Source organism: Acinetobacter sp. CE-15, assembly GCF_051059255.1.
GTDB classification, from domain to species: Bacteria; Pseudomonadota; Gammaproteobacteria; order Pseudomonadales; family Moraxellaceae; genus Acinetobacter; species Acinetobacter guillouiae.
Map to the genome: position 1 here is coordinate 2,421,583 of NZ_CP192737.1, position 230,686 is coordinate 2,652,268.

Consider the following 230,686-nt stretch of genomic DNA (forward strand, 5'->3'; position numbering starts at 1 on the left):
ATGCATCGCATACAATGATGAATACGACCCGGACCTAGACGCCCTTGTGCAATTTCAAACCCTTGTCCAGCACCACCAATAAAATTACTTACAGGTACACGAACTTGATTAAAACTAATTTCGCCGTGTCCATGTGGCGCATCATAATCACCAAACACGGGTAACATACGTTCAATGGTCACACCTTGAGTATCCACAGGCACTAAAACCATGGAATGTTGATGATGACGATCTTTGCTTTCATCAGGTGTATGCGCCATAAAGATAATAATTTTCGCATTTGGATCTCCCAAACCTGAAGACCACCATTTACGACCATTCAATACAATTTCATCACCATCTACCACTGCAGTCGCCTGCATATTAGTTGCGTCCGATGAAGCAACTGCTGGTTCAGTCATACAGAATACTGAACGGATTTTTCCTTCTAATAACGGTTTAAGCCATTGTTGTTTTTGTTGATCTGAACCATAACGCCATAGCACTTCCATATTGCCACTATCTGGAGCATTACAATTAAATACTGTGGGTGCGATTAAACTACGGCCTGACAGTTCTGCAATATGGGCATATTCCTGTACAGATAAACCTGCACCCAATACTGGGTCTGGTAGAAACATGTTCCAAAGTCCAGCAGCTTTTGCTTTATTTTTCAGGACTTCAAGTTGTGCTGGCCATTGCCATTTTGTCCAATCACCGCCTTGATTGAGATGATGGACTTCATTCCAAAAATCAGCTTCTACAGGTTCAATTTCATTTTTAATAAAAGCTTTGGTACGTTCTACAAATTCTTGCGCACGTGCTGAAAGTTCAAACATGCTTATCTTCCTGTAAATATATGGATAAATATTTGAATAGTGACTCTTTACTTTACCTTAGCTGAAAACCTATTATGAACCAAATGATTTAATTCAATACCTCACTATGAATATGCTTCATAATAAAACCAATCTGGATATGTCGATTTTCAATCATATTGATATTAATTTATACCCACTTTTTATCACCATTTATGAGCAAAGAAATATTTCAAAAGCGGCAAAAATTTTATGCATTACTCAGTCTGCTGCGAGTCATGCTTTACAAAGACTTAGGCAGCATTTGCAAGATGATTTATTTGTTCGCGCTGGGAGTAAAATGCTACCTACCCCTTTTGCTGAACAGATTTATCCATCTGTACAAAATGCTTTATTTGCTTTTCAAAATATCTCCAAACAAAAACAACAGTTTGATCCCAGTTCAGTACAAACCTTACGCATTGCAATACATGATGAAATTGAACCGATTATTTTTCCCAAATTGATTCACCATTTCCAAAAATTGAATTTAACCATTCAGTTTCTAAGTACCAAGCTTGACCGCAAGAATGTAATTGCTGATTTAGCTGCTCAACAAGTCGATTTTGTCATTGATCTAGAACAAAATTATGGTGATAAAATTAATTATCAAAATTTGGTTCAAGATCATTTTGTGATTTGTTCTCAGCATACAAATATCACTTCTGAACTGTATTTTGCATCACCTCATATCGGTGTTTCTTCACGCCGTACTGGTTTGCTTTTAGAGGATATATATTTAAATCAAGCGCAATTCCGCCGTCAGATTTTTATGCGTTGTCAGCATTATTCAACTGCTCTGCAAGTTTTAGCACAGTATCCTGATGCGATGTTAACCATTCCAAAGCAGATACTGGCACATTTACAAGTTGATCAAAGTATTAATATTTTTGAGCATCCTATTGATCTACCTGTATTAAATATGGGAATTTATTGGCACGGTGCGCTAAATGAAAATTCTAGGCATATTTATTTAAGAGAAGAAATTTCTAAAATTTTTGCTTAGGCTATTTTATAAACGATTGGATTTAGCATGCGGTTAAGCCGCTTACGCACGATCATCCCAATTTTTAATGATTTTCTTCATTCTAGTTGGTGAAATTAAGCCACTTATCTATTCCATTCGACATTTCATACATTGAACTCAAATTATAAAAATAAGACATAAAATCCATGTTAACCATGATAATATACATTTTATGTCATGTTTTGGATGATGTTGCGATGAGAACTTCGGCGCATAATTTTATGCTTGATGGTGTGGAAGACATGTTGACTCAAATTGGGACGAATATCAAAAAAGCCCGACTTCGACGTAATATGACCATTCATGATTTGGCCAATCGCATTCATGTAGATAACCGAACGATCTCACGTATGGAAAAAGGTGATCCAAGTACCAGCCTAAAAAATGTGATTTCAGTTTTAGTGATTTTTGGCCTTGAACATACCCTAGGCTCACTCGCGAATCCTGAGTTGGATGAAGTTGGCTTAGCACTCGAAAATCGTAATAGTTCAGTACGTGCAAGATTAAAAAAACAGTCTGTGATTAGTGATGATTTCTGATAGGTAAATGAACATGGATGAAGTTAAAGGATGTTATGTTTTCATAGATACAGGCTCCCAGCCAACAATTGCTGCACACTATTCTTATGAAAAGCCGGTTTATCGCTTTCTTTATGGTCAATCATACTTACAACGTGCAGATGCCTTCCCTTTAGATCCACTTAATCTAAGCTTTCAGTCTTATAACAAACCATATGAAACTATTTCTAAAGATGGTTTTGGTGTACTTGCAGATGCAACACCAGACAATTGGGGTAAACGCTTAACCAATGCCTTACACCGTAGAACACCATTAAATCAATTGGAATGGTTACTCGCTTCACAAGGAAATTCAGTCGGCTGTATTGTTGGAAGCTTGTCTAAATCGCATATAAAAAACAATTCAAATATCATTCAATATGAAGAATTAGAAACCTTTATACAAATTACTGAACTCATCGAAAAAAAACGAGATCCGTTTGAGATGAAACTTGAGCAACTCGAATTAAATAAGCTGTTATATAACGGGGCTTCAATGGGCGGAGCCAGACCCAAAACTCTTGTGATGTATAAAAATAAAGAATGGATTGCTAAATTTAATAAAAGTGATGATTTGTTTGATACCTGTAAAGTTGAATATGCTTCGCTGAATATGGCACGAGACATGGGGCTCAATACATGTAATGCTGAACTAACAGAATGTGCCGGTCGCCCTATTCTCTTAGTTGAACGCTTTGATCGAAACTGCCCTGAACGTAAAAAACACTATATAAGTGCCAATAGTTTGCTCAATATTCAGAAAATTCGTATAGGAGATCCTAAAATGTCCTATATGAGTATTGCCAAAGTCTGTAGTCAGATTTGTTTTGATGCTATCAGTAATCAAAAAGAACTCTATAAGCGTATGGTGCTGAATGTCATGATTAGCAATACTGACGATCATTTAAAAAATCATGGTTTTTTGATGTATGACATGAAAAAACAACATTATGCTTTAAGCCCGCTTTTTGATGTTTTACCTCATGGTATGCCAAGCTCATTTCCAAATGAACATGCTCTGGTTTTAGGCAATGATGGACGTTTTGGAAGCTATGACAACCTTATCAGTCGTAGCAATGCCTTTGGACTAAACCTAGATCAAGCCAGAGAATGTATTAAGGATGTCCGTGATGTTCTCGAAAATAGAGAAAAATACCTGTTAGATGCAGGTCTTAAACCCACAGAAATTCGTCAATTAGAACCCTATTTCTATCTAGATATCCTCAAAAACTAAAGTTCAACAATGCCAGCCATTTATACTATGGATAATGAAAACATTGATCATAATGAATCGGTATTTAACCATTCATCTTGGCAAGAAAATGATCTAAACATGACATAAAATCCAGTTTAAATTAGATAAAGTACTTTTTATGTCATTATAAAAGAGAAAATCCAATTGCATTTATTTAATTTTGCTTAGGCTATTTTGTTGTTTTACAATGATCCTTAATCCTACTTTTTTACGATAATAAGCTAAAAAATCAGAAAAAACTCTTGCTGCGGTATACATGATCAAGATCGTAAATCAAAAATAATTGTTGTTATAACATGGGACCGAATACGATCTGTTTTATTCATCTATTTTCCAGGCGTGATGAATACTGTTAAACAATCTTTGATTTAATGCTTGCTGATGTATTTGCCATTGAGCAATTTCAATTTGGGTCGGCTCTTGTTGCCCATCGGATTCACTTAAAAACCTTTTCAATCGACTTTGATAATGAAAAGCTGAGACATCCCCAGTAATATCGGCTCCGATTAGACGCGCTGAACAAGTTTGAATTAGATCCTGCAAATGTTTTTCTAAAAAATGCCCTTGATCCCAATTGGTCATCACCACATCTTTAGACAACACATCCTTATCTATAGATAAATATATGGGTAGATCAATTTTTTGTATTTCATTAAAAAAATCTGACATTAATTGGTCTGGCTCATCATAACCATGCCATGCATGTTGTGCGCCAATCCATTGGGTCCAATTCGCCTTTTGTTGAATACTCCAATAATACAATTTGCCCTTATATAAAGGAGACCAATGGTTTTCCCATGCATGTTTTAAGCTAATATCACTTGAGCTGATGCCGATCACATCGATCCGGGCAACCTGTGGCAATTGACTGGCCCAATACACCCATGAACCGCAGTGTATTCCAAACGGATAACGCATATTGTCAGGGTGATTGTCACAAACAATTAAATGAACAGGTTCATTGTTTGTTATCCGTTTTAAAAGCAGCTGGGTTATATGATGATAATCACCACTTCCCATAAATACACAACCCAATTGATCTGATGGAGGTAATTGCTCGGCTAGATAATCTTCAAGTTGCTGAAATTTTTTCCAATGACATCCAAAACGGATTTGTTCTTGCCAACTGGCAAGATCGATGTTTTGCGCAGCATTCGAAATCTCGACTGAACCATCAAAATTGAGAACGACATGTTGCCTAATGCTATTCATGATTTTGACTCCTGCATACTTTCATGCCAATGTGCATCTGCTTCAAACAAATGGCGTAATCGTCTGAGTACAAATCTTAATATAGGTTGTTTAATCCATACTAAATGCCGTGTAAAAGTAAACTTAGCACCCAACTGAGCCTTTACTTCTGGATCTGTCCAGCCAGCAATATAAAATTTTAAATGATGTTGTTTGGCATAATCCAGATTGATGAACCAACTGATAAAATAAAGATTATATTCAATGGCTAAGGGATAATTTAAACCAATATATTTATCAACAAGATTCCCTTGGTACTCAAAACAAATGTTATATCCCACTAAAATTTGCGCTTTCCAATACAAAAAGACTTTGCCACCATTTTCAGCATCTTGCAAAATTTCATCAAAAAACTCAGCAGTGAGTAAGTCAAAGTGAACCTCACTTTGATTGTAAACATTTAAAAATAACTGATATAACTGCGCTCGAAATGCGTGCTGTGCAAATTGTTGTGCACCTGTATCGAGTATCTCAACCCGTAAATCGTCTAAGCTTTTCAACTTGCGTTTCAAATTTTTACGGCGGCTTTTTGAAAATTTTGCTAAATAATTTTCTCGATTTTCAAAATCAATTGGCACATAAGCCAAAGCTTGCCCTTCTATCGCCAGAAAACCGGCACGCTCTGCAGCTTCAATGAATTGCTGACTATAGAGATTCTCTCGCGCAGTTAATAAGGGCGAATTTATCGGTAAATCTTTAATAATCGTTAAACTTTGCTGGCCTATACGTTGCTTGAGTTGTTGCAGCAAATCACTGACCGGTAAACTACTAATAAGCGGGCTATATTCAGTTACGGTCGTTCCAATAAAACATGTTTTTAAATGCAAAAACCGACCCCAATATGAATAACCTAATGTAGATTCAATGCGTTTTTTTACAGGAAGATCTAAAGTCGTGAGTAGATTAAAATCTGTTGTAAAAAAAGTTAAAAAATCGCTTGAATCATTTACATCAAACATTTTAGGTGGATGCTGAATAAAAGCATCCACCAGTGAATGTGGTTCCAATTGATTGAGATCGGTTTGCATTGTCATAAATTCAACCTACTGAATCACAGCTCTTTTTTAGCACGTAGTAATAACTGCTCTAATAAAACCATTGCTTGATCAATTTCAGCACGTGAGATTTCCAAGTTTGGTGCAAATGTAATCACATTTTTGTAATAGCCGCCCACATCCAAGACTAGACCACATTTTTCACCTTGATACTCCAAAGTACCTGAAAGACCAATATCTACCATTTTGTCCAATAACGCTTTATTTGGAGTAAAGCCATCCACTTGACATATTTCTGCACGTAAAGCTAAGCCTAACCCATCAACATCACCAATTTCAGGATGGCGTTTCTGTAGATCTTTTAAGCCTTCAAGGAAATATGCACCACTTTCCATAATTTGTTTTTCATAATCTTTCTCGGCCAGCATTTTCATGACTTCAAGCCCTACCGCGGTACCCAATGGATTTGATGCAAAAGTCGAGTGCGTTGATCCAACAGGGAAAACTTCAGGATTAATAATTTCTTCTTTTGCCCAAACGCCTGCAAGCGGATTTAAACCATTGGTCAGAGCCTTACCAAATACCAATACATCAGGGGTAATACCGAAATGTTCAAATGACCACAATTTACCAGTACGATAAAAGCCCATTTGGATTTCATCAACAACCAATAAAATCCCATGCTCATCTAAAACTTTTTTTAACTCTGGATAAAAATTCATAGGTGGAATGACATAACCACCTGTTCCTTGAATCGTTTCAATATAGAAAGCGGCAAATTCACTTTCGCGAACTTTAGGATCCCAAACACCATGATATTCATTTTCAAATAAGCGTTTAAACTCAGCCACAAGTTTTACTGCATACTCTTCAGCTGTCATCCCTTTAGGACGTCTAAAAGGATATGGGAAAGGGATAAATTGAGCACGTTCACCAAAATGACCATAACGACGGCGATAGCGATAGCTTGAGGTAATTGAAGAAGCCCCTAAAGTTCGACCATGATAGCCGCCTTCAAAAGCAAACATACGGCTTTTACCATGACAGAAATTTCGCACCAATTTCAATGAATCTTCGATCGCTTGTGATCCACCAACATTATAGTGAATACGTCCCTTTTCGCCGGTCTTTTTCAACATATCTTCGGCAATGACTTTGCTCAATTCAATTTTAGTTGGGTGTAAATATTGGCTGGCAATTTGAGGTAAGGTATGAATTTGATTAATTAATGCTTGGTCTAGGCGTGGGTTTTTATAGCCAAAATTAACTGCTGAATACCACATTTGAAGATCAAGAAATGGTGTGCCTTGGTCATTGTAAACATAGCTACCTCGACAATCTGTAAAAATATTAGGCGGATTGACATAATGCACGGTATCGCCATACGAACAATATTTGGCTTCATCCGCCAAGAGTTGTGCTTCATCTAATGGTTCACGTTTTGTCATGGCCTGACCTTCTGAAAAAAGATGGTTTTCTTTGATATTCATGTTGTTACCTTTTTCGAGCTTTTAATTGATTCAGTTTTGTTTTGAAACAAAATCTGAGTGGAGAAATGAGTTACATTCAAAATTTATATTTGATGCCGATGGATGGATAAATATCTGTACGTCGGTCAATCATTGGACTATTTGTTTGTTCCTTTGAAAGAAAATCGACGTTTAAAGTGCCAAAAGCACTCCAATCTTTTGAAATCTGGTAATCAGCTGCCATCCCTAAAAAAGGATGAAAGCTTGAGCTGGGTTGATAAGAACTGATACCTGTGCGTTGGGCTTCTAATAAACTTAGGCCATAGTAATATTGGTTATATTTAGCATTGTTCCATTGCACGCCGATTTCAGGATAAAAAGACCATTTACCACGACTGATTTCAGCCAGATAAGATACTGTGGCAATCGTGCCCTTACTTCGAGAAAGTACGTCTGTTCCAATCTGGGCCTTAAAACCCCCAAATGGCGTTATTCGCATATAACTACCACCCGCCATGACTGACCATTTACGGCGTTGTAGTCCAGTCAGCTCCCCACTCGGGTCATAACTGCTGCCATCGTATGCAGCATTTAACCGCAGTTCATTGTGATCATCATTTAAAAGATAAACACCGGCTTCATCGCCTTCTAAATAAACGCGACCGTTATCATAGAAAGCTGTAGGTAATAAGCTCTGATAGGTACGTTTTCCTTTATATGGCTGAAAATCGACAGTGTAATTTGCACCAATACTTAAAGCTGCAGGCTGATCATCATTTGCATATACATAGGATGAACTAAGTAGTATTCCGATAATCGGCGCAAGTTTTATGGGTTTTAAATGATTGTTCATATTTCGGTCCATTCAACGCATTTTTATAATGACTTCAAATCTGAAATCAGCATATTTGCGATGTGGGCTAAATATGAATTTGCTTTCTTATGCGAATCTTAAAAAAAAGTAAAATTCCATTAACATTGTTTTGTTTTGTGACCCGGAACTTAATTCAGTCAAAAATATGAATTTTAAATTCCTTTAATTTGAGGTGATAAAAAAATAAGTTATTAATTTTTATTAAATTAAATAATTTTAATAAATTACACTTTTTTACAATACAGCAACGTCATCTTTTTGCCACTAATTTCCCATAAGATTTAATTAAGAATCGAAAATTAATTTATGTGACAAGTTTATTAAAATAACAGTGGTAAAACTTATTATGTTCCTGATAAGCCCGCAACAGAATACGACCTCACAAAACCTTTGGCATATATTATGTGATTTTGATGGGACTATTAGTTTAAATGATACAACTGATCATTTATTGGAAACTTTTGCCCTAGATGGATGGCAAGCCATTGAGCAGCAATGGGAACAAGGATTGATTGGCTCAAAGCAATGTATGCAACAACAAATCGCTTTATTGCATATGAATCAACAAGCGTTTTATCAATGTTTAGATCAAATAGAAATTGATGCTGGTTTTTTAGATCTGGTGCAATTGAGCGCCTTACATAACATACCACTGACCATTGTTAGCGATGGTTTAGATCTGGTGATTCAATATATTTTATCTAAGTATAATCTTGGGCATCTTCCAGTTATCGCGAATCATTTGGTTCAAGTAAATGAATACCAATGGCGATTAGAATTTCCAAATACCAATTTAGCCTGTAAAAGTGCAAGTGGCACCTGTAAATGCAAAATTGCTGAGATGAATCATCAGGCAAATATTATTTTAATTGGCGATGGTCGTTCAGATTTTTGTCTTGCCGAAAGTGCAAATTATGTCTTTGCAAAAAAATCCCTGATTGAACATTGCCGCGAAAAACAAATTTTATATACGCCTTTTAAAAATATTACAGAAATTCATCAACCTTTAGAAAAGTTACTGATGAGTGATTTTGAACTTGATCCAACGATTATGGTGCTTGCATGATTAAAGATAACTCATTCTTCATCAATGGAAGTCGTACTGGTGTACTACTGATCCATGGTTTAACAGGCACACCTAATGAAATGCGTAGTGTGGCAAAACCCTGTCAGCAAATGGGCTATAGTGTCTTAGCCGTACAGCTCGCAGGACATTGCGGAACAATGCAAGACTTGGTCCAAACCAAATGGGAAGATTGGTATACAAGTATTTGCCAAGCTGCTGAAGAATTAAAAAAGCATACTGATGAAATATTTGTCATTGGATTATCTATGGGCTCGTTATTGGCACTTAAATATGCTTCAGAACATCCAGTTTCTGGAGTGATTTGTTATAGCCCAACTTTTAAATTTGATGGTTGGAGTATTCCACGATGGTCAAAAATACTCGCCCCTATCGTTTTACCCATCGTTTCGCATTTAAATATTTTTAAAAATAGTGCCTTTGATGAAACTGAGCCTTACGGCATTAAAAACCAACAATTGCGTATGCGTATTCTAGAAGCCATGAAAAGTGATGATAGTAGTAAAGCTGGATTGCCAGGTAATCCTTGGCATTCACTTTATCAAATGCAACGCTTATCCAAAAATGTTGGTAAAAATTTATATAAAATTACCGCTCCGACGCTTTGTTTACATGCATTTCATGATGATATTGCGGATAAAAAAAATAGTCAGTTGATCTATGACAAAGTATCGGGCCAAAAACAATTAATTTGGCTTTACGAAAGCTACCATATGATCACGATTGATAACGATCGTAAACAAGTCATTGAAGCATCATTAAATTTCATCAAGCAACATCAACAATTGGCTGTTATTTCCAACCCTGTAGAAAAGTCAGCTGAAATAAGCACTGTTGAAGCGAATTTAAAACATGGTGAACCTGCGTGAATTTAGCTATTGCTGCTGTCTGGTTTCTAACTATTGTCATTGATACTGTCGGTCAACTGGCTTTTAAGGCAGCAGCGTCAGAAAATACTCAACATGATGGCATTGCACATTGGAAAGCAATGGCAATACGTCCCTGGATTTGGATTGGTATCACCAGTTATATCATTGAGTTTTTCACTTGGCTTATTTTCCTTTCCTTAGTCCCATTGTCTGATGGTGTGATGTTAGGCAGTATCAATATCGTTGTCATCCTTATCGCTGGGCGTTTATTTTTCAATGAAAAGCTCACACGTAATCGACTGATCGGTGTCATCTTAATTAGTTTAGGCGTCACTGTTGTGGGATTAGGCACATGAAGTTATTTTATATCATCGGTTTTATCATATTAATGTCTTTTGACACCTTGGCCCAAATCAGTTTTAAATTTGCGTCCATCCATGCAATGCCACTGACTTATGATATGGCTTGGTTAATCCGTATCTTGAGTCATTATTGGATTTATGGGGCAATTATTGGCTATATCGGGGCCTTTTTTACATGGATGACTTTACTCAAACATGCACCTGTTGGACCTGCCTTTGCCGCATCACATTTGGAGTTGATTAGCGTCACGCTTCTGTCTATATGGTTATTTAATGAACCACTCACCTTTTCAAAAGTACTAGGCGCAACACTGATTTTAATTGGTGTACTTTTCTTAGCAAAAGATGAGTCAAAACAACATCTTTCAACCAATGAAGTACTGAAGTAAAACCACACCCTATTTGAACCAATACATAGGAATATGACTTACGACATCTAAATATGAAAAAAGAAATCCCACCGACCAATGGCCTCACGATTAATTTTAGAGATCTGTTTCCTTCTGCTCGTCAAACAGATCTATCCACATATCTAAGCCATTTACTCAATATTCCTCAACCGAGTTTAACTTGCTCAGGTACAGTTGCTCTAATTCTTGCCTTGCAAACGCTAGAAAAAAGACAGCCACAACGTAAACAAGTCATTATTCCAGCATGGACATGTCCGTTGGTGGCACTGGCGATTGAGAAAATAGGATTAACGCCCGTTCTATGTGACATAGAAACCAATAGCTTAAATTTTGAGATTCAACAACTACAACAATTAACCAATGCAAATACCTTGGCAATTGTGGTGACTCATTTTGCTGGTCTAGTTTATGATTTTAGCTTAGTCCAAGAAATTGCCCGACATTATCAGACCTTTATCATTGAAGATGCTGCTCAATCTATGGGTGCTAAAACCCATTATCAAAGCGTAGGGCTAATTGGAGATATTGCATTTTTTAGTCTGGCTTTTGGCAAAGGACTAACCAGTGCTGAAGGAGGTGTATTGTTTAGTCGGGATCTAGAAATCAACCAGCAACTTTATGAGAGTTCCTTAACATTACCTCTGCTCAAGCAATGGGAGCTGAAACGTTGTTTGGAGTTGATGGCGTATAGTTTGCTTTATCGTCCTGCAACTTTAACATGGCTCTATGGCAAACCTTTGCGTAAGGCGCTAGAAAACCATGATGAAATCACAGCTGTAGGTGATAACTTTGATCTCGACAGTATCCCTATTCATCAACTTGGAAAATGGCGCAGTCAAGTCGCAGCACATGCCAGTACACGCCTTCCACTACATTGGCAACAAGCAAGACAGCGAGCTAAAAAGCGTATCTTACAATTAAGATTATTGCCAAACTTACATATATTTGATGAACAGATAAATACTCAGGCAACTTTTCCCTTTTTGATTTGTTTTGTAGAAAACGAAAGATTATGTCAAAAAATATTAGATGAACTTTGGTGTTCAGGTTTAGGCATAACCAAACTTTTTGTACGTTCAATTTCCCACTATCCAGCGTTATCACATATACATGCCGATACACCAAACGCAACACGCTTCGCAGCACAAAGTTTTACCATTAGTAATTCAGCTTGGTTAGAGGAGGATGATTTTCAAATTATTTTTAAAGTACTAGAAAGAATTCTAACCACATAGAGTTAAGTTCAATCCTAGTAACATCTATTTAAAAAAACAATTTACCTTTGTCACGTCATATAACCCATTCAATAAAAACCAAACCGTTTTCACCCTTGGTCTGATTTAATTAAAGATGATCATTTTTTGATTGATGAAAAAAATTATTAATTTTTTAGAAGCCGCTTAGATACAGATTATTTTTATTGTCCATACGCTAACACAAAAAAATAAAACAAAAAATGAGAAACACAGTTCCTCATTTTTAATTTAGTAAAACCTTAGTAGGCCAACTGAATCAACATTCTAAAAAAACCAGCAATAATCGCCAATGTTAGAAATCCACCTAGCCATAACACGACAAACCATTGCGTTTGAGATAGTTTCATATTTGCTTACCTCATTTAAACCTTTAATTTTTTACCCTGCTGCATGTTTAATCTTGCTTAGGCTATTTTTTACTCAAGCCAAAAACTAAACATGCGACTTTTAAGTTTAGTGATAACCTTCATCACCAATTCGAACTTTGTCTCGAAACACCCAATACGAAAGCCCGGTATAGATCAAAATAATTGGAATTAAAATCAATGCACCAATTAAAGCAAACAATTGACTACTCTGTGGCGCGGCAGCTTCCCATATGGTCACTGATGGCGGAATCACATAAGGCCACAAACTGATGATAAACCCAGTATAAGCAAGGAAAACCAAAGCCAAGGTATAAAGGAATGGGCTTAGTTCATAACGCTTTTTACATGCGCGAAGCACAAGAAAAGTAAACAGCACCACCAATATGGGTACAGGACTAAAATACATCAATTGTGGTTGGCTAAACCAGCGTGCTGCAATTTCAGGATGAGCCATCGGGGTATAAATACTGACTGCGCCAAAGATGACAAACAAAGCAACGATTAATTTAGGCATCAACTGATACATACGATCTTGTAAATCAAGTTCAGTTTTAAAAATTAACCATCCACAACCCAGTGCTGCGTAAAGTACAACAACACCAATACCTGTAAACACAGTAAACGGCGATAACCAGTCTAAACCACCACCTGCATACATATGGTTTTCAACTTTAATCCCTTGGATATATGCACCAAGAATCATCCCTTGGAAAAAGCTGGCAAGAATTGATCCACCAATAAATGCTTTATCCCATAAATGCTTGGTTCGATTGGCTTTAAAACGAAACTCAAAAGCCACACCACGAAAAATTAAAGCAATCACCATAAGGATAACGGGCATATATAATGCAGACAATACAGTAGCATAGACCATAGGAAACGCCGCATATAAGGCTGCACCGCCCAGTACCATCCAGGTTTCATTACCATCCCAAACAGGTGCAACAGTGTTCATCATCACATCACGTTCGTGTTGATCTTTAACAAAGGGAAATAAAATCCCAATCCCTAAATCAAAACCATCTAATACTACATAGATGAATACACCAATGGCGATAATGACAATCCAAATCAGAGATAAATCAATCATTATTTACGCTCCTGTTCATTGGAATCAACGCTATCTTCAACACTCGTCAATGGACGTTTAGAGGCCAAAATAACCGCTTCTTCACTATGCGCTACACTTTCTGGTGTGGCGTAGATAAATTGTGGACCTTTGTGCATCAATTTCAACATATAGTAAATGCCGATGCCAAATACGATGCAATACACCACAACGAAAATAATTAAAGTGAGGCCGACTTGTTCCGCAGAAACTGGAGATAAAGCATCTTTGGTTCGCATCACTCCATATACCACCCACGGTTGACGACCAACTTCTGTGGTAAACCAGCCTGCAAGCAAGGCAATAAATCCTGAAGGTCCCATAGCAAAAGCAAAACGGTGTAACCATTTGTTCTCATAAAGCTTGCCGCCTTTGCGTAGAAACAATGCCATCACGGCGAGTAGAATCATCAACATGCCCATTCCAACCATGATTCTAAAGCTCCAGAACACCACGGTAGAATTAGGACGATCTTCAGGTGCAAACTCTTTTAAGCCTTTTACCTCACCATCCAGCGTATGGGTCATGATTAAGCTGCCAAGATTTGGAATACCGATAGCATATTTAGTTTCTTCTGCTTGCATATCTGGAATACCAAACAGATATAGCGGCATGCCCTCACCTTTGTTGGTTTCCCAATGCCCTTCAATCGCTGCAAGTTTAGCAGGCTGATGTTTTAAGGTATTTAGACCGTGATTATCACCGATGAGAACCTGTAATGGTGCAAGGACCAGAATCATCCATAATGCCATAGAGAACGATTTTTTGATTAATGCGTCACGACGTCCTTTTAATAAATGCCAAGCAGCAGTTGCAGCCACCAGTAAGGCTGAAACAAGGAATGCTGCTGCAGCCATATGGGCTAAACGGTAAGGAAATGAGGGGTTAAACACAATTGCAAACCAATCTTGCGGCACGATAATCCCATTTTCGATACTAAAGCCTTGTGGTGTTTGCATCCAACTGTTTGAAGATAAAATCCAAAACATTGAAATACAGGTACCAATCGCCACCATAGCCGTTGCAAAGAAATGCGCTCGAGGACCTACGCGCCCCCAACCAAAGAGCATAATGCCAAGGAAACCAGCTTCTAAGAAAAATGCACTCAGCACTTCATAAGCCAGTAATGGACCAGTTACCGAGCCTGCAACACGTGAAAATTCACTCCAGTTTGTTCCAAACTGATAACTCATCACCACACCAGAAACCACGCCCATCCCGAAAGCGACAGCAAAAATTTTCACCCAGAATTTAAATAAATCTTGGTAAACAGGATTTTGAGTTTTTAGCCAGCGCCATTCAAGCACAGCTAAAAAGCTTGCAAGCCCGATAGAAATTGAAGGAAAAATAATATGGAAAGAAACAGTAAAAGCAAACTGAATACGCGCCAATTCTAAAGCAGTTAATCCTAGATCCATGACATCACCTTATTCATTGGTAAAGTTGGTAAAGATTGAGTTTTGAATACGTTGATAAACATTTTTTGTTGTACAAACTCAGCATACGCCTGAACATTCAGTACAATCTGTTGTTTTCTTTTTGCTGTATTTTTAAACAATGCTAAAAATAGCATGCAAAGGCTGCTTTCCTGCAAATCGAGGAAATTTTGAAAAATCATGATCATTCTCTACACAATAAATTCGAAATACGATCGCATGGCTTTAAAGCCTTTATTTAAAAATGCTAAACCTATGGATCGGTGAATGTGTTATGCAAAGACTACAGGTGGGGCTCGCCCTTGAGGAATCAGAAACAGGCGCTGTAATTGAAAATAGACATGCTGAAAGTTTTCAACATAAGCCATTAAACGTACTTGAATACGCACTAGGATTTCTTTTACGCCAATTTCTGGTGGCATCACTAAATTGCCATATACCACACAATACTGGCACTGGTGGTTAATGTCATGATGATCATGACTTGAACTGCTTGCTTGTTGGGCTTGATCTAAATGCAAATAGTGATGAATAAAACTAGATTCTTGCTCATGATGAAGATGTGCATGTGTTGGTCGCAATAAAGCTTGAGTGATGTCTTCACAGACCGGAGCAATTTGATACTGCTCAGGTAATAACGGCTGTAAAAAAACCGCAAGCTGTAAAAATACTGTCGCAAATGCCAGCAACAGACCACTGCTTCTTAACACAATTGATTGCTCATATTGAGAGAGATAGAAAAAAGTATAAGTATGCTTTTAACTGTAGATCTTTAACTTGAAATAAAGAATCAACTGCATAAAAACCAAGCATATCACTCAACTTTTCTAGTTTTACTATAGTACATTTAAATTTTAAATCAAAGCCTCTTTAGCACTTTTTTGGAAATCGTTTTCTTTTTTAATGATTTGTTTGTTATATAGCAATGATCAATAAAACTTAAAAAAGCATCCATCGTCGCCTCAGCTTTTAGTGAGTAAATAGCACCAGCTCAACTTTCAAGCTAAATTCAATTGAAAAGCTGATACTCGACGACTGAATCTACAACGATATTCTAAGGGTGTTAAGCCGGTTTTCTTTCTAAACAGTTTGCGAAAAGAAATTGAGTCTAGATAACCGACACTTTGTATAATTAGATCAATAGATTGATTAGCATTTTCAATACCAAAGAGCTTCTTGGCTGAGCAAGCCAAGAAGCTAGAGAAAATAAAACAATTATTTAAACACTTTAAAACGCACAGCATCATCGATATAGGCTTTTTCAGCAGCCTCCGCTTCAATTGAACCAAATACCAACTGTGCACGAAGTTTCCAAGTTTTGGGTATATCCCATTCCGCATGGACTTGTTCATCGACAATTGGATTGTAGTGCTGTAAGGATGCACCAATACCCTCGCTATTTAAGGTTGTCCACGTTGAAAATTGTGCGATTGCTGTAGAGTGTTCAGCCCAAATCGGAAAGTTTTCTGCATAAGCTGGAAATTTTTCCTGTAAGTTTTGGATCACATCTAAATCTTCAAAGAAAAGAACGGTACCAAAGCCTGCGATAAAACTGTCTATTTTAGTCTCTGTTTTTAATGCACTTGCTTCATCTTTGGCATAAGCTTTGAGTTGAACTTTTACAAAGTTCCAGAACTTCTCATGTTCAGCATTAAACAAGATCACTGCACGAGATGATTGCGAGTTAAAAGAAGATGGGCTTTGCTTGATCGCTTGCTGAATCAAATCAGTAAGATGCTCAGGAGATTGATTAACATGACGTCCAATCGCATAAATTGTACGGCGTTTATGAATTAAATCTAAAAAATTATTCGACATTGCTGAATATCCTTGGATATATCCCCGGGGAAATCCGATACTTTAAAAAAGATTATCAAGATATTTTAAAAAATCATAACAAGTATGAATTGATTAAAATCAAAAGTATTACAACATAAAAAAACTTGCTAGAAATATCTACTTTTGTCATATGTTTCTAAGCAAAAGTGAATTAGCAGAAATATAAGGGTCTGTTGACATTTCATAACTGGCTTGCGTTGTAGGTTAAAATTGAGCATGAGATGTATACATCGTAAAGCATGAAGGATAATAGCGAATCTATTTTCGACTTTCATAACGAAGACTGAGATAATTTTAGCCACAATCAGAAGTTTTATCCTACAAACGCGTAATAAAGAAGATTGAATAAGAAGTACCAGCATTTAAAATTAAATCATAAAGACTTGCTAAATGAATGACCTCATTTAAATCATTGTCATCATGCTTAAACAACTGCCGAATAAAATCTAAGCATTAAAAATGTTTCCACTCAAAATTTAGATATCGCAATTGGTTAAAAAATGAAAGTTTTAAATATATTAAGTATCATCAGTTCAATATTTATTCTATTTTTTATGTTTTATACGCTTGGGCCTACAATTTAAAAAACTTAAACAGATGAATAAAAAATAAAAGGCAGTTTAAAACTGCCTTTTATACTTGAATTTGATTATTTCAATCTATTGCTTATGTTTGACTAGAAATTAGCATTCAGCACTTTGGCAGGTACAGTATTTTTCCAAATATCTCGCAAAGTAGGTAAATAGAATTTTTCACCTAACTCAACCAATTCAGCGTCAATCAATGCATGTGTTTCATGCATAAATAAGTAGTCCAGTTCAACCGTAGACAATTGTTGCTGCTTTTTTGCAAATTCTTTACGTTTGGCTTGAGCTTGTTTAAGCAGTTGGTCTGCGAAATTTTTATTCTTATATTGGCTAATCGCTTGTAAACGTAACTCAATCACGCCCCAACCTGTAAGGAGTTTCTTAAAAATCTCAAAATCTTCAGTTGTGGATTCCCAAGTCATTTTATCCAAGTCTTCATCATCAGGAAGTACTGGGAGTAAAATTTCCATTACACTTGGAAAAATCTTTTTGAAATTTAAAATAAATTTAACAGGGTGCTCACCAGGGTAATCTTTAAACTGCACATTTTCCTGAACATCTGTTAAATAAATTGATAACATTAAAAAATCCTTAATTAAAATACTGTTTACTATAACGTTATTGGTCATCATGCAGCCTAAATACAAAATAAAAATAACATGAAAACAGCGAAAGAAATGCATTCTAACAATTATGACAGTTTATTCAATGCCAATTGCAGTATTCACCTGTTGTCGATCAAAGATATTGGTGGGCGAATAAAGCTGATTCTTGTAAAGAATTAAACTTGATCAAACTCAGTGACCAAAAACTCGATTAAAGCTTTTACCGATGGTAATAGGCCTCTTCTAGAAGTATAGGCCAAATGAATAAGCTCTGGCATCGGTTCCCACTCAGGAATCACTTTAACCAGTCTGCCCGCTTTTAAGTCTTCAGCAATAATTAATTCAGGTAGTTTTGCAATTCCCAAGCCATCTAATGTCGCTAAATGCAATGCACTTAAATCTGTAGTGGTAAGCCTCGGCTCATCCTTAACCACATATAGTTCATTATTAGAATTATAAAGATCCCAATGATATTCAAAGGACAAAGACTCCATCATTAAAATAGGCAATCTTGTTAATTCTTCTGGTGTTTTAATCAAGAAATGTTGATTCAACAAATCAGGGCTTGCGACAATAAATTGTTTTGAAATAGATAGGCTACGTACAATCAAATCACTATCTTTTAAAGGCAAGGGTCTGATTCGAATTGCAACGTCATAACGTTCATTAAACAAGTCTACCTTTCTATTTGTTGCTTCCACATGCAATTTAACTTTCGGATAACGTGCTAAAAACTTATTCAACATTTTACTGACATTAATATGCAATAAATTTGTAGGACAAGAAATTTTTACAATTCCAGTCGGCTCTGCGCTTAACAGTGCGATTGCCTCATCAGCTGATTCAGCTTCCACAAGCATTGCTTTACAGTGTTGTAAATATATGTTCCCGACATCTGTAATCGAAATTCTTTTGGTGGTTCGATTCAGTAGTTTTACTCCTAAACGGTTTTCCAATTCCGCAACTCTTCGACTTAACAATGATTTGGTCACACCCAACGCATTACTTGCAGCTGAAAAGCCGCCATATTCAATCACTTTGGTAAAATAATACAGGTCATTTAAGTCTTTCATCATATCCTCCTTAAATATCGCAACTGTTCTCTATATAAGACAATATGTCATATAAATAGCATAATTCAATATTTGTCCTACTGTTAGTATTAAAAACAGCAAATGATTGCTTAACTAAGGATATATAAAATGTCTACTCCAGCTAATTTTAATGGCCAAGCCCCAGTGATTGATGTAAATGATTCCGTTATGCTGTTAATTGATCATCAAAGTGGTTTATTTCAAACCGTTGCTGATATGCCAATGACAGAACTACGCCAACGTGCAGCAGCCTTAGCTAAAATAGCATCATTATCAAACATGCCTGTCATTACCACGGCCTCAGTTCCTCAAGGCCCCAATGGCCCACTTATTCCTGAAATACACGCAAATGCACCCCATGCAAAATATGTCGCACGTAAAGGCGAAATTAATGCATGGCATAATCAAGAGTTCGTTGAAGCGGTTAAAGCAACAGGTAAAAAGACCCTGATTATTGCGGGTACGATTACCAGCGTGTGTATGGCTTTTCCAGCGATTAGTGCAATTGCTGATGGCTATAAAGTTTTTGTTGTGGTTGATGCATCAGGTACATATAGCAAAATGGCACAAGAAATTACCTTAGCACGTGTAGTTCAAGCAGGTGCGGTACCGATGGATACAGCGGCGGTTGCTTCAGAAATTCAACAAACTTGGAACCGTGAAGATGCTGCTGAATGGGCTCAAGTGTACACTCAAATCTTCCCTGCTTATCAATTACTGATTGAAAGTTATTCAAAAGCACAAGAAGTTGTGACAAACAAAGAAGTACTTGATTCAGTACGTAAATAATTTTAAATAAATGATGATTTTAGACACCTTTCGAGGTGTCTATAAATCTTTGTTATGACGCAGTAATTACTACACTCATTTTGTTGCTACTTCAAATTTAGAGAATAAATCATGTCTTTAGATTAAAAAATTAATGTACATGATCCGTCTCCTTTTCCGCTGCCTCAAGTGCGGCAGATTCATTGGCAACGTCATTGACCCATCCATAGCCATTTTTCATCAAAATGGCATAGGTTTTACCATCTGCTGTAATCGTACCCATGGTAAAATTGTCTTTAATGGTTTGAGTAATATGAAACTTCTCATTATTTTGATCTCCTCCTTCTAGAGAGCCTGACCAACTGACAATATCTTCATCTGGATCTACCGCTATACGTTCTATAACGGCCTGTCTGTTTAAACCATAGCCTGGCACATTAAATACGATTTGATCGCCGACATTCTTCGCCTCTAAGGTATATAGATCATTCCTCAGAAATATTCGCCCATCTTTTTTTTGTGCATCTGTCAAAGGAACAGGATTATGCATAGACACGGTATCAACAGTACTCAAATTGAACATCTGTTGATTGAAAATTCCTGCACGTAATTTGTCTTCATCCAGCGTTACAAGTTTACGGCGAGCATGGCTGTCTTTTATACGTTGCAATACTTGTGTTTCGGTTAGTTTTGTATTTAGCTTCGGTGAATTCACTTGATCGATTTGTTCATTTTGTTTAGGCGCAATCGCTTTAGCTGTATCAGCTGTCTCCTGTTGACCTGAGATGAACCAAGCCAACAAAGAAACCACCAAAACAGTTAAAACAACGGAAATAATGAGATATATCCGTTTATTCATTATGGATTAACCGCCACTAAAAATTTTGAAATGGCTTCAACATTCTCATTAATTTTTCTTAAGCCATCAAATTTGTCAGTTTCACCTAAACGCACGCCATATTCAGGGCTATAGATATCTGGACTTGAATATAAGCCAATTTGATTTCCCCCCATAATAGTACTGCCTAAAGGATGACCAAATCCCCAGTTATAACCTGTGGTTCGATCAAAGCTATGTCCGAGTCCCATGTTATGCCCTAATTCATGCCGCATTGCGGTGATACCACAACCATAATTATGTGATCCGATCATGTTGTACTTGCTCGGTGTGCTATTTATATAAGCTAAACCGCAACCCGAATGATCTGTAATGGTATATACCGCATCAGCACCTGTTCTGGTTCTTTCCGCTTGTACGGTGGCATCTGAACGTCCTAAATTAATCGCATCACTGAGTGTCGTTCCAGGGATTCGATAATCCAAGTATCCAACTTCTTTGTAGTAGGCTTTTGCTTGCGAGTTTTCAAGCGCTTCATTGGTTAATCTAAGTGCTTCACGGGCTTGAATTTTTGCAGCAGTTGCACCGAGTTTGTCATTGACTACGGGACTATTCACAAGTAGCAAATCTATCTGATAGCTATCGGTATTCCAAACACCATTGTTAAATACCAAACGGATTTTATCGCCTTTTTTTAAGCTTGCACTAATGTTGCTACCTGAAACTGTAAACGCTGTATCCGCAGAATTAGATAAGATAACCTTGTCACCAGACTGAGCCGCTGGCAAGTTTACAACAGGTGCCCATTGCGCATTATCAGCGGTTATTTCAACAACAGGGGTTTTAAATGTAAAGCCTTGTGCAGCGGTGTTTGCAGTGAATACGGTTTTAGGAGACGAAGCCAACACCCAATACGATTTATCTGCAATATAAATGAATTCGTAACGATTGCCTTTGTTGAGTTTTAGGGTTGCGGTGGTATTGGTATTTTCATTTTCAATCACTGATTGCCAGCTTGCAGTTGAGCTAACAATGATACGATCTCGGTCGTTTGCTGTTTGCGGTAATTTTAATGAAGACACCCACGCCCCATCAGCAAAACGAATTTCTGTTTTAGCTGCAGTTAAATTTTGCAAAGCCGTATTTAATGCCGCAGTATTACCATTGATCACATTGATAATACGTGTCGGAACAGACAGTGGAACCCATTTACTCAGTTCTTGATTATATTGAAAGATATATGCATCATTTTTATTGACAACCAATGTACTTGGAAATAAAGCATTTTGTGAATTAATTTTTGAGGATTTAAGCGCATTAGACTTAACCACAAGGATCTGGCCATTCTGACCTGTTTGCGGTAAATGAATTGTCTCAGTCCAAGCAGCATCACTTAAAACATATTGGGCCTGTGATTGTTGAAATACTGGAATGGTATTGCCATTTTTTTCAGGCGTAAAATTGGCAGTTTCAGGCGCATAAAACTCCCATTTTCCATTACTAAATTTAAAACGATAACTGTTTCCAGACTTTAGTGTGAGAACGCCTTTTTTTTCAATATTTACATTACTTAAATCAATATCACTGTCATAACCCGCAGTTGATTGAATTGTAATTAAGGCACCTTCTTTTGCTACATTCGGTAAGGAAATATTCTTTACCCAATTGCCATTGGATACACTAAATATCAGATCATCATAGCCTGTTGGGATGATTCCACTCTGGTTGTTCTGGTTTGGTGATAGTGTGGTTGCGGCTATGGCAAAAGTGACCATGCCACTTGTAATGAAGACTGTAATAACTTTTCTTTTATTCATGTTATACCTGAGTCAATATTATAAAGTTGAGCTGACACTATAAATTAATTTTTATTGAAAAATAAAATTAAAAATTGTTAATAAAATCGATAAAACCAACAGCAACCCTAGGTTTCATTAAATTATAAATATCTGATATATAAATAAAAGAAAATGTTACAACCCAAAAACAATGCAGAGCTTATAAAATAAAACTTAGTAAAATCATCAATCTAAACCAATCAATAATTCGTGAATTATCCTTCTTTTTTTATTGAATAATCGCTGAGTTTAAATCTCAGTATTGCAATATAGAAATTTGATATTTCTATAGATGATTCAACCCATTAAAATTATTTTTATATCATCTAATCCACATTGATTTTCACATCTTTATTTTCTGGATTTTTAAATTAAGAAATAACAATATCAATAACTTAAAAAAATAATATTAAATTTCTAAAGCAATATTTTCTACTCAGAAGAGTAAAAATCACAAAAAAAGTGTCCTCAAAGGATATGGTCGCTAATTATTCTAAATGGTAAAAACTTTTAATCGCTTAACAGTTTCATGTTGGATAACCACAATGATCACGGAAAGTCATCAAATTAAAGCAAGAAAAGTATATTTCGATTTTTCTGAGTCTTCTGTATGTTGGATGCCAGATGATCCACTCTGTTCACATATCGCCAATGGTATCAATATGCTTTTGCCTGCGGGCGAGTTTTGGTTTTGTCGAGTATTTAATAAAACCCTTCCACATATTAGCGATGAAAAATTAAAACAAGAAGTTATTGGCTTTGTCCGTCAAGAAGCTGCACATGCACGTGCACATGAAAAAGTACAAGACTTTTTAAGAGAAAATGGCTATGACATACAAGAACCATTAAATCGTGCCCATCTTGTTTTCAACATTCTATTAGGTGACAAACCATTAGGAATCCCTTTTTTAAAAGGGAAAAAATTTGACGAATATTGGTTAATCTTTCGTGTAGGTGTTATTGCAGCGATCGAGCACTTTACAGGTACAATTGGGCAATGGACACTTGATAGCAAATCTTGGGATAAAGCTGATCCAGCCATGGCTGATTTATTCCGCTGGCATCTCGCGGAAGAAGTTGAACATCGTTGTGTCGCTTATGATTTGTTTGAGCATTTATTACAACAAAAGCTAGGTTTTTATGTTTCCAGACAAATCATTATGATGGGAATTTTTCCGCTTTTTATTTACTTCCTCGTTGATTTTGCTCGCAGTCTTGGCCAACAAGATACTGAACATCAGCACATCCAAAAATTAATGCGCCGTGGATTCTTTGCTTTTATTCGAGAGTTTGAAAAAACTGCAACTAAAACAGATCACCTACCGACCATTAAATACCTATGGAAAGCCACTCTACGTTGGACCTCTCCAAAGTTTAATCCGCTTCATGAAGGTGATACAGAACAGGCTTTAGCCTATATGTCACGTTCACCTGCTGTTCAATATTTTGAGAAAACGGCGCTCAATTAAAAGAGCATGCCACAATATAAATTGCGCGTATAAAAAGCCTTCTTTATAGAAGGCTCATGTAATCACTTTATGAGTGGCATATTTTCTTTTGTACTATTCGGTGGGATGATGATTTGAACTCTGCGTTGGCCATTTCCAACGGCCTTAATTTCTCCATTAGTAAATTCATATGTCATCATATTGCTCTTAAAACTTTTTCTAGAATCACTTAAAATTTCAACATCAGCTTCTAAGGTAACCAAAAGTCTACAACTCTAAAGGTTTACTAAAGTCAGGATCAAGTTGAGCAATAACGGCAACAGGAATTAAAGACATGAATATTATAGATAATTTTTTTCATATCGAAAGATTATTAACAATAATAAGTATTATTGTTAAAATCATACCATAACGGTAATTTTTTCAATGCCATTCATCGCATTGACACATTATTACTCCTCCCCATTTCAAACAACACTCCCCCTAAAAACATTGTTTTAACCTTAACACTGTATCAACATATTCATTTGTCAAACTCACATCCTAAATCTAGGGAATATCGAGCCTTATCTCTTAACATATAACTATTATGAATCTATTAATATTGGCTTATTTGTTTTAATGACATTAACTCTGCTGATGATTAAAAGAATAAACGTCTTCACAATCAGGTTAAACAACTAATGGCAGAAAGGTTATACTCGCTATGACACTGACAGGATACAACAATCTTGATCTCGTCCCATTACAAACGACTTTAGATTTCATCAAACGAAAGCATCCTTTACTCGAACAATGGTGGCAACATGAATTCGGATTCCCGCTCGAATATCTCACACAAGGCGAACTCGGACATTTCAAAAAACCCAACAGCCTTGACGAAATCAGAAATCGACTCATTGAGGCTGGATTTCAAAGCTGCCATGAAACTCGCGAGAAACATGGTTAATGCGAGTCCTATAACTCCTCCAAATTCAAAATAAAAAAGCACCTTAAGGTGCTTTTTTAAACGACTGATGCTTTCTCAATAAATCATCAAAAGTATAGTCGCTTACAACTCATTATTTCGCGTTTGGACGTACCATTTTTTCAGGTTGTACCACTTCATCAAACTGTTCAGCCGTGACAAAACCAAGTTCTATCGCAACTTCTTTTAAAGTCTTATCTTCTTTATAAGCCGTTTTAGCAACTTTAGCAGCATTTTCATAACCAATCACAGGATTCAGTGCTGTTACCAACATCAATGAATTATGTAAGAAGTAATCAATTTTTTCACGATTTGGCTCAATACCTACAGCACAGTGTTCGTCGAAGCTGTTACATGCATCGCCAAGCAATTGAATCGACTGAACAAGATTATATGCAATCACAGGCATATAAACATTCAGTTCAAAATTCCCCGCTGCACCTGCAAAGTTAATCGTGGTGTCATTCCCCATCACTTGCGCAACCACCATGGTCATTGCTTCACATTGGGTTGGGTTGACTTTACCAGGCATGATGCTTGAACCAGGTTCATTCTCAGGAATACGCAACTCGCCCAAACCACAACGTGGTCCACTTGCTAACCAACGTATATCATTGGCAATTTTATTTAAACTCGCAGCTAAGGTTTTCAATGAACCAGAAGCAAATACAGCAGCATCACGACCAGCAAGTGCTTCAAACTTATTGGGATTACTGATAAATGGTAACCCCGTCAGTTTGGCTAATTCTTCCGCTGCTTTGTCTGCATATTCAGGATGCGCATTTAAACCTGTACCAACAGCGGTTCCACCAAGTGGTAACTCATAGAGCCACACTAAAGCCTGTTGTAAACGTTTTAGTCCATGATCCAGCTGTGAAACATAGCCACTGAATTCCTGTCCTAATGTAAGTGGTGTTGCATCCTGTAAATGAGTACGACCAATCTTAACAATATCGTCAAACGCTTCAGATTTGCGATGTAAAGTGTCTCGTAAGCGTTTTACTGCTGGAATAAGCAACTCATTGATTTGTACCGCAGCAGCCACATGAATCGCTGTTGGAAATGAATCATTGGTAGATTGTGCACGATTGACATGATCATTCGGATGCACTGGCTTTTGCGAACCTAATGGATTACCTAATTTTTGATTGGCGATATTGGCAATGACTTCATTACAGTTCATATTACTTTGCGTACCTGAACCTGTTTGCCAAACCACCAAAGGAAATTGTGAATCCCATTTGCCTGAAATTACTTCATCGGCAGCATCGACAATGTACTGTGACAGATCATGCGGAATTTGGTTTAAGCTGGCATTGGTTATTGCCGCTGCCTTTTTGACCAGCCCCATCGCTCGAATCATCGGGCGCGGCATATGTTCTGTACCAATTTTAAAGTTTTCTACGCTTCGCTGAGTTTGTGCGCCCCACATTGCTTCGCTTGGGACTTCAACATCGCCCATTGTGTCATGTTCAATACGTGTTTGCATTTTCAACCTCTTCTTTATCCATATCTTATTTTCAAGTTAAAGCTTGTTTTGACAACATCTGCGTAAAAACACCAGCTTCAGCGAAGCAATTATGCTAAACAAATCAACCAAACATGTAAATGATAATTATTTACAAAAATCATCTATTCTGGATTTTTATCGGTTGTTTAAGGTATTTTGATAAAAACGCCATTCATCTTCAATCATTTGTTTAAGCGAGCGCTGTGCTTTCCATTTTAAAACCTCAAAAGCTTTTTGGCTGGTAGATGCAACCTGATCCAGTTCATCTAATTTATACACCGCATCAATTTGATGGATTTGACTCGCTGTAACCTCTTCGATCAAGTTGATCAGGTTTTGTATCGAACTGACAGGACCTGCAATATCAAAACTTTGATAAACATTGCCCTGCTCATGTAGCCAAAGAATAGTTGATTTAATTGCTTCACATACATCAAGTACATGCACAAAGCTACGCTCAGTCGTTTTATCCGCAGTCTCTGAATTACGTTGTACTTCAATTAGATCACGTTGTTGAGCTGCAACTTGTAAAGCCAAAGGGACAACATTTTTAGGTAGTGGTGCAACAAACTCACCCAAGACGCCATGCTCAAATGCACCGACGACATTTGAAACTCTTAAAATGGCAATTTTCCATTCTTCATCAGTTTTGAATGTGTCTTTAATGATTTCTTCAATCATTTGCTGAGATTTTATATAAGGATTGGGATAACTATAATTAAATGCGGTTTGTTCATTCAGTTCTAAACTCGATTGCGCATAAACCATAAGGCTAGAAAGATGTACCAAATTTCTGACACCAGTACGCTGCATCGCGCGTAATAAACTCATAATACAACTGAGATTGTCATTATAATATTCAAGTGGTTTTAGGTTTGACTCTTCAATAGACTTAAAACCCGCACAATGCACAACGGTATCTATTGAATATTGTTCAAATACTTTATTTAAAGCGGGAGTATTACGAATATCAATTTTGACAAAGGGAATATACATTCCTGTAATAAATTCTAAGCGCTCTAAGCATTGCAGATTGGCATTGGCTAGATTATCCACAATGACGACCGCTTGCCCTTGAGCTAGCAAACTTAAAACCACATGCGAGCCTATAAAGCCTAAACCACCAGTCACTAAAATCATTGTATACTACCTATCATTATCAAGTTTGAATGTTGCAAACTGTCCATTCTCCAAGTGAATCGCCATCAAATGAGTACTTTATTACTAATCACCGCAGCACCAACTTCAATCCATGCATGGCATGCATTGGGTTTAGCTCAAGCACTGCAAGCTGAAGATCAAGAATTTCGTGTTTTCTTTTATCAAGATGGTGTACAAGTTGCGAACAACTTGCAATGGGTTCCTGACGATCAACGTAATTTATCTGTAGAATGGCAAAAACTCTCAATTCGACTTCCTGTCTGTGTGAGTGCTGCATTAGCGCGGGGGATAACAGATCAAGAGAATGCCAAACGTCACCAAATTCCAGCCGATAATCTTGCAAAAGGCTTTGAACTTGTGGGTTTAGGCGAACTTGCAGATGCTGTTCAATCTACAGATCGTATCATTCAATTCTAAGTTGATCATCCCATTAGCGTGTTGCATTTAAAAGGTAATTTGTGTGAATACTGTGCTCGTTGTGATAACCCAAGCAAATTTAAATACATTGCAGGTACATGAAAGTTTGTCAGCAACCATGGTTCTTGCAACTTTTGGCAGTAAAGTCAAAGTGTTACTTAAAGACGCTGGATTAAGCCTACTTAAATCAGAAATTGCTTTTAGCCAATTAAATCACGTATTTAAGCTTGCTTCAAATCTGGTCGATAGCTTTGAATTCTATGATTTAACACCAGTTTTAGTAGAAAATATGAATAAATCCTCGACTTTTGTTACTCAATCACAACAAGAGTTGGAATTTGTAGAACTGAATGCTGAATTTATTCAGTCTTTTGAACATGTGTTGTATTGGTAAGCTGTGGATGGAAAGTTTAAATGTCAGATAAAACGCTTTATTTAATTCAATCTTCTTTTATACATACAGACCATATATTGAATCAGTTGGATCAACTCTACGGTTCTCATGATCACATTGTTTTAATGGGTGATGCGGTACTGTTTGCAGCAGATCAGCGCTTAACAAACAAACAGAATCTTTATCTTCTTGAAAATGATGCTGAGATTTTATCTGAATCCATTCCTGAAAATTTTAAATCAATTTCTTACCCACAATTTGCACAGCTAGTTTTAGACTTTAGCCGTTGTATCAGTTTAAAATAGTCAGTTAGGTTGTAAATTTATTTCGATTTTTCAAAAATCAATCTTTGATGTTTTGTTGATCAAAAGTTACATTGTTTCTGTTGTTTTGTTTAGGCGGTTTTATGAGCTTTGAGTTAGACCAAGATGGTCATTTAGTAGATTACACCATTTGGAATGAACAGGTTGCCCAAGAGTTGGCACAAAGTTTAGATCTACAACTGACCCCATGGCATTTTGAGGTGTTGCATGCAGTACGTCAATTTTATACCCAGTTTGGCCACTCTCCTGCAACTCGTCCACTGATTAAATTTTTAATGAAAACGATCAACCCAGCAATTGATAATGCTGTTTTACAAGACAAGTTTAATACAGGACTGGTTGCCCGCCATTTAAGCCGTTTGGCGGGTATCCCTAAACCTGCAAATTGTTTGTGATCAGTTCGTAAATATTAATTCGTTTAACTTAATATGAGATCAAACCCATCAATATAGCGAGTAAATATCTAAACTGGCTATAGCATAAATTATTTCACTTTCTTCCTGAGAAAATCCCATTGGTATTTGAAAAAATATTTTAGTGTTTGATTTGGATTGACTGCAGTTTTATTTTTTAAATTTACGCCATCCGAATGATCATAATCTAAAAAATTAGCTGTAGTACCCTGTATAAATTGAAAGCTCGATCCTTTGGCTGTAATTTTCTGTGATTCAAACAAATGATCCAATCCAAAACGATGCCCTAATTCATGTACCACGACTTGATTAAATATATTTTGAGGACAGTTAAATAAGGTAACGCTGTCACCACCAGCACCAACTGCATTCTTTATTTCTACAGTTGTTACGAAAACATAATTTTTAGTCGCTAAGTTTTTATCTTGATATTTTTTATAAAACTTAGTTAAGTCACTTAAAAAATAACCCGTGTCATTTATATTTAATTTATTCAAAGATATATTAACATCATCGTCTTTGCTACGATATTTGTTTAAATCAAATGTTGGAGCATTTTTTATTTCTACATTTATTAAAGCTTGGTTAAATGAGTTATGCTTTAAAAAAATTTCATAATCATGTGAACGGCTTGGTTTTTTTCCATCAGTTATAACGTCTACAAAAATAACCGATATAGTAGGAATCACGGCATTATGATAAAGCATTAGCTTCCCAACTTTCTCTTGGGTCTCTCCTTTTATTGCTGTTACAATGATTTCTTCATGTTTTTGCAAAGCACCTGTGCACTTAATATTCACTATTTCTGAAGCTAGATAATAAATCTCTTCTTCTCTTTTAGTATCTTCGCCTAAATCTCGCGTCATTTTTTTGGCGTAAATAAAATCTTCGACACTGAGCTCTGCTGGTTCAATAATAATATTCGGATTTGAAACTTCAAACTTAATCTTTGTTCCATCATTTTTTAATGAAAAATTATTTTCTGAATCTAATAGCCTCAACTCTAAATTAAGCCTAACCCCTTGATTGACAGGATTAGAACTATTGCTATCCTCTTGTGAGCTTGGGTAGATTGCTAACCATGCAGGGATATATTCTGTGCCAAATGGGCTAATTTTGGTAATTTGGTCTTGAGTATATGTCGCTTTTAATGATTGTATCGAACCACTGACTAAAGCAACTTTGTTTCCAAATTTTGTTGCTGCATTCGGTCTATAGTTGGTTAATTTTTTAAAGTATTCAGGTCTGTACCAATCAAAACCATAACTTCCATCATATATGTTATCTTCACATCTTCGAAAATGAATCGTAAACTTCTGTAGGTACGTATCACAAGTACTTCCGACTGTTGGGCTTGAACCAATTCCCATTCGATTACTCCATATTAAATATTTTATAAATTATTAAAATTTTGCATCAGTTAAATAAGTATATAAAAGTGAATGACTTGATCAAAATTATCTGTTTAAAAAATCGCTCTATTCTTTATCAAGCAATAAACCTTATTTTCTAAACTAGGATTACAGTTACTGTTTTTCATACTTTTACTTATTAATTTAAATTATATATTTTTTAAATTGAACAATCACATATTTTATATCTTTTTAACAAAAATCAAAAATAATATCAGTAATTAAAATTTCAAATTACTTGCTACGCTTCATCTAAACATTTTCACAAACACTAAAGATCATGAGTGCACATGTCTTTATATTTTTATGATATTTACCAACAACTTAATCTAAAATTAATTCATGATAAATATTGAAAATCATCTAGGGAATAGCAATCAAGCTAATTTTTTCTGCGCTAAGTATTGGAAAAACGCAGAGCTAACGATTGGCTTCACCTGTCTTGCATTCACCGCCTGCTGACATTCTGAGCATACCAATATCGGAGTAAACTCATGACCACAAACGGTATGTTGATACACCATAGGTGCACCCAGCCCCTCATCCATCCACTTATCCGCCCATGCCACCATGGTTAATAAAATAGGATATAGATCTAAGCCCTTTTCAGTTAAGCGATATTCATAACGCTCTTGTCGATCGACATAAGCCACTTTAACCAGTATTTCATGCTCGACCAAACGTTTTAGCCGTTCAGACAGTACATGTCTTGTCACACCTAAATTTTCTTGAAAATCATCAAAACGACGTAAACCCATAAAAGCATTACGTAAAATAAGCATGGTCCATCGATCACCCAATACAGATAATGTACGCGCAATTGAACACGGTTGATTGCCTATTTCTTCCCATTTCATACGAAGTTCCAAATTACATTTGTAAATTTAAAATACCATTAATGAATACTATGAAATAAACAGAAAAAGAAAGATAGTATTTCAGGGATTTTTTTTACATTCATTAAAATTGAGCGACAGGTGCTTATGCTTTAACAAGGATGACTCACAACTAAAAGTAGCGTTAGTCAACATTTAAAAATGCTGGGATATTTTTAATGCACAAAACAATAAAAGCCCAATTCTGGGCTTTTATCTTAAAATTAAATTTTACTTATTCAACAACTTATCCACGACACCAAACTTTTTGAAAATGCTTGCTCGGCGTTTTGGATAAATACTGGCCTTATTTAAATCACCCTTGTAATGATCAAATACCCGCTTATCCATAATTTTAAACCACCACGACGGGATCATCGCTGGCAACAGCATACTTGCATAACCGCTTGGCAATTCAGGTGCTTCATCAAAGTGACGTAACGCTTGGAATGGGCGTGTCGGAAAGGCATGATGATCTGAATGACGTTGTAACTGATATAAGAATAAATTCGTTACGATGTTGTTATTGTTCCAACTATGCTCAGGCATTGTGCGTTCATATTTGCCATTTTCATCTTTTTGGCGCAATAAACCATAATGCTCAATATAATTGATGATCTCAAACAACGTAATACTATAAGCTGACTGAGTTGCTAAATAAGGCAAAATACCTTTACCAAATAACCCGACCATAGATGAATGGAATGCTGCGGTCATTGTCCAGCCTTGCAATAACTCATTATCTTTAGACCAGAATCCAAGGCCCTTCCGTTTAAGACGGTTGGTTTCAATTTCAATCGCTGATTTAAATGAACCAATGACGGTACGTGGTAAAAACTCATAGAGCGTTTCACCCATTTGCGATGAAGCTGGATCTTCAGGCGTCGCAGCGCGTTTATGGTGTCCATAAGGATGTTCGATACGGAAATGGTTATAGCCTGATGGAACCAATGCCAAATGCGATAAAATATGGTCCATACGGTCATGCTTATGGCTTAACTCATGTGCTGTGTTAATGGCAATACCATTAATTGCACCCATTGAGACACCAAGCAAAATCTTATCTAAAAGAGATGTTTGTTTACGTCCGACCAAATAACAAGCATATACATTGGCAACATATTGAATCGGAATAAAGGATTTGACCAAACGTGAATAATACGGATCTTGCTCAAGTAATTTTACATCTTCACTGGTCGGATTGTTTTTATCCTTACCGATCAATGAATCTATGGCTGGAATAATCACATGCAGTACCAGTGGCCCACCCAATGCAAAAACTTTTTTCAGTGGCTTAGGTGCAACATGATATCCCGCTAAGATTCCTAAGCCAATCACTGGAAGTGATGGACTAATCATCCAAAGATAACGCTTTTTATCAAGTGCCAAACCTGACTTTGGTTTTAATTGTTGAAATTGCTGCTCTGTCAGTTGAACTGGTGCATTCATGGCTATATCTTCCCTATCTTTCTACTTAGTTATATATTTATGTAAAATTCAACTTAAAGACAGTTGTAAGCGTCCATAAAACCTATGAAAAAGTCTTTGGCATCTTCAACATAGAGTTTGTCCTTTGCGCACATGTTTTAATAGCATGAAACATTTTTATTATTTGAGAACAGGAAATTTGAACTGAATCTATGGATGCTTTAAGTAAAATTTTTGATGATATTCATCTCAACCATTCAGAATATATTTACCTTCAAGCTCAAGGTGATTGGTCATTTCAGAGTCCAAAACAAGATGCCGTGATCGCGCATATTGTTCTGTATGGAAATGCTTATTTAGAATTTTCACCCAAAATGACTGTTGCACTACAAACCGGCGATATGTTTTTAATTCCAGCAGGATTAGCACACACGGTAAAAAATCATTTAGACACGCAGTTAGTTGAAAGCCTCAATATAGAATCACTATTTGATGGATTAAGACAAGACGCAATTGAATTTGGTCAAGGAAGCTCAGAAAAGACCCTTATCCTTTCTGTACGATGCCATATGAATGCAATCATGGCTCGTCCATTGATCAATGCACTCCCACCATATTTGCATATACAAAATGCCTTAAGTGATGAGGCACCTGAATGGCTTAAAATTGGATTATATTTTGTTTCTGCTGAAACCCGTAGAACCATGGCGGGTAAAAATAAAATTATGGATCACGTCGTCAGTATTTTGATGATCGAGTGCGTACGTGACTATATTGAGCAAATGCAAGATCACAATAACTGGTTAAATGCCCTTGTACATCCTGAACTTTCAAATGCACTTGCAGCCATTCACAGCCGTCCAGAACAGAGCTGGACCGTAGAAAGCTTAGCTGAAACCTGTTGTATGTCGCGTTCTAAATTTGCCAGCTTATTTAATCAAATTATTGGGGAAACACCTTTAGCCTACTTGCAACAACATCGCTTACGTCTTGCCAGCCAGCTAATCAAACAGGGGCAACTGCCTATTCAGCAGATTGCACACCAAGTGGGATATTCATCTGAAACTGCATTTAGCCAGGCATTTAAGAAACAATTTGAACTTAGCCCAAGCCAATATCGCAATCAGATCTAAAAAAGATTACAGTCATCCGCTAATCACATCTTAGTGATATAGCTTCTGTACTAATTCTATATTCCATTTCACATAAAAAAAGCGCCGAGGCGCTTTTTTAAATCTGGGAAGATCAATTATTTAATTTTTGCTTGAGCTTTTAAATAACGCGAATAATCATCTAATAATTGTTCACCACGGAACTTCTGATACATTTGCGTAAGTTGCTGAACTTCAGCAGGATCCATCTGAGCAGTATCTACTTTTTTCACATTCGCTACAGCCACAACAACTAACTCATTTGGCAGCTTCGCAGTGCTGACAGACCACATGCCTGCTTTAGGTACTGGCTGGCTAAAGGCAACACGCTCAATCTCACGCTTAAGGCCTTTTGAACGAGTGAATGTTCCTGCATGGACAAAGTTAGACTGATATTTCGCAGTAACCTCTTGCGCTGGCAATTTTTTGAAATCCGCAATCATGGCATTTAATTTTGCATGCGCAGCATCAAACGCTTTTTGTTCAATCAATTGTGCTTTTACACGTGCAGTTGCTTGCGCTAAAGGCTGTACACCGGCTGGATGATACTTACGAACTTTAACCCAGACAACATCACCATTGGCAGTTTGGATATTACTTGACGCCGTCGTATTTCCGCTTTTCACATCGTCATTAAACAGTTTAGATTTAACAGCAGGATCAGCAAGAACTGGATTGGTTGTCGTTAAATTCACATTATTTGCAGATTGAACTTGAACTGTCTTCACTGCTTGTGAAACCACATCCAATGCATCACTGTTAACCACTTGCTCATTTAAACTATTTACAGTGTCAGAGAAATAGTTAGCAGATTTATTCTTTAAAACTTCAGCAGTCAATTCAGCTTTTTTCGACTCAAATGATGGCACTGAATCTACTGGTGTATTCACTTCAATCAAATGATAACCGAATTGAGTTTTAACAGGCTTAGACACTTGACCATTGCTGGTTGAGTTGACAGCTTTATCAAAATCATCACCAAAAGCACCTGGCGCATAGGCAGCAAGTGCACCACCTTTCGCTTTAGAATCAGGGTCTTCTGAATATTGCGCAGCAGCTTGAGCAAATGACGTACCTGCCTGAATTTTTGCATACACTTCATTTGCAAGTGTAGCAGCTTGCTCAGGCGTACGAGAATCAGTCGTGATCAAAATATGTTTAACATCACGCTTCAAACTTTGCTTATATTTTTCTACAAACTGAGTATAAGCTTGTTGTAATTCAGCATCAGTCACTGCCGCATTTGGCTGTGTCAATGTCGCTGGGCTGAGCACCACATAGTCCACATCCACTGAAGCAACTTGTTTAAACTTATTTTGATGCTTGTTGTAATAATCCGTAATTTCCTGATTGGTCACTTTAACATTGGCTTTATAGTCATCAAGTTTAACGCTTGATAAGAATAATTCACGTTGTTCAGATTGCAAGTTGGCAATTTGCTGGATATCCAATTTACTGATCAGTGCATTATCCGAAATTGTAGAGCTCAAAATGCTTAAGGCAAAATCTTGGCGAATATTTTGGATAAATGCTTGGCTAGTTAAACCCTGTGAACGTAAATAATTTGCATATAGTGTATTTGAAAATTTACCATTTTCCTGAAAAGCAGGAATTTGTGCAATTTTCTGTTCAATTTGAGCATCGCTCAAAGTCACACCTAACTTATCAGCTTGTTGTCTTAAAAGACTTTGGCTAATGAGGTAATCAAGTGCTTTATTTGCAATAAATTCTTTGTTCAATAAAGACTCATCCCCATGTATAGCAGGATTTGCCAACAATTGATCTGTATAGCCTTTTGTAACCGTTTCTAACTCTTTTTTAGAAATATCTTGACCATTAACAGTTTTAGCTACGTCTGCTTTTTGCCCACCGCTGAAATAGCCTTCAATACCAACCACAGCAAATGGCGCTAAAAATAACACAAGGAGAACTTTACCAAACCAGCCCCTTATGAGAGTGCGAAACGATTCCATGAGTATTCCAATATTATATTTCGTAAGGATTCTAACTGAAATTGTGAAATGAATGAACGAGCAATCACTGATAATTTAATATATTTCATAAAAAACGCGCCACAAAGGCGCGCTTTTAACAAGCTCAGATTAAGCTACTGAGTCTTTTAAGCCTTTACCAGCTTTAAAGCTAGGTACTTTGCTTGCTTTAATCTGAAGCTCTTCACCAGTTTTAGGGTTACGACCAGTACGAGCAGCACGGTCTTTAACACTGAATGTGCCAAAGCCGACTAAAGTCACTGTGTCGCCTTTTTTAAGCGCTTCACCAATTGAAGCAATAGTCGCATCTAATGCTTTACCAGCATCGGACTTTGACAATCCCCCTTTTTCTGCAATCGCATCGATTAATTCTGATTTATTCATGAAGATTACGTCCTCTTATATCGTTTGTTTAAGTTCCAAGGCTGTAGATCAAAGGCCATGACGACTTTATAGCAATGCTTTGGGGGGAAACGCAAGACTCCAAACACGCTTTTCACAAAAATTACGACTAAAATTTACGATTTTTTTGGATTAATGGTAATTATTTCATTTTTTTTAGCAATTGGTCGCGTAAGTTTTGGTTCTCTTCAGCCAATGCATCGACCTTATTGTGGAGTTGCAGGATCAAGTTTTCCAAATGCTGAAGATCTTTAGCAGTCACTAAACCAATTCTGTTTAATGAATGATTTACACGCTGATCTAAAAGTTTTTCAACCTTGTCTTTGGTTTCTGCAACTGACTCTTTGGTTTTTTCAGTGACTTTATTGACTGTCTGATCTGTGACTTCAACTGTCTTGGATTCAAGCTCCTCACCCACCTTGACTAAAGAATCAAAGAGTTTATTGCCTTCTTCTTCGGCTCTGGAGAATGCTCCCAACCCTGCCAACCAGATTTGTTTTGTATATTTTCTGAAATCTAATGCTGACTTTTTATGATTTCTAGGCTTTATTTGAGATTCATCAAATTCATTTTGATCTTCATAAAGATCTGTTTGTTCTTTGTTGCTCTTTTTCATATCTTGCTCCATTTACCCCAAACTCCAGCGTGTAATGACCTATATGACCAAATTATGTAGAAAATATTGCTATATTATCAAATAAAACTATTGAACCTTTTGCTAAACTGTTCTACAAAGCAAAGTAATTGTTTTAATGTTAAGGAACACTTGGCAATTCGACAATGGTTATTAAGATAATTTTTATATCATTGTTGAAATATTGTGTTTCCAGTCATGGATGAGATTGTTTCAAATTTATTTAGAGATCGGACTCTCTGTTTTGCTATAGGAATTTTTTATGAATGAATCGCAACAAAAGCAAGGTCATTCTCGTTTGTTGCTAAACATTGTCATGATTATATTGGAAACCATTTATTCTTTCGTATTAAAACATGATCGTGTTGTTCGCTTACAGGCAAAAAAATTCGTCGGACAGCAGATTACAATTAAAATGAATAGTTATATTCCTTATTTTGACTTTTATGTTCAATTTACAGATCGTGGTATTCTTTTTGATTTACAGCCTCCAGAAAAAGCCATTGACCTTTCTGTGAGTAGCACACTCATCGATTTCATCCAAATTTTTGTCTTTGCTAATCGTCGTAGCATGAAAAAAATGCGTCTGGAAGGCGATAACCTGCTCAAGGAACAGTTCCGTGATCTAGTTGTACACTTAACTGCCCCTAAATTGCTTTCAGACTGGAAGCAATGGTTAACCAATCCAGATGATGACAGCCAGACAAAAGCATCAAAAAAACGCATTGCCCCTTTGCTTGAAAAGATTGATCAGCAACGCTCTAAGATCAACACACTCCAAGTTGAAGTGAAACAATATCAAAATCGTGTTAAACGCTTGCAGCTCAACCAACAACGTTTATATACGGCTTTAGGCGTATTGGGCTTCCTATTTATGGCATTAGTCGTGTATAATCTTTGGCAAATATTTTGATAAAACTTGAACAAAAATTGAAATTTTCCAGTAATTTTTGTTCAAATAATAAATTCTGACTAAATTAGTCAGAATTAAACTTAAAAATACTTGACTATTTTAGTCAGGATTCATAAAATTCATACATCTAGTCTAAAACATGTGTATCGAATCATGCGCCTAACTACTCGCGGTCGCTATGCAGTGACTGCACTACTTGACTTAGCATTGCAGCCACCTGAACAAACGATTACGCTTGCAGAAATTGCAACCCGCCAAACGATATCTGTCGCTTATCTTGAACAATTGTTCGCTAAACTTAAACGTCATGGCTTAGTTTCAAGTGTTCGTGGAGCAAATGGCGGTTATCACTTAGCGCGCCATGCTGAAGAAATTACTGTCTTAGAAATTATTGAAGCTGTAAATGAAACCGTTGATGCGACTCGTTGTGACCACAAAGGCAACTGCCAAAATGGTGCAATGTGTTTAACTCACGATTTATGGCAAGAACTCTCTCTCCATATTGCCGATTATTTAGCTAAAATCACCCTTGCGGATTTAGTAGCTCGTGACAACGTACAAACCGTTGCAGTTCGCCAAAATTCAGCACCTCTTGATTCAGCCCTTTTATCGGTTACAGGTATTTGACATGAAACGTCCGATTTATCTTGACTATGCAGCAACTACGCCTGTTGATCCTCAAGTAGCAGAACGCATGATGGAGTGTTTAACCTTTGATGGTACATTCGGTAATGCTGCTTCTCGCTCACATGCTTATGGATGGCAAGCTGAAGAAAAAGTTGAATATGCACGTGAACAAGTCGCAAATTTAGTAAAAGCTGATCCACGCGAAATTGTCTGGACTTCTGGTGCTACTGAATCTGATAACCTTGCCCTTAAAGGTGTTGCTCAGTTTTACGGTTCTAAACGTAAACACATCATCACAAGTAAAATTGAACATAAAGCAATTTTAGATACTTGTCGTGAATTAGAAGAAGAAGGTTTTGAGATTACCTATCTTGAACCTGAACCTAAAACTGGTTTAATTACCCCAGAAATGGTTCAAGCTGAACTTCGTCCAGATACGCTACTTGTTTCATTGATGATGGTGAACAATGAAATTGGTACTGTGACAGATGTTGCTGCAATTGGTGAGTTAACACGTGCCAATAAAACCTATTTCCATGTAGATGCTGCACAAGCTGCAGGTAAAGTTGAAATCGATCTTTCTACCATGAAAGTTGATTTGATGAGCTTCTCAGGTCATAAGGTTTATGGACCTAAAGGCATTGGTGCTTTATTTGTACGCCGTAGCCCACGTGTTCGTATCAAAGCACAAATTCATGGCGGTGGTCATGAACGTGGTATGCGCTCAGGTACACTTGCAACCCATCAAATCGTCGGTATGGGTGAAGCATTTGAACTTGCTGGCAAATCTTTACAAGCTGAACAAACACGTTTACGTGTACTCCGTGACAAACTCTGGAACGGTTTACAAGATTTAGAACAAGTCTTCTTAAATGGCCACCCTGTATACAATGTTGCAAACTACTTAAATGTTAGCTTCAACTTTGTTGAAGGTGAATCATTGATGATGGCGTTAAAAGATGCTGCTGTATCTTCTGGTTCAGCATGTACATCTGCAACACTTGAACCTTCTTACGTACTTCGTGCCCTCGGTCTTTCTGACGAGTTAGCACATAGTTCAATTCGTTTTAGCTTTGGTCACTATACGACTGAAGAAGACATTGATCATGTAATTAAGATTACTAAAGCTGCTGTTGAGAAATTGCGTGAGCTTTCTCCGCTTTGGGATATGTACAAAGAAGGGATCGACTTAAATTCAGTTGAATGGGCTGAACACTAAGTTCCTTGAAATCAAAACGCGGCATTTTATTGAAAATCAGTAAAATGCCACCAAATTAGATTGTAGAAATACATATTATCAACGCTGACCCCGAGGTTTGGAGAAGCAACATGGCTTATAGCGAAAAAGTAATAGATCATTACGAAAATCCTCGTAATGTTGGTGTTTTGGATAAAAATGCAGAAAATGTTGGTACAGGTATGGTGGGTGCACCTGCATGTGGCGATGTAATGCGTTTACAAATCCAAGTGAATGACAGTGGTGTAATTGAAGAAGCTCGCTTTAAGACTTATGGCTGTGGCTCTGCAATTGCGTCTAGTTCACTCGTAACCGAATGGTTAAAAGGTAAAACGCTTGACGAAGCACAGGCGATTAAGAATATCGACATCGCAACTGAACTTGCACTTCCTCCTGTAAAAGTACACTGTTCTGTACTTGCAGAAGATGCAATTAAAGCTGCTGTTGAAGATTACCGTAGCAAGAAAACTAAAGCCTAATATCTGTTCGTCAAATTTAGCAGATGATTTTTTAACGGAGTTTTCATGATCAATCTAACTGAAAATGCTGCAACTCATATCAGCAATTACTTAAAGAATCGCGGTAAGGGTGAAGGTATTCGTCTTGGTGTGAAAACTTCAGGCTGTTCTGGCTTAGCTTATGTACTTGAGTTTGTTGATGATATCGACACTCATGATCAAATGTTCGAGCAGTTTGGTGTAAAAGTTTTTGTAGATCCAAAAAGTTTGGTTTATCTCGACGGTATGGAAATGGACTATGTTAAAAATGGTCTCAATGAAGGCTTCGAGTTCAATAACCCAAATAAAAAAGGTGAATGTGGCTGTGGTGAATCTTTCACTGTATAATCTGCCCTGCTTTTTCTCATGTTAAAACAGTGTCTTGCACTGTTTTAATCACATTTAATTACACCGTTTTCCTGTAAAACATCGTGGATGAGTATCTCCCATGAGTCATTTTGAGTTGTTCGATCTCCCGGAAGCACTCGATATTGATTTAGCGACATTAAAAGCTAATTTCCTAAAACTACAACAGCAATATCATCCTGATAAAGCTGAAGATAAAGACAAAGCTTTGATTAAATCAAGTGAAATTAATCAGGCATATAAAGCTTTATCCAATGTAGACAGTCGTGCTGCTTATCTACTTTCACTCAAAAAGCAAGATCATCACTTAGATCAATCAATTAGTGATTTTGAGTTCTTACAATCTGCTTTAGAAATTCGTGAGCAGCTTGATGAAGCAACCAATACCGAACAATTGCATTCTTTAAAAAAAGAAGTCCAACAATGGATTGATGGCTTAGTTCGCGAATTCAAAATTGATTTTGAGGATGAAGATTGGGCTGAAGCACGTGACACGGTGCGTAAGTTACGATTCTTTCAAAAAGTCATGAATGATATTGATAAAGCCGAAGATCAGCTTTTAGATGATGAAGATTTTAGTTTAGATGATGATTTCTAAATTTTAACTTTCATTATATGTTTTACCCGAATTTGTTTTTAGTTTTTATTTTAAGGATGTGACAAATGGCACTCTTGCAAATTGCTGAACCAGGACAATCAAGTGCGCCACACGAACACCGTATTGCGATTGGTATCGACTTAGGGACAACCCATTCTCTTGTTGCTACGGTATTATCAGGCAAAGCCAAAGTACTGAACGATGAGCAAGGTCGCGTGTTACTTCCTTCTATTGTACATTATTCTAAAAATTCAACCGAATATGGCGATGCAGCAAAACCGTTTATTACTGCTGACCCTAAAAATACCATAGTTTCTGTTAAGCGCTTTATGGGTCGTTCTAAAGCAGATGTTAAATTTCAACACCCTTACACGCTTGCGGGTGCTGACAATGAAATGCCAGCATTTGAAACAGCGCAAGGTCGTAAAACACCCGTAGAAATCTCCGCAGAAATTTTAAAACAACTGAAAGATCGCGCTGAACAAAGCTTAAGCAATCCGGTGAATGGCGCTGTGATTACGGTTCCAGCCTACTTTGATGAAGCGCAACGCCAAGCCACACGCGATGCAGCTGAACTCGCGGGTTTAAATATATTACGCCTGCTCAACGAACCTACCGCTGCGGCTGTTGCATATGGCTTGGACCAAGAAAGCAATCTAACAACAGACCGCAACTATGTCATTTATGATTTAGGTGGTGGTACATTTGATGTGTCTATTTTGCGTTTTTCTCAAGGTGTGTTTGAAGTTTTAGCCACAGGCGGTCATACCGCACTGGGTGGCGATGACCTAGATCGCCTTATTGTGAAATGGGAAAAAAAACAACTCAATATTGAAACTTTAGATGATGCAGAATATGCACATTTTATCGTTTCTGCGCGCAAAGCCAAAGAAGCACTCAGTGATGCAACCTCTGTTGATATTAAAGTTCTAACACATCATCTCACGCTAGATCGCACAACATTTGAAGAAATCATTCAAGTGGCATTAGATAAGACGATCAATGTGTGTAAACGTGTCATGCGTGATGCAAAACTTGAACTCGATGATATTCAAAATGTAGTTCTTGTTGGTGGTTCAACCCGCTCTTATGCTGTACAGAAAGTGGTGCGTGAAGTATTTAAGCAAGAACCGCTTTGTACCATCAATCCTGATGAAGTTGTGGCGATTGGTGCTGCGATCACTGCAAATCAACTCATTGGAAATTCTAAAGATGGTTCATTACTGTTAGATGTTACCCCGCTGTCACTTGGTCTAGAAACCATGGGTGGTTTGGTTGAACGTTTAATTTCACGTAATACAGCCATTCCTGTTGCACGCCGTCAAGAGTTCACCACCTATCAAGACGGTCAAACGGCCATGCTGATCCATGTCTTGCAAGGCGAACGCGACTTAGTTGAGCATTGCCGCAGCTTAGGCCGTTTTGTATTACATGGTATCCCACCAATGACCGCGGGTCAGGCACGTATTGAAGTCACTTTTCAGGTCGATGCAGATGGCCTGCTTACTGTTTCAGCCAAAGAAACCACATCAGGGGTCAATGCGCAAATCGACATTAAACCTTCTTATGGATTGTCTGAAACCGATACTGAACGTTTGCTTTTAGAAGGTTATAAATTCGCTGAAGAAGATAAAAATCTTCGCCATCTCAATGAAACTAAAGTTGAAGCACAGCGTGAACTTGAAGCCTTAACACAGGCATTAAAGGTTGACTCCAATCTGCTCAGTACTGAACAACTGACTGCACTCACCCAAGCCGCTGAAGCCTTAAAAGCTCAGCTTGAAACAAACGATATCAAATCGATTGAGCATGCTGTTGAACAGTTAAAAACTTATAGCGATGCCTTTGCTGCAGACCGTATGAATCAACACATTGATCATGCACTGAAAGGCACCAAACTTGATGATTGGTCTAACTCAAACTAATTTAAGGTAACGACTATGCCACGTATTAAAGTACTACCTCATGCAACAATTTGTCCAAATGGTGCTGAGTTTGAAGTTGAACCAAACGCCAATCTGTGCCAAAGCTTGCTCGATAATGGTATTAAAATCGAACATGCCTGTGACATGTCTAAAGCATGTACCACTTGCCATGTGATTGTACGCAAAGGCTTTGATGAGCTCGAAGAGATGGATGATGTTGAAGCAGACTTACTTGATCGTGCTTGGGGCTTAGAACCCGATTCGCGTCTATCTTGCCAAGTTAAAATCACAGACGAAGATATGGAAGTTGAAATTCCAAAGTATACGATTAACCATGCTTCTGAAAACCACTAAGTTGCTTTTCATATAGGCAAAAAACCACTCTTTATGAGTGGTTTTTTAATGGCTTAGGCATTTAATTTAACGACTTTACAAATAATTTGAGTTGACTTCATCTTCAATATTAAGCTTTGCAACGCCTTGAGAGTTGATAAGTTTTTGCTGAACCTTAATCCGTTCTACCATTTTTTCCAATACTTCAACCAGCTCTGGATATTCAAAGTTTTGCACTTCTTCTAAATTCAGCACCAAATGGAAGCCTTTATACTCATAATCAAACCATTGTTGATTTTCATTCTTGGTCGCTGAATATTTTTCCATCACTTGCCAAGTGCGTACCTTACCTTGAATCCCTTTCAGCTCAATCGGAGTTTTTGGTGCACAGAGATAATCGTTTTTAATCAGCTTATAGGTTTCATCTGAAACCAAAATTTCATCAATATCCGCAGCATATTGCAAACGTGCTGCTAAATTGGCATCACGCCCCACAATGGTATATGCCATACGATGCACAGCACCATAGTTCCCAACGTGGCAATAACCTGTACTGACCCCCATACGAATATGTAAAGGTGCATAGCCCATTTTCACCCAACGTTCACGGAGAAATTTCATCTGCTGGCGCATTGCAATGGACATATCAATACAGTTTTTCGCATCCTGCTCCACACCTTGTGAGTCAGGATCACCAAAGAAAATCAGGATTGCATCACCCATAAACTTATCAATGGTTGCACCATATTGTTTGGCAATTTCAGTCATATGACTTAAATAGTCATTTAATACAAAGGCCAAATCATCTGGAATCAAAGTTTCTGATAATTCTGTAAATCCTTGAATATCAGAAAAGAAAACCGTCATTTTTTTACGTTTATATTCAATCTTGGCTTCTGTATCACCACGCATGATCGCTTGCCAAAGCTGTAATGGCGCATAACGACTGAGTTGATTTGACAACTCAATATAGCGATTCATTTCATTGAAATAGGTGTTTTTCTTGGTTTCTACACTTTTGATACGGCGATTTTGATAATAATTTCCGATGTTTACAAACAAAATGATGCTAATAAAAGACAGGACTGATAGCTCTGGGCTGGTTTGCTGAAAATAATCATAAAAACCAAAGATAAAAATAATATTGGTATAAAACACAACAAAGGCAACTAAAATTGCCAGAGAGCCCATCATAAATGAAATTTTGTTGTTAATCGCTGTATAGATCAGTGCAAATAACAATACAAAAGTTACCACGAGGCTTAAATGTACAGCAGCCAATGCGGTAGAAACTACGATGACATCAATTAAGAAATAGATGTTTTTCCGAATTTTAGAGCCATATGAATATTCTAGCCAGCGCGATAGCTTAGGGCTAACAATAAAAATAAAGCCTATAAAAAAAGGAACATAAAATTGATAATTTGCAATTGGGGAGGTGAAATAATAAACCATGACCACCAAAGCAATAATCAAATACCCCATAAATCGCTGGAATATCTCAAATTGCTTTGGCTCTTTATCTAACATACGTTCAAATGGCAAAATATTTTACCTCGAATGTCATTTTATTAAACACTTCCCTTGTGCTGTTTACACTTAATCCATACGCCAATCGAATGGCATCTCACCTTGACCACGTAACGCCAACATCAGTGTTTGACGCATATGTGCTAATACTTCATTGCTATAAGGAACTGCTTGCAGGCCAAATACAGGTTTAGGCCAAGCTACATCATTCTGATAACGAACTACATGATGAAAATGTAATTGCGGAACCATATTTCCAAGTGCAGCAACATTCATTTTATCTGCACGAAAAACACGAGAAAGCTGACTAGACAACCAGCTTGATTCACGTAAAAACTGCTCTTGGTCAGCTTGACTTAGTTCATATAACTCAGTGATACCAGGAACACGTGGAATAAGAATCAGCCACGGGAATTGCATATCATTCATTAAACGACATGTTGAAAGCGGAAAATCGCCTACAAAAAAAGTATCTTGAGCAAGTTGTGGATGCAAACTAAACATATCTTTATAAATGACGCAAAATTAAAAGGATGGCTAATACTAACACATCGGTTTTCGTGTGAATATTGGTTATCTTGTGTTTTGGTACAAATAAACACAGTTTGTTTTGAACCTGATCACAATTACACTTTAAAGAATCACAGAATTTTTTCAAGTGATTTACCTGAAAAAATTCATAAGCACTTTTAATCTCAGATTGAGCATTTTTTAAGCTCAAAATCCTGATAAATTAACGCTTTAATTCTGTCAGTAAATTGTTTAACAAATCCTGAATAAACTGAATTCGCTTGTCATTTTCTTCAAGCATCACCATCACTTTTAAACGTTGTCCACCTTCCATACGGAACCAAGTTGGATGCTTCTGCATGAGTTGAATAATACTGATCGCTTGCACAGGTGTATCAGGTGAAAATTCGATCACCCCACCATTAGCCCCAATATCAATTTTGGTAATTTCTAAGGCTTCGGCCTTAACCCGAATTTGATGAACACTAAACAGTTGTTTTACTGGTAATGGCGGCACACCAAAGCGATCAATCAGCTCCATACGGATATTGTCAAGTTTATCCTGAGTATCGGTATTACTAATACGTTTATAGAACATAAGACGCTGATGTACATCACCCAAATATTCATCTGGGATCAAAGCAGGCATATGCAGGGTAATTTCAGAAGTAAGTGAAAGTGGTGTATCAAAATTAGGCGTCTTGCCCTGTTGAATTGCTTTGGTCGCTTTGGCTAACATTTCCATATATAGGCTATAACCAATTGCATTCATTGAACCGCTTTGTTGTTCACCCAGTAATTCACCAGCCCCACGGATCTCTAAGTCTTCCGTAGCCAGCATAAAACCAGCGCCAAGATTTGAAGCTCTTTGAATGGCATCTAAACGTTTTTCGGCATCACCTTTAAGGCCTTTAATCGATGGCACCATCAAATATGCATAGGCTTGATGATGGGAACGTCCAACACGACCACGTAATTGATGTAATTGTGCTAGGCCGAGTTTGTCTGCACGTTCAATAATAATCGTATTGGCATTAGGAACATCAATCCCCGTTTCAATAATTGTTGAACAGACCAGCACGTTAAATTCTTTGTGATAGAACTGTTGCATGATTTGCTCAAGTTCACGTTCACGCATTTGACCATGCGCAACCGCGACACGCGCTTCAGGTACAAGTTGACGAATATTTTCCGCAGCGCGTTCTATGGTATCTACTTCATTGTGCAAGATATAAACCTGACCACCACGTAACAATTCTCGCAGAATTGCCTCTTTCATGGTTTCATTGGTTTGTTCATTGACAAAAGTTTTGACAGCTAAACGACGTGCAGGCGGTGTAGCAATAATTGAAAGATCACGCATTCCACCAAAAGCCATATTCAATGTACGAGGAATTGGTGTTGCAGTTAAGGTTAACATATCAACATCTGCACGCATGGCTTTGATACGCTCTTTATCACGTACCCCAAAACGATGTTCTTCATCAACAATCATTAAACCTAAGTTTTTAAACTGCACATTTTCCTGAAGAATTTTATGTGTGCCGATGACAATATCAACTTTACCATCGATTAAATCATCAATGGTTTTGGTATGACTTTTATTGGTTCCAAAACGCGAAAGTACCTCTATTCGGATTGGCCAATCGGCAAAGCGATCTTTAAATGATTCAAAATGTTGTTGCGCCAATAAGGTGGTAGGGACTAAAACAGCCACTTGCCTATTATTTTGAACAGCAACAAATGCCGCGCGCATCGCCACTTCCGTTTTACCAAAGCCAACATCACCACAAACCAATCGATCCATTGGTTTGGCTTGTTGCATATCATATAAGGTCGCTTCGATGGCATTGGCCTGATCCAGTGTTTCCTCATAAGCAAAACCACTGGAAAATTGCATATATGCACTTTGATCCAGCTCAAAGCTAATCCCAGGTTTAGACTGACGGCGTGCTTGAATATGTAATAATTCAGCTGCCACATCATGAATCTGTTCAAGTGCTTTACGTTTTGCTTTATTCCATGCATCTGTACCCAATTTATGTAATGGCGCTAAATCAGGATCACCACCACTAAAACGGCTAATCAGGTGTAAATTGGTCACAGGAACATACACTTTTGCATCATCTGCATAGTTTAATTGCAGAAACTCATAGTCTTGTTCATCAATATTTAAGGTAACTAAACCTGCATAACGCCCAACACCATGATCAATATGCACCACTGGCGCACCAATATTGAGTTCCGTTAGACTTCGGATCAGAAACTCTTCTGAAACCTCTTGTTGACGTTTTCTACGGCGCTGTACCACTCTATGTTCATACAGTTGGTTTTCAGAAATAACTGATAGATCATTGCTAATGACCAATCCGCGATCCAAAGGCGCATTGGTAATCGCCACAGAGAAATTAGATTGTTGAAATACAGCAAAATTTTCAACAACTGGAATTTCACCTAAACTTGCACGTAAAGCATCTTTTAAAGTTTCACGGCGTCCAGCACTTTCAGCCACCAGTAATACAGGATGATTGGCCTCATCCACATACTGCTTCACTGCTTTAAATGGTTGGTCTTGTTTAGGGTCTACAGGCAATCTTGGTGGTAATTCAACCGACAAATTGATACAGCCTGCTTTTAATTCAATGGCTTCTGTTGAGGCAATAATTCTTGAAAATTGATTTAAATACTCAAACAGTTGATTCGGTTGTATAAAAATTTCTTCAGGTGGTAATAGCGGTTGATCAGCATTATGGCGTCGGTCTTCGTAACGACGCATCACATCTGTCCAAAAACTCAACAATCCTTCGTCAATGTGCTTATCTGTAATGACAATCGCATTGCTTGGTAAGTACGATACCAAACAACTTTGTGTTTGCATGGCTTGCTGTGAAAAGAATAACGGGAAGTAGAAATCTAATCCTGGAGAAGCAATGCCTTCTAACACATCTTGATAAATTGGGTTTTTCTTGGGATTTGCAGTTGGAAAACTTTCTGCATAACGATCACGAAATGTTGAACGCGCTTCTTTTAACGGAAATTCTTTTGCAGGAAGTACAGTAAAACGCTCTAACTTTGTTGTTGTTCTTTGGGTTTCAGGGTCAAAGAATTTTAAACTGTCTATTTCATCATCAAATAAATCAATACGAATAGGTGCATTTTGCCCAGAAGCATAAATGTCCATGATGCTACCACGTACCGCAAACTCACCATGGTCATAAACGGTATCAACCAGATGATAACCCGCCTGAACCAGTTTTAATTTTTGTTGTTCTAATGCAAATTTCTGACCAACGCGGATATCAAAATGCTCACCCAACACCCATGATGTAGGGGCAACACGTTGTGCCAAGGTGGTTGCAGAGACCAATAAAATACCTTTTTGTGGCATATTGGAAAGTATCGACAGTCTTTCAGAGACAATATCTTGGTGCGGAGATAAACGATCATATGGCAATATCTCCCAGTCTGGAAATATTGTTGGTTTTACCCCATAAAATTCTAATTCACTTTCCAACTGTCCCAAGTGCTGATTATTTTTTGCAACCAATACAAAGAGCTGATCCGATTTCTCTGCGATCTCCTTAAACAATAAGGCTGCAGATGAACCGAGCATTGTGCCAATCCAACGTTTTTCGCCTGCTTTCAGTTGTTTTAAATTGAGGTCAGAGATTTCTTGTTTAAACATAATCGCATAGGGTCTAAAAGACATGAGCAATAGTTTAACATGATGACTTTATTCAGTTGAGTGATTTTGTTTATTCTATTTATCTGTGCAGTGACTCAACAGCAGCATTTTCTTCATCAGGATAGAATTCACATCAACCTCAAGACAATCTCACAGGATCATAGACCTGTGGAAGCTCTTGCAAATGAATTGAGAATAGTCATTTGTATAACAGAGAAAAATCTAAGCAACATCACACATTATTCTTTAGTGAAATATTCTGATTCCACTAAATGTTATCCATGCCTTAAGTTGATTTATTTTTCTCGTTTAAACGCTTTATAATAATCATTGAGTTTTCGAATAATTTCTTTAAATTGTTTTAAATTTTCTTCTGTATTGCCAAGTCGTTGCACATAGTTGTTTGTCGCGATTTCTAAATCAATCTTTTCATTGATCAAAATTGTTTTATAGAACAAAGCCTTTAAATCATCAAAATTATTGAGTTTTCGGTTAGAAAAGTATTCCAGCCGTTCAGATAACTCACGATTTAAAACAATACCATCTACAATAAAACCATGCTCAGCATCAATTTGAATATTATTTTCTTGTAGAAAAACTTGTTCAGGACCGTTTTTATTACCCTTAAATAATGCTGCAATTTTATCAAACATCATTAAAACTCAATCAAATCAGAGACTCATCATAACAAAGATGACAAAAGTTCGCAGTAAAAGGCCGTTTTAAAACGACCATTTACCTGAAGAACATAAACCATCAGCGTTATTCGTCACCCAAATCATCTAAGAAGTCGACAGTAGGCACAAAGAATAAGGTTCCAGTCACTGCTGTACTAAAATCTAATAAACGATCTAAATTACCCTCTTCATCACCTTGAAACATATGCTCTAACATTTGTCGAGTCACACTAAATTTGCGTGCATAACCAATAAAGAAGGTGCCATATTCATTTTTAGATGGATTTGAGAACGGCATATTTGCACGCATGATTTTAATTTCATTACCATCGGCATCATGCGCCTTACTCACTACATTGTGTGCTGTTTTAGGCTTTACATCATCACTCAGTTCAACATCATTAAACTTTTTACGTCCGATGACTTTTTCTTGTTCTTCATCACTGAGCGCACGCCACTTGTCCATATCATGCATATATTTTTGAATAAATGCATAACTGCCACCTTTAAAGTCTGAGTCTTCATCACCCACCAGTGCATATTCAGCTGCAATTTCAGGCTCTGGGTTTTCTGTCCCATCAACAAAGCCAATAATCGCTCTACCGTCAAAATATCGAAAACCATTCACTTCATCCACTGGATAACTTACGGCTTTTAATTGCGTATTGATCATATCTGCCATTTCAAAACACAACGCTTGACGATCAGCACGAATATGGAAAAACAAATCGCCTTCTGTTGAAACAGCCGTATATTTTGGCCCTTTAATTTCTTTAAACTGTTCTAATTCTTGTGGTTTAGCCTGATCAGGAAATAAACGCTCCCACGCATTTGCCCCAAATCCCATAACCGCACTAAATTGTGCATCTGGATAACGGTTGGTTAAACTACGTGTTAATGCTGAAAAATTTGCTGCAAAATCGATTACTGTATCTATTACTTCAGCCCCAAGCCTTAATCCTAAAACAATAAATAAGGCATTTTCTCCTGGACGATTCATAACAGGTTGAATTCGAGTTGAAGTCATAATTTATCTCAAAATATTCTATTGGTTACAATCTAACATAGGCTGTTTTAAAGCTTAAGTTTTTATCGTTAACAATCCACTAATTCACAATATTTATATGGATACAAATGTTGCGAAAAATGATTAAAGCAATCAGTTTTGACTTATTTGTTCAGACACCTCTATTGTGATTTTTTTTAAAATTACTTTTAGTAATAAGCATAAATTTTAAAACAACTGTTTTTTTCATCAAACATAATATTCAAATGCTGCAACAAAGTACGAAATTGATCTGTTTGATCTAAAATCAAATCACTGATCAATCGTCCTCTCGGTTTGCTCAGCATAGGCTTTACAATTAAATATTCAATTGCAATAAATACAGGCATAGCATCGTGATAGAAAGGATGCCAATCACCCAAATACCACGGAATTTTCTTCACAAATTGATCTTCAGCTTGTAGATCTTTATTTTCAGTCACCAATTTGACAATAAATGCAGGTGGAAAATCCAAGTCTGTCATTGCATGCAGAAGTTTGAGCCATTTTGAATCACTCATACAAGATACCAACTGCCGTTGATGCGCGACCTGCTGAATTTTCAAAATATACTTTATATAGCCTTGGTCAGCCTTTAAAGTATTTATATGATTTCGATATTCAAGATAATTTTCTTGTAAACCCACATTTATCCTTCAATTAAAAGCACCTATGTTAGGTGCTTTTAACACATAGAGTTAACCATATTGTTTCTGTAAATAAGATACGATTGCTGCTGACTCAAAGAGTTTTTCACCTGTATTTGGATCTTCTAAATAAGGCACTTGAATGTCTTGCTTTGCGCGGGCCATAACTGGAATAATTTTTTCACGTTTGCCACCCACCAAAGGAATATATTTACCGGGTTTTAAACGTAAAACTGCTGGCCCTAGATCTTGCCAACACTCTTTCGCCACATTATGAAAGATAAATGGAATTTCTAATTCAGTTAACACAGCACGCACAACACGTGTATAAGGACTTGCTTCAAACCCCCATAATTCCAATAATTGCGCTGGACTTGCACGATCAACAATTCTTTTATTAACCCAAACCCCGCGTGCACCATTAATAATGGTTCCCACCATAGCGACCGTTGGGTATTTAGGATAATGAGAATATTTCTTTGGTGTTTTGCCTGTTTTACCATAATGCTTAAATAAGTAATCAACAATCTTTTGCGATTCGTACATTGCTGTTCCCGTATTTTCATCAATGAAATACGGAAAACGTAATTTCCCCCCTTTTTCTTTTACAACCTGACGATATTTAATCCCACCTTTAGGGCATGGATAGACTTCATAATCCAAATTGAGCAAGGTCATTACTTCTCGTACACGGCGGCAAAATGGTGAACCTTCAAACTCATATAACTTTAAAGCCTTTTCTGGCTGGTTTGGAAACGGAGTTCCTGTTACACCACGGCCTCCCTCAGTCAGTGATGAAGCCAAAGCTTGTACAACTTTAATTTGATGATGCACCATTTTATACCCCCTAGATGATTGTTTTCGCTTAAATAAAGCTTTTTATAAATCCACTAATTTTTCTTTTGAAACCACAATGCCATTGTTATCTGCATAGATATATTCACCAGAATTGAAAGTGACACTACCAAAATACACAGGAATATCGACCTCACCTATGCCTTTACGATTGCTTTTTTGTGGAATTGAAGCCAATGCATGGACACCTAGATCAAGTTCAACTAGTGCATCTACATCACGTACACAGCCGTAAATCACTACACCATTCCAGTGATGCTTAACCGCTGACTCTGCAATCATGTCACCCATCAAGGCACAACGCATGGATGCTCCACCATCGACAACCAAAACCTTGCCTGTTCCATCTGTAGCAAGTAACTCTTTCACTCGTGAGTTATCTTCAAAACACTTGACTGTCACGATTTGACCACCAAAGGTTTTACGCGCCCCATAACTTCTAAAAAACTTACCATCTAGAGATGGAATCAAGGTTTGGATGTCTTGGTCTGGATGATCATCTAATAAATCACAAGTTACAAAAGGTACTGTAGTCACGTTATCACTCCATTATTTGCTATTTTGTATACGCAAATTATCATAAATTTCAATTTTTTGAGTTTGTGTTTGAGCAGCCTCGACCATAGTATGAGCCACTTGTTGTGCTGTCACTGGCTTATATTTAAAAGAATTGGGTACCAAATGCGAAAATTTACCATACAGCTTTTGCGTTACGTCTTCTAAGAATCGCTTTTCATTTCGTTCACCAAGGAGTAACGATGGGCGAATAATAGAAAAACGATATAAGTTCAACTTTTGTATATAGTCCTCAAGCTCACCTTTCACTTGATTATAAAAAATTGGCGAGCTGGCTTTTGCCCCCATCGCACTGACTAAAAGTAAATGAGTTTCAGTCATTTCAAATAAATCTGCAAAATGCGCATTGATCTCAAAATCAATATTATAGAAAGCTTCTTTAGAACCTGCCTTTTTAATGGTCGTTCCCAAACAACTGAATGCATGAGTGTAACCGCTGACATCTTGATCATTGAGTAGAAGGAAATCATCCAATACAAATTGTTCAACTTTTTTAAATTTTGAAAAGTCGGGATTTTCTCGTCGTACAATAACTGTAATTTTTTCACAATCAGTCAATAAATCGAGCTGTTCAATGAGACGCTGCCCCACTAAACCTGTTGCTCCAATCACAATCGCATTTTTTATCGAATTAGTCATTTTTTAAACAATCTCCTAGATTTATTACTAATCTAACGTTTTATTTCAAATTTTTCTTCAACAAAAATGTTGTCAAAGCATGTCAACACTTGACTTTACTGGCCTCTTTAATCACAATATGGCACTTGTTTACGGGCTGGTGATAATCCTCTGATGTGGTTTTCAGATGTGGTTTCAGCCCGCCCAGACCCATCTAATTCAAGGAGTGCACGAGTGGCAAACTCTGCTCAAGCAAAAAAACGTGCTCGTCAAAACGTTAAAGCACGTAAACACAACGCAAGCTTGCGTTCAATGGTACGTACTTATATCAAACGCACAATCGCTGCTATCGCTACTGGTGAATATGCTGCCGCAACTGAAGCTTATAAAGCTGCAGTTCCAGTTATTGACCGTATGGCGGATAAAGGTATCATCCATAAAAACAAAGCTGCTCGTCACAAGAGCCGCTTGAATGCACAAGTTAAAGCGTTAGCTAACTAATTTTTGCATGTGAAAAGAGCCCTTTAAAGGGCTTTTTTTGTAGCTAAAATTTGACTATAGCGCTTTAAAATCAGAAAACATCAAAACTTATCTACCACCGCATCAATATTTCTCAGTAGATAGATAAGTAAGAGTTCTAAACAATAAAAATAATTATTTTGCTAAATGTGAAATTAAGACTGTTGCAGTAGATAAAATACCTTCCTGACGGCCAGTAAAACCCAATTTCTCTGTGGTTGTTGCTTTAACACTAATTTGAGTCACATCAACATCTAACACATCTGCAATACTTTGACGCATTTCCAAATTGTGTTTGGCTAATTTTGGCCGTTCACATGCCACAGTAATATCAGCATTATTTAATTTATAACCACGGTCTAAAATTAATTGATAAACATGTTTTAAGAGCTTACGGCTATCCGCACCTTTAAATTGAGCATCTGTATCTGGGAAATGCTGTCCAATATCCCCTAAAGCCAATGCACCCAATAAAGCATCACATAATGCGTGTAATACGACATCACCATCAGAATGTGCTTTTAAACCATGGGTATGTGGAATTTGAACGCCTGCCAAAGTTACAAAATCACCTTCTTCAAAAGCATGTACATCCATTCCCTGCCCAATACGAATCGGTATGATCATTCTTAGCTCCTTTTGCAGTTTTTAAAATTTAAAAATCTTGTATTCGTACTTTCTCTTTCGCTATAGTACGTATGCAAACATTGTGAAAGTATAAGCGATCATGCTGTTGAATACAGAATTTAATCAAATTAAAACACTCTTGTCTGGTCTCATTTTGAGCTGTATCAGTACATCAGCTGTTTACGCCCTGCCTCTTGACTGTAAGCACCAAGATTCATCACTTTTAAAAAAGTTATGTGGTTCGCAGTATAGTGAACTACGCGCTCAATTAAATGAGAGCTATCTCACTGCATATCTGGTCACAGATGCACCAATACGCTTAATCAATGATACACATCGTTTGTGGCTCAACCGTTTAAGTCAATGTAAAAGCAACGATTGTTTTAAACAACAGTTCGATATTCGCCTAGAAGACTTAAATTTTTACACCTCAATGAATCAAAGTTTAACCCAACATTTCATCAAATATGAACATGGTAAAATTTCGAAGCAACCCGCCCATTTACAAATCCATCAACTGACTAAAGATCGGATTAAAGTTGAAGGCATCGCCTACCGAAATCCCAATAACCGTAAAGATAGTCAAATTGTCTCATTGTTGGCTTACACCACGCCTGAAAAAAAGAATCAAATTTTGGACAATGAACATGACTGTAAATATGTGCTTAATTTCCAAAAAGCAATTTTGTCTGTGACAACAACACAAAAAGGCTGTGAGCGCTTTACTGGAATTTACCGTTTATATGATTAAGATTTATAATTAAATTTGGCAAAACCATGAGTACAAAACTAGCGTTAAGTGAAGAAAGATTAAAAATATTATCTGAATGTATGCAGAATTATGACATGGGTGCTGATACAGATGAATGGCCTAACAATATCATTTCGCGCTTTACCAGCGTTTATAATGATGGGTCTATTTCAAAGCACAATATCCCATTGCAGCATGAAATTGATCCCGATGAATTAAAACTTTGTCAAAAACTAAGCGCTGAAATCGCCAATATCATGACAAATGTTGAAGTTGGTATGGGTTCAAACTCGGGTGATTATTTTCAAGATTTTTATATCATGCATTCACAAAACTCAGCTAGCCAAAAAATTACGCCTCAGCTGATTCAACAATACTTTGCCAATACTATTTTTCCTTTGGCAAACATTACGACTGAACCGCTTACAACCAATACACAGTGGTGGAAAGAAGTTGAACAAGATGGTGAAGAATCTCCAGCAGAATATTTTCAGCCTTGGCACAAGATGATGGATTGGTTTGCAGCACAACACGATTTTATCGACTGTGCATTTGTTCGAATTGGTGACTCAGCACTTTTAGAACAAATCAATTCGGATGATTACCCGAAAGGAACAATCATTACAGGTTGTGTCTTACCTCGACTTGCATTGGGCTTAACCCAGAATAGAAGCTTGGTTGGAATCTTTGGATATGTTGTACACAGTTAAGATCTAACACTCCCAGAGCTAAAATAGAAATAAAATAAGGTATAAACATGACTCAACTGTTAATTTTAGACCAAGTCTCACAACACCTTGATCAAACCTCTTTTGGCGGTCTTCCTGTTAAAACGATTGGCTTACAGGTTGAATGGCCTCACTGCACAAATTGTAATGGTGCAATGCAATACCTTGGCAAAGTAAAAACTGATCTCGGTTTAGAACTGATCTTTATGTGTAGCCAAGATCCAGGTATGTGTGATGACTGGGATGCAGATGGTGGTGGCAATAAAGTGATTGTCATTACAGATGTTCAATCTCTCGAAAAATTCCAACCGTTAGAACCTGAAAATACCTTACGTGAAGCGGAATATGGCGCCAAGATTTTCCAAGATTCGCAAGTAGAATATTCACAATCACGTGAACTTTGGCAAGGGCCCAAGAGAGAAATTTTAGGTCAGCTTTCTGGCCAAGCTGAGTGGCTGCAAAATGATGAAACACCAGAATGTGATTGCTGCCAAAAGCCTATGCGCTTTGTTGCTCAACTAGAGACTGGACCTGATCATAGAACTGAGATGAATTTTGGTGGAGGAGGTTCCGCCTACCTATTCGATTGCCCTCAGGGTAAAACTGCTAAATTTCTATGGCAATGCTAGCCTCAACCATGGATATATCTAATGGATAAAAAAGTCATTTCCAAACTATTACAACGTCAGTTTTATCCCATTTTAAAAGCACAAGGCTTTATAAAAAAAGGCGATGTATTTAGGCAGGTTGAGGGAGAAGTTATTCGAATCATCGATATACAACACTCCATTAAAAGACATTGTTTCCAAGTTAATCTCGGTATTCACCTTATCCCATTAGGTGAATATGTTATGCGATGTACAGGTAAAGCTTTAGATATTGAAAAAATGCGTGATTTCGATTGTGCATGGCGTAGTTCGATCCTACCTTATTTAATCAATGATCATGACAACGATTGGTCATATACCTCAAATGAACAAGATGCTAACGAAATGGTGCAATTTCTAGTATCTGAGTGGAATCGTCAAAGCCAAAATTTCTTTAATGAATTGGCACATTGGCCTGAAGATTTTCTCAAGAAAGCGCATCAGGCCTGTATAAATCCCTTACATCCCGCACACATGTGTACCCTATGCTATGTAGCTAGTGCTGCTGGTGATTTACAATTGGTCAAGAGGCTCGCTGAGATTGCAATTGAAGCGGTTCCAGAACGAGCCACCACATTAAAAGAACGATTAGCATCATTTATCCAAAATCCAAGTTTAGCGATTCCGCAAATTATCGATGAATGACGAAATGAAGCAGTCAAATGCGCTATTCACCAAATTGAAATATTTGTTATATTTTCTAACAACTTTCACGATCCGATTTAAAGTTTTACGCTTTATTTCCTGACTTAATTAACTTATAAATAACTATATATAAATAGTCTGATGACATATTTGTTGTAAATACCGAACACCAAACAATAGAGGATCAAAGGTGTTGCTATGGATTTGAACATGTATCTCACCAATAAATTTAAGAATTTTAATGAGTTTCTAGAAACGCATTGGCATGACTACCCCAATAAATACAAAGAAATCCAAACACTGCTGTTTTTTCAAGCCTATACCACTAAGCCACTTTCTGAGAAATTTGAAATCAATATTGATCAGGCCTTAAAGTATCCAACCTTAAGATATTACTTTCAACAGATTGAAAAATATATCCATATACCGCCCAAGCAACTGTTTCCTAACTCATTTCATCGCCCTTATGAGCATATTTTAAATGAGTTTAAATATTTAAGCTTTTACCAAGAAGCTTTTGAATTTCACAAAAATTTAGAAAAAATTAGAAATACTTTTAATAAAATTTCCATTCCAATTGCCAGTCATGCTATTTACACAGAAATTTTACAATATCTCAATTTGAGCTTTGAATACCTTGCTGATCCCAACTTAGCCAACGAGTTAAAGATTAAATTAATTTACCAATGGCAAGATATTCATAATTTAGAAACTGTCGCCGCATATAAATCATTAGAAAAAATTAAGACCACACTCAATCATTATCGGCAAAATTCCTATTCAGAATACTATTTTAATTTAATTCAACTGGGTGAAAATCAACGGATTGAATTTAAAGAACGTACCACAGACCTATTAACTAACCGCAAATCAGATAAATGGGTCAAAGCGTGCTTTGCATTTATGAATACCCGCAATGGCTATGTCTTTATAGGCGTTGCTGATGATTTAACCATTGTCGGGATTGAAAATGAACTTGCGGAACACTTTAATAATTCACTCGACTTAATGAAGCGGAGTTTGATTGATAAACTGGCACACGAAAGTAACAAAATTTCAAATATTTATACCACACTAGAAGAAATACAGATTCAAGGAAAAACCATATTGGTCTTTAAATGTAATAAATCGGACCGTCCGTTATATTACAAAGGCGAATTGTTCATGCGCACCAATGGACAAACAACACGTGTTCCACCTGAACTGATTGAAAGTTTTCGTGTAGAATTTTATTGTTAGCATTCAATAGTTAAAATCTCAGCCTAGAAGAATCAAAAATATGGATTATCCTCAGTTTAAATATCATCCCAACGCATACAAACTTGATCTGTTTGAAAAAGAAGATGGTATTTGTTCAATTTGCAATCAACAACGTGATTTAAAGTACGTATGTTCTTTCTATAGCATAGATGAACCCGATTATATCTGTCCGTGGTGTATTGCCAATGGTGCAGCAGCGCAAAAATACGATGGAGAATACAATGACTATTGTGGCATTGAAGGTATTTCTTCAAACCCAAATGTTCCATCCGAAAAAATCAACCCTGAGTTTTTAGATGAAATCTGCTTAAAAACGCCAAGTTATCATAGTTGGCAACAAGAAGTTTGGCTGGTGCATTGCAATGAACCATGTCAGTTTATCGCTTATGCGGATAGTGAAATGCTTAAACCAATTTGGGATGAGGTCAAAGCCGATATCGAAGAAAATGGTTATCCAGTAGAGCTTATCCAAGATCACCTCAGTATCGACGGTGATTTAACAGGCTATCTGTTTCAATGCATTCATTGCCAACAACATCGCTTACATATAGATTGTAGTTAAATACATAATCAAACCTTATAAGTTAAACCTTATAGCTTTGGCTAAGTAACTGGCTTAAATGCTGTTTAATGCCCTGCCATTCATCTTTGATTATGCTGTATATAACAGTATCGCGAACAGTTCCATCTTTTCGTAGCGCATCTTGACGTAGCACACCATCATAATGCGCACCAAGACGCTCAATGGCACTTTGACTTTTAATATTGCGAATATCCGTCCTTAATACAACCGAGTTGGCTTGTAGTTTTTCAAATGCGTACTCAAGTAATAACAACTTACAACTGGTATTGATATGACTGCGTTGTGCTGATTGTGCATACCATGTATAGCCAATCTCAACACGGCGTACCTCCCAAATAAAATCGCGAAAACTGGTGGTTCCTACAATACGACCATTCCGCTGATTTAAAACAACAAAAGGTACGCGTATTCCTAAAGATTTTTGTTCAAGTGCCTTGGTAATATAAGCCTTGATCTGAGAATAATGTGGAACCGATGTATAATCTAATTCCCACAAGCGGCCATCTTTACATACCTCAACTAAAGCATTTTCATGTTCTATTTGTAGTGGTAAAAGCTGCACTTGATGGGTTTGTAATGATGTATAAAGCGTTGAAAAGATATCTTGATTCATAGCAATTACACCAATGTAAAGAATGCTCCTCCATTGTCCGCTATGTTTTTGAAAGTTTTATGATCAAAATATGAAATCACCATGACGATCTTTCAAATGATTTCAAAGGCATTTGCATGCCCTTGAATCGAATATAATTCAACAAAATAGTTATTTTTTATAATGTGCCAACATGTCTTGTAAATGTGCTTTTACATTGTTCCACTCACCTTGCGAAATACTGTACAACACCGTATCTCGAATCGTACCATCTTTACGCATTTGATCACCCCGAATAATGCCATCTTTTTTAGCACCTAAACGTTCAATGGCTTTTTGGCTTTTAAAATTAAATTGGTCAGTCCTCAATGCTACGGTATTGGCTTGAAGTTGTTCAAAAGCGAACCCTAGTAGCAATAGCTTACAGCTTGTATTGACATGTGTCCGTTGTGCCGATTGTGCATACCATGTATAGCCGATTTCAAAACGTTTTACGTTTAATAAAATATCGTGATAACTGGTCGTTCCCAAGACTTTCCCTGAGCTTTGCTCTATGACAACAAAGGGATAACGGCTGCCTTGTGCTTTTTGGATTAGTGCTTTTTCAATATAATTTTTAACTTCTGTGTAATGTGGTGTAGAGGTAATTCGTAGCTTCCACAATTCACCATCACGACACGCTTCAGCGAGTCCTTGCTCGTGTTCAAAAGACAGTGGTACTAAGCGAATATTATTTAGTTGTAAATCTAAATGAATAAATAATTGTTCAAATGCATCCATTTCATATCCACCAAGTTAATCTATAACGTTACCGTTTGATGTCATTGTAAAGTGATCAGCATCAATCGTATTAACAACGAAGCTTTCTTACTGTTAAGTCATTATATTGCCAAGGCTAAACATACCACCCCAGCCAAACCTAAAACCAGTCCTAAAGCGGTAATCACTTTAAGCTTTTCTTTAAAAATTAACAGCCCTGCAATGACCCCAAATAACACCACAAGGATATTCATCCCTGCAAAAACAATGGCTGGAGAATCTTTTAATAAAATATGCGCCTTGACATATAAAGCAATATTGGCAAAATTTATGATCCCCAAGGCCAAACCAGCAATACAGTTCTGAAGCTTCCACTGAGTTTTTCGAATCAGTAAGTAACCGACAGATAATAGGAATGAACAGATAAACATCAAGGTTAATGTAACTGGAAACTGTAAGCCCAAGCTGGTTGTATATTTCAATAAAACATCAACCAAAGCATAACCTACCCAAACACTGAGTAAATAAAGGATCCCTTTCTGATTGAGGGATGAATTTGATGGGCTCGACTGGGAAAGTACAATACATAAAACTGCCACGATACCCAAACCAATACCAAGCATTTTTAATTGGTTAAATTGTTCTTGGAATAAAAAATATGCAGCCAATAATGATAAAACCACAGATAATCGCTGTGCAATTTCAGTTTTTAAAATTCCTGCACTATGTAATGATTTTGCTAGACATAAAAAAATACTGGGTAATACAACGCCTAAACCAAGAATCAACCACCATGGTGTATTTGAGATTGAAATATGGGCCAAATCAGGCTTAAACCAAATATAGCTCAATACACTGGCGATTGCGTAATTCCAAGCAATCATTTGCAATGCATCAAAACCTTTTTGTTTGGTCCATTTTAAAAGCATTGAAACCAGCACACTACAAAGTGCTGCTGAAAATATGAGTTCCATAATTTACTTCTTATCTCACCAATCATTGCAAAATTTATGCGGAACCGAGTCCCTATTATTCAAGAAAAAGCCCACTAGTATGAGTGGGCTTTTAGGTGATCAACAACCATCAAAGATTATTTATAACGATCAACCATTTTTTCTAAAGAAATTGGGCGAATCTTGTCTGCATTGCCCGCAGTACCAAATGCTGTATAGCGATCTACACAGATTTGTTTCATTGCTTCAACAGTTTCACCGAAGAATTTACGTGGGTCAAATTCACTTGGTTTTTCAGCCATCATACGGCGCATTGCACCTGTAGATGCTAAGCGTAAATCTGTATCGATGTTGATTTTACGTACACCATGCTTGATTGCTTCAACCAATTGCTCAACTGGAACACCATAAGTTTCTTTGATGTCACCACCATATTGGTTAATGATTGCTAACCATTCTTGTGGTACTGAGCTTGAACCATGCATAACAAGATGAGTATTTGGAAGTGCCGCATGAATTTCTTTAATACGGTCAATTGCCAAGATATCGCCTGTAGGTGGACGAGTAAACTTGTACGCACCATGAGAAGTACCGACTGCAATTGCTAAAGCATCAACATTGGTATCTGCAACGAATTGACGAGCTTCTTCAACAGAAGTGAGAAGTTGAGAATGATCAAGTACACCTTCTGCACCAACACCATCTTCTTCACCAGCCAAACCTGTTTCAAGGCTACCCAAACAGCCAATTTCGCCTTCTACAGAAACACCACATGCATGTGCCATTTCAACAGTACGACGTGTTACATCAACGTTATATTCATAAGACGTTGGTGTTTTACCATCTGCACCTAAAGAACCATCCATCATTACAGATGAAAATCCAAGCTGGATCGAACGTTGACAAACATCTGGGCTTGTACCGTGATCTTGATGCATTACCACTGGAATATGTGGCCATTCTTCAATTGCAGCTAAAATTAAATGACGTAAAAATGGAGCACCTGCATATTTTCGTGCACCAGCAGAAGCTTGCACAATTACAGGTGAATTTGTTGCGTCAGCGGCTAACATAATTGCGCGCATTTGTTCTAAGTTGTTCACATTAAACGCTGGAACGCCGTAACTATGTTCACCGGCATGATCCAAGAGTTGGCGCAATGAGATAAGAGCCATAATATCCTCCCAAGTAATGCCCCATATTCTACATGTTGCTTTATTTCAATTCAGCAACAATATTGACTATTTCATAAAAAATCCCCGCGTTTGCAGGGACTTTTAACAAATAACAACATTTAGAAAGATTATTGAGCTTTAGGTGCTTCTTCTTCAGTCGCTGGCGTAGCCGCATCTGCTGGAGCATTTGCTTTTTCAGCAGCTACATCTGTATTTTTTTCATCCAAAACAGGCTGATCAAGCGCATCAATCACAGCTTGTTGTTCTGCAGATGTGTTTGCTGATTCTGCTGAAGCAGCTTCAGAAGAAGATGTTTGTTCTGAGGCTGGTGCTTTTTCTTGTTTAGAACATGCAGTAAATGCCAAAGGAGCAATAAGAAGTGCTGCAAGTGTAAATTTAAATTTCATCACATTTCCCAGTGTTGGTGATTGGATTTGATCTATTTTATTGCAGTTATATTTCATTTTTATTACTTTACAATGAATCTCTCAGATAAAAAAGGCTGACACGAGGTCAGCCTTTCATATAAACGTCATAATTAAAATAATTTTTCAATTAAGCACGTTCAAGCAATACCGCTACAGCTGGAAGTGTTTTGCCTTCAACAAATTCAAGGAATGCACCACCACCAGTTGAAATATAACCAATTTTGTCTGCAACTTGGTATTTATCAATTGCTGCCAAAGTATCACCGCCACCAGCGATAGAGAATCCTTCAGATTCTGCAATCGCCAAAGAAAGTGTTTTTGTACCTTCGCCAAATTGATCCACTTCAAATACGCCAACTGGACCATTCCAAAGGATCGTTTTAGACGTTTTTAAGATTTCAGCAAAAGCTTTCGCAGTTTCAGGACCGACATCCAAAATCATGTCATTGTCTGCAACATCTTCAACTTTTTTTACAGTTGCTTTAGCATTTGCCAATGAACCTAAGAAATCTGCAAAATCGATTGCAGATGCATCTGCCACAACAACATCGGTTGGAAGTGGAACTGATACTTTTGCCGCAATCGCTTTCGCTGTGTCAATCAAATCATGTTCACACAATGATTTACCGACATTGAAGCCAGCTGCGGCTAAGAATGTATTGGCAATACCACCACCAACAATCAATTGATCACAAATATCAGAAAGTGAAGTTAAAACATCAAGTTTAGTAGAAACTTTAGAACCAGCAACAATTGCAACCATTGGTTTTTCAGGTGTTTGCAACGCACGACCTAAAGCATCTAATTCAGCTGCAAGCAAAGGGCCCGCTGCTGCAACTTTTGCTAAGCGTGCTACGCCTTCAGTTGATGCTTCTGCACGATGCGCTGTACCAAATGCATCCATCACAAATACATCACAAAGCGCTGCATATTTTGCTGAAAGTTCAGCATTATTTTTCTTTTCACCCACATTGAAACGACAGTTTTCAAGTAATACCACTTGCCCTGCTGCAACTTCAACACCATCTAAATAATCTGTAAATAATTTAACGTCTTGACCAAGTGCCTCAGTTAAATAAGCTGCTACAGGAGCTAATGATTGTTCCGCTTTTGGCTCACCTTCAACGGGACGACCAAGATGAGAATACACCATGACCGCAGCACCTTTCTCAAGTGCCAATTTAATTGTCGGTAATGCAGCACGTAAACGTGCATCACTTGTAATCACACCATTTTTAACAGGTACGTTTAAGTCTTCACGAATAAGTACACGCTTGCCTGCTAAATCGAGGTCAGTCATACGCTGAAAATTCATGTATAGCTCTCTTATAGATATTAAAAATCGCGTAGATTCTAAATGATTACACAAAAAAAGGTTAGATACTTTTGTAGAAAAGCTGTAGAAAAGTTGAGATTTGATTATTATAGGGCGAACTTTTAAATTCTATACGCTTATGTCTTTTCATCCCGATCCTAAAATCAATGGTTTAAATGTCTTAGGTGAACCTTTAGCAAGTTGTTGTTTTTCTCCAATCACAGGTTATTTTCGTAATGGTTTCTGCCACACAGCAACAACCGACCTCGGTCAGCACACTGTATGCGCTGAAATGACTTCAGAATTTTTAAATTTTTCACAAAAAGTGGGAAATGACCTAATTACACCGCTGCCAGAACACGGCTTTCCGGGACTACAACCTGGTGATTTTTGGTGTTTATGTGTGACGCGTTGGGTTGAGGCCTATCAAAACGACATGGCACCTCGCGTAAAACTGCAAGCCTGTCATCAAGCTGTTTTGGCGTATGTTCCCTTAGATCTCTTGATGGAATATGCAGTATAACTAGGCATGAATTATTCAAAGATGAATCACCCTGAAATTATTTTGGCTTCATCCAGCCAAACCCGTAAAGATTTAATGAATCGTTTGCGCTTAGACTATCATTGTATCTCTCCTGAAATCGATGAATCACCACAGGGTGAATCTCATGCCGATGATTTGGCTAAGCGCTTGGCTTTTGAAAAAGCCCAAGTCATTGCACAAGATCATCCAAATGCAATTGTGATTGGGTCAGATCAGGTGGCTTGGCGTGAACATGCACCACAAGATTTTATTGGTAAACCCCTATCTGTAGAAAAAGCCATTCAACAGCTACAAGCCAATTCAGGCAAAAATGTCTTTTTTAGTACTGCCTTAAGTGTGCAACATTTGGCTTCTGATTTTGAACAAACCTTAGTTGAGCATTATCATGTGAAATTTCGTGACTTAACTTTGGCTGAAATTGAGCGTTATATCGAAATTGATCAACCTCTGCATTGTGCGGGTAGCTTTAAGTGTGAAAGTCTTGGTATTAGTTTATTTGAGCAAATGATTGGGCAAGACCAAACCACTTTGATGGGTATGCCAATGATTCAGTTATGTGGAATTTTAAGGAAGTTGGGAGTTCAACTGCCTTAGTTTGCTATGGATTTGAAGGTGAAAGTATTTTTGATATTTACCTTCATGTTCAATCTAATGTTAATTTATAGCAATTATTTTATTCATTTTTTGCCCTTTACGTAGAATCTGTAGGGTAATAAAACCGCTTTTCAAGCTATTTGAGGACTCAACAAAACTATTCACATTCATAATATCGTCATTACCTATTTTAATAATTATATCATTTTCTTGAATTTGGCCATCAGCTGGAGTATTTTTCTTTATAAACATTGCTTTTACCCCAGTTTGCAATCCATTATTTGACTTGTCAATATCTGACAAATTGACTGGATATATTCCCATTCTAGAATTAAAAAAAATTAAATAATTAACGTTATATTTGGTGGTACTAGAAGTTCTAGTAAAAGCTCCCATATAGGTCCCATCCATATTATCTTGATTTAAACTATTGTTAAAAACATTATTACTTTTATTGGAACCAGCCATACGAGGAATTGCGTGAACAGTTTTACTTTGAAATATACTTGAACCCTGATTTTCACTACTAAATAAAATTAGCTCTGCTCTTATCTTTTTAGCATTATCGTTCATTCGCTCTACAACTTTTTTATAATCATAGTCACCTGTATTTTCTTTAAAAACTTCAGACTTAATAGATATATAGCCCTCTTCTAATAATTCTTTGAAACTTTTATCAAAATCATCTGATTTTATTATTCTAATTTTTTTGCTATAAGTATATTTATTCTGCATTTTAAAGGCATTACTTACGTTTTGTTCTGCGTAACTAATGCTAAATACATTTACAATCAAACATAAAACCAGGCATAATCCTTTAATTTTTAACATTTTTTAAATTTATATAAAGTAATTTAAGATTGATTCATTATAATCTAAATTTAAAAATTATGGTTTAGAAATCAACTTGCACCCTTTTACTTAACATAAGACAATAGCCACATTATAGATTCAAATTTGCTTAGGCTATTTTCATGTCCCTACCTTTAGATGTTCTTGGCGGAATTACTGCTGAACAATTCCTCTCAGAATACTGGCAAAAAAAACCTTTATTGGTTCGTAATGCTTTACCTGAAATTGCCAATATCCTTGTTCCAGATGACGTCATGGAGCTTGCTCTGGATGAAAACATCACAGCACGCCTGATTAAGCAAAAAGACAAAGATCCAAATCAATGGTCAGTAAAATCATCACCACTCATCAAAGGTGATTTTCAAAAAATGCCAAAACTTTGGACCTTATTGATTCAAGCTGTAGATCATTATTCATTTGATTTAGCAGAACTTTGGAAGAAATTTCCTTTTATTCCACAGTGGCGTCGTGATGACATTATGGTCTCTTATGCTGCTAAAGGTGGTTCTGTAGGTCAGCATTTTGACTTTTATGATGTATTTCTTGTACAAGGTTATGGACACCGCCGTTGGCAACTTGGACAAATGTGTGATGCTGAATCTGAATTTGTTGAAGGGCAGCCGTTAAAGCTACTTCCAGAAATGGAGATCAATTTTGATGAAGTTTTAGCGCCAGGCGATTTACTTTATGTCCCACCAGGATTGTCGCATTACGGTGTCGCAGAAGACGATTGCCTAACCTACTCTTTTGGTTTCCGTATGCCAAATATTGCCGACATGATGGATCGTGTCAGCGATAAATTTGTCGAAGACCAACAACTACGTAATCCGCTTATCGACATCTTACGGAATAAACAAAACCCGATTGGGCAAGTAACACAAGCTGAACTCGATTATTTAAAAGCTGAATTGTTGGCGAAATTAAATAATTCTAAAGTGTTAGAAGATGCCATTATGAGTCTAATGGCTGAAGCAAAGTACCCTGAAAATATTCCAGATGCTGAAGCGATTGGCACTGGAGATTTAGAAGAAGTTCTTGAACAAGGCTATTTACTACAAATTGAGCCAGCCTCTCGATTAATTTATCTTGAACAGGATCATGAATTATTATTCTGGGCAAATGGTGAATCGATCTGTATTTCTGAACAATTTGCACCCTATTTAAAGCAGATTGCAGATGGACAAAGTGTCAAACTCAATCATGAATTGTCTTATGATGAAATATTAGAGGACATTGCGGGATTATTAAATGAATCTATCTTGATGCTTGTTCCTACTGGCGAATAAAATTCGCAATCTAACTCTAACAATGTAACGCTTAAATAAAGCCTGAAAATTCAGGCTTTATTTCTATCAATTTACTTTCAGCATAACTTTAAGAAATAACTCGCTCATCCTTGCTTAAGCTGATATTTGAGAGAGCTTGAGGACTTAACCAAAGTAAAATTAAACACTTCATCCCACTAGAGATAAAGACTTTGCTGTGACTTTATTGTCCTTTTATCAGACTATTTTTTCTCATAGTTTTCGATAAACTCCGAAATCTATTGTCAATATTTTTTGTCGTTCAAGTTTTTCAAAAAAGTCTAAAGTACTACTAAAGGGATTAACGAAGTATTTTGTTAAGTGATTGAATTCAACTGTTGTCTTGAGAAAATTATAAAAGAAATATGGGTCAAGATTGCCAATACTTTCTTTGTTTCCAAGCGAAACTTCAAGAATTTGTCCTGTAATTAAATTCTCAAACATACAGTGTTCTCCATGCACAAAAAAAGACCAATCTTCCGATAGCGTTTTTTGTCCATTAAAAAAATCAGCATCTTGTATTTCGTAATAGTGTCCTGCGTTAATTTTTTCTTTTTCAGGTTGGTCTGTTTCTGTAATTAATTTATCAATAAGCACTTCAGCAATGGCTTTATAGTTGTCCATTGCTGTTAATAATTCCTGTTCTACATCAGAAGTAAGGTCGATCATATAATTACTGTCAAAATTTCAAAGCTAAATAATTAAAACTTATCAAATAAAGCCTGAAAATTCAGGCTTTATTTCTATCAATTTACTTTCAGCATAATTTTAAGAAATAATTCCCTCATCCTTACTCAAGCTGATATTTGAGTGAGCTTGAGAACTTAACTGATGCTTTAATGTCTCGTTTTCCTGCTTTAGATTTTTTATTTTAAAAAACTGGAAGAACAGCCCGATATACGCAATAACAACGATCACAGAAACATAAATGGCTAAAAAACTGATACTGGGGTTTAACAATTTTGTCAGAAACTCTTCAAACATTTTCGATTCCTTTTTGTTTTCATCGCATATTGAATAAATATTTCAGTTAAATTAACTCAAATTGTTTAGAAAATAAATCATTCAATTATTAATCTAGAACCATTCTCAAGTCTAACAAATCATTACTTGAGCTTTTTCATCAATTTGGGCAATTTAGCGCTATATAAAGAATGAGATATTTACTTCATGGCAAGTCCTGCTCAAGCAATTCGACATCAACTTCTCAATACTTTTTTCTCCCGTTATTCCGTTTGGTTCCTTTGTATATTTGTATCTTTATATTTGACTTGGATTATTTTCTTTAACGAAGGTCATTATATTTATTACTTTTTTTCAGATACTGTACTGAATTTAGCTTGGATTATTTCATCCATATTGGCCGCAATTGGCTTTGCCGATATCATCCAAACACAGCATTCTATTTTAAGAAATTACCCTTTAATGGGACATTTCCGATTTTTCTTTGAAGATATACGTCCTGAAATTCGTCAATATTTCATTGAATCTGATGATGATGCCTTACCTTTTTCACGTGCACAAAGAAGCTTAGTTTACCAACGTGCTAAAAATGAAAATGCAGATAAGCCTTTTGGTTCAATTATTGATGTCTATCAAGATGACTATCGTTTTTTAACCCATTCGATGACACCCAAAACACCTGCTGATTTTAATACATTTAGAATTAGTATTGGTAATGATCAGTGCTCACAACCTTATAGCGCTTCGATCATGAATATCTCAGCAATGAGTTTTGGTAGTTTGAGTGCAAATGCCATTCTTGCTTTAAATACTGGTGCAAAAAAAGGCAACTTTTATCATGACACAGGTGAAGGGAGCTTAAGTCCTTATCACCTTGAACCGGGTGGTGATATTGTTTGGGAAATTGCCAGTGGCTATTTTGGTTGCCGTACTTTAGATGGTAAGTTTGATCCTGAAAAATTTAAGCAACAAGCGGCTTTGCCTCAGATCAAAATGATCGAAATCAAACTATCACAAGGGGCAAAACCAGGGCACGGCGGTATTCTTCCTAAAGATAAAATCACCAAAGAAATTGCCGAAATACGCGGGGTTTCTATGGACGTGGATTGTATTTCTCCAGCAACCCATTCTGCTTTTAGCAACCCTATTGAAATGATGCATTTTATTCAACAATTACGTGAGCTATCCAACGGTAAACCGGTTGGTTTTAAATTGTGTATCGGGCAACCTTGGCAATTTATGAGCATTGTAAAAGCCATGCTGCTGACCAAAATCACTCCAGATTTTATTGTAGTTGATGGTTCAGAGGGCGGTACAGGTGCTGCCCCTATTGAACTGATTGATCATATGGGTACGCCTTTACGTGAAGGCCTGCTATTTGTAAACAATACCTTAATTGGCGCAGGTTTACGTTCGCAAATTAAGATTGGTGCAAGTGGTAAAATTATCAGTGCCTTTGATATTGCCAGTACGATGGCTATGGGTGCCGACTGGGTCAATTCTGCACGTGGCTTTATGTTTGCGGTGGGTTGTATCCAAGCACAAAGTTGTCATACCAACCAATGTCCTGTTGGCGTTGCAACCCAGAACAAAGAACGTCAAAAAGCGCTTGATGTGCCATCTAAAGCAGACCGTGTGTTTAGTTTCCAAAAAAACACCTTAAAAGCGCTTGCGGAAATGATTGCTGCAGCTGGCTTACAACATCCTGCTGAGATTAAAGCACATCATTTGGCACAACGAATCAATGACCGTGAAATCAAAAACTATGCTCAATTGCACTTTTGGATGAAAGACGGCGAATTGCTCAGTTGTGAAAATAAAGATGAAGAAAACTTCTATTTTAGAATGTGGAACTTAGCAACTGCTGAACATTTCTAATTATTTGCAAGCGAAATTTCATTAAGGAGATCATCATGATCTCCTTTTTTATATCTAGCATTTATATAGTTAAAAGAAGCCTAATCTTCTGTTTTTGATTCTTCCGCATTTTTTAAGTTTATATTGGCTTTTATTTTTACTCAAACACCATTTTAATCTAAAGAATATTTAAGCAAGATATCATAAAACACATCAAGAATATTTGCGGATGAAATTTCTAAAACACATAACCGCCACCACTATCCTTACAACGTCATTACATTGTTATGCAACTGTCGGTGGTGGACAAACAATAGAAGTATTGGGTTATGAAGCAAAACAACAAAAACTTTATCTGTTACGACACTATGAAGATGAGCGTGGGCGCTTGCCACAGTTATACTATTATCAGCTCAACAGTAAAACACCTGACAAGTTGATTGAAGTACAATCGTTATATATTAATCCCAAAACGCATCAAATTGACTATGATCAAGATGCTATCCAGTTTGAAAAAGACCTAAATAAAATTAAAAAGCGTTTAACACCGTTACTTATAGGAAATGCCAATACAGCAAAAATTCAAGTGGTGCAAAGTCAAACTCATTACGTCCCTGCTTGGCATGATCAATCCCAAAAGATTCCTCAATATAAAACCATATACAAAGTTACAACAGCTTCTTTAAAAAGCAAAAACCAACAAGCTATACAGTATGCTAAAACAATAAAAATCACTCAGAACTATGTCGTGCCAAATCAGAATAAGCTGCTGATTGTGGTTAAATATTTCGGCATTCCAGAAGAAACAGGCTATGATGTTGAAGATGCTGTTTTGCTCTTACCAATACAATAATGAGGATAAATCGTGTTAAAAATAATCACATCAACGTTCTTATTCAGTTTTAGCGCTCTCGCTTTTGCAAAAAGTTATAGCAATATTTCACTTGAAGTCCTCGGCTATGATTCAGATAAAAAAGCGGTTTTAATTCTTGAAAATTCAGCAAGCTATGACATTCCAAGAGTTTATCGCTATTCACTGAGTGAAAAACGCTATGATCTGCTCAAATACGATGAAAATTTTACAGGTATTACAGATCAACAAACCTTTCAGCAAAAACTTTCAAGCATAAAGACTCAGCTTAAACCGCTTAAAAAGATCGTGCTTCAAGACTTTAACGTTAATCTACTCGAACAAAGACCATCTGATACTCAAAGCTCTGACTCATTTAAAACAATTTATGGCTCGATATTTACAATATCCAGTCCGCAATATCAAAGTCTTCAACAGAATTTAACCAGTTACAGTCCAGAAATTAAACTTAAACAGGCTTTTGAACTGCCAAAAAACAAAGGGGTGCTGATTACTTTTGAATCACTCAGCTTACCTTTTGATGAAGGATATAGCCGTGAAGAAGCTGTTGTTTTATTTCCTAATGGTCAACTTCCCCAATAAATAAAGCCTCTTAGGAGGCTTTATTTTTACTGCTTTTATCAATCTTGATTAATGGACTATGCTGCTGAACGTTCAGTGATCGGTACAACTTTACGGAGCTCTGGACCAGTATAATCTGCGCTTGGACGAATAATACGATTGTCAGCACGTTGTTCCATTACATGCGCTGCCCAACCAGTAACACGAGACATCACAAAAATTGGTGTGAATAGTTTTGTTGCAATATCCATGAAATGATATGCAGATGCATGGAAGAAATCAGCATTACAGAACAATTTCTTCTCACGCCACATCACTTCTTCACAACGTACTGATACTGGGTAAAGCACTGTATCACCAACATCTTTTGCTAAACGCTCAGCCCAAATTTTGATGATGCCATTACGCGGGTCATTGTCTTTATAGATCGCATGACCAAAGCCCATGATCTTTTCTTTACGTTCAAGCTTACCCAGCATTTCACGTTCAGCTTGTTCTGGAGATGTCCAGTTTTCAATCATTTCCATCGCAGCTTCATTTGCACCACCATGCAAAGGTCCACGCAGTGAACCAATTGCGCCAGTAATACACGAGTGCATATCAGACAATGTTGAAGCACATACGCGTGCAGTAAATGTTGACGCGTTAAACTCATGCTCAGCATAAAGAATTAATGAAACATTCATTACTTGTTCATGTAATTCATTTGGCTTTTCGCCACGTAGTAAATGCAAGAATTGTGCACCGATTGAATCGTCATCGGTATTTTCTTCAATACGTACACCATCATGACTAAAACGGTACCAATAACAAATGATCGCTGGCAAAGTTGCAAGAATACGATCTGCCACATCTTGTTGTTGATCAAATGATTTTTCAGTTTCCAGATTACCTAACATTGAAACCCCTGTGCGCATCACGTCCATTGGATGTGAATCAGCAGGAATACGTTCCAACACTTCTTTTAAAGCTTGCGGTAACTGGCGAAGTGATTTTAATTTAGCTTTATATGTCGCCAACTGTTCTGCTGTAGGCAATTCACCAAAGAAAATAAGATAAGCGACTTCTTCAAATTGGCAATTTTCTGCAAGGTCTTGCACATCATAACCACGATAAGTTAAGCCTGCGCCACTCTTGCCTACTGTTGAAAGTGCTGTTTTACCTGCAACTTGACCGCGCAATCCAGCGCCTGTAAGTACTTTTCCTTCAGCCATTTTATTATTTCTCCTGCGTGAACAGTTTGTCTAGGGTGTTTTCGAAAGTGTGATAATCAAGGAATTCGTAAAGTTCTTTTCGTTGTTGCATGCTATCCAGTACATTAACTTGTGTACCATTTTCACGAATTGAACGAAAAACTTCGAGGGCTGCTTTTTGCATTGCACGTGTTGCAGACAATGGATATAGCACCATGCTGATGCCCTGTTCAGCTAACTCTTGGGTGGTGTAATAAGGTGTATCACCAAACTCTGTAATATTTGCAAGAACAGGGACACCTACTGCATCACAGACTGTTTTATACATGGTAATGTCGGTCATTGCTTCAGCAAAGATCGCATCTGCACCCGCCTCGACACATGCACAAGCACGATCAATCACGGCTTGCAAACCTTCTTTTTGCAATGCATCTGTACGTGCCATCACAACAAAGTTTGAATCTGTTTTTGCATCAACTGCTGCTTTAATACGATCAACCATTTCTTGTTGAGAAACAATTTCTTTATTTGGACGATGACCACAACGCTTTTGTGCAACTTGGTCCTCAATATGGACAGCTGCCGCACCAGCACTAATCATTTGTTTAATTGTCCGTGCAATATTAAATGCACCACCCCAACCTGTATCGATATCAACAAGTAATGGTGTATCTACACGTTCTGTAATACGACGAACATCTTCCAATACGTTGTCTAAGCTGGTCATCCCTAAATCAGGTAAACCATAAGAATAGTTTGCCACACCAGCACCTGAAAGATAGATGGCTTTATAACCCACCTGTTTCGCCATCATCGCTGCATAAGCGTTGACTGTACCAATGATTTGTAATGGTTTTTCCACTTCTAGAGCTTGTCTAAATCTTAAGCCTGCAGACGTCTGTTGTGTCATATTCCCTTCCACAGTGGTCACTTGTTTATTGAGTTTTGAGTATAGCCATAATTTATATTTCGCATATGACCATTTAGGTATATTACTCTAAAACTTTAGTCAAAGAAAAATGAATTTTGATTCATTTTTTCATTTTTATGCACTTTTTTTAATCATTTTTTCCAATAGCACGTTTGCTAAGAAATTTATTGACATCTTTGATATAATAGTGACAACCCATTTTTCCTCAGTAATTTATGAACGAAGATTTAGCACAAGTTGAAGCTACAGGATGTGATTTTCCACAAACTAAACGTGGGCATGAGCGTCGCTTGGCATTACTGATTAGTGCAAACGATCTTTTTTTAGAGCATGGTTATGATGCGGTATCTTTAGATGACATCGTGAATCATGCAGGCGGGTCAAAAGCCTCGATTTACAAATATTTTGGTAGTAAAGAAGGTCTATTTACAGCGATCTGTGACTATCGTCGTGATTTATTCTTTAAAGATATCTGCATTCCATTTAACCCCGCGTTGAATGAGCTCAGAGCATATTTGATCAATACCTTGATTAACTTTTATAAGCATATGATCATTCCTGAAAATATTGCTTTTATACGCTTGGTCCTTGAACGTTCACAAAAAGACCCTCAATTGGCCGTCTATATTCATGAAAAAGGACCTAAGCAAGTACAACACTCTATTGCATGCGCTTTGGAACGTTGTGTAGAAAATCAAATATTAACCTGTGCAAATCCTTTATTTTCAGCACAATTTTATTTTGGAATTCTTAGAAATTTGGAATGGCGAATTTTAATGGGGATTGAAATCAAAGAATCTGATCAAGAAATATTCAATTGCGTAAGTTATTGTGTAGATCGCTTCTTAGAGGGCCATCAAAAGGTCTAATTTTTTTGCGTTTTCATATTCATATAGTATATTAGCTGATTCTCCTTTTTATTTTCATCAACCACCAACAATGAATTGTTGGTCAATTTCCCTATTGGTTTTGACTAAACAATTATTGTGGAGTAACCATGGCTCTACGACATTTTCTTACTTTACGTGATTTATCCACTGCTGAACTTAACCGTATCATTGAACGTGCTCAAGAGTTAAAGCGAAAACAACACAACAACGAAGTATTTCAACCCTTTGTTGGAAAAGTCATGGGGATGATTTTTGAAAAGTCGAGTACCCGTACTCGTGTATCTTTCGAAGCTGGTATGAGCCAATTTGGAGGCAGTGCAATTTTCCTTTCATCACGCGACACTCAATTGGGTCGTGGTGAGCCAATTGAAGATTCTGCACGTGTGATCTCGAGCATGCTTGATATCGTGATGATTCGTACATTTGGTCATGATATTGTTGAACGTTTTGCTGAATATTCAACAGTCCCGGTTATCAATGCATTAACTGATGACCACCACCCTTGCCAGCTACTTGCGGATGTACAAACATTTGTTGAACATCGTGGTTCGATCAATGGCAAAACTGTGGCTTGGATTGGCGATGGCAATAATATGTGTAATTCATATATTGAAGCTGCGCATATGTGGGGCTTTAAGTTAAAAATCGCGTCACCGAAAGGTTATGAACCAAAACCTGAATTTCTTTCAGAATTTGCACATTGCGTAGAACTTTTTGAATCAGCAGAAGACGCAGCGGTCAATGCAGATCTGATCGTGACGGATGTTTGGGCAAGTATGGGCCAAGAAGAAGAACAAAAAATTCGTGAAAAAGCGTTTGCTGCGTATCAAGTGAATGAAAAATTAATGGATTTAGCACATCCAGATTGTCTATTTATGCATTGCCTACCTGCACATCGCGGTGAAGAAGTTTCTGAAAATATGCTGGATCACAAAAACGCTGTGGTTTGGGATGAAGCAGAAAATCGCCTACACGCACAAAAAGCCTTGGTTGAATTTTTAATCAATGAAAATTTAAACAAAGACTAATTTGTTTTGTTTTAAGATAAATAAGCACCAACTATGGTGCTTATTTTTTGTTTCAGTATAATAAAAACCATATTTTTAATATGTGTATAATTCAAATGAAATTTAAAATAATTCCTTTATTCGCAATGTCAATGTACATGCTCATTTCTCAAAGTAGTTATGCAACTGAATTAGATGATTATTTGATTCAAAAGAATTTGATTGGACAGGGTTATAAAATTATAGATCAACAAAATTTAGATGATGTTTTAACTGCGTTAAGTGAAGAAGACTCTCGCGTGCTGCCTGTACAAGTCGACCAAAACACAGTGATTGAGAAAATTCATATGTATCATGATCATGTTGATTTGCAAGGTTTAATTACATCTAAAGATTTTAATCAGTTTTCAAATAGTATGGGTAAAGAAAAAACTCAGCAACTTTTGATGGAAGGAATGCTTGAAAATTGTCATTTACTTTTTGAAAATGAATTCCAACGCCAAAATCCTTATTATGTAAAAATAAAACTGATGTCTGAACAGAAAGCATATGAGCTAAAACTCAAAAATGAGCAATGCAAATTTTAATTTGTAATAATATTGTCTTGGTGCATTGTATCAGTTCACATTTTGTCTAAGCAGATTCGGTTTTTTTTCAAGTTGATCTAACGATTAAAAAATTAATATTTTTTAATCGTTTAAGATTAAGACAATTTTCAAAATTTTAACTATCTGTAACAATTTTGTCATGTAGAATACTTACTATGCCCTTCAAGGTCGTTAAGACAGTTTCAAATGACGCAGATCATGCCCGCTTCAAAAAGTTTAACCACGCCTGAATTTCAACATAGCTCTAGCAGCTATATTAATCGTGAAATTTCCTTACTGGAATTTCATAAACGTGTGTTAGCCCAAGCAAAAGATGAAACTCATCCTTTGCTTGAACGATTGAATTTTCTCATTATTTTTTCACGTAATTTAGATGAGTTTTTTGAAATTCGTGTCGCTGGACTAATGAAACAACTGGACTTCAAAACCATTACCACAGCGCCAGATGGTATTCCAAACGAAGTCATTCTTGAGCAAATTTCACATAACGCACATCTTGCGATTCAAGAGCAATACGACACCTTAAACCATGTGTTATTGCCTGAGTTAGAAAACTATGGCGTCAAATTCATCCAATATAATGATATTTTAGAAAAACACGCGGAATGGATTAAAAATTACTTTTTTAAACAAGTACAACCTGTTGTAACACCAATTAGCTTAGATCCTGCTCACCCTTTCCCGCGTTTGGTCAATAAAAGCTTAAACTTTATTGTCACCTTAGAAGGAAAAGATGCTTTTGGTCGTCAGATTGAACTGGCCATTGTACCCGCACCTCGTTCCTTACCGCGTGTTGTACGCTTACCAAACGAGCTCACAGACGGTGCAGAACATTACATTTTATTGTCAGCCATTATCCAACAGCATATCAGTGATTTATTCCCCGGCATGACGGCAACGGGATGCTATCAATTCCGTGTTACCCGTAATGCTGACTTAACGTTGGCAGAAGATGTCGATGATTTGGCAGTCGCATTGAAAGATGAATTATCTTCACGTCGTTTTGGTCGTGCAGTTCGTTTAGAAATCGCAGATAATTGCCCAAATTCAATTAATAATTATTTACTAGAACAATTTGATTTAGATCCACAACATCTTTATCAAGTGAATGGTCCTGTCAATTTAACACGTCTGATCACTGATTTTGATATTCCAGAATTAAGGTTTAAGCCGTATCAAGCCGTTATTCCCAAAGCCTTAAGAAATTCAAATAAAATATTTGAAATACTAAGCAAGCAAGATTTGCTATTACATCATCCATTTGATTCTTTCCAGCCCGTTATCAATCTACTCAAAGAAGCGGCAAAAGACCCCAATGTTTTAGCAATTAAACAAACTTTATATCGTAGTGGTCCAGACTCAGAAATTGTACAAGTGCTGGCAGAAGCTGCTCGCAATGGGAAAGAAGTTACAGCGATTATCGAGTTACGTGCGCGTTTTGATGAAGAATCCAATATTATCGTCGCAAATCTTCTACAAGAAGCTGGCGCAGTTGTGGTGTATGGTATTGTCGGTTATAAAACCCATGCCAAAATGATTTTAATTGTGCGACGTGAAATCGACAAACTTAAACGTTATGTACACCTTGGCACAGGCAACTACCATGCTGGAAATGCACGGATGTATACCGACTATGGTTTACTGACTACAAATGATGAAATTTGTGAAGATGTACATAAGATCTTCCAAGAGCTGACAGGTATGGGTAAATTGTTAAAGTTAAAAAAACTCTTTCATGCCCCCTTCACCTTACACTCTCAGCTGTTACATTTGATTGAGCAAGAAACAGCACATGCAAAAGCGGGTAAAAAAGCCCGTATCATCATTAAAGTCAATGCATTGACTGAACCTAAGCTGATTACAGCTTTGTATAAAGCATCTCAAGCTGGGGTTAAAATAGAGCTGATTATTCGTTCGATTTGTTGTTTAAGACCACAAATTGAAGGACTTTCGGAAAATATTAAAGTTCGTTCTATTGTCGGGCGCTTCCTAGAACATACTCGTGTTTATTATTTTTATAATGATGCCAATGAGGACTTATACTGCGCAAGTGCTGACTGGATGGGTCGAAACTTATTTTCTCGGGTCGAAACTTGCTTTCCAATTGAAGATAAAAAGCTTAAAAAACAGATTATTGAATATGGGCTACTCAGTTATTTAAAGGACAATATTCGTGCTTGGGAACTCGATGCCAATGATCAATGGCATGCAGTTCAACCTAAAGATGATGAAAAACCTTATATTGCCCAACAGGTGTTGATGCAACAACGGATTATTCCCACTACAGCGTAATTCTTTCATATTGTTATTATCAATAATTCATAACAACCCTCCTTAAAAAGGAGGGTTTGAATGATTAATGCGGCATTGCAGCACCCTAATCAAGCTATCACGTTGATTGATCCTATGCGTTGATTTCAATATTCTTTAAAATTAGCTGACTATAAGCCAATACCCTCAATAACCCCTTGTTGCTTTAACTGTAACAATTCATCATCTGAACAAAATTCTTCTAAAATCGCTTTGGTATGTTCCCCTAAGCGTGGTGGTGCATTACGATATTCAACAGGTGTTCCTGTCATTTTAATCGGTGAACCAATCACATTAAAATCAGGATTATCTGTATGTGGAATATTGACCACCATTTTACGATATTGAATTTGGGGTTCATCTAAAGCATCTGCAACAGAATTAATCACGCCAACAGGTACTTTCATTGCATGAATTGCATCGACCCAATGCTTCGCGGTATTTGATAAAAAATATTCAGACAACAAAGCAACCAATTCTTGACGATATTTCACCCGATCTTGATTACGGAGATAGTTTGGTTGATCTAACAATTCAGGTTTTCCAATCGCAATACATAAATCTTTAAATTGTTTATCATTGCCACAGGCCAGAATAAATTCCTTATCTTGCGCTTTAAAAGTCTGATAAGGCACAATATTGGGATGATGATTGCCCATTCGTTGAGGTGCGATACCTGAACTTAAATAGTTCATACCTTGGTTGGCGAGTCCAGCAACCTGTACATCTAACAAAGACATATCAATATATTGTCCAACACCTGTTTGCTGACGAGAAATCAGTGCCGCCTGAATCGCAATTGTTGCATATAGCCCAGTCTGAATATCAACCACCGCCACACCAACTTTTTGTGAACTTGCCCCTAACTCTCCTTCTTTCTCGCCAGTAATACTCATCAAGCCAGACATACCTTGAATGATAAAGTCATAACCCGGTTCTTCTGCACGCGGCCCATCTTGACCAAAACCAGTGATAGAGCAATAAATCAATTTTGGATTAATATGTTTGAGGGTTTCATAATCCAATCCATATTTTTTCAATGAACCTGCTTTAAAGTTTTCAATCACAATATCTGCGGTTTTCACCATGTGTTGTAGTAATCGCTGCCCATCCTGTGTTGCCATATCAATTGCCACTGAGGATTTATTGCGATTCGCAGATTGATAGTATCCAGATTCTCGTGTCGCTTTACCCTGTTGATCAAGCATCCAAGGCGGGCCCCACATACGGGTATCATCACCAACTTTAGGGCGTTCAATCTTGATCACTTCGGCGCCTAAATCTGCGAGAACTTGCCCACACCACGGACCGGCAAGTACTCGACTCAGATCTAAAACTCGAATTCCTTGTAATGCACCCATATGTTTACCTCTATGTCAGGAGTAAGTGAATACTCCTCAATTTTACGATTTACTGAATCTGTTTAAACAAGCGTTGACTATTGTTGTTGTGGGTCATATTGACGATCTTTGATAAATAAGCCAGGCAGTACCCCTGCAACAAAGTAAGCTGCGCCCATCACGATAAATGCCGTCATAAATGTTCCGCCCGAAGCAAGGAAACCAATGGTTGCTGGGGCAATAGCTGCACCCACTCGCCCAATGTTATATGCACCACCAATTGCTGTACCTCGGACATCGGTAGAAAATGATTCCGCCATATAGGTCGCATTTACGCCATAAGGAATGCCATATAAGAAACCAAAAATGATCAATAAGTACAAAATATTATCTGGCGTATTAAAAATAATAATCACAGGTAAGAAGACAGCGCTGGCTATGGTACCGAACACAAATACTGCACGACGATTAAATTTATCTGCCAAATATCCCGCTAAGATCTTGCCTAGAATCATTGCTGTATATGAACCCACCATATAGCTGGTCATGTTTTTAAAGTTCATATGCACTTCTGTTTCTAGATAACTTGGCATCCAATTGTTGATTCCGTAGTAACCAAATTGTAAGAAGAAGGCCGTAGTCATCCACAATAAAAACATTTTACGGTGCTTAAAGTTGGCAAAAATTTGTTTATAAATACTGCCACTTCTTGCTTTCTCGGGAACTGTAGCTTCAACTGGTTTTTTGCCTTGAAGCTGATTGATTTTGTTGAGCTGCCAAGACTTTGGTTCAGGTACAAAGCGTTGCAAGAAAATATTGATAAATGCTGGAATAACCGTGATAAAAAACAAGACTCTCCAACCATGATCAGGAATAATCGCACCTGCTAATAATGTAGCAACAATATATCCAACGGTTTGCCCGGTTTGTAATGTACCCAATACCGTAGTCCGATACGTTGTAGGAACATATTCAGCCATAAGGGTATTGCATGCCATATAAAGGGCTCCAATCCCTAGCGCACCAATAAATCGTAATGCCATAAATTGTTCAAAACTTTGGGTAAAGCCTAACAAACATGTTGCAACTGAGAAAAACGATACAGAATTGGCAATGGTACGTACGCGACCAAACTTATCGCATGCCCATCCACCTAGAATCCCACCAATCCCCATACCTGCCAGAGAGGCACTGCCTAAGGCGCCAGCCTGAAAAGTAGATAATGCAAACTCACCTTTTAAACTGGTTAAGCTATAGGACAACAACATGATATCTACGCCATCGACGACCATAGCAAAATAGGCGAATAAAAGTGCCCATTTCCAAGTATTTGGGCCTATTTTTTCAAAGGTTCCAATATTGGATGGCATGGATAATTTTGTTGAAGTTGTAACTGATCGAACATCATTGTTCATTTTTCCTCTACCTCATTTTCCCAAATGAGTCATCGGTCACTTTTTATCTTTCTCTCTACTTATTTCTTTGTTATTTTTATTGCATCAATCTAGAGTTAAGTATGAGAGTTAAAAGAATAATCAGATATTTTTCACGATGAATCCTTTTATCATTGATTTATTTTTACCTTAGTTTTTATAAAATTTAAGGCAAAAAATCCTACAAGGGATGCTAGATTTAAGCATCCCTGTTTTAAAACAGTTGATTTTAGTTACTAAAGGCAGCAATACCAGTTTGTGCACGCCCGAGAATTAAGGCATGTACATCATGGGTACCTTCATAGGTGTTGACCACTTCCAGATTGACCAGATGGCGAGCGACACCGAATTCATCACTGATGCCATTGCCACCCATCATGTCTCGAGCAACACGCGCAATATCTAAAGCTTTACCACAATTGTTGCGTTTAATCAGTGAAGTGCCTTCAACAGAAGCAATGCCTTCATCTTTCATACGACCAAAACGTAATGCGATTTGCAGCCCTAAAGCAATTTCAGTTTGCATATCTGCAAGTTTCTTTTGCACCAATTGATTCGCAGCCAATGGGCGTCCAAATTGTTTACGATCCATCGTATATTGATGTGCAGTGTGCCAGCAAAACTCTGCCGCCCCCATCGCGCCCCATGCAATACCGTAACGTGCACTATTTAAACAAGTAAATGGTCCACGCAAACCACGAATTTCGGGAAATGCATTTTCTTCAGGAACAAAAACATTGTCCATCACAATTTCACCAGTAATCGATGCACGCAAACCGACTTTGCCATGAATCGCAGGCGCAGAAAGTCCTTCCCAACCTTTTTCCAGGATAAAGCCACGAATTTCACCGACATTGCCTTCAGCAGAAACTTCTTTGGCCCAGACCACAAAGACATCAGCGATTGGACTATTGGTAATCCACATTTTTGCACCAGTCAGACGATAACCACCTTCGACCTTTTTGGCACGGGTGATCATACTGCCTGGATCTGAACCATGATCAGGTTCTGTTAAACCGAAACATCCAATAAACTCGCCAGTAGCTAATTTAGGTAAGTACTTTTGTTTTTGCTCTTCAGAACCAAATTCATTGATAGGCACCATCACCAATGAGCTTTGTACACTTGCCATTGAACGATAACCCGAATCTACGCGTTCAATTTCACGGGCAATAAGGCCGTAACTGACATAGTTTAGACCTGCACCACCGTATTCTTCAGGGATTGTCGGCCCCAGCAAACCTAGCTCACCCATTTCACGAAAAATAGAAGCATCTGTTTTTTCATGGCGGAATTGTTCCAAAACTCTTGGCATCAGTTTGTCTTGTGAATAGGCATAAGCAGCATCACGAATCATGCGTTCTTCAGAAGTAAGTTGCTGTTCCAATAAAAATGGGTCTTGCCAGTTAAATTGAACACGTGCCGTTTTTGTAGAATTAACCATTTGATTCATAGCATCCTTTGCTGAACATATCTTGTTGTCTTAGTAGTGATGTTAGGTGTGAAAATTCATACTTTCAAACGATTAATTCTCACTCAGATATTCCATTTATGCATATCTTGTGTTTTTATAATATGGCTCGCTCAATGACTACGGTTTAATTATGCGAGTATTAAACGAGGCTTTTTAACAGATTTTTATCATCTTTACATCCTCTTATATATTTTCATTTGAGGTAAAACCAAGTGGTTTGATGGAAGATTCATTACATACATCTGCTTTGCTTTAAGTTCTTTTTGCTAGATATGAATAGATTAAATTTAGTCATAATTTAACTTTGATATTCAAGGAATGAATATGCGTAGAATGATTCCCTCATTACAATCATTGATATGTTTTGAAGCGGCTGCCAAGCATCTAAGCTATACCTTTGCAGCTCAAGAGCTGCATCTTACTCAAAGTGCCATCTCTCGCCAAGTACAACAACTCGAAGATTTTTTAGGACTCAATCTATTTAACAGAACACGGCATGGCGTTGAATTAACACAAGCGGGTGAACATTATTATAAAAACATCAAAGCTCATTTATTGGGTATTGAGCAAAGCACACTCGATTTAATGAGCCATAAAGGTTTAGGCGGTACGCTAAAATTAGGGGTTGTACCGACATTTGCAACACGCTGGCTGTTACCCCGACTGTATAAGTTCAATGAAATATACCCTGAAATTACCATTCATTTAGAGACCAGTACCAAACCCTTTTTATTCAGTGAGCATATTTTTGATGCAGCAATATATACAGGTACACCTGCGCAAATTGAAAATTGGCCAGGTGCAAAAGTCCACTATTTAATGAATGAAGATGTTGTTCCTGTGTGTTCTGCTGAGTTAATTTTTAAGCATTTTCCAGAGCTAAGAGGGCCTTCCGGAGATTTACGTCGAAGCTTAACGGCGGAAGAGATTGCCACGCTGCCCTTACTCCAACAAACCACACGCCCCTATATTTGGAAAGAGTGGTTTGAAGTTTCTGGTTATGAGCATCCTTTTGCATTAGAAGGACAACGGCATGAATTATTTTCGATGCTTGCGGTGGCAGCCATACATCATATGGGGGTTGCACTTATTCCACAAAAACTACTGGAAAAAGAACTGCGCTCAGGTGATTTAATTATCGCCTCAGAAATTAAGCTAAAAGGTTCACGTGCCTATTATTTTGTCTATGCAGAACAACAGCAAACACCCCTCATTGCTAAATTTGTTGAATGGTTATTGACAGAAGTTGAACAGTCACAAAGTACTTTTTTAAAATAATGTGATTTCAATTTAAATAATAGCTTATTCAAGATTTATAGAATGCAGTTTAGCTTCTATATTGTGATGAAAAAATTCAGCTTGTAGGAGATGAAAAGAACAGCGCCTATAACAGAAAATACAAGCCTACTCCGCTATTTTTAATACCTATACAGTATCTTTAATAAGAGTAGGCTAAAAAACAAATGAATGACTACCGATCTTAAAATTTAAGCGCTAAATCCAATATAACGATAAAAATCTTGATCCCCTACAACACCTAAGCTTGTTTTATAAATCAGATAATCAGGATAATTACTCTCAGATAATTCATTGAAAATATTCAATCCCTGATCATCATGAGCATGGATTTCATCGACGCTACGGGGCATGGTCGCTTCAAATTCATCTGAAATATATTCAAAGCCCAAATCCATCGCAATAAACAAGGTATGTATACACGGTTGTAGATATTGTTCTTCATTCCAATCAATGACCGCATGTTGGCAATGTGGGCATGTAACATTTTCTTGAGAATTTTCTAAAGTGATCAGTTGAAATGGCATACGCTTTGGAACAGAATAAAATTGTATTTTAAACGAGTTAGGGAAATTAAACACTCGTTTTAGATAAATCTAAAATTGCTTTTCATATTTTATAAATACACGAAACAAAGCTAAGGATATTATGTCAACGATTGAAAAAGCGATTGCTTTAGCAGCTCGTAAACACGCAGGCCAAAAAGATAAAGCGCAACAGCCTTATATTTTTCACCCTCTGAGGTTGATGTTCAAAGTTAAAACACCCAATCAACAGATTGTTGCTGTATTACACGACATCTTAGAAGATACTGACACCACTGTGGTCGATTTAATCTCACTTGGCTTTAGTCAAGAAATTGTCGATGCCGTTGTTGCCTTGACCAAAAAAGAAGGTGAATCTAGAATCGAAGCCGCCTACCGTGCAGTAAAAAATCCAATTGCACGTGTGGTAAAACTGGCAGATGTTGCTGATAACATGGATATCACCCGTATTCCACATCCGACCACTAAAGACCTTTTAAGATTAGAAGAATATAAGCAAGTTCAAAATATTCTCATGACAGGCAATGCCTAATCTTAGAAAATTTTCACAATTAACAAGTTGACTTGATGCAACAATTAAGTTTAATAGTGCGTCATTGTTGCAATTATGGAATGTATTTATGCTCACTGATTTGGATGACTTTTACTGCTTTGGTTTGGTTGTAGAGCATGGGGGATTTAGTGCGGCTGAACGTGCAACGGATATTCCTAAATCCAAGCTCAGTCGCCGTGTATATAATTTAGAAGAAAAATTAGGAGTTCGTTTAATTCAACGAAGTTCACGTCATTTCGCAGTTACAGACATTGGTATGAATATTTACCGTCATGCCCAAGTGATGATGAATGCAGCACAATCTGCGCATGATCTGGTCGATCATCTCAGTGAACAACCACGTGGTGTGATTAAAGTCAGTGTACCTGTGACCGTTGCACAAAGTGAATTGTCCAAAATCCTTCCTGACTTTTTAAAAACTTATCCTGAAATCAGAGTACAACTTTTAGTCAGTAATCGTCGAGTAGATATCATCAATGAAGGTTTTGATGTTGCCTTGCGTGTGCGCGCAAATCTGGACGATGACCCGAGCTTAGTGCTGAGAAAGTTTGGACATATTGAACAGCACCTTCTTGCAAGCCAAGCCTATTTAAATGAATTTGGTATGCTCAAAAAACCAGAAGATTTATCTGAACACCGAATTTTAAGTATGGTTGATGAGCACTTAGATCAACAAATGGTGTTACATGATAGTGAAAATCAACAGAAAAAAATTAAAGTTAACCCGATACTCATGGGGTCAGATTTAATGATGCTGGCAAAATTAGCCAGCCAAAATTGTGGTATTGCCTTACTTCCAGATACGATTGCTAATGATTTTGTCGCCACAGGCGAATTGGTTCGTGTCTTACCTGAATGGAAAGCACCGCACGGGATCTTTCACGCTGTTTACCCTTCTCGCCGAGGCTTACTCCCTGCGGTAAGAGTCTTTATTGACTATTTAGTTAAACACTTAAGTAAGTGTTGAGTTACTTATCTTCATCGTCACTTTGATTAAAGAATCCTAGGATTATTTCAATAGACAAGCCGATCTAAATAAATTGACAAAGATGGACTGCAATCTGGTGTCCATCTGGTGCTATTTTTGATACCATCGCTACTGCTTAATTCCAATGTTTTTCTGATTTATATGACTTCATCTTATCAACAACAGCTTGATGCCAAAATTGAACGAATCCAAACTCAATTCGCAGAATTTAATCCACCTTCGTTAGAAGTATTTGCTTCACCTGAACAAAACTTCCGTATGCGTGCAGAATTCCGAATTTGGCATACTGAAGATGATATGTTCTATGCCATGTTTGAACGAGATGAAAATCAACAAAAAACTGTTGCTCGTATCGATGAATTTCCGATCGCAGATCAAAGTATAAATCAGCTTATGCCAGTTTTATTGGCTGAACTAAAAGCCAATTCAGTCTTGTCAAAACGGCTTTTTGAAGTGCATTTTCTAACAACGCTCAAAGGTGAAATGCTGGTTTCATTGATTTATCGTGCGCCACTGAGTGAAGAATGGGAAGTTTTAGCAAAACAATTGGCTGAAAAGCTGAATGTTAAAATCATTGGTCGCAGTCGCGGACAAAAAGTTGTCTTAACCGATGAATTTGTTGTTGAAGAATTACAAGTCTTTGAGCGTAAATTTCAATATAAGCAAATTGAAAGTAGCTTTACTCAGCCCAATGCGCAAGTTTGCCAAAAAATGTTGCAATGGGCGTGTCAATCCGTTGCAGGTAAAAATAAAGACTTACTCGAATTGTACTGTGGTAATGGTAACTTTACCCTTCCCTTATCCTTGAGTTTTAACCGTGTTTTGGCAACTGAATTAGCGAAATCTTCAGTCTATGCGGCGCAGTGGAATATTCAACAAAATCAGATCGACAATATTCAAGTTGCACGCCTGTCAGCAGAAGAGTTTACTCAGGCCTATAACGGAGAACGTGAATTCCGTCGTTTACAAGAAGCAGAAATAGACATTCAGGGCTATGAGTTTGATACAGTTTTTGTTGATCCACCACGTGCAGGGATTGATGTCGATACGTTAATGCTATTGCAAGGTTTTCAACGTATTCTTTATATTTCATGCAATCCAGACACATTACATGATAATTTAAAAACCTTGCTTAAAACCCATAAAATTGTGAAATTTGCGATGTTTGATCAATTCCCCTACACCCATCATATAGAATCTGGGGTTCTTCTCGAAAAAATTTAAACAATTTATTACAAGATTAGACTGCCATGTAAATTAGCATGGCAGCTACTTCTTTAAATTATTTATTGATATATCATTAAGTTATAAATCATTTAAAACATGGCCTTTTAACAAACCGTTTAAAACATATCAAATCATCGAAAAAATCAGCCTATAACTCGACCATCTATTTCGCTCAGATCTTGTATTTTATTAAAAAACGGCTATATTTCGAACTATGTTAGGTTGTGTATGAAGGCTCTATGAGTTTTTGGCAAAAGCTGTTTACGGCTGAAGATACATTGCAAAATGAACATAAAAATCAAATTGCATGTGTTGAAAATGATTGCTCTTGTAAATCCAATGATCAACTTTTATCAGCGTTGATGAAAGCGACAGATCAGGATGTAATTACTGGGATTAAAAAGGTACTTATCTCTAGAGGTTTCAGTAAAAAAGAGTTAAACCAATTACAGCATCCACCTATTCAATAGTCATGGATGACCGCTAAGAAAGAAAAAGCATTCAGTTTACTGGATGCTTTTTTAATTCCAATAGAACAACTTTTGATGTTTTTCCTTGGCTTGTATACAATTATTTCAAAGAATAGATAAACGCAGAATCAACAATGAAAATTAAAATTGTTATTTTTTTATTATCACTCAACGCTTCAATTAGCTATGCAGATATCAACGATGCTGAGATTCAAACCATAGAAGATTTAACGGATCAAGTATTAGCAACCAAAAATCTTGCCAAACTTGAACCACAGATTAAGGCTCAAATCCAGAAAGCCCAACCCAATGTGCAAAAACTGTTAAAAGCCAAAGACATTGAATATAACGATTCTGTCTATTTACACAACTATGCGATTCTGACTTCTGGATACGCTGAATATTTGCTTGAACAACACTGCACCACGCTCTCTCAGCCTTTTCAAGAACTTACTGAGCAGGCGTATTTTGCGTTAAAAAAACGTGATCCTAACGATACAATCGCAATCAATAATTTAGGGTTATTCTACGCGCAAATGTCGGTGTATTATCGGAAAAACATAGACCCAACGCCACGTCTAAACTATTTGCTAAAGGCTGAACAACTATTTGAGACCTTAATGAAGTTGCAACCAGACAATGAGGAGTATGAGAAAAATTATTATGCTGTACTCAGTGACAAGCTGATGCTGTTACAGAAATATCATCGTGATGAGAATGAGCAAAAACGCCTCATCAATATACTTAAAAAGCCTTTATTTCACTATTTATCTGATCCCAATCAAGCGTTCGATGCAGGAAATTTTATTATTTTAGCGCAACAATATTTTAAATATCTCAATCGTGAAGACCCGAAACTTGCTGAAAAATGGTTACGTGATAATCAGGCTAAAATTGAAGCTGTGGTGAATAAGAATCGTAAACAAACTCAACGAGAAAAAGAATTCCTCGCTGAATTCTATGCGCTGCTTGGTCAAACGGATCGAGCATTGTCCTACTTAAAACAATTAGAATTTTCTGATGAGAACAATACAGAACCATCCTCATTTGAAAATGAGCCCAATCTTGCCAATTTAAGGCTAAATCCTGAATATCAGAAATGGTTTAAACAATATAAACAGGATTATGCTGCATACCGTAAAGCAATTCCCAAAGTATGTAAGATCAGCCAGCTTGAAACAACACAAGATACTTCAGGATAATGCTGTTGGAGAATTAACGAATCAAACCTTGCGGTTGCAGAATAATCACCAAAGCCCCAATGATTACAATACATCCACCAAACAAATCCCAGCGAGTTAGGCTGACTTGATCGACAAATTTCAGCCACATCAGTGCACTAAAGATATAGATACCGCCATATGCAGCATAAATACGCCCTGAAGCAGCCGGGTGCAAGGTTAATAGCCAGACAAATACCGCCAAACTTAAAACGGTAGGTATCCATAACCAATGGCTTTTATTTTGATTCAGAATCAAATAAGGAAAATAACAACCTAAAATTTCTGCAACAGCTGTGACAAGAAATAATAAAATCGTAGTTAAAATTTTAGTAAATGCAATGTCCATTGATACTCAAAGAATAATCATGAAGTTAGAGTATATGTGATTTTCACGCGAGCTAAGCAATAAAATTTTGAGCAGACTAAAACAACTAAGCTTTTATCTATAAATTGTAGTTGTTGTTTGCCTCATCCACAAAAGCATACATTTTTAAAATATGTTGATGAATGTGCCTTGTTTAAAATAGGATAAAATATCAGCATCTACATTTTTTGGTTTTTTATGAATGAAAATAAATCATTTCGTGTTTAATTTCTTCATTTTCCTCTGGCTTAGCCAAAATGTAGATGCAGCAACACTGAGTTTTCCACTGTGGCCCAATAGCGCGACACTGGCACCATCCAGTGAACAATATACGATAAATAAGCATGGTGCTATTGAGCATATCATCTCTCCTCAACTGCGCGTATATTCCCCCAAACAGAGCAATCACATCGCTATTTTAGTTATTAGTGGTGGGGGTTATGCCAGAGAGGAATTGGCCAAAGAAAGCACGCCAACTGCACAGTTTTTACAAGAACAGGGATTTACCGTATTTGAATTAATTTACCGCTTACCTAATCAGGATGGCAATAATCTGCTTGCGCCCTTTCAAGATGGCCAAAGAGCCCTGCGTATCATTCGTTATCATGCACATCAATTCAACATTGATCCAGACAAAATTGGTGTATTGGGTTTCTCCGCAGGTGGGCATTTAGCTGGAATCATTGCGACACAATGGCAACAACAATTTTCGAGTTTAAATGATCCGATTGATCAAATTTCCGCTCGGTCTAATTTTGTGGCGCTACTCTATCCAATCATTAGTATGCAAGCGCCGCTAGATCATACCCATGCTTATAAAAGCTTATTTGGATCAAAACATGATTTAGCCAAACAAATCTTGTTTTCAGTAGATTTACAAGTCAAACAGAATACACCTCCAACCTTTTTAGCCCACGCCATTGATGATCCGATTTCACCTGTTCAGAATAGCCTCAATATGCAAACCGCTTTGCAGCAACACAAGATCGCTTATGAATTACATCTTTTCAAAAATGGTGGACATGGTTGGGGCTTAGGCAAAGCCAATACTGAAACAACACAATGGCCAGCATTATTCCTAGCTTGGTTAAAGAAAATTGATATTTTATAAGCGTCTAATTCAAAAAATAACCCGCAATCAATGCGGGTTATTTTAAAGCTCATTCACAACTATGCTGGTTCAGCAGTCTGATCTTCAAAGACTTCTAATGTAAGCCCTACCGCCTTACCATTTTCTTTCTTCACAGAGACAGCAACGTTACCACCATGATCTGCAAGCTCACCAAATAGAATCATCTCAGCAAGTGGTTTCTTCAAATGTTCTTGAATCAAACGTTGCATTGGGCGAGCACCCATTAAACGGTCATAGCCATTCTCAGCCATCCAATCGCGAGCAGATTGATCAACTTCCAGTACCACTTTTTTATCATCTAACTGCGCTTGGAGTTCGGTTAAGAATTTATCAACAACAGACTCAATCACTGTGGTAGGCAATGCTTTAAACTGAATTACACCATCTAAACGGTTGCGGAACTCTGGTGCAAATGCACGTTTCATCGCTTCTTGATTGTCATTACTATTGTCTTGCTCAGTAAAACCGATACTGTTACGAGAAATACTTTCAGCACCGATATTGGTAGTCAATACAATAATCACATTACGGAAATCAGACTTACGTCCATTGTTATCGGTTAAAGCACCATGATCCATGACTTGTAATAACAAGTTAAAAACATCTGGATGTGCTTTTTCAATTTCATCTAATAACAAGACACAGTGCGGATTCTTATGAATCGCGTCAGTCAGTAAACCACCTTGATCATAACCAACATAACCTGGAGGCGCACCAATCAAACGAGAAACCGCATGACGTTCCATATATTCAGACATATCGAAACGAACAAGCTCTACACCCAACAATTTTGCCAATTGCTTGGTCACTTCTGTTTTACCAACACCTGTAGGACCAGCAAAAACAAAACTACCCACTGGTTTATCTGGCGCTTTCAAGCCTGCACGTGACAGTTTAATCGCAGAAGCCAAAGCTGTAATCGCTTCATCTTGACCAAATACCACACGTTTAAGATCACGCTCTAGATATTCAAGTACCGATTTATCATCTTTAGATACTGTTTTTGGCGGGATACGTGCAATCTTCGAAATAATATCTTCGATATTTTCAACTGTAATCAAGGTATCATCTTGTTCAGCTTTTAAACGACGCTGTGCACCAGCTTCATCAATCACATCAATCGCCTTATCTGGCAAGAAACGATCATTAATAAACTTAGCAGACAACTCAACCGCTGAAACTAGCGCAGTATCTTCATATTTAACATGATGGAAATCTTCAAACTTGCTTTTCAAACCACGCAAAATATCAATTGTCTCTGAAATAGAAGGCTCATTCACATCAATTTTTTGGAAACGACGTGATAGTGCATGATCTTTTTCAAATACTTGACGATATTCTTGGAAAGTGGTTGAACCAATACAACGTAAACTACCATTCGCCAACGCAGGTTTGATTAAATTCGATGCATCCATGGTACTGCCCATACTTGAGCCAGCACCAATGATCATATGAATTTCATCAATAAATAAAATTGCTTCTGGTTTCTTTTTCAAAGCATTGAGAAGCTGTTTCAAGCGTTTTTCAAAGTCACCACGGTATTTTGTACCTGCAACCAATGCACCAATGTCTAAACTAAACACTTCAGCAGTCGCAAGTGGTTTAGGTGCTTTACCATTCACAATCAACCATGCCAGACCTTCAGCAATGGATGTTTTACCCACACCAGGATCACCCACAAGCAATGGGTTGTTTTTACGTCGACGGCAAAGAATTTGAGCAGTTCGTTCAATTTCTTTTTCACGCCCGATTAAAGGATCAGTTTTGCCTTTTTGCGCTTCAATATTCAAATTCAAAGTATAAAGTTCAAGTGGTCCAGCATTTGCTGAAGCATTTGATTCACCTTCTAAATCATCAGATTCTTCTTCAACTTGAATTTCTTCTTTACGCGCACCGTGTGACAAATATTGGGTTAAAGTCAAACGATTGATTTGATGTCGTTTTAGCAAATAAACGGCAAAAGAATCTCGCTCAGAGTACATCGCAACCAGTACATCTGCACCCTCTACTGTGCGATCACCGCCACTTGACTGAACGTGGAAAATTGCACGTTGTAAGATACGGTCAAAACTTTCAGTTGGATGAGGGGCTTGGTCGTTGTTTTCTCCTAGTTTAGGGGTATGTTGTTCTACATACTCCTCTAACTCTTTGCGCAAACTGATAATTTCAGCACCGCATGCTTTTAAGGCATTTACCGCTGAATCGTTATCAAGTAAAGCCAATAATAAATGTTCAACCGTAAGAAACTCATGTCTCTTTTGACGAGCCATGCTAACAGCCAAACGGAGTGAAACTTCTAATTGACGACTGAGCATGAAACCCCCTTATTCTTTTGGCTCAATCTGACAAAGCAATGGATGACCTTGAGATCGAGCGTAGTTATTAACTTGGTTGGCTTTAGTCTCCGCAATGTCTCTTGGATAAACACCAGCTTCACCTTTTCCTTCATAATGTACTGTTAACATTACTTGAGTGGCTTGGTCAAGATTCAAAGCAAAGTATTGTTGTAAAATTTCAATAACAAAGTCCATCGGAGTGTAATCATCGTTCAATAAAACGACAGAATACATCGGTGGTCGCTTCACTTCAGGTGGTGCAGTTTGTACTGCAACATCTGCTTGATCATGGTCTGGATGGTTTGGATCTTCTGAATTACTTATACGAATACTCAAGTGCCAATCTATAAATCCTGAATCACGGAATGATGATTTCACTTCATTTAAACTCATTTGACGTTTATTAGTTCGCATATTTTTCAAAATACTTATGATTTATTGAGAATTAGCCGCAGCTTGAGGAACCTCTGCAGCAAACGCTGCTGCACTGTCTACAGCTTGCCCACGTGACCAACTAAAGCGTTTAACCACTGGCGTGGCACCATTTAGACGGATTTCGATAAATTGTGGATTAAAGCCCTTAGGCATGGTCCAACGACCAGTTAAGCGCTCATAATCAGTAAAGTTATAATTCGCATCTGCCATTGGCACTGTTAACACCTCAGTACCGCTAATCAAACGAATTTCAACAGAACCCGTCGCACGTCTTGGACTGACTTGAATAAGATCAAGCTGATATTCATAAGCGTTTTCTGGTAATGGCTTAACCGCCAAGTTTTGAATGGTTAAACTCAAACCGCCACGTTGTTTTAACACTTCACGATAAATCGCACTCATCACATCAACTTGTGATTTTTCAGCATTGGCTTTGTTCAATGACTCTAACAAATCGTTAGAGTTCGAAACAGCCACATCTCGTTCCTGTACAGCAGCATTTAAGCTTTTATTTAAATTAGCCAGCGTTGTTTTTTGTTGCTTCACAACTTCTACCAACTGTTCTGCATCTGCATCAAAACCGACTACCGTTAGCCCTTGGCGATGTCCAACCGTATAACCTAAAAGTACACTGCCAGCACATAATACAACCCCACCGATCACCAAAGGCATATTCCCTTTTAAAAAAGGCTTTTTCGGTGCTTGAGCTGGTTGTGACGCGGTATTTGTTTCTGTGTTCTGCATCATCATCTCTAAGTATTATTGATAGAATCAAAACACACATTTAACCGCAAAGTTATATGTGTGTGAAGCCATAAAGCGTTTTTTATGGTAATAATCCGATACCTTGTAAACCAGCATCTTCAGCAAAACCAAACATTAAGTTCATATTTTGTACAGCCTGTCCTGCCGCACCTTTGACTAAATTGTCTTGAACAGACAAAACAATTAACTTGTTCGGATGCGGTTTATACAGTGCAATTCTGAGTTGGTTTGCACCACGTACAGAACGTGTTTCTGGTGAACTATTTGCAGGCATTACGTCTACAAATATTTCATTTGCATAAAATTTTTCATAAAGACTTTGTAAATCTGCTGCTGCACCTTGCTCTGTCAAATCAACATAGATTGTACTAAACATACCACGAATCATCGGAACCAAATGCGGCACAAAAAGAATCTGATCAAATACATTTTTTTGACCCGAAATATTTTCTAATGCTTCTACAATTTCAGGATGATGACGATGTCCAGCAACGCCATAGGCTTTAAAATTATCTGCATTTTCAGAATAAATCATGCCTAGACTAGCTTTACGCCCTGCACCTGATACACCAGATTTCGCGTCAATGATAATACTTTCTGGTTTAACCAATGTTTCAGCTTGCTTAAAAAGTGGCGCTAATCCCAACTGAACAGTTGTTGGGTAACAACCCGGGTTACCGACAACATTGGCATTTTTAATTTGTTCACGATTAAGTTCAGATAAACCATAAACAGAGTCTTTCAGTATCTCTGGGCAGGCATGCTGCATCCCATACCATTTTTCAAACTGTGCTAAATTCTGCAAGCGAAAATCAGCGGCTAAATCGATAACTTTGGTATTTGCTGCCAAAAGTTGTTGTGCATGCTGCATTGCCACACCATGTGGGGTCGCAAAAAACACAACATCACATTTTTTTAATTCATCAATGTTTAAATCTGAATACTTAAGCTCGGTGTGCCCACGTAAGCTTGGAAACATATCATCTACACGGCGACCATCTTCGGTACGTGATGTCAGTACATTCACTTGAACATTTGGATGTCGTAGTAAAAGACGCAACAATTCAACGCCTGTATAACCTGTTCCACCGACAATACCCACTGAAATCACGTTTTTTACCTCGATTTAAAAGTATCCATTTTGTAGTGCTGTAGTATGACAGGAAGTTGATGCTTTCTAAACTATTTTACTGGGTTTTTATGATATTTTAGCATTATGACAAAGTTAAATTCACATAAGTTCGATTGATGAATCTTGCGCAATACAGTTGCGCCCTCTACGTTTGGCAACATACAAAAGTTTGTCAGCAGCTTCTATACCACTCGCTAAATTACGATGTCTCACTTGTGTTAAGCCAAAGCTGGCTGTCAATACGATGGATTGAGTTAAAAATTGCTCAGTTTCAATAGCAGTCCGCATACGCTCAGCAATTTTATAGGCATAATCGAGATCTTCAACTTGTAATAAAACAATAAACTCTTCACCACCAAAACGCCCCACTAAGCCCTTTTCACCGACATGCTGACTAACAAGACGACCTACGCTTTGCAAAATCTGATCACCGACCAGATGCCCATGGGTATCATTAATTTTCTTAAAATGATCGACATCACACATCAGCAAAAAATATTGTTTTTCTGGCAAATCGATTAAATTGATTTTAGCTGCATCATAAAAGCCACGGCGATTGAGTAAATGTGTTAATGGATCTCTAGAACGTTCATCATTTAATTTTAAAATAATGTCTCGTACTAATGTCCCTAAAAGTACGATCGCAAACCACATGCTCAGGATAATACTGGCAGCAAGCATCATTAACCACCATACTGAATTTACAAGCATGCTGGCTTCAATATTTTTCAAAAACAAGAAAATAATAATGACGCGGACAAAAGTATATAAAACAATAAAAAGGTAAGAATAATCGACCAGCTTATTTAACCAATCACTTTGCTTATCATCTTTAAAAATAGATACTAAAACTAAGGATTCAACTGTGGCAATGCTCAGGTTTAAAATTAGCATTCGCATCCATAGCTGTTCATCGACAAAAGAATAATAGACCAGCAGACATATTGTGATAAGGATCAAAATGAAAGCCACTAAAGTGTGCGCACTGGCTTTCTTTCTCAATGCCATAGTATATGCACTGGCCCATGCACCAAATAGGTATAAACCACCAACAACAGGGGCAGAGAATGTTAATTGTTGGTTAGACATAAAACTTTGTGCAGCTAAAGCAAAAGACGGCACGATATATCCAAGACCCAACCAAAATAAATAAGTAGGTGCTTTAAAAAAATAATGGCAGATCAAAAGTAAACTGCCCATTAATATCAGGCAGATCGGTACAATCAAAATAAAGTAATGAGTATCTGCAAAATTCACGTCTGATATCTTTATGATAAGAAATAGGAAATATTGGCAAGTCGCCAAGTTTAGTGTATTTTTTTATTCACTCCCAACTTATGCTTAAAATAATCAGACTATTTTGTAATTTAACTGTTTTTATTAAGAAATACTTTTAAGGCATTATACCCTTACTTAAAATTTATGATGATCAATATACACACGCAGACTATTCAATGACATTGTCATAAATCTATCAACTTAAATGTCTAAGAAAAATAGGTTTCGTTCATCAGTCCTTTTTAAGACCTAAATCAACATAAAAACCTCATCCTAACTTTCGTCCAAAAGGAGAAGCAACGTTCAATACCAATATTAATAAGTTCACTTGAGCGCTGTTTGATTTATGAAAAAATTTGATGATAAGGAAACAAACCTTTTCATTTTAATTCTCGTTTTTGGCATAAAAGACTATTCAAACAAATTCAAAGAAAACGGTCTTGTCTTGCTAAATGATCTATGCATAATAATTTAGAGTAATTACTCTAAAGTTAACAAAAGGACGCATTGGTCATGATTGGATCACGAGCGTGGATGAATACAAGTAATGGAAAACTTAGCTTTAAAGAAAAAACTCAGCTTATAAAACAAGTTCTCATTCCTGCCACACTGAACTATGGCAAAACTTTTCTAAAAGCGAATCATGATTCAACTTCATTTACACTGGATAATTTTCAGATTCCTGACACAGCAATTGTCAAAGAAGCGATGAACGAATTAGAACAAACGGCTTCACAAGCGATCATCAATCATTCTTGGCGGAGCTATTTTTGGGCTGTTGCTATCGCCCACACCAAACAATGGCAATTTGATCAAGAGAGTCTTGTTATTTCATGTTTGATGCATGATTTAGGACTGGTTAATCATTTGGATCAATATGCATGTCAATGTTTTAGCTTTGAAAGTGCCTTAAGAGCTGAAACACTCTGTAGCAAACACCATTATCCCGAAGACAAAATGGTTAATATTTCAAATGCGATTTGTTTACATATGAATGGCAGTTTAGATGAAAGTGATCACAGTCTTTCTAAAGAAGTGCTATTACTACAAAAAGCCACTTCCTGTGATGTCATTGGGACTGATCTCAGCTTATTTTCAAACAGTTTTAAAAACCAAATTTTAAACCAATATCCACGGGTACATTTTAATTCAGAAATGCGTAAACTTATCTCAATTGAAGCAAAAAGAAACCCTCAATCACGGACTGCTTTAATGCACAAACTCGGACTTTCAAACATGATTCAAATGAATATTTTTAAGGACTAAATCATGAAAAATACCTCTTTTACCCAAAAGAATATTGATTTTGGGCAATATCCAATTGTAGTCGATATTTATTCAAACCCTGAAAACAGCCATAGTGTTATCTTGCTGGCTGCGCTAGGCATAGCAATCAGTAAATACGAGGTGCTTATTACCGCTTTAAGCCAAAGTGGCTTGAATGTTATTGTCGCTGATTATCCCCATTGTGGGCGTAATACTCCGCCTGTTTCAACAAAGATTGATTATGGTTATGCTGATTTACTCAATGACTTTATTCCTCAACTGGAAAAGCTGGCTTTAGAACTAAACCAACAAGTTCCAATCTTATTTGGACATAGTTTAGGTGGACATTTAGCAACACTTTATGCACAAAATCATGCAAACAAAGTCATTGGTGTTGCCACAGGCAATATCGGTTTAAAAAATTGGGACTTAAAAGGTAAAATCAATATTTTAAAAGCAGTCACAGTGATCAACGCCATGATTTTAAAAGATGGTTATTTTGCAGGCTATAAAATTGCTTTTGGGAATAAAGAGACAAAATCCTTAATGCATGATTGGTCTAAAGTTATCTTTACAGGGAATTATGCACATATTATTGGGCAAGAAAACGTGGTGAATAACGCTGCCTTATTTGTCTATTTAAATGGCGATGATTTTGCACCAATGTTTTCAATGCTTGGCCTAAGTGGTTATTTTAAAAACCCACAAATAAACACGCTGGATTTAACCCATAAAACCAAGGGCAATCAACATAGTGCATGGATTAAACAGCCTGATGAAGTCGTCGAAATAATTATAGAATGGATCAATAGTTTTACTGAATAAGTTTTGCTTTTGACATCAAAATATATCCACCTTCTTCACTTTCTCCAGTGCTGATTGCTTCCCAGCCATGACCTAAATAAAAAGACAAAGCTTTTTTATTTTCTGATAAACATTTGAGATAGCCTGCACCCGTAAACAGTTGTTCTGCTGCGTGTAGCAATGCTGTTCCTACACCCTGATTTTGAGCATTTGGGGCAATAAATAGATGATGTAAAAAGTTCTCTTGCAGAAAAATAGATGCAAATCCCAAATATTCTTGGTCTTTTTCAGCCACTAAAATCATTTCATTTTCGGTATATTTTTCAAAATCACTCAGCCCCCATTTTGAAGAATCTAACCACGGCCAACTTAATTTTCTGCTATTTAAAAAAAGTTCACTCAATGGTGCTCGGTCATGATTTTGAAAAGATCTGATGTGCATCGCTGTATCTCAATTAAAGTCCCTATAACCTTAGCTTATTTAAGCCAGCCTTATTTAATCTAACGTTATTGCTCTTTCTCCAATCACCTCAACAATTCGTAATAAATAACCATCTGGATCTTGAACTAAAAATTGCCTTTGTCCATGCTCTATATTTTCTGCACGGTACCAACGTTCTTCTAACGCTTCAAACAGCGGCCATTGTGCGACATCCAAACGATTTAAAATACTGTCGAGTTGGTCTACTTCAAACTGAAAGTTAATCCCTCTTCCCAATGGGTAGGCCAATACTCCTGTTAACCATTGCCCTTGTTGTTGTTGCTCCAACATAAACTGAACACCATCAAGTTCCACATAGATAAATTTTTCTTCAGCCCGTTGATACATTACAGAAAAACCCAGTATTTCCACCCAAAAATGATAACTTTTATCTAAATCGGTGACGATCAGTTCTGGAACCAATTTATTCCACTGCATTTAAAAATCCTACTTAATTCATTAATTTTTAATATTCAATATGTTGCAAAATATTTACAACCTTTCCAAATGGATCTTTGACATAGAATCGCCTAACACCCCAGTCTTCATGGGTTAAGGGATAGAGAATGTTTAAATCTAATTTTTTGGCTTTTTCATAAAGTTCATCCACATTGTCGACCTCGATTGAAAAATCGGGTACATCTGTATTATTTCCCCCTTCCGAAGCAATACTGATTTGTGGATGCATGATTTCCTGACTGGCAAATGTTTTGATCCAGCCATGATCCATCACCAAGCCCATCGCTAAAAAATCACCATAAAAAGCTTGGGCACTGGCTAAGTCTAAAGCTTTAATATTACTTATGATTCTTTTTACAGTCATACGCTTTTCCTCATTTTTTATTTTAATGCAATCTAGAAATTTACTTATTTTATTAGGCCCACCACCAAGGCATTACACTACTTTTTAAAACTTTACGATGCTGCTGATAGTGTTGATCATGCTTTTCAACTTCAGACCAAAAAGCAGCGCTATGATCAAAATGTTTGGTATGTGCCAATTCATGTACACAGACATAACGGGTAATTTGTTGATCACATAAAACCAAGGCACTATTGAGCATAATATCATGATGGGCTGTACAACTTCCCCAACGCGTTTTCGGGTGTCGAACAGCACACTGTCCAAACTTTAAACGGGTTTCATCACTGACTTGCTTTAAATAGATTGGTAAATAATGCTTTGCATAAGCAATCACAAAAGCTTTTAAATAGCTTTCAGGCTGACGCTCGCTGATAAATAACTGATGCCTTTGCTCATCTAAAATATAGCTATTTTTTTGAGTTTTATAAATAATTTCTAAGGGATGTTTTAAATTAAACAGTTGCAAGCTTGTCGGTAATATCTGATCAACTTGCTGTATTTTTTCCTGCTGTTTATGCCAGGTATCAATCATCCATTGTTCAGACTCGTGTAAAAAATGCTGAATCTGACGTTGGGTACAATATTTGGGCACAGTTAGGCGAATCTGCGTGGGTTCTACACGTAAACGCAAGCGTGTTGCACGTGCATGATGTGTGATTTTTATTTCAGGAAGATTTGCCATCTTAATACGCTTATTTTTAGAATCTCCCCCAACGCTTACTTAAAAAAGGGAGGTAGTAAACCTCGTCTTTACTCAAGCAGAAGTTAGGGGAAATTTTTTCTTATCCTGCGGTACGCTCTTCAATACCATCATTGGTGGCGACTACAGCGACATCAGCTTTATTGATCGCAAAAATACCATTACACACCACACCAGGAATATCGTTAATGGTTTTTTCGACCTCTAATGCATTCAAAATATTTAAGTTATACACATCCAGAATGACATTACCGTTATCTGTTACCACACCTTCACGATAAACTGGGTCACCGCCTAAAGATACAATTTTACGCGCAACTGCTGAACGTGCCATAGGAATCACTTCGATAGGCAATGGAAATTCACGGCCTAATTGATCGACCCATTTCGAGTCATCGACAATACATACAAATTTTTTCGCAATAGATGCCACGATTTTTTCACGTGTGAGTGCAGCACCACCGCCTTTAATCATATGTAAATGACGGTCAATTTCATCAGCACCATCTACATAAGCATCTAAACCACCAACATGGTTCATATCAACCACTTCAATGCCTAATTTCTTAAGACGTTGAGCTGTTGCTTCTGAACTGGCTACGGCTGCTTCAAGTTGTAACTGAGGTAATAATTCAATTAAGAAGTTCACTGTACTACCAGTACCGACTCCCAAAATGCCCCCTCTTGGTAAGTGTTTTAAAGCGGCTTGGGCTGCAGCTTGTTTTTTCTCGTCCTGGGTTGCATAAAGGCTCATGACATCTCTCAATAAAATTTCAATTTCCTGCACATTTTGCATAATTTTAAAACGCAAAGGTACAACGGTTTGTTACAATGAGCGCTCATTTTAAACTGTTAGATGGAAAATTAACATGCTGTCTCGTTTGGTTCGACAAATATTACAGGCAACGGTGTATGACGTTGCAATCGAAACCCCACTCGAAGCAGCGCCACGAATTAGTGAAAAACTAAACAATAACATTCGCTTTAAACGCGAAGATTTACAACCTGTCTTTTCCTTCAAACTACGCGGTGCGTATAACCGTATTAGTCAATTACCGAAATCTCAGTTGGAACGTGGCGTTATTACTGCTTCAGCAGGTAACCATGCTCAGGGCGTGGCTTTATCTGGTCAAAAGTTAGGTATTCGCGCCATTATTGTGATGCCGAAAACTACCCCTGACATTAAAGTTCAAGCAGTAAAGCGTTTGGGTGGTGATGTTGTGCTTCACGGCGACTCATTTGATGTTGCTAACAAATATGCTATTCAACGTGCAAATGACGAAGGTTTAACCTTTATTCCGCCTTATGACGATGAACTGGTTATCGCCGGCCAAGGTACAATTGCCAATGAAATATTGCGTCAATGGCGTGATGTTGAATATGTATTTGTTGCTGTGGGCGGTGGTGGTTTAATTGCTGGTGTAGCAGCATATCTTGGTGATGTTGCCCCGCATGTCAAAGTTATTCCTGTCGAATATGATGAATCTGCATGTTTAAAAGCAGCATTTGAAGCCAATCAACGTGTGATACTCCCTTCTGTAGGCTTATTTGCAGATGGCACAGCCGTTGCTCAAATCGGTGAAAAGCCATTTGAAGTGATTCAACTACAAAAATCTGATAACTCAGGTCCAATTGTTGAACGTGATGTGGTACTGGTCAATACAGATGAAATCTGTACGGCAATTAAAGACACTTATGATGAATGTCGTAGTATTGTTGAACCATCAGGCGCTATGGCGCTGGCAGGTATTAAAAAGTACGTCGCGGCACACGGTCTTGAAGGCAAAAATATGGTGTCGATTGTTTGCGGCGCCAACATGAATTTTGATCGTTTACGTTATATTGCTGAACGTACCGAACTCGGTGAACGTAAAGAAGCCATTTTTGCAGTAACCATTCCAGAAGAAAAAGGTTCTTTCCTGAATTTCTGTCGTGCTTTGCAAGGGCGTAATATTACGGAATTTAACTACCGTGCCAGTGATGCATCTGCCGCTCAAGTCTTTGTCGGTATTAGCTTAAAGGCAGGTGAAAAAGAACGCCATGACATCTATGAAGCAATGAAATTACATTATGATGTCGATGATTTATCGGATGATGAAGTTGCAAAATTGCATATCCGTTATTTGATTGGTGGTCATGCCGATATTGCCAATGAACGTTTGTTCCGTGTTGAGTTTCCAGAACGCCCAGGTGCTTTATTAACATTCTTAGAGCGTCTTGGTCCAACCCATAACATTAGCCTATTCCATTATCGTAATCACGGTGCAGCAGAAGGACGTGTTTTGGTTGGCTTGGATGCAGAAGATGCGGTACAGAACCCAGATGGACTGATTGAGACGTTGGAAAATATCAATTACCCATATCAAGAAATTACCAATAACTTAGGTTATCAACGTTTCTTAAAATAGAAATAGCTTCAAAATAGAAATAGCCTATAAATTTTTTTATGGGCTATTTTTTATAAAATCAGAACAATTCGAAAAAGTTAACTTAATAAACCGCCATATTTAAATCACCATCATCATTAAATGCGTCATTAAAAGCATCCACAATCTGATTTAATTGTTGCTCATCTTGTGTGGGCACAAGCATCCAATACGGATTTTCACGATATATAACCAATAAAGAAAGCTGATACTGATTTGCAACCAGTTTAATTTGATCAAAAATGATTTCTTCTGTTTGTTGCATTGCGTCCATTTGATCACCTAATGAAACATCATCATCTTCATCGTACTGATCAAATACTTCAGCTATTGCGACTTCGATTTCATTTTGCAATTGCTCAGCATCAATATTGTGCTGGTTAAAGTAGAAATCGTTTTCAATTCCATTGTCATAATATTCTTTTAATTCAATATAATGCAAGAAATCATGCTGTTGATTTATCCATTCACTAAAACTATAAAATTCAGTATCTTGAGGAATTTGTTGTGCATTTAGCTCGGGAATTAAATGTTGAAGTAATGAATATATTTTCTGTGACATGGATATCTCTCTATTTTATTATCAATATGTTGAATTAATTGCAAAAACTAAGTCGATCTTGAACAATCAAATAATGCATAATGTTCTATACTGACATCTTCATCGTGAAATTGTTTGTTAAAACACTTGCAGAACTTTTCAATTTTATATTCATGATTTGGTACGATCAACCAATAATAATCTTCAGCATAAATCAGCAACAGTTCATGATCATGTTGTCTGGCTTGTTTTAATATTTCCTCGAATACAACATCATAAACTTGATCTTGAACATTGTAATAGCGCCCAATAACATCTTTGTGTACTTCATAATGATCAAATAAAGGCTTCACTCTTTCCCGAATTTGAGTTTGAATTCCCAAGCTATCGACTGCATATTCATGAAAAATCGCACAACGCTCAATCTCATTTTCATGAAATTGCATACGATCAATTTTCATTAAATATCCACGAAATCGCCCACCAAACTTTTCAGCTTCGATCCAATTGAGAAACTCGACAAAACGTTTACGATGTTTCTTTTTGGGAATATCTCTTTGCTCCAACGCTGGGAACCAATGTTGGAGAATTTTAAAAATTTTCTTATCATCCATTTTTTTATCATCCATTTTTATTCTTGGATCGAAAGCTCAATCTTGGCTTTGCATTTTTAAATTTCAAAGCAATGATATCGGATCAATTTTAAGTTTTTATGACATAAATCTGGTTTTATTTACATTTATCGCTTTTTATTCTCAGTTTGTAGATTGGCGTTGCAATACTTTAAAGATAAAATATATAAAAATTGAATATGATCATACCAACACAAAATCAGTGTCGGGATAAGGACTTTGTAGAATGGCGCAATTTGCTGTCATCGGTTTAGGCAGTTTTGGTGAAGCAGTTGCACTAGAACTCACCAACTTAAATCACGATGTAATAGGTATTGATACATTAAAGAAAAATGTAGAAAACATTGCCGATAAAATCAGTCATGCAGTTATTGCAGATGCTACCGATGAACATGTGTTAGATGAACTGAATATCAAAAATTGTGATGCCGTGGTGGTTGCCATTGGTGAAGATATTGAAGCCAGTATTCTATGCGTACTGCATTTAAAAAATTTGGGTATCGAAAAAATCTTTGTAAAAGCCAAATCTAAATCACATCATATGATTTTGTCTCATTTAGGCATTACAAAAATCATTCATCCTGAAGAAGACATGGGGATTCGTGTTGCGCAATCACTCAGTTATCCAATGGTGAGACGTTATATGGCATTAAATAATGATCGCTATATCGTCAAAATTGAAATAGGTGCAAATTTACAAGGCGCGCAATTTCAAACGGTCATGGAAAATACCCCCGAAATTACAACCTTGTTATTACAACGCGGTTCACATGTACTGTATGATATTGCACCGGGGACGATTTTACAGGAAAAGGATATTTTAATTCTTGAAGGTCCTGTAGAAATGTTAAGACAATTTTCGATTCGTTTCTTATAGTTATAACTATGCGTTTATCTAAAAAAGAACTAATCAACAAAAAACACAATAGTATTAATCTCAGTCCACCGAGCTTACTTGCTTTAGGTTTTTTAAGCTTTATTATCATCGGAACATTGCTTCTTAAACTTCCTTTTGCTAATCAAGGCAATTTGACATGGCTAGAGGCCCTGTTTACTGCCACGTCTGCTGTAACCATTACTGGGCTGTCTGTCGTCAATATTGGCGACTCCTTAACCACCTTCGGTCAAGTTGTGGTGATGATCCTGATCCAATGCGGCGGTTTAGGTTTTATGACGTTTGCAATCTTAGCTGCTTTGAGTCTTTCCTCAAAAGTTGGTATTCGACAGCAAGTTATGGCACAGGAAACCATTGGTCAAACCAGTTTGGCCAAAGCGACATTTACAGTAAAAGGGGTTTTTCTTTACTCATTGTTCTTTGAAGCGATTGGTACAGGGATTCTAACCATGGCTTGGTCACATCACTACGACCTAGAACATGCATTTTTCTACGCACTGTTTTATAGTATTTCTGCGTTTAACAATGGTGGATTTTCTTTATTTCCCAATAGCTTAATGAGTTTCTCTGACCAGTATATGGTGACATTTACCATCAGTATGCTGTATATCATCGGTGGGATTGGTTTTGTTGTGTTGATGGATATTAAAAGAGCCAAGCGTTGGAAGAAACTCTCTACCAATAGTAAGTTAATTCTGTCTACGATTGCGGGCTTAAACCTTTTTGCCTTTATTGTTATTTGGGCAATAGAAGCATCCAATCCTTTAACACTGGCTCCAATGTCTGTTGGTGATCAAGCTTTAAACGCGTGGTTCCATGCTACCGTACCTCGTTCATCAGGTTTTAACAGCTTGGAAGTCAGCAGCATGACCAATGCATCAACCTTAATAACCATGGTATTGATGTTTATTGGTGGTGGTTCTTTAAGTACCGCTGGTGGAATTAAAGTCGGCACATTTATTATTATGATTTTAAGTGTCATTACCTTTTTAAAACGTTCAGATGAAATTACCATTTTTGGGCATTCTGTTTCTCATCAGGCGACCTTTAAGGCAATGGCGGTCATTTCAATTACTTCACTGCTGATCCTGATTGGCTTTTTTACTCTACTGATCCTTGAGCCTGATAAAAAGTTTTTAGACTTATTATTTGAAGCCGTTTCTGCAGCTTGTACTGTCGGCTTATCACGCGGAATCACTGAAAATTTACATGCTGGCAGCCAAATCGCTTTAATTTGTTTAATGTTTGCTGGACGCTTAGGACCACTAACACTGGCTTATTTAATTGCTACACCGAATAAAAGTCGTGTTCGCCATCCTAATACTGAAATTCAGGTGGGTTAATTGTTTTTAGTCATCAAGCGAATACAACTTAAATAGCTTTGGTTTTATGAGATTGTTTAATCTTATCGTGTGTATTTAGAATAGGATGAACACCCTTAAATAGATTGCTCAGACAATCCTTGCAAAATGCATACTGATGACAATATCCCCCATAAAAAAAGCGATCTTATCAATGATAGGATCGCTTTTTTACATCTTTCTAAGAATGATTATTCTACTTCTAACTCGCTATTGCCTTTAATCAAACGATGCTCTGACTGCAAATATTCATCTGATTGCATTTCGAGTAAACGAGAGCGTGTACGTTCAATTTCGAAAGCTAGCTTCTCTCCGTCATAAATCTCAATAATCGAGTCTTGAGATGTCAGTAGCAGTTTTACGCCACGGTCATAAAACTCATCTACCAGATAAATAAAACGACGTGTACCTTCTGACAGCAAATCAGTTAAGTGCGGAACATTACTCACCAAAACAGTATTATAGATATTAGCAATTTCAATAAAGTCCGATGGGCTACGCGGTTTCATACAGAGTTCTCTAAACTCACACCACAATACATCTTCTGTATGGCCTAAAGTTTCAACAACACGGTTATTAATCGTAATTGGTTCTTCTGACACTGTTTGCGATGTGGTTAATGCATTAAAACGCTTTGCCATCCAGACTTTATTATCATCTGTCAGTGGCGATTTAAACAATTGCGCTTGTTTCAATACCCGTAAACGATAGTCAACACCCGCATCAACATTCAATACCACACAATGTTTTTTTACCATTTCAATCGTTGGAATAAAACGATCACGATGGATTCCATTTTTATATAAACCATCTGGGGCAATATTGGATGTGGCAATCAAGGTAATGCCACGGGTAAATAATTTTTGGAATAAATCACTGAGAATCATTGCATCAGTTACATTCGATACAAAGAACTCATCAAAACAAATCACCACAGCTTCTTTATAAATTTGATCTGCAACGATATCTAAAGGATTACGCTGTCCAGAAAGCTTGTTTAACTCTTTATGCACAAATTGCATAAAGTGATGGAAATGCATACGGGTTTTACGGCGAAAAGGAATCGAATCGTAAAATTGATCCATGAGCCATGTCTTTCCACGCCCTACACCGCCCCACATATATACACCTCTTGGTGCAGTTTGACGGCGGAAACGACGAAAAGCTTTTTTCGATGCTTTATAACGATTGATCAATTCTTGCCATACCCGCTCCAACTCATGTACTGCTTGAGCCTGAGCATCATCTGGTAAAAACTGTCCAGATGACAATGCTTTTGCATAACGCTCAGCGGGTGATACGGGAGTAAATGCTGTTGAAGTTGTATTCTGATCTAACATATCATTTTGTTACTTTTAAAGGCTAAAGGAAGTATATCGAATTTTCATTTTTGATAAATAAAACTTTGGGATAATTCTAACTCTATATCTCATATCAGCACTACCTGTTTATTTACCATATTGACGCGGGCTTTGCCCAAACCAACGTTTAAAAGCATGATTAAATGCAGCGGGTTCTGAGTAGCCGAGTAATTCCGCAATCACCTCAATTGAATATTCCTTATATTCAATCAAGCGCAAAGCTTTGTGCTTAATCAGCTGTTCCCGAATTTGTTTATAGCTGGTATTTAATTGCTGCAACTGATGGCGTAAGGTTCTTTCAGGCACATTCAACGCCTGAGCCACTTCGGCCATCGAAGGAATAATCCCTTGCTGTAATTCCAAATAATCATTTACCCGTTGAATCAACGGCGCAATTTTCTGTTCTTCGGCATTTAATCGCTCGATTTCAGCAATACACTTGGCTTCGTAAACCCGATGTGTAATTGGATCTGCGGATGGAATCGGCAGTTGCATCACATCTTCATTGATCCAAAAAGCGGCTTTTTCACAATTAAAATGTAAATCTGAACCGTAATAATCATGATATTGCTTTAATACACTTAAATCCTGAGGCTGCTGAAAGGGTAACTCGATTCTCACGCTGGGCGCTGTAAGTCCCATCATTTTATAAATATCATCCAGAAATTTATAAGTTCCAGAGATTTCACATTGCGCTCTCAACAAACCCATTTCTGTTTCTAAATCTACAGGCTTATAGGTTAATGCGACTTGATGATCGCCTTTCTCAAGCCCTAAGACACCATATAAATAGGTTAAACCCTGATAATGCACACCATTTTGAATCGCATCACCAACATTACTACATGTCACCAAGAGCATAAGCAACGGGCCATAGCCCGCTAAAGAATAATGCTGGCCGATAAACAAGCCTGTTTCTGGCTGTACACCCTGCCCAATCACTTTTTGTATATCCCACTCTAAGCTGGGATGAATGATAGAGCTCGGATCAAGTGCATCTGCTTTGATCCCAATACTTGCAAGTCGTGAATCTACATCGATTCCAGCATTACGCATACCATGAATTAAATACATTAAACCGAGAATCGAGCGTTTCATTGGATCATCATTTGATTTCTACCCAAACTTTGTACTACAAAGTCGGTTTTTTGCAAATTGCCGAATATATCAATTTTTGTGTCAGTGCAATCATATTTCAAGCGTTGCATTTCCGATATTCTATGCAAAACTGGAAAAGTCAGAGCGAACAAAAATGAGTACAGCCCCTACGACTGAAGTAAAAACTCAATCAACGCAAGTTGCAATTATTGGATCTGGATTTGGTGGTTTAGCCATGGCAATCCGCCTATTGCAAGCCAATATTCATGATTTTATCATTTTAGAAAAAGCAGATAATGTTGGTGGTACATGGCGTGAGAACCAGTACCCAGGTGCGGCTTGTGATGTTCAATCACATATGTACTCGCTTTCTTTTGCACCAAAAACAGATTGGTCAAAACGTTATGCCGAAGCGCCTGAGATTTTTGACTATATTCAAGATTTAATTCAGCAATTCAATTTAAAGAAATACATCCAATTTAATCAAGAAGTGGTCTCTACACGTTATGATGAGCACAATTTCAATTGGCATTTAACACTAAAAAGTGGACAAAAAATTGAGGCTCAATTTGTTATTTTTGCATCAGGGCCATTGCATGTACCACAGATTCCTAAAATTAAAGGGGTTGAAAAATTCAAAGGTGAAGTTTTCCATTCATCACACTGGAAGCATGACTATAATTTAAATCAAAAAAATGTAGCATCCATTGGTACTGGTGGTAGTGCAATTCAATATATTCCTGAAATTGCTGCAAAAGTTCAAAATCTTTATGTATTTCAAAGAACCCCTGCTTGGGTGATTCCTCGTGATGAACGTGCCTATAATGCACTTGATAAAAAACTATTTAGTCGCTTTGAATGGTTTAGAAAATTACACCGTGCTCGTTTGTACTGGTCAAATGAATCACGTGTCGTCCCCATTGTAAAACCACAAATCATGAAATATGGTCAGAAACTTGCTGAAGCTTATATAAAACTCCAAGTCAAAGACAAAGAAATCGCCAAAAAACTGACCCCTGACTATATTATGGGCTGTAAGCGCATTCTGATTTCCAACAAATACTTTCCAACATTTAATCGTAAAAATGTCGAATTAATCACCGATGGAATTCAGGAAATTACAGAAAATAGCATCATCACTAAGGATGGCAAAGAACGTCAAATTGATTGTTTAATTTATGGTACTGGTTTTATTACAGACCCACGCATCTATTTAAAATCATTCGATTGCTATGGTGAACACGGCGTTGAATTAAAAACCGCATGGAAAGACGGTGCAGAAAGTTTTTATGGGATCAGCACCAAAGGCTTTCCTAATCTATTTCAATTGCTTGGTCCAAATACCGTTCTGGGTCATAACTCTGTAATTTTCATGATTGAGTCTCAGGTAAATTATATTTTGCAATTGATTCAGATGGTTGCAAAAACACAGACACAAGCAGTGACGGTAAAAGCTGAAGTACAAGATCAATTTAATGAAAATGTACAGCAACAGCTTGCAGGTACGGTATGGCAATCAGGCTGTGTCAGTTGGTACCAACAAGATGGCGGAAAAAACTTTGCATTATGGCCAACCTATACCTGGAAATTTTGGCTCAACACCCGCAAAGTAAACCCAGCAGATTTTCGCTTATTAGGGCGTGAGCAAAGTGCCAAGCAAAAGTCAAAAGCTGCATAAACTTGCTTGATATTCTTCTATAAATTTTCAACCGCTTTTCTGCGCTTCGACTATAATAGATAGGTATCCATTGCCTATCTATTTTTCATGCAATCACTTTGGCTTATTTTCCAACTTTTATTTTGTTTATGCTTAGGGTTTATTTTAGCCCGCAGAATTCCACAATCCATTGAAAAAATAGCTTTTAAAATACTGCCTTATTTTACCTATATTCTTTTAATTGCGATTGCAATGGAGTTTTCTCAAACAATTCATAATATTACCAGCCCTGCACAGATTCTCACCAGTTCAATAACAATTGCATTCACCACATCAATGGGTGCATTTTTTTGTTGTTATCTGGTATTTACAGCGATTGGCTACAAACCATCACAAGGTAAAGTTTCTGCTGAATTATTGATGGGTTCATTACTCAACATTAGCTATGCATTTATTGCACTGGCTGTAGGTTATGGCTTAGCAGAGTTGGCCCACCTTTTCCATGTTCCACTGCATGTCAGCACATGGAATTTACTTTTAGTTTACATGTTACTGATCGGCTTGGATCTGGCTTACTCGCCACTGGATCGTTCTTGGTTAAACTGGAAAATTATGCTGGTACCGATTGCCTGCGTGATTGGCTCACTATTGGGTGCTGTTGCGGCATTTTTCTTGATTCAAGACATCAGTATGAAAGATTTAATCATGTTATCGCAAGGTTACGGCTTCTATTCGATGACAGGGATTGTGGTGACTGAATTAAAGAATGCCCATCTGGGAAGTATTGCGTTAATGAACGATTTATTTAGGGAGATTTTTGCCATTTTATTTATGTATATGATTGGATGGCGTTATCCACGTTCAGCAATTTCTTCTGCTGGTGCAACCGCTATGGATGTCACCTTACCTATGGTGAAACAAGCTTGCGGCAATGATTATATTCCACATGCAATGGTCAGTGGTTTTGTTCTGTCGGTATTGGCGCCAATTGCGGTAAGTGTTCTGGCTGCACTTTAAAATTAAGTGCTGAATGTGACATCCATCGTACTTTATCTGACGAGATAGTAATACTGATCAATAGAATCACTGGAATAAAAAGTTTTTTAAACTTCTGAAAAAAGACCTAGTAACGCAGATACACTACAGTGTATACACAGCAATTTTTATTATATAAATCAAAGAAATCACCCTCTTGATCAACTGAAAAAGAGGGTTTATTTTTATAGAGTCGCTAAAATATCTTGCAGGGTTTTACTTGGATGTTCAGACTGAGTAATTGGACGACCAATCACTAAATGAGTAGAACCGTCAAGCATGGCCTGCTTAGGCGTTACAATACGCTTTTGATCATCTGCATTTGCACCAGCTGGACGAATCCCTGGTGTTACCAAAGCAAATTCAGCACCCAAATCCTGACGTAACATTTTGGCTTCCTGAGCCGAGCATACTACACCATCCAAACCACTCTGTTGCGTCAATTTAGCCAGACGTTTCACTTGTTCAAATGGCTCTATGTCTAAACCAATATCACGCAAGTCTTCACGTTCCATTGAAGTAAGTACAGTAACCGCAATCAATTGAGTTTTATAGTTACCTGCTTTTAAGCGTTCTACGCAAGTTTCCATCATTCTACGCCCACCTGAAGCATGGACATTGACCATCCATACGCCCAAATCAGCCGCAGCACAAACTGCCTGCGCAGTTGTGTTCGGAATATCATGAAATTTTAAATCGAGGAATACTTCAAAGCCCTTATCATGTAGTGCTTTCACAACCAGAGGGCCTTCATGGGTAAATAATTCTTTACCGACTTTTAAACGACATAGTGATGGGTCAAGCTGATCAGCAATTGCTAGGGCGTCATATTGGCTTTTTGCATCTAAGGCAACAATAATACTCACGAATCTCAGTTCCATCACATAAATTTGCGCTCATTATAAAGTGATTCACGCCATGTACAAAGCCAGAAAATCGACTTCAGCACAAAACAATCAACTATTCTTAGATCTTGCTCATGATTTATCTCTGCTCTGAGATCAAAATTGCACGTGTGTCTTGCTCCAGTGCTTCAAAAATATGCGCTTGATCTGCTGGATAGGAAATATAGTCCCCTGCTTGAAGTAACTCAGCACTGTCTAATAAACCGACTTTGGCAGAGCCCTGCATAATAATAATATGCTCCACACTGCCAATAGGATGCGGTTTACTGCAACGCGGCTCACCCGGTTGGGTTGTAAGGATATACACGTCTCGTCGTGCATTGGGTGGGCATGTTGCCAACAAAACAGCCTGATAATTTGATATTTCAGAAACAACTGAAGCGCCCTCGCCATAACGAATCACTTGTGTAGCTTGGGTTTGTGCTTCCATAAGTTTGGCAAAAGGAATATTTAAAGCCACGCAAAGTGCCCATAAAGTTTCGAGACTCGGATTGCCCTGCCCAGATTCAAGTTGCGAAAGTGTGGACTTCGCAATGCCTGCACGTCGAGCAACTTCTCCCAAAGATAATGCAGCACTTTTTCTTTCTTTTTGCAGATTATTTGCAATGATTTCAATTGGTATAGACATTATCCTTCCAAAAAAGACGATCGTTCGGTTTGACGAACAACAATAATAAAACTATTATAACAAATGATCGTTCATTTTATCGAACGATCTTATTACCCCAAGCAAGGCTCATCTCAATGAAGTATAAAGAAATAAAAAATTTACCCAAGCCCCTGATAAAATCAATCGTGATTCTCTGTATCGCAACCGCACTGATCGGGATTTCATTAGGTACGCTTGCAGTCAATTATCAACTGCCGATCTGGATACCTTTACTGCTTTCAATCTGTGTCTTGGCTGGTGCTGCCGAGTTTACTTTCATTGGCATGATTGCTGCTGGAAGCAGTCCAATTACAGCTGCGATTGTCGGATTGCTGATTAATTTACGACATCTGCCTTTTGGTTTAGCAATTACCCATTTTATAAAAAAAAATAAATTAAAATATTTTGCTACACATATTATGAATGATGAAAGTGTTTTATTTGGTTTAAGCCAATCTTCAAATGAGCTAAAACTGAGTGCTTATTGGCTGTGCGGAGTCGGAATTTTATTTGCTTGGCCGATAGGCGTTTTAAGCGGTTATGTATTGGGAAGTCATTTAGCTTATGCAAAATTACTGGGTATCGATACGATTTTTCCTGTCGTACTGTTTGCACTTACCTTTAAAGCATTAAAAAGAAAATCTGCTCGAAAATCGGCAATGACTGGTGCAGTCATCAGCCTCGCTACTTTTCCATTTCTACCCTTAGGGATTCCGATACTTATGTCATTATTTGGCTTGCTTGTAGGAAGAAAATAACGTGCATCAACAATTTATCATTTTAATCGGGATCATGCTGCTGGCGATGGGGACTTATCTGATCCGATATGCAGGACTTTCACTCGGCCAATATTTTACGATCACTCAACAACGTGAGCAACTTTTTAATGATGCCGCAACAACTTTACTGTTTTCTATTGCGATTCTCAGCACTTTTTTTGAAGGTGCGGATTGGGCAGACTTAGGCAAAATCATGGGGGTATTGGTAGGCTTATTTCTGATTTGGAAAAACCACTCACTTATCACGACGATCGTAATAGCAATGCTGGTCACCACAATATTCCGCTTTGCTGAATTTTTCTGGTTAGCCCAATAGAATTGTTAAAGCGTACAAAAAGCGTTTTACAACAATCAAAGCGCTTTTTTTTTAACAGCACAATGCAAGTGACTACGCATGCTTAATTATTGATTAAATATACTGTTTTAATCTCTATGCTTATTTTTTATGGATACTTAATCAATCAATCTTAAAGCGCTTAAAATTCATTTTATATTTGATCATTGTGAAGCACGTCACTCACTCCAACAAATAAAAAAATCAAAACACAGTCTTCTATTTATCATTCTTTATGCTTACAACAGATAAATTCTTTTTCATATATTTAAAAACCTATAAAAACTTAAAACAATATTAAATTAAAATTATATTTTTCTCATTCATTGCATCCATGTTTACACTAAAGTTTTTATTTTTAATAAATCTATCTGCGCTATTTCTAAATATATTCTTTATAACTAAACAAACATTACATCATAACTAAACAATCAACCTTTTTGATAAATCAAAAAAGTAATCATATTAAGTGAAGCAAAGTCGCATTAAAAACACCTTCTGTTTTTAAAAGCAATCTAGGATGAACGCGATTTTATGCTGATTTAAGCATTTAAAAATAATTTACAAATAAGCTAAATGAATATTAGAGAAAATCCTTTAAATTCAATCTTATAAAATTTTTTGATGAAAATGATCAATTACAATGCAGCGTATTAAAATAAAATCCAATATTTAATTAACCATGATAATAAATTATTTTAGAAAATCTTAAAAACATACTCACGCTTAATATAAGCAGATCAAAATAATTTGCTATAATATGACGTTATTCACAAAAAGTGACATTTTTTGTCACTTTTTGGTAAACAAAACCAAATTTTCCTTTAATTAAATAAACATGTTAATTATAAATATACTATTGTATTTAAATAATAAAAAACAAATCTAAAACAAATAATATTATATTGTGCTTATAAGATAAAAATAATGTGATATTTGTCTCTTTTTTTCATTGTTTTTATTTAGGAAAAATTTATAGTAGCCCTTATTGTTTAGCTCCTAAACACTTCCCCTTTATTAGGAAAGTACCAGTAAAGGGCAAATCAACGCAGTATTGAGAGAAATTCTATGAAAAATATTCAATTGGGTTTAGCGATCATTGGCTTAGGTTTAGCATCTTCAACAGTTTTTGCGGCTGCTGATGGTACAGTAACAGTTACAGGTAAAATCGTTGATCAAACCTGTACAGTTGGTGGTACTGCTGGTAACTACACTGTTGTTTTACCGACTGTAGGTAAATCAACTTTAGCAACAGCGGCGACAACAAATGGCGACACTAAATTTACGATTAATTTAACAGCATGCCCTGTAGGTAATGTGGGTGTTTATTATGACAACACCAATGCAAATATTAATACTGCAGGTCGTCTAAACAACACCGTAACCACTGGCGGTGCAACAAACGTAAATATTCAATTATTAAACTCTGCAAAAGCAGTGATTGACCTAACTAAAGATCGTACAGGTCAAAACATTGTGACTTCAAATGTTGCAACTGCAAACGGTTCTGCAAATCTTGATTTTTATGCACGTTACTATGCAACAGGTGCAACAACTGCTGGTGATGTAAGCACGACTGCAACTTACTATGTTGTATATCAATAATTAAACATTTGGGTCTGTAAGTTTTTTAAACAGGTCTGGTTAATTGTCACATTTTAACCAGACTTGCATCTCCCCAAGGGTCTTTCAATGAAAAAACCATTTTTTATTTCTAGCTTGTTAATGCTCAGTATTTTGATCACATCCGCGCATGCTGGTATTGTGATTACAGGTACCCGTGTAATTTACCCAAGTGATAAAGAATTTGTATCTGTGCAATTAACCAATGTAGGTGATCAAATTGCATTGGTACAATCATGGGTGGACAGTAAAGACATTATTGCAGATCCAACCACAACCCAAGCCCCATTTATTGTTACCCCTCCAATAACGACGATTGAAGCAGCGAAAGGACAATCTTTACGTGTCATTTTCAATCAAAAACAAAAGCTTGCTACTGATCGAGAAACATTATTTTGGCTTAACGTGCTTGATATCCCTGCCAAGCCCACAGCTGAAGCAAATTATTTACAATTTGCGATACGTAATCGCTTAAAACTATTTTACCGACCAACTGGCATCAAAATGGAACAGCAACAAGCGTTTCAAAAAGTTGAAGTACAGCGTGTAAACAGCCAACTACAAATCAATAATCCAACACCTTATTACTTAAATTTTGGTAAATCGAATCTGGTTTTAAAAAATGGTACGCCAAGCGAAATTAAAAATCTAAGCTTTATAGAACCGTTTTCAAAACAACAAATTGATGTCGAAAATTTATCAGACGCTAAGTCCGTACAGCTTTATTTAATCAATGACTACGGCAGTTTATCGACAATAGAGAAACAGTTTTAATCTAAATTATTGGGAGAATTGTGCTTGAAACATTTCACACTTAGGTATAGTGTTTTGGCGCTAAGTCTATATCTATGCAATCAAAATGTTATAGCGCAAGCACCACAATTCGATAATAGTTTTTTATACGGCCAAAATTCTAAAACAATTGATCTTGAAAAGTTTGTTTCAAGCGATAAAGTCGCGCCAAATGATTACATCCTCGATATTTACCTAAATGATCGTTATATCACCCGCTCTATTGTGCATATTTCAGATGATCCCGAATCACCCGAAAAGCAACGTTATTGTATTCCACGCAGTACTGTTAAGCAGCTTGATTTCAATCATAAGCTTATCGATTTAGATAAAGTCACTGGTGACTGTATCGATACACGCTTAATGAATCATGTCGTGTTCTGGAAGCTGAATATAGCGGAACAACGAGTGGATGTTTCAAGCCCTCAATCGATGTTAAATGAACGACCATTTGGCTATATAGATCCATCACTTTGGGAAACTGGTGGAAATAGCGCTTTTCTCAAATATTACTACAATTACTATAATTCAGATTATGGTCAGGACAACAAACAAGATTCTAGCTTTCTGAATATTAATTCTGGTATCAATATTGATGATTGGCAATTCCGTCATTCTGGTAGTACTAGTATGGGAGACAGCAATCATTCAGGCCAATATACCAGCTATGAAAACAAGCTTATGCGAGTACTACCTAGTTTAAAAACTCAGCTTACTCTTGGTGATTTCTATACCAATACCAAAACCATCAATAGTAATTCGAGTATCGCCATTCGTGGGGTACAACTTGCCAGCGATGACAGAATGCTTCCGGTTTCATTGCAAAGTTACGCACCCACAATTTCAGGTTATGCAAAAAGTAATGCTTTAATACGCGTTCGCCAAAATCAACAAATTATTATGGAACGCACTGTTCCTGCCGGCGCATTTAATATTACAGATCTCCAAACACCTGGGACGGGTGGTACATTAAATGTAGATATTATTGAAGCAAATGGTGAAATCCGCAGTTTTGATTTGCCTTATAATAATTTTATTCAATCTATCCGCGCAAAGCAGTATCGTTATCAAATTGCAGCAGGTACTTTTCGTCAAAATAGCAAATCCTATGATGAGAAGTTAATCAATGCATCTTTTGATTATGGATTAAATGATTTTATCTCAGTGAGCAGTTCAGCGCTGGTCAGTGATCATTATCAATCCTATATTCTAGGAACCGCGTTAAATACCAAACTCGGTGGTATCGCTTTAGAAAGTAATTTTGTTAAAGCAGATATTAACCAATCCAACCAAAATTTAGACAGTTTTTTGCTTACGCTGCGCTATAACCTTGCTCTAAACGGTGCAAAAACAAATATCAGTTTAAACAGTACTGTTTATGGAAATGATCAATATTATTCCTTCGATGAAGCCATGCAGAATCGTTATATTCAAAACAACAGTTCTGCATTAGTACTTAATGGTCGGCCCAAGTCATCAAACTATATTCAACTGAGCCAGAACCTAGGTCATCAGTTTGGTGCTATTTCAGCCAGTTTTTCACAGTATGAATTCTGGCATCAAATCAATACACAAAAATTTTATCAAATTAGCTATAGCAATAGTTATAAAGGCATCAGTTACTATGTGGGTATGCAACATACTCAAAATGATCAATACAAGTTAGATAAAGACACTCAATACTTTGTGAATGTGAATATTCCTCTATCGTTTAAAAAGAAAAATAGTAATTTACGCCTAAGTAGTGAAGTCTATCCAGATAATAATGCACTCAATACCAATCAAGTCGGCATATTTGGAAATTTAGGTGAAAATCAGCAGTTCGGCTATAACTTCAATTATTCAAATAGTAAAGATAAAGATCTCTTCAGCAGTTCTTTGAGTTATCGAACCAATCCGGTTTATTTAGCATCGACTTATGCAACCGACTTTGACCAACAACGTCAATACTCTTTACAAGCACAAGGTGCAATTGTTGCACATCAACACGGCATTACCTTAGCCAATGATTTAAATGATACTTTTGCAATTATTCATGCCAAAGGTTTAGAGGGAACCAGCCTCTCCAATGGAAATAATATTAAAATTGATCGCTGGGGCAATGCGATTATTCCCTATCTAAATCCTTACCAATACAATAGTATCAACTTAAACCCAAATACAATTCCATTAAATACCGATGTTGATGCAACCCAATTACAAGTTGTACCTAAATCGAACGCAAGTATTTTAGTGGATTTTAAAGCGTTAAAAACCACAAAAGCCTTAATTGAACTTAAACACGCAAATGAGGTGCTCATTCCAATGGGTGCTCAAGTGAAAGATGCTTTGGGTAATGCAGTGACTACAGTAGGACAAGGTCAGCAAATTTTTATGCAAAATATAAATCCTGGACACTATAGCGTCTCTTGGAGTAATACTGATTCTTGTCAATTCGATATTTCAAAAGAAATATTGGAACAAAGTAAAACTCAGATCCCTTTTGCAAGCTTTAGCCTAAATTGCAAATAAGCACGGAGTAATTTTATGCTGAAATATAAATTGTTATTTATGTTATCTACACTCCCTGCAAGTTTTGCAGTATTTGCAGATTGCAGTGTAGGCAGCAATTTCACCAGCGGCTATAGCATGCCGACGATGAATGCCAGTACCATGAATATCAATAAATATGAAGGGACATCAGTACAGTCCAATGTATATTCCCGTGAAGTTGCTTCAGCAAATTTTGATATTTTCCGTGTCTACACCGGATGTACTGTTGGCACAAATAGAACCATTTTGGGTAATGTTTTTGCCACCAATGTGACGGCCTATGATGCCAATATTTCGCGTTTAAATGCTTACCCAGCTTTAGGGATTAAAGTTGAAATGGGCGATGCACCAGCGAGTGGTACATTAAAAACACTAAATACCACTGAATTAGCAATTTATAGTTATAGTGGTGATACCCATGGTGTAAAGATGAGGGTGACATTATATGTTTTACCTAGAACATCAACAATGACCTCATATCCCACAACGATCAATGTTTCGAATCTAAGAATAGCAACCATCAGTTTAAGACGTGTTAGTGATAATGTTCTTATTCCTGCAAATACACAAATTCCCGTATATTTAAATGCAACAGTCAATATCTCTGAATCCACATGCTCACTGAGTCAAAGTAGCTACACCATTGCACTGCCTGATGTTAGTGTACGAAACTTGGGTTTAGTCGGAAATGAGACCGCATTAAGCTCAAGCAATACAGCAACCCTCAGTATAAATTGTGCAAATTTAAATGATGGCGCAGGTCGTGAAATAAAGGCTTATACCACGGATGCCTTAAATCAATCCAATGCAACAAATATATTAGAGAATCAAGTCGGTGCAGGTTATGCGACTGGTGTAGGTATTCGTTTACGTGATAAAAATAATGCGATAATTAGTCTAGATCCAAACCAATCAAAGAGCACCAACAAATGGACCTTTGGTAATTTAAGCACTGCTCAGCTGATTCAACATGTGATTAAAGCCAATTACGTAAGAACAGCAAATACGGTGACACCTGGTCTGGTCAGATCTCAAGCTTATTTAAATATCGTATATGATTAAAAAATAGCGAATTTATATTCTTTTATTTGTTTGATGATATTGAACAAAGTTTTTGATGTTGAATAATCGACACAGTCAAAAAAATCAGTACCAACAAAAAAGCGCTTTACACTGATGGTAAAGCGCTTTTTTATCATAATGATTAAAGCGTATTGATATTCTTATTTTCTGGTTGAATATCTAATACTGTCTTTTCATGACGAGCACTTGCGGCAGCTTCAGCAGCGGCCAATTGTGCTGTCTGTATTTGTTCTTTTCGGAGATGATCAATATCTTTACGAAGACGCTTAACTTCCCATGCGTTTTGGAATACACGGAAAACCTGTACACCAAGCAACAATCCAAGAACAATCCCAAGCACTAAAGTTAATAGTAGCAATAACCCTAAACGCATTGCTGGTACTTGAGTAAACAATAAATCTACAGGTAGTTCAGCTGGATTCTGCAAGACTAATGCTAAAGCATAACCAAAGACTACCAGTAGTAATGCAACTAAGAAATAGCGCATACTCACCTCATTCGAATTTTATTAATTAGCAGATTCGTTTACTGCATCACGGAGTGCTTTACCAGGTTTAAAGTGAGGTACAGCTTTTGCTGCAACTTCTACTGATTTACCTGTTTTAGGATTACGACCCACACGTGGCTCACGGTGATGTAAAGCAAAACTACCAAACCCACGAATTTCAATACGGTCATCTGAAGATAATGATGCAATCATTTGATCGATCATAATCTTAACTGCTTCTTCGACTAATGGCTCTGCTAAATGCGGATTTTTAAGAGCAATTCTTTCTATTAAGTCAGACTTATTAAGTGCTTCAGTTGTCATTTAAGACCTCATTAATTTTAATGCTAATTGATATACACCAGATAATATCCTTTTTAAATACAAAAAGGTAGCGCAGTAATCATATACTACGCTACCTTTTACACTATTTGAATAAAAAATATTAATTAATTACATTAAATAATACTTCTTAACAATCACTTAGTGGTTCATCTGTGCTTTGATCAAATCACCAATTGTCTTAGGACCATTGTCTTGACCAGTAGGCGCAGTTGTAGTTTTCAAGTTTGCTACAGCTTCTTTCTCTTCAGCTTCGTCTTTCGCTTTAATCGACAAGTTGATAGAACGTGATTTACGATCTACATTGATGATTTTAGCTTCAACTTCTTGACCAACTTCTAAGAATTTAGTTGCATCTTCAACGCGATCGCGGTTGATTTCAGATGCTTTCAAAGAAGCTTCAACTTCGTCAGCTAACTTAATTGTTGCGCCTTTAGCATCAACAGCAGTTACTGTACCTTTAACCAACGCACCGCGTTCGTTAGCAGCTAAGAAGTCATTGAACGGATCGCTGTTCATTTGCTTGATACCAAGACTGATACGGTTGCCTTCAGCATCTACAGACAAGATAACTGCTTCAACTGTATCACCTTTCTTGTAACGACGAATAGCGTCTTCGCCTTGTTCGTTCCAAGAAATATCAGACAAGTGAACTAGACCATCGATACCGCCAGGTAAACCGATGAAGATACCGAAGTCAGTGATAGACTTGATCGTACCAGAAACTTTTTCACCTTTGTCGTGTGACTTAGAGAACTCTTCCCATGGGTTCGCACGAGTTTGCTTGATACCCAATGAAATACGACGACGTTCTTCATCAACTTCAAGAACCATAACATCAACTTCATCACCAATCTGAACAACTTTAGATGGGTGGATGTTTTTGTTAGTGTGATCCATTTCTGAAACGTGTACTAAGCCTTCAACGCCTTCAGCGATTTCAGCAAAACAACCGTAGTCAGTTAAGTTTGTAACACGTGCTTTAACGATAGAACCTTTAGGATAACGGTTCATGATCGCTAACCATGGATCTTCGCCTAATTGCTTAAGACCTAAAGATACACGATTACGTTCTTTGTCAAACTTAAGTACTTTAACAGTAACTTCTTGACCCACTTCAACAACTTCTGAAGGGTGTTTGATGCGTTTCCAAGCCATATCTGTGATATGTAGAAGACCATCAATACCGCCAAGGTCAACGAATGCACCGTAATCAGTAAGATTTTTGATCGTACCAGTAACTGTTTGGCCTTCTTCCAATTGAGAAAGAAGCGCTTCACGGTCAGCTGAAGATTCAGCTTCCATTACAGCACGACGAGATACAACAACGTTGTTACGTTTAGCATCAAGTTTGATTACTTTGAATTCTAACTCTTTGCCTTCAAGGTGAGTTGTATCACGAATAGGGCGAGTATCTACCAATGAACCTGGTAAGAATGCACGAACTGGACCGATGTCAACAGTGAAACCGCCTTTAACCTTACCAGAAATAACACCAGTAACGATTTCGCCGTCTTCAAAGATTTTTTCAAGTTTAGTCCAAGTTTCAGCACGTTTCGCTTTTTCACGTGATAAAACTGTTTGACCCATACCGTTGTCAAGCGCTTCAACAACAACATCAACTTCATCGCCAACTTGAACTTCAAGTTCGCGTTGTTCGTTTAAGAATTCTGAACGTGCAACAACACCTTCAGATTTAAGGCCAGTGTCAACAGTAACCCAGTCAGAGTCGATGCTAACAACGATACCTTTAATAACGGCACCTTTGTCGATATTGAGAGTTGATTCGCTTTCTTCAAAGAGGGCTGCAAAAGATTCGGTCATGATATACCTAGTAAAGTCAACGGTCTTGGATCAGACAAGGCCGGTTTAGTTAAGCCATCCACATAGTCCGTATAAACTGATCAAGCTATGCTTTGGCTAATATTTGGTTAAATATTCTTTATTTAGCTAAATGTAACTCGACATAATCAGTCATCAGTTTAAACACTTCATCGATGTTCATTTCTGAGCTATCAATGATATAAGCGTCTTCTGCTGGCTTGAGTGGAGCGACTGTGCGTTCCATATCTCTTTTATCTCGAGCTTGTATATTTGCTAAAATGTCGCTTATTTTAACATCCAGCCCCATTCCCTGCAACTGTTTTACACGACGCTCTGCACGGGACTCAGCTGAGGCAGTGAGATAAATCTTCGCTTGTGCTTGTGGAAAAATAGAAGTACCCATATCACGCCCATCGGCAACCAAGCCAGGCAACTGGGCAAAAGCATGTTGTCGATCTACCAATGCCGCTCTAAGCGCTGGAATTGCTGCGACTTTTGAAGCAAATTCACCAACGCGTTCAGTACGAATCGTTTGTGAGACATCTTCACCATCCAACAAAATCATGATTCCGTTGTCAGCACTCTTAAATACGATATCTAAATTTGTTGCAATCGTCACACTTTGTTGCAATACAGATTCAGTGTCTAATGCGTCCAACAATTCTTTTTGATGCAATGACAATCCAAGCAAACGATACAGCGCACCAGAGTCTAATAAATGGAATTGATAGTGATGCGCAAGTTTTGCTGCAAGTGTTCCTTTACCAGAACCACTTGGCCCATCGATTGTGATAATTTGAATTGTCATTGAATTTCCAATTAAGCTACAGACTTAGCAAGTTTCTTAAATCCAAGTGTAATCGCAAGTTTAAGCTGTGCAAGTATTAATTTACTCACAAATGGTGCACGTGCTTGTAATTCGATCGTATAGTCAACACGGGTTTTGTTTTCAGCAAGCGCTGTAAACTCAATAATTCCAATATGATGTTTAATCAATGGATTGTTAATTAACTTATATTCGATACGTTTATTGACTTCCAGATGCGTAATTTGCTCTTGAATCGGCTTGATCGGACCAAATCCCATACGACGGATAGAACCCAATCCATCTGGACGTTCAGGATCAGCAGCATCTTTTACCCGTACAACTTGAATGGGAGCAAAAGCCACATTATAGGTTGAATGTTTTGATAACAAGTCAAAGACCTGATCGATTGGTGCATTAAACTCTTGTTTTACTTGAATAGAATTCATTGTTATACCCTTTTAAACTTTAACTATATTTTTAAACCCTTATTTTGACAATTTTCATTGTCACTAAAATCTTGTGTATTCTAGATCATTTTAATGAGTCATTTAAGGTCTTTTGTTGTAACTTTAATTGTTTTTTTTGCTCACGGCGCATTTTAAAAAAATCAGACAGTTGGCTTGAGCACTGCGTTTGTAAACAACCACCTTCAAACTGAAATATATGATTGTAATAGCCAATCTCTAACAGTTGACGACTACTGATGAGTGAACCCGCTTTAGGTTCGGTCGCACCAAAAACCACACGTTTGATTCTTGCATGAATTAATGCACCGACACACATGGTACAAGGTTCAAGTGTGACGTATAACGTTGCATCTTCTGGTAGGCGATAATTTTCAATCTTTTGACACGCATTGCGCAGTGCCTGAATTTCCGCATGGGCTGTTGGATCATGCTGAGCAATCGGTTGATTATAACCTTCACCGATGACTTGCCCCTGACTTACAATCACAGCTCCTACTGGAATTTCACCGATAGATGCAGCAAATGCAGCTTGCTCTAAAGCCAGCTGCATCCATTGTTGATCTATGTAGTGTTGAGTTTCTTCAGTCATACGACCTTAAATAATACCGTACTGACTTAGCAGCGTATTCCAACTATCAATTGTTGTTACAGGTGGGTTTTTCGCAAGGATTCCACGCAATGTTCGCGACTCAACCTGTTCCCACTCTGGTGATAAATCTTTATCTACCAAACGTGCGCGTACACCTTCAACAAAATCAGGATGACGAATTTTCCAATCAGAAATTTGTTTTTCTAACTCAAAAACCTCAGACCACGGATGAACTTGACGTCCCCACTGCCATAACAACCAAGTAATCGCAGCAGTACTTGGTGAACCTTTTTGTAGATTCTCACTGGCTTGACGCAACCAATCACTACGCGCATCACTTAGACCAATAATCGCTTCATAATCATGTTCAAAGTTCACACCACGACAAACACTATGAATCACATCCAAAGAGTTTTGCAATGGTCCAGGTGAAACAGGACGATGTAAACTATTTAAGGTGTCATCTAAAGCACGGAAATCGCCAGCAGGATAATGATCCCAATCGATATCAATCAGTTTCTGTAAAACCACATCACGTTGTGCATCACAAATATGGGTTGCCCAACCAATCCCATAACCACCCGCTGCAGTCATGATCGATCCAGTTAAACCCGTAAATAAACCTATCGGACCACGATCTGCTAAGAAACGTGTAGCACCCACATCTGGATATAGACCGATATTCACTTCAGGCATAGCAAGACGTGAATACGGTGTAACTAAACGGAAAGGCGCTGCCATGAATAAGCCTAAACCACCACCCATGACATAACCTTCACCCCAAACCACTACAGGTTTAGCATAATTATGCAACAGTAAATCTAAAGCATATTCCGTTTCAAAAAACTTATTGGCTGTTTCAACTTCATTGTTGATCACCAATTGACGCAGTTTACGAACGTCACCGCCTGCACAAAAAGCTTTAGGCGTGGTTGAATCTAACCAAATTGCCTTAACTGAGTCATCATGATGAAAATCCTCAAACAGCTTCAATAATGCCGCAACGATAGATTCATCAAGTGCATGAAGCGACTTAGGACGATTTAAGCGAATAATTCGCCATCCCTTTTTCGCTTCTTCGATAATCAGATCTGGGTGATAATTATTTATTTCGGGAGAGTTTGTCATGCGTCCAGCTGCCAGTCGATTGGCTCAATGCCATATTGTTTCAGATAATTATTTGTTTTTGAAAAAACCTTACAACCAAAAAAGCCACCACGATTTGCTGCCAATGGAGATGGGTGCGCAGCTTTTAATACCAGATGCTTCGTTTGGTCTATACGTTGTCCTTTTTTCTGAGCATATGCGCCCCAAAGTATAAATACAATGTGCTCTCTATGCTCATTCAACACATCAATCACATGATCTGTAAAATTTTCCCAACCGCGTTTTTGATGTGATGTCGGTTGCCCAGCTTCCACTGTCAACACACTATTTAAAAGCAATACACCTTGTTGAGCCCATTTGGTGAGATCACCATGACGGGATACAGGTACAGCTAAATCTGTATTTAATTCATGAAAGATATTACGTAAAGACGGAGGCAATGCAACGCCTTTTTGTACGGAAAAACTCAACCCATGCGCTTGATCAGGACCATGATAAGGATCTTGTCCTAAGATGACCACTTTTACATGATTCAATGGCGTTGTGTCTAATGCATTGAAAATAAGTGAGCTCGGTGGGTAAATGGTTTTATTTGCATTTTTTTCAGCAACTAAAAAAGATCGCAAATCATCCATTTGCTGACTCAAAAGAAACTCAGCTAAACCTTCTTTCCAACTTTGATCTAACCGAACTTGATTTAATTTTGTTTGTTCGAGTTCAGATAATTGCATCAACTTTCATCCTAAATTTCATTTTCCTAAAAATTTATTTGTCCTAAAGATGGATTTCACTCAAAAATCATTATTTAAATTTTAACCTGTAAATCCACTTCAGGGTTTTGAAACGGAATACCCTGTTTCAATTTTTCATACATTTCTGGGTCAGACCATTCAGATGTGACCTGCTCAGAAAAAATAATTTTATCCAGACTCAACAGTCCCATCTGAGCATTTTCAATATCTTCTTGAAAACTTTGCGCATAACCTGTATCGGTTTCATGCACAATCACAGAATAGACTTCAACATCCCCTTCCCCATTTTGGGTAATGGTTGATTTTAAAATCTGTTGCGCGAGAAAAAAGAATATCCGTGAAAACTGTTCAGCCGAAGGAGAAACTGGCAAAGCCACCCAACGAGCACTAAAAGTTTTACACGCCTGAATATATTCAGGGTTATCTTCTTGCCAAAAACAGATCGCATGGTCAAAACTGTCGAAAATTTCTTTGATTACACCTTTAAGCAAGCCAAAGTCATATACCATTTGACCATGATCAAGTTTTGAAGCTTTAAGTAGTAATTCAACTTTATAGCTGTGCCCGTGTATAGACCGTTTGCAACGATCTGACGTGCAATTCCGCACAATATGTGCATTTTCAAACTTAAATAACTTACGAATTAACATGAGCCAAATTTTATAAACAAATCGGTAAAGAATCTCGATTATAAAGCAAAACTCGAACCCTGAGCATTAATTTTCACGTTGATTGCAATTAGCCAAAAGGATGATCTGCTTTTTTAGGCCTATTTAGCTTATCGAATCATGTTTACTCAATCAACCAACCTTTTAACTACCTTTTAACTATCTTTTATAGTTATTTAAAATCATATAGTTAAAAAAATATTCACTAAAATTTTCAAAATGGTGCAAGGCTACGCGAATAAACATAAACTTGTGATTTATCATTACGCATAAAGCGTGTAGTAAATTGACGCTTGCGATTGCTTAAAGATACTTCGATCTTGGCTTTAAAATAACTGGATGTTACTCCAAAAATCTTGTCTGCCTCGGTTTTGCTTGCAGCTTCCAAGCTGTCAAATGGTGCGATTTTCATTAGCTCGCCCACATTGGCAAAATGCTCAAGTTTTTCTTGTCGCGCTTTTAAAGCTGTTTGTACGCTATTTACGTCTAGTTTCTCATCCATGGCTGCCAAAACCATTGCAGGTGCAGTATTGACATTAATTTTTGTTGCAATATCAGGCAGTGCCGATATATAAGGTGCAATTAAATCATACTTCTTTTCTTCAAAACCACGTACTTGTTTAAGTTCTTCAACACTGGAAAATTTTCGATTTGCAGCCAAATATGGTTTAGGCAAACCTTGGTAATAACTTGTTTCAGCACCGTATGAACCTATGGTTTCATTGTCTGGATCTTGCCAATCAATCACGGCTTGAACAGCATCAGCAGGTAAACCGACACGAACCAAAAGCTTAGAAAAATATTTCTGTGCCGCGTCGTTGGGCTTACCTTCATTGGTTAATAAACTGTTTAAATTGAATTTACCGGACTCATCTTCCAACACACCTGTGACATATCCATCTTCAACCGGAAATGCTGGCATCGGTTTTGCCCATGTTTCTTGTAAGTAATCTGCCTCTTTGCTGTTTTCACTGTCTTGTACCAATATCTCAGAATAAAATGCTTCCGCACTCTTTGCATAAAAAAGTGCTTGGCTTTGCCGTTTTAAAAACCCTGTACTTTCATTGGTGTAATTTTGACGTTTAGCAATCGTCGCAGCAATGATGGTTGCCAAAGCGACCATCACTAAAATCGTAATTAATGCGATACCTTTTTGCTGCTTTAATTGCATGAATGATTTACCTAAATTTATTGATCCGCATCGACCACAATACTGATTTAATTATCTGCGCCGTTATTGATCAGATAGTCAGAATTGAGCAAACTAAAAATCCATTCATATTCTATATCACGAATCGTGACTTTAATTTTAATCCCACGCGGTAATTGCCTATCATTTTTAATCATATCATTTGGCCAACGATCTAATTCTGTTGGATTTAAAACATCAATACGATACTGATCAACATCTGCCAATAACACACTCGACAAGGGCTGTTCTGAATTATTTCGATTTAAATTTGAATATTTTAACCGATAAAGTTTTTTCTCTTGCGCATTGTAAACATATTCAATTCGTTCATAGGGTGACAACCCCTGTTTAAGCGGGTCGGTTACACCTGTTTTACTGAAAGAAAGTTTTTGATTATCTAAACCTAAAGCAGGTTCAATTTCCTCACCACTTCTTGCAGAAATAGGAACAATCTGTAAGGTATCACGCTGAATCTGTTGATACGCACCTTGTAATTGACCTAAATTTTCCTCATGTATGACATTACGATCTTTAACTTTAATCAGGTAGTCAAATATTTTCCAGCCCAATGCTGACAAAACAGCAAAGATTGCTATGGCCACCAAAAGTTCAATTAAGGTAAAGCCTGTGCTTTTCTGTGCATACACAGTTTGATTTTTTTTATGCTTGATTAGATTCATCATTATTTTTCTTTGATCGGATAATTAAAGAACACCATATTGGTAATCCCTGCTTCTACTTTACCCGTATCAGGATTAAAAAGGCTCACTTGCACATCTATTTTTTGTACATTTGGACTCAGTGTAGATTCTGCTTTTTTATCTACCTGCCAAGTTTCACCTTGTGTGGTGACTTGTTTGGATGACGTTCCTGACAGCCATTCACGATTAATCATCATCATTGAGATTTCATTCTGTGCAACAAACTGAGCCTTGGTTCGTAAAATCGCATTGGCTGTCGACTGCGTATATTGCATCGCGACTTTGGTCAAAGCCATTGCTGCGACTGCAAAAATCGCCAAAGCCACAACCACCTCAATTAAAGTAAAGCCTTTATTTTTCTTCATCTACTTTACCCAAATAATCAACTCGAATTACCCCACCCACTGGCTTTTGCTGATAATACATTTGAATTGTGACAGGTTTGACTTCACCATTTCCAAACCAAATCAATTTAGGTGCATTATTTCCCAAGAGTTCTGAGTTATTTGCATTTTGGAATTGATGATCTTCCGTTTCAATAGAAAATGAAACGTATTCTGGCAACGCTCTTTTAGGAAAGTCCGTCACTTCTTTCCATGGTTTATTGTCAACCACTCGAATACGTTGCTCAGCGTCTTCTTTGACTGGAATATACTCAATAACACCATACTGTGCAGCTGCAACATCCGTAGCATTGTGTAAATCAAGTGCATAAATACGCGCTTGATCATTGGCTTCACGATTAATCTGCTTTAAATCGAGCAATAACATCTCACGTGCTTGCATAGCTTTACGCTGATCTACGCCATCAATATTTAAAATGATCAATGAGGCAATAATACTGATGATGACGATCACCACCATCACCTCAATTAAGGTAAAACCTCGTATTTTTTGAGATGATCGTAGATTTTTCATTGCAGCTAAGCCACCTGTTCTGAGGCTTGTGGATGTTTTGGCACAGCCAATGCCTGATCAATCAATGCGACACGTAAGGTATCTCGACAACCTAAATAACGCTGATAGAAGCTGGAATTCAGTATCGCTGCTCCACCATGCGTAATTGACCAAATCGAAGCCAAATAATCACGTACTGACATCAAACTTTGAATCGATTCTAGATAGCTTTCTGTCATGCGAATAATGATACGTAAACGTTGTTTACGTACTTGATAGAGTTCGCTAAATAAATGATGGATGCCTTGTCCAGTGGTGGATAATCGCTCTTCGATCTGATGGAATAACACTGCACGTTCAGGATGGTGTAAATGGTGCAACATAAAAAAAGCCAAATGCTCAGGAAATGCTTTTTCAGTATCACGTACCATTTCAAGTAACATACGTTCATTACGAATGATGAGCAGTATATACAACTCATCCTTACTCTGAAAATGCTTATAAAGTGTTCCCTTGGCTAGATCTAATTCTGCAGCTAGGGCATCCAATGTCATCCCTGCTTCACCATTTTCTAAAAGCAGTTGTTCAGCAACCTGAAAAATCAATGCTTCTCTTGCTCTAAACTGAGCCTGTCGATCCATCTTCACCCGATAAACTCTCTTGTTAATTCTATCCGTTAATAAATTGACGCACTTCTATTGATTGCTTTTTAAATCAGTGCTTTTCAATCACTTTTGTTGAAGCAGATTTTCAAAATTTTGTGTGGTAATGAAAGCAATCTCTTCAAGCGTTTTATCATATACATCACTCAGCGCTTTGGCTACATAAGGAACGTATTTTGGTTCATTCGGTTTGCCACGATAAGGCATCGGTGCCAAATAAGGACTATCCGTTTCAATCAACAAGCGATCTAAAGGCACTTGCTTAGCAACATCTCTTAAATCTTGCGCATTTTTAAATGAAACAATTCCAGAGAAGGAAATATAGTAGCCACAATCTAAAACGGCCTTTGCAGTCTCCCAATCTTCTGTAAAACAATGCAAAATACCATGTGTTGATTTTTCAGCCCGAATAATATCTACGGTTTCATACTTTGCTGAACGGGTATGCACAACTACAGGTTTTTTAAGCTGTTGCGATGCATGAATATGTCGTGCAAAACAGGCTTTTTGTTCAGCAATAAATTCAGTACTATGAAAATAATCTAAGCCTGTTTCACCCAAGGCCCAAACTTTTTCAGCTTGCGCCAGTTCAACCAGTTTTTCAACACTTGCACGTTGCATCACAGCTGGATCTTCACATGGGTGTACACCGACACTATAGCCCACATCTGAATGTCTTGCGGCAATTTCTGCAAGTGCGATATGGTCATCCAAATCTACAGAAATCCCCATAAACTTGGACACACCAGCATCTCTTGCTTGTTGTAATGCGGCATCGAGATCCCCAGCATAAGGTTCAAGATTTAACATGGTTAAATGGCAATGCGTATCAACAAACACAGAAATTCCTAAATATTGAAAATTGGCTTACATTGTAAAGCTAGGACGGTCCAAAGACATACTGCCTGCGAGTAATTTTTCTGCTTCCATTTTGTAATAGATGCCTTTTTCACCAGTAAGTTGAATTGCAAAACCTTGTGGCTTAATTCCATTTTGCTTTTGCGAAATCCAAATCACTTTCCCTGTTAAAGGAACTTTCTGTGATTGATCTGGCAAACCAGCCAGTACAAACACTTCATCGCCCATTTTTACAGGATTCTTTGATGGCACAAATAAGCCACCGCCTAAAATATAAGGCATATAACTGGCTTGTAAAGTTGCACGATCATTGATGTTGACTTGAATCAAACCGCCCATACGTGGTTGCATGATTATTCCCCCTGAATATTCAAATTTTATGTCACATTCATTAACTGAATCGACAATTGATCAATAATTAGATTTGTTTGTACATTTTGATCAACTTTTAGCTTCGATTGTTGTAAATCTTCATAAATAGAGAACAAACTTTGCAATTGATACTGCGCAGCAAGCTCATCTAATTGCAAATCTGAATTCTTTACAACTTGATTCAGCTTGACACAAATTATATCTGACAACAAGTATTCAAACATTTGTAAAAAATCATAAAAGCTCAGTTCTTTATTCCATTTTGAAGCAAACTGTAAAGGCATGCTTTTTTGACTGACCAATTTTTGCCAATCTTGTAAAAACTCCCCACGTCGGTTTAACCAATCCAGCTCAGCGAGCGCCAATGCTTGCAATGGCATATTATTGGATAAATTCATCAACAAGTTAATTTTAGAATGCATTTCAGCGGGTAAATGTTGTTGCAAATATTGTTCTGAAAGCGTGGGGCTAATACGATCCATGGCAAAGTGCTGTAATCGACTACGAATCGTTGCTGGGAGCTTTAGATAATGTTCCGCAAGTAAAATAATCTGTACCCGATCACCTGGCTCTTCTAGCGTTTTTAATAATGCATTTGCAGAAGCAATGTTTAAAGCTTCTGCAGGTTCAATCACAATAACGCGCCAACCATCTACTGTTTGCTGCACAAATGGTAGTAAATCACGGATCTTCTCGATCTTAATTTTCGCGTTTTGCTTCTTATTCTCTTCATCGGTCGTGATATTAACATAGTTAGGATGGGTATCCGATTTGAGCCACTGGCAACTTGCGCACTCGCCACAAGCACCTTGTGGTGTTTTATTTAAACACAAAACCCATGATAAAAAATGTTGGGTAAATGCATGTTTACCACAGCCTTTTTTACCATAGAACAATAAACCATGTCCTAATTTTGGAAAGCGACCAGTTAAGGTTTCCCATGTTTGTTGCTGCCAAGGATAAACCTGAGAATTAGAAGCATCCATGAATCAAAAACCTAAATACAAGTGTGGTAAAAACAAGTGACGCAATATAAATAACGCAAATACAAGCTATTCAAAAACCGCTACATCCAAGGCGTTTAAGCGATCCAAATCTGCTTGAGTATCGACACCGGGTGGTAAGTTTACTTGTGCGATATCAATCGCAATACGATGTCCATTTTCTAAAACACGTAATTGCTCTAAGCTTTCCAACTGTTCTAAAATCCCCATATCCCAAGTGACATATTCTTGTAAAAGCTTGACACGGTAAGCGTATAAGCCCAAATGGCGATAAGCATGCTGATGTAGCTTTTGCTCAACCTGTTTAACACCCTCTCGATCATAAGGAATTTGTGCACGACTGAAATAAAGCGCTTCGTTGAACTTTGACATCACCACTTTCACAATGCTGTCACGCTGAAACTCGTCAAACTGATGTATCGGCTCACATAAGGTCGACATTGAACAATCCGCTTTCTGTGCCAGCAACTCAGCAACTTGAATCACCAATTGTGCAGGCAACAAAGGCTCATCACCCTGTACATTCACAATAATATCCTCGGCATCCCAACCTTTGATCCGAGCAACTTCACTTAAACGGTCTGTGCCCGAAGGATGATTCGGATCAGTCATCACAACATCCACACCTTCTGCTCGGCAAAGTGCTGCAATACGCGGGTCATCTGTCGCCACACAAAGATCATCAAAGCCCTGTACTTTTTTTGCTTGATCGACCACACGTAAAATCATGGCTCGCCCATGAATTTCTAAAAGAGGCTTACCGGGAAGGCGTGAACTGGCAAAACGCGCAGGAATAACAATATGTTTCATCAAATTAACCTTGTATTAGATCAATACCAAGTTGAGTAAGTTGTTGGTTGAGTAATAGATAACATTCATCAGACAAGACCGCTCCCACTGGAACCACCCAAATCTCACGACTAAATGTAGAATGATTTTTCAATAATGGTAAAAGCTTTACCGCATCTTTTTCAGTGGTAATAATTGGATTGTTATCTTCAAACTGCAAATCATCAATTTCATAATCATAATGGTCTGGAAATTCATGACATTGAAATTGAGTTACACCGATACTTTCCAAGGTGTTATAAAAGCGTTGCGGAAAACCAATTCCAACGACTGCATAATAATCAAGTGTAGGATCAAACTGCTCAGACTGGTCAAAACTTGGATTTAATAGATAAGGTTCAGTCACTTCTAAATGCATATTGAGAGCTGAATGCGGCTGATGCGCATGCTCAATCACGGTACCGTGTTTTAAACGGCTCACTGGCTCGCGTAAATAACCTTCAGGAAGTAGCTTCTGATTGCCCAAACCTCGGTTATTATCCAGTACAATCCATTCGATTTGACGCGCCAAAGCCCAATGCTGTAAACCATCATCACTGATGATTAAATCAAGTTCATAATGTTGCAGTAGTAACTCAATATTGGCTTGGCGATTACCACCCACCACCATGGGAACCTCAGTAGACTGAACAATTAAACAGGGTTCATCGCCCACTTGGTCAGGCACAGAATCTAAAGTAACCAGTGCAGGAAAAGGCCCTTGCCCCCCATAACCACGACTAATCACGCCAACGCGAACATGGTGATGTTGCAAATATTTCACCAACTGGATCAATAACGGTGTCTTCCCACTCCCGCCCACAGTAATATTTCCAATAATCATCACTGGGACAGGTGCTTGATAGGTTTTTTTTATACCTTTTTGATACAGTTGCTTATTTACCGTAAAACCGAACTGATATAACCATGACAATGGCCGCAATGCAATCAACCACTTGGACTGTTTATTCCAAGCATCTTGAATGATTTGCGCAATAGACATGTTCGATTATTCCTCAAAGTTACGTTCATACAATTGATAGTAAGCGCCATGCTTCGCCAATAACTCAGTATGAGTACCTTGCTCTATGATACGCCCTTTATCCATAACCACAATCTTATCCGCTTTTTCGATCGTGGATAGACGGTGAGCAATCACTATCGTGGTTCGATTTTGATCAAGCATCGCTTCATCAAATGCTTTTTGAATAAAGTGTTCAGACTCATTATCCAAAGCACTGGTGGCTTCATCAAGGATAAGAATGGGTGCATTTTTAAGGATTGCACGTGCAATGGCGATACGTTGACGTTGACCACCTGAAAGACTTAAGCCCTGCGCACCTAAAGGTGTGTCATAACCTTTTGGTAACTCCATAATAAAGTCATGTGCATAAGCTGCTTTAGCAGCGGCAATAATGGCTTCCTCAGAGGCATTTTCTAATTGACCGTATGCAATATTTTCACGCACTGTTCGATCAAATAACACAACTTGCTGGTTGACCATCGCAACTTGGGTACGCAAACAACTGAGTTCAATATCCTGAATAGGCAGTTGATCTAGATAAATTTGCCCTGCACTAATTTCTTGAAAGCGCACCAACATATTCACCAAAGACGACTTACCAGCACCTGAACGCCCAACCAAAGCAATGGTTTGGCCTGCTTGTATGTCTAATGAGAAATCATCAATCCCTTTTACATTATTTTTATAAATCAAAGACACATGATCAAACTTGATATTACCCAATAATTTTGGCGTTAAAGTTCCGGTATTTTCTTCTTGAGGCAGGTCTAGAACTTCAAATACAGAATATGCAGCCGCAATACCACGTTGTAATTTTTCATTGATATCTGTTAAATTTTTAATAGGCTTTGCTAACAATCCTGCTGCTGTGATATAGGCAACAAACTCGCCAGCTGAAGTATCGCCTAAGATTTGTGGACGTAATGCCAACCAAATAATGATACCTAGAGCAAAAGCCATGACCAATTGTACCAGTGGACTATTTAAGTTTTGTACAACCACCATTTTCAAACCACGTTTTAAGTTTTCTTCTGAAGACTTATAGAAACGTTTTTGTTCATTTTCCTCGCCAGCAAAGCTTTTGACAACCGCATTCGCACTGACTGTTTCTTGCACAATATGGTTCACATCCCCCATGGTATTTTGCACTTGAATAGACAGCTTACGCATGCGTTTTGAAGCTTTACGCACCAATAAACCAATAATCGGCATAAAGATAAAAATACACAAGGTTAAACGCCAATTGGTATACAGCAAATAACCCAATAAACCTAAAGCAATTGCACCATCACGAATTAATGTTTTTAACGATTCAGAGGAAGCTGCGGTTAACTGCTCCACGTTATACATAATTTTTGCAGTGATGTGACCTGATGAATTATCCAAATAATACTGTGCGGGTAGTTTTAACAGTTTGGCATAAACTTCTTGACGAATACTAAATACCAAACTTCTTGAGATGACTGCAGTAAAGTAGCCACCCATAAACAACCCTAAGCCACGGAAAAAAATCAACAAGATAATTAGCGCTGGAAACCAATCAAGATCTCCACGATTACCATCTTGAATTGCATCAATAATATATTTAAGTAATTTCGCTACAGAAACTTCAGTTGCCGCATTTACGCCAAATCCAATAATAACGAGTAAGGCTGCCCCCCAGTACGGCTTTAAATACGCCAAAAGACGGACATAGACCTTAAAATCTTGATTCACTAATTAATAACCTCGAGATGGAACTTTGGTACTGATATTGATGTTAACGAAACCGAGCTGTCCTGCGACATCCATCACTCGTATAACATCTTGATGCGTCGCTTTGGCATCTGCAGCAATCACAAACATCAGATCACGATTGTCATTTGCTGCTTGCTTAATTGCAGTACTTAAATCAGCCGACTCTTTACTCGAAAGTGCCTGCCCATTTACTGCATAATGCCCTGCCGAGTCTACCATGACTTCAATTTTATTTTTGTATTCTTTTGGCGGAACACCTTGTGCATCCGGTAAAGAAAGATTGATCCGACTTTGCTGGTTAAAGGTGGTGGTCAGTAATAAAATCACCAATATAAATAACAAGCAATCAATCAATGGCGTAAGATTGATATGAATATCTTCAACTGTTCTGCGTCTAAATTTCATGAAACACCCCTAAAACGGATTTAACCAGCTTTCTTTTTTTCATTTTCAAGGTGTTTCTGAAAAAATAAGGCGGCATGAAATAAAGTCGACTGTTGCTCGAGTTCAGCCACATATTCCTGAACTAGGCGCTGAAAATAACGGTAGGCAAATAGTGCTGGAATAGCAATTACCATACCCGCAGCTGTGGTAATTAATGCCTTAGAAATACCTGGAATCATCATGGTTGGATTGGCATTCGTACCTAAATCAATCACCAAAAAGGATTCGATAATCCCAATCACTGTACCCAATAGTCCCAATAACGGTGCAACAGCGCTCAATGTACCTAAGAAATTGATATTTTTTTCTAAATATCCAATTTCGCGCGAAGCAGTCGCTTCCATCTGAGCACGTGCAAATGCCTCGCCTTGAGCGTAAGCATCAATACCATCTTTAAAAATATAGCCCAATGCCGTTTGGCAAACCGCTTGATCTTGTTCCATTTCATCTAAAACATCGTCAACACTGCGGCCTTTTTGCATCATAAGCGACTTAGGTAGAACTAAAGATCGTTTCAGCCGTATAAATCTCTCGATTGAAATCGCAACAGTAAAAATTGAACATAAAACCAATGGCAGCATTAACCAACCGCCGGCTTTAACAAGTTCCCACATCTTTAGTTCCCCAAATTAATTAAATCGCTTAAACATTATTGTTCTGGTAAACAGATATTTAAAATTCCATCTAACTCATCAAGCGAGTTATAACTGATGACCAGCTTGCCTTTACCCTGTTTGTTATAGTCTAATTTTACACTGGCACTAAAGCGCTCTGACAGTTTCTGAGTCAGTTGTTGCACATCTGGCGCAAGTGGATCTTTAGATTTTTCCTGCTTTGGCGTATTCCAATCACGCACCAACTGCTCGGTTTGACGAACAGACAAACTCTTATCAATCACGATTTTTGCAATTTGCAATTGATCTTTAGCTTTTAGGGTCAATATCGCACGGGCGTGCCCCATGTCCAACAGACCTTGTTGCATTAAATCTTTGATTTCATCTTCTAGACTTAATAAACGCAATAAATTACTTACGGTAGTGCGTGCTTTACCTACAGTGTCTGCAATTTCTTGATGACTAAGCCCAAATTCTTCATGGAAGCGTTGTAATGCCAGTGCTTGATCAACTGGGTTTAAATCTTGACGCTGAATGTTTTCGATCAATGCCAAGGCAATCGCAACTTGATCGGTCAAATCACGCACAATTGCAGGGATTTCAGTCAAACCCGCCAATTGTGCCGCACGCCAACGACGTTCACCTGCAATGATTTCATAGGGAGTTTCGTCATTTTCAATCGGACGAATCACAATTGGCTGCATTACACCATGTTTTTTAATTGACGCTGCAAGTTCTTGTAAATCTTGCTCACCAATAAAACGACGGGGTTGATATGCGCCGCGTTTTAATTGAGTTACATCCATCTGTTTTAATTGGCCATGATCCAATGCTTGAACTTCAAGTTGTAATTTTTCTTTTTGGATTGAACCTAATAATGCATCTAAGCCACGACCCTTTGCCAACCCTCTTTTTTTCACGGTCATGCTTTATTTCCTTTTTTCACTTTACTCTTTTTCAACATTTCAGCTGCTAAATTTAAATATGCAATTGCACCTTTAGAGCTTTTCTCAAAATAAATAATCGGTAATCCATGTGCTGGCGCTTCGGCCAAGCGCACATTACGCGGAATCACTGTATCATAAAGTTTCTTACCAAAATACTGTTCTAATTCGGCAGAAACATCACGGGTGAGTGCATTACGTGCATCATACATGGTACGAAGCACCCCAATAATTTCCAATCCAGGGTTTAACGCCTGTTGAATTTTATCAATGGTCTGGGTCAGATCTGCCAATCCTTCTAATGCATAATACTCACATTGCATTGGAATAATCACTGCATCTACTGCGGCTAAAGCATTGACCGTAATTAAACTTAAACTTGGTGCACAATCAACAATAATATAATCAAAGTCTTTTTCAATTTGCTGTAAAGCGTTACGCAAAATAAACTCACGTCCATCTTGCTCTGCGATTGCCAGTTCAACACCTGCCAAATCACGATTTGAGCCAAGTACTTTATAACCGACTTCAGCTTTACTAATTGCAGTTTCAATCGGTACTTCACCCAGAAGTACATCGGTGACTGAATACAACAAATCATTTTTTTGAATACCCGACCCCATGGTAGCATTACCCTGAGAGTCCATATCCACTAATAAAACACGCTTTTTCAACACTGCCAAAGAGGCAGCCAAATTCACGGCTGTCGTGGTTTTACCTACGCCACCTTTCTGGTTTGCGATAGCAATAATTTGAGCCATGGTAACCCCAACCCTTAGTCTGTTTTAAATCTGTTTTAATAAAAGTAAATGACGTTGTTCGTCCAACCGAGGTACATGCAATTCAATAATGTCACAACTCCACTTGTCTTTTAAAGCATCAACTTCTTCAGTGGGAATCAAACCTTTCATTGACGCAATGATACTGCGTTCATGCATATAAGGTTTTGAAGCTGTCACAAAATCTGTCAATGAAGCAAATGCACGACTGGTGATCACATCAAATTGCCCTAGATCATGGATACTATCTTCATTTTCTACACGTGTCTGAACTGCGACAACATTTTTTAGTTTTAAATCTGCAATAAACTGTTTCAGAAAACGAATTTTCTTACCATTTGAATCCAACAAAACACATTGGCGTTCAGGTTGGCACAGTGCAATGATCATCCCTGGCATACCCCCGCCTGTACCAATATCGAGTAAACGACCAGCGGGTAAATCATTTAAAATACTTAAGCTATCCAATAAATGTTTAACCAACATTTCTTTTGGATCGCGAATCGCCGTTAAGTTATAAGCTTTGTTCCACAGGACGAGTGCATCTTGATATTGCAACAATAATCCTAATGCTTCATCACTAAGTTTTAAGCCAAGCTTTAGACTGCCTTGCTTTAACTCTTGAAAAAATGGATGCATGATCAAATAACATCTCTAAAAAGTTAGCTGAAAGTATACCTATTTCTCGCCCGTGGAACAGTAGTTAACGATGAGTTAATACGCACTTAGGCGTATTTATCCTCACTTAACTATACTCGCCCTGTCTTATTTGCAAATCCAAGGCTGTTAAACGCTCAGGTGTACCCACATCAACCCACGCTGCCTGCATTTTCTCAGCCGAGATTTTACCGTCTAGCATGCCTTGTTTAAGCAAGGGTGCAAGTGGTCTCTTACCCTGTTCCAGACCATCAAACATTTTTGGGTTAATCACAGCGACACCACTATAAGTTAAATTTTCACCTTGCTGATTTTGTTCAAAGGTATAAGCCCGACCATTTGCCAAGGTAAAATCGCCCTGAGGATGCTGTTCAGGATTATTGACAAAAACCAAATGTGCAAGATCATCGGCAAGATTGATATCTAACAATGATGCAAAATCAAAAGTGGTCCATACATCACCATTGACCAGAATAAAAGGTTGATCACCGAGAAGCGCTAAGGCATTGATAATCCCACCTGCGGTTTCCAAGCCCTCATCTTCACGCGTCCAGCGTATAGTCACACCAAATTGTGAGCCATCACCCAAGGTACCAATCAGAATATCTGCCAGCCATGCAGAATTAATCACGATTTCAGTCACACCGATTTTTTTTAATTTTTCTATATGCCATACAATCAGTGCCTTGCCGCCGACTTCTAATAAAGGCTTTGGCTTATAGAGGGTCAGAGGTCGCATTCTATTGCCTAGCCCCGCAGCTAAAATCATTGCTTTCATGCTGCAATCACCTCATATACGCCATATTTTTCTTCAAATTTTGGTAAAACCCGTGCATGAATAAAATGCATAAACGGTTGTAATTCTGGGTAAGGTTTTGATTCTTCCAATAAGTACCACATGACACGAGGCAAGTCTTTGAGATAACCAGATTTACCATCACGCTCAAACAAACGCACAAAAATACCTAAAATTTTGATATGGCGCTGAATTGCCATAAAGTCAGCATCTTGTTTGAATTGATCAAAATCACGATCTTGCTTGGCAGTTTCTGGTAACAAGTCATAAAACACTTTAAACCATCCATACACACGCTCAGGACCCCACTGTACGTAGGCATCACGGGTAATCGAAATCAAGTCATAGGTGTCCGCACCAATCACTGCATCTTGAAAATCAATCACGCCTTGGTCTTTCTCAGCTTCAAGAATCATCAGATTACGACTATGGAAATCACGATGTACGATTACTTGAGGTTGTGCCAAAGCTGCATTGGCAAGAATAGCAAAAGTTCGTTTAATTAACCCAAGCTCTTCATCTGTTACTTGAATAGCTAATGATGGCAACAACCAATCCGTTAACAATTCCATTTCTGAGATCAGCTTTTCATAGGCATATGCTGGCAAGTGCGATGAATCAGCAGCAATAGACTGCAACTGCACCAACTGCTTAAAACTTTGCGCATAATGTGCATCTACCGTTTGATCATTCAATTGTGTAGATAACAATACATCGCCAAAATCTTCAAGTAACAACAAACCTTGATCTAAATCCTTGGCAACAATATGAGGTACACGCACCCCATTTGTGTCAAAGAATTCATCAATCGCAACAAAAGGACGACAATCTTCCTTCTCAGGAGGTGCATCCATAAGCATAAATGTTTTATTATTCAAGGTAATTCGTGCATAACGACGGAAACTCGCATCGCCTGCTAAAAAATTGATTTCAAATTGATCTGAACTGAGTACAGATGTTAACCATGTTTGTATCAATTGTTCACGTTGTGTATTCATTTGCAATTTAATCTAATTCAGGCTGAATTTTTGAAGTGCTAAGTGTAGCTACTTATCGACTTTTTCTCTATGATGCGACAATAATTAATTGCGATTAGCATATTTGGTTAACGAGACAAATGAAGCATCAGTTTAAATTTAATCCTTTAGCGACTGCTATTTTGACACTTCTTTGTGGAAGTTCAGTATCCAGCTATGCTGAATCGACAGACACTGTTTCTGAAGTTAATAATAAGCAACTGAATGCAGCCATCAAAGAAAGCTTTGCAGGGCAAAATTTCTTTGAACAATATTATGTGGACAAAAACTCACCTGAAGCACAGGTACGTGATTTAAAAAATCCAAGTACCCGTTATTGTGAAGGTGTCTGGGTTACACCTTTTAGCACTCAAGCTAAATCAACAAACCCAGAAGAAGCGTCATCTGTGATTACCGCAGATAATGGTTATTACAATCCCAATGGTGACTCTTTCCTGTCTGGTGATGTGGTCATTGACCAATCTGGACGTATGATTCGCGCCGATGAAGTGACCATTGATAAAACACAAACTTTCGCCAAAGCGAAAGGCAATGTACAAATGGCACAAGGTGGTATCATCGCGCAAAGTGATCAAATCGATTACAACCTGAAAGATGAAACTGGGCAGCTAAATAATAGTTTCTATATTGCAGAATTGACCCATGCACATGGTCATGCAGAAAAAATAGAAAGAACTTCGCCAACCAATATTATCCTTGAAAATGCCACCTACACCACCTGCCCACCCGATGAAAAACCCACTTGGAAAATTCAGGCCAATAAAATTGAATTGGATCAAGATACTGGTCGAGGTGTAACGCGTGGCACCAAACTCTATGTTAAGGATGTGCCTGTACTCGCAGTTCCATATTTTAACTTCCCAATCGATGACCGCCGTACTACGGGGATTTTAAATCCTAGTTTTGGCTTTACCAATGATGGTGGTTTTGAACTCGCAGTTCCCGTTTATTTAAATTTGGCGCCCAACTATGATGCCACTATTACACCACGGCTGATTACTGACCGCGGTCTTATGGCTCAAGGTGAGTTTCGTTATTTAACTGAGAACTTTGGTGCTGGTAGCGTTTGGGGAAGTTACTTACCTTCTGACCGTGATTATAATGATGAAGATCGTAAAGACCTGCATTTTCTGCACAAGTGGGATATCACTAAACAATGGTCAACCAACTTAGAATATAACTATGTTTCTGATAAAGATTTTTTCTCAGATCTAGATAATAACCCAAACACTCGTACAGAGCTGAACCAACGTCGCGCATGGGAACTCAACTACAATCACGGTATTCCAGGCTTAAAAGCTCAGCTTAAAGTTGAGGACTTCCAAACCCTTGATAAAACCATCAAAGATGTAGATAAGCCATATGCCCGCCTACCACAGTTTTTACTGAACTATGTTGCTGGAAATCCGCAAGGTTTGGAATACGAATTTAACAACGATACTGCGTATTTCCAAAAAGACATCAATGATGCCGATTATAACAACCAGCCAAGTGGTACACGTTTATATAACCAATTTGCGACACGTTATAATTTCCGTAATCCATGGTCTTTTGTGATTCCCGAAGTCTCTGTTCGGAGTTTAAATACTTTCTATGATCAAACCACTGTAGATCAACTTAATTTAAATAACCAAAGCCAAGATAGCAAAAACAAATCCGTTGTTGTTCCTCAATTTACTTTGGATACGGGTCTAACTTTTGAAAAGGACGGAAAATTCCTCCAAACCATTACACCTCGCGCTTTCTATGCGTATGCACCATATAAAAATCAAACAGGTTATCCAAACTTTGATTCAACAACAGCTTCTATCAGCTATGATCAATTGTTTAGCCCATACCGCTTTTATGGACATGACCGTTTAGAAGACAATAACTTTTTATCTCTTGGTTTAAGTTATAGCTTATTTGATACAGTCGGCTTAGAGCGCTTAAGAGCCAGTATTGGTCAAAGTTATTATTTTGATGATCGAAAAGTTACTTTACTCAACAATACAGATGATTTAGACAGAGAAAAACATACCGGTCCTGTGCTGAGCCTTTCTAGCCAACTTTCACAAAACTTCACACTGAGCACCAATTCAGCGTGGATGTCAAATGGTGATAGCGCTCAACATGACTTCCAATTGTATTATACAGGCCAACGCGGAAACCTTTATAACGTTGGTTATTTTTATCGCAACAACCTCCCTGACCGTCAACGTGCATATGATCAAGCAGTTGCATCATTTATACAGCCTGTAAAAGACAACTGGCGTATTATGGGACATGTTCAATATGACCTTGACAACCATGTCGCACGCGAATATTTATTGGGTGTGAATTATGAATCTTGTTGTTGGGGAATTTCCGTCTATGGTCGCTCGTACTTTAATGATCTAGATGACGTTTCTCTTCCTGATACAAAGCCAAAACGCGCAGTGATGGCTGAGATCACACTAAAAGGACTTGGTGGTTTGAACAACAAGTTAAGTTCATTACTTGAAAATCGTATTTTAGGTTTTGATAAAGCTAATCAATCTTGGACACATTAATGAAGACGCAAAAATTTAAAAAATTATTTAAAGCATCAACCTTAGCTTTACTCATCTCCACCTCGGTATCAGTTTATGCTGCTCCGCAGGACCAAATCATTGCAATTGTTGGTTCTACAGCAATTTTAAAAAGTGATTTAGACCAAGGTGTTGCTGAAGCGACACATCGACTTCAGGCACAAAAGAAAGAAATCCCACCACAAAACATTCTGCAACAGCAAGTACTGAGTCAGCTCATCACCCATGATGCACAGCTTGAACAAGTGAAGAAGTATGGCTTAAAAGCAGATGAAAAAAGCTTAAATGAAGCCGTATTGAAAGTTGCCCAACAATCTGGTGCAAATTCTTTAGAAGCTTTTCAAAAAAAATTAGATGCTGTTGCACTAGGTACCTATGAATTACTACGTAACCGTGTTGCAGAAGATTTACTCATTCAACGATTGAGTCAACAACAAGTGATGTCTCGTATCAAGATCACTGACCTTGATGTTGAAAACTTCTTAAAATCACCTGAAGGTCAAGCTGCTGTTGGTAGTCAAGTCCATGTACTACATATGCGTATTTCAGGAGAAGCGCCTGCAAGCGAGTTAGAAAGTATTGCAAAAGCAGTCCGTACTGACTTAAAAGATAGCAATGACGTTAAAAGCATAGAAAAGAAATTTAGCACAGCTCAAGTTAAAGTTGATGGTGCTGATATGGGCTTCCGTCCGCTTTCAGATATTCCAACAGATCTTGCTGCACGTGTTACTACCCTTGAGCCAGGACAAACTACTGACTTAATTCCAGCAAAAGACGGCGTTCATGTTTTAAAATTATTAGAAAAAAAATCGAATGAGCAAAAAGCTTTAGTTCCGCAATTTAATACGCGTCATATTTTGATTAAAACATCAGAAGTTGTTAGCCCCGAAAATGCAAAGCAAACCATTGACAGTATTTATAACCGCTTAAAAGCGGGCGATGATTTTGCTACGCTTGCTTCAACCTATTCAAATGACCCTGGTTCTGCTCGTGATGGCGGAAGTCTGGGTTGGGTAAGCCCTGGTATGATGGTTCCTGAATTTGACAAACTTATGCAGAGTTCGCCAGTCAACGAAATCAGCAAACCATTTCAAACTCAGTTTGGCTGGCATATTCTCCAAGTTACAGGCACACGTCAACAAGATATGACCTCAGAGTACCAAAAGCGTATGGCTCGCCAAATTTTAGGTGAACGTCAATTCGAATCAGAATATGACGGCTGGTTAAGAGAGTTACGTGCAAATACTTACATTGAAATCAAAGACCCAAGCCTAGATCCAAAGAAAAATGAAAGTTAAGTCTATGCTAAGTCGTTAAATTAAAAACCAGTGCTTTTGCACTGGTTTTTTTCTCTCTAAATTTAGCAGCACCAATAAAAAAGAGACGCCAATTTGGCGTCTCTTTTACAATCGTTCTTGTTAAATCAAGAAATTAACGATTGTTTTCATCTTCTTGTGAATCTTCAAATTTTGTTTCGCCGCCAAAGTCAGTACCTTGACCGCCGAAGCCACCTTGACCACCGAAGCCGCCTTGACCACCGAAGCCACCTTGACCGCCGAAGCCACCTTGGCTACCGAAACCACCTTGACCACCGAAACCGCCTTGTTGACCACCAAAGCCGCCTTGTTGACCACCGAAGCCGCCTTGACCACCGAAGCCACCAGCTTGACCGCCGAAGCCGCCAGCTTGACCGCCGAAGCCACCAGCAGCGCCTTGAGCACCAGCAGGAGCACCAGCTGGACGTGGATTACGTGCAGGTACTACAGTTGAAATAGCATGCTTATAAACCATTTGGCTTACTGTGTTTTTCAACAAAACAACATACTGGTCAAAAGATTCAATATGACCTTGTAATTTAATACCGTTTACAAGAAAAATAGAAACAGGAATACGTTCTTTACGGAGAGAATTTAAGAACGGATCTTGTAAAGTTTGACCTTTAGACATTTTATACTCCAAAAAAAATTAAAATCAGCGCAAAAACTACCTTTATTTTTCAATTAAAATTTATAAAAAAGGTAGTTGTTAAATTTTGCTTTATCCGTATAAGTTTCGCAAGTCTTCTTGTGCTTGGTTTATCGTAAAAAAAGTTTGAAAAGAGTGTGTTTCTTGCAAAGATCGTAACCATGTGTATTGACGTTTTGCTAATTGTCGTGTCGCAAATAGTGCTTTATCCTTCATTTGACGCTCACTTTCTTGACTCAAATCACTGTTTTTTAAAAAATCTATCGCTTGTCGGTATCCAACAGAGCGTGAAGAAGGTAAATTTTCTTCGAGATCGTATTTTTTCATAAGATTTTCAACCTCATTTAAAAATCCGATTTCCCACATTTTTTCCAAACGAAGTTCAATTCTCTTGTGCAGCTCAAGGCGATCAGGCAATAAAGCATAATTATGAAAATCATATCGGTACGGTCGATTCTTCGGTTGTTCCGCCTGTAGTTGAGTAATCGGACGACCAGTAATTTTATACACTTCTAAAGCGCGAATGATTCTTTGCTTATCACTGACTTTAAATTTTTCACCTGCCAATACATCAACAGATTTTAATTCATCATACACCGATTGCCAGCCTTCCGTTTCACCTTTTAACTCAATCGCAGCACGAATCGCGTAATCAGCACTCGGTAAATTTGTAGAAAGCCCCTCAAGCAACGCTTTAAAATATAGCATTGTACCGCCAACTAAAATAGGTGTTTTACCGCGTGCATGGATATCATCAATCAGTTGACAAGCATCCTCGACAAATTCAGCAGCGGAATAAACCTCAAGTGGGGTAATAATATCAATCAAATGATGCGGATAACGCTCCTGCTCCGCTTTGGTCGGCTTTGCAGTACCAATATCCATATCTTTATAGACCAAGGCAGAATCTACAGAAATGAGCTCATAATTCCCATGATCATACAGTTCACATGCCAAAGCAGTTTTACCGCTTGCGGTTGGTCCCATTAAATTGATGACGGGCAATTGATTTGACATGTACAACTACTCTCCTCGAGCAAATAATTTATCTAATTGGGGTAATGGAAATGCACGCCATGTTGGTCGACCATGATTACACTGACTGGCAAATTCTGTGTGTTCCATTTGACGCAACAAAGCATTCATTTCGGAAAGACTCAGCATTCGATGAGCACGCACTGCACCATGGCATGCCATGCCTGCTAAAATTTGATCACGCTTTTGCTGTAGCGCCTGCGCTTCATCATTTGGATCTAAATCATTGAGTAATTCAGGTACCAAGGATTCAAGATCTGCTTTATGTAAAATCGCAGGCACACCACGTACAATCACTTGATCATCACCATATTGATCGATTTCTAGGCCTAAGCGTTCCAACTGTGGTTTTAAATCATCAACACGGGTTGCCTGCATACGGGTAATCGAAATAACTTTAGGAATAAGCAACTGTTGTGAGGTCCAAAATTCTGGTTTATCCCATGCAGATTTCATTTGTTGTAGCAAAATACGTTCATGCGCTGCATGCATATCGACAATAATCAGGCCTTCCGTATTCTGTGCAAGAATGTAAATTCCATGTAATTGCGCTATTGCAATTCCCAACGGATATTCATCAACCTGATGGGCCTGTTTATTTTGAATCTCTTGTACAGATCGCTCATAGGACGCTTGATCTGTTAATTCTTGATCAGCATCCCCAGACTCACGTAAGGGGGCTAAATAGCTTTTCAAGGCGTTATTGAGTTGTTGAGTGCCACGATACTGCTGTTGTGGTTCATAGTGGGAATAATTGACTGTTTGGGCTTGTGTATCCCTAAAATCTGTTAGACCACTATGCTGAATAGACCCATCTGAATTGCTTCGGCTATTTTGATCACTTACATGTTGCTCAGCTGGCGCATTGCGATGTAAAGGAAATTGTTCCTGATAGCGTGGCTGCGCTGACAATGCTTGATTTTCTGTTGCTCCATCCTGCTTCATTGCAGAAGATAAATCCGCAGTTGCAGTTTGGAATTGAGATAAGGTGTCTTTAGCAAAATGTCGTACAAACTCATGTACTTCACGCTGATTAAGGAAGCGGATTTCATGTTTAGTTGGATGCACATTGACATCAATATTTTCAGGATCAACTTCTAAAAACAGCAAATACGCTGCATGTTGATGTCCATGCAAAATACCATCATATGCCATACGCAAAGCATGAGAAATGGTTTTATCTTTGACAATACGACCATTCACATAGACATATTGCAAATCGGCTTGTGCTCGCGCATCTGAAGGATGTCCTAACCACCCTGATAAACGCATACTAATACTGTCTGCATCTATCCAGTAAGCATTTTCAGTAAATTGGCGCCCCAATAATTGCTGTACCCGTTGAAATCTTAGCTCACCACTATCTGCAATCGGCAAATTAAGACGAATGTTGTCATTATGTTCTAAAACAAAGCGGATATCGAAATGCGTAAGCGCCATTCGACGTACAATTTCTTCAATATGACCAAATTCAGTACTTGGTTTCTTTAAAAATTTACGCCGCGCAGGCACATTAAAAAACAAATCCTGAATACGGATATGTGTACCTTGTTGGGTTGCTACCGCTTGAATATCTTGATGGTCAAATGCTGTACCATTAACTTCCAGTTGGTAACCGACACCTGAATCATCCTGACTACTGGTTAAGGTTAAACGCGAAACCGCTGCGATTGAGGCAAGCGCCTCTCCACGAAAGCCCAAACTCACAATTGCATGTAAATCTTCAGCAGATTGAATTTTACTGGTTGCATGACGGGTGACTGAAAGTGCTAGATCCTCAGCGTGAATACCTCGACCATTGTCAATAATTTCAATCAGGGTACTGCCGCCATTTGCCACACGAATAATCAGCTCAGTCGCACCTGCATCAATCGAGTTTTCAAGCAACTCTTTCACTACAGATGATGGTCGTTCAATCACCTCACCTGCAGCAATTTGGTTGGCCAGTGCTGGATCTAAGTTTTGGATACGTCTTAAACTGATATCTTCGCGTTGCATTCAATTAACCTAAAAATTTAAATAAATTAAAATATATGATGGGCTTAAAATGCTGAAAACATTGATCAAGTCAACGCTTCAATCAATTCAGCAGAAATACTTTCAATGACCACTTCTCGTGCAGCTTCATCTTCTGTTTTTAAAATGCGAATGACATGATCTGGCTGTGGAATTTCATCACCGCCCTTAGAAGGCCATTCAAACAAGAATAAAGCATTCTCGATCTCTAAATAATCACGAATACCCATCAATTCAAGCTCATAAGGATCATTTAAACGGTATAAGTCAAAATGAAACACCTCTTTCGCATTGATATTATAAGGTTCCACCAAGGTATATGTTGGACTTTTAACCGCACCCTGATGGCCTAAACTTTGCAACCAATAGCGTGTAAGTGTGGTTTTACCTGCCCCCAAGTCACCGATTAAATAAATCACGCCTTTTGCAATATGTTGAGCTAACTTTTCTGCCAACATTTGGGTGTCTTGTTCATTGCTCAGACTTAATTTATATGAATATTGCATAACGCTCACGACATGATTCAAACCAGACAATATGATAGCATTGCGTGACTTTAAAACCTATGTTGCATTGTTTAGAAATCATGTTTTGATACTTTCCAACACGCTTAGACAACTCACTTTAAACTTATCTGCATAAAAATACGCTTATGAAACCCGCCACCCCTGTTTCAGAATATCAACCGCCAATGAGAGATGGTGTAACTGCATCAAAAGTTTATCTCCCCAAGCGAGCAGATTTACCTAAAAATTTATTCAGTTATTTATGTGAGCATTTTCCACATATTCCAGCCAATGAATGGCAACAACGTTTTCAAGACCAACTCATCATCGATATGCAAGGTCAAGCATTAACTGTTGATCAGCCTTATCTAGAGAATACCCATCTTTACTACTATCGATTTTTACCCCATGAAATTCATGTGCCATTTCAAGAAAAGATATTGTTTGAAAATGAAGATTTAATCGTGGTAGACAAGCCTCACTTTTTAACCATCAGTCCTTCTGGGCAATATATACAAGAAACCTTATTAGTTCGTTTAAAAAAAACCACAAACAACCCAGACCTTACCCCAATTCATCGCTTAGATCGGGAAACTGCTGGCGTTGTATTGTTTTCCAAACGGTCTCAAACACGCGGTTTATATCAACAAATGTTTGCTGAGCGACAAGTCAATAAGACCTATCAAGCGATTGCTCAATTCAATGCTAATTTAAAATTTCCATGTGCTGTGGACTTGAGAATGGAAAAGGGCGAACCCTTTTACACCATGAAAGTTGTTGAGGGAAAATCAAACTCATATACCGAAATTGATCTGATTGAACACAATCAAATTTGGGCAAAATACTTACTAAAGCCGACTACAGGTAAACAACATCAATTACGGGTGCATTTAAATTGGTTAAATATTCCAATTAAAAACGATCCTTTTTATCCGCAAGTTCTACATAAAGATGCTGCTGATTTTTCACAACCTTTACAGCTATTAGCCAAGAAAATTGAGTTCCTTGATCCGATTACACAAGCTGAATATTGCTTTTGTTCTGACTATGAATTGACACTGTAATTTTGACGTAATGACAAATATATGACTTTTTGACGATTAAGCATTGAAATTCCGAAAGCTTTGATTAAAATAAGCATTCAAACTCAAATTTTGTTTGGTCACTATTCATGAGAAAAACCGAAGTCTATCAAGTACGTCTTGATTCACAAGAAAAAAAACTAGCATTTGCTGTTTTTAAACAATTGGGGATTACGCCTGCACAAGCAGTTCGACTGTTTTTTAAACAAGTTGTCATCACAAAATCCATCCCTTTCGCCATAGAAAATCAAAATATCAATATGGATCAGTTATTCAAGCTGAGAAAACTTAAGCAAGACCAACAAAACGGACAACTGAATTCTTCTGTTGATTTAAATGATGACGATGAAGATCTATTTGCAGAGTTAAATGCCATCTTGGGTGAAAGTGACAAAAAATAACACTGTCGCATTTTTAAACAAATAATTAAGTTTACTTTTCTATTTTTTGGTTATTCTCTTTTGCAAAGATAAAAATCATTGCAAGGAGTAATAAATGATCGTTAGACGAGCGACCAAAGAAGATTTAAATCAACTTGCTACTTTATTTGATGAATATCGCCAATTTTATGGTGCATCTTCCAATATCCAACAGTCCTTTAATTTTTTAAAACAACGTTTTGAAAATAAAGAAAGTGTTATCTTCATCCATGTAAAAGATGATGTTTTTACAGGCTTTGTGCTGTTATACCAAGGCTTTTCATCAGTTTCTTGTTCAAAGTACTATATTTTAGATGATGTATATGTAACACCTGTTTTTCGTCGACAAGGTTCTGCCAAACAACTGATTGATACTGCAATTCTGTTTGCACGCCATGAAGATGCGCAACGAATCAGTTTAGAAACCCAGAAAAACAATTACCATTCACATCAGCTCTATGAGCAAATGGGCTTTGTTAAAGACAATGAATTCCAGACATTTCATTGTTTCCTCAAGTAGTTTTTTACAATGCATTTTTTGATCAATTCAATGTCGGTTTCCACATCTTTGCGAATTTAAGTACATTGGGTATCGAGTCCTGTGAAATAGGAAAAACCACAGCACAGGATTTCTTAGCATCCAATACTGTACTTTCATGTCCTAAATAACACTTTAATTGAGCAATTTTATCAAATTCTTTTTGATTCACCTTGACCACAACTTTACGAAAAGAATGTTCTAACCAATTTTTATAACTTTCAGCATCAGCATCTTGAACAAATTGTAAGTGCGCAGCCAAGACTGCATGCGCAACAAGGGTTGGAACCATAAAGTCTGGCATTTCATCTAAAACAGCAATATAGAGCTTTAAAGCCATGATCAAATCACTATTTGTTCATTTTGACTATTTCTAGCAGCATTCACCTGATCTTCTGTCAAATAAACCCACTCACCTTCAACTAAGTCTTTGAGTGCTAATTGCCCGACTTGTGCACGATGCAAGCTTTCAACCTTATTCCCCACAGCAGCCAACATCCGTTTGACTTGATGATAAACCCCTTGGTGCACAGTCATTTGTAATGCATATTCAGCCAAGCGCTGTACATCTGTTGCTGCAAAGGAACCCTTTTCATTGCGTAATTCTACACCCTGTTCAAGTTGTTGAATCTGATCATCTGTAATCGGATCGGCTGTTTGTATTTGATAAACTTTAGCCACATGCTTTTTAGGATGAGTCAATGCTTGCAAAAACTGCCCATCATCTGTCAGTAGCAATAAACCCGTCGTATCCTGATCTAAACGACCAACAGTTTGTAAACCACGGTTCATAAGGACATCATCGAATAAATCAAAAACACTAAAATGGTGTGTTGATTGATGGGAACATTCGTAGTCCTGCGGTTTATTTAAGGCAATATAGACTTTTTCACGGTATTGAAATGTTTCGGTATACACTGAAAATACTAGATTTTGGGTATCAAGTTTAAATTTGGGGTCGGTAACGACCTCGTTTTGGATTTGAATTGCACCATTTTTAATGAGTTGTTGGCAATGCTTACGTGAACCAAAGCCTTGTGATTGCAACATTTTTTCCAAGAACATAAATCAATACCTTAAAAATTCACGATACATTTTAAAGTATCGTGAATTGAAACCCAAACAACATTCAGACTTTTTTAGCCTTATTGATTAATCAATAGATGCTTTTATCAAGTATTAAAGATAAATGACTTATGTACAGCAACACCCGCCAATGCCCCATCTGCAACTGAGAAAGCAACTGAACCACCTGAACGGGTGATATCGCCACAAGCATATATCCCTTTAAGATTGGTTTCTTTCATGGCTGTGGTTTGAATGGCTTCACTATATTCATTTATATCAAGCACTATCCCCAGTTTTTTAATCCAAGGCGCGCTGATACGCATAAAAGTGGAGACGAATAATCCATCTAATTGAACCTGCTCACCATCTTCAAAGACTAAATCACAATGATTGTGTATTTTGACAATTTTGCGTGTATCCAATTTCACATTTCTTTGTTTAAGCTGCTCAAGTGTGACGGGATCTAATTCAGCTTGTGAAATTACATCATTTAAAAATAAAGTGGTATTGCCCCAGTCGGGTAACATCAATGCCATATGGATCGAATGTAGACCTGAACATAACATTCCAAGTGTTCCAAGATTTAACTCATAACCATCACAGTATGGACAATGAAAAATGCTTTTCCCCCACCGTTCTGCTAAACCATCGATTTCAGGCAAATCATCTTGAACACCTGTAGCAATAATTATTTTTTTGACTTGAATGGTTGCAAACCTGTCATCGGCTTGGTCTATTTGAATCTCATATTGCTGCCCGACAGCGCCCACATCGGTGACGGATGCGTTAATACATGACAACGTTTGGTATTTGTCTAACTGTAATTTTGCATCACGAATAATTGCTGCTGGCGTATTGCCATCTTGGGTTAAGAAATTATGAGAATGTTCAGCAAAACGATTACGACGCATGCCTGCATCAATCATTAACACTTTTTTTCTAGCACGAAGCAATGGTAATGCTGCGGATAAACCTGCATAACTCCCACCAATAATTACGACGTCATAGTTCATTTTCAATACCAATAAGTAACTTTTAAAGTTACTATATTGGGGTATTTTTCTAATTGCAACTTTTAATGTTACAATTAACAAAAGAGCGTTGACTTAAAAACTATGCGTAAAGACAGTAAGCTTTCTAGAATGTTGCATGTACTATTACATATGGCCCGTGAAAAAAAACCGTTCACCTCTGAACAAATTTCAATCATGTTAGACACCAATCCTGTCGTAGTACGTCGTACCATGTCTGGTTTAAAAAAAGCAGGCTTTGTGCATGCAGACAAAGGCCCCGGTGGAGGCTGGACCTTAGTACAAGCTTTAGAGGAAATATCTTTATTTGATATTTATCAGGCTGTTGGAGAACCTACTATTTTTGCCATTGGCAATGAACAAGAAACACCCAACTGTCTGGTTGAATTGGTGGTGAATAAAGCTTTAAACCAAGCCATGCAAGAGGCACAAAACATTTTAATACAACAGCTTAAATCAACAAATCTGTCTAAACTGGCGCAAGACTTTGAGTATGAATGGAATTTATTGGGTTCTGAAACTCAAAAATTTATTGTCCACTAAATCCACACTCGACTGAATTTAAATGTTAATCATTGCCAGACAAGGCAAATTCCCATACCGCTTTTCAGTATAATGGATGAATATATTAATTTTTAATGCTGAATATTGATGAGTCTTTCTAGTCTAGACCTAAATTTAATTGTACTCCTTGTTTTATTGGCCTGCGGCATTTTTAGTCACAATACTGCGGTCACTATTGCAGCTGGGGTTTTGATCGTCTTTAGAATCACACCATTAAGTGAATTTTTCCCATTATTACAAACTCACGGTTTAGAAGTCGGCATTATTATTTTAACCATTGGCGTGCTTACTCCAATTGCCAGCGGCAAAATCCCCGGTGATGTCATTTTAAAATCATTTATGCATTGGAAATCATTAACAGCCATTGCGATCGGTTTATTGGTTGCATGGTTAGGTGGTCGTGGCGTTTCCTTAATGAGCAGCCAACCCAATGTCGTTGCAGGCTTATTGATTGGAACAGTTGCTGGAGTTGCACTGCTTAGAGGTGTTCCTGTGGGTCCCTTGATTGCTGCAGGAATCCTATCTTTACTGATTGGAAAAACTTAAAGTATTTTTAAATCACCAATTGTGTATCTAAAAAGAATGTGCTCGCTGAATTTTATCAATGGACTTACTTTCGCCAGTAATTCTATTGATAAAGCACAAATTTAGAATTTTTCGCACATCATTTATCATCCTTCCACTGCTTTAATAAGATTAATTTTTTAAAATCTACTCATTATATTAAGACTCTTGCATAAGTCCTTTTTAAAACCAAAGATCAATATAGAATCCCCCAAGCTTAGCCTTCCCCCAAGGGAAAACGCACTTTCAATACCCATACAACTCACTTTTCATGATCTTTTTTTGATTTTTAAAAGACCTTTATTCATTAGATAAATAACAATTTGTTGTCATAAAATAAGTGAACAAATCACCGTTTTCAAAATAGAAACTCAAGATATTTTAATCAAACAATTACAAGTCATCGCTACGCTTGCTTTTTTCTTAGCCCATTTATCAGGTTTATCATCTGGTATAAATAAGCTACTATATAAGCTTGTATAAAAATACTTTTTAAAAATCAGAATCAATATAGAAACATTTTTAGATTCGTTCACCTTACCATTTTTTGATTTGCTCAAATAAAATGAGGAACCATATTGGACATGAAAAATAATGCAAATTCGATAGAAAAACAGTTTTCTACGCTACAATCAGTAAATTATAAGACGCAAATGCAAAGCAACATTGTCGATCATAACGGAAATACCTTATTTAGTATTGTTTATCCAAATCCCGACAAAGAGACACTAATTTTATTGCATGGAGGACCTGGTTTTCCAAGTGACCTCTCTGCCATTGCCGATCTTTTAAAAGATTATTTTCAAGTGATCACATTTCATCAAAGAGGAACCCAAAAATCTCCTTGTCGTGATAAAGACTATTCTATGCAGGCTTATTTAAGCGATATAGAAACTGTTCGAGAGTTCTATAAAATCAATAAGTTTCATTTATGGGGACACTCTTGGGGTGGACTTTATGCACAAATCTATGCTGAAAAACATCCCGATAATTTACTCAGTCTTTTTTTATGTAGCCCTGGTTCAGGTACCAATACGCAATGGAAGCAAACTGAAAAAGAAATCATGCAACTTAACAAGTCCAAAACAAGTGCTTGGGCATGGACAAAAATGGGATTAAATAGCTTTTTAGGCGCGCTTGGAAGCGATGAAGCTTATAAACGCCTCTTTAAACAAGTCATGAAAAACTATAATGAAGGATTTATTGCAACAGATCATCCAGATCTCACTGATGATTTTGATTTACTGAAAGCAGAGCCGATCAATAAAACCAGACCTGAAATCATCAAATATCCGCTGTTAACTGGATTAGATAAACCAGATTTTAAGATTACCATTGTCTATGGGGATCAGGACATTTATACAACAAGTAAAAACTTCGTGATCAATCGATACCCTACAGCACATTTATTTACACTTTCAAACTCAGGGCATATTCCTTGGTTACATCATCCAGAGGCTTATAACGATGTAGTGAGGAATCATTATCAGTAATGAGTTATTATCAGCGCTAATATGTATAGCTCAAACCTGATCTGACAGTTACCGATATTTGATTGAGACTGTCAGGTTAAATTTGAGCTACATTCAATTCATAAAATTGATAAATGCGTGTACATAATGATTGCAGATACTTTCAATGCATATACTCAACATAAATGATATTGATGAGATCCAAACCTCACTAAAACTTATTCCCTATCAAAGATCTTAAATTTCAAGTGTTTAGATTAATCATTTTTCTAGAACGTTTATGTTCATACATTTTAAGGTCTGCAAATTCAATCAACTTATTGAGTTCAATACCATCTTCAGGAAATAAAGCCAGACCTACACTTGCACCCATGGTTAATTTGACATTTTCAAATACAAACGGTAATCCACACGCCTCAACAATACGATTCATGACTTTTTTTGCCAGCTCTTGATCGCCAAGACTACTTAATATCACTGCAAACTCATCGCCACCTAAACGTGCAACCAAATCATCGTGTCGGGTAATATTGACGATACGTTTACCTATTTCTTTTAATGCCTCATCACCTAAACGATGTCCATATTGATCATTGATTGGTTTCAAACCATCCATATCAATGATCAAGATTCCAAGTAACTTTTGTGTACGTTTAGCTTGTTCAACACCTTGTCTTAAACAATCGAGGAATAAAGCACGGTTGGCAAGTCCTGTTAACTGATCCTGTGTCGCAAGTTTATAGAGTTCTTGAGCACCAAACTTACTGGCATGATACATCGCAGCAGCAATCAGTTCAGACATGAGTGTAAGTAAATTGATATCACTTTCTTTAAAGGCATTTACCCGTTCTGAATAAATTTTTAATACACCAATCGGTTCATCACAATGAATTAGCGGTACAACAGCCATAGAACGCAGTCCAACCCTTCTACATGCTTCACGATCTACACGCTCATCAGTTTCACTGTCTTTACAATATAAAGTCGTATTCTGCGCGATACAAAGCCCTGAAAGGCTAGAACCCATCTTTAAGCGTAGACCTAGAAATTGATTTGCACCATTTGAAACGGCACGATAGACCATATCACCTTCTTCAGCGAGCTCTACAATTGCACCTTTTGCATGGGTAATCAATTGAACTTGCTCTGCCACTAAAGTCATGACAGCATTGATATCCAAGCCCAATTTTGCAATTGCTGTCTGTGTCTGAATCACTGACAGTAATTGTTTTGAGGTTGGTTGTTTCGTTTTAGACATACATCATCCTAGACGAGTGTGATCCAATTTAAGTATATAAGCTCAAACTCTACACTGATGAAATAAATGCAACTGCCTAGCGCTGACTTAATTTCAAAGCTTGAACACGAAAAATATAACAAATACAGAGTTTGTGGCATACATATTATGATGATTCATATTTAAAGTATATTACTGTGTTCATTAAATTTTTGAGTAAAACTTCAATCCGTTACATCCTTTAAGCGTTGATCTCGCTCAAATATTCAATTCCTCATCTAAGTGTTTTTGAAAGTTTAAAGTCACTAACAGAAAACCTTAGTCTAAATCACGATTTACTACACCTATATAAATCTTATAAAACAGTGTGAGATTCAAAAGAGTAATGATCAAACTGATTTAAATACAAAAAAAACAGCCACTTTTTGAGGCTGTTTCCCAAATGCTTAAGTCATCACATCACTTTTTCTAACAGAACATTTAAAAGAACTTTGTAATGGTTTGAATAACAACGGCATTCACAATATCAACAAAAAATGCGCCAGTTAGAGGAATAATTAAAAATGCTTTATGCGAAGGCCCATAAGTATTGGTTACAGCTTGAATATTGGCAATAGCAGTTGGTGTTGCACCTAAATTTACCCCACACTGACCTGCACACAATACTGCTGCATCATAATTTTTACCCATAACTCGGAAAGTGACAAAAAACAGATATAAAGCAAGAAAAACCGTCTGAACGATCAGAATGATCACCAATGGACCAGCTAAATCAGCAAGTAACCACAATTGCAAAGACATTAAGGCTATGGCTAAAAATAATGCCAGCGAGGCATTACCAAATACATCGATACAACGGTCAAACAGTTCAATTTTAAATACATATTCCAGTGTATTACGTAAAAATACCCCACAACCCAATGCCCATACAAAGGTCGGTAACTCAAACCATTGTCCTTTGGCAACACCAGTCATAAAGTTAGCAAAGACGATACACAGTGCAAACATTCCTATGGTTTTAACCGCATCATCAGCGGTAATCAAACGGGTTTTTTCTGGATATTCAAATGGCGCTGTTTCAGCAGATGGAGGAGCTTGCATACGCGCTGCAGATGGTGCTATTTCTTCTGCCAATTGATAACGACGAATCAGAAATTTTGCAACAGGACCCCCCATCATTCCACCAATGACCAGGCCAAATGTCGCACTCGCCATTCCTAAGACAATCGCACCTTTGATACCATAATTTTCTTCAAAAATACTGCCCCATGCTCCAGCTGTACCATGCCCACCAGTTAAAGTAACAGATCCTGCAATCAAGCCAATCAAAGGATTTAAATCCAGTGCGGTTGCCAAACTTATCCCAACAGCATTTTGCAGTAGCACATAAATCACTACGCAGACCATAAAAAGAAGCAGCGACTTGCCCCCTTCTTTTAATTTAAGCAGACTTGCACTCAGTCCAACAGAAGTAAAAAACATCAACATAAAACTTTGTTGAATATTGGCATTAAAATTTACGGTTAAATTAAATTGCTTAAAAAGCACAAAAGTTACAGCAGCAGCAATTAACCCACCTACTACAGGTTCAGGAATATTATATTGCTTCAATATACTGATCTTATTTACAAGAAAATAACCAATAAAAAGAACGGCTACAGCAATTGCAATCGTGCCAAAAATATCAACATTAATGTTCATTGTTAACCATTCAAAACTTTTATGGCGTTATTAATACTTAAATTTACTCAATAATTCATTAAAAAATATGTAAAAAATAAATTTAAAACTCTTATTCGGCTATTCGTTGGTCAAAATATTTAGAAGAATTTTCATCGTTATACAGATTGAATTTATCGTTGTTATTGTGAAGCACTTAGCGCAAATAAAGCGAGCATTGATTCGTCTCAGCCAATTTAAGAATGGATAGTGCTATGCAGATGATGACCTAATTAAACCTTGATAAAGGTACATTAGAATAGAAACAAGGAAGCGCTGCGCTTCCTTGTTTCTATTCTTATAAAGTATTTATCTATTTTTTAAATTCTATTTCAGCAGCAGAATTTGAATCATTTTTATACTCTGACATTGTCAATAATTTAGAGCTTTCTAAATGATCATCAGCATCAAAAATCATTTCATAAGAAGTTTTCTTCCCATTAAAAGCTGATTCTGTTGGTGTGCCAATAATTTCCCAAAGTCCAAAAGTGACAACATCTGCCGCACCATGCCAAACCGCACGGCTTATTTTATTGGCCTTTGAATACCCTTGCATAAATGTGTAAATTTCATAACGTTTACCATTTTTAAATTCAGATGTAATAGGTGCCCCAATTTCAGCAATAATTAAACTACGATCTACACCTTTATTAAATATTGATAAATCTTTTTTTGTCGGTTGCTTTGTTGCCATAACAGCAGCGCAGCCTGTATTTAGAGAAATTACAGCACATAAAACAATTTTTGATAAACTTTTAATTTTCATACTTCATTACAATCCAATGCGTTATGCGACAATCCATTCTTTTGTTCAGTTGTAATTGCCTGATTATTTACATTGTATCTGAAGTGTAACTTTAGAAAAAGTTATTTTTAATCGTTACACTTCACTTTCTTATTTATTGTTGATTGTATAAATCCCTTTTGAATCATATTCACTCAGGTAACTTATACCCACAATTTGGACAGAAACAATACTTGTTTTTTTCTCTTTCCAATTCCTGTTCTTTACGTTCACGAATCAGTTGTAAAACAATATCTCGCGTCTGCTCAGCAGATAAACCAATATCTCTACGAATATCATCAATCTTGTCTTCATCATGAATGATGTCAATTTCACAGCTTTCTAACAGATCTCGAAACTTTAACTCCAGTTGTTGTTTTCTTAACTCCAATTCATTGGCTAAACCATTTGCCAGAATACCTGCAGGTAAAGCAGCTAAACCAACACCAAGTATGGTAATCAATGCACCGAGGAAACGTCCAAGTGGTGTAATTGGCGTTACATCACCATAACCCACAGTAGTGAGCGTCACCACCGCCCACCACATAGATGCAGGAATTGAGCTAAAGACATCAGGTTGCGCACGACCTTCGACAACATAAATGCCTGCTGCCGCCATCACGATCATAATCACCAAAATAAAAATCACGGCTTGAAATGAACCTTTTTCACGTTCTATAACGCGCAGTAGAATCTGTAATGAAATAAAATATCGGGTAAGTTTTAATAAACGCAGTAAGCGTAGAATCCGCAAAAATCTTAAATCAATATGTACAAAGAAGTTAATATATGCAGGTAAAATCGCCAGTAAATCGATAATCGCAGCACCACTGGTCACATATTTCCAGCGTACTCTCCACTCAGAATCAAACGGTTCTTTTTCTGCAACACTCCAAAAACGTAAAATATATTCAACTGTAAAGACAATGATTGAAAAATCCTCAAATGCATCGAAGTAAAGCTGATAGGCTTTATAAACATCATTGATTGACTCTAAAAGTACCGCGACAACATTACCAATGATTAGAAAAATCAAAGAGAAATTGATCGCACGACTAAACCACGTTTCATAATCTTCATTATGCAAATTGTCATATACAAATTTTCGGAGTGTGTACCAAGCTGTGAATCGCATGCATTATTCTTTATTTTAAAGATAAATCATCTTAATACTTCTCGATTTAATTGCACATCTTCAGCTACTTGAGTTTACAATTTTGTTGATTATTTTGACTGTTTAAGCATCGAACTCAAAGTATAAATATATCTTATTCATTGTATAATTTTTTATTATACAATAGGGTCTGTTGACAATTCGTCTATGTTTGCGACTATGTGTGTTTTTTAGGCGATACTAGGTGCGAAATACGAAATTTAGTCATTCTAAATGAGTAGTTCGTAACGACGTAGCGGCAAAAAACACGCTAGTCCTCCCGCTGCGCCTTGCGCTGCAAACAAAGCAGTGCTTTGTTCTTGCTCAGGGTTGTGGCTAAAATTATCTCAGCCTTCGTTATGAAACTCGAAAATAGTCTCGCTATTCTCTTCGTTTCATGCCTTGCCTGCTCAATTTTAACCTACAACGCAAGCCATTTATGAAATGTCTACAGACCCTAAATAAGATTACAATGTCTTATTTGAATCATATGCAATTTGTGAAGGCGCGGTTGAATTTTATCGTTTTAAAGCTATTTTTATAATTTTTTTAAAGCGTAGAATAAGGTCGCGGACAGTATCGTTAAAGGCACCCTTTCCTCTAAAGATACTATCCGCTAAATCAAAGCCAGTCTCCCAAATGTCTTTGATTTGATAAGTTTATTCTAGCGTTCTACTGAATAGAATGTTTCCCGTATTTAATATAAATCTCCAGTATTTTCGGAATGATTTTTCATATATTTCATTATTCTCGAAAATATTTTCTGTGGTAAAGCTCATGAATGAAAGTCAGTACACTTTAGATAGGATTGATCGCAAAATTTTATCGGCACTTCGAAAAGATGGTCGTTTAACGGTCGCTCAGCTCTCTGAACTGGTTGGACTCTCCTCTTCGCCATGTTGGACACGTGTAAAACGTCTAGAATCTTTAAATGTCATTGAAGGCTATACTGCCACCATTAATGCCAAAGCCATCGGGATTAATGAACTATTTTTTATTGAGATCACCTTAGAACGTCATGATGACGAAATTTTAGAACAATTTAGTGATGCACTCAGTCAAATGCCTGAAGTTGTAGAAGCGCACTTGGTAACAGGCGATTATGATTATTTGGTCAAAGTTGCGGTGAAAAATGCTGAACATTATGAGCGCTTTTTACGTAAAAATTTATATTCAATGAAAGGTATTCGTCATACCCGCTCTATTTTTGCTTTACGTCCTTTAAAGCTTGAAAATAAATCAGACCTCATGATGATTGAATAAGCAAAAAATCTTGAGAAGAGTTTTCATATTGAGGCTGGAAAACTCTTCTATTCAGTATATTTTTTAGCCATTTTAAAGTTACAAAAAGCTTAACACCTACAAAAAATAGTACTTTAGTCTAAGAGTTTTTTGAATATTTATTACACAAATATACTAATCAAATTTTAATCTGGTTGTTTTTTATACACATCTTTACAAATTTAAAAACAAATTATTTCATATATTTAAATCATTTACGAAAAAAATCATTACACAAACTAACATTTATGTAACTTTTCTACATTACAATATTATTAAAACTTGATGAAACAGGAAATATATGAAGAGATTTTTTAAATACCTACTGATTGTCATCGGGGTTATTTTTGTTATTGGATTGATCTTTTTATTCAGACCAATTGCTTCTAAAAAAGTCAACACAACAGCAGATGAACCAGTTGTAGATGTGGTACTTGTTGGTGGCGGTATTATGAGTGCAACCTTGGGGACTTACCTCAATGAAGTTGAACCAGACTGGACCATCAATATGTATGAACGTTTGGATCAGGTAGGTCAAGAAAGTTCTGCGGGATTCAACAACGCAGGAACGGGACACTCTGGCTTTATGGAAATGAACTATACCCCTGAAAAAGACGGTAAAGTTGATATTAAAAAAGCCATTGATACTGCTTCACAATTTGAAGTAAGTAAACAATTCTGGGCTTATCAGGTCAAAAATGGCGTGCTGGGTCAACCAAACAGCTTTATTAATCCTGTACCACATATTGCCTTTGTTTGGGGCGATAGCGTGAACTACATGAAAAAACGTTATGAAGCGATGAGCCAAAGCCCAATGTTCGAAGGATTAAAATATACTGAAAATCCTGCTGAAATTAAGCAATGGGCGCCTTTAGTTATGCAAGGCCGTGATGCAAACCAAAAAGTTGCTGCAACACGTATGGACGTAGGTTCTGATGTAAATTATGGTTCAATTACGACTCAATTAATTGATCATTTGAAAAAACAGCCTAAATTCAAACTTGAAACTTCATCTGAAGTAACAGGTATTAGTCAAAATGCAGACAAAACTTGGACTGTATCGTTTAAAAATCTAAAAACCAACACAACCAGCCATGTTAAAACTCGTCATGTGTTTATTGGTGCGGGCGGTGCTGCGATTAGATTATTGCAAATGACAGGTCTGGAAGAGACTAAGCAATATGCTGGCTTCCCGATCGGTGGTATTTTCTTGATGACAGACAATCCAGCTGTTACATCACAACATACTGCAAAAGTCTATGGTAAGCCTGAATTAGGTGCACCTCCAATGTCTGTACCACACATTGATACTCGTTATGTTGATGGTAAAAAGTATGTATTGTTTGGTCCATTCGCAACCTATTCAAACAAGTTCCTAAAAAATGGTTCTCAGTTTGATTTGATTGATGCGACCAACAAAAACAATGTGATTCCGATGGCAACCATTGGAATGGAAAATCTGGACTTGGTGAAATATTTAGTCAGTCAAGTGGCGATGTCTAAGCAAGATCAGTTCAATGAATTGAAAAAGTATTATCCAGATGCAAAAATTGAAGACTGGACTTTAAGCCAAGCTGGCCAACGTGTTCAAATCATCAAAAAAGCACCGGGTAAACCTGCAACACTTCAATTCGGTACTGAGATCTTCACCTCTAAAGATGGTTCAATCACTGGCCTTCTTGGTGCTTCACCAGGTGCATCAACCTCTCCATACATTATGTTGAGCTTGATGGAAAAAGCATTCCCTGAGCAAGTGAAAGGTAAATGGAATCTAAAATTGCATGAGATTGTGAAGTCTTATCAACAGGATTTAAATACCAACCCTGCTCTGCTTGATCAAGTGCGTACATATACCAGCTCGACTTTAGGTTTAAACTACACACCTACTCGTAAAGCTGCAAATGATGCGACAGCCGCTGCTGCACCTGCTGTAGCAAATGCACATTAATTTTCTTGTGTAAAAAAGATGAGCTACGGCTCATCTTTTTTATGGCTGAATATCTCATTTTGTGTTTTAATACAACCAGTATGAGATGAGCCTTATATAAGTATAGAGTGATCTATACGACTAGCCCCTGAATAAGGGGCTTTTTATTGTCTGATCATTTGATCAATAAGTTAAATGAGCATTATTATTTTAAAACGCAGTTAGTATATAAAAGTGATAAATTTCAAAGACACATACCGGGTTGATTTCAATTATATCAAGTTAGATTAAATTGCTTAAAATCATTATGCATAATGAAATAACTATAGAAGCTGAAGATCAATCGTATAATATTAATAAATATGAGATATAGAATTAAGACTTATTTTTAATCAAGCTATGTATAAGCTGTTTTAAATTATCTTGAATATCTTTAGGCAATTGTATAAATAGTGCATCTATGGGCATCTGATCCCAGTTTTCAGCAATGTTTTCATCATCATCTAAGCTTTCTGCCAATAAAAACAATTGCGCTACAGTGCAATTAAAAGCCTCAGCAAGGTACTGGAGTATTGCAGGACTGTACCCTTGATTGCCATTCTCAAGATTGGAAATATTACTTTTTGAAGTATTGGAAAAATCGGCTAATTGCTGCTGAGTCCAGCCTTTCCGTTTTCTCAAATAACGTATTGCATGACCTATATTCATTCTTTGATATTAGCTTAACAAAGTATCTTAGACGTATTGCAATGCAATATATTCTGCACCATAAGTATGGTTTTACAAAACAATAGTTTTGCAATACAATACCCATTGATTCACTAAAACTTAAAAAAATGATGCCTTATTCTAATATTATTCAAAATTTATCTGCGGATTTAGCAAGTTCATTTGCCTTGATTCAAAGTATGTTTAAAAACTATTTCATGGATTTAAATATTTTAGTAGTTGATAAAGATGAGTTTGACTACTTCTGTATGGCATTATTATTTACCATATGTTCAAAAAATCTAAGCAATGATGATCAAGAACTCATTCTATCTGATTTTAAATACTCAGAATATGCAAAAATAAAAGTTAATTATTATATTGAGTATTTTAATTTAGACTCCTCTTGTCTCATCGATGACCTAGAGATCAATTCACTAATAAATGCATTATTTGATTCTGTAAACACTGATTTTGATCCATCGAGCATCAATCATTATGTCGTTATTTTAGATTTTAAGAATATGATGACTGATGTTATAAAAAATCTATATATTTAAAGACCTTATTTATAGTCAAGTCCAAAATCTTATCCTATTCCTCACTGACGCTTTAAGTGACCAATACATAACATCTCCAATACCATATTATTGACGTACATTTTTAAATCGTTTGCGGTACTCACTCGGCCCCAATCCTACCCTTTTTTTGAATAGACGTCTAAACGAATTCCCATCCTCATAGCCCACTTGTAAAGTGATTTGATCAAATGCGTTTTGACTACTTTCCAATAAGAATTTTGCCTTCTCAATCCGTAAATTCTGTAAATACTCAATGGGAGTTTGATTCGTAGCACTCTTAAAGCGACGGATAAAGTTACGCATACTCAAGCCGAATTCTTCCGCCACCTGTTCCATGACAATATGACTAGAAATTCTATTTTCAAAACAAATTTGGATTTTAAGAATGTCGGTGTCAGTATGATTTTTTTTGAACGTGGTACTTGAATAAGGCATTTGATTACGTGCAGCAACATCGACTAATAGCTTTTTTGCACATTCAGCAGCTAGTTGAGGTGAAGAAAACTTTCGTATCAAATGCAGTAATAAATCACTCCCACTCGTCGAGCCGCCTGAGCACATCACTTGACCATCATCAGTGACCGTACGTTCAGTCAGTAATTTAACTTTTGGAAATTTTCGCATAAATTGCTCACTAAATGCCCAGTGCGTTGTAGCGCAACGACCATCTAATAATCCAGCTTGAGCAGTTACAAATGATCCTGTACACATGCTAGCAATATAACAACCTTGCTGATGCTGTTTTTGAATCCAATGAACCAGTTGTGTCAGATTAGGAAGTACTCCTAAAATGTTAAACATAAATCCTGGAATAATAATCAACTCTACATTGTTTATATCTGCAAAAGCTTTATCAGGTGTTAACTTCAATCCACCTGTACAAACAACATTCTGCCCATCAAATGAAGCTGTATTAACCTTAAATAAAGGAGCCTTATTTTTACTCAGGCGTTCATCTTTGTTGGTCGCATAGTGATGGAGCACATTGGCTGTTTCAAAGAATTCAAGTGTAGCAGCAATACTGGTAGATGAGCATTGATTAGCCATAACAATAGTGATGTTTATAATCTTTCTCCTGTCTTAAGCTATTTTGAAATATAAAAAAATCGCATGTTATTTGTCATTTTTGCCTATAGTGTCAGTTGTGGTCAATACCTAATATTTATATATCCCTCCGTCAAAGCTAGATGCTTAATCAGATATAGGTATTACTCACATGAAACACACCGCATATCAAATCTTTAAAAAACCATTCTTTGGACAATTTGTAAAACCTTGGCGCTGGCCAGAAAATACGGATCAGAGTCAGTGGCAGCGCTTAAGTATTAAGAGTACTTCAGGAGCGATAATCTCTGCGCTTTTAGCAAAATCGCATATACAAAAAGCAAAAGGTGCTGTACTTATGTCTCATCCGATGGGTGCGATTGCCAAAGGATTTTGGATGAAATACGGGCATGCTGAAATGCTCCGTCAGGCGGGTTACCATGTAATGGTTTTTGATTTAAATGGTTTTGGTGAAAGTACATCGACTACTATGGATTATCCTTTGGATATATTGGCAGCTGGTAACGCATTACAAGCCCAATACCCCGATTTACCTTTAGCCGTTTTTGGTGCATCCATGGGAGCTGGGATGAGTGTGTGTGCGATGGCACAACCAAATCATCCATTTAAAGTAGCAATTCTTGAGTCTTCGTTCCCAACATTATTACATTTTTGGTCTCGCTATCCGATTCCAAAACTAGGTATACAACTTTCTAAAGTCATCTATCCAGCGGGTGAACGTCGTCTACGCCCAACCTATGCTGCAGAACACTTAATTGGCAACCCTGCTGTATTAATGATTTATGGTGATGCTGACGACCTCACCCCAATTCAAGATGGAGAATTATTATTGAGATCGCTAGAAAAACGAGCAAAAGTAGAGTTTTGGCAGGTATCTGGGGCAAAACACACTCATGCCTATGCTGCTCAACCAGAAGCATATACACAAAAAGTTATTCAATTTTTAGACGAAAACTTAGTTGGGAAAGAAAAGTTAATATAATAACTCTCTACTTTTGAGCATTTATAAAATGTTAAGTTACATATAGTCATCACTAGATCGACGTACGGTTAGCCTCTGAATAAGAGGCTTTTTTTGTCTATCTTTTTTACAAAGGCAAACTGTCAACTTGGTCTTTAACTGATGTTCAATTTAAAAACTGGCCAATATCTAAGAATCGGGATTATTTTGCCATTTGCTTAAATCAAATTTTAAATCATTTCGTAATAAGGGTTATTAAATAATTTATTTCCTGATATGTAAACATTAGAAGAAAATCCTTATAAATAGAACCTCAGTCTAAAGATTTAAGATCATGTACAACACCAATGCATTTATAAAAGAATATTTCTAAACCGTTAACATTCTGAAATCAACCTTAATAGTTCATTCAATAAATACTCACTATTAATATTTTCACCTTCAAATTGCAACATATTAACGCAAATACTTTCTTTTGCTATTGATATAGCAAGCGAATTTTTCACCAACCAAGAAAAAGCTTCTTTATCACTCGGAGAGATAGATTTAATCGTATGAAAATAATCTAAGTCTATATCTAATATGAACTCAAAAGGTTGTAAACCTCTTTGATTAATATTCTTTTGTAAATTCCCTACTATCTCTAATTGTTTAGTCAGAAAAGAAGATTCTAATGCCTTATCATACATGTTCTTATAACATATTTCATCGTGTGGAGATTTTGGGCATTCGCAGTTTGGATATCCAATAATAAACATCCTATCTTCTGGCAAATTATAGTTATACGGAGGTTCTGGATATTGAGGCGGGTTATTAATTAACTCTTGCAACTCAAGCATACTAACTTTCTCAACCTGATTTCTCCAATCTTTTGAGCGCCAAATTTCTTCTTCAACAGAGCTTGTACCTGAAGAATCAGACCACTGAATTGAAATTGAATGACTAATAATTCCTAGTTTTATTGCAGCATCTATATGTTCATCATGGTTTAACTTGATAACTAAACAATTCATAGCATCTCTATCTTCTAGATCAACAGGATATAGATGTTCCTTTTGAATTTTCTCCAAATAACTTTCATTATATGAAGGGTTAGCCCTATCACGATTTCTTTCACAAGAAGCAAAAAATCTTAGAGCATCCATAGTATCCGTATGATGATCTAATGAAATAACATAAGGCAAAAGACCTTTTTGTTTTTTTAATTCATACCAAACTTTGAATGCGAGCGAATGGTCTTCAAAAATATAAATAGGCTTGTCATTAATTTTTTCTTGTTGAATTTCTAATGATTTCATTTTTAAGCTCAATAATAAGGGCTGATTAATCAGCCCTTATTTTTAACTCAATTTAATCTATTTTTCAATAGATTAGCTTAACTGAGCAGCAGCAATTTTCTTAGTATCGATGTCTTTAGCAGCATCTGTATACTCGCCCATCTTGTCGAAGTTCAAGTATTGATAGATGTCAGCAGACATGCTGTCGATTTGAGCAGCATATTGTTGATACTCTTCTGGAGAAGGTAATTTACCAAGTACCGCAGCAACAGATGCAAGCTCAGCAGAAGCTAAGTAAACATTTGCGCCTTGACCTAAACGGTTCGGGAAGTTACGTGTAGAAGTCGATACACAAGTAGTGTTCGGAGCTACACGTGCTTGGTTACCCATACACAATGAACAACCTGGCATTTCAGTACGCGCGCCAGCTTTACCATAAATGTTATAGAAACCTTCTTCCATCAATTGATGCTCGTCCATACGTGTTGGTGGAGCCAACCATAAACGAGTAGACAATGAACCACCTGGTACTTTATCAAGTAATTTACCAGCAGCACGGAAGTGACCAATGTTCGTCATACAAGAACCAACGAACACTTCATCGATTTTAACGCCTTGAACGTCAGAAAGAAGTTTAGCGTCATCTGGATCGTTCGGGCAGCAAAGAACTGGTTCTTTAATGTCAGCAAGATCAATTTCATACACTTTAGTGTATTCAGCATCAGCATCAGCTTGAAGAAGTGATGGATTCGCTAACCATTTTTCCATGTTCTCAACACGGCGAGCCATAGTACGTGCATCGCCATAACCTTGAGAAATCATCCACTTCAACATTGTGATGTTAGAGTTCAAGTATTCAGCAACTTTCGTTTCAGAAAGTGTGATTGAACAACCAGCAGCAGAACGTTCAGCAGAAGCATCAGAAAGTTCGAATGCTTGCTCTACAGTTAAGTCAGTTTCCATTTCTGTTAAGTCGATTTCTAAGATACGACCAGAGAAAATGTTTTTCTTACCTTTTTTCTCTACAGTTAAGTCACCCGCTTGAATCGCGTAGTAAGGAATTGCATGTACAAGGTCACGTAGCGTGATACCAGGTTGCATTTTACCTTTGAACTTAACAAGTACAGACTCAGGCATATCCAACGGCATAACACCAGTTGCAGCAGCAAACGCGACTAGACCAGAACCCGCTGGGAATGAAATACCGATTGGGAAACGTGTATGTGAGTCACCACCAGTACCAACTGTATCTGGAAGAAGCATACGGTTTAACCAAGAGTGAATAATACCGTCACCTGGACGTAATGAAACACCACCACGGTTCATGATGAAATCAGGAAGCGTATGTTGCATTTGAACGTCAACTGGTTTTGGATATGCAGCTGTGTGACAGAAAGATTGCATCACAAGATCAGCAGAGAAACCTAAGCAAGCTAAGTCTTTCAATTCATCACGAGTCATCGGACCAGTCGTATCTTGCGAACCAACAGTCGTCATTTTCGGTTCACAGTAAGTACCTGGACGAACGCCTTGACCTTCTGGAAGACCACAAGCACGACCAACCATTTTCTGAGCTTGAGTAAAGCCTTTACCAGTGTTTTCAGGTTGAACTGGAACACGGAATAAAGTAGATGCTGGAAGACCTAAAGCTTCACGCGCTTTAGTTGTCAAACCACGACCAACGATTAAGTTGATACGACCACCCGCACGAACTTCGTCAAGAAGAACAGGCGTTTTCAACTCAGATTCAGCGATTTGCTCGCCTGCTTTAAATGCAGTGACTTTTGCAGCAGCATGATCAATTTTAAGAACGATTTCATCGCCCATGTTCATGTTAGCAACATCAATTTCTACAGGTAACGCACCAGCATCTTCCATTGTGTTGAAGAAAATTGGAGCAATTTTAGAACCTAAGCAGTAACCACCGTCTTTTTTGTTCGGGATGTGAGCAATGTCATCACCAAAGAACCAAAGCACTGAGTTAGTCGCAGATTTACGAGAAGAACCCGTACCAACAACGTCACCAACATAAGCAACTTGGTTGCCTTTTGCGATGAGTTCTTTGATTTGGTTTAATGGACCAACTTCACCAGGAACTTCTGGGTTGATACCATCACGTACGTTTTTAAGCATTGCGTTTGCATGCAATGGGATATCTGGACGGCTCCAAGCATCTTGTGCAGGAGACAAATCATCAGTATTTGTTTCGCCAGTTACTTTGAAAACAGTAAGTTTGATTTCTTCTGGAACGTCTTTACGGCTAGTAAACCATTCAGCATCAGCCCAAGATTGCATAACGGCTTGTGCATTTGCATTACCCGCTTTGGCTTTTTCAGCAACGTCATGGAACGCATCAAATACAAGAAGCGTTTTTTTCAATGCTTCAGCAGCTAAGCTTGAAAGTGCAGCATCATCAAGCAATTCAACCAAAGGTGCTACGTTATAACCACCAAGCATAGTACCTAGTAAGTAAACCGCACGCTCTTTAGAAACCAATGGAGAAGTCGCTTCACCTTTAGCAACAGCAGTCAAGAAAGCAGCTTTTACATATGCAGCTTGGTCAACACCTGCTGGAACACGGTTTTCAAGCAAATCTACTAAAAATGCTTCTTCACCCGCTGGTGGATTTTTTAGTAATTCAACCAAGTCAGCAGTTTGAGCATCGTCAAGTGGCTTCGGTGGGACTCCGAGTGCGGCACGTTCTGCAACGTGTTGGCGGTAAGCTTCTAGCACGGTGTAATTCCTCTTTTTAAAAATTTACCTGTGAATTCCTGCTTATTAAAGCTTCACAGGCAATATGGACTGTCAAATTTTACTAAAAATCAAGCCAAAAGTTAATGCAATGAGCGTATTAATTCGTGATGACCATTATTTTATAAATAAATACTCATCACTTTTCGCTTCATTTAACTACAGATCTACACAGTACGCTTTCATCAGACGTTTATGTAAATTATTTCTCAAATTAATTTGAAAAAGCTCTAAAAATACAGGGTCTGTTGACAATTCGTCTACGTTTGCGACTACGAGTGTTTTTTTAGATGATACAAGGCATGAAATATGAAATTTAGTCATTCTAAATGAATAGTTCGTAACGATGTAGCAGCAAAAAACACACTAGTCCCGAAGGGTTGTGGCTAAAATTATCTCAGTCTGCGTTATGAAACTCAAAAATAGTCTCGCTATTCTCTTCCTTTCATGCCTTGCCTGCTCAATTTTAGCCTACAACGCAAGCCATTTATGAAATGCCAGCAGACCCTTATCTTTGTAAAACATGAACTTCACTTTAATAAGATTGAAGTTATGTTTACCTTGCCTTTAGACTGTTTCAGCCATAAAAAAAGCAACATATGTTGCCTTTTTTTTAGAACAAAGTACATTCCACCTTAGTGGACTGTCGTACTGTCTACATACTTTTGGAATTCTGTACGACAACCTTCAAATTTCATTTGCACTTCATCTTCATGAAACATTGAATGTTCAGTACACGCAAATGAAATTTTCACTTGATATAACTTTGCTCGTTCATCAATGACTTCTTGAAAAAAAACTTGATCACCTAAACTCAGTACATAATGACTTCCGCTAATCACAGCGACACCATTGTCATCTTCTAAGAGCAAATCTGCATTATGTAAATAAGCAACTACTTCCATTGTCTCACTCCTATGCTACTTTTTATTTTCTATTTCTATAGTGTATATATGCTTTTCAATTTTTATGCTAATCATTTTTTGTGACGAGGTTTGACGATTACTTATATTTTTTCGATAACTCAACATAAAAAAGACTATGCTATGGTGATCTTTATGCAAAAATACACCTAAACGATTTAAAGGGATGGACACTCAAAAGTGTGCATGTCTTGACCATTCACGATTCGGATTTCTAGTTTACACAAATCGTATTCTTTCATTGTCTGTTGATCAGGTATATAGCCTGCTTGTTGTGCTTTAAGCATGACCTCGAGTGCTTTATTTTGATCTTTTTCTACACCTTTTCCTCGATAGTAAGCATTAGCCAAAAATAAATTTGCACTCAAATATCCACCTGCTTCTGCTTTTAAAAAATAATCAAACGCTTTTTGGGGATCTTTCTTTACATTATCACCCTTGGAATAAATCAAACCAAGAAGCATTGCTGCATGTACATTACCGTATTCATTGGATGTTTCAAGTAAGCGGATTCCCTTAAAAACATCTTTTTTTATGCCGTTGCCGTGATAATACATCGATCCTTTCGTATATATAGCTAAAGGATAATTTTGCTTAAAGGCTTGCTTAAGATACTGCATTGCTTTTGCTTTATCTTCATCTTGGTAAAGCATAAAAAGCTGATATTGCGCCTTAGCTTCTCCATTTTCTGCTTGAGCAGTCAGTAATTCAATATTTAGCTTTAATTGTTGTTGAGTTTGATTACTTAAAACTCTAGTTGCTTTAGCATTGCTCAATACTGAAACAGCCAAAAATAATAATAAATAAGTTTTTGAAAAAAATTGTATTTTAGACATGATCAAACTCCATGTTCATTTACTATAATTATTACAAGGAATTTTTTTGTTAAAAAAACCGCTCCTTAGAACGGTTTATAATCTGGCATTTTTTTCGGATCATGCGGTGTATTTAGACATTGTTCAAATGCTTCGTTCTTAAACTTTGCTTGAACTGCATCTTTATCCGCTTTTAGCTCTGCATCTGATAATGCATAGACTTTCTCTAAATACTCAAGTACAAAGCCCTTAGTTGTTGGATCAGTGACTTTATTCGCATACTCAATTGCTTCTTTCTTGGTAATCCCATTTTGACGATCTAAAGTAATAGAACGTGCAGCATTACCAATACTGGTACAGTAACCTTTCCAAATTTCTTCAGGAGTTGCAGGCTTTTTCTCAGTACAACCCGCCATCAATAAAACAGTGCTTATCGCACCTAAAATTACGAACTTCTGCATTAAAAAATCTCCAATTCCACACTATGATACTTAATTTTTCAGTAAATTGGAGAGTTTCTTGCTTTGAAATCTTACATTCCTCGCCAATCTACGCGTGCATTGCGCTCAGTAGCGTAAATTCTTTTCACGTATTGCCCTAAAGGCAGTTCTAACAAATGTTGGCTAAATTCGGTAAATTCTTGAGAAATATTTTCTGCATATTCCTTTTCCCACGGTGTAGCAGGCAATTCTAATAACGGTGCAAGGATTGAACATACTGAAATATCTGCCAAACCAAGGCGATCACCAACAAAATAACGGCAACCGTTATCAATCAAAATCTTATTTAAACTGTCGATAGTCAGTTCTAAATTGTATTTAGATTCTTCGACTTTCTCTTTGTCCAATTGATAACTTTTTGAAACCATGGTTTTAAGAATAGGCTTTGAAATTTTTTCAAATTGACGTAAATAGCCTTTTTCACCAATCATAATTTCTAGCGGTTCATCGCCTTCTGCTAAAGCATGTGCCAATCCCCAACGACGTACATGAATACCTAACTCATTGGCAATCAAATCAATTTCTAAGGTTTTTTCGCGAAGCGTGTGATCTGTACGAAGCAATCGATGTTCAGGATAAACGTCATCTAAATACAATGCGATTTGAGTCGATCCCGCAATAAAGCGTTCTCCATCTTTTAAAATAGGCAACTTGTTTTGCCCTGTTTTAAGTTGTGCAAATGCACGATGGACACCTGGGATTAAATTCTGCGCAACAAAATCCAATTCTTTATGATCAAGCAACCAACGGGCTTTTTCACAGTAATGCGAGAGTGGGAATTGGTACAACGTACGCATGTAATCTCCAAATTATTTTTTTTAATTAAAAGCTTAGATAAATCTAAAAGTTAAGATTAATCCTGAGTAATCTTGTGTACTTTAGACATTCATCGCTTGAATTACAATGTACTTTTTACTTCAATCGCTCGTCATATGACCCAATACTTATTCTATGGTTATATCAGTTTCTTTATTCTTTATTCGTGATAGGAATAACAAAGCTGCTTCAGACTAAGAGCTCGACTAAAGAAATTCATAACAAGTTATAAATTTCAACTATTTAACATATATTCAATATTAAAAAACTTTGCGATTTTTATCCTAACAATAATTTTAGATAAGTTAAGCACAATAGTTCGTTTAATTTTTACCGCAATATTGCTTAGCGTTTTGGTATCTATTGAAAGGTGCCAATATGTCTAGTTTGAATTCTTCTACCTCAGCCTTTGTGATCCAAAACGATCAACAAGCAATAAATGCAGCTTACCAAGTTGCTGATTTTGCTTTGGTAGAACGAAATATACGTGATCAACAACGAATTTTACCTGTTGATGTCATACAAGAATTAAGTCTCAAAGGATTAGGCGGAATTCGCATTGCCAAAAAATATGGTGGTGCTCAAGTATCAAATAAAACCCTTGCGCATGTTTTCCGTATTTTATCCAAGGCAGATGCCAGTGTTGGACAGATTCCACAAAATCAATTTGGCCTGTTAAATGCCATTGAGCATATCGCCAATGAACAGCAAAAACAGTTTATTTATACTGAAATTTTAAATGGTAAACGGCTTTCTAATGGTGGCCCAGAACGCAATACCAAAGATACCCGAACCATTGAAACACGTTTAGAACAGATCAATGGTCAATACCTTTTAAATGGTGAGAAGTTTTATTCAACGGGTTCATATTTTGCCGATTGGTTGGCGATACGCGCAATTCACCCAGATGGTCATATTGTTTTAACGATTATTGATGCAAAAGCTGACGGTGTTGAAATTGTTGATGATTGGGATGGCTTTGGACAACGTACAACGGCAAGTGGCACAGTGCGTTTAAAGAATGTTGTGGTTCACCCAGATCTTATTATGGATGAAAAACCGCTTGCCGATGCGTCAAAATATCGTGGTGCGTACTCACAACTGATTCAGGTTGCGATTGATGTGGGCATTGCAGAAGCTGCATTTGCAGATACTTTATCTGCAATCCATAAAGCGCGCCCAATCATTGATGCCAATGTGGATAAAGCCAGTTTTGAAGCGTATACCCTACAAGAAGTCGGTAAGCTCAATATCTTACTCGATGCATCGATTTTATTGCTGGATGAAGCCGCAGAATATTTAGATCAGTTAGATTCACAAGACATCGTCAGTCCTGAACAAGCCAGTAAAGCCTCCATTATCGTTGCTGAGGCAAAAGTGTATGCCAACGATGCAGCATTACTTATTTCTGAAAAATTACTTGAATTGGGTGGTAGTCGTTCAAGCCTAGAAACTCATAATCTCGATCAACACTGGCGTAATGCTCGTGTGCATACCTTACATGACCCTGTGCGTTGGAAACTTCATGCCATTGGAAACTATTACTTAAATGGTACGCAAAATCAGCGCCATGCGTGGATTTAAAGTTAAACGACTTTGTTACTCATCAGGGAAATATATATGACAACTTATCAAGATATCAATAAAACATTGGATGTACACAATCATCCCTTTGCGCAAGCACATATTATTCAAAATGATCAAGAAGCTTTAGAAATCGCGCAACAGTTGAGTCAGCAATTTAAAGAGAATGCGGTACTCCGTGATGCTGAAAGAATTTTACCTTTTGATGAAGTTGAAGCTTTTAGTCAATCCGGGTTATGGGCGATCACAGTACCACGTCAGTATGGTGGTGCGGAGGTCTCTAGCCATACTGTCGCTAAAATAATTGCATTATTCAGTGGCGTTGATGGCTCTATTGGTCAAATCCCACAAAACCATTTTTATGCACTGGAAGTATTACGTAATACAGGCACCGAGCAGCAAAAGAAAAAACTCTATAGCGAAGTACTTCAAGGCGCTCGTTTTGGCAATGCCCTCGCTGAATTTAAGACCAAGACTGCTGCACAAAAGCATACCCAAATTAGTCAAACTGAACATGGTTATGTGGTCAATGGGGAAAAGTTCTATTGCACGGGCAGTCTATTTGCCCATCGTATTCCGACATTAGTCCGTGATGCTGAAGAACGTGAATATTTAGCTTTTATTTCTGCCGATGCACAAGGCTTACAACGTATCAATGATTGGTCAGGCTTTGGACAAAAAACCACAGGCAGTGGCACCGTTAAATTCAATCAAGTTTTTGTTGAATCTGAATACGTCATTCGTTTTGACACTGCATTTTCTGAACCCACCCTCGTTGGGCCATTTGCACAAATTATGCATGCTGCGATTGAAACAGGCATTGCACGTGCAGCTTTTGAAGAAACAATAGAACGGGTTAAAAAAGCACGCGCATGGATTGATGCCAATGTAGAACGTGCAGACCAAGATCCACTGACCATTTATGAATTAGGCCATGTTGCTGCGGATGTAAGAGCAAGTGAGGTTTTATTAAAACAAGCTGCTCAATCTATTGATGCGGCAAAACCACAACCTACAGTTGAAAATATTGCCAAAGCCTCACTAGATGTAGCTAAAGTCCGTGCACACAGTACTGAAACAGCATTAAAAGCTTCATCCAAGCTAATTGAACTTGCGGGAAGTCGTGGTAGTCAACGTGCCGATGGTTTAGATCGACATTGGCGCAATGTACGGGTACATACACTGCATGATGCATCACGCTGGAAATATTATTTTATTGGAAACTATGTATTAAACAACATCCTTCCACCACGCAGAGGGACATTGTAATGACAAATACATCTCAACATACAGCACTTAAAAAACAAATCTTACTCAATGCTTTTGATATGAACAGTGTCGGTCATATCAATCACGGCTTATGGACCCACCCGCGTGATGAATCTCATCGTTTTAATGAGCTCAATTACTGGACTGATCTTGCTAAGACCTTGGAGCAAGGTTTATTTGATGGGTTGTTTATCGCAGACATTACCGGTGTTTATGATGTCTACCAGAATGGTATAGATTTAACCTTAAAAGAGTCCATTCAACTGCCGAGTCATGACCCATCTACCTTGATTTCAGCAATGGCAGCGGTAACCCAAAATCTAGGTTTTGGCGTGACCGTAAACCTAAGTTATGAAACACCGTACCAATTCGCACGGCGCTTCGCGAGTTTAGATCATCTGACACAAGGTCGGATTGGCTGGAATATTGTGACGGGTTATTTGGACAGTGCTGAACGCTTGATTGGGCAAAAAGGTCTAAAAGATCATGACTTACGTTATGAACAAGCTGAAGAATTTTTAGAGCTTTGCTATAAGTTTTGGGAAGGTTCTTGGGAAAATGATGCAGTACAAAAAGATAAGCAAAAGCGTATTTTTACTGACCCGAAAAAAGTTCATCAAATTAACCATCAAGGGCGCTTTTATCAAAGCCAAGGTGTTTTCCAAGTCTCACCTTCACCACAGCGTACCCCTGTGCTCTTTCAAGCAGGTGCTTCACCACGCGGTTTAGCATTCTCCACACGTCATGCGGAATGTGTATTTATTGGAGGGGACCAACCTGCAAAAATCAAACAACAAGTGGATAAGATTCGAGAATTGGCTGTACAGCAAGGCCGTAATCCAGAAGATATTAAAATCTTTGTGGGAATCACAGTGGTTACAGCAGAAACAGATGAGTTAGCTCAAGAGAAATTAGCTGAATATGCCCGCTATGCAAGTCCTGAAGCTGGTTTAGCACATTTCTCAAGTTCAGTCGGTATCGACCTATCCAAATATGCTGATGATGAAGCCATCCCATATCAACAAACCAACAGTATTGCTTCAGTCAATAATAAATTTAAGGAAAACCAGATCACACCTAATGATCTTAAAGCACAGCATCAACTCGGTGGTCGTTATCCACTGATTGTTGGAAGTGGTGAAACAATTGCTGAAAAATTAATTCAGTTGATTGATGAAACAGGTATTGATGGTTTTAACCTGACTCGTACTGTTGCGCCTGAATCACATCATGACTTTATTCGTTTTGTGATTCCTGAACTGCAACAACGTGGCAGATTTAAAACCAAATATGAAAATGGTTCTTTACGCAACAAAATCTTTAAACAGGGTGATCATTTAACCCAACAACACCCTGCTGCTGATTTTCGATGTCAAAACTCAAATCATAACAACAGCATCGAAACGGCAGATCGGCAAAAGCAAACTGCCTAAATATCCTAATCAGCAAACATGATGAATTGAATAATTTCACTTTAAGGGGTGTCACATGACTCAAATAAACTCACCTGCAAATGGTAATCCATCCAAAAAATCAGGCTCCAAGAATAAATTTATTTTGCTTGGCGTGATCATTATTGCCGTGATTGCAGGACTTTTTTATTGGAACCAACATAAAAAAGCCGGTTCAGAAGAAATCACCATTGGTATTAGCCCACCCTTTGCCAAGCCTTTACAAGTTGCAGCAGAGGAAGCTAAGAAACAAGGGATTCATATTAAACTGGTGGAATTTTCAGATTGGAATACACCGAATATCACACTGAATCATGGTGATATTGATGCAAACTATTTCCAACACCAACCATTTTTAAGCAATGCGTTAAAAGAAACTGATTTTAAACTGAAACCGATTGCCACAGGTGTTGCAACTCATGTGGGTTTGTATTCTAAAAAATATGATTCTTTAGCGGCGGTACCTGAAAATGCACGTGTGGTGATTCCAAATGACCCAGTCAACCAAGGTCGTGCACTGTTACTTTTACAACAGGCTAAACTCATCACCTTGAAAGATCCGAATAACCATTTATCAAACTTACAAGACATTAGCTCAAATCCTAAAAACTTTAAATTTATTGAAGTTGAAGGACCTCAAACTGCGCGTGCTGTAGATGATGCTGATTTAGTATTTAGCTACCCACTTTATTTACGTCTTGCAAAAACCATTGATCCAAACAAAGCATTATTACTCGATGATAATACCAATACACGTTATGCCATCTTGTTTGTTGTAAAAGATGACTATGAGCAAAAGCACCCAGAAAAAGCCAAACAGTTAAAAGAGTTTGTAAAAATTTACCAAACTTCAGACAAGGTCAAACAGGCTTTAAATGATGATATTGGTGAAAATTTATGGTTCCCAGGTTGGAAATAAGGAATAACTCATGTCCCAAGTTTCCAAGCTCAAAAAAAAGAACCTGCTGATTGGTCTTGCTGTTGTCATCGTATTATTAGGACTTTTTGCCTATCGTTATGTACAAAATCAACAAAAGGATAATGTACTCACGATTGGCATTAGCCCACCTTATGCCGAATTACTACAAACGGTTGCCAAAGAGGTAGAGAAAGATGGTATCCATGTCAAACTGGTCGAATTTTCAGATTGGCAAGCACCCAATGTTGCGGTACAAAACCGTGACATTGACGCTAACTTTTTCCAACAAAGTGTATTTTTAAAGAATGCCATTAAGCAAACCAATTACGATTTGCATGCTTTTGGTACAGGTAGCGGCAGTCATGTCGGTTTATATTCAAAACAATATAAATCCTTAGCGGCTTTACCTCAAAATGCTCGTGTTGTCATCCCGAGTGACCCCGTCAACTCTGCGCGTGCTTTGATCTTGCTACACCGTGCGGGGTTAATTCAAATCAAAGACATCAACAATGAACTTTCCACACTTCAAGATATTGTTTCAAACCCAAAACAGTTGAAGTTTTTAGAAGTTGAAGGTCCACAAACAGCTTTAGCTTATGATGATGCAGATCTAATTTTTGGTTTTCCACATTACTTAAATATGGCAAAAAAAGCCGATCCGCATAGTGCCCTGTTTTTAGATCCCGTTGATAAAAAGTACGCCATTCTTTTTGTGACACGTACTGATTATCAAGACAAAAATCAAAAGTTAGAGAAATTTATTCAAGCTTTCCAAAACTCACAGCAAGTTCGAGATATTTTAGATAAAGATTTCGGCAAAGATATGTGGTTTGCAGGCTGGAAATAAGGAGAATAGAAATGGTGAGTTTCGGTTCGCATGTTGATTTTTCAGTCCCTCATATCAAAATTCGTGATTTGAATAAATACTATGATGGGCAAGATCAACAGATCCATGCATTAAAAAATATCAACTTAGATATCCCTCAAGGCAAGATTTTCGGCATCATCGGTAAAAGTGGTGCAGGTAAATCTTCCTTAATCCGAACCTTAAATGGTTTAGAAGGTATTTCTGAAGGCACTATTCATATTCATCAACAGAATTTGGCTGAACTCAGTCATGCTGAGTTGATTCAAACACGTCAAAGAATTGGGATGATTTTTCAGCATTTTAATTTAATGTCTGCCAAAACAGTTTGGGACAATGTGGCATTGCCTTTAAAAATTGCCCATGTTGATAAAGCTGAAATTGAAACACGTGTCAACGATGTTTTAGATCTGGTCGGATTGGGAAATAAAGCGCATAACTACCCTTCACAGCTGTCTGGTGGTCAAAAGCAACGTGTTGGTATTGCTCGTGCGCTGGTGCATCATCCTGAAATTTTATTGTGTGATGAAGCAACGTCTGCACTTGATCCTGAAAGTACCTCAGTGGTGTTATCCTTGCTGAAAAAAATCAATCGAGAATTGGGGATTACCATTGTTTTAATTACCCATGAGATGCAAGTGATTCGTGAAATTTGCGATCAAGTGGTGGTGATTGAACATGGTGAAATCGTTGAGTCAGGACAAGTCTGGTCCGTGTTTTCACAACCTCAGCAGAAAATCACACAAGAATTGTTAAACCTAGAACAACTCGATTTGCCCTTTCCAGTGCATACAGAGCTACAACAAGATTCAACCCATAGTATTTTAAAACTACGTTATGAAACCGATCCGAAAAACTCACCTGATTTAGTGGAACTTTTTCAAGTTTTTGAAAAATCCGTACATTTATATCAAAGTCATATCGACAATATCCAAAACCATTTGATTGGAACGCTGATTGTCGGTACTGAACAAACCCATTTAGACCTGCATAATTTACAAGAAAGGTTAAAACATCAAATTGCGCAAATAGAGGTACTTGGCTATGCAAGACCAACTCATTGATTTATTGCTGACAGGAACCATAGATACCTTACTGATGGTTGGCGTATCTGCCTTTGTTGCTTTTTTGATTGGCTTACCCTTGGCGGTAATTTTGGTCAATACATCTGAACAAGGGATTTATCCATCTAAAAAGATTAATCATGCATTAGGCACGGTGATTAATATTACCCGATCGGTTCCCTTTTTGATTTTAATGGTGGCGCTTATTCCTTTAACCCGATGGATTGTCGGAACCAGTTATGGAGTCTGGGCAGCTGTTGTTCCATTAACTTTAGCAGCGACCCCTTTCTTTGCGCGTATTGCAGAAGTTAGCTTACGTGAAGTTGATCAAGGTCTAATTGAAGCTGCACAAGCGATGGGCTGTAACCGTAAACAAATCGTTTGGCATGTACTTTTACCTGAAGCCCTTCCTGGTATTGTGGCAGGTTTTACAGTCACAATTGTCACCATGATTAACTCCTCTGCAATTGCGGGTGCAATTGGTGCTGGTGGCTTAGGTGATATTGCTTACCGTTATGGTTATCAACGCTTTGATATGCAAATGATGTTTGCTGTGATTGTGGTCTTGGTGGCTTTGGTCATGATCGTTCAAGCATTTGGTGACAGTTTGGCAAGCCAGTTGGATAAGCGGAAGATTTGAACGGATTGATTCTTTTTTAAAATACGACCCCTATGACGTTATTTAAAAGGAAGCTTTAGTTCCTTTTAAATAACGATTGTTCTAAAATTATAACGTTTGCATTAATCGCAATTGCATTTTTTAAATGCTGAAGCCGGTTGAGGTTCAGTCGCTATACCAGACAATATCAACTCTTGTTCAAATTGTTCAGCAAGAAGTGAAGGCTCATATAAACCAACATAGCAACTACTGGACTTGGCTGGTTTAATATGCATTTTGTCAGTATGCACTTCGACAGTCACATCTTTACCACCATCTTCTGACATTAACGTACAAAAGAAATTAGCCTTGCAAGTATATGTTTTATTTTCGAGTTTAAATTGGATCCACCAATAATCAACACCGACTCTTAGAAAACCTGTCCAATACTCTGCGACACAAATCAAATAAGGTTTTTCTTTCTCTAAAATATCTTTATCGCCATAATTATATACATCTGAATCATAACGATGTAAAAACTTAATTTCTGATATAGTCTTATTTGTCTTGTTGACAAGGTTTACATTTGAATAATGTTTAGTCATTTTAAATACTTCTATTCAATAAAGAAGTTAAAAAATAACCAATAAACATTGATCAACATATCCCTGAAATCAGGTAAATATTGTATAGATATAAGCATACTAGGGTTGGGAATATCCTGGTCAATAGAATTTATATGCCTTCACAATTTCTCTAACTGCACTATTATTTTGCTCAATTAAACTCTATTTACACTCAAATATTTAGCACAGCATATAATATAGTCATGATCTGTTTAAAAACTTATAGGTCGCAGACCTGACTTTGTCATGGCTTTCATGTAAAATCATCCGCAATTTTTATATAACACTTTGTGAGTTATTTCATGGGTTTTAATTGCGGTATTGTCGGCTTGCCGAACGTTGGTAAATCTACACTTTTCAATGCATTGACTAAAGCTGCTATTGCTGCGGAAAACTTCCCATTCTGTACCATTGAACCAAATACAGGCATCGTACCTGTACCTGATCCACGTTTAGACAAATTAACAGCCATTGTTAAACCACAACGTGTTATTCCAACTACGATGGAATTTGTAGATATTGCAGGTTTAGTTGCGGGTGCATCTAAAGGCGAAGGTTTGGGTAACCAATTCCTTGCAAACATCCGTGAAACTGATGCAATTGCACATGTTGTACGCTGTTTTGAAGATGAAAACGTAATTCATGTAAATGGTAAAATTGATCCATTAGATGATATTGCAACGATTAATACTGAACTTGCACTTGCTGACTTAGAAACCGTAACGAAAGCAGTTACACGTTTGGCAAAATCAGCTAAAAGCGGTGATAAAGAAGCGCTTGCAACAAAAGCAGTTTTAGAAAAAATTCTACCTTTACTTGATGAAGGCAAGCCAGCTCGTGCAGCAGATTTAGATGATGATGAACGTAAACTTGTGCGTGGTTTTGGTTTAATGACATTAAAACCGACCATGTATATTGCAAACGTTGCAGAAGATGGTTTTGAAAACAACCCACACCTTGAAGCTGTGAAAAAGTTAGCTGCTGAGGAAAATGCAATCGTTGTTCCGCTTTGCAACCAAATCGAAGCTGAAATTTCATTGTTGGATGATGAAGATCGTGCTGAATTCCTTGAAGCATTAGGCATGGAAGAACCAGGTCTAAATGTGGTAATTCGTGCAGGTTATAGCTTACTAGGCTTACAAACTTACTTTACAGCGGGTGTTCAAGAAGTTCGTGCTTGGACTGTAAAAGTGGGTGCAACTGCACCTCAAGCTGCGGGTGTAATCCACACTGACTTTGAGAAAGGCTTTATTCGTGCAGAATGTATTGCATATGATGATTTCATCCAATACAACGGTGAAAACGGTGCTAAAGAAGCAGGAAAATGGCGTTTAGAAGGTAAAACTTACATCGTTCAAGATGGTGATGTCTTGCACTTCCGTTTTAACGTATAAACGGATCTCATGCTTTAATGAGACAGGTTGAAGACTTCTTCAACCTGTTTTTTTTCGTAATAGAATCTTTCGCTGGTTTTAGTTTGGTTTATAAATGTCTGACGAATATTTAAAACTTATTTTCTAAATGTAGATTCAACGATCTGTTGATTAATTTGTGGACCATCTTGATCATTCATCTCATCTCTATAAGGTCAGCCCTGTTTTTAATGAAACACGTATTCAGGTTTTTATAAAAAATTATCAACATTTAAAATTATAATATTCCAGTAAATATACACGATATTTATTTACAGCATACAACGTTCCAAGCGTCTATCGCTAAGACCCTGCCCCAATTCATCATCTCTATTTTGAAAACAGCTACACAATAATAAAGTTAAGTGGGTTGCACTTTTGATGCTCATATATAATAATGATAATTATTAGCATTATCACCATATTTAACATCACAGGATTGCTTCATGGCTTACTCTCTACCACAACTGCCTTATACATATGATGCACTTGAACCTAATATTGATACAAAAACAATGGAAATCCACCATACCAAACACCATCAAACCTATATCAATAATATCAATGCCACAGTTGAAGGCACAGTATGGGAAAAGTTGTCGATTGAAGAACTGGTTTCAAAAGTGAATGAAGTTCCTGCTGATCTTAAAAATAGTGTGATTAATAATGGTGGTGGACATGCCAACCACTCTTTATTCTGGACAGTAATGAGCCCTCAAGGCGGTGGAGAGCCAATTAAACAAATCGCTGAAGCAATTGACAGAGATATTGGTGGTTTTGAAAAATTTAAAGAAGCCTTTACTAAAGCAGCACTGACACGATTTGGCAGTGGCTGGGCATGGTTAAGTGTAACCCCTGAAAAGAAAGTCATCGTAGAAAGCAGTGCTAATCAAGATTCACCACTGATGAATGGCAATATCCCGGTGCTGGCTTTAGATGTCTGGGAACATGCTTATTATTTAAAATACCAAAACCGTCGTCCCGAATATATTGCGGCATTTTATAATGTTGTGAATTGGGAAGAAGTGAATCGCCGTTATTTAGAAGCAATCCAATGAAATACTATACAGACCATATGACGATGCCAATGTTCAATTCTTCACTGATTAAAAAAATAAAATTTTATATTGGTTGCGCCATTTTTTTCTTTGGTTTAGTGATATTTATCAAAGAATTCTTATTCTAAAATAAACAAAAATATAGAAGTCGATAACCTTTAAGCCAGTTTAAATTACTGACTTAAAGGGTTTTATCTTGATTTGGATTGGTTATCTTTCAGATTATTTCGCGTGTAAAGCCTGTAATGATTTTTCATCCATTGCAGTACGTTGCTTTCTGGCTTCTGCTAGCATTTTTTCTTGTAGATCTTTACGAAAACCCAGCAAGAATACAAATTCAGCCAAGACAAATAATGGACCAATCGCTAAACCAACTAAATCGTCAACAAATGCAGGTTTTTTCTTTTCATAAAAATGCCCTACAAATTGGAATACCCATCCTACAACAAAGGTACCAATGCTGATACTTAGCCAAGTTCCCATGCCTAATTGGGCAATTTTATAGGCAAATGGATAGGCCACTGCATAAATAAGCAACATTAAAAAGCCGAATGATTTATCCAGACTTAAATAATAAATCACACTTAAAACCAGTAGAATCAATGCCAAAGTGATTTCAAAACCCAAAAGCATCACCCCTGCTCTAGCCGTTAAACACATAATTGAAAATACGATCATCGGAATACCAATAAAATGCGTAAATACATTTTTATGGTCTAAATGATAAGCTGCGTACTGGCTAAGAAGTTGTTCTAATCTGTTCATTTTCAGCGTCCTTGTTAATCTCTTCATTTCACTATATAAAAACGCTAAGATAAAAGTTGTCGTCTAGCTGACAAGTTGAATTGATTTTTCATTTAAATTTGCAAAGAAGTAGATAACAACAGCTTTCACAATAAATTTATTGATACATTATGGCCAGTGACTCTGTCATATTCACGCTAAATTGTTGCTCTTAAAGGAGGATTGTAAATGGTTCTACTCAGTGCTTATCGCTACTGATTTTATCTAAGGAACTTTCTATCCTACTGACTATGCAGTTAGATATATTTAGAAAATCAAAGCAAAGATTAACAATGATACATAAAAGGATATATTGTGCTCAATTCAACGGACCTTGAATTATTATCAAAGAACTTATGGTATTCACAACTGCCTATTCCTTTTCAACAATTGATTCAACAACAAGCCCATTATCAAAAATTTGAGCGTGACCAAGCGATTTTCAGATCTGGCGATCTATTTAATGGTATCTATGCGGTCTTAGATGGTCGGGTACGCTTAGGCTATATTGATATTGAAGGAAATGAATCCGTTGCTGCTATTGCAGAACCGATTATGTGGTTTGGAGAAATTTCTTTAGTGGATCAACAACCACGTTCTCATGATGCCATTGCTGTTGGAAAATGTTTAATTTTACATCTCCCCAGCCATGCGATTCAGAAAATTTTAAATGACTATCCGCAATATTGGTTCCATATCGCCCAATTGACCAGTCAAAAACTTCGCTTTGCTTTTTTAGAGCTCATCTCAATTCAAACCCAGCATATACAACAACGATTGGCTCAGCGTTTGATGTTTATCCTAAACGGCTATGGCAATCATATCCGTATTGAAAATAACATCATTCATTTATCTCAAGAACAATTGGCATTGCTGCTCAAATGCTCACGCCAGACCATTAATCAAGAATTACATTTACTCGAACAACAAGGTGTTTTAAAAATTGCCTTTAAAAAAATAGAAATATTAGATATCAATCAATTACATTCTATTGCCCACTCACTCGGCCAACTCTAATTTAACACATCACTTTTCTACTTTTAGACAATTATTAAATTCACCTTAAACGGCTGGAATATATAATCATTTTATAAATAAAATATACAAATTATTTATTCTACTTTGTGAAAAATACAATTATATTTTAGCTAGGCGCTAATGCCATCTCAATAAAAGTTGAAATAAATGAAAAAAATCACAACATTGCTCACAGCGGGATTATTCACTGTACTTAGCGCTTCTGCATTTGCATGCCCTAAAGGTACAACATTGGTTGGTGGTACAGGCCCAAACCATAAAGGCGGCAAATGTGTTGCGGCAAATCCTGCAGCTCAAGCGACTCAAAAAGCGACGGCTGCAAGTACAAAAGCCAAAGCTGATGCAACTCAAGCAAAAGACAAAAGTGTAGCTGCAACCAAAGCTGTTGAAGCGAAACCGAAAGAAACAGCGACAAAGTTAAAAACTGAAACTGCTGCAAGCAAAGCAAAAGCTGAAGCTACAACCAAAGCAGTAAAAAATGACGCTGCTGCAAAATCAACCGCTGCTAAAGACAAAGCAGTGAAAACTGCATCAACCAATCCATTAAAACCTTAAGTAACACTGAACGTACTTAACCTAGATCTGTATCAATAAAAAATGGCGCATATTTGCGCCATTTACTAGGGTCTGTTAAAAAATATTATTATTTGCTTTGGTATTGCCTAAACTTGGATTTTCAATTGCATCTTTGCACTGGGCTTTATCACGCTCATATTGCGCTTGATTTTTTTGCATTTCACCATCTTTTTCCAATGTCGATCTTGCCCAAGTATCTAAACTGGTCATGGCTTTACGACACAACGCGTATTTACCTTCTGTCACTGAATCGGTCATTTTGACATTGATACGCCAGTCGGTACTTAATTTCCGTAAAGGTTTACGTACATTGTCTTCAATCAAATTCAATTGCTTACGGTAGACAAAGGGTTCCACCTGATTGATCAGCTTCCATGCTTCATTGGCATAGGTTGTCGCATCATTGGTTAGTTTTGGCGCAGCTTTAATTTCAACTTTTTCTTTAGGTTCAGAAGATGAATTACCACATGCTTGTAAACCTAAAACACCTAACACCAAGGTCATACTCAATAATAATTTCGACTGATTTGCGAACATAAAGTTACGCCTAAATAAACATTTCGCTACTATGCTAGTAAATTCGGGTAGAATACACAATCTTGATTTTACCTTTTGTTTTACTCTCGTTTAGGTGTCCTGTGTCAGAGCACAATCCCTCAGTCCAAACTGCTGGCTTTTGGCAAGGCGCTAAAGACAGTCAAGCCATCATCTTTACTTATCTGCCTGTATCTTTTGCCTTTGGTGTATCCGCGACCCAATTTGGTTTTAGTGCATGGGAAGCCTTATTTCTATCTTGCTCTATGTACGCTGGTGCTAGCCAATTTCTTGTGGTTGCATTATTGGGCAGTGGCACATCTATTTGGATGACAGTACTTACAGTCATTGCACTGGATATTCGCCATGTACTTTATGGGCCAGCCTTACAAAACCTGATTCAAGACCGTTTAAACCTAAAAAAGACCGCAGTATGGGCATGGGGTTTAACCGACGAAGTTTTTGCGGCTGGAATGATTAAACTTTCCCAACGTCGTCAAGAATGGTCAGAGTCTTGGATGCTAGGACTCAGCTTGTTTAGCTGGATGTCATGGGCCTTGGGTTCATTTTTAGGTGGTTTATTTGCAGATCAAGTCAGCGACTTGCCGCAATTTTTACAAGCCGCTTTAGACTTTTTATTACCTGCATTGTTCTTAAGCTTCTTACTGGCAGCCTTTGAGAAAAAACATACTTTTGTGGTTGCTGTATCTTTAGTGGTTTCCGCATTGGCCTGTTATTTTATCAACATGTCGGCAGCAATTTTTATTGGGATTGCATCTGGAATTTTAGCGGGATTATTTAAACATTATGTTTTAAAGCAAACTGATGAAGTGAGTATTTAAAATGGATTTACAGATTATCTTGGTGGGGATATTGGTCGGTATTGCAAATTTTGCTTCACGCTTTGGTCCATTCTATCTGCTGCAAAAAAGCCAACAACACACACAAACTCGTGGCGCAACATGGTTAAAAATTGCATTAGGCAGTATCGGAATTGCGGCAATCAGTTCAATGTTAATTGTTGCAACTCTCCCACCATTGATCGAAACGCCAAATAAAAGTTTTGCAATGTTGGTGGGCTTTATTGTACTCACAGGATTATATTTTAAATTTAAAAGAATTGTTTTAGCAACACTCACAGCAGCATTGGCCTATGGTTTGGTCTATACCTATCTGTAGTTTTGTTGTTTGAAATATATTTTAATGCATTAGCAAATCAGCGTTTAAATTTAAAGTCTCTAGGATTTAAAATACTTTCATTTAATCAATTTACAATAAAAAACCATGTGAATTAATTAGTTGTGTATGATTGCTTTCAAATATAATATTTAAAATACGCAACTCGATATGTTTATCGCACACTTACCTTCTGGCTATATCTTGGCTAAACTTTTACTCAAGAAATTTAAACAGACAAAAATCACCAATAAAGCTTTTTTTACGCTGATTATGCTTGGTGCAGTTTTTCCTGATATTGATCTATTCTATTTCTATTTATTCGATCATAGGTCGGTACATCACCATAAATATTTTTTACATTGGTTTTCATTTTGGATTCCAATCTTTCTAATCGCTTTATTTTATTTCATCCATTCAAAATACACGGCTAAACCTGCCCTGATGATCAGTCTTTTTTCGGGTGCTGCCCTGCTACATATTGGCTTGGATACTTTTGTAGGTGATGTTTGGCTTTTTGCACCGTTTATTGATCAACCCTATGTGTTTTTTGAAGTCAGCTCACGTTATCAGCCGTGGTGGTTAAACTTTATTCTGCATTGGTCATTTTTTGTAGAATTACTGATCTGCCTAATTGCGTTGATTCTGTTGGTTCGTAAAAAGAATTGATCAAAAATTATTGATCAGTTTCCTTACGCAAATTCAAAACCACTTCATTTGTAGTGGCAAACCGCCTATAAGCTAAAAACTTTATAAAAAAATCTGTTAGACAATATCATTATTTTATGTCAATCAGCCCTTAACACACGCCTGAGTTCTGCTATGCTAACAGTCCATAAGACAAGCATGGAAGAATAGCATGAGCGTTACTATTGGTACCCCACTTCAATCATCTGCATTTAAAGTTTTACTGTTAGGTTCAGGAGAGCTTGGTAAAGAAGTGGTGATTTCATTACAACGACTTGGTGTTGAAGTTCACGCGGCAGACCGCTACGAAAACGCACCTGCCATGCAAGTTGCTCATTTCTCTTATGCCTTAAACATGGCAGATGCAACAGAATTAAAAGCTTTAATTGAAAAAGTAAAACCCAATCTTATTGTTCCAGAAATTGAAGCCATTGCCACTCAAGTATTAGTCGAAATCGAACAACAAAATATTGCAACCGTGATCCCTTCGGCAAAAGCCGTGAATTTAACCATGAACCGTGAAGGGATTCGTCGCTTAGCGGCAGAAGAACTTGGTTTACCCACTTCTGCTTACCGTTTTGCCAATACCTTAGAAAGCTTCCGTTCTGCATGTGATGACATTGGTTATCCGAACTTTGTTAAACCTGTAATGTCTTCCTCTGGTAAGGGACAATCTCGTGTCAAAGAATATGCAGAGGTAGATGCAGCTTGGGAATATGCTCAAACTGGTGGACGAGTAAATCAAGGTACGGTCATCGTTGAGTCACAAATTGATTTTGATTTTGAAATCACCTTGCTCACTGTACGTTCGAAAAATCCAGAAACAGGTGAAATTGAAACGGCTTATTGTGATCCAATTGGGCATCGTCAAGATTCAGGCGACTATGTAGAAAGTTGGCAGCCTCAAGCAATGACTGAAACAGCTTTAAATGAAGCCAAACGCATTGCCAATAAAGTCACTGTAGCACTTGGTGGCTGTGGAATTTTTGGGGTAGAACTGTTTGTAAAAGGTGATAAAGTATGGTTTAGTGAAGTATCACCGCGTCCACACGATACAGGCTTAGTCACACTTGCATCACAATTCCAAAGTGAATTTGAATTACATGCACGTGCGATTTTGGGTTTACCTGTCAATACTGAACGGCATAGTATTGCTGCAAGTGCTGTAATCTATGCAGGTATAGATGCAAACAATCTTTTATACTCTGGCTTAGATCTTGCTTTGCAAAATCCTGCTACAGACTTACGCCTGTTCGGTAAACCTGAAGGATTTAAACGTCGTCGTATGGGCGTGGCAACAGCACGTGCTGAAACAACAGACCAAGCACGTGAACTTGCACAAGAAACGGCTGCAAAAGTCACTGTTCATTTAAACAACTAGCCAATATATTTGCGGACAAGACATCCATGATCAACACCTCTCCTCTGTTGGAATATGTAACTGATATACATGACATTAAAGCGATTAATCAATGGCGTAGCGATGTCGAACAACAGTTAAATGAGGCCTATGATCATGGTACAACGATACGCGAAATTGTGCGTACCCGTTCAAATGTGGTGGATGAAGCCCTTATGTTTCTCTGGAAGCATTCAGGGCTAGATCAAACAGATCTCGGTTTATTTGCTGTTGGTGGCTATGGGCGACGCGAAATGTTGCCCTATTCCGATGTCGACATCATGATTCTTTCAGAAGAAGACCTTTCTCCTGAACAAGAACAAACGGTGACGCAATTTATTTCTACACTTTGGGATGTGGGAAATTTTAAACCGGGTGTCAGTGTACGGAGTATCCGTAGTTGTTTTGAACAAGCCACCAATGATCTTACTGTGGCAACCTCGCTGATTGAAGCGCGATTAATTATTGGCAATCAACATCTGGCAAGATGGCCTCGTCGTGTCGTTTCCCAAACTTGGACAGATAAGACGTTCTTTGATGCCAAGATGGATGAACAAGCGCAACGCTATGCACAACATAACAATACTGAAAGTAATTTAGAACCTGATATTAAAAATGCACCCGGCGGTATTCGGGACATTAACCAAATTGGCTGGATTGCCAAACGACATTTCCGAGTCAATCGTATTTACGACTTGGTTCATTTGGGTTTTATTTCTGAATTTGAATTGGGCGTTCTGGAAGAAGCTGAAAACTTTCTTTGGGAAATTCGCCATCATTTACACCGTTTAACCAAACGTGATGAAAATCGTCTATTGTTTGATTATCAACGTGATATTGCAGCTAAATTTGGCTATACACGAGAAGATGATCATCATCCAAATTATCCAATTGAACAGTTCATGAAGCGTTATTATCGTACCGCGCAACAGGTTTCGACCTTAAATGAAATGTTATTGGCTTATTTTAATGAATCGGTGATTACCCCACGCTTACCCGACTATGAACGTAAAATCGAAAATATTAACGAACATTTTAAATTGGTTGATGGCAAGCTTGCCGTTCAACAACATAAAACCTTTTCAGAAAATCCAAGCGCTATTTTAGAAATTTTCTATATCTTAGCGAATCGCCCTGAAATCGAGGGTATTCGTGCACGTACATTGCGTCTTTTGACTTTAGCAGCAAAACGCATTGATCAAGCATTTCGTGATAATCCGACCCATCAAGCATTATTCATGGCGATCATTCGCTCTCCATATCGTTTATATGAAACCATGGTGGCAATGAAACGTTATGGTGTATTAGGAAATTATATCCCTGCATTTGGGCAAATCATGGGACTGATGCAATATGACTTGTTCCATATTTATACTGTCGATGCACATACCTTACTGTTAATTCGTAACTTAAATCGTTTTAAAGAACCTGGCTTTGCTAAAGACTACCCTGTTGTCAGTTCTGTATTTCAACGCTTAGTCCGCCGTGACATCGTATTCCTTGCTGCATTATTCCATGATATTGCCAAAGGCCGTGGTGGAGATCACAGTGAACTTGGCGCCGAAGATGCAATTGAATTCTGTCTTGCGCATGGGTTTACCGAACGCGAATGTAATCTGGTTGCTTGGCTCATCCAAAACCATTTACTGATGTCGATGACCGCACAGAAAAAAGATATTTCAGATCCAGATGTGGTGAAAGAGTTTGCTGAAAAGCTTGGCGATATGGAGCATTTAGATTATCTCTATACGCTGACGGTTGCCGATATCAATGCCACCAATCCAAAACTTTGGAATACATGGCGCTCTTCTTTGATGCGTCAACTCTATACCCATGCGCGTGATGTAATTCGTTCTGGTTTGGGGCGACCTGTTGATTATCAAATGCTGATTGAAGATACCAAATTCTCTGCAAGTGAAGTCTTGGTGGATGAGTTTCCACTGGATCAAGTTGAAAAGGTTTGGCAAGAGCTTGGGGACGAATACTTCCTTAAAGAATCCGCAGATGAAATTGCATGGCATACCCGCGCGATTTTGCAACACGGCGACAACCCTGCACCATTGGTGCTCATGCGTGCGCACCGTAAAGCAGCACAAGATGCTGTACAGATCTTTATTTATACTCAAGACCAACCCAATCTGTTTGCCACCACAGTGGCAATTTTGGATCGTATGAATCTGGATGTCCAAGATGCACGGATTATCACTGCAACCAAAGCCTTTAGTTTAGATACTTATGTGGTCTTGGATCGTTTCGGTACCTTATTAACCGATCCTGAACGTGAAGAAACAGTCAAACAGGCGTTAATTAAAGCCTTAAGCGAATCAGATAAATATCCGGGTTTGATGCAACGTCGTATTCCACGTCAACTTCGCCACTTCGATATTGAAAATACCGTGGATGTAACACTTAACGAAGCTTTGCAGCAAAATATGGTAGAAATCTCTACCCTCGACCAACCGGGCTTACTTGCACGCGTTGGTGGTTTATTTATGATGCAAGGTTTAGACATACATTCTGCTAGAATCGCCACGCTGGGTGAAAAAGCAGAAGATATTTTCTTTGTCACCAAAAAAGATGGCACCCCCCTCACTGAAGCTGAGGCTGAAGTCTTTACCGCAAAATTAAAAGCGGCATTAGATGAAGCATCCAATCAAATCTGTGGGCAACATTAATCTTACTTTCTATCATGGTAATTGTTTCATGAACTCTAGTTTGTCTTTATTACATCCTTATCCATTTGAAAAGTTAAGCCAGCTTTTTCAGGATGTAAAACCTGCAGATTTACCTTTGATCCCACTTTCAATTGGAGAACCAAAGCATCCTGCTCCTGAGTTTGTGAAGCAAGCGATCATTGATAATTTTCAGCACCTTTCAACTTATCCAAACAGCAAAGGTTTACCAGAACTTCGTGAAAGTATTGCTCAGTGGCTAACCCGTCGTTTTAAACTGAATGCAATCAGTGCCGAAGATCATGTCCTTCCAGTAACAGGTACACGTGAAGGGATTTTCTCTTTTGTACAAGCCTTGATTAATCGTGATGACGCACCTTATGTGGTAATGCCTAATCCGTTCTATCAGATTTATGAAGGTGCAACACTTTTAGCTGGCGCCAAGCCATACTTTGTTAACTGTACCGAAGATAACAATTACCTCGGTGATTTTGATGCTGTACCTGCTGAAGTTTGGGAAAAAACCGCACTTTTGTTTGTTTGTACACCGGGAAATCCTACTGGTGCGGTACTTTCAAAAGCACAATTTAAAAAACTAATTGCACTTTCTGACCAATATGACTTTGTGATTGCCTCTGATGAATGTTACTCAGAATTGTGGTTTGATGAAGCACCGATCGGTTTATTGGAAGTCTGTGCTGAATTAGGTCGTGACGATTATAAAAATTGTATCGTGTTCCATTCACTGTCTAAGCGTTCAAACCTACCGGGTATGCGCTCAGGTTTTGTTGCTGGGGATGCAAACTTACTTAAACCTTATTTAAAATTCCGTACTTATCACGGCGCTGCAATGCCAGTCCAACACCAATTGGCTTCAATTGTTGCTTGGAACGATGAAACACATGTTGAAGAAAATCGTAGACTGTATCGTGCCAAATTTGATTTGTTCCAAAATGAACTCGGTCATCTTTTAGCATTACAAAAGCCCGATGCAGGCTTCTATTATTGGTTAAAAGTTGATCATGATGAAAACTTTGCCAAAATGTTAATAGAAAAAGCCAACATTAAAGTTTTACCGGGGCGTTATTTGTCTCGTGATACTGAACAAGGCAATCCTGGTGAAGGTCATGTTCGTATGGCATTGGTCGCAGATATTGCTCAATGTGAGCAAGTGATTCAACGTCTAAAAGCTATTTTATAAAAATATACTGTTATAAAAAATGCCCCAAATTTGGGGCATTTTTTATGGTATTTAAAAATCAAATGCAGCACTTAGCATGAATGTACGAGGTTGCCCAGCAACCAAGTAGCCGTTATTGGTGTTAGAAGTACTGTTGATGTTGTCGAATAGACCAACTGATGACCAATAATTTTTATCGAAGACATTATTTACGCGGAAATTAAAAGTTGTCGGTGTTTGCCCCAACTGAGTTTTATATGTCGCACCAAGATCTAAAGTTGTCCAATCACCTACTTTCAATTTGTTGTCTAAACTTGCATAAGTCGAACCTGTATAAGTGACTTGAGCATTTAAAGACACATCTTGAACTGTTGGTAATTTCCAATCAGCACCAACATTTGCTTGAAATTCTGAAACACCCACTTCCTTTTTATTATCGTAGTTAACATTTCCTGTATTTTTTTGCTTTGCATCAATCCAAGTTGCACCACCTAACACTTTTAAAGAATCCGTCAATTGACCAAAAGTATTGAGTTCAACACCACGATGTACATATTTACCCGCATCACTAAAAACACTGTTTTCAAGTACTGCGCGCTGCTTATCGATATCAAACAAACTTAGGCTTGCACCAAACTGATCATTTTCATATTTGGCACCAATTTCTTTTTGTTTAGCAACGAATGGTTTGAGTGTTGTGGTTTCTTTCGTCGTTGAATTGGTATTACTCAAACCTTTAGCTAAAGATTCAATATAATTTGCATAAACTGAAACTTCAGGCAGAATTTTATAACTTAGACCTAAAGCAGGGGTAAACTTACTCTCATCATATTCGCCAGATTTAATTGAAGTTCCATAATTATAGTTTTCTTGCATGATGGTTTGATAACGTCCACCGAGCATAACTGTTAATTTATCATCTAAAGCTTTGAGGTTATCGCCAATGGCAATGCTTCTTAAACGCGTCCGAGTCGTTAATTTAGGCGTATCTAAGTTATTCCCAAACAATGCATTTTGTGAATAAGCAGGTTGATCATACTGAATTGGATTATAGATATTGTTGGCTAATGTATTTTTATAGTCCATCACATAAGCATTGCGGGTATTCTGTTGAAATGCTGATGCAGAAAGCACTAAATTATGTTCAATTGAACCTGTGTTTACTTTGCTACGCACACCAACTTCACCAGTATTGACCATATCTACACGCGCATTGTCAAATCGGTAAATGGTCCCCGCGCCTGTTGTCTGATTGGTCAAGGTCATATTTGCTAAACTGTTTTGCTCTTCGCCATGTCGAAAACCATAAGCAGCATAAGCCGTTAAATTATCAGCTAAATCATATTCAGCACGATAACTTCCAAAAACATCCTCTTCATTTGAATACGTCCATTTTTGTGCAAAGTTATCTGAGCCATCAATTGCTTTCGGAATCTCGGTAATACCCGCGCCTAAAGTCACGTTTGGACGAGTCGCTTTTAAACGATTATTCACATAACCCATATCGCCAGACAGACGTAAACGATCACCGCGGTAATCCAAGCCTATAGAAGCTAAACCTAAAGATGCTTCTTCATTATCAACAGCCGTATCACCACCATGATATGCTGTGTTTACACGTACACCGAATTGTTGATCTTCACCAAAACGTCGAGAAATATCATTGGCAATATAACCGCCATTAAAGTCCGTACCTACTGTGACACGATTAAGTGGTTCGTTACTTGCACGTTTTGGCAATAAGTTAATTGCACCACCAATCCCACCATTACTTGGCATGGCTCCATTTAAAAATGAGGATGCCCCTTTTAATACCTCAACACGTTCAAACAGCTCCGCAGGAATATATTGACGTGGTAAAATTGAATATAAACCGTTATAGGCTGTGTCGTCTGAACCCAAGTTAAAGCCACGAATATAATAATTTTCTTGGAAATTACCAAAACCACGTCCGACACGAACACTTGGATCCGCTTTTAAAACATCCCCAACACTTTTTGCTTGTCGCTCTTGAATATATTGATTGGTATAGCTGGTTAGATTAAACGGCGTATCTATATTTTTCTGATTACCAAATATCCCAACTTTACCGCCAGAAGCCACTTGTCCACCGGCAAACGCTGGCATTAAACCCTCTGCTGATGCATCTGCACTTGCGACTACTGTAATCGTACTCAGTTGTTTTGCATTGCCATTGCTCGATTGAGTCGATGAAGCATCTTGTTGTTCAGCATGCGCAATTGCAGCACTTGTCACCACTGCCATCATCACAATTAAGGGTTTAATTTTTCGCATAGGAGGCTCTAAAACAGTCATCTAAATTAAGCCGCCATATTAAATGATAATCACTATTACTTAAACTTACTTTCTCATTTTATAAGCGTGATTTTTTAAATAAAAAAGCAAGATCTCATGGTATTTATTTATTAAAAAATATTATAAATTGTGAATGGTTTTGTAGTTTTTATACAAAATTATGCTGATCTTGATGGTTTCTATATTAAAAACATATAAATAATTTTAACCGCTCAAGCCATCTAATAATCAAGGCCTTAAAACAACAAATATCACTAACTTCAACGGCCTCTCTATAGCAAAATTTAACCGCTTAACTTTCAAAAAATCACATTAAGCGCTGTATTGCAACTTGACCAAACATAGAGCCTTTAGAGATACTCAACTTATCTCTACTCATTTAAAAAACTAAAATGAAATCGCATGACCCAATGAAAAAAAAGCGCATAAACTCAAAACTAGGGATCATTATTGCAATTATTTTTATTGTGCTAATCGTGGCTTTTATTGGATGGAAATCTTCAAATAAAAAGCAGCCTTCTCCAGAAAATGCAGCAACATCCGCTTCTAGCGCAAAACCAGCACTGACTGTAACGGTGATACAACCCGAGCTACAAAACTGGAAGCAAAACTTTACAGCCAATGGCAATATTGCTGCATGGCAAGAAGTGGTGATTGGCAGTGAACTTTCGGGGCAACGAATTACCAAAGTCAATGTCAACGTTGGTGATAGCGTACAACGTGGGCAAGTTTTGGCTGAAATTAACAGTGAAAGTATTCGTGCTGAATTGGCGACAGCAAAAGCCAATTATGCAGAAGCGAAAGCTGTGCTAGCTGATGCCAGTATCAATAATCAACGTATTCAACAACTCAAAAATACCGGTGCAATTTCACAACAAGAAGCGACAAAATACCTGACTTCTCAAAGTACAGCACAAGCCCGCTTAGATGCAGCCAAAGCCCAAATTGACAGTAATCAGCTTCGTTTAACGCAAACCCAAGTGATTGCACCCGATCATGGGGTTATCTCAGCACGTACAGCAACAGTTGGCTCATTGGCACAAACGGGACAAGAACTGTTCCGCTTGATCCGTGATAACCGTTTGGAATGGCGTGCCGAAGTCACCTCGACAGACTTATATAAACTTAAAAAAGGCATGACAGCGCATATCACCTCACCTGATCCTAGCCGTTCAGCCGTTTCAGGTAGCGTTCGCATGATTGCACCAGTCATTGACCCGCAAACACGTTATGGCTTGGTTTATGTGGATATACCTACCACTGATGCTGTTCGTATGGGTATGTTTGTCAAAGGTGAGTTTGATCTAGGCGAAAAGCCAGCACTAACAGTGCCTCAAACCGCAGTACTTTTACGTGATGGTTTCTCTTATGTGTTTATTGTCAATAAAGATAATCGAGTGACTCAACAGAAAGTCACACTTGGTCGACGTTTAAATGATCGCGTTGAAATTGTTGATTTAGCAGCAAATACTCAACTGGTTGCCTCTGGAACAGGATTCTTGTCAGATGGTGATTTAATCAAACGTGGTCATGCCATTCCAGATACACCATTGACCAAACAACTCGTTAGCACGCAGGAGAAATAACATGAATTTCTCCGCTTGGTCGATTAAAAATCCGATTCCCGGTATCTTGCTTTTTATCATGCTTGGTTTAGCCGGTTTGATGTGTTTTCATTGGATGAAAATCCAACAATTTCCCGATATTGAATTACCGATGGTTACGGTTACTGCGGCTTTACCCGGTGCAGCACCACCGCAACTGGAAACAGAAGTTGCACGTAAAATTGAGAACTCGATTGCAACTTTACAGGGACTTAAAAATCAATATACCAATATCCAAGATGGTGTAGTTACCGTAACTGCCGAGTTCCAACTGGAAAAACCACTGCAAGAAGCTGTGGATGATGTCCGTAACGCGGTTTCACAAGTACGTTCAGATTTACCTGCGGATCTTCGTGATCCAATTGTCAGTAAAATCAATCTTTCAGGTTCACCGATTCTCACCTACACCATCCAATCCCCTCGTATGGATGAGGAAACACTGTCTTGGTTTGTGGATTATGACGTTGCACGTGCAATGTTAAAAGTCAAAGGCGTTGGTGCGGTTTCTCGTGTAGGCGGTGTCACGCGTCAAGTTGAAGTTGAATTAGATCCTGAAAAACTCTTGGCGTTAAATGCCACAGCAACAGACATCACCCGACAATTACGCCTTGTTCAGCAAGATGCTTCTGGTGGGCAAACCAAAATAGGCGGCAGTGAACAGTCTATTCGTACCATTGCCACAGTAAAAACTGCTGCTGAAATTGCAGCAATGGATATTGCCTTGAGTGATGGCAGACATATCCGACTCGATCAAGTTGCCAGCATTCGCGATGGCATTGCTGAACGACGTTCTGCTGCACTGTTAAATGGCCACCCCGTGATTGGCTTTGAAATTACCCGCAGTAAAGGTGCAAGTGAAGTTGATGTTGAAATCGGAGTAAAAGAGGCACTAGAAACATTAAAAGCGGCGCATCCCGATATTAAAATCACTGAAGCATTTAACTTTGTAAATCCTGTGGTTGATAACTATAAAGGCTCAATGTCCTTGCTGTATGAAGGCGCACTTCTTGCAATCTTGGTGGTTTGGTTATTTTTACGAGATTGGCGTGCCACGATCATTGCGGCTACTGCCCTGCCTTTGTCCATTCTACCTGCCCTAATTGGCATGTATTACTTAGGTTTTACTTTAAATATTGTCACACTGTTAGCCATGTCGTTGGTTGTGGGAATACTGGTTGATGATGCCATTGTAGAAATTGAAAATATCATCCGGCATCTTCGAATGGGGAAAACACCTTATGAAGCGGCCATGGAGGCAGCCGATGAAATTGGTTTAGCCGTGATTGCCACAACTTTCACCTTGATTGCAGTGTTCTTACCCACTGCCTTTATGAGTGGTATTGCAGGTAAATTCTTTGTGCAATTTGGCTGGACAGCGGCTTTGGCTATTTTTGCCTCACTCTTGGTGGCACGCTTACTGACGCCTATGATGTCAGCCTATATTCTTAAACCTTGGGTTGGTAAAGTTGAAAGTCATCATGACAATCAAGTATTAGATGATCAAAGCCAACCAATCAAAGATCATGGTGATCTTGAACTTCAACATGATCGTGCCAAAGATGGTCGGGTGATGCGCGCCTATATGCGGATGGTCACGTGGTGTTTAAATCATCGTTGGATCACCTTAAGCAGTGCCATCATATTTTTTATTGCTTCACTGATGCTCATCCCATTACTCCCTACAGGCTTTGTTCCACCACCTGACACTGGGCAGACCCAAGTGCGTGTAGAGCTTCCACCAGGTTCACAATTTCCAGATACCTTAAAAGCAGCAGAATACGCCCGTAGTTTAATTAAAGATCATCCTGAAATTAAAAGTGTCTATACCACGATTGGCGGTGGATCAGCAGGTACAGATCCTTTTGCGGGTGGTGCATCAAGTGAACCAAGAAAAGCAACCTTAACCATTCAAGTCACAGCACGTTCAGACCGTGCTGCAAGTTTGCAAAAAATTGAAAATGACTTGCGCCAACGTTTAGCTCCACTGCCTGGTGCACGAATTCAAGTCGGTATTGCAGGCAACAACAGCCAATATCAAATTGCGCTGTCAGGTGATGACCCTGATGTATTAATCAATACAGCACGTCAAGTAGAACGAGAAATCCGGACTATTCCAAATATTGGTAGTATTACCTCAAGCGCAGCATTGATTCGCCCTGAATTGGTGATTCGCCCTGACTTTGCAAAAGCTGCGGATTTAGGCATTACCACACAAAATATCGCTGAAACTGTGCGTATTGCCACGGCGGGAGATTTTGATCAGAACTTGGCAAAATTAAACCTATCGCAACGACAAATTCCGATCGTCATCAAACTGCCCCTGTCTGCACGTCAAGACCAAGATCTGATTAAACGCTTGATGATTACTGGTAGTAAAGGTCCAGTGATGTTAGGCACCATTGCACAAGTCAATATTGAAAGCGGTCCTTCACAAATTGACCGTTTTAACCGTTTACGTAACATCAACTTTAATATTGAGCTCAATGATCAACCTTTAGGCGATGTTGCGGCTGCTGTAGATAAACTTCCAACCATCAAAAACTTACCTCCGACGGTAAAACGTACCAATCTGGGTGATGCCGATGTGATGGAACAGCTCTTTGCTAGCTTTGGTTTAGCTATGCTCACAGGCGTATTGTGTATCTATGTGGTCTTGGTGCTCCTGTTTAAAGACTTCTTACAACCGATCACCATTTTAGTGGCATTACCTTTGGCACTGGGTGGTGCGTTTGTGCTACTGCTTTTAGCAAAAAGTAGTTTTTCGATGCCAAGTTTGATTGGCTTAATCATGCTGATGGGAATTGCCAGTAAAAACTCGATTCTTTTGGTCGATTATGCAATTATCGCCCGTAATGAACGGCAGTATTCACGGATGAATGCGCTCTTAGATGCCTGCCATAAGCGTGCACGGCCCATTATTATGACCACTTTAGCGATGGGTGCAGGTATGTTTCCGATTGCCTTAGGAATAGGTACAGATCCAAGTTTTAGAGCACCGATGGCAATCTCTGTAATTGGTGGACTGATTACCAGTACCTTTTTATCATTATTGGTTATTCCTGTTGTGTATACTTTTATTGATGATATTCACAACATGTTATTCAAACGCAATAAAGCCAATAAATCGAAAGAAGCAAGCGTATCTCATTCTTGATTTTTAAAATTGAATCAGATGACAACATAATGTAAAAGAGAATGCCTATCTAGATCTTTATTAGGCTTCTTTCATAAGTCCTTTTTAAAACTATAAATCAACATAAAAAGCACCCTCATCCTAGCCTTCTCCCACTGGGCATAGGTATCTACACAATTAAATCTATTTAAGTTAAATTGGAGAGCATGCTCTCCAATTTAACATTCCACACTTAGATAACCGATTAGTTAAACGCTACGGAAGTCTTGTAAAACTTAATATGAATCCACTTGCTTCATTAGCCCCAGCGCTTAAAGATATTGCCTCTACCCAAAAGACTAGCTTTGCTACAACCCAAGCAGTTTGGCGTTTCTTAAATAACGAAAACGTTTCATTTCAACAACTCAATCAGCCTCTTCAGAAACTTGCGCTTGAACAAATCGCTCTATCGAATCACCACTATGCCTTAGTTGCTCATGATTGGTCTCAACTACAATATTTCAAACATAACAACAAGTTAAATAGATTCAAAAGAACACATGCAAGTGACAAAGGCTATGAATTACAAAGCAGTTTATTAATTGATGCTGAAACGGGTTTACCCATTGCACCATTAGATCAAACTTTATGTGATGCTACTGGACGTTATTCAACATTTACTGATGGGCATAAAATAAAAGAAACCCACTTAAATGCACTATGTGAACAAATCGAACATATTGAGTCTTTACCAATAGAAAAGAAACTCGTACATATTATTGATCGTGAAGGAGATTCAATTGCTCATCTTAGATTATTGAATCAACAAGAACATTTATTTCTTATTCGAGGTAAAGAAGGAAATCGTGTTGAATATCAAGGAGAAGATGTTAAGTTAAGGGAAGTGTCAGACCAAATACCAACTACACAAACCCATACAATTCAATATAAAGGGAATTGCGAACAACTCTATGTTGGTGAAACTCAAATCAGTATTACACGTAATGCAAGACCAATGCAGAAAGACGAAACGGGAAAAAGAGTTCCACCACAAAAGGGAAAGTCATTAACCGTTCGACTGATTGTAGTTGAAGTTAAAAATAAGCAAGGAAAATCACTTTCTCGTTGGAGCTTATTAAGTAATGTATCATCAGAAATTCCAAGTATAGAATTGGCAACTTGGTATTACTGGCGTTGGAAAATAGAAAACTATTTTAAGTTGTTAAAACAGGCGGGCCATGACATTGAGTCATGGCTACAAACAACTCCGCAAGCGATATTAAGACGACTCTTAATTGCAAGTATGGCATGTGTGTTAACTTGGCGAATACAGCGAGAAAATGATGAGAAAAATTCAAGAGTTAGAGTCTTTCTAACACGTCTATCAGGAAGACAACAAAAAAGAGGAACAAGGGAAAGTGCTCCTGCAATTTTGGCTGGTCTGTCAATATTACTGAATACACTACAATTATTATCTGAACATTCGGTTGATGACCTTAAGCTGATTGCTGAAATTGCATTAGAGTCTCTACAAAAAGATGTGTAGATACCAATGCCCAGTGGGAGAAGGGACTTTCAATACCAATATGATTCACTCTACATGATCATTTTTTGATTTATCAAAGATCTTTATTAGATAGGCATGTTTTTATTTGAGCTAATTTTATTTGATTAATTCAGCAACAAAGCCGCAGCAAATAAGCCAAAGCAAAAGGATGAAAGATAATAAATATATTTGATTTTGGTTTTAAACCAATGCATAGCTTTATTTTGAGTCATCAATCGCACCAAAAACAAGTTCCAGATCAAAACTACACTCACCATCCACAGACAGGTTAAAGTCAGTTGAACAACATTATAGTGTTGATAAATTGCCATAATAATACTGCTATAAAACAGAATATTTTTAGGATTTAATAAACTCGACTGTACCCCCAGTAAGACATATTTCATCCATGCAAAGGTGGGTTTATTTTGGTGTTCTAGATGGTAATCCACTGTTAGCTTTGCTTGTTGTGCAAATATAAAACATCGATAAGACAAATAGCTTAAATAAGCAATACAGCCCCATTTTACCAGCTTTAAAATTTCATCATCGAATTTGCCAAGAAAAAACAATGAGCCCCAAATAAGGCCTATCACGGCAACATTTCCCAAGACGATCCCTAAACAAACAGCTCTCGCCGCATGTGGCCCATTTCGAAACAATGAGGTTAAAATAAGAAAAAAATCAGGGCCGGGTGAAAGTAAAGCGATGAAATGGGTGACAATCACAATAATGAACAGTTGCATTACTCGATCCAAAAAATATTTAGATAAGCTTAAACATTTTAGAACCTATTATCTTGTAGATAATTGCGCAGTTAGAGCATGACAAACTGCGCTTGAAACTGCTTCGGCGTGATTCCTGTATGCGATTTAAACACATGATGAAAATGACTTTGGTCTGTAAACCCCAAATCATGTGCAACTTGAATAATTGCTTCTCCAGACTTCAAACGCTTTCTGGCTATATTTATTTTTTGATTTAATTGATACGCATGTGGTGTTAAGCCAAAATTATTTTTAAACAAGCGAATAATGGCATAACGACTAATCCCGAGGCTTTGACTGAGATCCTCTAAAGAAAGCATCTGTTTACTATGCTTCATATCATCAATAATTGCCCCCAAATGCTTTTGAAAATAATCAGACTGCTTTAATAACGTAAATTCAAAATTGGGCAATAATATTTCACTCAGCACTTCAATTAATTGTTGTTGTTTGAATAAAATCGATATGGTTGGATCAAATAACAGCTGATTTAACTGCGTAAATGCTTGGTATATATGTGGGTTTGTTAAAATTTGTGGTTTTAGCAACGGAATATGATGGGGATAAAGCTGCTCAATATCTTTGACTAATTCTGAAACGAGTTGAGCAACCCAATGTGCATCTAAATGCATCATCTGATAACTCCATGCTTGATTTTCCAGTGGATTACATGCGTGTTCCACCTCAGCAGGAATGATCACTACGCTTCCTGTTTGAATTTGCTCCTCACTGGCAAAATAGCTACTAAAGCGACTTATTCCACAATCTACAGCACCAATCGAAAAGGTCGGATGGCTATGTGATTTATAGCAAATACGGCTTTGACATGCCCTACGTGTTTCGACATAGGGCATTTGCGGATTAGTCCAAAATTCAACTGTAGTGTCTAATTGCATTATATCCTCAGTCTTATTTTGGTCTTTACAACAGGTTATTCTGCTAAAGCTTTTTCAATATCCTGTTCTATATCCTCAGGCTTCGTGGTTGGTGCATAGCGGTTAATCACTTCGCCTTTCTTATTAATTAAGAATTTGGTGAAATTCCACTTAATGCCACTGCCGAGTATGCCTTTACTGTTATTGGTTAAATAACGGAATATCACATGCGCTTCAGGCCCTTTTACATTCACTTTAGCGAACATTGGAAAAGAAACACCATAATTGCGTTGGCAATAAGCACCGATTTGCTCATTTGTACCTGGGTCTTGTCCACCGAACTGGTTACAAGGAAATCCTAAAACTTCAAGACCTTGGTCTTTATATTTCTCGTAAACCTTTTCTAATCCTGCAAATTGTGGAGTGAAGCCACATTTACTTGCAGTATTTACAATCAATAAAACTTTTCCTTCATAATCAGAAAAAGATTTATTTTCACCCTCTAACAGCTCAGCCTCAAACTGATAAATGTTGGTCATGGATACGTTTCCTCGTCGCCTTTTTCTTGTGATTTTAATTCTAAAGAAGCGGAATTTACGCAGTAGCGTAAGCCCGTTGGTTGTGGTCCATCTTCAAATACATGCCCCAAATGAGCGTCGCAATGATGGCATATAATTTCTACACGTTCCATACCATGCGAATGATCATCTTGTTCTTCTATAACAGTATTATTGATCGGTTTAAAAAAGCTCGGCCAACCACAACCACTGTCATATTTGGTTTCTGAAGAGAATAATTCTTCCCCACAACATCGACATACATAGGTTCCATGCTGCTTGGAATTCCAATACTTTCCAGTAAAGGCAGCTTCAGTGCCCTTTTGTCGAGTGATTTTAAATTCCTCTGGTGATAACTCTCTTTGCCATTCTCGGTCTGTTTTATTGAGTTTTCCCATCATTAAACTCCTTTAAATCTTTGACATTCAATGTCATGCTTCAGTACTTCCATATTTACGCTAGAGCTTGGAAAATTTCTAGCTAAATTTCAACATAGATTGTGATATTTCAGTAATCTATTTTTTTAACTCAAAATAATTGGATAAAATTATGTCCGTTTTAGGTAACACAACCCCACGTGAAATCAAGAAATCGTCAAAGCTAGAGCATGTTTGCTACGACATTCGTGGACCAGTGTTACGAGCGGCCAATGAGATGGAAGAAGCCGGTCATAAAATTATTAAATTAAATATCGGTAACCCCGCCCCGTTCGGCTTTGAAGCCCCGCAAGAAATTATCAATGATGTGGCTTTAAATTTGCCTAATGCTGTCGGTTATACAGATTCAAAAGGGATCTTCCCTGCGCGTAAAGCCATTTGTCAGTATTATCAGCAAAAAGGCATCTTAGATTTACATGTCAAAGATGTGTATATCGGGAATGGTGTATCCGAACTGATCGTTATGGCGATGCAAGGTTTATTGGATGATGGCGATGAAATGCTGGTTCCAATGCCAGATTACCCATTATGGACGGCAGCCGTAAATCTATCAGGTGGTACAGCGATTCACTATAAATGTGATGACCAAAACTACTGGTATCCTGATATGGCGGATATGGAAAGTAAAATCACCCCGAATACTCGTGGTATTGTGGTGATTAACCCAAACAATCCAACGGGTTCAGTTTATCCACGCCATGTTTTAGAACAGATTGTCGCATTGGCAAAAAAACATGATCTGATTTTATTTGCAGATGAAATTTACGACAAAATTGTGTATGACGGTATCGAACATGTCTCTGTTGCAGCATTAGCAGGAAACCATTTATGTGTTTCTTTTAATGGTTTATCTAAAGCCTATCGTATTGCAGGCTACCGTTCTGGTTGGATGGCGATTACGGGTGATAAGTCACGTGCAATGGATTACATCGAAGGCTTGGACATGCTTGCCTCAATGCGTTTATGTGCCAACCATCAAGCCCAATATGCGATTCAAACTGCTTTAGGCGGCTATCAATCGATTAATGATTTGATCCGCCCAGGTGGTCGTTTGTATGAACAACGCAATATTGCTTGGGAAATGCTTAACGATATTCCTGGTGTGTCGTGCGTAAAACCAGAAGGTGCGATGTATTGTTTCCCTAGACTAGATCCTGAAATCTATCCAATTGAAGATGATGAAAAATTCATGTTAGATTTCCTCAAAGCTGAAAAAGTTTTACTGGTTCAAGGAACAGGTTTTAACTGGCCTACACCTGATCATTTCCGTGTGGTATTCCTCCCCGCAGAAAATGAATTACGTGAAGCAATGAATCGCTTAAGTCGTTTCTTGGCAAAAATGCGTTAATCTTTATAAAGTAAAGATAAGCTCAAAAAGGCATTCAAAATTGAATGCCTTTTTTATTGCTCAAGCATCTGTACAACTAAAAACTTAGTCATTGACGTTATATTGCACAACATCTTCATTGAATGCTGAAAAAACACACTGGCAAGCACTTTATCCAGTTTTAATAGTATGTAACTATAAATTTGAGTGATTATTTGAAAAATTACATTTTTAAATAAGTATGGGCAACAGCTCAGTATTTATATAGATTGAAAAACTGGTACAAAAAATGCTTATGACCAGAACAATGATTGAAAAGGATAGTTTATGAAAAAGACGGTTACTGCACTTACACTTGCAATTGGCATGCTTTTACCCTTTACGAGTTATGCAAAAAATAATGTCGTTGTCGTCGCAACTGGCGGTACGATCGCGGGTGCTGGAGCAAGTTCTACAAATAGCGCAACATACACTGCTGCGAAAGTTCCTGTAGATGATTTGTTGAATGCAGTTCCGCAAATTCAAAATCTTGCCAATGTTACAGGCGTACAGGCTTTACAGGTTGCTTCAGAAAGCATCACTGACAAAGAGCTTTTAACCATTGCACGCAAAGTGAACGAATTGGTTAAAAAGCCTGATGTGAATGGCGTGGTGATTACCCATGGTACAGATACTTTAGAAGAAACTGCTTATTTTCTAAGTCTTACAGTTCATACAGATAAACCAATTGTCGTTGTTGGTTCTATGCGTCCACCTTCAGCACTTTCAGCTGACGGCCCTTTGAACCTGTATAGTGCTGTTGCGCTTGCTGCCGCAGACAGTGCCAAAGGCAAAGGCGTTTTTGTGTTAATGAATGATGATATTTTTGCAGCACGCGATGTGTCAAAGACCATCAATATTCATACCGATGCTTTTGTCAGCCAATGGGGTGCTTTAGGTACACTGGTTGAAGGTAAACCTTATTGGTTTAGAAACGTTGCAAAACGTTTTAACAATAGTTCTGAGTTTAATATTGAAAACATTCAGGGTGATGCGCTACCAATCGTTCAAATCGTTTATGGTTCAGGCAATATGCTTCCAGATGCCTATGTGGCCTATGCGAAAGCGGGTGCTAAAGCCATTATTCATGCGGGTACAGGTAATGGTTCCGTAGCAAATTATATTGTTCCGACATTAAACCAACTCCAGCAACAAGGTGTACAAATCATTCGTTCTTCACGCGTTCCACAAGGTTTTGTGTTACGTAATGCTGAACAGCCTGATGATAAATATGGTTGGGTGGTTGCTCACGATTTGAATCCGCAAAAAGCAAAACTTTTAGCTGCTTTGGCGCTGACCAAAACCAAAGATGCAAAAGAAATTCAACGGATGTTCTGGGAATACTAAGTTTAATCTTTGAATCAAGCTTAATACTTGAATCAACTTTAAAACCAACACAAAGTTAAGCGTGAACTATTGATTAAACCGTCAAATTAATTTGGCGGTTTAATTTTATCTTGAATGGATAATGATTTAATCCGCTGTTAAATCCAATTGATCGAGGATATAAAGTGTATTGCCATCGATAATATTTTTATCGTGATCCAAATACTTTTGTTGCAATACCCCATCTGTTTCAGAAAAAGCATAATCATCATCATTGAGCACTGCTAAATGCTGTTCATCAATCACCCATAGACCTTCAATTTTATCGTGCGGATACTGTAAACGTGCAACCAAATCCACCACTAAGGTCTTTTCTACCGGGTAGATACCCTGTTGAGCCAGACCACTCCAGCCTGCTGTTAACACATATTGTTCCAGGGTTTGTTCCGCAATCAACAGGCCGAATTGTTCATCTTGTCGAATCGTTGAAGTTGGCTTTAGCTTTTCTAAATCAGTGGCATGTTGCAGATTGATTTTATAAATCCGTTTAAATGCTTGAGGATTATCTTTATAGAAATCATCATCACGTTCTGCGACTAGAAATTGTGAGGCACTCAATGCGGTTATTGCCGTATTGGAATAAGTCTTCAGACCTCCTTCTTGTTGATACAGATACTGAGAAACGACTTTGCTTTCTAAATCAATCATCACAATACGCACAAGATCTGATTTGCTTACTGAAGCATCGGGATTGCTCATGGTGGATTGCATAATGCCCACCAGCTTTTTTTGATCGGGTGTAATGGTTAAACCTTCCATCCCTCGATTTTGGCGTCGATTGGCATATTCTTGGGGCAATAAATACCCCGATGTTCTGCGCTCATCTAAAACATAGGCATTGATCCGGTCGATTTCCAGCCCATCTGCATTAAAATGCACAATATGAGGACCATATTCATCACTGACCCAGAAAGTACCATCTTTGAGTGCAACCAAACCTTCAGCATCCAATCCAAATTCATCTGTGCCTATGGCTAATTTCTTGCCATCTTGGTCATAGGCGATTTCTTTACTTGCACCAAAATGCTGATTAGGCAAACCAGTAATATTTCTGCCCGTTGGATCTTTTAATAAAATTTCTTTTATTTTCTGAATAGTTCCATCTTTTTTTAACTCAAATAATCCAATTTTAGGGGTATAGTCAGGCTCTAAAAAGATTTTGCCATGATCCTGATTGACGTTATACGTGGTATTCGGCCCACGATCTGTAAGTGCATAGAATTGATACTTTTCTGTAGGGTGTGCTGAAATTTCTGAACCAAACCCACCACAACGAACCTCGATAAAATGGCCTGGTTTTGCACCATCAGGAATATTGTGAATGTTTAAAACTTCATAAGGTAAACGCACGCCTTGGCTAAATTTTTTATAAAGCTGAGGATCTGTACCAATATTGTTTGGGTGGATATGCTGTTCAGAAGACAATAAGTCCATGTTCCAATCTCATTTTTTAATATTCTGATTATTTTTTATCATGAAATCAGATAAACCACAGTAAAAGAAATGCGATAAACTGTGCAGAAACACCTTCAAAGTCAATATAAATGAAAAGATTTTTCGCCCTATCACTGATTGTTTGTTCTGCATCGCTACAATTGGCATATGCTGGGACGACGTTTAAAAAAGTTTCTGAGTGTCAGAGTGATTATTTTAATGGCGATTACTGTTCTAAAGCCAATCTTGCCAAATATAAAAATGCGCTTAAAACAATGCAGCCCAATTTTGATAAAAAATATATTTTACTCAATACTGGAACTTCAGATTCTTTAGAAATGGTTGCTTTAGATACCCAAACAGGGATTGCTTATCCACTCAATTATCAGTTCACGGGTTGGGAAGATAATGAAGGCAATGTCAAAAAGAAGCCCACTTATACATTTGCATTGAATGACGCCAAATTATGCTTAATGGGTTCACAATTCGATGGTGATCACCCTGGCACACATGAAACCTATAGCAATATTAAAAATTGTTTTAGTATCAATCATCAATATGGCCATACAAACTTTGAATCAAATTACGATGATCAGGTTCAATATAACTATGATAACAAAAGCAAAACATGGAAGCCTTATTCGCGTTAAATTTTAAATCCATAAAAAAAGAGGCTTTCGCCTCTTTTTTAAATTTAACAATCCGTTCAATATCGGACTTAAACTAATTCAGGTTTAGTCAATTCAGTCATTGGCCAACGTGGTGTTGTCGTCACCGATAAACCATCTTTTTGTCCAGCTTTTAAACGCTGATAACCTGCAAACGCAATCATTGCGCCATTATCTGTACATAAAGCAGGTTCTGCATAATAAACTGTTGCTTTAATTTTAGCTAAGTCTGCTTCTAAGCGCTCTCTTAAACGTTTATTGGCACTGACACCGCCCGCAATCACCAAACGTCTTAAACCCGATTGTTTTAAGGCTTTAATCGACTTTTTAACCAAAGTATCCACTAAAGCTTCTTGGAATGAAGCTGCAATGTCTGCATCACGTTGTTCTTCACCTAATTTTTTTAACTGCACTGAAACAGCAGTTTTTAGACCACTAAATGAAAAATCTAGCCCTTGATGCAACATTGGACGTGGAAATTCAAACGCGTTTTTGTCACCTTGTTCCGCCAATTTTGAAATATTTGGACCACCGGGATAAGGTAATTTCAACATTTTTGCGACTTTATCAAAAGCTTCACCAGCAGCATCGTCAATCGACTCACCTAGAATTTCGTACTCACCAATTGCATGTGCTGCCATCAATTGAGTGTGTCCACCTGACACTAATAATGCGACAAACGGAAATTCAGGTGGATTTTCGGATAATAATGGAGCAAGCATATGACCTTCCATATGATGCACGCCAATTGCGGGTTTATTCAGCGCAAAAGCCAAGGTACGACCAAATAATGCCCCTGTCATCAGTGCGCCCATTAAGCCAGGGCCGCGCGTATACGCCACTGCATCGATCTCTGATTTTCTCACACCGCTTTGCTCAAGCAACTGATTAATCAGAGGAATTAACTTCCGAACATGATCACGAGAGGCCAATTCAGGGACCACACCACCATACTCTGCATGCAATTTAATTTGACTATATAACACCTGTCCTCTTAAGCCGACTTCATTGTCATAGAGCGCTAATCCTGTTTCATCACATGAAGTTTCTAAGCCCAGAACGATCATTAAATTGCCTTTTACCCATTTCAAAATATTGCTAAAGCTATTATAGACTTGTGGTATGAGATGTAAATGAGTAAAATACTGACCTTCACTTGTGATCTAGGGTAATTCGACCCTGATCTTATCCATAACTTAATGAGGATTCTTCATGCCACAAGTTAAATTGAAAGAAGGCGAACCAGTAGACGTAGCTATCCGTCGTTTCAAACGTTCATGCGAAAAAGCTGGTGTTTTAGCTGATGTTCGTAAACGTGAATTCTACGAGAAACCTACTCAAGAACGTAAACGTAAAAAAGCTGCTGCTGTTAAACGCTACCAAAAGAAATTGGCGCGTGAATCAGTACGTACTACTCGCCTTTACTAAGATTAATTTGTGATTGATTGACTCACCTGGACAGATAAATGACTACTTTAAAAAACCAAATAACTGATGTTTTAAAAGCAACAATGCGTGCTAAAGAAATGGGTAAGTTAACGGTAATTCGTGGTCTACAGGCAGCAATCAAGCAAATCGAAGTCGATGAGCGCATAGAGCTTGACGATACTCAGGTTCTTGCGGTCATTGAAAAGCAAATCAAACAACGTAAAGAATCGGTCAAAGCCTTTGAAGGTGCAGGCCGTGAAGATTTAGCTAGTAAAGAACAAGCCGAAATTGAGGTGTTATCTCAGTTTCTACCTGAAGCTATGTCAGAGGACGAGCTTGATTCTCTCATTGCGCAAACTATTACTGCGCAAGGTGCAACTAGCATGAAAGATATGGGTAAGGTGATGAATTCTCTACGTCCGATCATAGCCGGACGTGCCGATCCAGCACAAGTTTCTGCAAAAATTAAAGCAAAACTTGGCTAAACCCAACGTTCTTAAATCTGAATTTCTGTTTGATTTGGTCTATTTAACAACTTAAATAAAAATTATTTTGCAATGAAATAGTTTCTTGTTAAATAGCCCAAAATCGTCAATCTACAATATCACTTCATTTATTTTCTATCTGATAATGGCAAATATCTCTAAAGCCACCATCGACTGGATTCTGTACAGATTGATATTGAATATCTTTAAGCAAAAACCCTGCTTTTTCACATAATTTTCGTGCCAATATATTTTCTACATCGACATAAGCATTTAAACCTAAAAAATTCCATTTCGAGAATAAACTACTTACAAATAGTGTTAGCGCTTGTGACATATAGCCTTTTTGTTTAAATTTTGAGTTTCCCCAAAACCCAATAGATGCAGTATTTTGCAACCAATCAATTGCATGGATATCGACAACCCCTAAAAAATCATCAGTTTCTTTTAAACGGATAATAAATACAAAGTTCTCTTTATTTAATAACGCCACCAAACGAGATTGGCAGAATGCCATTGAAGCTGGCAAATTAGGTTCTTCCAATGCCCATACTAAACTTGCAGGAAACTTTCTAAGCTCGGTTAAAGTATTTTTTATTGCACTATATAAATCTTCAGCATCAGATACTTGAATGATGTTGAGAACAATCTGCTCATTCTCAATTTGAAATTGGCTAAAATCCATAAATGATGTGGCTCAGATGTAAGATGTTAAAGATAAACCTATTTCAAATCACACTGAATATTATATTTTTTAAGCAGCTGCATTTCAGGTGACAACATCACTTTATCAATCACATTTTGTTTGGTCATAGATTGCGCTGATGGTGGGAGGTATCGACGATTTTCATCTGTCGTTTTATACATATCATCGACATATTTTTTAACAATGCCACAGAATTGTGACTCTTGTTGCGGATTAAACTGACTCAATTTAGGATCTAGACTACGCAAAAAAAATTTCATGTCGGCACTGTATTGCGTCGAAATACGCTCAACTTCTCGAACATAGCTTTCTGGTACTGCTGCAAATGTTGAGTGAGCATAGAAAAAAATGCTGCATGCGATTAAAATTTTCTTCATGTGAATCAAATACTTTATTATAACTTTAAGTGATTTTAGCTTAACCTGTTCAAGCAAGAATAGAAAGTAAATTTTCTTTAATGGCACATTTAAAATTACCCATTATTTTTTAACTCAAGTTTTAAGTTCTTTAAATGTTATTTTTAAATTTTTAACTTCAGCTCATCTTGCATCACTTTTAAGCGTGTATCGATACGGGCACTCATCGCATTATTCTCTTTAGCCAAACGCTTGGCATGTAAAAGTGATTTAATCGCATTTTCTTCATCACCAGACCAATACTGAACTTCTGCCCGATTTCTCAGCACATTGACTGTACGCATTGGATTCTTTTTATCTAAATTTGCCGCTTGTTGTAACAGTTGCCAGCCAATAATATCTTTATTATTTTTATTCACAAAACGATTAACCAATTGCTCAGCTTCTTTGGACTTCTGCTGTCGAATATAAACTTCGGCTAATTTATAACTTAATGCACGATTTTCTGGGGTTATGATTTGCTTACTGATGATGGTTTGATAGGCATCATCTAATTTATTTCGCCCTAAATAAATATCAGTTTGAATCAAAGTGACCAAAGTATGCTCAGCGTTGACCTTCTTGGCTAAATTCAGCTGCGTCTGCGCATTGTCATAATCACCTTGCAGCAAATAAAATTCACTTAAAGCCAATAAACCCGCTAAATTATTCGATTGTGCTAAAGCCAGCAATTGACGGTCAGTGGCTTGTCCCGAAATCACTGCGGTATACCATTTAATAATATCAAAATCAGATTGCTGAGCACGAAAAGGAACTTTTGGAAATTGATTTGCCCTTAATCTTGCTTCACTCATACGCTCTGTTGTTAAGGGATGAGTTAACCAAAAATCAGGTAAAAAGCTTAAACGGCTTGTAGAACGATGCATGGTTTCAAAGAAATCAGCCATACTTTCTGGGTCATATCCAGCCCCATACATAAACTGCATCCCGATCCGATCTGCTTCACGTTCTTGATTTCGGCTATAACTGAGCTGCTTGTCCATCAATGCAGCTTGTGTACCCATCATCACTGCACCACCAATATCACCATCCGCTTTGGACGCCAATGCAGCACCGACGATAATTCCAGCAAGCGCCAATAAACCTTGACCTTTAAATGCTTCTTGTGAACGGCTGTAATGACGTTGTGTGACATGGGCAATTTCATGTCCCATTACACTGGCAACTTCATCCATGTTACTTGAAGCTGTAATCATCCCACTATTTAGGGCAAACATGCCCCCAGGTACTGCAAATGCATTGATCTGAGCATCTTTAATCACCACCAAGCCTACTGGCTGTGAAAGCTGGGTCTGACTGAGAATTTTTGAAAAAACCAGCATAAACTGATCTTCCAGCCAAGGATCTTGCAGAACTGGCATTTGCTGTTGCACTTGACGATAAACTTTTTCACCAATGGTTTTTTCTTTTTGTTGATCAATAAACCCCACCCCACTGCCAATCTCAGGTACTTCAAATTGAGTACTATTCTGAGTTTGCAGAAAATCATCAGCTGAGCTAATTGAAGTGCTTAAGCAGAGACAAAGGCTGAGGAAGGTCTTGTTCAATTGATCGTCCCAATTATTTTAATATTCTAAATATAACATTGAATTTAGTACAAATTCGCAATGAAGTGTTAGGGGGCTGTAAACATTTCATATGTAATTTGCATTGTCAGCAAACATTCAACATCAACTAGAAGTTTTCATTGACTAAATATCTTGGTGTGCGTTGTTCCAAAGCATCGACTAAATTTTGAAAAGCCAGTTCCGCCATTTTCTTGCGCGTCTCGGCGGTTGCTGAACCGATATGCGGTAAAGTCACGACATTATCCAACTCAAACAATGGCGATTGTTGCAACGGTTCTTTTTGGTATACGTCTAGACCCGCAGCAAAAATTTGGCGGTTCTGTAAAGCCTCTGTTAATGCCTGTTCATCCACCACCGAACCACGTGCAATATTGACAAAAACAGCATGCTTTTGCATCAAAGCAAATTCTTGAGCACCGATTAAGGCTTTAGATTGGCTATTTAAATCTACCGCAACCACAACAAAATCAGCTTGTTTTAACAGTGCTTCAAGACTTTTATATTGTGCATTAAACTGTTGTGCAACTTCGATTTTTTCACGGCGATTATGATACAAAATATTCATATTAAAGCCATAAAATCCACGTCGTGCAATTGCCGCACCGATATGACCTAAACCGATTATTCCTAAAGTTTTACCAAAAATTTCTTGACCAAATTGTGTCGCATTGACTGTACGTTGCCACTCACCTTGTTTGGTCCAGTGATCTAAACTCGGTACTTTACGTGCAGCACTCATCAACAAAGTAAAGGCTAAATCCGCTGTCGTTTCGGTTAATACGTGTGGTGTATTCGACAACCAGATTTTCTTTTGATTTAAATAATCAACATCGTAATTATCATAGCCCACACTGACAGAGGAGATAATTTTTAATTTTTCTGCAGTGGCTATATTACTTTCATTAAGCAAACGACCCGCACCAATCATTGCATCTGCATCAACAACCGCTTGACGAATTTGTGCATTGATATCGCCTTGCTTAGGATTCAATACAACCAACTGATATTTTTCTGCTAATTTTGCTTGAACTTCTGAGTCGATTTGACTAAATACAACCACTTTTTTATTCATATCCCAGAAAACCTCTCAGTACAGATCTTGAAAACTAATTCAGTTTATTTTGCATAAATTGCCATAGACGGCGTTTTAATAAAGGTTGCTCAATCATCTCTTGTAAACTTGCCAATTCAAACATTTCAGTATTGCTTAAATAAGGCAATTGACCAAGACTGATGACTTTACGCTCTTGCCTTAAAGCATCAACAAATCCTTGGATATACATCGCAGCCCCTCTTCCATCTTGAAGTTGCAACATTGGAAAAGGCCATTTTAAATCATAAAACTGCCCTACAAGCGCCTGCTGTATATTGCCCCATAGCGTGAATTGGCCAGCGCTGATTTGAGTACAATCGACAAAAATGACACAGCTTTCAATGCAATAGGCTTGGATTTCAAATGGCGCAATTTGTAATGCAGGCTCAACAGTAAAGTTTGTCTGTTGCTGAATTTGCTCAGGTGCCGAAATCTCTTCAGTTTGCTGTGTTTCAGGATTTCGTTTTAATAAAGAAACTTCAGGCTGATGTGCTTTTTCAATCTGTGGCGGCTGTACATTTTGATTTTCTAATTTTGCATCTGATTGAGTTGAATGTGTGTTCAACTCAGGCACAACAGCAATATCCTGTTCAACTTGAGCAATATCACGGTATAGCGCATTTTCATAATGACGTGTTTGAACATCAACCTTGGGTATCCAAAGCTCTATTCCCATCGTAGCCAAAATGCTACGCTGATGTTCTGATACATTCATATTCATTATGGATTCAATACACACTATTCAAGCTATATTTTAGCTGTGTTTTGACTTTTTTGTCGCACTAATCAAAGTAAAAAAACACGATAAATTAAATTTAAGCGCAAGAATATGTTACATGCTGATTTTAGCGACAATCATTGAGCACCAATTCACTATAAGGATGTGATTAAAATTCCGTACTTTGCCGTAAGATACATCCCCTGACGAATGATATCTGTACCATTGGCATGATGAACTTTGAGTTCTTGAGTCAACACATCAAATTGAAAAGCATCATAACAATCTTGATGTTGGCATAACCAATTTAAAGTATCAGCAAGATGTTCATCGACAATATAATTTTCAGCTAAAAAATTTTTAGACATGATGATTCAAAGACAATAAAACAAGAATAGGGTTATTCTAACGTAAATTTAACCATACTGAAAAAACAAAGACAGCCTTAAGCAATAAAATAGAACAATCATAAGCAATCAAACGAGGACATCTATCAGCATAAGATTGAATGAATCAGCTTGCAAAACTAGATTTTTATTATTTTCATTTAGAGATATAACGCTTTCTAAATATCACCATATTTTATCCAATGATCATAATATAGTGATATTTTGAGATCGCTTCTAGAAAATTAATGATGAGCACCACACTTACGGCACTCTTTAACCACAATATTATGTCCAATTTCATATTCAAAACTGTGGATACACAATAATTTTCTGATTTTTTGAAACATTCTAAAACTCCTTTTAATATCTCACATCAATATAGTTTCATCCTAAAACATCAATGCCTTAACAAGACATAGAATATGTTTAGCACATATACATATATCTGAGTAATACTTTTCCCTAGTTCTTTAGTCTGATACCCCACATTTCTTGATCAAATTTTCAAATCATGATAATCCAACTAAGCTATTGTTTTTTATTGGTTAAAATAATAAAAATGTTGCAAAAATATATTGTTTTTAAGCTTGATTTAATCTGACTTTTATATAGGATGAAATGATAGCTTTTTCTATTTAACAATTTTTTTCACTTAGAAAGCTTCTGAGAAAAATACAATTTAAGCCTATCAACAAGATTATAAAGGAATTTTATATGCAAGGACGTATGATGCAGCAACCATTATTAATCAGTAGCCTCATTGAGCATGCTACGCGTTATCATGGTGATACTGCGATTATTTCAAAAAATACCGATGGCACGATTACAAAGACAGATTGGACACATGTAAGTGAAAACGCGAAACGCTTTGCCAATGCACTCGCTGGACTGGGGTTAGGCTTAGGCGACCGAGTTGCAACGATTGCATGGAATAATCATCGTCATCTTGAATCTTGGTATGCAATTTCCGGAAGTGGCTTGGTCTGTCACACCATCAACCCTAGACTTTTTCCTGAACAATTGATCTTTATTATCAATGATGCTCAAGACAAAGTGGTGTTATTTGATAAAACCTTTTTACCGCTAATCAAAGCAGTGAAAGCCCTTACCCCTCATGTAGAACATTTCGTTTATCTAGGTGCTTTTGACCAAGATATTGCCGATGCCCTCCCAGATGTTAAATTCTATGATGTGCTGATTGCAGAACATTCTATACAGTACGAGTGGCCAAATTTTGAGGAAAATACCGCAAGCTCGCTTTGCTATACCTCAGGAACAACGGGCAATCCAAAAGGCGCTTTGTATAGTCACCGCTCAACCATTTTACACACCTATGCGATCGCACTGCCCGACTCACTAAATTTATCTGCAAAAGATATTATGTTGCCTGTGGTTCCCATGTTCCATGTCAATGCCTGGGGTACACCTTATGCCGCAGCAATGGTCGGTTGTACATTGATACTGCCGGGGCCGGGTTTAGATGGTGCCAGTTTAGTGCAAATGATTGATGAATATAAAGTCAGTATTGCGCTCGGTGTACCAACGATTTGGCAAGGCTTGCTTGCCGCAGCAAAACAATCTGGTAGCGCTCTTGAAAGCCTTAAACGCAATGTCGTTGGCGGTTCAGCTTGCCCACCTGCGATGATGAAAGCATTTAGAGACATCTATCATTGCGAAACTATTCATGCATGGGGCATGACTGAAATGAGCCCATTGGGCACAGGCAACCAACTTAAAGCCAAACACCTAAATTTAAGTGAAGAAGAACAATTTAAAGTTCGCTTGTCTCAAGGTCGCCCACCTTTTGGCGTAGATTTACGTATTACCGATGAAGAAAATGGCACACATGAAGTTGCCCGTGATGGACATAGTACGGGGAATCTGCAAGTAAAAGGCCATTGGATTATTGAATCTTATTATGGCAAATCTGAAAAAGCGTTAAGTGCTGATGGTTGGTTTGATACCGGTGATATCGCCACGATTAATGAGGACGGCTATCTGCTGTTAAGTGATCGTGCCAAAGATTTAATTAAATCAGGTGGTGAGTGGATTTCTTCTGTTGAACTTGAAAACATTGCCATGAATCATCCTGAAATTGCGATGGCTGCTGTGATTGCAGCAAACCACCCGAAATGGGATGAACGCCCAGTGGTGATTGCGATTAAACAGCAAGGTAGTCACATTACTGAGCAAGAACTATTGGATTACTATGCAGATAAGATTGCGAAATGGCAAATCCCAGACAAAGTTATTTTTGTTGAATCCATTCCTTTAACAGGTACCGGTAAAATGTTAAAGCGTGATTTACGTGAACAATATGGAGATGTGTTATTAACTGAATAACGCCATTGAAGCGCTTTAGCGTGTAACAACATCTTCAAATCAGTTTTAAAAGCCCAATATTTCATTGGGCTTTTCTACTTCTAAAAAATTAAATATTCAACCCATGATCAGTCTTAAACAATCAGCATAAATCAGCAAGACAAGTGCAATATAAAGATCTTTAATATACTCGCCTATTGGCTTTTAATAGCTATGTACAATATCTTTGCGCTGCTCACATTCCAAGCATTTTACGATGCACTTTGTTTAGCTCAATGATTCATCTCATTTGATATAAGCATAAAAAAACTCGGATCGTAATCCGAGTTTTTCAATATTGATCAACTACATTTCAATACCGATTGCATTTAAAATGTTTTGGCTAGAATCTCCAATGATAGAACACGTCAATGGCTTTTTCTAAAGACTGGCTGGCTTCCAGATATAAACGTTTATTCATTTGATAACGTAAAGTCAGTTTATTCACTGGTGTAAATACCCCCACACCATAGCGAATATACAAATCAGGGGTAATATAACCCGTCAAACTGACTTGCGTATCATCCCCAGTCCCTTGTGCATCAAAAGACAAACCACTTAAACCAAATGTACGTCCAATTTGATTGGTAAATGCGCGTGTTCCCCCTAGCCCCAAACTGATCCCTGCTGCTGCAATCGTATTGTTTACATCCGATTTAAATCCTTCAGCATTACTTAAGCCACTAGAACCTTCATTAATACGTCCTGTAATTAAAGCATTCATCGCTTCCTGATCTGACAAACCAGCATCATTATAAACTTGAATGTTTGGACTAGAAGCTGTGCCTGTAATACGTAGACCTACCGTACTGCCAGAAATACTCTTATTGGTATCAACATCCAATGTAGGATTAGACAATGGGCCATTAAAACGAGCAATGGCACGATTTAAGTCTAAACGCTGACCATAAGCTTCAACGGTTACTTTTTGACTGACACCAATCGCACCATTGGCACGCATTGCAGTTTCCAAACCACGTTGAGAAAGGTAAAGACGGCCCACCAATGGAATACGACTATTAAAGCCTTGGAAAATAACTTTATCGCCCAAGTTTACTGAAACATCTGCACGTATAGACCACGGCTGTGCTGCTTTAAGCACTGCTAGCTGATTTTGACCTTCTTTTACAATACGGACATCAGGTGACACATTGACTACGGTTGCACTGGATTCAGGCATTGAAATTAATGCACTAGGTACATCAACTTTACCTTTAACGGTCAGTTTCTTACTTAAAGGTAAAGCATCCAATTCAATATCAGTATCGACAACTGCAGTGATCAACGGTGCTTGACGAATCAGCAATTTATCGCCATTGAGACGTAATTGTATATGTGGATCATTTTTCCAATCGATACTGCCATTAATTTTACCGACACCACGACCGCTGTTAAATGCACCATTAATTGTTGCAACGTCTTGACGAATTGAAGTGTAAATCTGAACATTATTCAAATTCACAGGCAGTGAAATCATACTAATTTCACCATTTTTCAAGCGCATTTCACCATCAAACAATGGTTGTGTCAGCGTACCGTTAATTTTTCCTGCAAGTGATAAAGTCCCATCAAGCTTACGTACATCAGCAATAAATGGTTTTAAGATTTTCAGCTGAACTTCATTAAATGCCACCTCACCACGCATCGGCTTAGACTCGACATATGGATTGACAATGACACTGGCATAGCCTGTTCCAACATTCGGCGCTTTTAAATCAACACGCAATAACAAACCATCTTTTATGCTTTTTGCAATTACACTGGCTTCGTCATAGTTCATTGAAGTTGAAGGATCATTCGGATCTTCTGCTGCAATACCAATTTGTCCATTACGAGTAACCAGCTTGGCATCTAATTTAGGCTGTGCACCTTTCGCCCATGATGCTTTTGCATAACCATTTAATTTCCCCGTCAGTGCCAAACCTTCTGGCATAAACGCAGCAAAATCATTCAGATCTAGATTTTTAGTAACAAAGGAAACATTACCATTTTGCTGACTTGCGCGGATCGGTTGATCAAAACACAATTGGCTTTGCTGACTTGACCAACAATGCTGCCCAACATATAACTCCGATTTTGAGGCGTTAAAAATAACCGGTGCATTTTGTTGTTGTAATAAGTGTGCTCTTACTGAGTCAAACTCACCTTTTTGAATCTGACCCAACCAATCATTCTGCGCATTAAATCCACCTGCAAGCTGCACATAGAACTTAGAATAATAGTTCCATGCCTGAAGCTGTAATAAATGTGCTTTACGTGTTCCAGAAAGTGTAATCCCTGCATGCTGAATCTCACGGTTTCCACTGCGCAAAGTATCCATTTGCGCCACCATTTTCGACGCTACAGTTTCAGAGGTTGGTAATTCACCTTTTAAGCTTAATTTTTTAATGCTTAGGCTATCATTAAAACTAAAATTATCGACTGTGAGGTTTGCAGTTGCACTCAGACGTGGCTGTGCTTGTAGATTCAAATAACCATATGCTGTGCCACGCAATCCCGGATAAAGCTCATATAATGCAGGTGCATTGACTTTTAATCGTAGATTCTGTGCATTTCCTGTCGCCTGAACTTGGTTATTGGCATAAGACAAAAATAAGTTATTGGCTTCAAATTGCTGTGGCATCAAGCCTTTTAAATCAGAATTTAAAACAACTGCAAGGTTACCGCGTCCTCTTAAGGGTTTGTTATTGATCATGCCTGCAATATTCAATTGTTGAATATTAATTCTCTTCAGACGATCTGACCAATTCCCCTGAGTCTTCACATTCCCAGAAACTTCACCACGCACAGAAGAAACAAAATATTGTGGTTTAAAACGCACCAAAGATGCGTTGATATCCCAACCGATGCCATTGCTGATATGCACCAAGCCATTGGCTAAGATTTTTCCAGCAACACCATCATGCTGTAGCTCAGATATTTTAATTAGCTCTGGTGTACCTGCAACTCTGATCTTTAACAAGCCACTGCCTTGTTTTAGCTGTGACGCATTTAATGCCCCGTCATAATTCACAGCAAAGCCTTTAAACGCTCCACCAGCATTGGCATCATTGAAAATAACTGCGGCTGTACTTTTACCTGTCAATTGGATTGTTTCAGGGTTGGCTTGATTTGCAAGTCGCCCAGTTAAATTAATCGCATCAAAATTAATCAATTGTTGATTTGGTTTCGCATAACCATTGGCTTTTATTTGCCCATTGATTAAATCTACTGGTGCAGTTGCGACAATACTTTGTGGATTAAAATCTTTTGCATTAAGTAAGGCATTCCATTTTAACTGGCGTTTTTCAGTAGGTAATTCAACAACTGCGTTTCCAGATAAACTGCCTTTCGTTGCCACATATTCAAATGCTGGTACGTGTAAATCATTGCCTTTTAGGTCTAACTGAGCTGTGTATTTGCCCTCAGGTAAACTGCCTTTTTCATGTTGACGTACAACGGTTGCCACATGAATATTTTGCTGATCGTCAACCAGTGCAACTTCAACCTGACCTTGTTCACTGCTTAACCAACCCACATAAGGCACGGCTCGGTCGATATTTTTCCAGTTAACCCCCAATAACATCGGTTCAGGCTTTTTACCCTTTTGTTCAGCTTGATCTAATTTAACCTTCCAAGCTTCATATTTATCAAAATCAACATTGGCGGTTAAATGCATACCTTGTTTTAATTCGCCCACTGAACCAATTTTGGCATCAAGGGAAACAGGTAAAAAGTCTTGAATCACTTGTGGGATAATTTTGTCTTTTGGATTGATTCGATCTAAACGGCCTTGCACATCCCAATGCACATGATCTTGCCAACTGACCAAACCTGCAAGATTTAAAGCACCGCCCATCAATTGACCATTTAAATTATTAATATTCAACTGATTGGTTAAATCGGTATGTGCTAAAGCAGTATATTGACCTTGTGGGATATTTTTACCACTAATGTCTGTGTTGATGTCTAAGCTTAAGCCTTTAACATCGCCTTGAAATTTCGCCAAGCCATTTTTAGACAGTAATTCTTGTTCCAGCAACAACGGCCAATGATAATCTTTAAAAACCAAAGCACCATTCATTGGAACATCATGACGCATCGGATGGATCACCGCCCAACCCGTTAAAAGATCGGGCGTTTTCGTTGCAACACCTGCTTTAATTGTGTCGAGTGAGCCACGTGCATGTACATAAATATCTTCAACATTTAAACTTTTTAAACTTGGGATACGCAAAATTGCTTTGGCATTCAGCGGATAATCGCCTTGTTTAAAATTCATATTACCTGTCGCGTCTTTTACAGATAAATAGCCCATGTCCATTTTAGAGTTTTCAAACTTCAACTCTGTACCAGACCACAATGCATTTTCTAAATGAATATCGTTAAAATCAATTTTTGTAGAGGCAGTTTGCAACTGCATATGATCTACATTCGCTTCATCTAAACGTAAAACAAAGGGTAACTTGATTTCGCTAAACTTAAAGGGTTCATCGCTTGGTGGTGTTTTGCTGATAATTCTTAAATTGTTAACATCAGCATGGCTCAAATGAATTTCTTTATCTAATATTGCGCGCCAACCCAAGGAAACATCTGCACGATCAATTTTGACATCAACTGCAGCGAGAGTGACCAAAACATTTTTAAGTATGATCCCTTGAAGCAAGTTACCGCTTTCATATTGGTAATCAATAATTTTCTGGCTTGAAGCAACCCGATCCAATAAAAACTTACTGCCTTTATCGGTACTAAACATCACAGCCAATGCAGCAATCAATAAAATAATGACCAAAAGCAATGACATTAGAATATTACGCAATATATTGCGCTTCTTCGGTGTCTGCTCTTGCTTTAGTTGATCATTTTGCTGTTCATTTTGAACATCTTGATGTTCTTCATCAGCCATAATATTTCCAGTAATTCTCTTATATTTTTAGTTAATTAAAGTTGTGAACCAATAAAGAAGTGCAGTCGAATTGGGCGAGCAGGATCTGAAACACCTGATGCAACATCAATTCGAATCGGACCAATTGGTGACTTCCAACGGATTCCTAAGCCTAAGCTATATTGGGTATCGTTACTAAATGATTTATCGTAAGCATTACCAAAGTCACTGAATATTGCGCCACGCCAACCCTCTTTAAATTGGTAATTGTATTCCAATGAACCGACAGCCAAACCTTGACCACCGACTTTATAGCCATATTCCGTTGGGGATAGACTCTTATAATCGAAGCCTCGTAAACTCTGATCCCCACCAGCGAAATATCTTAAATTATAAGGAACTTGTTCAAAATCTTTGGCAAAAATATAGCCGACATTCAAACCACCCACCACCTGATGATTATCATTTTGACCAAAAGAATATAAACCTTTCCAATCTGCACTGGTAATCGCCATATCCGTATCTGAAAGTAAAGACTGACTGCCAAGCTGAATTTTATAACTTTGCTTATATCCGCGTGTTGGATTGATCCGATTATCACTGGTTGTTTTGGTTGCTTCATAACCCAACAACAATGATTGCTGTTCTTGATTTGAACCAGGAATTAAAAAAGCATCAGGAATATTGGCAATATCTACAGGACCATTTTGAGTAACACGGTCTAAACGGTAACGCACGCCAAGAATATGCTGCCACTCTTTTCTGGAACCTTTAATAATACGGTCTACCCCAGCTACCGCAGATTCAATGACCAAATCCATGTCATTACCAATACCATCACGGGTTTCTCGTTCATAACCCGCAACCAAACTGAAGTAATCATTTAATGGATGTTTATAAGGAATGTTATAGCGAGCATCAATGGCTTGACGAATTTGTGACAACTCCATATTGGCATCAAAAGAATGCCCTAAATGGTTGACGATCGCACGTCTATATTGGCTACGTAAACGTACCCCTGTATCAGTCCCATAACCAATACCTGTTTCTAAACTGTTTAAGCGATCCGCATTTAAAGTCACAATCACAGGAATCTTTTTATTCTCACGTGCCTGATCTTTTAATAGATCATCATCGGATTCTTTTTCTTTCTGTTGTGCTTGAAGCTGCTTTAAGTTCGGATTGACTTCTTCACCTTGCGTTCCCGCAAACTGATTTTCATTGACCACATTTTGGGTCACTTCTTTATCTGACAAATGTGCTTTATCGGCATTGGTTTGCGCTGACAATGTCGTTTCAGTGATTTTTTGCTGATCTACTAAAGCTTGCAGATCTGCGGGAAGCTCAAGTGGTTTTACAATTGCATCCGGTTTAATCGCATCAACCAAGGTATAGTTAAAATAACGTGAGTTGGTTAAGTTATTGGCCAAACCATTGACACGCCATGCGGTATAATCCGCACCATCTTCCCACGGCGCTAAGGTTTTTAAGATTTTTAAATCGATCGGAAGTGGCTTAGAAGGATCACTCATTCTAAATTCAACATCTTGCAATTTATAACGATCGCCCGTTTCGTACTTTAAATCAATTTTGGCTTTGTTTTGCGGTTGTTCAACTTTGACATCATGTAAACGCCAATAACCATCAAAAAACCCGTTATTCGATGCTGCATCTACTATTCGGCTTTTGGTAGATTCATAAGCACCATGATTGAGAATATCACCTTCTTCTAAATCAGGAAGTACGCCAATAACTTGGAACTGTGCCAGTTTAGCGCCAGCCCCTGTAAACTCAATATTTTGTTCAGTCACTTTGACTGGGTCATGTGGGGTGACTTTAACCCCTAAATGGGTATCATCGATTTTAGTAAACTTGAATTCTGCATTGTAATAACCTACTGCTTGGGCAGCTTGTACCGCTAGTGTTCTTAACTGAGGCACCGAGCCATTAAAGTCAGAATATGCTTCTTGGGTAAAGGTTCCTAATTTTGCTTTTAAGTTAGTTGCAAGAACCGTAGGTGCCCCCGTCACGGAAACACTGATTTTTGGAATTGGTACGCCGTTGTCTTGCGGCCCACGGATTTTATTGACTAAACTTTTAAAGAAACCAGGTTTAGCCTTTTCTTCATCGCTATTACTCTGTGTATTATCAACCAAGGTTTTACCCGATTGATTTTCCTCTACAGAAATTTTATTGTCCGCACGAATCGTTTGTATAAGCTGATCAACATTGACTGGCGCTTGCGTAATCTCATTCAATTCTTGCTGGGTCGCATTAGTCACTTCAACTTGAGGTGCTTTGGTCACCCCATTACGAAAATTCTGCGCATCCGTTTTTGCATCTTCTGCAACTTTATAAATTTCATTTGCTAAAGACTGATCCACAGCAACAGCAGGTAACTCTTCAAGATCTTCAAATTGGATCGGCTTAAAATCATCTTGCACCCCCATATTTTTTTCTTGTTGTTCAAGCATTTTAACGCTATCGACTTGATCAGTTTGTTGAGCTTGTTGAATTTTCTGATCTAACTGGTCGATCTTTTCGTTGGATACGCCTTGTTGAATGGCCGCTGATTCTAATTGTTCTTGAGTATTGCTGATTTTTTCAGAACTTGTACTGATGGTTTCAGAGCTTGATGGCAAGTTCTGATTGCTTTGTATTTGATCGGCATAACTGACAGGGATCGCAAAAACACTTAAAAAAACACTTGAACATATCAGTTTATTGATATGATAACGGTCAAAGTGTAAATGTACACTATGTGAAAGCACAGATTTTTTAAAATTAATTTTTGCTGGCATACCAAGCTCGAATGACCTAAATTTATTTGTAGAAAGATCAATTATTAAAAATCTTTCAAATACCCAAACCAATTGGTTTTACACATGATTTAAGTTAAAAACATGATACATGATTTTGAGAGATAGTTACCATTTCAACACATTTCTTATATATAACTAAATGAAGTCGTCTACAATGGAAAAAAATGAGCATATTTTAGGGACAAGACGTTTTTTACCGATGTTCCTTACCCAGTTTTTTGGCGCCCTGAATGATAATGTTTATAAACAATCATTATTACTCGTCATTACCTATGGTTGGATTCATCATCAGTCTGCCAATATCAGTACACTCAACAATCTCGCTGCGTTACTGTTTATTCTACCCTATTTCATCTTCTCTGCGACCGCAGGTCAAATTGCAGATAAATACGAACGCTCATTTTTAGTCCGAAGTATTAAAATTTTAGAAATCATCATCATGCTGATCGCCTCAGCGGGTTTTTTATTGGGTAATCTTTGGATTTTACTCTTCGCCTTATTTTTAATGGGCACGCATAGTACTTTTTTTGGGCCAATCAAATATGCGATTTTGCCTGAAATTTTAAAACCCAATGAACTGATGTCTGGTAACGCCCTGTTTCAGTCAGGCACATCCATTGCGATTCTAATTGGGATGATTTTAGGCGGCGCAGTCATTTCGCTGTCACAAGGCAATATGATCTGGATTTGCTTAACCATCGTATCTATTGCAGTAGTGGGTTATTTATCCAGTCGTTTTGTCCTTAAACAATCTACTTCAAATGAAGACTTAGAGATCGATTGGAATTTCTTTCGTACCAGTTTCCAAACCA

The 230,686-nt window shown here is 37.6% G+C and carries 229 protein-coding genes and 1 pseudogene (2 of these 230 running past the window's edge); 100 read left to right on the forward strand and 130 right to left on the reverse strand.

The window, feature by feature from the left end:
• Positions 1-818: the 5' portion of an acyl-CoA dehydrogenase family protein gene (locus ACQ7EO_RS11195; RefSeq protein ID WP_004821461.1), read on the reverse strand. 421 nt of this gene lie to the left of the window's left edge; the window shows 818 of its 1,239 coding nt (coding positions 1-818); the start codon lies at positions 816-818; its stop codon lies off the left edge, out of view.
• A 106-nt stretch (positions 819-924) separates the two neighbouring features.
• Here ACQ7EO_RS11195 and ACQ7EO_RS11200 point away from each other — a divergent pair, with 106 nt between their 5' ends.
• The 3 genes from ACQ7EO_RS11200 to ACQ7EO_RS11210 all read left to right on the forward strand — a co-directional run bounded on the left by ACQ7EO_RS11200 (position 925) and on the right by ACQ7EO_RS11210 (position 3,654).
• Positions 925-1,842 (forward strand): LysR family transcriptional regulator, encoded by a 918-nt coding sequence (locus ACQ7EO_RS11200; RefSeq protein WP_434277314.1) that lies wholly within the window; start codon positions 925-927, stop codon positions 1,840-1,842.
• 218 nt (positions 1,843-2,060) lie between these two features.
• Complete coding sequence (locus tag ACQ7EO_RS11205; RefSeq protein WP_051065603.1) at positions 2,061-2,402, forward strand: helix-turn-helix transcriptional regulator; 342 nt, start codon at positions 2,061-2,063, stop codon at positions 2,400-2,402.
• A 13-nt stretch (positions 2,403-2,415) separates the two neighbouring features.
• Positions 2,416-3,654 carry a type II toxin-antitoxin system HipA family toxin gene (locus ACQ7EO_RS11210; protein ID WP_434277315.1) on the forward strand — a complete coding sequence of 413 codons (1,239 nt, stop codon included), beginning with the start codon at positions 2,416-2,418 and terminating at the stop codon, positions 3,652-3,654.
• A 339-nt stretch (positions 3,655-3,993) separates the two neighbouring features.
• Here the strand turns inward: ACQ7EO_RS11210 and ACQ7EO_RS11215 are convergent, their stop codons facing one another.
• The 4 genes from ACQ7EO_RS11215 to ACQ7EO_RS11230 form a co-directional block, all read right to left on the reverse strand.
• On the reverse strand, positions 3,994-4,887 hold the full coding sequence (locus ACQ7EO_RS11215; protein ID WP_434277316.1) for a hypothetical protein: 894 nt from the start codon (positions 4,885-4,887) through the stop codon (positions 3,994-3,996).
• Positions 4,884-5,954 (reverse strand): GNAT family N-acetyltransferase, encoded by a 1,071-nt coding sequence (locus tag ACQ7EO_RS11220; RefSeq protein WP_434279613.1) that lies wholly within the window; start codon positions 5,952-5,954, stop codon positions 4,884-4,886. The genes ACQ7EO_RS11215 and ACQ7EO_RS11220 overlap by 4 nt, the downstream gene beginning before the upstream one ends.
• 23 nt (positions 5,955-5,977) lie before the next feature.
• Positions 5,978-7,411, reverse strand: a complete 1,434-nt coding sequence (locus ACQ7EO_RS11225; RefSeq protein WP_004821449.1) for an aspartate aminotransferase family protein — start codon at positions 7,409-7,411, stop codon at positions 5,978-5,980.
• 76 nt (positions 7,412-7,487) lie between these two features.
• Positions 7,488-8,243, reverse strand: coding sequence for a MipA/OmpV family protein (locus tag ACQ7EO_RS11230; RefSeq protein ID WP_434277317.1), 756 nt, complete (start codon positions 8,241-8,243; stop codon positions 7,488-7,490).
• A gap of 367 nt (positions 8,244-8,610) precedes the next feature.
• On the opposite strand from ACQ7EO_RS11230, the gene ACQ7EO_RS11235 reads away from it, so the two are divergent.
• The 5 genes from ACQ7EO_RS11235 to ACQ7EO_RS11255 are packed head-to-tail and all read left to right on the forward strand — an operon-like array spanning position 8,611 to position 12,224.
• Positions 8,611-9,330, forward strand: coding sequence for an MtnX-like HAD-IB family phosphatase (locus ACQ7EO_RS11235; RefSeq protein WP_270382307.1), 720 nt, complete (start codon positions 8,611-8,613; stop codon positions 9,328-9,330).
• Complete coding sequence (locus tag ACQ7EO_RS11240; RefSeq protein ID WP_314339304.1) at positions 9,327-10,217, forward strand: alpha/beta hydrolase; 891 nt, start codon at positions 9,327-9,329, stop codon at positions 10,215-10,217. Before ACQ7EO_RS11235 ends, ACQ7EO_RS11240 begins: the two co-directional genes overlap by 4 nt.
• Positions 10,214-10,573, forward strand: a complete 360-nt coding sequence (locus ACQ7EO_RS11245) for an EamA family transporter (protein WP_004821440.1) — start codon at positions 10,214-10,216, stop codon at positions 10,571-10,573. The genes ACQ7EO_RS11240 and ACQ7EO_RS11245 overlap by 4 nt, the downstream gene beginning before the upstream one ends.
• On the forward strand, positions 10,570-10,968 hold the full coding sequence (locus tag ACQ7EO_RS11250; RefSeq protein WP_434277318.1) for a DMT family transporter: 399 nt from the start codon (positions 10,570-10,572) through the stop codon (positions 10,966-10,968). The genes ACQ7EO_RS11245 and ACQ7EO_RS11250 overlap by 4 nt, the downstream gene beginning before the upstream one ends.
• A 53-nt stretch (positions 10,969-11,021) precedes the next feature.
• Positions 11,022-12,224 (forward strand): DegT/DnrJ/EryC1/StrS family aminotransferase, encoded by a 1,203-nt coding sequence (locus ACQ7EO_RS11255; RefSeq protein WP_434277320.1) that lies wholly within the window; start codon positions 11,022-11,024, stop codon positions 12,222-12,224.
• Between the two features lie 260 nt (positions 12,225-12,484).
• Here ACQ7EO_RS11255 and ACQ7EO_RS11260 read toward each other — a convergent pair whose 3' ends face one another.
• The 9 genes and pseudogenes from ACQ7EO_RS11260 to ACQ7EO_RS11300 all read right to left on the reverse strand — a co-directional run bounded on the left by ACQ7EO_RS11260 (position 12,485) and on the right by ACQ7EO_RS11300 (position 19,261).
• Positions 12,485-12,592, reverse strand: a complete 108-nt coding sequence (locus ACQ7EO_RS11260; RefSeq protein WP_004821434.1) for a DUF2474 family protein — start codon at positions 12,590-12,592, stop codon at positions 12,485-12,487.
• A 106-nt stretch (positions 12,593-12,698) separates the two neighbouring features.
• Positions 12,699-13,703: a cytochrome d ubiquinol oxidase subunit II gene (gene cydB / locus ACQ7EO_RS11265; protein WP_004821432.1), complete on the reverse strand. Its 1,005-nt coding sequence runs from the start codon at positions 13,701-13,703 to the stop codon at positions 12,699-12,701.
• Positions 13,703-15,139 (reverse strand): cytochrome ubiquinol oxidase subunit I, encoded by a 1,437-nt coding sequence (locus tag ACQ7EO_RS11270; protein ID WP_004720575.1) that lies wholly within the window; start codon positions 15,137-15,139, stop codon positions 13,703-13,705. The genes cydB and ACQ7EO_RS11270 overlap by 1 nt, the downstream gene beginning before the upstream one ends.
• Positions 15,130-15,339 (reverse strand): hypothetical protein, encoded by a 210-nt coding sequence (locus ACQ7EO_RS11275; RefSeq protein ID WP_004720576.1) that lies wholly within the window; start codon positions 15,337-15,339, stop codon positions 15,130-15,132. The genes ACQ7EO_RS11270 and ACQ7EO_RS11275 overlap by 10 nt, the downstream gene beginning before the upstream one ends.
• A 90-nt stretch (positions 15,340-15,429) precedes the next feature.
• A complete protein-coding gene (locus ACQ7EO_RS11280) occupies positions 15,430-15,867 on the reverse strand; it encodes a DUF2946 domain-containing protein (protein ID WP_004720578.1) in 438 nt (145 codons plus the stop codon).
• 288 nt (positions 15,868-16,155) lie between these two features.
• A pseudogene (locus tag ACQ7EO_RS11285) lies at positions 16,156-16,299 on the reverse strand (AraC family transcriptional regulator); the annotation flags it as partial.
• A gap of 73 nt (positions 16,300-16,372) precedes the next feature.
• On the reverse strand, positions 16,373-16,975 hold the full coding sequence (locus ACQ7EO_RS11290) for a nitroreductase family protein (RefSeq protein ID WP_034610445.1): 603 nt from the start codon (positions 16,973-16,975) through the stop codon (positions 16,373-16,375).
• A gap of 697 nt (positions 16,976-17,672) precedes the next feature.
• Positions 17,673-18,164: a hypothetical protein gene (locus ACQ7EO_RS11295; protein WP_004821426.1), complete on the reverse strand. Its 492-nt coding sequence runs from the start codon at positions 18,162-18,164 to the stop codon at positions 17,673-17,675.
• Between the two features lie 200 nt (positions 18,165-18,364).
• A complete protein-coding gene (locus ACQ7EO_RS11300; RefSeq protein WP_004821424.1) occupies positions 18,365-19,261 on the reverse strand; it encodes a LysR substrate-binding domain-containing protein in 897 nt (298 codons plus the stop codon).
• Positions 19,262-19,390: 129 nt separating this feature from the next.
• Here ACQ7EO_RS11300 and ACQ7EO_RS11305 point away from each other — a divergent pair, with 129 nt between their 5' ends.
• Positions 19,391-20,071, forward strand: a complete 681-nt coding sequence (locus ACQ7EO_RS11305) for a hydrolase (RefSeq protein WP_004821422.1) — start codon at positions 19,391-19,393, stop codon at positions 20,069-20,071.
• Positions 20,072-20,201: 130 nt separating this feature from the next.
• On the opposite strand, the gene cpaB is transcribed toward ACQ7EO_RS11305, so the two are convergent.
• A complete protein-coding gene (cpaB, locus tag ACQ7EO_RS11310) occupies positions 20,202-20,909 on the reverse strand; it encodes a metalloprotease secretion chaperone CpaB (protein ID WP_434277321.1) in 708 nt (235 codons plus the stop codon).
• Positions 20,909-22,705: a metalloendopeptidase CpaA gene (gene cpaA / locus ACQ7EO_RS11315; protein WP_434277322.1), complete on the reverse strand. Its 1,797-nt coding sequence runs from the start codon at positions 22,703-22,705 to the stop codon at positions 20,909-20,911. The genes cpaB and cpaA overlap by 1 nt, the downstream gene beginning before the upstream one ends.
• A 566-nt stretch (positions 22,706-23,271) precedes the next feature.
• Between cpaA and ACQ7EO_RS11320 the strand changes: the two genes are divergently transcribed.
• Together ACQ7EO_RS11320 and ACQ7EO_RS11325 are read left to right on the forward strand one after the other, a co-directional pair.
• Complete coding sequence (locus ACQ7EO_RS11320) at positions 23,272-24,195, forward strand: metal-dependent hydrolase (protein WP_434277324.1); 924 nt, start codon at positions 23,272-23,274, stop codon at positions 24,193-24,195.
• A gap of 685 nt (positions 24,196-24,880) precedes the next feature.
• Entirely contained in the window at positions 24,881-25,123 is a 243-nt protein-coding gene (locus ACQ7EO_RS11325; RefSeq protein WP_151957817.1) for a hypothetical protein, read from the forward strand.
• Positions 25,124-25,235: 112 nt separating this feature from the next.
• Here the strand turns inward: ACQ7EO_RS11325 and fumC are convergent, their stop codons facing one another.
• Together fumC and ACQ7EO_RS11335 are read right to left on the reverse strand one after the other, a co-directional pair.
• Entirely contained in the window at positions 25,236-26,630 is a 1,395-nt protein-coding gene (gene fumC / locus ACQ7EO_RS11330) for a class II fumarate hydratase (RefSeq protein WP_004821410.1), read from the reverse strand.
• Between the two features lie 156 nt (positions 26,631-26,786).
• A complete protein-coding gene (locus tag ACQ7EO_RS11335) occupies positions 26,787-27,791 on the reverse strand; it encodes an SDR family NAD(P)-dependent oxidoreductase (protein ID WP_004821408.1) in 1,005 nt (334 codons plus the stop codon).
• A 69-nt stretch (positions 27,792-27,860) separates the two neighbouring features.
• Between ACQ7EO_RS11335 and tusD the strand changes: the two genes are divergently transcribed.
• The 4 genes from tusD to ACQ7EO_RS11355 all read left to right on the forward strand — a co-directional run bounded on the left by tusD (position 27,861) and on the right by ACQ7EO_RS11355 (position 29,341).
• Positions 27,861-28,229, forward strand: coding sequence for a sulfurtransferase complex subunit TusD (tusD, locus tag ACQ7EO_RS11340; protein WP_004720599.1), 369 nt, complete (start codon positions 27,861-27,863; stop codon positions 28,227-28,229).
• Between the two features lie 43 nt (positions 28,230-28,272).
• Complete coding sequence (locus tag ACQ7EO_RS11345; RefSeq protein ID WP_434277325.1) at positions 28,273-28,623, forward strand: hypothetical protein; 351 nt, start codon at positions 28,273-28,275, stop codon at positions 28,621-28,623.
• A gap of 20 nt (positions 28,624-28,643) precedes the next feature.
• Positions 28,644-28,928, forward strand: coding sequence for a DsrH/TusB family sulfur relay protein (locus ACQ7EO_RS11350; protein WP_239045683.1), 285 nt, complete (start codon positions 28,644-28,646; stop codon positions 28,926-28,928).
• Between the two features lie 101 nt (positions 28,929-29,029).
• Entirely contained in the window at positions 29,030-29,341 is a 312-nt protein-coding gene (locus ACQ7EO_RS11355) for a TusE/DsrC/DsvC family sulfur relay protein (protein WP_004821403.1), read from the forward strand.
• An 89-nt stretch (positions 29,342-29,430) separates the two neighbouring features.
• Here ACQ7EO_RS11355 and ACQ7EO_RS11360 read toward each other — a convergent pair whose 3' ends face one another.
• The 3 genes from ACQ7EO_RS11360 to ACQ7EO_RS11370 all read right to left on the reverse strand — a co-directional run bounded on the left by ACQ7EO_RS11360 (position 29,431) and on the right by ACQ7EO_RS11370 (position 33,095).
• Complete coding sequence (locus ACQ7EO_RS11360) at positions 29,431-30,729, reverse strand: reprolysin-like metallopeptidase (protein WP_434277327.1); 1,299 nt, start codon at positions 30,727-30,729, stop codon at positions 29,431-29,433.
• Positions 30,730-31,148: 419 nt separating this feature from the next.
• A complete protein-coding gene (locus ACQ7EO_RS11365; RefSeq protein ID WP_004821399.1) occupies positions 31,149-31,628 on the reverse strand; it encodes a winged helix-turn-helix transcriptional regulator in 480 nt (159 codons plus the stop codon).
• Positions 31,629-31,877: 249 nt separating this feature from the next.
• A complete protein-coding gene (locus tag ACQ7EO_RS11370; RefSeq protein WP_434277328.1) occupies positions 31,878-33,095 on the reverse strand; it encodes an alkane 1-monooxygenase in 1,218 nt (405 codons plus the stop codon).
• Between the two features lie 191 nt (positions 33,096-33,286).
• Here ACQ7EO_RS11370 and ACQ7EO_RS11375 point away from each other — a divergent pair, with 191 nt between their 5' ends.
• Positions 33,287-34,207: an AraC family transcriptional regulator gene (locus tag ACQ7EO_RS11375; protein WP_004720615.1), complete on the forward strand. Its 921-nt coding sequence runs from the start codon at positions 33,287-33,289 to the stop codon at positions 34,205-34,207.
• Between the two features lie 116 nt (positions 34,208-34,323).
• Here ACQ7EO_RS11375 and ACQ7EO_RS11380 read toward each other — a convergent pair whose 3' ends face one another.
• The 3 genes from ACQ7EO_RS11380 to ACQ7EO_RS11390 form a co-directional block, all read right to left on the reverse strand.
• Positions 34,324-36,198 carry a SurA N-terminal domain-containing protein gene (locus ACQ7EO_RS11380; protein WP_434277329.1) on the reverse strand — a complete coding sequence of 625 codons (1,875 nt, stop codon included), beginning with the start codon at positions 36,196-36,198 and terminating at the stop codon, positions 34,324-34,326.
• Positions 36,199-36,327: 129 nt separating this feature from the next.
• Positions 36,328-36,600, reverse strand: coding sequence for an HU family DNA-binding protein (locus tag ACQ7EO_RS11385; RefSeq protein ID WP_004720620.1), 273 nt, complete (start codon positions 36,598-36,600; stop codon positions 36,328-36,330).
• Between the two features lie 160 nt (positions 36,601-36,760).
• Positions 36,761-37,246, reverse strand: coding sequence for a phasin family protein (locus tag ACQ7EO_RS11390; RefSeq protein WP_004821389.1), 486 nt, complete (start codon positions 37,244-37,246; stop codon positions 36,761-36,763).
• A 268-nt stretch (positions 37,247-37,514) separates the two neighbouring features.
• Here ACQ7EO_RS11390 and ACQ7EO_RS11395 point away from each other — a divergent pair, with 268 nt between their 5' ends.
• The 8 genes from ACQ7EO_RS11395 (at position 37,515) to fdx (ending at position 43,769) form a co-directional block, all read left to right on the forward strand.
• Positions 37,515-38,165 (forward strand): hypothetical protein, encoded by a 651-nt coding sequence (locus ACQ7EO_RS11395; RefSeq protein ID WP_434277331.1) that lies wholly within the window; start codon positions 37,515-37,517, stop codon positions 38,163-38,165.
• A 153-nt stretch (positions 38,166-38,318) separates the two neighbouring features.
• Positions 38,319-38,792 (forward strand): Rrf2 family transcriptional regulator, encoded by a 474-nt coding sequence (locus ACQ7EO_RS11400; protein ID WP_004720625.1) that lies wholly within the window; start codon positions 38,319-38,321, stop codon positions 38,790-38,792.
• Position 38,793: 1 nt separating this feature from the next.
• On the forward strand, positions 38,794-40,011 hold the full coding sequence (locus ACQ7EO_RS11405; protein ID WP_004720627.1) for an IscS subfamily cysteine desulfurase: 1,218 nt from the start codon (positions 38,794-38,796) through the stop codon (positions 40,009-40,011).
• 110 nt (positions 40,012-40,121) lie between these two features.
• Positions 40,122-40,508, forward strand: a complete 387-nt coding sequence (iscU, locus tag ACQ7EO_RS11410; RefSeq protein ID WP_004720629.1) for a Fe-S cluster assembly scaffold IscU — start codon at positions 40,122-40,124, stop codon at positions 40,506-40,508.
• Between the two features lie 45 nt (positions 40,509-40,553).
• On the forward strand, positions 40,554-40,874 hold the full coding sequence (iscA, locus tag ACQ7EO_RS11415) for an iron-sulfur cluster assembly protein IscA (protein ID WP_034610390.1): 321 nt from the start codon (positions 40,554-40,556) through the stop codon (positions 40,872-40,874).
• 100 nt (positions 40,875-40,974) lie between these two features.
• Positions 40,975-41,490: a Fe-S protein assembly co-chaperone HscB gene (gene hscB / locus ACQ7EO_RS11420; RefSeq protein ID WP_004720634.1), complete on the forward strand. Its 516-nt coding sequence runs from the start codon at positions 40,975-40,977 to the stop codon at positions 41,488-41,490.
• Between the two features lie 65 nt (positions 41,491-41,555).
• On the forward strand, positions 41,556-43,415 hold the full coding sequence (gene hscA, locus ACQ7EO_RS11425; protein ID WP_434277333.1) for a Fe-S protein assembly chaperone HscA: 1,860 nt from the start codon (positions 41,556-41,558) through the stop codon (positions 43,413-43,415).
• Positions 43,416-43,430: 15 nt separating this feature from the next.
• Complete coding sequence (fdx, locus tag ACQ7EO_RS11430; RefSeq protein ID WP_004821379.1) at positions 43,431-43,769, forward strand: ISC system 2Fe-2S type ferredoxin; 339 nt, start codon at positions 43,431-43,433, stop codon at positions 43,767-43,769.
• 75 nt (positions 43,770-43,844) lie between these two features.
• Here fdx and ACQ7EO_RS11435 read toward each other — a convergent pair whose 3' ends face one another.
• From ACQ7EO_RS11435 to ACQ7EO_RS11475, 9 genes are all read right to left on the reverse strand, one after another.
• Positions 43,845-45,293, reverse strand: coding sequence for an adenylate/guanylate cyclase domain-containing protein (locus tag ACQ7EO_RS11435; protein ID WP_434277334.1), 1,449 nt, complete (start codon positions 45,291-45,293; stop codon positions 43,845-43,847).
• Positions 45,294-45,347: 54 nt separating this feature from the next.
• On the reverse strand, positions 45,348-45,782 hold the full coding sequence (locus tag ACQ7EO_RS11440; protein WP_004720642.1) for an HIT domain-containing protein: 435 nt from the start codon (positions 45,780-45,782) through the stop codon (positions 45,348-45,350).
• A 229-nt stretch (positions 45,783-46,011) separates the two neighbouring features.
• The gene (gene mfd / locus ACQ7EO_RS11445; RefSeq protein WP_434279614.1) at positions 46,012-49,473 is read right to left on the reverse strand and encodes a transcription-repair coupling factor; all 3,462 of its coding nucleotides are present in this window, start codon (positions 49,471-49,473) and stop codon (positions 46,012-46,014) included.
• 296 nt (positions 49,474-49,769) lie between these two features.
• Positions 49,770-50,126 carry a hypothetical protein gene (locus ACQ7EO_RS11450; protein WP_035370969.1) on the reverse strand — a complete coding sequence of 119 codons (357 nt, stop codon included), beginning with the start codon at positions 50,124-50,126 and terminating at the stop codon, positions 49,770-49,772.
• Positions 50,127-50,235: 109 nt separating this feature from the next.
• Positions 50,236-51,177, reverse strand: a complete 942-nt coding sequence (locus ACQ7EO_RS11455) for a Dyp-type peroxidase (RefSeq protein WP_434277335.1) — start codon at positions 51,175-51,177, stop codon at positions 50,236-50,238.
• Between the two features lie 188 nt (positions 51,178-51,365).
• Positions 51,366-51,842 carry a DUF6678 family protein gene (locus tag ACQ7EO_RS11460; RefSeq protein WP_434277337.1) on the reverse strand — a complete coding sequence of 159 codons (477 nt, stop codon included), beginning with the start codon at positions 51,840-51,842 and terminating at the stop codon, positions 51,366-51,368.
• 51 nt (positions 51,843-51,893) lie between these two features.
• Positions 51,894-52,679, reverse strand: coding sequence for a glutathione S-transferase N-terminal domain-containing protein (locus tag ACQ7EO_RS11465; protein WP_434277339.1), 786 nt, complete (start codon positions 52,677-52,679; stop codon positions 51,894-51,896).
• Between the two features lie 42 nt (positions 52,680-52,721).
• Entirely contained in the window at positions 52,722-53,234 is a 513-nt protein-coding gene (gene rraA / locus ACQ7EO_RS11470; RefSeq protein ID WP_004720654.1) for a ribonuclease E activity regulator RraA, read from the reverse strand.
• Positions 53,235-53,246: 12 nt separating this feature from the next.
• Positions 53,247-53,912, reverse strand: a complete 666-nt coding sequence (locus ACQ7EO_RS11475; RefSeq protein WP_434277341.1) for a nucleoside-diphosphate sugar epimerase — start codon at positions 53,910-53,912, stop codon at positions 53,247-53,249.
• 213 nt (positions 53,913-54,125) lie between these two features.
• Between ACQ7EO_RS11475 and rpsT the strand changes: the two genes are divergently transcribed.
• The gene (gene rpsT / locus ACQ7EO_RS11480; RefSeq protein ID WP_004720657.1) at positions 54,126-54,392 is read left to right on the forward strand and encodes a 30S ribosomal protein S20; all 267 of its coding nucleotides are present in this window, start codon (positions 54,126-54,128) and stop codon (positions 54,390-54,392) included.
• 153 nt (positions 54,393-54,545) lie between these two features.
• Here rpsT and ispF read toward each other — a convergent pair whose 3' ends face one another.
• Complete coding sequence (gene ispF / locus ACQ7EO_RS11485; RefSeq protein ID WP_434277343.1) at positions 54,546-55,037, reverse strand: 2-C-methyl-D-erythritol 2,4-cyclodiphosphate synthase; 492 nt, start codon at positions 55,035-55,037, stop codon at positions 54,546-54,548.
• 100 nt (positions 55,038-55,137) lie between these two features.
• Here ispF and ACQ7EO_RS11490 point away from each other — a divergent pair, with 100 nt between their 5' ends.
• From ACQ7EO_RS11490 to ACQ7EO_RS11515, 6 genes are all read left to right on the forward strand, one after another.
• Positions 55,138-55,788 carry an A1S_1983 family putative colistin resistance protein gene (locus ACQ7EO_RS11490; protein ID WP_004720662.1) on the forward strand — a complete coding sequence of 217 codons (651 nt, stop codon included), beginning with the start codon at positions 55,138-55,140 and terminating at the stop codon, positions 55,786-55,788.
• Between the two features lie 26 nt (positions 55,789-55,814).
• Positions 55,815-56,498 carry a hypothetical protein gene (locus ACQ7EO_RS11495; RefSeq protein ID WP_434277345.1) on the forward strand — a complete coding sequence of 228 codons (684 nt, stop codon included), beginning with the start codon at positions 55,815-55,817 and terminating at the stop codon, positions 56,496-56,498.
• Positions 56,499-56,545: 47 nt separating this feature from the next.
• Complete coding sequence (locus tag ACQ7EO_RS11500) at positions 56,546-57,145, forward strand: hypothetical protein (protein WP_434277347.1); 600 nt, start codon at positions 56,546-56,548, stop codon at positions 57,143-57,145.
• A 21-nt stretch (positions 57,146-57,166) separates the two neighbouring features.
• Positions 57,167-57,808, forward strand: a complete 642-nt coding sequence (locus tag ACQ7EO_RS11505) for a DUF4304 domain-containing protein (RefSeq protein ID WP_434277349.1) — start codon at positions 57,167-57,169, stop codon at positions 57,806-57,808.
• A gap of 198 nt (positions 57,809-58,006) precedes the next feature.
• A complete protein-coding gene (locus tag ACQ7EO_RS11510) occupies positions 58,007-59,047 on the forward strand; it encodes an AlbA family DNA-binding domain-containing protein (RefSeq protein ID WP_056510988.1) in 1,041 nt (346 codons plus the stop codon).
• Positions 59,048-59,087: 40 nt separating this feature from the next.
• Entirely contained in the window at positions 59,088-59,630 is a 543-nt protein-coding gene (locus tag ACQ7EO_RS11515; protein WP_056510985.1) for a CbrC family protein, read from the forward strand.
• A gap of 22 nt (positions 59,631-59,652) precedes the next feature.
• On the opposite strand, the gene ACQ7EO_RS11520 is transcribed toward ACQ7EO_RS11515, so the two are convergent.
• The 6 genes from ACQ7EO_RS11520 to ACQ7EO_RS11545 form a co-directional block, all read right to left on the reverse strand.
• Positions 59,653-60,264 (reverse strand): GNAT family N-acetyltransferase, encoded by a 612-nt coding sequence (locus tag ACQ7EO_RS11520; protein ID WP_434277350.1) that lies wholly within the window; start codon positions 60,262-60,264, stop codon positions 59,653-59,655.
• A 150-nt stretch (positions 60,265-60,414) separates the two neighbouring features.
• Positions 60,415-61,023 carry a GNAT family N-acetyltransferase gene (locus ACQ7EO_RS11525; RefSeq protein ID WP_434277351.1) on the reverse strand — a complete coding sequence of 203 codons (609 nt, stop codon included), beginning with the start codon at positions 61,021-61,023 and terminating at the stop codon, positions 60,415-60,417.
• A 101-nt stretch (positions 61,024-61,124) separates the two neighbouring features.
• A complete protein-coding gene (locus ACQ7EO_RS11530; protein ID WP_004821356.1) occupies positions 61,125-61,976 on the reverse strand; it encodes a DMT family transporter in 852 nt (283 codons plus the stop codon).
• A 116-nt stretch (positions 61,977-62,092) separates the two neighbouring features.
• Positions 62,093-63,130: a class II fructose-bisphosphate aldolase gene (gene fba, locus ACQ7EO_RS11535; RefSeq protein ID WP_004720677.1), complete on the reverse strand. Its 1,038-nt coding sequence runs from the start codon at positions 63,128-63,130 to the stop codon at positions 62,093-62,095.
• Between the two features lie 128 nt (positions 63,131-63,258).
• Positions 63,259-63,537: a hypothetical protein gene (locus tag ACQ7EO_RS11540; RefSeq protein ID WP_004821354.1), complete on the reverse strand. Its 279-nt coding sequence runs from the start codon at positions 63,535-63,537 to the stop codon at positions 63,259-63,261.
• 148 nt (positions 63,538-63,685) lie between these two features.
• Entirely contained in the window at positions 63,686-64,873 is a 1,188-nt protein-coding gene (locus tag ACQ7EO_RS11545; RefSeq protein ID WP_004720679.1) for a phosphoglycerate kinase, read from the reverse strand.
• 139 nt (positions 64,874-65,012) lie between these two features.
• Here ACQ7EO_RS11545 and ACQ7EO_RS11550 point away from each other — a divergent pair, with 139 nt between their 5' ends.
• Both ACQ7EO_RS11550 and ACQ7EO_RS11555 read left to right on the forward strand, forming a co-directional pair.
• Positions 65,013-65,396, forward strand: coding sequence for a DUF2237 family protein (locus tag ACQ7EO_RS11550; RefSeq protein ID WP_004720680.1), 384 nt, complete (start codon positions 65,013-65,015; stop codon positions 65,394-65,396).
• Positions 65,397-65,417: 21 nt separating this feature from the next.
• On the forward strand, positions 65,418-66,011 hold the full coding sequence (locus ACQ7EO_RS11555; protein ID WP_434279615.1) for a Maf family protein: 594 nt from the start codon (positions 65,418-65,420) through the stop codon (positions 66,009-66,011).
• Positions 66,012-66,071: 60 nt separating this feature from the next.
• On the opposite strand, the gene ACQ7EO_RS11560 is transcribed toward ACQ7EO_RS11555, so the two are convergent.
• A complete protein-coding gene (locus ACQ7EO_RS11560) occupies positions 66,072-66,842 on the reverse strand; it encodes a PDZ domain-containing protein (protein WP_239045699.1) in 771 nt (256 codons plus the stop codon).
• 143 nt (positions 66,843-66,985) lie between these two features.
• Between ACQ7EO_RS11560 and ACQ7EO_RS11565 the strand changes: the two genes are divergently transcribed.
• Positions 66,986-68,149, forward strand: coding sequence for a JmjC domain-containing protein (locus tag ACQ7EO_RS11565; protein WP_434277354.1), 1,164 nt, complete (start codon positions 66,986-66,988; stop codon positions 68,147-68,149).
• A 231-nt stretch (positions 68,150-68,380) separates the two neighbouring features.
• Here the strand turns inward: ACQ7EO_RS11565 and ACQ7EO_RS11570 are convergent, their stop codons facing one another.
• On the reverse strand, positions 68,381-68,836 hold the full coding sequence (locus tag ACQ7EO_RS11570; protein WP_434277355.1) for a DUF6896 domain-containing protein: 456 nt from the start codon (positions 68,834-68,836) through the stop codon (positions 68,381-68,383).
• Positions 68,837-68,935: 99 nt separating this feature from the next.
• Entirely contained in the window at positions 68,936-69,151 is a 216-nt protein-coding gene (locus ACQ7EO_RS11575) for a hypothetical protein (protein ID WP_034610331.1), read from the reverse strand.
• 186 nt (positions 69,152-69,337) lie between these two features.
• Between ACQ7EO_RS11575 and ACQ7EO_RS11580 the strand changes: the two genes are divergently transcribed.
• The 3 genes from ACQ7EO_RS11580 (at position 69,338) to ACQ7EO_RS11590 (ending at position 72,440) form a co-directional block, all read left to right on the forward strand.
• Complete coding sequence (locus ACQ7EO_RS11580; RefSeq protein WP_004821337.1) at positions 69,338-71,008, forward strand: FMN-binding glutamate synthase family protein; 1,671 nt, start codon at positions 69,338-69,340, stop codon at positions 71,006-71,008.
• Positions 71,009-71,216: 208 nt separating this feature from the next.
• Entirely contained in the window at positions 71,217-71,840 is a 624-nt protein-coding gene (locus tag ACQ7EO_RS11585; protein WP_151957991.1) for a hypothetical protein, read from the forward strand.
• A 12-nt stretch (positions 71,841-71,852) separates the two neighbouring features.
• Entirely contained in the window at positions 71,853-72,440 is a 588-nt protein-coding gene (locus ACQ7EO_RS11590) for a hypothetical protein (protein WP_434277358.1), read from the forward strand.
• A gap of 56 nt (positions 72,441-72,496) precedes the next feature.
• Here ACQ7EO_RS11590 and prpC read toward each other — a convergent pair whose 3' ends face one another.
• Together prpC and prpB are read right to left on the reverse strand one after the other, a co-directional pair.
• Positions 72,497-73,633 (reverse strand): bifunctional 2-methylcitrate synthase/citrate synthase, encoded by a 1,137-nt coding sequence (gene prpC, locus ACQ7EO_RS11595; protein WP_004821331.1) that lies wholly within the window; start codon positions 73,631-73,633, stop codon positions 72,497-72,499.
• Positions 73,634-73,637: 4 nt separating this feature from the next.
• Positions 73,638-74,522 carry a methylisocitrate lyase gene (prpB, locus tag ACQ7EO_RS11600; protein WP_004720700.1) on the reverse strand — a complete coding sequence of 295 codons (885 nt, stop codon included), beginning with the start codon at positions 74,520-74,522 and terminating at the stop codon, positions 73,638-73,640.
• A 236-nt stretch (positions 74,523-74,758) separates the two neighbouring features.
• Between prpB and ACQ7EO_RS11605 the strand changes: the two genes are divergently transcribed.
• The 4 genes from ACQ7EO_RS11605 to ppk1 all read left to right on the forward strand — a co-directional run bounded on the left by ACQ7EO_RS11605 (position 74,759) and on the right by ppk1 (position 79,340).
• The gene (locus tag ACQ7EO_RS11605) at positions 74,759-75,412 is read left to right on the forward strand and encodes a TetR/AcrR family transcriptional regulator (RefSeq protein WP_004720703.1); all 654 of its coding nucleotides are present in this window, start codon (positions 74,759-74,761) and stop codon (positions 75,410-75,412) included.
• A gap of 128 nt (positions 75,413-75,540) precedes the next feature.
• Positions 75,541-76,461: an ornithine carbamoyltransferase gene (gene argF / locus ACQ7EO_RS11610; RefSeq protein WP_004720705.1), complete on the forward strand. Its 921-nt coding sequence runs from the start codon at positions 75,541-75,543 to the stop codon at positions 76,459-76,461.
• A gap of 95 nt (positions 76,462-76,556) precedes the next feature.
• Positions 76,557-77,027, forward strand: a complete 471-nt coding sequence (locus ACQ7EO_RS11615) for a hypothetical protein (RefSeq protein ID WP_434277359.1) — start codon at positions 76,557-76,559, stop codon at positions 77,025-77,027.
• Positions 77,028-77,234: 207 nt separating this feature from the next.
• Entirely contained in the window at positions 77,235-79,340 is a 2,106-nt protein-coding gene (gene ppk1 / locus ACQ7EO_RS11620; protein ID WP_004821325.1) for a polyphosphate kinase 1, read from the forward strand.
• Between the two features lie 149 nt (positions 79,341-79,489).
• Here the strand turns inward: ppk1 and ACQ7EO_RS11625 are convergent, their stop codons facing one another.
• From ACQ7EO_RS11625 to ACQ7EO_RS11635, 3 genes are all read right to left on the reverse strand, one after another.
• Positions 79,490-80,719: a CaiB/BaiF CoA transferase family protein gene (locus ACQ7EO_RS11625; RefSeq protein WP_434277361.1), complete on the reverse strand. Its 1,230-nt coding sequence runs from the start codon at positions 80,717-80,719 to the stop codon at positions 79,490-79,492.
• A 77-nt stretch (positions 80,720-80,796) separates the two neighbouring features.
• On the reverse strand, positions 80,797-82,113 hold the full coding sequence (locus tag ACQ7EO_RS11630; protein ID WP_434277363.1) for an MFS transporter: 1,317 nt from the start codon (positions 82,111-82,113) through the stop codon (positions 80,797-80,799).
• Between the two features lie 247 nt (positions 82,114-82,360).
• Complete coding sequence (locus ACQ7EO_RS11635; protein WP_096734036.1) at positions 82,361-83,584, reverse strand: acyl-CoA dehydrogenase; 1,224 nt, start codon at positions 83,582-83,584, stop codon at positions 82,361-82,363.
• Between the two features lie 345 nt (positions 83,585-83,929).
• Here ACQ7EO_RS11635 and ACQ7EO_RS11640 point away from each other — a divergent pair, with 345 nt between their 5' ends.
• Positions 83,930-84,883, forward strand: a complete 954-nt coding sequence (locus ACQ7EO_RS11640) for a LysR substrate-binding domain-containing protein (RefSeq protein WP_209826237.1) — start codon at positions 83,930-83,932, stop codon at positions 84,881-84,883.
• A 209-nt stretch (positions 84,884-85,092) separates the two neighbouring features.
• Here ACQ7EO_RS11640 and ACQ7EO_RS11645 read toward each other — a convergent pair whose 3' ends face one another.
• Positions 85,093-85,428, reverse strand: coding sequence for a hypothetical protein (locus ACQ7EO_RS11645; protein ID WP_004720717.1), 336 nt, complete (start codon positions 85,426-85,428; stop codon positions 85,093-85,095).
• A gap of 121 nt (positions 85,429-85,549) precedes the next feature.
• Here ACQ7EO_RS11645 and ACQ7EO_RS11650 point away from each other — a divergent pair, with 121 nt between their 5' ends.
• The 5 genes from ACQ7EO_RS11650 (at position 85,550) to ACQ7EO_RS11670 (ending at position 89,886) form a co-directional block, all read left to right on the forward strand.
• Positions 85,550-85,978: an HD domain-containing protein gene (locus tag ACQ7EO_RS11650; RefSeq protein WP_004720720.1), complete on the forward strand. Its 429-nt coding sequence runs from the start codon at positions 85,550-85,552 to the stop codon at positions 85,976-85,978.
• An 88-nt stretch (positions 85,979-86,066) separates the two neighbouring features.
• Positions 86,067-86,966: a LysR family transcriptional regulator gene (locus ACQ7EO_RS11655; RefSeq protein ID WP_004821316.1), complete on the forward strand. Its 900-nt coding sequence runs from the start codon at positions 86,067-86,069 to the stop codon at positions 86,964-86,966.
• Positions 86,967-87,128: 162 nt separating this feature from the next.
• Positions 87,129-88,211 carry a tRNA (uridine(54)-C5)-methyltransferase TrmA gene (trmA, locus tag ACQ7EO_RS11660; RefSeq protein ID WP_434277366.1) on the forward strand — a complete coding sequence of 361 codons (1,083 nt, stop codon included), beginning with the start codon at positions 87,129-87,131 and terminating at the stop codon, positions 88,209-88,211.
• A 242-nt stretch (positions 88,212-88,453) separates the two neighbouring features.
• A complete protein-coding gene (locus ACQ7EO_RS11665; RefSeq protein ID WP_004720727.1) occupies positions 88,454-88,684 on the forward strand; it encodes a hypothetical protein in 231 nt (76 codons plus the stop codon).
• 134 nt (positions 88,685-88,818) lie between these two features.
• Entirely contained in the window at positions 88,819-89,886 is a 1,068-nt protein-coding gene (locus ACQ7EO_RS11670) for a hypothetical protein (RefSeq protein WP_434277368.1), read from the forward strand.
• Between the two features lie 13 nt (positions 89,887-89,899).
• On the opposite strand, the gene ACQ7EO_RS11675 is transcribed toward ACQ7EO_RS11670, so the two are convergent.
• The gene (locus ACQ7EO_RS11675) at positions 89,900-90,253 is read right to left on the reverse strand and encodes a YnfA family protein (protein ID WP_004720731.1); all 354 of its coding nucleotides are present in this window, start codon (positions 90,251-90,253) and stop codon (positions 89,900-89,902) included.
• A gap of 220 nt (positions 90,254-90,473) precedes the next feature.
• Here ACQ7EO_RS11675 and ACQ7EO_RS11680 point away from each other — a divergent pair, with 220 nt between their 5' ends.
• On the forward strand, positions 90,474-91,382 hold the full coding sequence (locus tag ACQ7EO_RS11680) for an alpha/beta hydrolase (RefSeq protein ID WP_434277369.1): 909 nt from the start codon (positions 90,474-90,476) through the stop codon (positions 91,380-91,382).
• Between the two features lie 59 nt (positions 91,383-91,441).
• On the opposite strand, the gene clpA is transcribed toward ACQ7EO_RS11680, so the two are convergent.
• The 5 genes from clpA to ACQ7EO_RS11705 form a co-directional block, all read right to left on the reverse strand.
• The gene (gene clpA / locus ACQ7EO_RS11685; RefSeq protein WP_004720735.1) at positions 91,442-93,718 is read right to left on the reverse strand and encodes an ATP-dependent Clp protease ATP-binding subunit ClpA; all 2,277 of its coding nucleotides are present in this window, start codon (positions 93,716-93,718) and stop codon (positions 91,442-91,444) included.
• A gap of 9 nt (positions 93,719-93,727) precedes the next feature.
• Entirely contained in the window at positions 93,728-94,153 is a 426-nt protein-coding gene (gene clpS / locus ACQ7EO_RS11690; protein ID WP_004720737.1) for an ATP-dependent Clp protease adapter ClpS, read from the reverse strand.
• Positions 94,154-94,174: 21 nt separating this feature from the next.
• Positions 94,175-94,918 carry a DUF6776 family protein gene (locus tag ACQ7EO_RS11695; protein ID WP_004720739.1) on the reverse strand — a complete coding sequence of 248 codons (744 nt, stop codon included), beginning with the start codon at positions 94,916-94,918 and terminating at the stop codon, positions 94,175-94,177.
• A gap of 82 nt (positions 94,919-95,000) precedes the next feature.
• On the reverse strand, positions 95,001-96,050 hold the full coding sequence (gene argC, locus ACQ7EO_RS11700; protein WP_224965425.1) for an N-acetyl-gamma-glutamyl-phosphate reductase: 1,050 nt from the start codon (positions 96,048-96,050) through the stop codon (positions 95,001-95,003).
• Between the two features lie 120 nt (positions 96,051-96,170).
• Positions 96,171-97,271 (reverse strand): GGDEF domain-containing protein, encoded by a 1,101-nt coding sequence (locus tag ACQ7EO_RS11705; protein ID WP_270382492.1) that lies wholly within the window; start codon positions 97,269-97,271, stop codon positions 96,171-96,173.
• A 591-nt stretch (positions 97,272-97,862) separates the two neighbouring features.
• Between ACQ7EO_RS11705 and ACQ7EO_RS11710 the strand changes: the two genes are divergently transcribed.
• Entirely contained in the window at positions 97,863-98,615 is a 753-nt protein-coding gene (locus tag ACQ7EO_RS11710; protein WP_434277371.1) for an HD domain-containing protein, read from the forward strand.
• A 3-nt stretch (positions 98,616-98,618) separates the two neighbouring features.
• Positions 98,619-99,440: an alpha/beta fold hydrolase gene (locus ACQ7EO_RS11715; protein WP_434277372.1), complete on the forward strand. Its 822-nt coding sequence runs from the start codon at positions 98,619-98,621 to the stop codon at positions 99,438-99,440.
• Here the strand turns inward: ACQ7EO_RS11715 and ACQ7EO_RS11720 are convergent.
• The 5 genes from ACQ7EO_RS11720 to rpiA form a co-directional block, all read right to left on the reverse strand.
• Positions 99,430-99,861 carry a GNAT family N-acetyltransferase gene (locus ACQ7EO_RS11720; protein ID WP_004821299.1) on the reverse strand — a complete coding sequence of 144 codons (432 nt, stop codon included), beginning with the start codon at positions 99,859-99,861 and terminating at the stop codon, positions 99,430-99,432. The two genes, ACQ7EO_RS11715 and ACQ7EO_RS11720, sit on opposite strands and share 11 nt — an antisense overlap.
• A 54-nt stretch (positions 99,862-99,915) precedes the next feature.
• Entirely contained in the window at positions 99,916-100,338 is a 423-nt protein-coding gene (locus tag ACQ7EO_RS11725; RefSeq protein ID WP_244015881.1) for a bleomycin resistance protein, read from the reverse strand.
• A gap of 28 nt (positions 100,339-100,366) precedes the next feature.
• Positions 100,367-100,723 (reverse strand): VOC family protein, encoded by a 357-nt coding sequence (locus ACQ7EO_RS11730; protein WP_434277373.1) that lies wholly within the window; start codon positions 100,721-100,723, stop codon positions 100,367-100,369.
• 52 nt (positions 100,724-100,775) lie between these two features.
• Positions 100,776-101,447 (reverse strand): M48 family metallopeptidase, encoded by a 672-nt coding sequence (locus ACQ7EO_RS11735; RefSeq protein ID WP_434277375.1) that lies wholly within the window; start codon positions 101,445-101,447, stop codon positions 100,776-100,778.
• Between the two features lie 100 nt (positions 101,448-101,547).
• Entirely contained in the window at positions 101,548-102,219 is a 672-nt protein-coding gene (rpiA, locus tag ACQ7EO_RS11740) for a ribose-5-phosphate isomerase RpiA (RefSeq protein ID WP_034610544.1), read from the reverse strand.
• 115 nt (positions 102,220-102,334) lie between these two features.
• Between rpiA and ilvA the strand changes: the two genes are divergently transcribed.
• Complete coding sequence (ilvA, locus tag ACQ7EO_RS11745; RefSeq protein WP_434277376.1) at positions 102,335-103,873, forward strand: threonine ammonia-lyase, biosynthetic; 1,539 nt, start codon at positions 102,335-102,337, stop codon at positions 103,871-103,873.
• Between the two features lie 82 nt (positions 103,874-103,955).
• Here the strand turns inward: ilvA and ACQ7EO_RS11750 are convergent, their stop codons facing one another.
• Both ACQ7EO_RS11750 and ACQ7EO_RS11755 read right to left on the reverse strand, forming a co-directional pair.
• Positions 103,956-104,453 carry a hypothetical protein gene (locus ACQ7EO_RS11750; protein ID WP_434277377.1) on the reverse strand — a complete coding sequence of 166 codons (498 nt, stop codon included), beginning with the start codon at positions 104,451-104,453 and terminating at the stop codon, positions 103,956-103,958.
• Positions 104,454-104,500: 47 nt separating this feature from the next.
• Positions 104,501-105,046 carry a hypothetical protein gene (locus ACQ7EO_RS11755; RefSeq protein WP_004821284.1) on the reverse strand — a complete coding sequence of 182 codons (546 nt, stop codon included), beginning with the start codon at positions 105,044-105,046 and terminating at the stop codon, positions 104,501-104,503.
• A 244-nt stretch (positions 105,047-105,290) separates the two neighbouring features.
• Here ACQ7EO_RS11755 and ACQ7EO_RS11760 point away from each other — a divergent pair, with 244 nt between their 5' ends.
• Positions 105,291-105,941, forward strand: a complete 651-nt coding sequence (locus ACQ7EO_RS11760; RefSeq protein ID WP_004821282.1) for a potassium channel family protein — start codon at positions 105,291-105,293, stop codon at positions 105,939-105,941.
• Between the two features lie 8 nt (positions 105,942-105,949).
• Complete coding sequence (locus ACQ7EO_RS11765; RefSeq protein WP_004720769.1) at positions 105,950-107,302, forward strand: TrkH family potassium uptake protein; 1,353 nt, start codon at positions 105,950-105,952, stop codon at positions 107,300-107,302.
• Positions 107,303-107,511: 209 nt separating this feature from the next.
• Here ACQ7EO_RS11765 and zapE read toward each other — a convergent pair whose 3' ends face one another.
• Both zapE and ACQ7EO_RS11775 read right to left on the reverse strand, forming a co-directional pair.
• Positions 107,512-108,660 (reverse strand): cell division protein ZapE, encoded by a 1,149-nt coding sequence (gene zapE / locus ACQ7EO_RS11770; RefSeq protein ID WP_004720770.1) that lies wholly within the window; start codon positions 108,658-108,660, stop codon positions 107,512-107,514.
• A 108-nt stretch (positions 108,661-108,768) separates the two neighbouring features.
• On the reverse strand, positions 108,769-109,779 hold the full coding sequence (locus ACQ7EO_RS11775) for an AraC family transcriptional regulator (protein ID WP_004720772.1): 1,011 nt from the start codon (positions 109,777-109,779) through the stop codon (positions 108,769-108,771).
• Positions 109,780-109,933: 154 nt separating this feature from the next.
• Here ACQ7EO_RS11775 and ACQ7EO_RS11780 point away from each other — a divergent pair, with 154 nt between their 5' ends.
• Positions 109,934-111,457: a flavin-containing monooxygenase gene (locus tag ACQ7EO_RS11780; RefSeq protein WP_434277379.1), complete on the forward strand. Its 1,524-nt coding sequence runs from the start codon at positions 109,934-109,936 to the stop codon at positions 111,455-111,457.
• An 87-nt stretch (positions 111,458-111,544) separates the two neighbouring features.
• Positions 111,545-112,453, forward strand: a complete 909-nt coding sequence (locus tag ACQ7EO_RS11785) for a lysine exporter LysO family protein (protein WP_434277380.1) — start codon at positions 111,545-111,547, stop codon at positions 112,451-112,453.
• A 203-nt stretch (positions 112,454-112,656) separates the two neighbouring features.
• On the opposite strand, the gene pyrF is transcribed toward ACQ7EO_RS11785, so the two are convergent.
• Positions 112,657-113,352 (reverse strand): orotidine-5'-phosphate decarboxylase, encoded by a 696-nt coding sequence (gene pyrF, locus ACQ7EO_RS11790; RefSeq protein WP_004821273.1) that lies wholly within the window; start codon positions 113,350-113,352, stop codon positions 112,657-112,659.
• A gap of 103 nt (positions 113,353-113,455) precedes the next feature.
• Complete coding sequence (locus tag ACQ7EO_RS11795; RefSeq protein ID WP_434277382.1) at positions 113,456-114,004, reverse strand: helix-turn-helix domain-containing protein; 549 nt, start codon at positions 114,002-114,004, stop codon at positions 113,456-113,458.
• A gap of 116 nt (positions 114,005-114,120) precedes the next feature.
• Here ACQ7EO_RS11795 and ACQ7EO_RS11800 point away from each other — a divergent pair, with 116 nt between their 5' ends.
• The 6 genes from ACQ7EO_RS11800 (at position 114,121) to ACQ7EO_RS11825 (ending at position 121,147) form a co-directional block, all read left to right on the forward strand.
• The gene (locus ACQ7EO_RS11800; protein WP_434277383.1) at positions 114,121-114,783 is read left to right on the forward strand and encodes an AzlC family ABC transporter permease; all 663 of its coding nucleotides are present in this window, start codon (positions 114,121-114,123) and stop codon (positions 114,781-114,783) included.
• Between the two features lies 1 nt (position 114,784).
• Entirely contained in the window at positions 114,785-115,120 is a 336-nt protein-coding gene (locus ACQ7EO_RS11805) for an AzlD domain-containing protein (protein ID WP_034610229.1), read from the forward strand.
• 1,086 nt (positions 115,121-116,206) lie between these two features.
• Positions 116,207-116,743, forward strand: a complete 537-nt coding sequence (locus ACQ7EO_RS11810) for a fimbrial protein (protein ID WP_004821263.1) — start codon at positions 116,207-116,209, stop codon at positions 116,741-116,743.
• An 87-nt stretch (positions 116,744-116,830) separates the two neighbouring features.
• Positions 116,831-117,535, forward strand: coding sequence for a fimbrial biogenesis chaperone (locus ACQ7EO_RS11815; RefSeq protein WP_434277386.1), 705 nt, complete (start codon positions 116,831-116,833; stop codon positions 117,533-117,535).
• A 24-nt stretch (positions 117,536-117,559) separates the two neighbouring features.
• Complete coding sequence (locus ACQ7EO_RS11820) at positions 117,560-120,064, forward strand: fimbria/pilus outer membrane usher protein (protein ID WP_434277387.1); 2,505 nt, start codon at positions 117,560-117,562, stop codon at positions 120,062-120,064.
• Between the two features lie 15 nt (positions 120,065-120,079).
• The gene (locus ACQ7EO_RS11825) at positions 120,080-121,147 is read left to right on the forward strand and encodes a fimbrial protein (RefSeq protein ID WP_434277389.1); all 1,068 of its coding nucleotides are present in this window, start codon (positions 120,080-120,082) and stop codon (positions 121,145-121,147) included.
• Between the two features lie 142 nt (positions 121,148-121,289).
• Here ACQ7EO_RS11825 and ACQ7EO_RS11830 read toward each other — a convergent pair whose 3' ends face one another.
• The 27 genes from ACQ7EO_RS11830 to ACQ7EO_RS11960 form a co-directional block, all read right to left on the reverse strand.
• Complete coding sequence (locus tag ACQ7EO_RS11830) at positions 121,290-121,655, reverse strand: lipopolysaccharide assembly protein LapA domain-containing protein (protein ID WP_004821255.1); 366 nt, start codon at positions 121,653-121,655, stop codon at positions 121,290-121,292.
• Between the two features lie 21 nt (positions 121,656-121,676).
• Positions 121,677-121,979, reverse strand: a complete 303-nt coding sequence (locus ACQ7EO_RS11835; RefSeq protein WP_004720793.1) for an integration host factor subunit beta — start codon at positions 121,977-121,979, stop codon at positions 121,677-121,679.
• 159 nt (positions 121,980-122,138) lie between these two features.
• Complete coding sequence (gene rpsA / locus ACQ7EO_RS11840) at positions 122,139-123,821, reverse strand: 30S ribosomal protein S1 (RefSeq protein ID WP_004821252.1); 1,683 nt, start codon at positions 123,819-123,821, stop codon at positions 122,139-122,141.
• A 118-nt stretch (positions 123,822-123,939) separates the two neighbouring features.
• Positions 123,940-124,629 carry a (d)CMP kinase gene (gene cmk / locus ACQ7EO_RS11845; protein WP_004821249.1) on the reverse strand — a complete coding sequence of 230 codons (690 nt, stop codon included), beginning with the start codon at positions 124,627-124,629 and terminating at the stop codon, positions 123,940-123,942.
• An 11-nt stretch (positions 124,630-124,640) separates the two neighbouring features.
• On the reverse strand, positions 124,641-125,075 hold the full coding sequence (locus ACQ7EO_RS11850) for an SRPBCC family protein (protein ID WP_434277390.1): 435 nt from the start codon (positions 125,073-125,075) through the stop codon (positions 124,641-124,643).
• A gap of 85 nt (positions 125,076-125,160) precedes the next feature.
• Positions 125,161-125,685: a tRNA adenosine(34) deaminase TadA gene (gene tadA, locus ACQ7EO_RS11855; protein WP_034610219.1), complete on the reverse strand. Its 525-nt coding sequence runs from the start codon at positions 125,683-125,685 to the stop codon at positions 125,161-125,163.
• A gap of 6 nt (positions 125,686-125,691) precedes the next feature.
• A complete protein-coding gene (locus ACQ7EO_RS11860; RefSeq protein ID WP_034610216.1) occupies positions 125,692-126,813 on the reverse strand; it encodes an enoyl-CoA hydratase/isomerase family protein in 1,122 nt (373 codons plus the stop codon).
• Positions 126,810-127,523, reverse strand: coding sequence for a uracil-DNA glycosylase (gene ung, locus ACQ7EO_RS11865; protein ID WP_004821244.1), 714 nt, complete (start codon positions 127,521-127,523; stop codon positions 126,810-126,812). Before ung ends, ACQ7EO_RS11860 begins: the two co-directional genes overlap by 4 nt.
• 74 nt (positions 127,524-127,597) lie before the next feature.
• Positions 127,598-128,194, reverse strand: coding sequence for a 6-pyruvoyl trahydropterin synthase family protein (locus ACQ7EO_RS11870; protein WP_004821241.1), 597 nt, complete (start codon positions 128,192-128,194; stop codon positions 127,598-127,600).
• A gap of 232 nt (positions 128,195-128,426) precedes the next feature.
• Complete coding sequence (gene gspK, locus ACQ7EO_RS11875) at positions 128,427-129,383, reverse strand: type II secretion system minor pseudopilin GspK (protein ID WP_004821240.1); 957 nt, start codon at positions 129,381-129,383, stop codon at positions 128,427-128,429.
• 47 nt (positions 129,384-129,430) lie between these two features.
• Complete coding sequence (gspJ, locus tag ACQ7EO_RS11880) at positions 129,431-130,087, reverse strand: type II secretion system minor pseudopilin GspJ (protein ID WP_004821238.1); 657 nt, start codon at positions 130,085-130,087, stop codon at positions 129,431-129,433.
• Entirely contained in the window at positions 130,087-130,470 is a 384-nt protein-coding gene (gene gspI / locus ACQ7EO_RS11885; RefSeq protein WP_004821236.1) for a type II secretion system minor pseudopilin GspI, read from the reverse strand. Before gspI ends, gspJ begins: the two co-directional genes overlap by 1 nt.
• Positions 130,457-131,023: a prepilin-type N-terminal cleavage/methylation domain-containing protein gene (locus tag ACQ7EO_RS11890; RefSeq protein WP_034610211.1), complete on the reverse strand. Its 567-nt coding sequence runs from the start codon at positions 131,021-131,023 to the stop codon at positions 130,457-130,459. The genes gspI and ACQ7EO_RS11890 overlap by 14 nt, the downstream gene beginning before the upstream one ends.
• A gap of 5 nt (positions 131,024-131,028) precedes the next feature.
• Positions 131,029-131,643, reverse strand: a complete 615-nt coding sequence (locus tag ACQ7EO_RS11895) for a TetR/AcrR family transcriptional regulator (RefSeq protein WP_004821232.1) — start codon at positions 131,641-131,643, stop codon at positions 131,029-131,031.
• 87 nt (positions 131,644-131,730) lie between these two features.
• Positions 131,731-132,504, reverse strand: coding sequence for a TatD family hydrolase (locus ACQ7EO_RS11900; RefSeq protein ID WP_434277391.1), 774 nt, complete (start codon positions 132,502-132,504; stop codon positions 131,731-131,733).
• A gap of 27 nt (positions 132,505-132,531) precedes the next feature.
• Positions 132,532-132,873 (reverse strand): PilZ domain-containing protein, encoded by a 342-nt coding sequence (locus ACQ7EO_RS11905; protein WP_004821228.1) that lies wholly within the window; start codon positions 132,871-132,873, stop codon positions 132,532-132,534.
• A gap of 26 nt (positions 132,874-132,899) precedes the next feature.
• Positions 132,900-133,880: a DNA polymerase III, delta' subunit gene (locus ACQ7EO_RS11910; protein WP_004821226.1), complete on the reverse strand. Its 981-nt coding sequence runs from the start codon at positions 133,878-133,880 to the stop codon at positions 132,900-132,902.
• 66 nt (positions 133,881-133,946) lie between these two features.
• A complete protein-coding gene (kdsB, locus tag ACQ7EO_RS11915; RefSeq protein WP_314337089.1) occupies positions 133,947-134,708 on the reverse strand; it encodes a 3-deoxy-manno-octulosonate cytidylyltransferase in 762 nt (253 codons plus the stop codon).
• A gap of 4 nt (positions 134,709-134,712) precedes the next feature.
• The gene (lpxK, locus tag ACQ7EO_RS11920; protein WP_034610207.1) at positions 134,713-135,729 is read right to left on the reverse strand and encodes a tetraacyldisaccharide 4'-kinase; all 1,017 of its coding nucleotides are present in this window, start codon (positions 135,727-135,729) and stop codon (positions 134,713-134,715) included.
• A gap of 6 nt (positions 135,730-135,735) precedes the next feature.
• Positions 135,736-137,466 (reverse strand): lipid A export permease/ATP-binding protein MsbA, encoded by a 1,731-nt coding sequence (gene msbA / locus ACQ7EO_RS11925; RefSeq protein WP_434277394.1) that lies wholly within the window; start codon positions 137,464-137,466, stop codon positions 135,736-135,738.
• A 3-nt stretch (positions 137,467-137,469) separates the two neighbouring features.
• Entirely contained in the window at positions 137,470-137,892 is a 423-nt protein-coding gene (locus tag ACQ7EO_RS11930) for an ExbD/TolR family protein (protein WP_004821219.1), read from the reverse strand.
• 20 nt (positions 137,893-137,912) lie between these two features.
• Positions 137,913-138,545 (reverse strand): MotA/TolQ/ExbB proton channel family protein, encoded by a 633-nt coding sequence (locus ACQ7EO_RS11935; RefSeq protein WP_004821216.1) that lies wholly within the window; start codon positions 138,543-138,545, stop codon positions 137,913-137,915.
• A gap of 35 nt (positions 138,546-138,580) precedes the next feature.
• Positions 138,581-139,471, reverse strand: coding sequence for a ParB/RepB/Spo0J family partition protein (locus ACQ7EO_RS11940; RefSeq protein ID WP_004720851.1), 891 nt, complete (start codon positions 139,469-139,471; stop codon positions 138,581-138,583).
• Positions 139,468-140,250: a ParA family protein gene (locus tag ACQ7EO_RS11945; protein ID WP_270382250.1), complete on the reverse strand. Its 783-nt coding sequence runs from the start codon at positions 140,248-140,250 to the stop codon at positions 139,468-139,470. The genes ACQ7EO_RS11940 and ACQ7EO_RS11945 overlap by 4 nt, the downstream gene beginning before the upstream one ends.
• Before the next feature lie 24 nt (positions 140,251-140,274).
• Complete coding sequence (gene rsmG, locus ACQ7EO_RS11950; RefSeq protein ID WP_004821214.1) at positions 140,275-140,907, reverse strand: 16S rRNA (guanine(527)-N(7))-methyltransferase RsmG; 633 nt, start codon at positions 140,905-140,907, stop codon at positions 140,275-140,277.
• Between the two features lie 106 nt (positions 140,908-141,013).
• Entirely contained in the window at positions 141,014-141,703 is a 690-nt protein-coding gene (gene murU / locus ACQ7EO_RS11955) for an N-acetylmuramate alpha-1-phosphate uridylyltransferase MurU (protein WP_154130502.1), read from the reverse strand.
• Complete coding sequence (locus tag ACQ7EO_RS11960; protein WP_034610201.1) at positions 141,700-142,719, reverse strand: aminoglycoside phosphotransferase family protein; 1,020 nt, start codon at positions 142,717-142,719, stop codon at positions 141,700-141,702. Before ACQ7EO_RS11960 ends, murU begins: the two co-directional genes overlap by 4 nt.
• A gap of 119 nt (positions 142,720-142,838) precedes the next feature.
• Between ACQ7EO_RS11960 and ACQ7EO_RS11965 the strand changes: the two genes are divergently transcribed.
• Both ACQ7EO_RS11965 and ACQ7EO_RS11970 read left to right on the forward strand, forming a co-directional pair.
• On the forward strand, positions 142,839-145,289 hold the full coding sequence (locus ACQ7EO_RS11965; RefSeq protein ID WP_434277397.1) for an LPS-assembly protein LptD: 2,451 nt from the start codon (positions 142,839-142,841) through the stop codon (positions 145,287-145,289).
• Positions 145,289-146,605, forward strand: a complete 1,317-nt coding sequence (locus ACQ7EO_RS11970; RefSeq protein WP_434277398.1) for a peptidylprolyl isomerase — start codon at positions 145,289-145,291, stop codon at positions 146,603-146,605. The genes ACQ7EO_RS11965 and ACQ7EO_RS11970 overlap by 1 nt, the downstream gene beginning before the upstream one ends.
• Positions 146,606-146,738: 133 nt before the next feature.
• Here the strand turns inward: ACQ7EO_RS11970 and hfq are convergent, their stop codons facing one another.
• The 4 genes from hfq to tsaE form a co-directional block, all read right to left on the reverse strand.
• Positions 146,739-147,254, reverse strand: a complete 516-nt coding sequence (gene hfq / locus ACQ7EO_RS11975; RefSeq protein ID WP_004720864.1) for an RNA chaperone Hfq — start codon at positions 147,252-147,254, stop codon at positions 146,739-146,741.
• Positions 147,255-147,344: 90 nt separating this feature from the next.
• Positions 147,345-148,289: a tRNA (adenosine(37)-N6)-dimethylallyltransferase MiaA gene (miaA, locus tag ACQ7EO_RS11980; RefSeq protein WP_434277399.1), complete on the reverse strand. Its 945-nt coding sequence runs from the start codon at positions 148,287-148,289 to the stop codon at positions 147,345-147,347.
• A gap of 6 nt (positions 148,290-148,295) precedes the next feature.
• Positions 148,296-150,305, reverse strand: coding sequence for a DNA mismatch repair endonuclease MutL (gene mutL, locus ACQ7EO_RS11985; RefSeq protein ID WP_434277400.1), 2,010 nt, complete (start codon positions 150,303-150,305; stop codon positions 148,296-148,298).
• A gap of 65 nt (positions 150,306-150,370) precedes the next feature.
• On the reverse strand, positions 150,371-150,829 hold the full coding sequence (gene tsaE / locus ACQ7EO_RS11990; RefSeq protein ID WP_434277401.1) for a tRNA (adenosine(37)-N6)-threonylcarbamoyltransferase complex ATPase subunit type 1 TsaE: 459 nt from the start codon (positions 150,827-150,829) through the stop codon (positions 150,371-150,373).
• Positions 150,830-150,975: 146 nt separating this feature from the next.
• Here tsaE and ACQ7EO_RS11995 point away from each other — a divergent pair, with 146 nt between their 5' ends.
• From ACQ7EO_RS11995 to ACQ7EO_RS12005, 3 genes are all read left to right on the forward strand, one after another.
• Complete coding sequence (locus tag ACQ7EO_RS11995) at positions 150,976-151,893, forward strand: pseudouridine synthase (RefSeq protein WP_239045737.1); 918 nt, start codon at positions 150,976-150,978, stop codon at positions 151,891-151,893.
• Positions 151,894-152,000: 107 nt separating this feature from the next.
• Positions 152,001-152,312, forward strand: a complete 312-nt coding sequence (locus ACQ7EO_RS12000) for a type II toxin-antitoxin system RelB/DinJ family antitoxin (protein WP_004720870.1) — start codon at positions 152,001-152,003, stop codon at positions 152,310-152,312.
• Between the two features lie 94 nt (positions 152,313-152,406).
• A complete protein-coding gene (locus tag ACQ7EO_RS12005) occupies positions 152,407-152,850 on the forward strand; it encodes a GNAT family N-acetyltransferase (RefSeq protein ID WP_004821200.1) in 444 nt (147 codons plus the stop codon).
• Positions 152,851-152,872: 22 nt separating this feature from the next.
• Here the strand turns inward: ACQ7EO_RS12005 and ACQ7EO_RS12010 are convergent, their stop codons facing one another.
• The 3 genes from ACQ7EO_RS12010 to ACQ7EO_RS12020 all read right to left on the reverse strand — a co-directional run bounded on the left by ACQ7EO_RS12010 (position 152,873) and on the right by ACQ7EO_RS12020 (position 154,949).
• The gene (locus ACQ7EO_RS12010; RefSeq protein ID WP_096734003.1) at positions 152,873-153,208 is read right to left on the reverse strand and encodes a peptidyl-tRNA hydrolase; all 336 of its coding nucleotides are present in this window, start codon (positions 153,206-153,208) and stop codon (positions 152,873-152,875) included.
• A gap of 2 nt (positions 153,209-153,210) precedes the next feature.
• Positions 153,211-153,933 (reverse strand): pseudouridine synthase, encoded by a 723-nt coding sequence (locus tag ACQ7EO_RS12015; RefSeq protein WP_434277403.1) that lies wholly within the window; start codon positions 153,931-153,933, stop codon positions 153,211-153,213.
• 107 nt (positions 153,934-154,040) lie between these two features.
• Positions 154,041-154,949: an NAD(P)/FAD-dependent oxidoreductase gene (locus tag ACQ7EO_RS12020; RefSeq protein WP_434277405.1), complete on the reverse strand. Its 909-nt coding sequence runs from the start codon at positions 154,947-154,949 to the stop codon at positions 154,041-154,043.
• A 102-nt stretch (positions 154,950-155,051) separates the two neighbouring features.
• On the opposite strand from ACQ7EO_RS12020, the gene ACQ7EO_RS12025 reads away from it, so the two are divergent.
• From ACQ7EO_RS12025 to ACQ7EO_RS12035, 3 genes are all read left to right on the forward strand, one after another.
• Positions 155,052-155,510 (forward strand): Rrf2 family transcriptional regulator, encoded by a 459-nt coding sequence (locus ACQ7EO_RS12025; RefSeq protein ID WP_434277407.1) that lies wholly within the window; start codon positions 155,052-155,054, stop codon positions 155,508-155,510.
• 108 nt (positions 155,511-155,618) lie between these two features.
• Positions 155,619-156,077, forward strand: coding sequence for a DUF441 domain-containing protein (locus ACQ7EO_RS12030; protein WP_004720882.1), 459 nt, complete (start codon positions 155,619-155,621; stop codon positions 156,075-156,077).
• A gap of 602 nt (positions 156,078-156,679) precedes the next feature.
• Positions 156,680-157,588 carry an alpha/beta fold hydrolase gene (locus ACQ7EO_RS12035; RefSeq protein ID WP_434277408.1) on the forward strand — a complete coding sequence of 303 codons (909 nt, stop codon included), beginning with the start codon at positions 156,680-156,682 and terminating at the stop codon, positions 157,586-157,588.
• Positions 157,589-157,811: 223 nt separating this feature from the next.
• Here the strand turns inward: ACQ7EO_RS12035 and ACQ7EO_RS12040 are convergent, their stop codons facing one another.
• The 4 genes from ACQ7EO_RS12040 to ACQ7EO_RS12055 all read right to left on the reverse strand — a co-directional run bounded on the left by ACQ7EO_RS12040 (position 157,812) and on the right by ACQ7EO_RS12055 (position 162,442).
• On the reverse strand, positions 157,812-158,825 hold the full coding sequence (locus tag ACQ7EO_RS12040; protein ID WP_004720885.1) for a sensor domain-containing diguanylate cyclase: 1,014 nt from the start codon (positions 158,823-158,825) through the stop codon (positions 157,812-157,814).
• Between the two features lie 459 nt (positions 158,826-159,284).
• Positions 159,285-160,505: a sodium/glutamate symporter gene (gene gltS / locus ACQ7EO_RS12045; RefSeq protein WP_004720888.1), complete on the reverse strand. Its 1,221-nt coding sequence runs from the start codon at positions 160,503-160,505 to the stop codon at positions 159,285-159,287.
• A gap of 331 nt (positions 160,506-160,836) precedes the next feature.
• Positions 160,837-161,289, reverse strand: coding sequence for a hypothetical protein (locus tag ACQ7EO_RS12050; protein WP_434277410.1), 453 nt, complete (start codon positions 161,287-161,289; stop codon positions 160,837-160,839).
• Between the two features lie 169 nt (positions 161,290-161,458).
• Positions 161,459-162,442 carry an ion transporter gene (locus ACQ7EO_RS12055; RefSeq protein WP_434277411.1) on the reverse strand — a complete coding sequence of 328 codons (984 nt, stop codon included), beginning with the start codon at positions 162,440-162,442 and terminating at the stop codon, positions 161,459-161,461.
• 795 nt (positions 162,443-163,237) lie between these two features.
• Here ACQ7EO_RS12055 and ACQ7EO_RS12060 point away from each other — a divergent pair.
• Positions 163,238-163,723 carry an Lrp/AsnC family transcriptional regulator gene (locus ACQ7EO_RS12060; protein WP_004720894.1) on the forward strand — a complete coding sequence of 162 codons (486 nt, stop codon included), beginning with the start codon at positions 163,238-163,240 and terminating at the stop codon, positions 163,721-163,723.
• A gap of 319 nt (positions 163,724-164,042) precedes the next feature.
• Positions 164,043-165,689, forward strand: a complete 1,647-nt coding sequence (mqo, locus tag ACQ7EO_RS12065) for a malate dehydrogenase (quinone) (RefSeq protein ID WP_434277412.1) — start codon at positions 164,043-164,045, stop codon at positions 165,687-165,689.
• Positions 165,690-166,043: 354 nt separating this feature from the next.
• On the opposite strand, the gene ACQ7EO_RS12070 is transcribed toward mqo, so the two are convergent.
• Complete coding sequence (locus ACQ7EO_RS12070) at positions 166,044-166,376, reverse strand: helix-turn-helix domain-containing protein (RefSeq protein WP_004720899.1); 333 nt, start codon at positions 166,374-166,376, stop codon at positions 166,044-166,046.
• A 131-nt stretch (positions 166,377-166,507) separates the two neighbouring features.
• Between ACQ7EO_RS12070 and ACQ7EO_RS12075 the strand changes: the two genes are divergently transcribed.
• Positions 166,508-166,936: a hypothetical protein gene (locus ACQ7EO_RS12075; protein ID WP_434277414.1), complete on the forward strand. Its 429-nt coding sequence runs from the start codon at positions 166,508-166,510 to the stop codon at positions 166,934-166,936.
• An 87-nt stretch (positions 166,937-167,023) separates the two neighbouring features.
• Here the strand turns inward: ACQ7EO_RS12075 and ACQ7EO_RS12080 are convergent, their stop codons facing one another.
• The gene (locus ACQ7EO_RS12080; RefSeq protein WP_434277416.1) at positions 167,024-168,004 is read right to left on the reverse strand and encodes a GlxA family transcriptional regulator; all 981 of its coding nucleotides are present in this window, start codon (positions 168,002-168,004) and stop codon (positions 167,024-167,026) included.
• 169 nt (positions 168,005-168,173) lie between these two features.
• Here ACQ7EO_RS12080 and ACQ7EO_RS12085 point away from each other — a divergent pair, with 169 nt between their 5' ends.
• On the forward strand, positions 168,174-169,004 hold the full coding sequence (locus tag ACQ7EO_RS12085) for an alpha/beta hydrolase family protein (protein WP_434277418.1): 831 nt from the start codon (positions 168,174-168,176) through the stop codon (positions 169,002-169,004).
• 356 nt (positions 169,005-169,360) lie between these two features.
• On the opposite strand, the gene ACQ7EO_RS12090 is transcribed toward ACQ7EO_RS12085, so the two are convergent.
• The 6 genes from ACQ7EO_RS12090 to ACQ7EO_RS12115 all read right to left on the reverse strand — a co-directional run bounded on the left by ACQ7EO_RS12090 (position 169,361) and on the right by ACQ7EO_RS12115 (position 176,046).
• Positions 169,361-170,281, reverse strand: a complete 921-nt coding sequence (locus ACQ7EO_RS12090; RefSeq protein ID WP_434277419.1) for a hypothetical protein — start codon at positions 170,279-170,281, stop codon at positions 169,361-169,363.
• Between the two features lie 72 nt (positions 170,282-170,353).
• Positions 170,354-172,993: a bifunctional aconitate hydratase 2/2-methylisocitrate dehydratase gene (locus ACQ7EO_RS12095; protein ID WP_004720906.1), complete on the reverse strand. Its 2,640-nt coding sequence runs from the start codon at positions 172,991-172,993 to the stop codon at positions 170,354-170,356.
• Between the two features lie 653 nt (positions 172,994-173,646).
• A complete protein-coding gene (locus ACQ7EO_RS12100; RefSeq protein ID WP_004720907.1) occupies positions 173,647-173,916 on the reverse strand; it encodes a hypothetical protein in 270 nt (89 codons plus the stop codon).
• 176 nt (positions 173,917-174,092) lie between these two features.
• Positions 174,093-174,770, reverse strand: a complete 678-nt coding sequence (locus tag ACQ7EO_RS12105) for a tetratricopeptide repeat protein (protein ID WP_434277420.1) — start codon at positions 174,768-174,770, stop codon at positions 174,093-174,095.
• A gap of 65 nt (positions 174,771-174,835) precedes the next feature.
• Positions 174,836-175,210, reverse strand: coding sequence for a hypothetical protein (locus tag ACQ7EO_RS12110; RefSeq protein ID WP_004821171.1), 375 nt, complete (start codon positions 175,208-175,210; stop codon positions 174,836-174,838).
• A gap of 71 nt (positions 175,211-175,281) precedes the next feature.
• Positions 175,282-176,046, reverse strand: coding sequence for a glutathione S-transferase family protein (locus ACQ7EO_RS12115; protein WP_004821170.1), 765 nt, complete (start codon positions 176,044-176,046; stop codon positions 175,282-175,284).
• A 397-nt stretch (positions 176,047-176,443) separates the two neighbouring features.
• Here ACQ7EO_RS12115 and ACQ7EO_RS12120 point away from each other — a divergent pair, with 397 nt between their 5' ends.
• From ACQ7EO_RS12120 to ACQ7EO_RS12150, 7 genes are read left to right on the forward strand one after another with little or no spacing between them, the layout of a single operon-like run.
• The gene (locus ACQ7EO_RS12120) at positions 176,444-177,649 is read left to right on the forward strand and encodes an SfnB family sulfur acquisition oxidoreductase (protein WP_105712788.1); all 1,206 of its coding nucleotides are present in this window, start codon (positions 176,444-176,446) and stop codon (positions 177,647-177,649) included.
• Between the two features lie 36 nt (positions 177,650-177,685).
• Positions 177,686-178,918 carry an SfnB family sulfur acquisition oxidoreductase gene (locus ACQ7EO_RS12125; RefSeq protein WP_434277422.1) on the forward strand — a complete coding sequence of 411 codons (1,233 nt, stop codon included), beginning with the start codon at positions 177,686-177,688 and terminating at the stop codon, positions 178,916-178,918.
• Entirely contained in the window at positions 178,918-180,351 is a 1,434-nt protein-coding gene (locus ACQ7EO_RS12130) for an LLM class flavin-dependent oxidoreductase (RefSeq protein ID WP_096733992.1), read from the forward strand. The genes ACQ7EO_RS12125 and ACQ7EO_RS12130 overlap by 1 nt, the downstream gene beginning before the upstream one ends.
• 55 nt (positions 180,352-180,406) lie before the next feature.
• Positions 180,407-181,288 carry a MetQ/NlpA family ABC transporter substrate-binding protein gene (locus tag ACQ7EO_RS12135; protein WP_105712791.1) on the forward strand — a complete coding sequence of 294 codons (882 nt, stop codon included), beginning with the start codon at positions 180,407-180,409 and terminating at the stop codon, positions 181,286-181,288.
• A 10-nt stretch (positions 181,289-181,298) separates the two neighbouring features.
• Positions 181,299-182,135, forward strand: a complete 837-nt coding sequence (locus ACQ7EO_RS12140) for a MetQ/NlpA family ABC transporter substrate-binding protein (RefSeq protein ID WP_034610154.1) — start codon at positions 181,299-181,301, stop codon at positions 182,133-182,135.
• A gap of 11 nt (positions 182,136-182,146) precedes the next feature.
• A complete protein-coding gene (locus ACQ7EO_RS12145; protein ID WP_434277424.1) occupies positions 182,147-183,217 on the forward strand; it encodes a methionine ABC transporter ATP-binding protein in 1,071 nt (356 codons plus the stop codon).
• Complete coding sequence (locus ACQ7EO_RS12150; protein WP_034610152.1) at positions 183,198-183,857, forward strand: methionine ABC transporter permease; 660 nt, start codon at positions 183,198-183,200, stop codon at positions 183,855-183,857. The genes ACQ7EO_RS12145 and ACQ7EO_RS12150 overlap by 20 nt, the downstream gene beginning before the upstream one ends.
• A 101-nt stretch (positions 183,858-183,958) precedes the next feature.
• On the opposite strand, the gene ACQ7EO_RS12155 is transcribed toward ACQ7EO_RS12150, so the two are convergent.
• The gene (locus ACQ7EO_RS12155; RefSeq protein WP_434277425.1) at positions 183,959-184,420 is read right to left on the reverse strand and encodes a hypothetical protein; all 462 of its coding nucleotides are present in this window, start codon (positions 184,418-184,420) and stop codon (positions 183,959-183,961) included.
• Positions 184,421-184,743: 323 nt separating this feature from the next.
• Here ACQ7EO_RS12155 and ychF point away from each other — a divergent pair, with 323 nt between their 5' ends.
• Positions 184,744-185,835: a redox-regulated ATPase YchF gene (gene ychF / locus ACQ7EO_RS12160; protein ID WP_004720929.1), complete on the forward strand. Its 1,092-nt coding sequence runs from the start codon at positions 184,744-184,746 to the stop codon at positions 185,833-185,835.
• Between the two features lie 464 nt (positions 185,836-186,299).
• Entirely contained in the window at positions 186,300-186,911 is a 612-nt protein-coding gene (locus ACQ7EO_RS12165; protein ID WP_434277427.1) for a superoxide dismutase, read from the forward strand.
• 222 nt (positions 186,912-187,133) lie between these two features.
• Here the strand turns inward: ACQ7EO_RS12165 and ACQ7EO_RS12170 are convergent, their stop codons facing one another.
• A complete protein-coding gene (locus ACQ7EO_RS12170; RefSeq protein WP_434277429.1) occupies positions 187,134-187,676 on the reverse strand; it encodes a DUF962 domain-containing protein in 543 nt (180 codons plus the stop codon).
• A 333-nt stretch (positions 187,677-188,009) separates the two neighbouring features.
• Between ACQ7EO_RS12170 and ACQ7EO_RS12175 the strand changes: the two genes are divergently transcribed.
• Together ACQ7EO_RS12175 and ACQ7EO_RS12180 are read left to right on the forward strand one after the other, a co-directional pair.
• Positions 188,010-188,711 carry a Crp/Fnr family transcriptional regulator gene (locus ACQ7EO_RS12175; protein ID WP_434277430.1) on the forward strand — a complete coding sequence of 234 codons (702 nt, stop codon included), beginning with the start codon at positions 188,010-188,012 and terminating at the stop codon, positions 188,709-188,711.
• A 168-nt stretch (positions 188,712-188,879) separates the two neighbouring features.
• Entirely contained in the window at positions 188,880-189,287 is a 408-nt protein-coding gene (locus tag ACQ7EO_RS12180) for a hypothetical protein (RefSeq protein WP_434277432.1), read from the forward strand.
• 75 nt (positions 189,288-189,362) lie between these two features.
• On the opposite strand, the gene ACQ7EO_RS12185 is transcribed toward ACQ7EO_RS12180, so the two are convergent.
• On the reverse strand, positions 189,363-189,845 hold the full coding sequence (locus ACQ7EO_RS12185; RefSeq protein WP_004720940.1) for a hypothetical protein: 483 nt from the start codon (positions 189,843-189,845) through the stop codon (positions 189,363-189,365).
• Positions 189,846-189,946: 101 nt separating this feature from the next.
• Here ACQ7EO_RS12185 and ACQ7EO_RS12190 point away from each other — a divergent pair, with 101 nt between their 5' ends.
• The 6 genes from ACQ7EO_RS12190 (at position 189,947) to dapC (ending at position 196,977) form a co-directional block, all read left to right on the forward strand.
• Entirely contained in the window at positions 189,947-190,684 is a 738-nt protein-coding gene (locus ACQ7EO_RS12190) for an AzlC family ABC transporter permease (RefSeq protein ID WP_434277434.1), read from the forward strand.
• A 1-nt stretch (position 190,685) separates the two neighbouring features.
• Positions 190,686-191,021 carry an L-valine transporter subunit YgaH gene (gene ygaH, locus ACQ7EO_RS12195; protein ID WP_056510745.1) on the forward strand — a complete coding sequence of 112 codons (336 nt, stop codon included), beginning with the start codon at positions 190,686-190,688 and terminating at the stop codon, positions 191,019-191,021.
• A 168-nt stretch (positions 191,022-191,189) separates the two neighbouring features.
• Positions 191,190-191,687: a metal-dependent hydrolase gene (locus ACQ7EO_RS12200; protein WP_056510742.1), complete on the forward strand. Its 498-nt coding sequence runs from the start codon at positions 191,190-191,192 to the stop codon at positions 191,685-191,687.
• A 190-nt stretch (positions 191,688-191,877) separates the two neighbouring features.
• Positions 191,878-193,086 (forward strand): formate-dependent phosphoribosylglycinamide formyltransferase, encoded by a 1,209-nt coding sequence (gene purT, locus ACQ7EO_RS12205; RefSeq protein ID WP_434277435.1) that lies wholly within the window; start codon positions 191,878-191,880, stop codon positions 193,084-193,086.
• Between the two features lie 26 nt (positions 193,087-193,112).
• Complete coding sequence (gene glnD, locus ACQ7EO_RS12210) at positions 193,113-195,779, forward strand: [protein-PII] uridylyltransferase (RefSeq protein WP_004821140.1); 2,667 nt, start codon at positions 193,113-193,115, stop codon at positions 195,777-195,779.
• 28 nt (positions 195,780-195,807) lie between these two features.
• Positions 195,808-196,977 (forward strand): succinyldiaminopimelate transaminase, encoded by a 1,170-nt coding sequence (gene dapC / locus ACQ7EO_RS12215; RefSeq protein ID WP_434277436.1) that lies wholly within the window; start codon positions 195,808-195,810, stop codon positions 196,975-196,977.
• A gap of 51 nt (positions 196,978-197,028) precedes the next feature.
• On the opposite strand, the gene ACQ7EO_RS12220 is transcribed toward dapC, so the two are convergent.
• The gene (locus ACQ7EO_RS12220) at positions 197,029-199,251 is read right to left on the reverse strand and encodes a TonB-dependent receptor (RefSeq protein ID WP_434277438.1); all 2,223 of its coding nucleotides are present in this window, start codon (positions 199,249-199,251) and stop codon (positions 197,029-197,031) included.
• A 413-nt stretch (positions 199,252-199,664) separates the two neighbouring features.
• On the opposite strand from ACQ7EO_RS12220, the gene ACQ7EO_RS12225 reads away from it, so the two are divergent.
• The 3 genes from ACQ7EO_RS12225 to ACQ7EO_RS12235 all read left to right on the forward strand — a co-directional run bounded on the left by ACQ7EO_RS12225 (position 199,665) and on the right by ACQ7EO_RS12235 (position 205,534).
• A complete protein-coding gene (locus tag ACQ7EO_RS12225; protein ID WP_171501854.1) occupies positions 199,665-200,858 on the forward strand; it encodes an efflux RND transporter periplasmic adaptor subunit in 1,194 nt (397 codons plus the stop codon).
• Between the two features lies 1 nt (position 200,859).
• Positions 200,860-204,030, forward strand: a complete 3,171-nt coding sequence (locus ACQ7EO_RS12230) for an efflux RND transporter permease subunit (protein WP_434277440.1) — start codon at positions 200,860-200,862, stop codon at positions 204,028-204,030.
• 259 nt (positions 204,031-204,289) lie between these two features.
• The gene (locus ACQ7EO_RS12235; RefSeq protein WP_262086299.1) at positions 204,290-205,534 is read left to right on the forward strand and encodes a transposase; all 1,245 of its coding nucleotides are present in this window, start codon (positions 204,290-204,292) and stop codon (positions 205,532-205,534) included.
• Positions 205,535-205,659: 125 nt separating this feature from the next.
• Here the strand turns inward: ACQ7EO_RS12235 and ACQ7EO_RS12240 are convergent, their stop codons facing one another.
• The 4 genes from ACQ7EO_RS12240 to msrB form a co-directional block, all read right to left on the reverse strand.
• Positions 205,660-206,280: a LysE family translocator gene (locus ACQ7EO_RS12240; protein ID WP_434277442.1), complete on the reverse strand. Its 621-nt coding sequence runs from the start codon at positions 206,278-206,280 to the stop codon at positions 205,660-205,662.
• A gap of 71 nt (positions 206,281-206,351) precedes the next feature.
• Entirely contained in the window at positions 206,352-207,197 is an 846-nt protein-coding gene (locus ACQ7EO_RS12245; RefSeq protein ID WP_434277443.1) for an AraC family transcriptional regulator, read from the reverse strand.
• 35 nt (positions 207,198-207,232) lie between these two features.
• Positions 207,233-207,715, reverse strand: coding sequence for a glutathione peroxidase (locus tag ACQ7EO_RS12250; RefSeq protein WP_096733977.1), 483 nt, complete (start codon positions 207,713-207,715; stop codon positions 207,233-207,235).
• Complete coding sequence (gene msrB / locus ACQ7EO_RS12255) at positions 207,712-208,131, reverse strand: peptide-methionine (R)-S-oxide reductase MsrB (protein ID WP_004821128.1); 420 nt, start codon at positions 208,129-208,131, stop codon at positions 207,712-207,714. The genes ACQ7EO_RS12250 and msrB overlap by 4 nt, the downstream gene beginning before the upstream one ends.
• Positions 208,132-208,282: 151 nt before the next feature.
• Between msrB and ACQ7EO_RS12260 the strand changes: the two genes are divergently transcribed.
• Positions 208,283-209,518: a pyridoxal phosphate-dependent aminotransferase gene (locus ACQ7EO_RS12260; RefSeq protein WP_004720962.1), complete on the forward strand. Its 1,236-nt coding sequence runs from the start codon at positions 208,283-208,285 to the stop codon at positions 209,516-209,518.
• Between the two features lie 306 nt (positions 209,519-209,824).
• Positions 209,825-210,883: a type II asparaginase gene (locus tag ACQ7EO_RS12265; protein ID WP_004720964.1), complete on the forward strand. Its 1,059-nt coding sequence runs from the start codon at positions 209,825-209,827 to the stop codon at positions 210,881-210,883.
• Positions 210,884-211,009: 126 nt separating this feature from the next.
• Here ACQ7EO_RS12265 and ACQ7EO_RS12270 read toward each other — a convergent pair whose 3' ends face one another.
• The gene (locus ACQ7EO_RS12270) at positions 211,010-212,356 is read right to left on the reverse strand and encodes an esterase-like activity of phytase family protein (RefSeq protein WP_434277445.1); all 1,347 of its coding nucleotides are present in this window, start codon (positions 212,354-212,356) and stop codon (positions 211,010-211,012) included.
• Positions 212,357-212,466: 110 nt separating this feature from the next.
• On the opposite strand from ACQ7EO_RS12270, the gene ACQ7EO_RS12275 reads away from it, so the two are divergent.
• Positions 212,467-213,006, forward strand: a complete 540-nt coding sequence (locus ACQ7EO_RS12275) for a hypothetical protein (protein WP_434277446.1) — start codon at positions 212,467-212,469, stop codon at positions 213,004-213,006.
• Between the two features lie 68 nt (positions 213,007-213,074).
• Here the strand turns inward: ACQ7EO_RS12275 and tsaD are convergent, their stop codons facing one another.
• Positions 213,075-214,091, reverse strand: a complete 1,017-nt coding sequence (gene tsaD / locus ACQ7EO_RS12280) for a tRNA (adenosine(37)-N6)-threonylcarbamoyltransferase complex transferase subunit TsaD (protein ID WP_239045761.1) — start codon at positions 214,089-214,091, stop codon at positions 213,075-213,077.
• Positions 214,092-214,236: 145 nt separating this feature from the next.
• On the opposite strand from tsaD, the gene rpsU reads away from it, so the two are divergent.
• Both rpsU and ACQ7EO_RS12290 read left to right on the forward strand, forming a co-directional pair.
• Positions 214,237-214,452 (forward strand): 30S ribosomal protein S21, encoded by a 216-nt coding sequence (gene rpsU, locus ACQ7EO_RS12285; protein ID WP_001136722.1) that lies wholly within the window; start codon positions 214,237-214,239, stop codon positions 214,450-214,452.
• Between the two features lie 38 nt (positions 214,453-214,490).
• Positions 214,491-214,937 (forward strand): GatB/YqeY domain-containing protein, encoded by a 447-nt coding sequence (locus ACQ7EO_RS12290; RefSeq protein ID WP_004720970.1) that lies wholly within the window; start codon positions 214,491-214,493, stop codon positions 214,935-214,937.
• A 124-nt stretch (positions 214,938-215,061) separates the two neighbouring features.
• On the opposite strand, the gene ACQ7EO_RS12295 is transcribed toward ACQ7EO_RS12290, so the two are convergent.
• The 6 genes from ACQ7EO_RS12295 to ACQ7EO_RS12320 form a co-directional block, all read right to left on the reverse strand.
• Positions 215,062-215,622, reverse strand: a complete 561-nt coding sequence (locus ACQ7EO_RS12295; RefSeq protein WP_434277449.1) for a GNAT family N-acetyltransferase — start codon at positions 215,620-215,622, stop codon at positions 215,062-215,064.
• A 38-nt stretch (positions 215,623-215,660) separates the two neighbouring features.
• A complete protein-coding gene (locus ACQ7EO_RS12300; protein ID WP_034612790.1) occupies positions 215,661-216,020 on the reverse strand; it encodes a hypothetical protein in 360 nt (119 codons plus the stop codon).
• A 143-nt stretch (positions 216,021-216,163) separates the two neighbouring features.
• Positions 216,164-217,561 (reverse strand): M48 family metalloprotease, encoded by a 1,398-nt coding sequence (locus tag ACQ7EO_RS12305; protein WP_434279616.1) that lies wholly within the window; start codon positions 217,559-217,561, stop codon positions 216,164-216,166.
• A gap of 172 nt (positions 217,562-217,733) precedes the next feature.
• Complete coding sequence (locus tag ACQ7EO_RS12310) at positions 217,734-218,699, reverse strand: 2-hydroxyacid dehydrogenase (RefSeq protein ID WP_209826286.1); 966 nt, start codon at positions 218,697-218,699, stop codon at positions 217,734-217,736.
• Positions 218,700-218,733: 34 nt separating this feature from the next.
• Positions 218,734-219,441, reverse strand: a complete 708-nt coding sequence (locus ACQ7EO_RS12315) for a hypothetical protein (RefSeq protein ID WP_434277451.1) — start codon at positions 219,439-219,441, stop codon at positions 218,734-218,736.
• A 152-nt stretch (positions 219,442-219,593) separates the two neighbouring features.
• Entirely contained in the window at positions 219,594-219,806 is a 213-nt protein-coding gene (locus ACQ7EO_RS12320) for a hypothetical protein (RefSeq protein WP_004821110.1), read from the reverse strand.
• Between the two features lie 735 nt (positions 219,807-220,541).
• Here ACQ7EO_RS12320 and ACQ7EO_RS12325 point away from each other — a divergent pair.
• Positions 220,542-222,170: a long-chain-fatty-acid--CoA ligase gene (locus ACQ7EO_RS12325; RefSeq protein WP_434277453.1), complete on the forward strand. Its 1,629-nt coding sequence runs from the start codon at positions 220,542-220,544 to the stop codon at positions 222,168-222,170.
• A gap of 361 nt (positions 222,171-222,531) precedes the next feature.
• Here ACQ7EO_RS12325 and ACQ7EO_RS12330 read toward each other — a convergent pair whose 3' ends face one another.
• Positions 222,532-227,073: a translocation/assembly module TamB domain-containing protein gene (locus tag ACQ7EO_RS12330; RefSeq protein ID WP_434277454.1), complete on the reverse strand. Its 4,542-nt coding sequence runs from the start codon at positions 227,071-227,073 to the stop codon at positions 222,532-222,534.
• A 35-nt stretch (positions 227,074-227,108) separates the two neighbouring features.
• Entirely contained in the window at positions 227,109-229,853 is a 2,745-nt protein-coding gene (locus ACQ7EO_RS12335) for an autotransporter assembly complex protein TamA (protein ID WP_434277456.1), read from the reverse strand.
• Between the two features lie 175 nt (positions 229,854-230,028).
• On the opposite strand from ACQ7EO_RS12335, the gene ACQ7EO_RS12340 reads away from it, so the two are divergent.
• A protein-coding gene (locus ACQ7EO_RS12340; protein ID WP_004720991.1) for an MFS transporter crosses the window boundary here: on the forward strand, positions 230,029-230,686 show its 5' end (the start). 662 nt of this gene lie beyond the right edge of the window; the window shows 658 of its 1,320 coding nt (coding positions 1-658); it begins with the start codon at positions 230,029-230,031; its stop codon lies beyond the right edge, outside the window.

What these genes read in the sequence shown, in the direction of transcription:
- ACQ7EO_RS11200 (WP_434277314.1), top strand. Translation starts at nt 925, where the DNA reads ATGAATATGCTTCATAATAAAACCAATCTGGATATGTCGATTTTCAAT.
- ACQ7EO_RS11205 (WP_051065603.1), top strand. Translation starts at nt 2,061, where the DNA reads ATGAGAACTTCGGCGCATAATTTTATGCTTGATGGTGTGGAAGACATG.
- ACQ7EO_RS11210 (WP_434277315.1), top strand. Translation starts at nt 2,416, where the DNA reads ATGGATGAAGTTAAAGGATGTTATGTTTTCATAGATACAGGCTCCCAG.
- ACQ7EO_RS11215 (WP_434277316.1), bottom strand. Translation starts at nt 4,887, where the DNA reads ATGAATAGCATTAGGCAACATGTCGTTCTCAATTTTGATGGTTCAGTC.
- ACQ7EO_RS11220 (WP_434279613.1), bottom strand. Translation starts at nt 5,954, where the DNA reads ATGCAAACCGATCTCAATCAATTGGAACCACATTCACTGGTGGATGCT.
- ACQ7EO_RS11225 (WP_004821449.1), bottom strand. Translation starts at nt 7,411, where the DNA reads ATGAATATCAAAGAAAACCATCTTTTTTCAGAAGGTCAGGCCATGACA.
- ACQ7EO_RS11230 (WP_434277317.1), bottom strand. Translation starts at nt 8,243, where the DNA reads ATGAACAATCATTTAAAACCCATAAAACTTGCGCCGATTATCGGAATA.
- ACQ7EO_RS11235 (WP_270382307.1), top strand. Translation starts at nt 8,611, where the DNA reads ATGTTCCTGATAAGCCCGCAACAGAATACGACCTCACAAAACCTTTGG.
- ACQ7EO_RS11240 (WP_314339304.1), top strand. Translation starts at nt 9,327, where the DNA reads ATGATTAAAGATAACTCATTCTTCATCAATGGAAGTCGTACTGGTGTA.
- ACQ7EO_RS11250 (WP_434277318.1), top strand. Translation starts at nt 10,570, where the DNA reads ATGAAGTTATTTTATATCATCGGTTTTATCATATTAATGTCTTTTGAC.
- ACQ7EO_RS11255 (WP_434277320.1), top strand. Translation starts at nt 11,022, where the DNA reads ATGAAAAAAGAAATCCCACCGACCAATGGCCTCACGATTAATTTTAGA.
- ACQ7EO_RS11260 (WP_004821434.1), bottom strand. Translation starts at nt 12,592, where the DNA reads ATGAAACTATCTCAAACGCAATGGTTTGTCGTGTTATGGCTAGGTGGA.
- cydB (WP_004821432.1), bottom strand. Translation starts at nt 13,703, where the DNA reads ATGATTGATTTATCTCTGATTTGGATTGTCATTATCGCCATTGGTGTA.
- ACQ7EO_RS11270 (WP_004720575.1), bottom strand. Translation starts at nt 15,139, where the DNA reads ATGGATCTAGGATTAACTGCTTTAGAATTGGCGCGTATTCAGTTTGCT.
- ACQ7EO_RS11275 (WP_004720576.1), bottom strand. Translation starts at nt 15,339, where the DNA reads ATGATTTTTCAAAATTTCCTCGATTTGCAGGAAAGCAGCCTTTGCATG.
- ACQ7EO_RS11290 (WP_034610445.1), bottom strand. Translation starts at nt 16,975, where the DNA reads ATGTCGAATAATTTTTTAGATTTAATTCATAAACGCCGTACAATTTAT.
- ACQ7EO_RS11295 (WP_004821426.1), bottom strand. Translation starts at nt 18,164, where the DNA reads ATGTTATCAATTTATTTAACAGATGTTCAGGAAAATGTGCAGTTTAAA.
- ACQ7EO_RS11300 (WP_004821424.1), bottom strand. Translation starts at nt 19,261, where the DNA reads ATGAAAGACTTAAATGACCTGTATTATTTTACCAAAGTGATTGAATAT.
- ACQ7EO_RS11305 (WP_004821422.1), top strand. Translation starts at nt 19,391, where the DNA reads ATGTCTACTCCAGCTAATTTTAATGGCCAAGCCCCAGTGATTGATGTA.
- cpaB (WP_434277321.1), bottom strand. Translation starts at nt 20,909, where the DNA reads ATGAATAAACGGATATATCTCATTATTTCCGTTGTTTTAACTGTTTTG.
- cpaA (WP_434277322.1), bottom strand. Translation starts at nt 22,705, where the DNA reads ATGAATAAAAGAAAAGTTATTACAGTCTTCATTACAAGTGGCATGGTC.
- ACQ7EO_RS11320 (WP_434277324.1), top strand. Translation starts at nt 23,272, where the DNA reads ATGATCACGGAAAGTCATCAAATTAAAGCAAGAAAAGTATATTTCGAT.
- ACQ7EO_RS11325 (WP_151957817.1), top strand. Translation starts at nt 24,881, where the DNA reads ATGACACTGACAGGATACAACAATCTTGATCTCGTCCCATTACAAACG.
- fumC (WP_004821410.1), bottom strand. Translation starts at nt 26,630, where the DNA reads ATGCAAACACGTATTGAACATGACACAATGGGCGATGTTGAAGTCCCA.
- ACQ7EO_RS11335 (WP_004821408.1), bottom strand. Translation starts at nt 27,791, where the DNA reads ATGATTTTAGTGACTGGTGGTTTAGGCTTTATAGGCTCGCATGTGGTT.
- tusD (WP_004720599.1), top strand. Translation starts at nt 27,861, where the DNA reads ATGAGTACTTTATTACTAATCACCGCAGCACCAACTTCAATCCATGCA.
- ACQ7EO_RS11350 (WP_239045683.1), top strand. Translation starts at nt 28,644, where the DNA reads ATGTCAGATAAAACGCTTTATTTAATTCAATCTTCTTTTATACATACA.
- ACQ7EO_RS11355 (WP_004821403.1), top strand. Translation starts at nt 29,030, where the DNA reads ATGAGCTTTGAGTTAGACCAAGATGGTCATTTAGTAGATTACACCATT.
- ACQ7EO_RS11360 (WP_434277327.1), bottom strand. Translation starts at nt 30,729, where the DNA reads ATGGGAATTGGTTCAAGCCCAACAGTCGGAAGTACTTGTGATACGTAC.
- ACQ7EO_RS11365 (WP_004821399.1), bottom strand. Translation starts at nt 31,628, where the DNA reads ATGAAATGGGAAGAAATAGGCAATCAACCGTGTTCAATTGCGCGTACA.
- ACQ7EO_RS11370 (WP_434277328.1), bottom strand. Translation starts at nt 33,095, where the DNA reads ATGAATGCACCAGTTCAACTGACAGAGCAGCAATTTCAACAATTAAAA.
- ACQ7EO_RS11375 (WP_004720615.1), top strand. Translation starts at nt 33,287, where the DNA reads ATGGATGCTTTAAGTAAAATTTTTGATGATATTCATCTCAACCATTCA.
- ACQ7EO_RS11380 (WP_434277329.1), bottom strand. Translation starts at nt 36,198, where the DNA reads ATGGAATCGTTTCGCACTCTCATAAGGGGCTGGTTTGGTAAAGTTCTC.
- ACQ7EO_RS11385 (WP_004720620.1), bottom strand. Translation starts at nt 36,600, where the DNA reads ATGAATAAATCAGAATTAATCGATGCGATTGCAGAAAAAGGGGGATTG.
- ACQ7EO_RS11390 (WP_004821389.1), bottom strand. Translation starts at nt 37,246, where the DNA reads ATGGAGCAAGATATGAAAAAGAGCAACAAAGAACAAACAGATCTTTAT.
- ACQ7EO_RS11395 (WP_434277331.1), top strand. Translation starts at nt 37,515, where the DNA reads ATGAATGAATCGCAACAAAAGCAAGGTCATTCTCGTTTGTTGCTAAAC.
- ACQ7EO_RS11400 (WP_004720625.1), top strand. Translation starts at nt 38,319, where the DNA reads ATGCGCCTAACTACTCGCGGTCGCTATGCAGTGACTGCACTACTTGAC.
- ACQ7EO_RS11405 (WP_004720627.1), top strand. Translation starts at nt 38,794, where the DNA reads ATGAAACGTCCGATTTATCTTGACTATGCAGCAACTACGCCTGTTGAT.
- iscU (WP_004720629.1), top strand. Translation starts at nt 40,122, where the DNA reads ATGGCTTATAGCGAAAAAGTAATAGATCATTACGAAAATCCTCGTAAT.
- iscA (WP_034610390.1), top strand. Translation starts at nt 40,554, where the DNA reads ATGATCAATCTAACTGAAAATGCTGCAACTCATATCAGCAATTACTTA.
- hscB (WP_004720634.1), top strand. Translation starts at nt 40,975, where the DNA reads ATGAGTCATTTTGAGTTGTTCGATCTCCCGGAAGCACTCGATATTGAT.
- hscA (WP_434277333.1), top strand. Translation starts at nt 41,556, where the DNA reads ATGGCACTCTTGCAAATTGCTGAACCAGGACAATCAAGTGCGCCACAC.
- fdx (WP_004821379.1), top strand. Translation starts at nt 43,431, where the DNA reads ATGCCACGTATTAAAGTACTACCTCATGCAACAATTTGTCCAAATGGT.
- ACQ7EO_RS11440 (WP_004720642.1), bottom strand. Translation starts at nt 45,782, where the DNA reads ATGTTTAGTTTGCATCCACAACTTGCTCAAGATACTTTTTTTGTAGGC.
- mfd (WP_434279614.1), bottom strand. Translation starts at nt 49,473, where the DNA reads ATGTTTAAACAAGAAATCTCTGACCTCAATTTAAAACAACTGAAAGCA.
- ACQ7EO_RS11450 (WP_035370969.1), bottom strand. Translation starts at nt 50,126, where the DNA reads ATGTTTGATAAAATTGCAGCATTATTTAAGGGTAATAAAAACGGTCCT.
- ACQ7EO_RS11455 (WP_434277335.1), bottom strand. Translation starts at nt 51,177, where the DNA reads ATGACTTCAACTCGAATTCAACCTGTTATGAATCGTCCAGGAGAAAAT.
- ACQ7EO_RS11465 (WP_434277339.1), bottom strand. Translation starts at nt 52,679, where the DNA reads ATGGTGCATCATCAAATTAAAGTTGTACAAGCTTTGGCTTCATCACTG.
- ACQ7EO_RS11475 (WP_434277341.1), bottom strand. Translation starts at nt 53,912, where the DNA reads ATGACTAATTCGATAAAAAATGCGATTGTGATTGGAGCAACAGGTTTA.
- ispF (WP_434277343.1), bottom strand. Translation starts at nt 55,037, where the DNA reads ATGATCATACCGATTCGTATTGGGCAGGGAATGGATGTACATGCTTTT.
- ACQ7EO_RS11490 (WP_004720662.1), top strand. Translation starts at nt 55,138, where the DNA reads ATGCTGTTGAATACAGAATTTAATCAAATTAAAACACTCTTGTCTGGT.
- ACQ7EO_RS11495 (WP_434277345.1), top strand. Translation starts at nt 55,815, where the DNA reads ATGAGTACAAAACTAGCGTTAAGTGAAGAAAGATTAAAAATATTATCT.
- ACQ7EO_RS11500 (WP_434277347.1), top strand. Translation starts at nt 56,546, where the DNA reads ATGACTCAACTGTTAATTTTAGACCAAGTCTCACAACACCTTGATCAA.
- ACQ7EO_RS11505 (WP_434277349.1), top strand. Translation starts at nt 57,167, where the DNA reads ATGGATAAAAAAGTCATTTCCAAACTATTACAACGTCAGTTTTATCCC.
- ACQ7EO_RS11510 (WP_056510988.1), top strand. Translation starts at nt 58,007, where the DNA reads ATGGATTTGAACATGTATCTCACCAATAAATTTAAGAATTTTAATGAG.
- ACQ7EO_RS11515 (WP_056510985.1), top strand. Translation starts at nt 59,088, where the DNA reads ATGGATTATCCTCAGTTTAAATATCATCCCAACGCATACAAACTTGAT.
- ACQ7EO_RS11520 (WP_434277350.1), bottom strand. Translation starts at nt 60,264, where the DNA reads ATGAATCAAGATATCTTTTCAACGCTTTATACATCATTACAAACCCAT.
- ACQ7EO_RS11525 (WP_434277351.1), bottom strand. Translation starts at nt 61,023, where the DNA reads ATGGATGCATTTGAACAATTATTTATTCATTTAGATTTACAACTAAAT.
- ACQ7EO_RS11530 (WP_004821356.1), bottom strand. Translation starts at nt 61,976, where the DNA reads ATGGAACTCATATTTTCAGCAGCACTTTGTAGTGTGCTGGTTTCAATG.
- fba (WP_004720677.1), bottom strand. Translation starts at nt 63,130, where the DNA reads ATGGCTCTTATCTCATTGCGCCAACTCTTGGATCATGCCGGTGAACAT.
- ACQ7EO_RS11540 (WP_004821354.1), bottom strand. Translation starts at nt 63,537, where the DNA reads ATGAAATTTAAATTTACACTTGCAGCACTTCTTATTGCTCCTTTGGCA.
- ACQ7EO_RS11545 (WP_004720679.1), bottom strand. Translation starts at nt 64,873, where the DNA reads ATGAATTTTCAGCGTATGACTGACCTCGATTTAGCAGGCAAGCGTGTA.
- ACQ7EO_RS11550 (WP_004720680.1), top strand. Translation starts at nt 65,013, where the DNA reads ATGTCTTTTCATCCCGATCCTAAAATCAATGGTTTAAATGTCTTAGGT.
- ACQ7EO_RS11555 (WP_434279615.1), top strand. Translation starts at nt 65,418, where the DNA reads ATGAATCACCCTGAAATTATTTTGGCTTCATCCAGCCAAACCCGTAAA.
- ACQ7EO_RS11560 (WP_239045699.1), bottom strand. Translation starts at nt 66,842, where the DNA reads ATGTTAAAAATTAAAGGATTATGCCTGGTTTTATGTTTGATTGTAAAT.
- ACQ7EO_RS11565 (WP_434277354.1), top strand. Translation starts at nt 66,986, where the DNA reads ATGTCCCTACCTTTAGATGTTCTTGGCGGAATTACTGCTGAACAATTC.
- ACQ7EO_RS11570 (WP_434277355.1), bottom strand. Translation starts at nt 68,836, where the DNA reads ATGATCGACCTTACTTCTGATGTAGAACAGGAATTATTAACAGCAATG.
- ACQ7EO_RS11575 (WP_034610331.1), bottom strand. Translation starts at nt 69,151, where the DNA reads ATGTTTGAAGAGTTTCTGACAAAATTGTTAAACCCCAGTATCAGTTTT.
- ACQ7EO_RS11580 (WP_004821337.1), top strand. Translation starts at nt 69,338, where the DNA reads ATGGCAAGTCCTGCTCAAGCAATTCGACATCAACTTCTCAATACTTTT.
- ACQ7EO_RS11585 (WP_151957991.1), top strand. Translation starts at nt 71,217, where the DNA reads ATGAAATTTCTAAAACACATAACCGCCACCACTATCCTTACAACGTCA.
- prpC (WP_004821331.1), bottom strand. Translation starts at nt 73,633, where the DNA reads ATGGCTGAAGGAAAAGTACTTACAGGCGCTGGATTGCGCGGTCAAGTT.
- prpB (WP_004720700.1), bottom strand. Translation starts at nt 74,522, where the DNA reads ATGACACAACAGACGTCTGCAGGCTTAAGATTTAGACAAGCTCTAGAA.
- ACQ7EO_RS11605 (WP_004720703.1), top strand. Translation starts at nt 74,759, where the DNA reads ATGAACGAAGATTTAGCACAAGTTGAAGCTACAGGATGTGATTTTCCA.
- argF (WP_004720705.1), top strand. Translation starts at nt 75,541, where the DNA reads ATGGCTCTACGACATTTTCTTACTTTACGTGATTTATCCACTGCTGAA.
- ACQ7EO_RS11615 (WP_434277359.1), top strand. Translation starts at nt 76,557, where the DNA reads ATGAAATTTAAAATAATTCCTTTATTCGCAATGTCAATGTACATGCTC.
- ppk1 (WP_004821325.1), top strand. Translation starts at nt 77,235, where the DNA reads ATGACGCAGATCATGCCCGCTTCAAAAAGTTTAACCACGCCTGAATTT.
- ACQ7EO_RS11625 (WP_434277361.1), bottom strand. Translation starts at nt 80,719, where the DNA reads ATGGGTGCATTACAAGGAATTCGAGTTTTAGATCTGAGTCGAGTACTT.
- ACQ7EO_RS11630 (WP_434277363.1), bottom strand. Translation starts at nt 82,113, where the DNA reads ATGAACAATGATGTTCGATCAGTTACAACTTCAACAAAATTATCCATG.
- ACQ7EO_RS11635 (WP_096734036.1), bottom strand. Translation starts at nt 83,584, where the DNA reads ATGAATCAAATGGTTAATTCTACAAAAACGGCACGTGTTCAATTTAAC.
- ACQ7EO_RS11640 (WP_209826237.1), top strand. Translation starts at nt 83,930, where the DNA reads ATGCGTAGAATGATTCCCTCATTACAATCATTGATATGTTTTGAAGCG.
- ACQ7EO_RS11645 (WP_004720717.1), bottom strand. Translation starts at nt 85,428, where the DNA reads ATGCCATTTCAACTGATCACTTTAGAAAATTCTCAAGAAAATGTTACA.
- ACQ7EO_RS11650 (WP_004720720.1), top strand. Translation starts at nt 85,550, where the DNA reads ATGTCAACGATTGAAAAAGCGATTGCTTTAGCAGCTCGTAAACACGCA.
- ACQ7EO_RS11655 (WP_004821316.1), top strand. Translation starts at nt 86,067, where the DNA reads ATGCTCACTGATTTGGATGACTTTTACTGCTTTGGTTTGGTTGTAGAG.
- trmA (WP_434277366.1), top strand. Translation starts at nt 87,129, where the DNA reads ATGACTTCATCTTATCAACAACAGCTTGATGCCAAAATTGAACGAATC.
- ACQ7EO_RS11665 (WP_004720727.1), top strand. Translation starts at nt 88,454, where the DNA reads ATGAGTTTTTGGCAAAAGCTGTTTACGGCTGAAGATACATTGCAAAAT.
- ACQ7EO_RS11670 (WP_434277368.1), top strand. Translation starts at nt 88,819, where the DNA reads ATGAAAATTAAAATTGTTATTTTTTTATTATCACTCAACGCTTCAATT.
- ACQ7EO_RS11675 (WP_004720731.1), bottom strand. Translation starts at nt 90,253, where the DNA reads ATGGACATTGCATTTACTAAAATTTTAACTACGATTTTATTATTTCTT.
- ACQ7EO_RS11680 (WP_434277369.1), top strand. Translation starts at nt 90,474, where the DNA reads ATGAAAATAAATCATTTCGTGTTTAATTTCTTCATTTTCCTCTGGCTT.
- clpA (WP_004720735.1), bottom strand. Translation starts at nt 93,718, where the DNA reads ATGCTCAGTCGTCAATTAGAAGTTTCACTCCGTTTGGCTGTTAGCATG.
- clpS (WP_004720737.1), bottom strand. Translation starts at nt 94,153, where the DNA reads ATGCGAACTAATAAACGTCAAATGAGTTTAAATGAAGTGAAATCATCA.
- ACQ7EO_RS11695 (WP_004720739.1), bottom strand. Translation starts at nt 94,918, where the DNA reads ATGCAGAACACAGAAACAAATACCGCGTCACAACCAGCTCAAGCACCG.
- ACQ7EO_RS11705 (WP_270382492.1), bottom strand. Translation starts at nt 97,271, where the DNA reads ATGGGCAGTTTACTTTTGATCTGCCATTATTTTTTTAAAGCACCTACT.
- ACQ7EO_RS11710 (WP_434277371.1), top strand. Translation starts at nt 97,863, where the DNA reads ATGATTGGATCACGAGCGTGGATGAATACAAGTAATGGAAAACTTAGC.
- ACQ7EO_RS11715 (WP_434277372.1), top strand. Translation starts at nt 98,619, where the DNA reads ATGAAAAATACCTCTTTTACCCAAAAGAATATTGATTTTGGGCAATAT.
- ACQ7EO_RS11720 (WP_004821299.1), bottom strand. Translation starts at nt 99,861, where the DNA reads ATGCACATCAGATCTTTTCAAAATCATGACCGAGCACCATTGAGTGAA.
- ACQ7EO_RS11725 (WP_244015881.1), bottom strand. Translation starts at nt 100,338, where the DNA reads ATGCAGTGGAATAAATTGGTTCCAGAACTGATCGTCACCGATTTAGAT.
- ACQ7EO_RS11730 (WP_434277373.1), bottom strand. Translation starts at nt 100,723, where the DNA reads ATGACTGTAAAAAGAATCATAAGTAATATTAAAGCTTTAGACTTAGCC.
- ACQ7EO_RS11735 (WP_434277375.1), bottom strand. Translation starts at nt 101,447, where the DNA reads ATGGCAAATCTTCCTGAAATAAAAATCACACATCATGCACGTGCAACA.
- rpiA (WP_034610544.1), bottom strand. Translation starts at nt 102,219, where the DNA reads ATGAGCCTTTATGCAACCCAGGACGAGAAAAAACAAGCTGCAGCCCAA.
- ilvA (WP_434277376.1), top strand. Translation starts at nt 102,335, where the DNA reads ATGCTGTCTCGTTTGGTTCGACAAATATTACAGGCAACGGTGTATGAC.
- ACQ7EO_RS11750 (WP_434277377.1), bottom strand. Translation starts at nt 104,453, where the DNA reads ATGTCACAGAAAATATATTCATTACTTCAACATTTAATTCCCGAGCTA.
- ACQ7EO_RS11755 (WP_004821284.1), bottom strand. Translation starts at nt 105,046, where the DNA reads ATGGATGATAAGAAAATTTTTAAAATTCTCCAACATTGGTTCCCAGCG.
- ACQ7EO_RS11760 (WP_004821282.1), top strand. Translation starts at nt 105,291, where the DNA reads ATGGCGCAATTTGCTGTCATCGGTTTAGGCAGTTTTGGTGAAGCAGTT.
- ACQ7EO_RS11765 (WP_004720769.1), top strand. Translation starts at nt 105,950, where the DNA reads ATGCGTTTATCTAAAAAAGAACTAATCAACAAAAAACACAATAGTATT.
- zapE (WP_004720770.1), bottom strand. Translation starts at nt 108,660, where the DNA reads ATGTTAGATCAGAATACAACTTCAACAGCATTTACTCCCGTATCACCC.
- ACQ7EO_RS11775 (WP_004720772.1), bottom strand. Translation starts at nt 109,779, where the DNA reads ATGAAACGCTCGATTCTCGGTTTAATGTATTTAATTCATGGTATGCGT.
- ACQ7EO_RS11780 (WP_434277379.1), top strand. Translation starts at nt 109,934, where the DNA reads ATGAGTACAGCCCCTACGACTGAAGTAAAAACTCAATCAACGCAAGTT.
- ACQ7EO_RS11785 (WP_434277380.1), top strand. Translation starts at nt 111,545, where the DNA reads ATGCAATCACTTTGGCTTATTTTCCAACTTTTATTTTGTTTATGCTTA.
- pyrF (WP_004821273.1), bottom strand. Translation starts at nt 113,352, where the DNA reads ATGGAACTGAGATTCGTGAGTATTATTGTTGCCTTAGATGCAAAAAGC.
- ACQ7EO_RS11795 (WP_434277382.1), bottom strand. Translation starts at nt 114,004, where the DNA reads ATGTCTATACCAATTGAAATCATTGCAAATAATCTGCAAAAAGAAAGA.
- ACQ7EO_RS11800 (WP_434277383.1), top strand. Translation starts at nt 114,121, where the DNA reads ATGAAGTATAAAGAAATAAAAAATTTACCCAAGCCCCTGATAAAATCA.
- ACQ7EO_RS11810 (WP_004821263.1), top strand. Translation starts at nt 116,207, where the DNA reads ATGAAAAATATTCAATTGGGTTTAGCGATCATTGGCTTAGGTTTAGCA.
- ACQ7EO_RS11815 (WP_434277386.1), top strand. Translation starts at nt 116,831, where the DNA reads ATGAAAAAACCATTTTTTATTTCTAGCTTGTTAATGCTCAGTATTTTG.
- ACQ7EO_RS11825 (WP_434277389.1), top strand. Translation starts at nt 120,080, where the DNA reads ATGCTGAAATATAAATTGTTATTTATGTTATCTACACTCCCTGCAAGT.
- ACQ7EO_RS11830 (WP_004821255.1), bottom strand. Translation starts at nt 121,655, where the DNA reads ATGCGCTATTTCTTAGTTGCATTACTACTGGTAGTCTTTGGTTATGCT.
- ACQ7EO_RS11835 (WP_004720793.1), bottom strand. Translation starts at nt 121,979, where the DNA reads ATGACAACTGAAGCACTTAATAAGTCTGACTTAATAGAAAGAATTGCT.
- rpsA (WP_004821252.1), bottom strand. Translation starts at nt 123,821, where the DNA reads ATGACCGAATCTTTTGCAGCCCTCTTTGAAGAAAGCGAATCAACTCTC.
- cmk (WP_004821249.1), bottom strand. Translation starts at nt 124,629, where the DNA reads ATGACAATTCAAATTATCACAATCGATGGGCCAAGTGGTTCTGGTAAA.
- ACQ7EO_RS11850 (WP_434277390.1), bottom strand. Translation starts at nt 125,075, where the DNA reads ATGAATTCTATTCAAGTAAAACAAGAGTTTAATGCACCAATCGATCAG.
- tadA (WP_034610219.1), bottom strand. Translation starts at nt 125,685, where the DNA reads ATGACTGAAGAAACTCAACACTACATAGATCAACAATGGATGCAGCTG.
- ACQ7EO_RS11860 (WP_034610216.1), bottom strand. Translation starts at nt 126,813, where the DNA reads ATGACAAACTCTCCCGAAATAAATAATTATCACCCAGATCTGATTATC.
- ung (WP_004821244.1), bottom strand. Translation starts at nt 127,523, where the DNA reads ATGCAATTATCTGAACTCGAACAAACAAAATTAAATCAAGTTCGGTTA.
- ACQ7EO_RS11870 (WP_004821241.1), bottom strand. Translation starts at nt 128,194, where the DNA reads ATGTTAATTCGTAAGTTATTTAAGTTTGAAAATGCACATATTGTGCGG.
- gspK (WP_004821240.1), bottom strand. Translation starts at nt 129,383, where the DNA reads ATGCAATTAAAGCAGCAAAAAGGTATCGCATTAATTACGATTTTAGTG.
- gspJ (WP_004821238.1), bottom strand. Translation starts at nt 130,087, where the DNA reads ATGATGAATCTAATCAAGCATAAAAAAAATCAAACTGTGTATGCACAG.
- gspI (WP_004821236.1), bottom strand. Translation starts at nt 130,470, where the DNA reads ATGAAGAAAAATAAAGGCTTTACTTTAATTGAGGTGGTTGTGGCTTTG.
- ACQ7EO_RS11890 (WP_034610211.1), bottom strand. Translation starts at nt 131,023, where the DNA reads ATGAAAAATCTACGATCATCTCAAAAAATACGAGGTTTTACCTTAATT.
- ACQ7EO_RS11895 (WP_004821232.1), bottom strand. Translation starts at nt 131,643, where the DNA reads ATGGATCGACAGGCTCAGTTTAGAGCAAGAGAAGCATTGATTTTTCAG.
- ACQ7EO_RS11905 (WP_004821228.1), bottom strand. Translation starts at nt 132,873, where the DNA reads ATGCAACCACGTATGGGCGGTTTGATTCAAGTCAACATCAATGATCGT.
- ACQ7EO_RS11910 (WP_004821226.1), bottom strand. Translation starts at nt 133,880, where the DNA reads ATGGATGCTTCTAATTCTCAGGTTTATCCTTGGCAGCAACAAACATGG.
- kdsB (WP_314337089.1), bottom strand. Translation starts at nt 134,708, where the DNA reads ATGAAACATATTGTTATTCCTGCGCGTTTTGCCAGTTCACGCCTTCCC.
- lpxK (WP_034610207.1), bottom strand. Translation starts at nt 135,729, where the DNA reads ATGTCTATTGCGCAAATCATTCAAGATGCTTGGAATAAACAGTCCAAG.
- ACQ7EO_RS11930 (WP_004821219.1), bottom strand. Translation starts at nt 137,892, where the DNA reads ATGAAATTTAGACGCAGAACAGTTGAAGATATTCATATCAATCTTACG.
- ACQ7EO_RS11935 (WP_004821216.1), bottom strand. Translation starts at nt 138,545, where the DNA reads ATGTGGGAACTTGTTAAAGCCGGCGGTTGGTTAATGCTGCCATTGGTT.
- ACQ7EO_RS11940 (WP_004720851.1), bottom strand. Translation starts at nt 139,471, where the DNA reads ATGACCGTGAAAAAAAGAGGGTTGGCAAAGGGTCGTGGCTTAGATGCA.
- ACQ7EO_RS11945 (WP_270382250.1), bottom strand. Translation starts at nt 140,250, where the DNA reads ATGGCTCAAATTATTGCTATCGCAAACCAGAAAGGTGGCGTAGGTAAA.
- rsmG (WP_004821214.1), bottom strand. Translation starts at nt 140,907, where the DNA reads ATGCATCCATTTTTTCAAGAGTTAAAGCAAGGCAGTCTAAAGCTTGGC.
- murU (WP_154130502.1), bottom strand. Translation starts at nt 141,703, where the DNA reads ATGAAAGCAATGATTTTAGCTGCGGGGCTAGGCAATAGAATGCGACCT.
- ACQ7EO_RS11960 (WP_034610201.1), bottom strand. Translation starts at nt 142,719, where the DNA reads ATGAATACACAACGTGAACAATTGATACAAACATGGTTAACATCTGTA.
- ACQ7EO_RS11965 (WP_434277397.1), top strand. Translation starts at nt 142,839, where the DNA reads ATGAAGCATCAGTTTAAATTTAATCCTTTAGCGACTGCTATTTTGACA.
- ACQ7EO_RS11970 (WP_434277398.1), top strand. Translation starts at nt 145,289, where the DNA reads ATGAAGACGCAAAAATTTAAAAAATTATTTAAAGCATCAACCTTAGCT.
- hfq (WP_004720864.1), bottom strand. Translation starts at nt 147,254, where the DNA reads ATGTCTAAAGGTCAAACTTTACAAGATCCGTTCTTAAATTCTCTCCGT.
- miaA (WP_434277399.1), bottom strand. Translation starts at nt 148,289, where the DNA reads ATGTCAAATCAATTGCCCGTCATCAATTTAATGGGACCAACCGCAAGC.
- mutL (WP_434277400.1), bottom strand. Translation starts at nt 150,305, where the DNA reads ATGCAACGCGAAGATATCAGTTTAAGACGTATCCAAAACTTAGATCCA.
- tsaE (WP_434277401.1), bottom strand. Translation starts at nt 150,829, where the DNA reads ATGCAATATTCATATAAATTAAGTCTGAGCAATGAACAAGACACCCAA.
- ACQ7EO_RS11995 (WP_239045737.1), top strand. Translation starts at nt 150,976, where the DNA reads ATGAAACCCGCCACCCCTGTTTCAGAATATCAACCGCCAATGAGAGAT.
- ACQ7EO_RS12000 (WP_004720870.1), top strand. Translation starts at nt 152,001, where the DNA reads ATGAGAAAAACCGAAGTCTATCAAGTACGTCTTGATTCACAAGAAAAA.
- ACQ7EO_RS12005 (WP_004821200.1), top strand. Translation starts at nt 152,407, where the DNA reads ATGATCGTTAGACGAGCGACCAAAGAAGATTTAAATCAACTTGCTACT.
- ACQ7EO_RS12010 (WP_096734003.1), bottom strand. Translation starts at nt 153,208, where the DNA reads ATGGCTTTAAAGCTCTATATTGCTGTTTTAGATGAAATGCCAGACTTT.
- ACQ7EO_RS12015 (WP_434277403.1), bottom strand. Translation starts at nt 153,933, where the DNA reads ATGTTCTTGGAAAAAATGTTGCAATCACAAGGCTTTGGTTCACGTAAG.
- ACQ7EO_RS12020 (WP_434277405.1), bottom strand. Translation starts at nt 154,949, where the DNA reads ATGAACTATGACGTCGTAATTATTGGTGGGAGTTATGCAGGTTTATCC.
- ACQ7EO_RS12025 (WP_434277407.1), top strand. Translation starts at nt 155,052, where the DNA reads ATGCGTAAAGACAGTAAGCTTTCTAGAATGTTGCATGTACTATTACAT.
- ACQ7EO_RS12030 (WP_004720882.1), top strand. Translation starts at nt 155,619, where the DNA reads ATGAGTCTTTCTAGTCTAGACCTAAATTTAATTGTACTCCTTGTTTTA.
- ACQ7EO_RS12035 (WP_434277408.1), top strand. Translation starts at nt 156,680, where the DNA reads ATGAAAAATAATGCAAATTCGATAGAAAAACAGTTTTCTACGCTACAA.
- ACQ7EO_RS12040 (WP_004720885.1), bottom strand. Translation starts at nt 158,825, where the DNA reads ATGTCTAAAACGAAACAACCAACCTCAAAACAATTACTGTCAGTGATT.
- gltS (WP_004720888.1), bottom strand. Translation starts at nt 160,505, where the DNA reads ATGAACATTAATGTTGATATTTTTGGCACGATTGCAATTGCTGTAGCC.
- ACQ7EO_RS12050 (WP_434277410.1), bottom strand. Translation starts at nt 161,289, where the DNA reads ATGAAAATTAAAAGTTTATCAAAAATTGTTTTATGTGCTGTAATTTCT.
- ACQ7EO_RS12055 (WP_434277411.1), bottom strand. Translation starts at nt 162,442, where the DNA reads ATGCGATTCACAGCTTGGTACACACTCCGAAAATTTGTATATGACAAT.
- ACQ7EO_RS12060 (WP_004720894.1), top strand. Translation starts at nt 163,238, where the DNA reads ATGAATGAAAGTCAGTACACTTTAGATAGGATTGATCGCAAAATTTTA.
- mqo (WP_434277412.1), top strand. Translation starts at nt 164,043, where the DNA reads ATGAAGAGATTTTTTAAATACCTACTGATTGTCATCGGGGTTATTTTT.
- ACQ7EO_RS12070 (WP_004720899.1), bottom strand. Translation starts at nt 166,376, where the DNA reads ATGAATATAGGTCATGCAATACGTTATTTGAGAAAACGGAAAGGCTGG.
- ACQ7EO_RS12075 (WP_434277414.1), top strand. Translation starts at nt 166,508, where the DNA reads ATGCCTTATTCTAATATTATTCAAAATTTATCTGCGGATTTAGCAAGT.
- ACQ7EO_RS12080 (WP_434277416.1), bottom strand. Translation starts at nt 168,004, where the DNA reads ATGGCTAATCAATGCTCATCTACCAGTATTGCTGCTACACTTGAATTC.
- ACQ7EO_RS12085 (WP_434277418.1), top strand. Translation starts at nt 168,174, where the DNA reads ATGAAACACACCGCATATCAAATCTTTAAAAAACCATTCTTTGGACAA.
- ACQ7EO_RS12090 (WP_434277419.1), bottom strand. Translation starts at nt 170,281, where the DNA reads ATGAAATCATTAGAAATTCAACAAGAAAAAATTAATGACAAGCCTATT.
- ACQ7EO_RS12100 (WP_004720907.1), bottom strand. Translation starts at nt 173,916, where the DNA reads ATGGAAGTAGTTGCTTATTTACATAATGCAGATTTGCTCTTAGAAGAT.
- ACQ7EO_RS12105 (WP_434277420.1), bottom strand. Translation starts at nt 174,770, where the DNA reads ATGTCTAAAATACAATTTTTTTCAAAAACTTATTTATTATTATTTTTG.
- ACQ7EO_RS12110 (WP_004821171.1), bottom strand. Translation starts at nt 175,210, where the DNA reads ATGCAGAAGTTCGTAATTTTAGGTGCGATAAGCACTGTTTTATTGATG.
- ACQ7EO_RS12115 (WP_004821170.1), bottom strand. Translation starts at nt 176,046, where the DNA reads ATGCGTACGTTGTACCAATTCCCACTCTCGCATTACTGTGAAAAAGCC.
- ACQ7EO_RS12120 (WP_105712788.1), top strand. Translation starts at nt 176,444, where the DNA reads ATGTCTAGTTTGAATTCTTCTACCTCAGCCTTTGTGATCCAAAACGAT.
- ACQ7EO_RS12125 (WP_434277422.1), top strand. Translation starts at nt 177,686, where the DNA reads ATGACAACTTATCAAGATATCAATAAAACATTGGATGTACACAATCAT.
- ACQ7EO_RS12130 (WP_096733992.1), top strand. Translation starts at nt 178,918, where the DNA reads ATGACAAATACATCTCAACATACAGCACTTAAAAAACAAATCTTACTC.
- ACQ7EO_RS12135 (WP_105712791.1), top strand. Translation starts at nt 180,407, where the DNA reads ATGACTCAAATAAACTCACCTGCAAATGGTAATCCATCCAAAAAATCA.
- ACQ7EO_RS12140 (WP_034610154.1), top strand. Translation starts at nt 181,299, where the DNA reads ATGTCCCAAGTTTCCAAGCTCAAAAAAAAGAACCTGCTGATTGGTCTT.
- ACQ7EO_RS12145 (WP_434277424.1), top strand. Translation starts at nt 182,147, where the DNA reads ATGGTGAGTTTCGGTTCGCATGTTGATTTTTCAGTCCCTCATATCAAA.
- ACQ7EO_RS12150 (WP_034610152.1), top strand. Translation starts at nt 183,198, where the DNA reads ATGCAAGACCAACTCATTGATTTATTGCTGACAGGAACCATAGATACC.
- ACQ7EO_RS12155 (WP_434277425.1), bottom strand. Translation starts at nt 184,420, where the DNA reads ATGACTAAACATTATTCAAATGTAAACCTTGTCAACAAGACAAATAAG.
- ychF (WP_004720929.1), top strand. Translation starts at nt 184,744, where the DNA reads ATGGGTTTTAATTGCGGTATTGTCGGCTTGCCGAACGTTGGTAAATCT.
- ACQ7EO_RS12165 (WP_434277427.1), top strand. Translation starts at nt 186,300, where the DNA reads ATGGCTTACTCTCTACCACAACTGCCTTATACATATGATGCACTTGAA.
- ACQ7EO_RS12170 (WP_434277429.1), bottom strand. Translation starts at nt 187,676, where the DNA reads ATGAACAGATTAGAACAACTTCTTAGCCAGTACGCAGCTTATCATTTA.
- ACQ7EO_RS12180 (WP_434277432.1), top strand. Translation starts at nt 188,880, where the DNA reads ATGAAAAAAATCACAACATTGCTCACAGCGGGATTATTCACTGTACTT.
- ACQ7EO_RS12185 (WP_004720940.1), bottom strand. Translation starts at nt 189,845, where the DNA reads ATGTTCGCAAATCAGTCGAAATTATTATTGAGTATGACCTTGGTGTTA.
- ygaH (WP_056510745.1), top strand. Translation starts at nt 190,686, where the DNA reads ATGGATTTACAGATTATCTTGGTGGGGATATTGGTCGGTATTGCAAAT.
- ACQ7EO_RS12200 (WP_056510742.1), top strand. Translation starts at nt 191,190, where the DNA reads ATGTTTATCGCACACTTACCTTCTGGCTATATCTTGGCTAAACTTTTA.
- purT (WP_434277435.1), top strand. Translation starts at nt 191,878, where the DNA reads ATGAGCGTTACTATTGGTACCCCACTTCAATCATCTGCATTTAAAGTT.
- glnD (WP_004821140.1), top strand. Translation starts at nt 193,113, where the DNA reads ATGATCAACACCTCTCCTCTGTTGGAATATGTAACTGATATACATGAC.
- dapC (WP_434277436.1), top strand. Translation starts at nt 195,808, where the DNA reads ATGAACTCTAGTTTGTCTTTATTACATCCTTATCCATTTGAAAAGTTA.
- ACQ7EO_RS12220 (WP_434277438.1), bottom strand. Translation starts at nt 199,251, where the DNA reads ATGCGAAAAATTAAACCCTTAATTGTGATGATGGCAGTGGTGACAAGT.
- ACQ7EO_RS12225 (WP_171501854.1), top strand. Translation starts at nt 199,665, where the DNA reads ATGAAATCGCATGACCCAATGAAAAAAAAGCGCATAAACTCAAAACTA.
- ACQ7EO_RS12230 (WP_434277440.1), top strand. Translation starts at nt 200,860, where the DNA reads ATGAATTTCTCCGCTTGGTCGATTAAAAATCCGATTCCCGGTATCTTG.
- ACQ7EO_RS12235 (WP_262086299.1), top strand. Translation starts at nt 204,290, where the DNA reads ATGAATCCACTTGCTTCATTAGCCCCAGCGCTTAAAGATATTGCCTCT.
- ACQ7EO_RS12240 (WP_434277442.1), bottom strand. Translation starts at nt 206,280, where the DNA reads ATGCAACTGTTCATTATTGTGATTGTCACCCATTTCATCGCTTTACTT.
- ACQ7EO_RS12245 (WP_434277443.1), bottom strand. Translation starts at nt 207,197, where the DNA reads ATGCAATTAGACACTACAGTTGAATTTTGGACTAATCCGCAAATGCCC.
- ACQ7EO_RS12250 (WP_096733977.1), bottom strand. Translation starts at nt 207,715, where the DNA reads ATGACCAACATTTATCAGTTTGAGGCTGAGCTGTTAGAGGGTGAAAAT.
- msrB (WP_004821128.1), bottom strand. Translation starts at nt 208,131, where the DNA reads ATGGGAAAACTCAATAAAACAGACCGAGAATGGCAAAGAGAGTTATCA.
- ACQ7EO_RS12260 (WP_004720962.1), top strand. Translation starts at nt 208,283, where the DNA reads ATGTCCGTTTTAGGTAACACAACCCCACGTGAAATCAAGAAATCGTCA.
- ACQ7EO_RS12265 (WP_004720964.1), top strand. Translation starts at nt 209,825, where the DNA reads ATGAAAAAGACGGTTACTGCACTTACACTTGCAATTGGCATGCTTTTA.
- ACQ7EO_RS12270 (WP_434277445.1), bottom strand. Translation starts at nt 212,356, where the DNA reads ATGGACTTATTGTCTTCTGAACAGCATATCCACCCAAACAATATTGGT.
- ACQ7EO_RS12275 (WP_434277446.1), top strand. Translation starts at nt 212,467, where the DNA reads ATGAAAAGATTTTTCGCCCTATCACTGATTGTTTGTTCTGCATCGCTA.
- tsaD (WP_239045761.1), bottom strand. Translation starts at nt 214,091, where the DNA reads ATGATCGTTCTGGGCTTAGAAACTTCATGTGATGAAACAGGATTAGCG.
- rpsU (WP_001136722.1), top strand. Translation starts at nt 214,237, where the DNA reads ATGCCACAAGTTAAATTGAAAGAAGGCGAACCAGTAGACGTAGCTATC.
- ACQ7EO_RS12290 (WP_004720970.1), top strand. Translation starts at nt 214,491, where the DNA reads ATGACTACTTTAAAAAACCAAATAACTGATGTTTTAAAAGCAACAATG.
- ACQ7EO_RS12295 (WP_434277449.1), bottom strand. Translation starts at nt 215,622, where the DNA reads ATGGATTTTAGCCAATTTCAAATTGAGAATGAGCAGATTGTTCTCAAC.
- ACQ7EO_RS12300 (WP_034612790.1), bottom strand. Translation starts at nt 216,020, where the DNA reads ATGAAGAAAATTTTAATCGCATGCAGCATTTTTTTCTATGCTCACTCA.
- ACQ7EO_RS12310 (WP_209826286.1), bottom strand. Translation starts at nt 218,699, where the DNA reads ATGAATAAAAAAGTGGTTGTATTTAGTCAAATCGACTCAGAAGTTCAA.
- ACQ7EO_RS12315 (WP_434277451.1), bottom strand. Translation starts at nt 219,441, where the DNA reads ATGAATATGAATGTATCAGAACATCAGCGTAGCATTTTGGCTACGATG.
- ACQ7EO_RS12320 (WP_004821110.1), bottom strand. Translation starts at nt 219,806, where the DNA reads ATGTCTAAAAATTTTTTAGCTGAAAATTATATTGTCGATGAACATCTT.
- ACQ7EO_RS12325 (WP_434277453.1), top strand. Translation starts at nt 220,542, where the DNA reads ATGCAAGGACGTATGATGCAGCAACCATTATTAATCAGTAGCCTCATT.
- ACQ7EO_RS12330 (WP_434277454.1), bottom strand. Translation starts at nt 227,073, where the DNA reads ATGGCTGATGAAGAACATCAAGATGTTCAAAATGAACAGCAAAATGAT.
- ACQ7EO_RS12335 (WP_434277456.1), bottom strand. Translation starts at nt 229,853, where the DNA reads ATGCCAGCAAAAATTAATTTTAAAAAATCTGTGCTTTCACATAGTGTA.